A 230,686-nucleotide genomic window follows, 5' to 3' on the forward strand; every position below is an offset into this window, starting at 1 on the left:
CGCGGATGCCGACATTGACCACCCGGTCGGGATGCGCCCGGGCCGCGTCCGTGAAGCCATCCTTGCCGATCTCGGCCAGCACGACCGCCAGCCGGGGATCGTCGTCCAGAAGACGGGAGACGACGGAGGCGAAACGCTCACGCATGGTGTCCATGAGAACAGTCCCTTTCACACTCGAATCGCGTCAGACCTTGGCCTCGACCCGGGCCACCACGACATGCGGCCGCCCCGGGTGCGGCGCGGTGTACGCCTCGTACAGCGCCTCGTGATCACGCCCGTCGACGGTCGCCGTGGACCACCCGGCGGCCTCGAAGCGCGCGGCGATACCCCCGGGCCGCCCATGGCTGGCGGAGCCGTTGTCCACAACGACCGCGTGCAACCGCTCCAGCCCCACGGCCCCGGCGTACGCGATCGCCTCGTGATTACTGCCCTCGTCCAGCTCGGCATCGCCGACGAGCACCCACACCGCCGCCCCGGAGAGCCCCCGCGCCCGCAACCCGAGCGCACTCCCCACAGCCAACGGCAACCCATGCCCGAGCGACCCACTGCTGATCTCGACCCCCGGCACCAGCACCCGATCCGGATGGTGCCCCAGCGGCGAGTCATACGCCCCGAACCCTGCCAGCAGCGACTCGGGAAAGAACCCCTTGGCGGCAAGCACGGCGTAGTACGCCATCGGCCCATGCCCCTTGGACAGCAAAAACCGATCCCGCCCCGGCGCATCCACCCCCTCCGCCGAAACTCGCAGCACACGGTCGTAAAGCACCCAGACCACGTCCAGCGTCGAGGTGGCGGCCGGCCCGTGCTTCTCGTCCCCGGTCATCAGACTCATCAGCCGAGGAAGATCGTCGTACCCATACCCGGTGTGAACGTCGGTGAAGGTCATGCTCCGAGCGTGCAACTTAAACCAAACTTCAAGTCAACCCCCCATCGACACCACCCACCTGTCACCCCCGGTAACACTACGCAATGCCCCGACCCCACCAGGTGAACACCCCAGCTGGTCCCGCCGGACTCCCGATCTCCCCCGGGGTGGCAGCGACCACCCCCTGAAGTGCGGTATTGTTCTTCATGCGCGGTCGGCGAGGGAAAGCCCAAGCCGAACGAGCACCGGGACGTGGCGCAGCTTGGTAGCGCACTTGACTGGGGGTCAAGGGGTCGCAGGTTCAAATCCTGTCGTCCCGACCAGCGTTTTCGCAGGTCGGAGGCCGTTTTTCCAGAGATGGAGAGGCGGCCTTCTTTGTGTTTTGCGGCGTGGTGGTCGCGTGGTGGTCGCACGCACGCCTTGTGGTGTGGAGGCGCTGGGTGAACTGGCGGCCGGGGCGGCGAAGTAGGGCAGCGTGAGGCGTGTCCGGTGTCCGTTCGGGTGGTCGCGGTGTGGTCGCAGCCAGGCGGGCCAGTGGGGGGGGCGGTCTGCGGTGGGGTCGGCTTGGGCGAGTGCGGTGTCGATGGCGTCTACGGCGTCGTGGGCGGCTTGCTGGGTGAGGTGGCTGTAGAGGTTGGCGGTGGTGGAGAGGGTGGAGTGCCGCAGGGTTTTGGAGACGACGGTGAGCGGGGTGCCTGCGGTGATGGAGAGGGTGGCGGCGAGGTGTCGCAGGTCGTGCAGGGTGATGCGGGGGACCCCTGCTTCTTTGGCGTGTCGGCGGAAGCGGTCCAGGACGGTCTGAGGCCGTAGCGGGCGGCCGTCGGGTCGGCAGAAGACCAGTCCGGTGAACGGGTCGTCGGAGCGGTCAGACAGTACTGAATCCGGGGCTTCGGCTGCGCGGCGTGTGAGTGCGGCTGCCACGCGCGGGGAGATGGCGACCCAGTTCTTGCTGCTGCGGGTCTTTGGTGAGGTGATGACGAGGCGGGCGTTGTTGATGGCTGAGAGGGTGTAACGGACGTAGAGTACCCCTTCGTTAAGGTGGACATCGTGCCAGTGGAGGGCGAGCGCTTCCCCTTTGCGCATGCCGGTGCCGATGAGGAGTTCGCACAGATCCGCGATGAGTGGGTCGGTGTGGTGGCAGTAGTGCAGGAAGCGGGTTGCTTCCTCGGCTGTCCAGATCCGTCGCTCGGCCGCCGCCGGGCGGGGCAGGACGGCGGGGCGTGCGGGGTTGTGGGTGAGGCGGAGCTGGCGGACGGCGTCGCCCAGGGCGCTGGAGAGGGTGGCCAGGCACCGGTAGACGGTCACTTGGCCACGGCCTGCGGCCAGCTGGGTGTGAACGAATCCGGCGATGTGGCGGTGGCCGAGCTCGTCCAGCTTGAGCGCGCCCAGGGCGGGGATGAGGTCGCCGGTGACGTAGTCGCGATCGCGGGCGAGAGTGGTCGGCTTGAGCACGTACGCCTTCGTCTCCAGCCAGGCAGAGAGGTAGTCGGCGACGGTCTGGTTGGGGTCGCCGTTGAACCCGCCGGCCTCGCCCTCGAGGATTCGTTGCAGCGCGGCCTGGGCGGCGTTCTGGGTGGGGAAGCCGCCGCGGCGGATGGTGGTGCGGCGGTGGTCGGGGGAGGGGAGGTCGACGGCGAAGGTCCAGCTGCCGTGGTCACAATCGGTTGCCAGTCGCGGGCAGCGGGTTCCGATCTGGTGGCGGCGTGCGTCGCGGCAGCCACAGCGCCGGTAGACACGTCCACGGTGGGTGACGGAGCGCATGGTGATCGCCTCCTGGGTTGGCGCGATGTGCCGACGATCCCAGTCTCCGCCGACGGGCACACCACGCGATCACCTCAGGCTCCACAGGCCTCTGAGCTGGGTGTTCCCCTTGTCGTGGCCACAAGAGCGGGGCGGTAGCAGTCGGTGCTTCGATGATCGATTACCCTGCTCACAAATAGTGTGCCAAGCAGTGCGCGCAGTCTGGCGACGTCGAGCAGGCCCTTCTAGGGTCACGTTGTGGAGTGGGCGACTTTGGCCAGTGCTGCTGCGGGTGCTGTCATAGCGACGGCATCGGGCGCGTTCTTCGATCGCCATCGGTGGCGGCGGGAGCGGAGGGCCCATCTCTTGGAGGTTCGCCGAACGCTGTACGGCGAGTATCTGACCTGCTTATCGAAGGCGCGCAACGCGTTTCGCCTCCTCGCTCGAGACCATGAGCTTGGGTCGCTGGAGCGAGAGAGGGCGGCGCGGGAAAGGTTCGCATCGTGCTACGAACTGCGCTACCAGATGACGATCACCGCGTCAGCGCCCGTGGTTGAGGCATCCGAGGAGACCTTCCGGCGGCTTCGGGACGTGCGGGACCTCGCCGCGGCTGGTGTGCTCGCGGGCGATGAGGCTTACTCGGGAGGCCGGGGCGCATACGAGGGGGCGCTCACTCGGCTACGCCTGGCCATGCGAGCCGAACTTGGGTCAGATCAGTAGTCGACTGGCAGTGGTCTGGCCGCCGAGCGCATGATGCAAGAGTATTGAGGCGGGGGTGATGTTGTGTCTCGTCGTCCGTGGGTGCGCCGGAACGTCGGTGAACAGCGGTTGTGGGTGTGGATGCCGTATCAGGAAGGTTCCAACCGGCGCTGGATTCTGGAAGAGCTGGGAGAACGGATACGCCCGGAGTGGAACAACGCGATGACGCAGGGGCGGTGGGAGATCGCTCGTCCTCACCTGCGCACAATCGTCTCCGCGCTCGCAGAACGCTTCGGTGAGGTGGACGTATACCTGCAGTTCTCCGCCACGGAACGGTGCGACACACGCTGCCGGGATGCCGCCGGGGACGACTGCACATGCTCCTGTATGGGGGAGAACCACGGCGGAGCCGCGTACTGGCGAAACTGGATGCTCGTAGGAGAAACGACACTGGTCGACGTTGCCCGGAAAGAACGGCACTTGCTCGTGCGGAGTCGTTCATGACTTCGAACATCTCGCACATTCCGGGCCGGACTTCGACTATGGCGGGAAGCCGACATTGTGGACCGCATACTCGGACTCATCAGCCACGCTGCCAACCCACGTCACCTGGACCCGTCTGACCGCCCTGAACCGCCCCGGTTCGAGCGACCGCGGTCGACGAGTGGGTTCGGTGCAGACCTCCGACCAGGGCGGATGACATTCTCGGCAAGCGCACCCTTGATCAGGCGCGAGGCTCTTCCGCCGCACCCGTAGGGAATAGGACGTGCCTTCCGGGCCGCTGCTACTGCCCCAGCCGACGCTGGTCGCTACGCTCCAACCTTGCTGCTCCCGCATCTGCTTGGCGAAGGTGTCCAAGTTTCGGATCTCGCACCCGCACTTCATGGTGAGGCGGATGCTGATGTACGGGCTGCGAGGGTTGGTGTTGTAGGCCACCTCCTCGGTCCACTCCACGTCGTGGACATGCTCGCTGAGCCCGGTGCGATTCTGGTCGTGCTTGATCCCATGTGCCTTGGCGTACTCGTCGAGGTCGTCGATCAGGAAGAGGTCGCTCGACCACTGGGCTGGCCATACGGCGAACAGTCGGGACTTGCCCGCAACGGCCCGTTCGCATCCGGCCCGTGAGTCCTGTGGGGCTCGAATAATCGTCGCTCCTGGTCAAGCGGCATATCTGTACTCGTTGATCACGCAGCCGAGGATGCGGGTGCGCAGGAGTCTGTGGGGGGCCGGCTCCAGGACCGGAGGTGGTTGTCCGTGAGCTTGGGGAGGTAGTTGGCATCGGGCCCGGTGGGGGCGCGTTGTACAGCCTCTGGTACGTGGCCAGGACATGGCGCACGTGAGATTCGTCGAGAATGAGTATGTGGTCCAGGACCTCTCGGCGGAGGGTGCCGACCACGCGTTCGCAGTAGGCGTTGGCCTTAGGCGCGGATCGGTGTCTTGGTGATCTCGATGTCCTCGGCCTGGCGTCAAAGGCGTCGGTGTACTTGCTGTCGCGGTCTCGGATGAGGAAGCGCACCGAGTCCATGCGTATGCCCAGGTCGGTGGCGAGGTTGCGGTCTTGCTGGGTGGCCCAGGCCGCGGTCGGGTGTGTGGTGACGCTGGCGACGTGCAGGCGCCGGGTGCGGTGCTCGAGAAAGACCAGGGCGTTCAGGCGGTGCAAGCTGATGGTGTCGATGCGGAGGAAGTCGCAGGCGATGAGACCGATGGCCTGCGTTGAGAGGAACTCGCGCCAGGTTGGGCCAGTGTGGCGGGGTGCGGGATCGATTCCTGCGGTGTGGAGGATCTGGCAGATGGTGGAGGCGGCGATCGGGTGTTCGAGCCGGGCCAGTTCACGTTGAATCCAACGGTGGCCCCATCGGCTGTTCTCGTGGCGAGGCGCATTACGAGGTGCTTGATGGCGGCCTGTGTGGGCGGCCGTCCGGGACTGCGGCGTCGTCGGGAACAGCCCCATCGGCGGGCGACGAGCTTGCGGTGCCAGGCAAGCAGGGTGCTGGGGGGACAGGGAAGACCTTGAGCCAGTGGCACCGGGATATCGGCCCGGACAGGGCGGCGAACCAGAACCAGTCGGCAGGTTCGTAGCGAACTGGTCCGGCCAACTGGCGGCGCAGGACAGCTTTCTCGTGCCGCAGCACCAGCAGTTCCGCGTCCTTCGCCGTCCCGCGACGCAGGAGCACCGATGGAACCGTCAGCAGCTTCCGGGTCACCTTGTACGACAAGGACACGATCACGGAGGACATGATCCCAGCGGGCTGACCGCACCCCGCTCACCGGCGGTGATGACTTGAGCGGCACAAGGTCCTGGAGGGCTGCTGACGGGCTTCGGAGAGTCGGCGTCGAAGACGCTGAGGGCAGTCTTCCAGCGTGTGGTCCAGCGGGCCTCGCCTTACCGGTGCGGTCCGACAACATGACGGCCATGTAGACGCACTTCAGCGCGGCGGCCGTGTTCGGGAAGCGCCCGTGGGGCTGACCGCCCGCCGGATCCTGGGGGTTGCTCGCGGGGCAGTGATGTGGCGACCCCCTACGAGGCGTCCAGTACGATCAGCTCCGCGTTCCTACTCAGGCATGCTTTCCATGAGGGAGGAGAGGTCCTGTGCGATGTCTCCCTCATTCTCCTGCACCGATTGTGCGGCCCAGATCGTCTTTCCCCGCCTGGCATACCGAGTGCCCCAACTCCGGGTGAACTGCGCGACGAGCAGCAGACCGCGCCCTCCTTCGTCGGTGGTGCGCGCCCGGCGCAGATGAGGAGAGGTGCTGTTGCCGTCGGAGACCTCGCAGATCAGGGACTGGTCTCTGATGAGACGTAGTTGGACGGGGGCGGATCCGTAGCGGATGGCGTTGGTGACCAGTTCGCTGGCCACCAGTTCTGTGGTGAACGTGAGGTGTTCCAGGCCCCATTCAACGAGCTGCCGCCTGACCAGGGCGCGGACCCCGGCGACCTCTCTTGATTCACCGTGAAGGTCCCAAACGGCGAGGCGGTCCGGGCCCAATGTGCGCAGGCGCGCGACCAGCAGGGTTGCATCGTCATCGGGGGCGGTGGTGGTCATGGTCTCCACCACGGCGTCACATATGGCTTCAGGCGTGAGGTCGGGGCGAGCCAGCACGCTGCGCAGCCGCTCGGGGTTTGCGGCACCGCCGTCCCGGTGGTCGAGGAGCCCGTCGGTGTACAGGGCGAGCGTTCCGCCCTCCGGGAGGGCGATCTCGCGGGCCTCGAACGGCAGGCTGCTTGCTCCCAGGGGCGGGCCCACTGGCAGGTCGACGGCCTCCGGCTTGCCGCCAGGCGCCGCGAGGAGCGGGGGAGGATGCCCGGCGGAGGCCAGGACGCAGCGTAGCGAGATCGGGTCGTAGACGGCGTAGAGACAGGTGGAACCAGCCGCCGACGTATCGAACGCCACGCCGCCGCCGTCGACGCCACGGTCGGGGGCATCGGTTCGGCTGGGCACTCCCGTCACGCCATGGTCGCTGACGAAGCGGCACGCCTGGTCATTGAGGCGGTTGAGCAGTTCGTCCGGTTCCAGATCCAGATCCGCCAGCGTTCGCACGGCGGTGCGCAGTCGCCCCATGGTGACGGCGGCTTGCAGGCCGTCGCCCACGGCGTCGCCCATCACCAGGGCGACGCGGGCCCCGGAGAGCGGGATCACGTCGAACCAGTCCCCACCCAGCCCGTGCGGGCCGGAAGCGGGCATGTAGCGGGTGGCGACCTCCACTGCCTGCCGAGACTCGCTTCGCGGAAGCAGACTGCGCTGCAGCGCCAGGGCGGCGGCACGTTCGCACAGGTAACGGCGCGCGTTGTCGAGGCACGCTCCGGCACGGGCCGCCACCTGCTCCGCAAGGAGAAGGTCATCCTCCCCGAACGGCTCCGGACGCGACCAACGCGCGAAGACAACCGTGCCCAGAGTGATGCCCCGGGCGGATAGCGGCATGATCATCTGCGAACCGCCCCCCGGCTCCGGTTCACGGAGGAGGACCGGCGAACCTTGGGCGAGGATACGAGGGGGAATCGCGCAGGGGCCGTTCCCGGAGTGGTTCGCTCCGGCCTCTGGCCCCACGCTCTGGCAGGCGACCCGGCGCAGCACCGCGTCCGCGGCGACGGGCCCAGGGGCCAGCTCCGAGCCGTCGAGCACGCTTCCCAGCAGATCGACCTGGGCCGAGTCCGCGAATTCCGGCACGGCGGCGTCGGCCAGTTCGTCCGCCGTCTGGACGAGGTCCAGCTCATTGCCGATACGGCTGCTCATGTCATTGATCAGCGCCAACCGCTCACGCGCCCGGACCCGCTCGGTGACGTCGAGAATGACATGGCCTACCGCGAATGGCTCCCCCGCTGTGCTCACCAAGGGGAACAGTGACTCGGCCCAGACATGGTCGTCCTCATGTACCTGATCCGTACGCGGCCGTCCCGACTCCAGCACGTCACGCTGACGTCTCCGGATAGCCCCGCCCTCGGGACCGGGCATCGTGTCGCTGACGGTAAGTCCACGGCGACGGTCCGCGTCCGATAGGCCCGAGATACGTCGCAACTGAGCATTCTGCAACACGAAGTTCAGGTCGGAGTCGTACACACTGATGGCCACTGGCCCCTCGTCGAGCAAGGCGTCCATCAGAGCGCGCCGGTACCGCTGCTGCCTGTCGTTTCGACGATGCTTCCGCGAACGAGGCATTCGAAGCTCACCCCATTAGGAACAACCAGATGCGGACGCGAATCTGGCCCACCGGCCGGTGGGCGAAAGCGACCACCTGGAGCGTTTCCGCCCCTACTCCAGCGACAGCCGAACCGGTAGACCCCACCGTGCTGACCCCACCTTTTCCACAGCATACCCGCGGCGCTGCATCCGCTCCGCCGCCGGCTCGCCTGCTCAAGGGGGCGACGTGATCTCCGCCCGAGGAGCCGAGCGGCCGTGCAGATCATGACAAATCGCGGGGATGTCGTGAACGCGCGTCCGAGGGTGCGTGCGCACGATGAAGCGAACTCTTTGCTTTTAGGCTGGGGTCGCGCCTTTGGCGGGGCCGCCTCGGGGGTGGCTGTACCGGCCGTCGGCCGATCTGCCGCCGGTTGCGGCGCCGCACCTCAGGGCACGTGCGCGGCCGGGGGCTTCTTCCGTAGCACCTTCCCCGGCCTGTTCGCCGAGAACACGCCGTCACGGAGCACTGGACTGCCATTGACGAGGACATGGCGCACACCGCGGGCGTAGGAGAGCGGTGCCTCGTAGGTGGCGGTGTCCGTGATCGTCGCGGGGTCGAAGACCGTGATGTCGGCGACCATGCCCTCGGCCAGTGTGCCGCGGTCGGTGAGGCCGAGGCGTGCGGCAGGGAGTGCGCTCATCTTGCGCACGGCCTGTGACAGAGTGAGGACACCGCGATCCCGGGTGTACTGCGCCAGGGCGCGGGCGAAAGCTCCGAAGTGGCGCGGGTGCGGGTGTCCGCCGCCAGTCAGGTCCAGTTCCCATCCGTCGCTGACGACAGCGCTGTTCCGGTGACGCAGAACGGTCTCGACGTCGGCCTCGGACATCGCGTGGTTGACGATCCACACCTCCCCTCCGTGGCCGCGCAGCACGTCGAGGGAGACCTCAGCGGGGTGACGACCCTCGGCGGTGGCGATCTCCCGGATGGAGGAGCCCACCCACTCCGAGTAGCGGCCCGGAACCATGGCGGCGAGGACGGTGCCCTCGGGAAGGAAGGTGCGTCCGATCTTGGCGCGCAGTTCCGCGGCGATCGCCTCGCGTGTTTCCCGGTCCTCCAGTCGTGCGAGCAGCGCTTCCAGGCCGCCATCCAGCGCCCAGTCGGGCAGCCGGGAGGTGAGCCGGGTCGAGGACGCCGCGTACGGGTAGACGTCGCACGCCACGTCCAGACCTTCCGCGGCTGCGGAGTCGATGAGGGTGAGCGCTTCGTGCACCTTGCCGTGATTGGCCGGTCCCATGGCCTTGAGGTGTGAGATCTGCAGGCGAACGCCGCTGCGGCGGGCGGTCTCGAGGGCCTCGACAACGGCCTCGATGAGGTGATCCCCCTCGTCCCGCATGTGGGTGCTGTAGAGCAGTCCAGCCCGTCGCGCCTCGGTGGCGAGCAGCACGATCTCGTCGGTGTCGGCGAACGATCCGGGGGCGTATATCAGTCCGGTGGAGAGGCCGAACACGCCCTGCTCGGCGGCTTCGGCGAGCAGCTTGTGCATGGTGGCCGTCTCTTCGGATGTCGGGGGGCGCAGCTCCGTACCGAGGGCGGCGATGCGGAGGGTCGCGTGGCCGACCAACGCCGCGAGGTTGACGCGCGGGGCGGCCGCCTCCACTTCGCGGGCGAAGCCGTCGAAGTCCTCCCACGGCATCTCGGCGCTGCTGCTGCCTCCGCGGGCGAGCGTCGTGTCGTGTTCGTGGCGCCGCGCGGGGTTGATCGGAAAGGGAGATGTGCCGCAGTTGCCGGTGACGATGGTGGTCACGCCCTGCCGGATGCAGGATTCGGCAGCGGGCGCGTCACGTATCGTGAAGTCGGCATGCGAGTGCAGGTCAATGAAGCCCGGTGCGACCACCTGGCCGGCACAGTCGATCACCTCGCGGGCGGTGGCGCCGGACGGGGCGTCGCCGACGAACACAATCCTGTCGCCCCGGATACCGACATCCGCGCGCCGTCCGGGCTCTCCGGTGCCGTCCACGACGGTTCCCCCGACGGCGAGCACATCAAGCTCGAGCAACTCTTCTCCTCCATATGCGACGTGTGATGCAGGACTCGGGCGGGTGCGTCTCAGACCAGCAACGTCAGGATCAGGCCGTACATGACCGCGGCGGGGATGAGCACCTGCCAGCCGACCGAGAGCAGCGTCCTGAGGCGGGTGGCTTCGGCGAAGCCGAGGGCGGACATCATGTTGGGGTTGGGGAAAGGGCCGTAGGTGTCGGCTTTGGAACCCCACAGATAGGTCACAGCCCACGTGGCGGGGGTGAGCCCGAGGCTGGTGCCGAGTGGACCGAACACGTTGTTCAGCAGCACCACGTGTGCGGCGGTAGCGCCCGGGACGCCCAGCCAACCGAGCAGCGCCACCGCTATGGCGAACGACAGCGCCGGCAGGTCGTGCAGCTGCGGGCCGAACGAGTCCAGGAGGACGTCGTACGGCTTGAGTTCGTTGACCATCTGGAAGAACGCGGCGAGTATCCAGAACAGCAGGAAGGTCTCCACCATCCGTCCCGCGCCGCGGCACAGCGCGTCGATGGTGTCCCTCACGGACAACCCGCCGGCCATGGCGGTGACCACGGCCATCACTGGGAGGGCCAACAAGGGGAAGGCGGTGCCTCCCTTGCTCATCGTGGCGTAGGCCACCGAGACCACGAGGACTACCGCGAATGCCCAGGTGGCGCGCACGGTACGGGGCCCAGGGGCTTGCTCGTCCGCTCCGGGCAGGTCGTCTTCGTAGAGGTCGTCGCCGCCAAGTGCCGAGCGGCGCTGCACACGCGGCACGACGATCATTGAGAGCAGCAGGGACAGCAGGGCGAGGGGGCCCGCGGCGACGAGGACATAGGTCCCGTACTCCACTCCGGAGGCGTCCAGGATCGCGATGTTCGACCCGGCGAAGGGGGCCAGCGCCAGCCCCGCACAGCCGCCCAGGAACATCATGCTGGCCGTCGCTGAGCGTGTGAAACCGGCACGTGCTGCAATGGGGATGAGGATCGGTGCGGCGATCGCCAGCGCACCGGCGAGCGTGCCGAGCGCGAAGACCAGTACCAGGCAGGACATCATCACGCCGAGTTGGATCGCCAGTTGGCTGTCCCGCCGGACGACGCGCATGACGCCGCGGACCAGGAGGTCCGCGGCTCCTGTCTGCCGCAGTACCTCACCCAGGCCGGAGCCCAGCAGGCAGATGACGCCGATGACGGTCACCGTGTCACCGAGCGCGCTGCCAAGGAGGATGCCGACGTCCGTGGGCGGACGTTGCGCGAGGACGACCCCGGCCAGCAGGGAGATCACGGTGGCCAGCAGGAGATTCATGCCGCACAGCGAGAGCACCGCGTAAAGGACGATCGGGAGCAGACCCCAGATCGTCGGGGTGTGCACCAGGAAACCGAGCACCAGCGCGGCGATCAGGCCGGCTCCCGCGATGGCGTACTGCGTGACCGTCCGCAGCGAGCGTCCGCGCCGGGGCGCGGCCGCGGCAGCGGGGGGGGTCTTGGTCATCGACATGGTGCGCTCCGGACCTCGTGGTCATCGCGGTCGTTGATCGTGGTCCCTGGCGGGCTGGGGGGAGCGGTCAAGGAGACGGGTGGGCCGGCGGCCGGTGTCGTGCGGTCCGGCCTACCAAGGGAGAGGAGGGCGTCCGCCTGGTCGGCGCCGCTCTCGGCGAGGATCTCCTCGAGGGACTGCTCCGGGCGGACCGTGGCGAACCGTATGGCCGGTCCCTGAGTGGTGAAGCCGTGCACGCCGGGCCGGGCGAGGCTGTTGTACGACCATGGCGTGGAGAAGTAGTAGCCGCCGGTGTCGTGGAGCACTAGGACGTCTCCCGATTCCAGCTCGGGCAGTTCGACTCCGCGGGCCACGAGGTCACCGGCGAAGCAACATGGTCCCGCGACGTCCTGCACACGCGGCGCCCCACGTTTGGGCCGCCCCTCGGCGTCGTACACCCCGACCCGCAGTGGCCACGCCTGTGGCATGAAGACGGTGCGGGTCGCGACGTGGGCTCCGGCGTGCGTCAACGCGATCCGGCGGCCGCCGGTGTCCTTGGTGTACTCCACGACCGCGGCGATGAAGCCGTTCTTGGCCACGAGCGAGCGCCCGAACTCCGTCACCAGCGAATAGCGTCCGTCGAAGAGCCCCGGCACACTGGTCCTCAGCTGCTCGACATAGTCCGCGTAAGAAGGGCGGATCTCGTCGTCGTCGAAGTTGACCGGCAGGCCGCCGCCGATGTCCAGGCTGGTGACCTGCTGCCGACCTGCCGCGGTGTTGATCTCCTCCGCGAGTTCGTACGCAGCGCGCACCCCTTCGCCGATCAGTTCCAGGGAACATCCCTGTGATCCCACGTGCACATGCACTCGGGTGAGCCAGGAGCGCCCGGCGAACGCGCCGAGGATGCGCCGCCGGGCTCCGGTGTCCTGCAGCGGAACACCGAACTTGGAGCTCCGCGACGCGGTGCTCATGGCGTCAATCGACCCGGCGCCGACCTGCGGGTTGATCCGCAAACCGCACACCGAGGAGCTGTCACCTGCCGAGAGCAGTGTCCCGATCCGGTCCAGCTCGGCGAAGTTGTCGGCGTTGACCGCTACGCCCAGGGAGAGCGCGTGCGCCAGCTCGGCTTGTGTCTTGGCCGGTGAGTCCAGAACGATCCGCTCCGGCGAGAAACCCGCGGCAAGGGCTTGCGCCAGCTCACCCGGGCTGGCGACCTCGCATCCCATGCCGGACCGAGCGAGCAGACGCAGCACGGGGACCAAGGACGCGGCCTTGGCGGCGAATGTGTGCAGGACCGGGGCATCACCGAACGCCTCCCGCAGATATCGCACGGACTCCCGGACGCCGTCAGCGTCGAAGAAGCCCGCGACCAGGTGGTCGGCGCCGATCAGACCTGCACGGACCGCTTCGCGGACAACCCCGTCGCGCCGGCCGGGATCGACCCGGCGGTATGTCCCGGAGCCGCCCGTGCCGCTGACTCGTCCTTCCCCGCTGTTCTTGTCGTCGTGCGCATACATGTCGACCGCGACCTCCTGTGAAGCACCCGTGGCGTGCACCAGAGTCGAGGAACTCCACGAGAAGTCGTCACATACGCGGGAAAACGTCACGTCCACACGTTGAACGTGGGTAGGCGCCCAGGAATCCATGTGGTAGAGACGTGGTGTGGTGCAGGATATCGTCGACGAAAGAGACCTGGCGCTGGTCAACGCGTTGCAGGTCACCCCTCGCGCCTCCTGGGCTCAACTGGGGCAGGCCCTGGACTTGGACCCCATGACGGTCGCGCGCCGCTGGGGGCGCCTGTGCGGCACCGGACTGGCCTGGGTCACCTGTGTCGCCGGGCCGGCGCTGCACGGTGATTTCTGCATGGCCTACATCGAGATCGAGTGCGGACCGGGGCAGCTGGAGGCAGTGGCGGCGACGCTCAGTGCCGAGCGCCCTGTCCGTTATGTCCACCACATCACGGGCCCGTACGGTCTACTGGTCGTGATCGCGCTGAGGACGCCCGCGGCGGTGTCCGCCTACTTGCGCCACACGATCGACCGTCTGCCCGGTGTGCGGTCGTCCCGAGTGGAGATGCGGACCGTGGGATACAGCGAGGCGAGCCGGTGGCGGCTGCGCAGTCTGGAGCGGTCGCAGCAGCACGTGCTCGAGTCGCTCGGGACGCTGCCCGCGGCAGTGGGCGGGGCACGGGTGGATGCCACGGATCAGGAGCTGTACCGGCTGCTGCACGAGGACGGCCGCATGCCGTTCACCGTGCTGGCCGACCGTGCCGGGATCAGCGAGCCCACCGCGCGCCGCCGCGTCAAACGGCTGCTCGCGAGTCGGCTGCTGCGGCTACGCTGCGAGGTGGCGCAGTCCATATCGGGCTCGCCGGTGACCGCGGTGTGCTGGGCGAGCGTCCCGTCGCAGCACCTGGAGCCCGCGGCGCGCTCATTGACGGCGCTCCAGGACGTCCGGCTATGTTGCGGCTTGACAGGGCGCCGCAACCTGCTGTTGATGGTCTGGTTGCGGACGCTCGGCGATCTGCCGCGGCTGGAGGCGCTGATCGCCGAACGTTCCCCCCATGTGACCATCGTCGATCGGGCCACCTGCCTTCACACCGTCAAGCAGATGGGCCGACTGCTGAATGCTGAGGGACGAAGCATCGGCAATGTGGCGCCCAATGTCGAGGTGCTGGCGGAGTCCTGACAGGGATGGGATGCGGTAGGCGTCGGGGGTCCGGTCTGTGCGGCGGTCGCCCGGTCCATTCGGCAGCGGGGCCATGGCGCATTGGCGGAGTCCTCGGTTGCTCCTCTGCGCGGCGCCGTCTCGCGGCCGATGTCATCCGTCCTGTGACCGCTTGGGCCTGGCTCGCACATGCATGCGCTCTCCCTTGTCAACGGACACTGCTGGGCTCTGTCGCGGTTTTCGTGAAACTTGAGATGTCGATCTTGGCGGCTCGTGATCATTCCGGGTGTCCGTTGATGATCTGCTTGCCGTCCTCTTCCCTCACTTCGCCCTCCTGCACGTCGGGTTGGTCCGGGTGACGGGCCGTACCGTCCGGATCCAGGCGAGAGGGCGGGAGCCGTCGGCGGTCTGTCCCGGCTGTGGCGCGGTGTCGGAGCGGGTGCACAGCGGCTACGAGCGGAAGATGTCCGACGCCGCGATATCAAGCCAGCAGACCGTACTTCACCTGCGGGTTCGCCGATTCTTCTGCGTCAGCTCGGACTGCCCGAAGAAGACGTTCGCCGAGCAGATCCCGGGGCTGACCTTCCGGCACGGCCGCTGCACCACGCTGTTACGCACCATCCGGGAGGCCATCGCACTGGCCCTCGGAGGCCGAGCCGGCGCCCGCCTCACCGAGCTCCAGGCGATCGGCGTCGGCAAGGACGCGATGCTGCGGCTCATCCGTGCCCTGCCTGACCCCGAGGTCGGCCCGGTGCGGGTCCTGGGCGTCGACGACTTCGCACTCAAGCGCGGCCACCACTACGGCACTGTTCTGATCGACATGGAAAACCGCAGGCCAGTGGGCCTGCTGCCCGAACGCTCCGCCGACGCGCTGGCCAGCTGGCTCACCCACCACCCAGGCGTCGAAGTCATCTGTCGTGACCGGGCCCGCTACTACGCCGAAGGCGCCGATCAGGGCGCCGCCGACGCGGTCCAGGTCGCCGATCGCTTCCACTTGTGGCAGAACCTCGGCGACGCCGCCGAGCGGCTCGTCGCCCAGCTCCGGCCGCAGTGGGTCCCGCCCCCGCCGGAGAAACCGGAGGTCACCGTACCGGAGAAGCCTGAGGGACTACGGGCCCAGCGCATCCGCGAACGTCACGCCGCAGTCCACGCGCTGATGGACAAGGGGATGGGCATCGGCCAGATCGTCGCCGAACTCCGTCTCGACCCGAAGACCATCCGCAAGAATATGCGCGCAGCCACGGCGGACGAGCTGATCGGTGCCAGCCCCACTGGTCGACAGAGCAGCCTCGATGGCCATGCCGCCTACCTCGCCGCCCGCTGGGCCGAGGGCTGCACCAGCACCAGCCGCCTCCACCGCGAACTCGCCGACCGCGGACTGTCTGTCAGCGAACGGACGGTCCGCCGCTTCCTCTTGCGGCTCCAGGAAAACACCAAACCCGCTACCCGGCCGCCCGTCCCGAAGGCCCGCGAGGTGACCTGTGGGGTTCCAGAACTAGCCCGCTGTCTTGACCTGCGCGTTTACGCTGTTCTGTCATACTCGTTGATGAGGCCTCTGAGGATGGGGCGGCGTTTGATCCGTTCGTGAGTGAGGCTTGTGATGGGGCGGTTGGGTTGTGGCGGCTGTAGTTGGAGTGCTCGGTGGGGTCTTCGGCCGTTGTAGTGCCGGACGTATTCACTCAGGACGTCCTGTAGGTGGCGTTGGCCGAAGATGAGCATGCGGTCGGTGACTTCGGAGCGGACGGTGAGTACGAATCTCTCCGCGTACGCGTTCGCCCGTGGACTGCGTGGAGGGATCTTGGCTACGGTGATGCCGGCGCTGGCCAGGACAGCATCGAAAGCAGTGGTGAACTGTCCGGCCCGGTCCCGTACCAGGAAGGTGAACGCGGACGCTCGGTCGCCAAGTTCCATCAGCAGGTTGCGTGCCTGCTGAGTGGTCCAGGGGCCGTTGGGATGAGGCGTTGTGCCCAGGATGTGCACGTAGCGGGTGTCGACCTCTATCGCGAAGAACACATACAGCCGTCGCAGGGTCACTGCGCAGTCGACATGGAAGAAGTCGACGGCGAGCATGGTGGATGCCTGGGCGTGCAGGAATTGTCGCCACGTCGTGTCGGTCTGCCGTTTGGGTGCTGGGGGTATGTGCAGGCGTCTGAGGATTCTGCGGATGGTGGACGTACCTATGCGATAGCCCAGTGCCTGTAACTCGCCTTGGATTCGCTTGTACCCCCATGAGGGGTTGTCCCGCGCGAGCCGTTCGACGAGCGTGGCTATGGCTTCGTCGATGGGAGGGCGGCCTACCTGGTGCGGGTAGGTCCACTTCCGTGTCACCAGACGGCGGTGCCAGCGCAGCAGTGTTCCGGGGGTGACCAGCCGGTGTGCTCGAAGCTTCCTCGGCAGGAGTCGGGCCAGTGCCGCAAGGAGGGCACGGTCGGCCCAGTCGAGACGGGGCTTCGGGTTGCCACGGCGCAGCACAGCGACCTCATGACGCAGAATGAGCAGCTCGATGTTCTTGGACGCTGAGGAACGCCCGAGTAACGCAAAGCAGCTGAGTAGCCGAGTGATGACCAGGTAGAGGAGGCGTAAGGACACGAGACATGATTCTGCCTGCCCTGTGGTGCTTGACCGATTGTCGCTGGTCACGGGGCCTGGCCGAGTTCTGGAACCCCACAGCCGATTTGGTGACCGACAGTAACGGCTCCTGTCCTGTTGAGATCCGCCGCAACAAGTCACCTCAGCAGATGAGGTCTAAACTACTACCAACAGTCACCTTGTGTCCTTCATCACAAAGGCTGCTATCCATGCTCAGATATCAAAGTTCAGCATGATGTGACGCCAACTGAGATGCTGTAGTGACATGTCCATATTTCAACGAGGTATCTCAGCTGCTCATGTCTGACGCGTGCCCCTGAGTCGCCGATCACGTCCGGCAAGGGCAGTGAGGCGGGAAGTAGCCGCAAGCGCGTACGCCGAACCCCGTCAAGTGCCCTCGCGTCCCTGGCGCTGGCGTTGCGGGTGCCGAAAATTGCGTCCAGCTTGGCGAGGAGCGTGTTTCTGTCTGGTGAGCTGCCAGCGCGTGCGGTGGATGGTTTGGGCCTGTGCTGGGCGTGACTCCGAGCGTATCCTGTACATATGCGACGCCCGGTCACGAAGCCAGATCCTAGGCACCTCGGGGCGCAGAAGCCGAAAAGGGTCGACCCCTTTACTCGGCTGATTGTGCGTCAGCGTGACCTGGGAGGACGAACCGGAGCACGCCGCTCAGGCTCGACCCGACTGGGGGTCAAGGGGTGGCAGGTTCAAATCCTGTCGTCCCGACCAGCGTTTTCGCAGGTCGAAGGCCGTTTCCGCGGGTAGCGGGGGCGGCCTTAACCGTTTCCGGGTTGGGAGCAAGTGGGAGCCCTCTGGGAGCCCTCGTGCTCCCAACTCGCAGACGTGTCAACGGTGCCCGATTCGTCCGTCACCCGATCCGGTACACCTTGTACCGCTCGAAAAGTCATCGCCACAGGTGAGCGGGGGCTGCTGGGATCACGTCCTCCGTGATCGTGTCCTTGTTGTACAAGGTGACCCGGAAGCTGCTGACGGTTCCATCGGTGCTCCTGCGTCGCGGGACGGCGAAGGACGCGGAACTGCTGGTGCTGCGGCACGAGAACGCTGTCCTGCGCCGCCAGTTGGCCGGATCGGTCCGCTATGAGCCCGCAGACCGGTTCTGGTTCGCCGCCTTGTCCGGGCTGATACCCCGGCGCCACTGGCGCGAGATCTTCCCTGTCACCCCCGCCACCCTGCTTGCCTGGCACCGCAGGTTCATCGCCACGCAATGGGACGACACCGCGCGCCGGAGCACTGGTCGCCCACCCACCCCGGCAGCGATCAAGAAGCTCGTCGTGCGGCTGGCGAGGGAGAATCCGAGGTGGGGGCACCGGCGGATCCAAGGGGAGCTGGCCCGACTCGGGCATCGGATCGCCGCCTCGACGGTGTGGGAGATCCTCCACGCGGCCGGCATCGACCCCGCGCCACGTCGTTCAGGTCCCACCTGGCGCGAGTTCCTGACCGCGCAAGCCGAGGGCATCAGCGCGACAGACTTCTTCCACATCGACACCGCCCTCGGCAGGCGGTTGTACGCATTGGCGTTCCTCGAGCACGGCACCCGGCGACTGCACATCACTGGGGTCACCGTCCACCCGACACGGGACTGGGCAGTGCAGCAAGCGAGGAATATCACCGTCGACCTGGGCGTACACATCGAGTCCCTGCGCTTCTTGCTGCGCGACCGCGATGGCAAGTACATCGAGGCGTTCGACGCCGTCTTTCGGGCCGAGGAGATGGAGATTCTCAACAGTGCGCCACGGGCTCCCGGTATGAACGCGCACTGCGACGCATTATCGGCAGCATCCGACGCGAAGCCCTCGACCACGTCCTCATCATGAACGTCCCACGCCCGCAACTTCGTCGCGGCCTACGAGCGGCACTACAACGAACACCGGCCCCACCAAGCGCGCCATCAGTTCCCACCCGACGCCTCTGCACAACCTGCCGTGGCGCAGGACCTCAACACTCACAAAGTCCTGCGTACCCGGATCCTCGGCGGTCTCATCAACGAGTACCGCTATGCCGCCTGATCAGCAGCGATGACTTTTCGAGCGGCACAGGGCCGGGTTCCATGGCCGAGCTCGACGTACGCGCGGTCGGCCCAGGCAGGGTCCGATACCTCCGCCCCGCTCCGCATGCGTGGAACGCGCACCGGGGACACCTCCGGTGTCGTCGGGCGCGGCGTGCGGACCTTTATATGCACAGGCATGGTGGCCGCAGGGCCGCACCTGTGCCGTCGCAGCCGTGCCTTCGCGGCGTCACGGGTGCGTCATCGGTGGAGCCGGCGCGCCCGCTCCACCGCACAACTCCTGGGTGGCAGGTGGCCGTTCTTCGCCACCGGCACGGCTAAGGGCTGTGGCGCCTTTGCTGAACGCCTCGTTCGTGCACGTCACGCTGCAGCCGTGCATCCAGAGGCTTCGGCGTGGGCGAAGCGGGGGGAAGTAGCGGGCTGACGGCCGACTGAGGCCGGGACTGCCGGGACGCGATCTCGGGACGCGGGGCTGTCACTTCGTGTTAGCCTCATGCTTTTGCGTGCTCGTGACGGTTGATCCTGCCTGTCCGGTTCCTCTTGTTCATCGACTGCTCATTCCTACCGGGCCTTCCTCGGTACGTTCGCATGCGGAAGGCTCTTCATGAATCACCCTGACCTCCCCGGCACCTCGCACAGCGATCCCGCCCCGCTCATGGCCACTGCGCCCACGGTGCCCCCGGTCGCTTCCTTCGCCAGCCTGGAACTACCAGCCGAGGTGCTGCGAACGCTCAGCGAACTCGGTGTGCGCGAGCCCTTCCCGATCCAAGCAGCCACGCTGCCCAACGCCCTTTCGGGACGCGATGTCCTGGGGCGCGGGCGCACCGGATCGGGCAAGACGCTCGCTTTCGGCCTACCGCTGCTCGCACGGATGGCTGGGCGGCGCGCGGAACCGAAGCAGCCCCTGGCTCTGATCCTGGTGCCTACCCGAGAGCTGGCCCAACAGGTCACCGAGGCGCTTGCGCCGTACGCAAAGGCACTGCGGCTGCGGATGGCCACGGTCGTCGGCGGCATGTCGATCGGCCGGCAGGCCGCTGCGCTGCGCGATGGAGCCGAGGTGGTCGTCGCCACCCCCGGCCGTCTGCACGACCTCATCGAGCGCAGGGCCTGCCGCCTGGGACGGGTAGGGATCACTGTCCTCGACGAGGCCGACCAGATGTGCGACATGGGCTTCCTGCCGCACGTGACCGAGGTGCTCGACCAGGTATACCCCGACGGTCAGCGGTTGCTGTTCTCGGCCACTCTGGACCGCGACGTCGACCACCTGGTCCGCCGCTACCTCCACGATCCCGTCGTCCACTCGGTCGACACGTCCGCGGGCGCAGTCACGACGATGAACCACCATGTTCTGGTCGTCCACGGCCCCGACCGGTACGCCGTCACCACGGAGATCGCCGCCCGCGACGGCCGCGTACTGCTGTTCCTGGACACCAAGCACGCGGTTGACCAGCTCACCCGGCATCTGCGAGCCAGCGGAGTGCACGCCGCGGCCCTGCACAGCGGCAAGTCCCAGCCGCAGCGCACACGGGCCCTGGCGCAGTTCAAGAACGGCCAGATCACCGTCTTGGTGGCGACCAATGTCGCGGCCCGTGGCCTGCACGTCGACGACCTCGATCTCGTGGTCAACGTCGACCCGCCCACCGACCCCAAGGACTATGTGCACCGCGCGGGCCGTACCGCCCGGGCCGGTGAGTCTGGCAGCGTCGTCACGTTGGTGCTGGCGGGCCAGCGCCGCGAGATGAGCCGACTGATGGCAGAGGCCGGCATCGAGTCGACCATCACCAAGGTACGCTCGGGCGAGGCGGAGCTGAGCCGGATCACCGGGGCCAAGGCCCCCTCCGGGACCCCGCTCGATGGCGGGCCGGCCGCGCCCCGGCCCAAGAACACCAACGCTCCCTTCCGCGGCCTGGGCACCAGCAAGGACACCTCCCGCGGCGCCGGCGGCAAGTCCCGAAAGGCCCGCGAGGCCCGCAAGCTCGCCGAAGCCCGCAAGGCGGCCCTGGTGCGTCGCGGCGGCTGAGAGCCGTCGCCCTGATAGTCGAAAGCTTCCGACCCCGGAACGGAAAACCTCCAGCCCGGCCCGAAACCCTCCGGTGCATATACCTGCGAGATGAACGCCCTCGTGGTGTGCTCGGCATGACAAGCTGTGCTTCCCACTGCCCGAACCCAGGAGGTCGCCATGACCGCAGAGTCTGTATCCAAAGAAGGTTCGGAGCCGGCCGACCCCGAGACGTCCGCCCTGGTGCCCGACAGCGACGGCCACTACGACCTGAAACGCAAGTTCCGGGAGGCCCTAGCGCGCAAGCGCAGTGTGCAGGCGGACGCCGCTGACCTCGCTGCGAACGTCGAGGCGTCGAAGGTCCGTAGGGCGAACGGCCCGGCTGCGAGCCAGCGGTCGTTCCGGCGCAAGAGCGGCGGCTGAGTCAATGAGCTCTTTCAGTATTGCCGCTCCAGAGTCGCGTGGCCGGGCATAGTCGGCAAGATCCATAGCAGCCGCCCGACCGGGTCGGTCACCATCTACACGTTTACTCCGTGTCGGCGGTGCTTGTGGGAGAGGTCGGCCCGGCCGTCGCCGACCCGGTCGCACTCTGCCAGGGTGCGTCGAGCAAGACGTAGTCCGGGTCCGCCTCGCGCAGGGCACGCAGCAGGCCAGGAGAGCGGTCGGCAAGCAGGCCAACGACGGCTGTCGTGTAGGCGTGGGCGGTGCCGACGGAGATGCCGAACCCGGTCGCGATCTGGGCGAGGGTGTCGTGCCGGCGCAGGTACACCAGGCCGAGCAGGGCACGCTGGTGCGGTGGGAGCTTGCAGCGGCGGTCACACTCGCGGGTGACGATGAGCATGGTGACCCACTCGACCAGGGCCTGGGGAAGGTCGAGCGCGGCAGAATACGGAACCAACGCTGCCCTTGCTGAGGGGGTCATCCGTGCAGGTCATGCGGCATGTTGGTACTCGTGGAGGATCCCGCCGAGTCGATCGCGTCGTCGTATGTCGAGACGGCTGATCTGCTCAGGATCGTCGATCGGCGTCGGTAAGGCGTGCAGCGGTCTGGCGTTCCCGATGCCCTGGTGCGGCCGGTGTGCGTTGTAGAACTGCTCGAACTCGCGCAGGACGCGGAGCAAGTGTCGGCGGTTCCAGATCAGGGTGCGGTCATTCGTGCCCCGGACAGGGTGACCGTTTCAAAGAAGTCGCAGGCCAGTAGGACGTCGGCCTGGGAGCGTAGGAAGTCCGCCCAGGTGCTGGAGGCCCGCTCGGGTGCTGGATCGATGTCGGCCTCTTGCAGGATCTCCCAGACGGTGGAAGCGGCCACCTGCACGCCCAGGACTAGCAGTTCGCCGTGCAGGCGCCGATACCCCCAACCGGGGTTCTCCCGCGCCAGGCGCAGCACCAGGGTCCCACGGTCCGGGGCCGTCCCGAGCGCTTGGGCTGGGAGGCGGCAGCGTGGCGGCGTGCGAGAAGGCCGCGGTGCCAGCGCAGCACTGTGTCCGGACGCACCAGCAGCCGCACTCCGCGGAGCACGTCCATGGGGAGCCGGTGCAGCAGCGCCGCCAGAAATGCCCGGTCGCTCGGAACGAACCGCACCCGATCCTTGCCGAGTTGGCGTTCCAGAACCATGATCTGGTGGCGCAAGGCGAGTATTTCGACAGTCTTCTCTCGATCCTCCATTGGTAGCAGGCGCAGCATGGCGAACGCATTCGTCACGCCCAGGTAGGCCAGCCGCAGCAGCACAGTCGATCATCTTGCCGCGGTGAACGCCAACCTCGCGAGACGTCCGTTCGGGCGACTTCGCCGGTCGACCTCAGGTACACCGCGCACCGCCTCCCACCAGGGCGGATGATATTTTCGGCAAGGGCAGAGCCGCAGAATCAGCTCCCTGAGCGCCGCCCTGGTCGGTGGTCGCCCGGTCCGAGCGTGTCGCACGCTGTAGTCCCATTTCGCCGCGATGAACCTGCGATGCCAGGCCAGCAGGGTGCCGGGCGTGACCGGGAAGACTCAACGCCACCGGTGGCGGGGTATCAGCCCCGACAGCGCAGCCAGCCAGAACCGATCAAAGGGCTCATGCCGGACCCGGCCGCTGATCTGGCGACGTAGCACCGCGTTCTCGTGCCGCAGCACGAGCAACTCCGCGTCCTTCGTCGCTTCCCGGCGAAGCAGTACCCGGGGTATGGACAGCAGTTTGCGAACGACCTTGTACACCAGCGAGACAGTCACGTGGAGATGCTGCCAGCCGAGACCGAATACCTGACGCCACCTGCAGCGACGACTTTCCGAGCCCCACACGATGTCAACTACCTCCCCAAGCCCAGGAACAACCACCTCCAGTCCTGGAGCCGGCCAGCTGCAAAGTCCTGCGCACCCACGTCCTCGGCGGCGTGGTCAACGAGTACAGGTATGCCTCTTGACCAGGAGCAATGATTATTCGAGCCCCACAGCGTTTGACCAGCAGCGATGAATAACCGAGCCCCACACCCAGCGGACTGATCACATCCAGCTCACCTGCGGCGATGACTTTTCGAGCGGCTCACCACGAGGGAAGCCCAGCTCAGCAGCTTGATCGGAATATTCACACTCTTCAGGGTCAACTTTGGTTCCGGAACACTTTTCAGCCGTCGCCGACAGGCCGGAAACAGAATCGTACTTCCGAGCGGGACAGGCCGATTGATCTTCCTGCCTCGAGCGCAACGCGGGCGACGTCAGCCGTACCAGGTGATATTGCAGACGTAGACGCAGTGGTGGCGCGCTACTGCGAGGAAGCTGATAAAGCCGCGTCCGCCGAGAATGTCGAATTCCCGGAGTCCGCCTTCTCTGTCCAAGGGGCGGCCCACCTTTGCCGCGTCAACTCCGAGGGCTGCGAGCTCGGTTGCCAGCCGCATAACCTCTGCCATGACGCCTGGCGCAAGTCCGCCAGCGACGTGCTCCTCGCTGGGGTTGTACTCCCAGGTCCAGTCGGTCACAGCCCGGCCTCGGCCTCCGCTGTCTTGCGGATCTGCTGAATTTCATCGATGGCCGTTGTGGGGTCTTCTTCGGCCGTATCTACGATTCGTTCGAGTTCACGGAGGCGGGCTGCACGTTCCGGGTGTCGCTCGATGGCGATGAACACAGCCCACGAGTGGATGAAAGCCCGAAGGGGAGCGAGGCTCTGTGCCTGTTGTGCGTTTGTAGTTGCTTCGAACAGATGCTGGGTGAGTGCAGGGATCCTGCTGGGAGTGATCCGGGCCACAGCCGCGCGCAGTGCATCGGGGGTGAGGTCGGGCATGGGGATCAGCGGTCCATGTGGGCTGTCTGGCTGCGCGCTCACGATGACCTCCAATGCGGGGATTGCTGTTCGTACCATACCGTGCGGGTGTCGATCAGCGTGGGCGTGTGGGCAAGCGGGTGCGTGGTGGGCGCCACGGCATTGGGGAATCATGACCGCAGGCTGCTGGGCAGGAATGGGACGTCCTGCGGGAGGATATCCTTCGAGTCTTGTATGGGCTGTTCCTGGCTAGAACATGACAGGCGGCTTTCTTTTTTGGGGGGCGTCAGAGCGCGGTGCGAACTGTGGAAGACGCCCAGGAGCGCACTACGGTGCGATATGGAAAGTAACAGAAAGTTGCCACACCGCTGGGGGTCAAGGGGTCGCAGGTTCAAATCCTGTCGTCCCGACCAGCGTTTTCGCAGGTCGGAGGCCGTTTCCGCGGGTAGCGGAGGCGGCCTTAACCGTTTCCGGGCTGGGAGCAATGGGGAGCCCTCTGGGAGCGCTCGTGCTCCCAACTCGGAGACGTGTCAACGGTGCCCGATTCGTCCGTCACCCGATCCGGTAGACCTACGGCGCCGTACCGCGCCTCTGTGTGCCGTCGTCAACCGTAGGCCCCTGGCGTCACCCCATTGATTTCGGATGCTCTGTGCATCGAGAGGCATAAGGCCCCTTGTCGGCTCCCGACCCCCTTTCGGGGTGGGAGCACGGAGCCGCGCTCCCCATGCGACCGGGGAACGGGCGGCCGCCGGTGATCTCTCCGGGTCGGTTTCCGCAGGCGGTGGGCACGCGGGCATCCTGGTCGCCGTAGGCGGCCTGCATCAAGGAGCGGTAAAGCCCCTTGGCGTTTGCCGGCAGATGGGGCACTCCCAGGGCGTGAGCGCCGTATCCGGCTCTGGAGCGCCGTAACGAAACGGCCGTGCGGGGCCTTGTCGGCGTAAATAGTGTGCCAAGCGAGTGAAAGGGATGGCGCCGACGAGTGCAAACGCTGGGGCAGTGGTCGAGGGAGACCGGCGCTTGCCGAATACCTCGTCCGTGCAGGTCACGCGACAGGTTTGTACTCGTGGAGGATGCCGCGAAGGCGGTCGTGGCGTCGTATGTCGAGGTGGCTGAGCTTCTCCGGATCGTCGATTGGTGTGGGGAGTGGGTGTAGCGGTCGGGCGTTCGCGATGCCCTGGTGCGGTCGATGGGAGTTGTAGAACTCCTCGAACTCCCGTAGGGCGTGGAGGAGGTGGCGCTGGTTCCAGATCAAGGTCCGGTCCAGGAGTTCGTGTCTGCAGGTCTGCACCCACCTTTCCATGATCGAGTTCATTCTCGGCATCTGGATGCCGGTGAGGACGACCTCGATGCCCGTGTCTTTGAGGAGAGCGTCGAACAGGGCGGGGAACTTCCCGTCCCTGTCTCTGATCATGAATCGTGCCCGGCATCCGACGTCCTCGAGGTCCATGACCAGGTTCTTCGCCGCCTGTGTGACCCAGGAGGTGGTCGGGTGTGCGGTGGCGCCCAGGATCCGGATGCGGCGGTTGCTGTGTTCGATCACCGCGAGTACGTACATCCGCGTGCTGGACAGGGTGACCGTCTCAAGGAAGTCACAGGCCAGGAGGGCGTCGGCTTGGGAATGCGGAAAGTCGGTCCACGTGCTGGAGCTCCGGTCGGGCGCCGGATCGACGCCGGCATCCTTGAGGATCTTCCAGACGGTCGAGGCGGCCACCTTCACTTACAGCACGAGCAGCTCGCCGTGAAGGCGCCTGTAGCCCCAGCTTGGATTCTCCCTCGCCAGGCGTAGCACCAGAATCCGGATGGAGCGCACGGTACGGGGCCGACCGGGTCGCTTGGGCCGAGATGAAGCGGCATGACGGCCCCTGGTGAGGTTGCGATGCCAGCGCAGCACCGTGTCAGGACACACGAGCAATCGCACACGGCGCAGGGCGGGCAACGGCAGCCGGTGCAGCAGCGCCGCCAGGAACGCCCGATCGCTCGGCGTGAACCGTGCTCGATCACTACCGAGTTGGCGTTCGAGCACTGTGATCTGATGGCGGAGGGCCAGGATCTCCGCATCTTTGTCCCGGTCGCTCTTCGGCAGCAGGCGCAGCAGCGCGAACGTGTTGGTCATTCCCAGGTAGGCCAGTCGCAGTAGCACGGTCGATCATCATGACGCGTGGACTGTCGGCTGCGCGAGAGCGCCGACTAGAGCGACGAGGCCGACCACCTGTCTGTAAGCACTTGTTTTGGCTCCACTGCACGGAGCTGTTTTGGCTCCACTGCCGGGGTGGAGGGGGCGTGTATTGGTGTGATTCACGCCCCTGTAGCAAGGTGATTTGGCCCCACTTCGATCGGGTGGTTCCGCTGGCCCGGGTGGGGGGTGTTGACGGTAGTTTTGAAGCCTTGGTGGACCTCCGTCAGCGCGCCCCCGACAGGTGCGTGGAGGGTTGCCGACCCGACTCGACTCAGGTCGCGGACCGCCCAGTGGCCGCGACGGACGGACGAGAACGGGCGATGGTGCGCGGTCGGCACTGGGACTTGACGGCCGGGCCCGAAATGGCTGCGGCCGGCCTCCCGTCAGGGAGGCCGGCCGCGGTTGTCGGTGCAGGTCAGCGGCGACGCTTCCGCTGGCTCTGGGCGAACCGGTAGGACTGGGTTCCGGTCTCGACGATGTGCGCGTTGAAGGTGACCCGGTCCACGATCGCCGTGCAGAGACGGGGATCGGTGAAGGTCTGCTTCCACTCCGAGAACGGGGCGTTTGACGCGATCGCGATGGCCCGCCTCTCCTCGCGCTCGGTGAAGATCTGGAACAGCAGCTTGGGCCGGCCTTGTCCAGGTCGAGATAGCCGAACTCGTCCAGGCAGAGCAGGTCAACGCGGCCGTAACGGGCGATGAGGCGGGTTAGCTTCTTCTCGTCCGCGGCCTCCGCGAGCTCGTTGACCAGGTTGACCGTGGTCGTGTAGCGGACCCTGAGCCCAGCCTCGGCCATCGCCGTGCCGATCCCGATCAGCAGGTGGGACTTCCCGGTGCCGGAGTCGCCGATCAAACAGAGCGGCTGTCCCGCTTTGACCCAGGCCGGGTCGGACAGGGTGCCGACAAGTTCCGGCGTGACATTCGGATTCTCCTCGAAGTCGAAATCCTCCAGGCGCTTGGGCCGGGGGAAGCTGGCGTCCCGGACCAGCCGCTGCTTGCGCCGTTCCTCGCGTTCGGCGCACTCGGCCTCCAGCAGGTCGGCAAGGAAGTCCTTGTAGCTGGACCGCTGGCGCATCGCCGCGCCGGCCATCTCCTGGACCCGACGGCGGATCGTCGGCAGGTGCAGGGCCCGGCATGCCTCGTCGATGGCCGTGTCCACGGCCTCCTCCGGACCCATGTCGCGGCGGGGTGAGGGGATTTGCGTGGCCTTGGTCTCGGTTGTGCTCATGCGGTGCCTTTCGGTTGACGTGTCAATAGCTGGTCGTAGTGGGCGACGTCCGGCAGCGGCCGTCTGTCCTCGGGCAGCTGAGCCCGGCGGGCCGTCAGCGATACCACGCCGCTTGGCTCGGCCCAGGGCGGCGGGTCACCCTCGTCGTCCACGTCGTCGGCTGGGGGCGGAGCCAGCGCGGCGGCCCTGCGCGCCTCGACAGCGACGACGTCCGCGCTGGTGGTGCCCGCCCGGATCGCGGCGGCCATGCCCTGCTCGACAACGTCAGCGGGCATGCGGCGGTGCAGCAGCAGGACCTCGATCAGGGCCCGTGTCCCGGCTGCGTCTCCGTGGGCGGTCCGGGCCGCGGCCCAGAACGCTTCGTGGACCTCGGTGAACGAGCCGTTCTGCCGGGCGGTGACCAGCGCGGTCGAGCCGGCCATTGCTCCGGGCTTGGTCAGCAGGATCTCCAGGTAGTGGTCGAGTTCGTCGCGGAAGTCGCCCCTGCGGGTCAGCCGCGGGTGGCGGGCGACGATCTCCCGCCGTTCGAAGACGAGGAGTTCGTTGCCTCGCAGCAGCACGCGCACGTTCTGGCCGATGAAGCGGGCCGGCACCGAGTAGTAGCACTGCCGGACAGTGATCCGACTGCTGCGGTCGACCTTCGGCGTCAGGGTGATGCCGCACTCGAACTCCTCCAACGGCAGCGGCGTCAGCTGGTCGGCCTCGGTGAAGAAGTTGAAACCGACGGTGGTCAGCTTGCCCGCGAGGATCCGTTCGTCCTCGGCCGCGTCGATCTCGGCGATCTTCGCGTTCAGCTCTTCCAGCGTGGCAACCTCGGGAACCGGGACCAGGTGGGTGCGGCGGAAACGGCCGCCCTCGTGCTCGACCCCGCCCTTCTCGTGGGCGCCGTCCTCGCCGGGAACGCAGTAGAAAGCGTCGAAGCCGTAGTGGGCCCGGAAAGACACCCACCGCTCGGACTCGATGCGGCTGCGGCCGGTGCAGATGCGGTTCACCGCCGGCTTGAGGTTGTCGTAGCGGATGTGCCGGGTCGGCACTCCGCCCAGGACGTTGAACGCTTCAACATGCCCTTCCATGAAGGATTCCTGGGCCTGCGAGGCGTAGACGCGGTGGACGGCCTTGCCGGAGTACGACAGCCGCAGTGTGAACAGGTGGCACTTGACGGCCTGGCCCGCCAGGCGGACCCAGACATCGGCGAAGTCGACCTCGGCCTCCTCGCCGGGCAGATGAACCTGCGGAACCATCCCGGTCAGGTGCCGGCGGCCCTCCAGCACCTCAGCCTCAATCTGCGGGCGCCTGGCCAGCACGTAATCGCAGACCGTGGAATAGGACACCAGGTCAAAGTCGTACTCCTGGGCGAGACGCTGGTAGATCCGGCGGGCAGTGTGCTTCTGCTTGCGCGGCGCGTTCGCGTCTTCCCGCAGCATCGCGTCGATCCACGGCTTGGCCGGGTCCAGGACCGCGACCCGCGGCGCCGGCTTCTTCCGCGGTGGCGGAACCGCAGACAGCAGAGCCTGCCGCACCGTCCTGCGATGCACCCCGTACTTCTCCGCCAGAGCCCGCTGCGACAGTTCCGGATCAAGACGCTTATCCCTCCGGATCGCAGCGAACAACTCCGCCCGTGACAAACCCATCCCGGCCTCCCGACACGACCGTGAACAAGCAACACGGCCTCCGACATGACCGTGATCGACGCACAAACCCTGCCGTCGCCGGGCGGACGGACCAGTGCATTCACTCCAATGAGGGCACGTCGCGGACTTTCCTGTCGGCGTACTCGCGAACATCCCCAGCCATTGGTGCGGCGCAGGCCGACGTACTAATCACCAATGTCGAGGGCGTGCAGGTCACGGCTGCGCGGCAAGCCCGAAACCAGGTGCAAGAAGGCGTCGTGGAGTCGGCCGTTGGTGGCCAGCACCGTCATGTCGCCCTCCAGCACGGACGTCCCGCTCAGGTCGGTCACCCGGCCGCCTGCCTCCGTGACGATGACGGGCATCGGCGCCACGTCCTCGTAGCCCATCGGCGGACCGGCGACCACCACCGCATCGGCACGGCCCGTGACCAGATCCACGATGCCGCCCGTCGAGGGCAGCAGGAAGACCTGACGGTGGAGAGCGATAAGGAGTTCCTCCGGCCAGCCGGCCGGGTTGTGCATCTGGGTCCTGGCTGCGCGGATGCTGGCCCGTTCTGTGACCCGGGCACGGTATCCCGACTGCAGGTCCGGCTCCGGGCCAGGCAGCACCCAGCACCCCAGACCACGCCCGGCCACGACCATCTGCTGGCTCAGAGGCAGGTTAATCACGCCAATGGCCGGGCCGTGCTCGTCTTCGTAGGCGAGATCATTCGAGAACAGAGGAACCCTGCGGGTGAAGCAGCTCGTGCCGTTGATGGGGTCAATGATCCATCGGCGTCCGGATGTTCCGCTGGTCACGCCTCCCTCCTCGCCGAAGACCCCGTCCTCCGGAGCACGGCGGCCTAACCCGGCTCTGATCAGTTCCTCAACCGCTTCGTCGACCTCGGTGACCTCGCTCCCGTCCTCCTTGCGACGGCTGTGCCAGTCACCGAAGAAGCCCTTCACGGACATCTGCCCAGCACGGCTGACCAGGCGGACAGCGAAGTCAAGAAGTTCCCGGTCAACGGGCAGAGCATCGAACACATAGTCCATCCCGTGAGCCTTGCACGGCTTTACCTCAAGTGGAGCCAGATCAACTTCTCACGTCGTGGAGCCACTTTCAGTCCGTGCAGTGGAGCCCAAAGAAGTGCTTACAAACAGACCACCGCCAGCCCGGGTGCAGGCGTCCGACCAGGGCGGACGACATTCTCGGCAAGCGCAGGGCTGGTGGGGTTCGCAGCCTTCCGCATGAGCAGTCATCTCGCCCTTGGCCTGAAGGACATAGGCCAGCCCGCGGTCTTCCAGACCCTGCCGGAAGTCAGCGTTTGCGCCGTAGCCGGTGTCTGCGACCAGCGCGGCGGGCCGCCTCTTCCCGAAACTGGGCCTAACGGCGCGCGGGCGCCGTGGACAGTGGGCGCAGCGCCTCGACGAGCCGGTCCCGGGACAGTGCGCGCAGCAACACCGTGTGCCCCGTGTCGGTGGCTATCGTTGGGCAGTTGTCCTGGCCCTTCACCGTGCCTGGCACGGGGAGCGTGCGGACGACCCGGCCGGTACGGGCCTCGCGGACGGTCACTTCGTAGTCGGCCCGATACAGCGGGAACGTCTGGAAGTTGCGTGCTCCGCCGCTGGCGTCCCCGAAATAGCACTCGACCTTGCCGATCGGCCCGTCACCCTTGATTGGCTTGATGCACGCGAGCAGTTGGATCTGGGCGTCTTTGTCGGTCATCGGGTTGGTGAGGACGGATTCGTCGCTGCCGAAGTACCGCCCGTCGGCCGGGTCGTCGAGATCGGTGGGGATGATCCCGACGGCGACGGACTGGGGCAGCTGCGAGCGGATCCCGATTGGTGCGATGAGGTGCGGGCCCGGCCCTTCGTAGGCCGGGTTCCGGGTGCTCCACGGCTCGTCGCCGCAGTTCTCCTCGCGCGGGGCCGGGATGACCTCCGTGGCGCTCACCGTCGGCTCCACCCGGGTCTTGGAAGCCGACGTGCCGGAGCGGCCGCCGGCGTCGCAGGCCGTCAGGGTCAGCAGGACGGCGAACGTAGCCGTGGAGACCGCCGTTCCCCCGACGCGCGTTGTCGACCGGCTTCCCGGTATTCCCTGGAACCGCGGCGGGTCACTATGGACCATCACCGTCTCCCTCCGTCGTTCCGCCCCGTGCGCCGTCCTGGACCTTCTTACCCGGCCGCCGGCGGGAGCCCTCCCACGCTATCCGGGCACCGTCCGCGGAACCCGTCCGACTCCCGCGGGCGGCTTGAACTTCTTGCCTCAAGTGTCAAGAACTCAGCGGCCGAGGGTCGCTAGCCAGTCGCGGATCACGAGCGGATGTGTCCGGCCGGCGCCATGCGGTGCGGCGGCGGTACTCCGCGGCGGCCGGGCCGCTGACGCGTGTGGGTGCCGGAAACTGTGTCACCCCTATGCGACCTGTGTGTATTCGTGGATGAGGCCGCCGAGTCGATCACGTCGATGGATGCGAGTGTTGTCGGTGGCGGTGAGTGGTTCGGGCTTGGTGAGTCGGTTCGGTGCCCGTTGTCCGAGGGATCGGTGTGGCCGGTGTCTGTTGTAGTGCTCCGCGTACTCGCGGATGACGAGGCGTAGGTGGCGCTCTCCGGTGATCAGGATGCGGTCGGTTGCCTCGCGTCGGCATGAGCCGATCCAGCGTTCGGCGATGGCGTTCATCCGTGGCACGGCGGGCAGGGTGGGGACCACGCGTATGCCGGTCGCCTGGAAGACGGAGTCGAAGCTGTCGGTGAAGTAGGCGCCGCGGTCCCGGATGAGGAACTTGATCGACTTGGCATGGTCGCCGAGGTCCATGAGGCAGTTGCGTGCCTGCTGGGTGATCCAGGGGCCGGTCGGGTGTCGGGTGATGCCTGCGATGTGCGCGCTGCGGGTGCCGTGGTCGATGAAGGACAGCACGAACCAGCGCCGTAGGAACACGGTGTCGATGTGGAAGAGATCGGTGGCCACGATTGCGGAGGCCTGGGCTTTGAGGAAGACGGCCCAGGAGCGGTCTGCCCGTTGCGGTGATGGTTCGATCTAAGCCGGCTTTCTTCAGAATCTCCCAGACGGTCGAGGCGCCGACTTTGTGCCCCAGGCCCAGCAACTCCCCATGGATCCGTCGGTATCCCCATCCGGGGTTCTCCCGCGCGAGACGCAGGACCAGTTGTCGCAAGACTTCGGGCGTTGGCGGTCTTCCTGGACTTCGGGATGGGTAGGTCCACTTCCAGGCGATGAGCCGTGTGTGCCAGCGCAGGACCGTTCGCGGAGTGACCAACAGGGGCAGCTGTGAACGCCGCTGGTTGCTGACGATCCGGAGCAGTGCTGCCATGACAGCCTTCTCGCTCCAGGAGAACTGGGGCCGAGGCCGGTTGCGTTGCGCGATAGCGAGCTGATGCCGAAGCATCAAGATCTCGGCATCTTTCGCCGCACTCGAGCGGGCCAGGAGGGCAAGCCATCGGAAGGTCTGACAGGCGAGCAGGTAGATCAGCCGTATCACCACGACTCGCATGCTGCCCCAGAACAGTCGGCAGCTACCTCAGAAGCCGTCTCTCAACCGAACATGATTGTTTGATTCTTGCTGGTCAGGCATGGTTTCGCTCGGAGTGAGGGAGGGATGTGGCGTCTTGTGTCCGCTTGATGGCTGAGGGGTGCGCGGTGGCGTCGGTGCTGGGAATGCTGGAAGAGCGGGAGGCGGCTGCCCGGGTGCGGGTGGAGGGTCTGCGGGAGGAAGTCGCGCGGCTGGCTGAGGTGCTGGAGGCTGCGGAGATCGAGCTGGACCGGCGGTTGATCGCGCGGGAGGAACTGGTCGAGGCCCTGGCCGCCTCAGCGGCCGAGTCCACTGCCGTGACAGAGGCCGAGGCGGAGCAGGAAACGGCGCCGCCGGCGGTGCCGATGCCGCGCTCGACGGTGCCGCCCTGGCGGGAGGGGCTGCCGGTGACGGTGCTGGGGCCGGACTACCAGCGGATTCTGGGTGTGCTGGATGAACAACGATCGGCTGGCAAGGGACCGGTGAAGGCCAAGGAGATCGCGGTGGAGCTGGGCCTTGGGGCGACGCCGGAAGGTCGAGGGGTGCGGTCGAAGGCCAGACGTCTGGCAGAGCGCGGGTGGCTCCTCCTGGCGGTGTCGGGGGCCTTCAGTGCCGGGCGGCGGCCCGTGGCCGTGCCAGACGCCTGCTCATCCGTGTGACCATCGACCACTGGATCATCGCCTCGCTGTTCTCCGGCCGCCTCTCGTAGTCCCGGGCCAGGCGGCGGGAGTTCATCAGCCACGCGAACGTGCGCTCTGCCACCCACCGCCTCGGCAGCACCACGAATCCCCGCGTGTCGTCGCTGCGTTTGACGATCTGCAGGGTCAGCGCGAGTTTCTCTCGTGCCCAGTCGACGAGGGAGCCGGTGTAGCCGCCGTCGGCCCAGACGAGGGTGATGTCGCGGTGCAGGCGACGCAGCCGGGCCAGCAGGCCCACGGCGGCGTCCCGGTCGCCGATGCTCGCGGCGGTGACCACGACGCCCAGGAGCAGACCGAGCGTGTCGGTCACGATGTGCCTTTTTCGGCCCGGCACCTTCTTCCCGCCGTCGTAGCCACGTGAGGCGGCCGGCACCGAAGCCGCGGCCCGCACCGACTGCGCGTCGATGACGCCCGCGGTGGGCTCGGCCTCACGGCCGCCGCGCTCACGGACCTTTCCGAGCAGCCGGTCGTGGAACTCGGCGATCAGCCCGTGCTCGCGCCAGCGGCGGAAGAAGGCATAGACCCGGCCCCAGGCGGGGAAGTCCGCGGGCATCGCCCGCCAGGAGATCCCGCCCGCGACCAGGTAACGGATCGCGTCCAGCAGCTGGCGGTGGCAGTAGCCCTCGGGCTGCCCGCCCCGCCCCTGAAGCCAGGCCGGCACTGGCAGCAACGGCCGCACGGCCGCCCACTCCGCATCCGTCATGTCCGACGGATACCGGCGCACCCGGGCGGGATGATCGGCCGCATTGCCGTACACGTGTGCGAGGCAATCGCACGATCGAGCGCCCGAGTTGAGATCAGCGGGCGTGAGCGCGTACAACTGCGACAACAGGGCCTCCTGGTACTGCTCGGTTCGGTTCGCACCTCCGAGCTACCAAGGGGCCCTGCCTTCATGCGCCTACCGCCAGAAGATCACCCCGGCGGGAAACCTGTTCGACCCGCACGTTCCATGATCGGTTGAGAGACGGCTTCTCAGATCTGGGAAACTCGAACCAGCAGGTCAGCCCAGGTGACACACTTTCCGGCACCCACAGGCCTCATCGCCAACTATTTCAACGGCAACGAGAAACTCTTCCTCGCTCACACGCACCCGGCCGTCGACAACCTCAAGCGTCGAGTCAGTGCGCAGAAGTCCACCTTCCGCACGATCAGCAGCCACATCGGCCGCAGCGACGTGACCGACTACGACGTCTTGGTCATCGATGAGTGCAGGAAAGCGTCGACATCGAGTGTCACGGGGACCCGGATGGGCTGGTGTTGTTCCCAGAACTCGCCGGTCCAGTCACCACTGAGAAGCACGGTGCCGTCCTCGTTCGGTTCCGGACCCGGCTGCGTCCGCACTGCGGGGGCATTGGACCATCGTTTCCTTCGTCGGAAGAACACGTCGCACCTCCTGCGGGTGACCGCCACACTCATCGCGTAGATGATCCCAGTCCGGCCGCTCGACAGCAGGCCCCTTTGCTCGGATCCGCAGGTGTGAGGAGGACTGCTCAGCGCGGCAGTTTGCTGGTGCGTTCGGGGTGGGCGGCGGTGATGTAGCGCATTGCGGTGCTCGCGCTGATCCCGAACAGGCGGATCAGGTGGAGGTCTGCGGTCTCGAAGGCTTCGTCCAGGACCCGGTCCTGGCGGGCGGTCTGCATCGGGATCCCGGCGAGCCGGAAGGTGGGCGTTCTGGGCCGCGGCGAAGACCAAGTGCGGCGACCGCGAGGGCACCCAGATGCTGATCGAGGTCCTGCTGCTGCACCGGACTCTGCCTGCAGGGGCGGTCATCGCCGGGATGACCACGGTGTTGAAGGTTGGCGCGGTCAGCACCGACCTGGTGGCCATCGAAGCCCGCAAGGCCCTGGAGAACGTCGACACCGAGCCGGAGGACGATCCGCTCGACCAGGACGGTGACGACGGTGATGAGGGCACCGCCGACGACGGCGCGAAGGTGATCTCTCCGCACACCAAGCGGCTGCCGCCCGACTGGCACCAGCGCATGACCCCCACCAGCACTGCCGAGCCGTGCGCAGCCGAGGTCCCGGCCAGCAGGATGCCGCTGCCCGGTGACCCGGAGGACGCCACGATCGACGAACTCTGCCGGGACCTGCCCAGGATACGTGGCTCAGGGATAGGTTCGCGATCATGGACGAAATGGACTTACTCAAGCGCTCCGGCGGTCCCGTACTCCGAAGCTGGATCAGCCGTGACCTGATCGCGCTCGGCCTCGCAGACGGCGACATCGTCATGTTCCACACCCGCATGTCCGCCATCGGCTACGTGGCCGGAGGACCGCAGACCATCATCGGCGCTCTGCGTGACGTGGTCGGAACGCAGGGAACCCTCATGGTGACCTGCGGCTGGAATGACGCGCCCCCTACGACTTCGTCACATGGACACAGGGCTGGCAGTCCACCCTGCGTGCGGAACATCCCGCTTACGACCCCGATCTCAGCGAGGCAGACCACAACAACGGCCGCCTCCCCGAAGCACTGCGCCGCTGGCCCGGAGCCGTGCGCAGCCGTCATCCGGACGTCAGTTTCGCGGCTCTGGGAGCGGCGGCAGCCGAGCTGATGGCCGACCACCCCTGGGACGATCCCCATGGCCCGGACAGCCCCCTTGCACGGTTGGTCGCCCGCAGCGGCCGGGTCCTTCTGATCGGCGCTCCTTTGGACACCATGACACTGCTGCACCACGCCGAGGCGCTCGCCAATGCCCCCGGCAAGCGGTTCGTGGACTACGAACAGCCCATCCTCGTGCAAGGTCAACGGGTCTGGCGCCGCTTTCACTACATCGACTCGGAGGACGGGGCCTTCGACTACTCGGCAGTGGTGCCCGAAGGGCAAGAGCCGTTCGAAGCGATCGTCCGGGACATGTTCGCCGCGGGAATCGGCCGGCAGGGCAGGGTCGGCGCTGCCGAAAGCTATCTGTTCGAGACCGCGGAAGTCATCGACTTCGCTACACCCTGGATCGAGCACAAACTGAACAGGTAGAGACGCAGCAGAGGCATTCGCACGTCTCCGGGCCCGCTGTGTTCAAGAGGCATAGCCAGGGCAGCCAGAGCCGGTCAGGTCGCCCGAAGACTTGTCGAACATCCCTCCGATCCTGCCGGACCGGTCCGCGAACTGGCCACTTCGCAGGTCTCTGACCTGGTGTGATGGCACCCACGTGTGTGCTGTTCCCTGATCCGCGGGTGAGTCACGCCTGCAGGTCGGCGGGCCTCGTGTAGGTCTCAGAGTGGCGCAATTGCCTTGTACGGATGGTCTATTGGCGATGCCAGTGGTGGTGAACCTGTTGTACGTCGGCTTCGAGAATGTCGCGCAGGTCATTGTCGTCCGCGGGGACGTCCAGCCCCAGCGCGCCGGCGACCTTGCGGTAGGACGTCGTCATGTCCGGGTCTCCTGCGGCGACGAGGGACGACAGGAGCGCCTGGTCGGCGGGCGTGGCCCGGTCGACGAGGGTGAGGACCTCGACCCGGTCGGCGAGCGTCATGTGGGGGCGCGCGGAGCCGAGCTGCTGCCCGCCCGTCGTGGCCGTCGCCGTCATGCTGCTCGCATGTGGCCCCCCTTCTCGCCAGCCAGACCGGTCGGAGAGAAGGGGGAGAGGCCCGCACCTGGGCTGTTCTCTACGCCGGGCCCCTCGGGGACTCCGGGCCCCTCGGGGACTCCGGGCCCGGCGCGGTCGCTCGCGTGTCAGCCGTCCGCACTGACCATAAGTGGCGCCGGGCAGCTGATGACGGTGGTCGCCGGGTCGAGGTCTTCGCCTCGCATCCCTGAGCCCGAGTCACCGCCCCCCGGCCGCGTTTGCGGATCAGGTGAAGTCGACGCCCGTTTCGCTGATCCTGACCGACACGTTGTGCCAGGCCGCGGGGGACACGTGGGGGTTGAGGAACTGGCAGTCGTACCCGGTGTCCTCGCCCACCTTCACGACCTTGAACGCCGGCATCCGGTCGCAGCGCAGCTCCCAGCCGGGCTCGTGGTAGCCGTCCCAGAACCGGCTGTACACGGCCTCGGACTTCAGCACCGTCGTCCCGCGGGCGCTGACGCCGTACTCGACAAGAAAGTCGCTCTCCCGGTACGTGGAGGGGACGGAGACGGTCCAGTGGACGTTCACCCCGTCGTATTTGACGGTGCACTCCGTCTTCTTCCCTGCCGCCAATTGCACACCGCCGCCGGCGCACCACGCGCTCGTCCGGCCCTTGAACTGGGTCATGAGCAGCGTCTTCTGGCGGAGTGAGTACAGCACCTTCTCGGTCGCCGAGGCGCCCAGACCGGGGTCGGGCGGCAGGAGCTTCTCCGCCTGGTCGAGGCCGGAGACGAAGCCCTGGTACGTCTTCGTGACCCTGACCGGCAGTGCCTGGCCGGACGGTGAGGGGCTCCCCGTGGGGGTGAGGGTGGGGAAGGGGAAGGACGAGGCGCTCGGGCTCGGGACCGGTGCGGAGGCGGAGTCCTTGCCGCCGTCCTCGCCGGAGGAGGAACCGGAACAGCCGCTCATCACCGCCGCGGCGATCACGCACAGGGAAAGTCGTGTCCAGACAAGGTCCATGGGATTACTGATACCAGCTTCGCCCGGGCAGGGGGCCGCGAGTCGAAACCGCAACGGGCTTGTGGTCAGGCGTGTTGAACGCCTCCGTGCGGTTGCGGCAGGGAAGACGGCCGACGGGTGCGCGGACGTGCTACTGCTTGGCGACTGCGACCGGGGAAGATGACCGTGTGCCGCAGTTCAGCACGCCCCAGGTGCGATTCCACCGCTCGGCCATAGCCACCCGGAGAGACCACCACCAGCGCACAGCCCCCGACGCCAGCCAACAAGGAGAGGCGTCCCAAGGGGCGGCAGCCGCTGCACAAGCAGGTAGCGCGACGCCACTGGATCAAAAGGAACTGCCCACGCTGCCACGCCGGCAAGGGCGCGGACTGTGCCATCGGCGACGGGACCGGCACCGGCGAAGTGCGCGCCGTCCCTCACGATGAGCGACTGCTGCCGATCGTGGAAGAACGCAAGAACAAAGCCCAGCAGACCCCCCGCCCCTGGCGGGTCTACGAGGTCACCTGCCCTGACCGCGGCAAAGCACCCGGCGCGCGCTGCGCGTCGCCGAGCGGAGGCGTGCATCGGTCACGCGTCGACCTGGCACGGGAGAACACTCGCAAAGGGCTGCCGCGGTCCTGACCACCCGCGGCGGCAACGGCAACGGCGCTCGCTCTGCACATGCTGGTGATCGTGGCCTACCTGGAGGCGTAGCGGCGGCGGAAATAGCCAGTGCTCCCGATAGGGAGCAGCGAGCGACATGCGGAACACCAGCCCTTACCGGTAGTTCGTTAAATCCGGTGGTGATGTGGGTTGACGGCCGGTCCGGTTGGTCGTAGGCCGGTGGTAGGAGTCAACTGCCTTGCCGGAGGCCGGAGATGACCGCTCGCCGTCCGTGTCCGCCCGTGCCGGGGCCGTTGGAGGACTACGCGGCCCGGTTCGACGGCCTCTTCTTCAGCCTGGCCCAGCGGCGAGGGTTTCGCGAGTACCTGACCGGTCTGCCGGCACCACGGGAGCGGAACAAAACGATCACCTGCCTGGCAGGGGCAGAGCCGGTAGCGGGTGCGGGGATACCGGGGGTGCAGCGGCTGCAGTTCTTCCTGTCGGAGTCCCCTTGGGAGGCCGAGCAGGTCAACGACCGGCGGCTCGAGCTGCTGCGCGAGGAGCCGGCGACGGCTCCGCACGACGGCGGGGTCATCGTGATCGACGACTCCGGAGACCGCAAGGACGGCATGGCGACGGCGCATGTCGGCCGGCAGTGGCTGGGCCGGTACGGCAAGACCGACAACGGCATCGTCACCGTGACCACGGTATGGACCGACGGCCGCGTGTACTACCCGCTGCACACGACTCCCTACACCCCCGCCCACCACTTCACCCCGGGGCCGCACCGATCCGGCCTTCCGCACGAAACCGCAGCTGCCGCCGCCCTCGCGGCCCGCGGGAAGGAGGCGGGCTTCGGCTGCCGCGCGGTGGTCGCCGACTGCGCCTGTTCCGTCGGTGACGACTGGTACCTCGCACTGCGCGCGGCCGGCCTGGCCTACGTGGTCGCGCTCAAGCCGCACCGCGGCACCTGGGCCCGGACCGACCAGCCGCACACCCCCATCGAAGCCGCCCACGCCCTGACCTGGAAGGATGCCAAGCGTCCCGGCGACTGGACACCCGTGGAGCGTCACTTCCGCGACGGGCACACCGAGACCTGGTGGGCCGCCGATGCCCGCCTGGGCGGCTACGGTCCCGACTCACCCTGCCGACTGGTCGTGGCCACCACCGACCCGGCCGGCCTGCCGGAGAAGGCCACCTGGTACCTGGCCACCAACCTGCCCCACCCCGACGCACCCCACGCCGCCACCAGCCCGCATCCGCCGGCCGACCTGGTCGAGATCGTCCGTCTCTACGGACTGCGGCCCTGGATCGAGCAGAGCTACAAACAGATCAAGGACGAACTCGGCTGGGCCGACTTCCAGGTCCGCTCCGACCGCGCCATCCGCCGCCACCAGATTCTGGTCAACTGCGCCTTCTCCTTCTGCTGGGACCAATGGTTCACACCACCAGGACCCCTGGATACCACCGCGCCGGACCCGCGCCCCGACGAGGGGCCAGAGAGGGGGACTCATACCGTCCCACCAGCCCCAACCTCCCCGCTGGCCCAGGGCCTTACGAGCCATCCGTTCCCGGCTCACCCCCGCCGTCACCCTCAATCGATGGTGGCAAGCATGGACGGACAAAGACCCACCCGCCGAACTCCAGGCTCTGATCGACGCGGTCACCACCGGACACGGCATTGACCTCTACTACCGGATTTAACGAACTACCGTTACCGCCTACGCCCTCGCCTTCGGCGGTCTGCTGCTCTTCGGCGGCCGCATCGCCGACCTGTGGGGCCGTAAGCGCACCTTCGTCACCGGCCTGATTGGCTTCGCCGCCGCGTCCGCCATCAGCGGCGCCGCGACGGGCGAGGCGATGCTGCTCGGTGCCCGAGCGCTCCAGGGCGCCTTCGGCGCGCTGCTCGCGCCCACTGTGCTCGGGTTGCTCACCGCCACCTTCACCGACCTCGGGGAGCGGGCGAAGGCGTTCGGCATCTTCGGTGCGATCGCCAGCAGCGGTGGAGCCGTGGGGCTGATCCTCGGCGGCTTCCTCACCGAATACCTGAACTGGCGCTGGATGTTCTTCGTCAACATCCCGTTCGCGGTCGTCGCCGCGCTCGGCGCGCACTTCGTGATCCGCGAGCCCGCAGCCGACGGCAACCGTGCCGCGCTTGACATTCCCGGGGTCGTGCTGACGTCGCTGGGTCTGGTCTCGCTGGTGTACGGCTTCACGCGCGCCGAGTCGGACGGCTGGTCCGATCCCGTCACCCTCGTTCTTCTCGCCGCCGCCGTGCTCCTGCTGCTGATGTTCGTGATCTTCGAAGCGAGGACCGAGGCTGTGCCGCTCGAAAATTCGTCGCTGCACGTCATGCCGCGTCTCTGCACTCGTTGATGAGGCCGCCGAGGACTTGGGTGCGCGGAACTTTGCTGGTGGCCGGGCCATGCGCTGTGGCGGGTTGTGCGTGAGTGTTGGGTGGTAGCTGGTTGCGGGCCTGGTGGGGTCGGTGTTCGTTGTTGTGCCGTTCGTAGGCTGCAAGGACGTGGCGGGCGTGGGCCTCGTTCATGATGAGGATGTGGTCGGGGGCTTCGTGTCGGATGCTGCCGATGATGCGTTCGCAGTGCGCGTTCATGCGGAGAGCCTGTGGCGTACTCCTGAGGGTCTCTGTCTGCTCCGCCTGGAAGTCGGCGTTGAAGGCCTCGCCGTACTCGCCGTCGCGGTCACGCAGCGAGAAGTGCGGAGTCTCGATGCGTATGCCCTGGTCAGCGGTGAGATTCCTCGCCTGCTGTGCTGCCCGGTCCCGTGTGGGGCGGGCGGTGGCCCGGTGATGTGCGGCCGCCGGGTGCGTGCTCGAGGAACGCCAGCGTGTACAGCCGTCTGTCGAGCGCGGTGTCGATGTGGAAGAAGTCTGCGGCGATGATGCCCCCTTGGCTTGCGCGGTCAAGAACTCGCGCCAGGTGGGACCTGAACGACGTGGCGCCGGATCGAAGCCCGCTGCATGCAGGATCTCCCAGACCGTCGAGGCGGGGATCCGATGCCCGAGTCGGGTCAGCTCCCCTTGGATCCGTCGGTGCCTCCACCGCGGAGTCTCTCGGGCCAGCCGCATGACGAGCGCCTTGATCGCGGCCGGGGTGGGCGGTCGTCCCGCGAGTCGGCGCGCGGTGTAGTCCCACTTTGCGGCGATGAACGTGCGGTGCCAGGTGAGCAGGGTGCCTGGGGTGACAGGGAAGGCTTCGCGCCAGTGGCGTCGGGGGATCAGTGTGGACAGGGCTGCGAACCAGAGCCGGTCGGCGGGTTCATGCGGACCGGTCCGGCCAGTGGCGCGCAGGACCGCGTTCTCGTGCCGCAGCACTGCCAATTCTGCGTCCTTCGCTGTCCCGCGATGGAGGAGCACCGTTGGAACGGTCAGCAGCTTCCGAGTGACCTTGTACAGCAAGGAAACGATCACGCGGACATGGTCCCAGCGGCCTGGCCACACCTCGCCCGTCTGCGGCGATGACTTTTCGAGCGGCACAGGATAGCCCCGGGACAGGCGTCAGGTACCGTCCCGAGGCCGGTTCGGGAGATGTGTTCAGCGGACGGCCTTCAAGACCATGCAGCGTTCGGGGTCAGTACGCTTCATGGTCAGCTCCCCGTTGCCCTTCCTGCCCTCTCCCGCTTTCGTGCGCGGAGCCACCTGCTTACATCCATGCGGTCGAACCGTCGGGGCGCACGGGCACACTCCGTTTCCAGGAAACCCAGTCGTCCGTCCTCAGCGCTGCCTCGTCGATCTCAATACCCCAACCGGGACGTTCCGGGCGAAGGTCTAGGTATCCGTCGGCGGGGGCGTAGGGGTCCGGGCACCATGAGACGGTGTCGGGTTTGTACTCCAGGATGCCGAAGTTGGTCGTGGCCGCCGCGAAGTGCACATTCGCCGCGGTCGCCAGCGGCCCCAGCGGGTTGTGTGGCGCCACGGGGACGTAGTGCGCGTCGGCGATGGCCGCGATCTTCAGCATCTGCGTCAGCCCGCCGACGACGCAGATGTCGGGCTGCACGATGTCGGTGCCCCCCGAGCTCAGCAGCGAAAGGAACTCGTGCGGGGAGTACAGCGACTCTCCCGTGGCCAGCGGTACGGCTAGCTCGCTGCGGATGCGTGACCAGGCTGGGATGTGCTCCGGCCGCAGCGGCTCCTCCAGAAACAGTGGCTCGTTCGGTGCCAGGGCCGCGCCCAGCTCGACGGCTTGCCGGGGCTGCCAGAGGCAGGCATGTGCGTCGAACGCGAACTCCCAGTCCGCGGGGTGTGCGTCGCGGACCTCGCCAAAGTAGCTGCCGAGCTCCCGCGCCACCCGCCCGAACCGGGTGCGGTGCAGGTCGCTTCGATAGGGGCTGAGCTTGAAGGCGGTGAAGCCGAAGCGTTGGTGCAGCTCCGAGGTGGTGTTCCGGAGTTCGGCGAGGTCGGGGGCTGTGTACAGCCCTGCGTACACGCGTACCCGGTCACGGACGGCGCCGCCGAGCAATTGGTAGACCGGTACCCCAAGCGCCTTCGCCGCGATGTCCCACAGCGCGAGGTCGATCGCGGCGATCGCGGCGAGCCCGAGTGCCCCCTGCGGGAAGCGGGAAGACTGGAGCAGAAACTGGTTGATGTGGCTGGGACGCCGAGCATCCATGCCTCTGATCTGCTCGAAGAGGTAGTCGAGCAGGGGCGGATACGCGAGGTCGGGGCCGTGGTTGTACACCTCCGACCAGCCCTCGACACCGGAGTCAGTGGTGATCTTCACCAGTACGCGGGGGCGGTCCCCCACCCGCTGCAGGTAGGTGTGGAGCGCGTTGATCCTCATGCCACGCGCTCCCTGCCGAGTTGGGGCACAAGGGAGCGCCACGGCTGGATCGCCTTGGCCACCTCCCGCGCGAGCGTGGCGGGCAGCGGATGGCTTGGCGGACGGACCTCGCGTCGGCACAGGCCGAGTTGGTGCATCGCCTCCTTGACCACGGAGACGTTGTTCGCCGAGCCGTCCCTGGCCCGCAGCTCCTCGAAGTGCCTGATCCGCTGCCACACCCGGGACGCGGCGGCGTAGTCGCTCTTTCGGAGTGCCGAGAGCATCTCCAGGCACAGGGCGGGGGCGAGGTTGACCAGGCCCGAGGTGAAGCCGCGGGCACCGGCCTGCCAATAGGCGGGCGCGTAGGACTCCGCGAGGCCCGCGAGCCACAGTAGTTCGTCGCCTGCCTGCGTCTTGGCTGTGGTGAACGTGACGGGGTCGGCTACCGAGTACTTCAGCCCGACCACGTTGGGCGCGCGTTCGGTCAGGCGTGCGATGTGGGCGCCGGAGACGACGGGGTTGGTGAGGTAGGGCAGGACTCCGAGGTCGGGGACGGCAGCGGCGATGGCCGCGTTGTACTCGACCCAGCCGTCGGCGGCCAGATACGGCACCACCGGCTGGTGGATCATGATGGCGTCCGCACCGAGGTCGCGTGCGAAGCAGGCGTCGGAGACAGCGGTGTGCACGTCGAGCCCCACGCCGGCGATGATCGTCGTAGTGGCGTCACGGGCCGAGATGACGCTCGCCAGCACGGCACGGCGCTCCTCAGGGGAGAGGGCGTAGAACTCCCCGGTGTTCCCGTTGACGGTGAGCGCGGACACGCCGTTGCCGATCAGGCGGGCGGCGAGCGCCACAGTCAGATCATGGTCGATCTTCCCGTCGGCGTCGTAGGGAACTACGGGAATTCCGACGACGGTGCTGAGGCGTTCGGCCAGGCCCGTGTGGTTGACGGAGCCGTTCACGAGGTGGTCCTTTCATCGGGTGCGGCGGGCGTCGCCAGTCCGTCGTCAGGTGCGGCGATCGGCTTGACGCGCACCCAGAACAGGTAGATCGAGGCGCTCACCAGACAGCTCGTGGCCGCCCCCAGCAGCGGTCCGACGTAAGAGCCGTTGCTGGAGGTGAGGAACAGGCCGATGGCGATGGGACTGATCAGGCTTCCGATCTGGGAGCCGAAATTCTGGAAGCCGGCGACGGTACCCACGCTCTGTGGAGAGGGCGCGACCTCCGCCGGGAGGCTGAGGATCGCCGCGCCGGCGAAGGAGTGGGCCGCGCTGCTGACGGTGAGCACGATCATCAGCACCAGGTTGCTCTCGATGAACGGCGCGCATCCGATGCAGGCGCTCAGGCCGAGTCCGGCGACGATCGGGACCTTCCGGGCGGCGCCTGGCGACCGCCCGGCCGCCAGCATCCGGTCCGATACGATTCCGCCGAGCACGGTGGATCCGATCGCGATGATCGGCGGAATCGCCCCCACCATGCCGAACTCCGCCTCGGTGAATCCGCGGTCATCGAGCAGGTAGCTGGGATACCAGGTGAGGAAGAACGTTCCAGCAAGCGAGCGGAAGACGTACCCGGTGGTCAGCGCCCAGACCTGGTTATCGCGGAGCAGCGGCCGCCATGACACCGTGGCGTCAGTGGCCTCTGTGGCCACCATGTCGCCTTTGTCGGAGCGAATGTGCGCCAGTTCCGTGGCGGAAACCCTCGGATGCTTCTCCGGGGGGCGATAGACCGTGACCCATCCCACGATCCACAGCAGTCCCGCGAGACCGATGACTACGAAGGACATGCGCCATCCGGCGGCGAGAGTCAGTGCCGTCACGATGGGAACAGAAAGCGCCGTACCGATCTGCTGGCCCATGTCGAACAGGCTCGACGCGAACGCGCGCTCTTTGCGTGGAAACCACTGCGAGACAACCTTGACGTTCGCTGGCTGTACCGGCGCTTCACCGATACCGAGGCCTAGACGGAACGCGATGACCGAGCCGACGCCGGTGGCGAGTGTTGTCGCTGTCGTCCAGATCGACCACCATCCGACCGCGATCGGATAGATCACACGGGGGCCGAACCGGTCGAGCAGCCAACCGGACGGAATCTGGAACAGCGCGTAGGTCCAGAAGAAGGCGGAGAGGAGGACGCCCTCAACCGCAGGGCTGATCTTGAAATCGTCCGCCATGAACGGCATCGCCACGCTTAGCGCGGCGCGGTCCAGGTAGGCGATCGAAAGCCCCAGGGCCGAAAGGCCGACTATCGTCCAGCGCATGCGGCTGCGCCGATCAGCAGGCGTACTCCCGGCTGTCGTGGATGGGGTCACGCTAGAATGAAGCATCGTTGCTCCTGAGGGGTGACGTGACGCTCAAAAGAGCGTTTTTCCGGGGTGCGGCCTGGGATCTTGGCGGAAAGCGGGCCGCACCTCGTTGTTATCGCGCAGGTGAATCCCTTCTGATCTGACGGTCGATGAAGCCTTGGATGTGGCGGTGGACAAGTCCCGCCGCGCCATCTGGATCGCCGTCCACCGCCCGCTCCAGGATGTCGGCGTGCTCCTGGGCTTCCTGCTCCCAGGACGCGATACGGGACCACGACGACGCCGAAACGAGAGCGGTCTGGTCCCGCAGGCCGTCGAGTGTGTGGACCAGCAACGGGTTCCCGCAGTCGGCATACAGGCCGCGGTGGAAGTCCCGGTTCGCCGTGCTGCGCTCGGAGGCATCCGCCGCGAGTGCCGCACAGTCCAGCGACTGCTTGGCGGCGGAGAAATCCGCACCCGCCTGGATACTGCGTCGCACCGCCTCCGGCTCCAGTAGCAGGCGCATGTCGTAGATCGCGATCGCATCCTTACCGCTCAGCCGGCGCACGGTCGCTCCCGCGTACGGGCGGATGACGACGAGCCCTGTGCTCTCCAGTGTCTTCAGCGCCTCACGCACCGGCGTCTTGGAGACCTTGAACTCGCCGGCGAGCTCGTTCTCCACCAGCGGGCTCCCCGGCTTGAACCGACCGTTGAGAATCGCCGCCTTGATGATCTCCAGCACGTGGGCGGTCCGCGAGGGCAACTCGCCGGGACTGGTGGGCGGCATCGGCGGCTCCTGTGGTACACCATATGTCATATACGATGTGAGACTGTAGAACTGATTACCGCTCATGACAAGCCATCTGGCCGAAGTGCACCACCTCCGCACCGGAGGGGCGGAGGTGATGGGTGCCGGTAACCGCATCCTTAGTTGGGGTCTTTCAAAGAACGGGTCTGTCACGTAGTCGGTGGTGACGGTGGGTGCCTGTCAGCTGAGCAGGATGCGGTGGCGGAGGAGGTCGAATCCGGCGCGTCCGTGCATCTGCCTCATGATCCGTTTGGTCCGGGTGTTGACACCTTCGGTGCGGCCGTTGTGGAAAGGCAGGGTGAGGCCGGCGTTCACGGCTGGCCGGTCGAGTTCGAGGCCATTGGCGAAACCGTGCAGGTGGGGCAGGGCGGCAGCGCGTGCGGTAGCGATCCACTCGGTGAGCTGGTGATCGTGGCCCGCGGCGGGTGTGAGCAGGGAGGCGAAGCTGCCCACGAGAGCTGCAAGGTCGGTCATTTCCGGGCAAGCCGCGGTGATCTTCTCCAGCAGGGCGGTCTCCTTCGGCCGCAGATGTTGGGGATCGGTGAGCAGCAGGCGGCTGGCATGGCGCGGGGCGGTCACGGGGCGGTCGCCTTCGGCGCGGCCTTGGTTGAGATAGCGGACCAGCAGATTGGCACTGCCGAGGTAGCCCAACTCCCTTATCTCCCGCAGCAGGTGAGTGACGGGGATGGCGGGATCGGCCATGCGGCGGGCACGCAGGTGTTCGCGGTAGGGGTCGACGAGGGTGGGCCGGTAGGTGGGGGCGATGCGCAGGGCCGTGGGTTCGGGCATCCGGGCGTAGCGTTTGACGGTGTTCGAGGCCAGGCCCAGCCGGCGGGAGCAGTCGAGCAGGCCGCTCCCTGAAGGGTGTCTTTATTACCGTACGGTGGTTGACCTGGGGCTTTGCGATTGCCTGCGTGTGGGCTTGATCAATGATTGTGGGTCTGCGACTGCTCTACTTGATCTTCCGTCGACTGCTGGGCTGCTTGCTCTTGCTGGGCCGGTCGGCCGCCGCGAACAATGCTGAGATCCTCGTGCTTCGTCATGAGGTCGCTGTGCTTCGCCGGCAGGTCGAGCGGCCGCGGTTTTCGTGGGCTGATCGTGCCGCGCTCTCCGCTCTTTCGCGGCACCTCCCCTCCGTCTTACGTCGCCATCGGCTGGTCACCCCGGGCACGCTGCTGACCTGGCACCGGCGTTTGGTGCGCTGGAAGTGGCGCCAGACGGCGGTCGGACCCGGTCGGCCACCGTTGCCGGAAGAGACGGTCGTGCTCATCCAGCGCTTGGCGCGAGAGAACCCGACCTGGGGGTACGTCAGGATCCAAGGTGAGCTGCGACGGCTCGGGCATCGGGCCGCAGCCGCCACAATCCGGCGCGTCCTGCGCCGCCTCGGTCTACCACCCGCACCGCAGCGCGCCTCCCAGGAGACCTGGCGTTCCTTTCTGCGCTCCCAGGCCCACACGCTGCTCGCCTGTGACTTCATGCATGTGGAGACCGTCTTCCTCAGGCGTCTCTATGTCTTCTTCGTCATAGAGATCGCCACCCTGCGCGTCCATGTTCTGGGCGTCACCGGCCACCCGACCGGCGCATGGGTCACCCAACTCGCCCGCAACCTGCTCATGCACCTCGACGACAGAGCGGGGCGCTTCCGGTTCCTCATCCGGGACCGGGACAGCAAGTTCACCGCCGCATTCGACGCCGTCTTCGCCGGCAACGGCACAGCCGTCATCCCGACTCCGCCACAAAGCCCGCGGTCCAACGCCTACGCGGAACGATGGATACGCACCGCCCGGGCCGAGTGCACCGACCGACTCCTCATCACCGGTGAACGACACCTGAGGACGGTCCTCGACCAGTACGCCGAGCACTACAACGCCGGACGAGACACCCGACGCCACCCCGGCCGCCTTACCTTCCGCAGGAGACACCCAGCTCAGCAGCCTGATCGGAATATTGACACCCTTCAGGCGCGCGACGAGGGTGCGGTGCCAACGCAGCACCGTGCCAGGGCGTACAAGCAGCCGTAATCTTCGCAGGACGTGCAGTGGCAACCGGTGCAGCAGCACCGCCAGGAAAGCCCGATCGCTCGGCGCGAACCGGACCCTTTCCTTGCCGAGTTGACGTTCCAACACGGTGACCTGGTGGCGCAGCGCGAGGATCTCCGCGTCCTTGTCCCGGTCGGACATCGGCAGCAGGCGAAGCATCGCGAACGCGTTCGCCACGCCGAGGTAAGCCAGTCGCAGCAGCACGGCCGATCATCATGCGGCGGTGAGCGCCACCTCGCGAGAGCGCCTGCTCTGGCGACTTCGCCAGCCGACCTCCAGTACACCACGCGCACCGCCTCCCACCAGGGCGGATGCCATTTTCGGCAAGCGCAGGTTCGCCGAGCTGACGCAAAAGAAGCTCAGGCGCGGTGCCCCCCGCTCCGTCCAGGCCTTCGAACGCGACATCCGAGACTGGCTAGCCGACTGGAACAAGGACCCCAGGCCCTTCGCCTGGACCAAGACCGCCGACGAGATCATCGACAAAGTGGCCGCCTACTGCCGACGAATCGCCGACTCAGGACACTAGGGAAAATCGGGTGCATTATTGATGCGATGCGCTACGAGCGCTATCGATGTGGCAGGTGCTGGGTATCGACTCAGAGCCAGGTGGCGAGTCCCGCCGGGGAGAGGGCGTGTTCGACGGCGTGGTGGCCGCCGCCGAGCAGGCCGAGGTCGGCGTTGAGGCTGGTGGTCTCGATGCGGATGCGGTGGGTGGCCTGGGCCAGGGCGCGTTCGTAGACGACGCTGCGGATGCCGGCCAGCAGATCGTCCTGGAGGGCGGCGAAGGCTCCGCCGATCACGATGAGTTCGGGGTTGTGGAAGCAGACCATGATGGCCAGTACCTCGCCGAGGCGTTTGCCTGCCTCGCGCACCGCGCGCAGGGCACGGGGTTCGCCCTGCTGGGCGAGGCGTATGACGTCGTTCTTCGTCCGTACGGGAAGACCTTCGGCGGCGAGCTGGGCGGCGATGGCGGTGCCGTTGACGACGGCGCGCAGGCAGCCGGAGTTGCCGCAGCCGGTGCAGAGCTGGTCTCCGTAGTCGGTGCCGCGCAGTCGTACGTGGGCGATCTCGCCCGCGATGCCGTTGGCGCCGCGGTGGACCGTGCCGTTGCTGATGATGCCGCAGCCGAGGGCGGAGCCGAACTTGACGAAGAGCATGTGATCCACCGCCTCGGCCCGGGATCGGTACTCGCCGAGTGCCATGAGGTTGGCGTCGTTGTCGACCAGCACGGGGGCGTCGCACATGCGGGAGAAGGCGTCCTGAGGGCGGAAGCCTTCCCAGCCAGGCAGCATCACGGGCCGGATCGGGACGGCCTTCTCGGCATCGACCTGGCCGGGTACTCCGAGGCAGGCCGCCCGGACGTCGGACCATCGCCGGTCGAGGCGGGTGAGCAGTTCCTCGAGAGCGGCCAGGATGCCGTCCATGGCGGCTTCGGGGCCGGCGTCGGGTGTGATGTCGACGTAGGCGGCGTCGAGGAGGTGCACACCCAGGTCGAGGACTCCGACGCGGCAGTGCGCGAGGCCGATGTCGATGGCTGCGACGACTCCCGCGGCCGGGTTGACGCCGAGTTCCATGGCGGGACGGCCACCGGTGGAGTCGCCGAGGTGGGTGCTCAGCAGCCCGCGCCGGGTGAGTGTGTCCAGTCGTTTACTGATCGTGGTTCTGGACAGTCCGGTCAGCCGTGCCAGCTCCGTCTTGGATGAGGCGCGTCCGGTGGCAATGTGGGTGATCAGTTCGCTGTGCTCGCGCAGTCCGGCATGCGTGGACGCGGCGCCATTCACTCCACCTGTTTTGCCAGATCCGGCATAAGCTGCTGACATCTGGCCACTGTCTCCCTCATTGAGTGATGCCTTTTGAGGCGCCTGGAGGCAGGCTAGGCAGCTGTCACTCCGCAGTCAACGCATGCTGAACCTGTTGCTCGGGACAAGGGCGGAATGTGTCGGGGGAGTTTCGCCGCAACTTGCAAAAGTTCTGTCTTGTCAGCCTGCTGGGAGCGAGGCGATAGTTGCGGTGCGGCGCCACCCGGCCGGAAGTGACCGTTACCCGGTCTCCCGAGACCGCCGGAGAGTCGTCCCTCACCTGCGGGTTTCCCTGTCTTCGGCACTTGGCGCCCTACCCGGGACCTGGGAATACCGATCCACGGATCCTAAGGGCCCGCACTTCCGAGACATCCACAACGGCCGAGACATCGAGTCGTCTGAGGCAGGAGCCACGATGCACGTCCCCGTCCGTGTCGGTGTGATCGGCTGCGGCAACATCTTCAGCCGGTACGCCACCGGAATGTCCCGCTTCCCAGGGCTGGAACTGGTCGCTGTCGCCGACGTCGACGCCGCCCGCGCCCACGTGGCGGCAGCTGAGACAGGCGCCGCCGCTTGCACCGTCGACGGACTGCTCGGCCGCACGGACGTGGAGGTGGTCGTGAACATCACCCCGCCGACCGCGCACGCCGCCGTCAGCGAGCAGGCCCTGGCGGCGGGCAAGCACCTTTACGTGGAGAAGCCCCTGGCCGACACCACGGCCGCCGCCCGCGCCACACTGGCCGAGGCCGACCGGCGGGGGCTGATGCTCGGGGCCGCGCCGGACACCTTCCTCGGCTCCGCCGGGCAGACCGCACGGGCCGCGATCGACGCCGGGGCGATCGGTGAGCCGGTCGGCGCGACGGCCTTCGTGACGCATTCGCAGGCGGAGACCTGGCATCCGGACCCCACGTTCCTCTTCCAGCCCGGCGGCGGACCCGCCCTGGACATGGGCCCGTACTATCTCACCGCGCTCGTCAACTGCCTGGGCCCGGTGTCGGCGGTGTACGGCGCCAGCCGGATCGGCGCCCCGCAACGCACTGTCACCGCCCCCGGCCGTCTGGTCGACCGGATCGACGTGGCCGTGCCGACCCACACCGCCGCCACGCTCACCTTCGCGAGCGGCGCGCTGGCCACAGTGATGATGAGCTTCGACGTGTGGGACCACCACCTGCCCTTCATCGAGATCTACGGCACCGAAGGCACCCTCTCCCTGCCCGACCCCAACGGCTACGACGGCCCCGTCCTGCTACGCCGCCACGGCGACCCGCAATGGGCCGAACTCCCGCCCGCCGTACCGCCGCTCGCCCGCCCGGGCACCGACGAACAACTGCTGCGCGGCATCGGCGTCGCCGACCTGGCCGCCGCCCTGCGCGACGGCCGCCCGCACCACGCCACCGCTGGCCTGGCCTTCCACGTACTGGACGCCCTTGAGTCCATCGGCGTATCGGCCGGCACCGGCGCCCCCGTAGAGCTGGCCAGCACCTGCGAACGCCCCGAGCCGGTCGACGGCACCTACGGGGCCGAAGCCCTGAAGACCTTGGAGACGCACCCGTGAGTGACCAGCAGTCCGCTCCCCGCTTCGGCGCCGACCTCATCACCTTTTACGACCCGGCGTTCTGGCAGGTCGCCGACGACCGTCAACTCGCCGCTACCGCCACCGAGCGGCCGGAATGGTTCTGGACCCGGCTGCTGGACTCGGCCGTTGAGGCCGGACTGTCCGCCCTGGAACTGACCTTCCCGCCCGGCGACTGGCGCACCGCGCTGGCCGCGTTCGGCTCGACGGAGGGGTTCCGTAAAGAACTGGAGGTACGCGGACTGAGCGTGCTCTCCGGATTCTTCGTCGACATCTCCTCCCAGCCGAGCCTGGCGGCCACCGACTGGCCCGCCCTCACCCAACAGGCCTTGGAGTACGCGGAGTTCCTCGCCTCGATGGGCTGCTCCACCATGGTCGCGGGACTTCCCATGCGCACTACTCGCGACGCGGTGCCGCCCCTGTTCGTCGACCTCGACTACGCCACGGCACTCGGCGGTCATCTCAACGAGATCGCCGCCGCCACCTTGCGCGCCAGTGGTGTGCGGCTGGCTCTGCACACCGAGGCGCACTCGGTGTTCTGGACCCCTCGGGACATCGACCTGTTCATGCTCGCGACCGACCCCCTCTACGTCTCCTTCTGCCCGGACACCGGCCACATCCGGATGGCCGGAAGCGAACCCGCTTCCGTCGCGGAACGGCATACCGACCGGATCACGATCGCCCACTGGAAGGACGCCTCCGGCACCGCCCCCTTCGACATTCCCATCGACGAGCACCTCCACCACGACCACCAGAACTACTTCCGCCGCGTCGGCGCGGGCAGTGTCGACTGGCCCGCCTGGGCCGCGCTGATGTCCCGGACCGGCCTGCGCGACGACGTCCTGCTCGAGGTCGACGCCGTCCCCGACCCCGTCGCCGAACTCACCGCCGCCCGCACCCACATCCAGGACAGCCTTCTTCCCTTTCTGTACGGGAGCACCTCATGAGAAGCAGCGCTGCCCGCGCCCTGCCCGCCGTCCTCCTCACCTCCTGTCTGCTCGCCACCACGGCCTGCGCGAGCAACACCTCGACCGGGTCCGCCGCCAGCGGCAAGGGGCCGTCCGCGAGTCAGATCGCCGCAGCCCGCAAGGAAGCCCTCGCCGCCGCCGGTGGCAAGAAGATCGGCGGCAAGGTCACCATGCTCGGCATCAACGGCGGCGCCGAGGGACAGCTCATCAAGAACGCTCTCAAGCCCTTCACCGACGCCACCGGCATCCAGGTCGACTACACCGGCAACGAGGACCTGGCCACGGTCGTGCAGACCCGCGTCCAAGCGGGCAACCCACCGGATGTCGTGGACGCCGCCGACCTCGGCTCCATGCTCAAGTACGCCAAGCAGGGCAAACTCGTCGACCTCGACAGCTTGATCGGCACCTCCACCCTGAAGTCGAACTTCCCGAAGAGCCTGCTGGACGCCACTACCGTGAACGGCAAGACCTACGGCGTCTTCAACGAGATCGACAATTTCATGGTCTGGTACAACCCCAAGACCTACAAGGGCCCCAAGGCACCCGCCACCTGGGACCAGCTGGAGAAGTTCACCAAGCAGCAGGCGGCGGCGGGCAAGACCCCCTGGTGCATGGCACAGAACGCCGGCGCGGGCAGCGGCTGGCCCGGCGCCCAGTGGATCGAGAACTGGTTCCTCAAGCACTACGGCGGCGCCAAGCTCAGCGACTGGGTTAACGGCAAACTGTCGTGGACCTCTCCTGAGGTCACCGCGGCCTGGAAGGCGTTCGGCGCGGTCGCCACCGACGACAAGATGGTCGCCGGAGGCCCCACCACAGTGCTGTCCTCGTCGGTCGTCAACAACGGCACCGGCATGGTCTCCTCGCCCCCGACGTGCTCGGTGATGCTGTGGGGCGTGTACGCGGGCGGCGTCACCCTCGGCCAGAAACCTTCCCTGAAGGCCGGTACCGATCTGAACTTCTTCCCGGTCCCCGCCAGCTCCCAGGCCCACGCCGACGACGAACTGTTCAGCGGACACGTCGCCTACGCCTTCAAGAACAATCCCCGGACCCGCGCGCTGATGAAGTACTGGGCCTCCGCCCCGGCCCAGACGATGCTGGTCGCCAGCGGCCAGTGGACCGAGGCCAACACCAAGATCCCCGCCTCCGCCTACAACAACCCGCTGCTGAAGAAGGCGTCCCAGCACATGCTGACCGGCAAGAACCTGGTCGCGGGACCCAGCATGTACAGCAACCCGGCCGTCGTCACCGCCTTTGACAAGGGGGTGGTCAGCTACATCCAGAAGCCTGGCTCCCTGCGCGGCATCCTCGCCGGAATCCAACGCACCGCCTCGACCGGCTGAGCCCGTTCTCTCCACCCGGTTGAGTACCCGGCCCCTCCACTCGCCCCCGCGCGGCACATAAGAACCGCTCCGCACGAAGAAGGTGAACGCCATGGGTCTGCTTCCCCGGTTGCTGCAGATCGCCCTCGCGGTGATCGCCGTACCCGCGATCATCGCAGTCCTGATCATCAGCGCCGAGCGCGCACTCGGCCGCCGCCCGCGCCGGGCGGCCCGCGTCCGCCCATGGGTCTGGCTGGTGCCTGCCTGCCTGCTCAGCGGCGCCATCCTGGTCTACCCCATGGCGGACACCATCCTGCTGAGCCTGCGCCGTGCCGACGGGAGTGGCTGGGCCGGGCTGACCAACTACGCCTGGTCGGTCGGCGATGCCCTGCTGCCCACCTTGCGCAACAACGCCCTGTGGCTCGTCCTGATCCCTGCCGTGACCCTCGTCCTCGGCCTGGCCGTCGCCCTCCTCGGCGACAAGGTGCGCTACGAGCGGATTATCCGGACCCTGGTGCTCGTGCCCGCCGGGATCTCCTTCGCCGCGGCCGGGGTGATCTGGCGACTGATGTACGAGTACCAGCCGCCCGGCGCTCAGCAGACCGGTACCGTCGACGGCCTGCTCTCCACCACCGGCATCGATCCGGTCGCGTGGGTCGCCGACCCGTCGGTGGCCACCTACGCGCTGATTTTCGTCGGCTGCTGGATGACTCTGGGCACCACCGCGCTCATCCTCTCCGCGGGGGTGAAGAACATCCCCGGCGAGCTGATCGAGGCCGCCCGGCTGGACGGCGCCGGGGAATGGCGGATTTTCCGCTCCGTCACCCTGCCGACGCTGTGGCCCAGCATCCTGGTCGCCCTGACCACACAGGTCATCTTCGCGCTCAAGGTCTTCGACATCGTCTACGTCATGACCAACGGCCAGTTCGACACCGATGTCGCGGCCAACCGCATCTACGCCGAGCTATTCGTCGCCCAGAACTTCGGCCACGCCAGCGCCCTCGCGGTGATCCTGCTGATCATCTCCTCACCCATCATGTTCCTCAACATCCGCCAGTTCCGGCAGGAGGCGACCGCCCGATGAGCGTCACCACCCCGCCCGCACCCCGCGCCACCGAACATCACCGGTCGACGAACACCCCGCGCCCAGCGCCTCATCCTCCACTCCGGCTCCGACTCTGGCGCACCCTGTCGCGCTCCCCGATACATCTGGTCCTGACCGTGATCGGCGTCATCTGGGCCATACCCGTCGTCGGACTGCTGGTCACCTCCTTCCGCACCACCGGCGCTGTCGCCACCAGCGGCTGGTGGACCGAGCTCGCCCATCCCGCCTTCACTCCCGAGAACTACGCCGGCGCCGCCACCCTCATCGACCTCGCCGCCGCCGCGGGCAACAGCCTCGCCATCGCCGTCCCCGCCACCGTCGGCACCGTGACCGTCTCCGCCGTCGCCGCCTACGCTCTGGCCCGCATGCCCTTCCGCGGACGGCTGCCCCTTCTGCTGCTCGTCATCGCCCTCCAGGTCACCCCGCCGCAGCTCACCCTCGTCCCCGTGCTGCGTCTGTTCAACGCGATCGGCCTGACCGGCAGCACCCCGGCCGTCTGGCTCTACCAGGTCGGCTTCACCATCCCCTTCGGGGTGTTCCTGCTCTACGGCTTCTTCGCCTCCGTACCCGCCGAGCTACTGGAGGCCGCCGCGCTCGACGGCGCCGGTGAGTTCACCATCTTCCGCCGTATCGTGCTGCCCACCGCCACACCGGTCCTGTCCGCCCTGGCCATGCTCCAGTTCATCTGGTCCTGGAACGACCTGCTCACCCCGCTGCTCTTCCTCGGCGGCGGCAGCGCGAACGCCCCCTTCACCGTGCAGATCGCCGGACTACTGCAAGCCACCGGCCAGGGCCAGGAAACCATGGCCGCCGCCGCGCTGCTGTCCGTACTCCTCCCCCTGGCCGTCCTGCTGCTGCTCCAGCGGTACTTCGTCAGGGGCATCCTCGGCGGGGCGGTGAAGGGATGAGCCGTGAAGGGAAGGTACGCCCCCACCCGGGCGTCGCCATCGTCGGCACCGGCATGATCGGCGCCGTACACGCCCGAGCCGCCCGAGCCGCTGGAGCGCGGCTGATCGGGGTGCTCGCCTCGACCCTCGAGCGGACGGAAGCCGCTGCCCAGCGGTTCGAGGCCCCGGTTCCCTATACCGGCTTCGACGCCGTACTGGCCGACGACCGGGTGGACGTCGTCCACCTGTGCACCCCCAACGCTCTGCACGCGGACCAGGCCGAGGCCGCGCTGCGCGCCGGAAAGCAGGTGATCTGCGAAAAGCCCCTGGCGACCTCCGTCGCCGACGCGGAGCGCATCGCACGGACCGCCCATGCGGCAGACCGCATCGTCGCCATCCCCTTCGTCTACCGTTACCACCCTCTGGTGCGCGAGATCCGGGCCCGGCGCGAAGCCGGGGAATTCGGCAACTGGCACCTGCTGCACGGAAGTTACCTCCAGGACTGGCTGCTGTCGGAGCAGAGCGACAACTGGCGTACCGATCCCATCGCCGGCGGTGCCTCCCGGGCCTTCGCCGACATCGGCTCCCACTGGTGCGACCTGGTCGAATGGGTGGCGGGAGTACGCTTCACCGACCTCACCGCCCACCTGGACACCGTCGTCAACCGGGATACCGAAGACATCGCCACCGTGCTGCTGCGAACCGGCGACGGCATCCCGGCCTCTCTCACCGTCTCCCAGGTGTCCGCCGGACGGAAGAACCGCCTCTGGTTCGAACTCGACGGCTCCCGCGCGAGTGCCGCCTTCGACCAGGAGCAGCCGGAAACCGCCTGGCTCGGCGACCCGGTCGGTGCTCGGACCCTGGTCCGCGATCCAGGCAAGGGAAGCCCCGAACAGCGCCGTCTGTCCCTGCTGCCCGCAGGCCACCCCCAGGGGTACGGCGACTGCTTCACCGCCTTCGTCAGCGACGCCTACGCCGCCATGCACGGCGAACAGCCCTGCGGCCTGCCCGTCGCCGAGGACGGCATACGTTCCGCACACCTGGTCGAGGCGGTACTGCGCTCCGCGCGCAGCCTGTCCTGGACAGGTGTGCACCCGAACACGAAGAACCCGAAGAAGGAGAACCACCGCGCATGAAGCTCGGGATGCTCACCGCCTGTCTGCCCGGACTGACCCTGGACGAGATCGCCGCATGGGCCGCCGCGACCGGCTATGAAGCCCTCGAAGTCGCCGTGTGGCCCACCACCGGCAGCCGCGACTTCGAGGCCGCGCACCTGCCAGTCGCCGACTTCGGACCGGCCGAAACCGACCGCACCCGTACCCTCCTCGACCGGCACGGCCTCACCATCTCGGCCCTGGCCTACTACGAGAACAATCTGCACCCCAGCCCGGCCCGCCGCGCCGAGATCCACACCCACCTCAAGCACGCCATCAACACGGCCGCCGCCCTCAACGTCCCCTACGTCGGCACCTTCATCGGGCGTGACCCCGGTCTGACCGTGCGAGAAAACCTGCGGGAAGCCGAGAAGCTCTTCCCCGCTCTCGTTTCCTACGCGGGAGAACGTGGCGTGGGCATCGTCATCGAAAACTGCGTCATGGATGGCTGGCACCCCGACGGATATCCCGGCAACCTCGCCTACTCCCCCGAACTGTGGGAGTGGATGTTCTCTCTCGGTCTCCTCCTCAACTGGGACCCCTCCCACCTCACCTGGATCGGCATCGATCCGGTCAAGACCATCGCCCCCTATGTGAGGCACATCGCCCACGCCCAGGCCAAGGACATCGAAATCCTCGACGGATCCATCCAGCGCTACGGCTTCTTCGGCAAGGCCATCGACAGAACCGACCCCTGGGACGTCGGCTGGTGGCGCTACCGAGTACCCGGCCGAGGCCAGGTCAACTGGACAGCGGTCATCGACACCCTGTACGAACACGGCTTCACCGGAAACCTCTCCGTCGAACACGAAGACCCGATCTGGGGCGGCGACGAAACCCGCGTCAAGCAAGGCCTGGCCATCGCGCACCAGACCCTGCGACCTCTCATCATCGGCTGAGGACACGAGAAACGCGTCACAGCGGCAGTCGGTCGCCCGCTACCCCTCCTTGCCACGTACTTGCCTGGTTGGCAGGTAAACGGCCCCCATGGGGTTGGTCTTCAGTCGCGGGCGGCCGGTACGGGAACGTGCCCATGCCGGAAACCTCATCCGTGAGGTCATGCGGCATGTCGGTATTCGTGGAGGATGCCGCCGATGAAGTTTCCCCGTGATCCTGGACACTTTTCTTCTACGCTGCGAGTGTGTGGCTGTTGCGGAACCGTTGGCGTGTCTCGTGTGGTGTGAGATACCCGAAGACAGGGTGCTTGCGCAGGCGGCGCCGGTTGTAGAAGGTCTCGATAAAGGCGAAGACCTCGGCGCGGGCGGTGGCTCGGTCGGGCCAGAGCCGGGTGCCGATCTCCTCCTTGAGCACGGCCCAGAAGCTTTCGGCCGCGGCGTTGTCAAAGCAGGAGCCGGTCCGGCCGGTACTTTGCCGAAGGCCCAACGCGCGTATTTCCGCGCGGAATTCGGATGAGGTGTATTCGCTTCCGCAGTCGCTGTGCGTGATGCAACCGGGTTCCAGGCCACCGAGGCCGTGGGCCATCCGCAGCGCGTCTACCACCAGCTCGGCGCGGTGGTGGTCGGCCATTGCGTAGCCGACGACCTCGCGGGTGGCCAGGTCCAGCCAGCAGGCGAGATACAGCCAGCCCTGCTCTGTGGGCAGGTAGGTGATGTCGCCGACGAGCCGGGTGCCGGGTCGGTCGGCGGTGAAGTCGCGGCCGATCAGGTCCGGGGCCGGCCTCGCCTGCTTGTCGGGGCGGGTCAGCGAGCGGCGTCTTCGGCGGGTGACGCCGGCGATGCCGTGTTCACGCATGATCCGCTCCACCCGCTTGCGGTTGACCGCCCGGCCCAGCCTCCGCAGTTCAGCGTGCACGCGCGGGACACCGTAGGCACCCTTGGAAGCCAGGTGGATCACGGTGATCTCGTGGGCCAGGGCCTCGTCCGCGCGTGTCCGTGCCTGCCGGGCCTGTTCGGCCTCCAGCCAGGCGTAGAAGGAGGAACGGACCACGCCCAGGACACGGCACAGCAGAGCCACCGGGTGGACAGCCTTCTCCGCGGCGATGAACCGGTAGACCTCGCTCACCGGTCGCTGTCCTTGGCGAAGAAGGCCGCCTTAGATTCAACCGGTCAGAGCAACAGTGCTGGTTGAGGACGGTTTACGTGGCGAGACTGGGTCGGCCGGGGATGTCGGACGAGATGAAGGCCGACTTGTGGCGGCGGTGGAGGGCCGGGGAATCGATCAGCGTCATCTCAAGGCAGATCGGTAAGCCGCCCGGTTCGGTGTTCACCGTCCTCAATCACCACGGAGGGATCGCTCCCGAACCCCGCAAAGCGCACGCCGGAAACTTGACCATGGGCGAGCGGGAGGAGATCTCACGTGGTCTTTGTGCCGGAGAGTCCTACCGGGCCATCGCCGGCCTCCTGGGGCGTGCAGTGTCGACGATCAGTCGTGAAGTCAGCAACAACGGCGGACGCGACGTTTACCGGGCGATCGCCGCGCACGAACGGGCACTTGAGCGCGCCCGGCGCCCGAAGCAGTGCCTGCTCGCCCGCAGGCCCGCGCTGAGGCAGACGGTGCTGACCCTGCTGAGGGAGGAGTGGTCGCCGGAACAGATCGTCGGCCACCTGCGTCGGCATCACGGTGACGACCCGGGGATGGAGATCAGCCACGAGACGATCTACCGGTCGGTCTACACCACCCGCTGGAAGGTGATCCCTCGCGAGCTGTGCAAGCGCCTGCGAACTGGCCGCCCGATCCGGAAGAACAAGCGCCACACGGTGAAAGGGCAGTGGCGCTCACAGATCACCGATGCCCGACCAATCGAGGAGCGGCCCCAGGCGGCGGAGGACCGCAGCGAGTTCGGGCATCTGGAAGGCGATCTGGTGATCGGCTCGAACAACAGCCAGGTCGCCACACTGGTCGACCGGAAGTCACGGTTCCTCACGGTCGTGAAACTCGCCAGCCGCCACACCACCGTGGTCGTTCCCGCTCTGGCCGACACCTACGAACGCATGGACCCCCGACTACGCAGCACGCTGACCTGGGATCGCGGCATGGAACTGGCAGCCCACAAGCGGTTCACCGCCGACACCGGTGTCGACGTGTTCTTCGCAGCCCCGCGTAGCCCCTGGCAACGTGGCACCAACGAGAACGCCAACAAGCTGCTCCGGCAGTACCTGCCCAAAGGCACAAACCTGTCGACGTTCAGCCAGGACGACCTTGACGCCATCGCGACGAAGCTCAACAACCGTCCGCGCAAGTGCCTGGGATTTCGCACACCAGCCGAGAGTGTTGCCTTGACCGGTTGAATCTAAGGCGGCTTTTTTAAGGATCTCGATCGTCTTCTGCTGTTCGATGTTCTGCCGGCGCAGTTGCCTGAGCTCCTCGCGCTCGACGCTGGTCAGCTCACCCGCCCCGCCCTCCCCGCGGTCGATCCGGTCACGCTTGACCCAGCCGCGCAGACTCTCCGGGCTCACTCCCAGATCCCGCGCGACCTCCGTGATCGTCTTGCTGGAGGAGCGGGCCAACGCGATCGCGTCCCGCTTGAACTCCGCCGAATACCGCTTCGAGTACTGACTACCCACCTGGCACTACTTCCTCTGGAACCTCAGGTTCCAGTCTCCAGGTGTCCAGTCACAAGGGGAAGCTTCAAGGTTGAGGCCGGCCCATAACAGCTTGGCCCAGACGTCGTCGGCGATCACACGAGGGTCAGGGCCGATGAGGGCTCGGATGCTGCGAGGAGTGGCCAGCGCGCGGGCCGGGTCGAAGCGTCGCGGGATCCAGCCCCATTCCTGGCAATCCCGGAACACCTGACGTGCCCCGGCGAGCAAGCCGCTCTTGGTCCGCGGCATGAGCGGCTCGCCGATGCGGTGCTGTAGTGAGTCGTCGTTTTGGGTGTAGTCGCCAATGCGCAGGCGGTCGACGGCGGCGACCCAAGCGGCGCACAGCTCTCGCGTCCACTGGCCCGGTTCCCGCACCCCGGGATGCTCGGCGGCCAGCCACCGCCCCATCCGGAGCATCTGGTTGCGCCTGCTCTTCCTGCCCGAGGCGGGAAGCGTGGATGTGTCGTGCCACCGCTGCACCCAGTCGGCCCAGACCGGGTCGCCGCCCTCCGCCGGCGCCGGGGCCAGCCGGGTCGGCGGTCGCGGAGCGCTGACATGCCCGAGCGCTGCCAGTGCCCGGTGGAGGCTGTGGACGTTCTGGCGCAGCGAATACGGTATCGACATGTTCGCACGCAGTCCCTGGAGTGCATCCTCTGAGAGGTCCGCCAGGGACGGGCTGCGGTTAATCAGCAATGCGTGACAGACCAGGCTCTTGGTTCGCAGGGTGACCTGCGGCGACCTCTGGCCCCAGGAATGCAGCACCGAAGTGACCTGGTCCACCGCCTGGTCGACAACGACCCTGCCGAACACCTTCCTCGCGACAGCGCCGCGGCCCACGTTGCCCAGCAGGTGCAACTCGGTGAACCCGAATAGGTAGGCGAGAGATATCGCGTAGGACCGCGCTGACGTGTCGGCCCAACGTGGATACGTTGCCCGGTAAGCCTTTCCGCTTGTTCCGAGGACGTTGGCCCAGATCGCGGCGTCCCAGGCCCAGAAGCTCGTCCGGTGGGTGGCGCAAGCCCTCAACAGCAGCGCGACCGCGTCGCTGGCCGAGTGGCGCTGAAACCAGTCGTCGGCCACGTTCAGGCGTTCGCTCGCCTCGGCCAGGGGCAGCGCCAAGCGGTAAATTGCCTGCCACTGAGGCAGATCAGGGTCGCGCCATTGCTCGCGCCATCGGCGCACATCCCAGCCGAGGCGGTTGAGCGCGGTCTGCTCGGCGACGGTCAGGGTGGGCGAGCAGTCATATCGCGCGGGCCAGATCGGTCCCGGCCAGGTGGGAGCTGCGGCCGTCGTGGTGAGGGCCGCTGGGGACAGGATGGTCACGGATTGATCGCCCCCGGCACCTGCTCGCCGAGGCGGGCCAGCGTCTCCACCCGCCAGCCGTGGATCTGCTCCATGCCACGGTTGAGCTTCTCGGCCAAATCCCGACCGGACAAGTGGATGTAGGTCAGGGTGGAGTCAGTGCTTCGGTGACCGGCGAAGGAGGCGATCGCGTGCAGTTCCCAGCCCATGCGGGCCAGGTCGGTCAAGCAAAGATGCCGGGTGGTGTGTGTGGAGAACCGCGGCGCATCGGCGGTCAACGCGATCCGACGCACCACCTTCGACCAGGTCCACAGCGTTAGAGGCTCGGCCCTGTTGCGGCGGGACTCCGACAGGAACAGCGGGCCGCGAGCTCGGCTGAGTGTTGCCCGGTGCGCCAGATACCCTGACAACAGCACCCCGGTCGATGCCGAGTACGGCACCACCCGCTCCAGCCGGTTCTTCGTCGTCTCCGCCCGCACCCGCAAGGTGCGGTGCGCAGGGTCGAGATCGTTGGTGCGCAGGGAGCACAACTCCTCCCGGCGCAGAGCGGCGTCATAGGCCAGCGCCAGCATCACGCGGTTACGGACCGGCTCATTCGCCGTGACAGAGAGGATTTCCATCCACTGCGCCTCGGTGGGGATCCACGGCAGCTTCGTCAGCCTCGGGACAAGGCCGCGCTGGTAGCCGCCGCCAAGGCTGCGGGAGGTGTAACGGCCCCGCCCGACTGGGTTGGAGTCACGCAGACCTTCCTCGACCAGGAAGTCGTAAAACAGCCGCACAGGTACCAATCGCTGCTGCAGGGTGGCGTTCGACAGGCCCGCGCCCGAATCGATCGACACCACGTTCGCACCGCGACGGCTGGGCCGCTCGGTCATCTCCCGGACGAAACGCGCGATGTGGGCGCGGTCAACAGTGAGCGGGTCGGCCCCCTCTCGCTCGCACATCTCCAGATACTCGGCCAGCCCACGCGCATAGGCGTCGATCGTCCGAGGCGCCCGGCCGAGATCGGTCCACACCCGAAGCCAGACGGCCGCTCGCTCATGCCTGCCTAACACCGGCCACTTGTCCAGCGTCACCGTGCCGCCCAACGCGTCTCCTCAGTCCGTGGTCGTGCCGAGCGAACATGATCTCCGCTGCGGCCAGATTCCACGTAACTAACCTCGCCGTTTCGCTAGGGTACGGCGGGTGATGGGGCAGAAATGCGAAAGTGCCTTCCTGACCTGGGACGATGAACCTTGCTGAGGGGTTCTGTCGGTCCAAGCGGAGGGCACTTTCTACGTGCAGGCTATCTTGCGTCCCCGGGTTCATGTCAGCACCGATGGTTCGGGGGTGGTCGGTCATGCCGGAGCACGGTTGCTGGCGGATCTTGCCGATGCCACCGGGCTGACCGCCGCGTACTCCACCGCGTTGCGGTCGCTTCGCCCGCGCGGGACCGGACATGATCCGGGCAGGATCATCACCGATCTCGCGGTGATGCTCGCCGATGGCGGCGAGACCATCACAGATCTGGCCGTACTGCGGGACCAGGCCGAGGTGTTCGGCCCCGTCGCCTCGACACCGACGGCCTGGCGGCTGCTCGCCGACGTTGCCGAGCGGGCACTGTCTTCTCTGCGCTCGGCCCGTGCCCAGGCCCGGGAAGCCGCCTGGCTGCAGGCCGCCGAACACAGTGAAAGCATTCCCGCAGTCCGTGCCGCGGGTCGCGTGCTGCCCGGTCTGGTCCTGGACCTCGACGCCACGCTGGTCACCTGCCACTCCGAGAAAGAGCAGGCCGCACCCACCTACAAGGGCGGCTTCGGCTACCACCCGCTGCTGTGCTTCCTGGCCAACACCGGCGAGGCCATGTCCGGCCGGCTGCGGCCCGGGAACGCCGGTGCCAACACCGCGAGCGACCACATCACGGTGCTCGACCAGGCGCTCGCGCAGATCCCCGACGCCCACCGGCACGGCACCGACATCCTCGTCCGCACCGACAGCGCCGGATCCTCGAAAGCCTTCCTCACCCACGTCCGCGACGTGCGGAAACGAGGAATCCGTACCTCCTTCTCGGTCGGATACGCCATCACCGAACCGGTCCGCCGCGCTGTCCGGGCCATTCCCGACCGCCTCTGGCATCCCGCCCTGGACCAGGACGGGACCATGCGTGATGGCGCCGAGATCGCCGAGCTGACCGGCATAGTCGACCTGAACGGCTACCCGGCCGGCACCCGCATCATCGTGCGCCGCGAGCGGCCGCACCCCGGAGCCCAACTGTCCCTGTTCGACCAGGACGAGGGCCTGCGCCACCAGGTGTTCCTCACCGACACCCCCTACTCCGGCGGCGGCTCCGCCCAGTTCCTCGAGGTCCGTCACCGCGGGCATGCCACCGTCGAGGACCACATCCGGTGCGGCAAGACCACCGGATTCGGCCGCTTCCCCTCCCGAGACTTCGGCATCAATGCCGTCTGGCTCGAACTCAGCCTCACAGCGATCGACCTGCTGGCCTGGACCCGCATCCTGCTCCTGGACGGCGAACTCGCGGCTGCCGAACCGAAGAAGCTCCGCTACCGGCTGCTGCATGTCGCCGCCCGCCTTACCCGCGGGGGCCGACGCCTGCGCTTGCGGATATCGGTGACCTGGCCCTGGAGACACGAACTGGCCACGGCCTTCCGCCGCCTCGCCGCACTGCCCCGCCCAGTCGGCTGACCGGCCAACCGCCCCTGCCCGCCCACGACCCGAAGGACCCCGGAGAACCCGACCACCGCGCCGGGACCCCGTCATGCCCAAAGCAACGAAACCACCCCGCCCACTCAACCGCTGACGATCAGCGAAGCCTCATCGCCCCAAGCGAAACGGCGAGGCTAATAGACGCTGCTGGATGGTGGCATTGGCCAGTCCTGCCCCCGAGTCGATCGAGACCACATTGGCCCCTCGACGGTGAGGCCTGGAGGTCAACTCCCGTACGTAGACGGCAATATGCGCGCGGTTGGCGATTACCGGGTCGACGTCCTCCCGTTCGCACATCAGCAGGTACTCGGCGAGCCCGCGGGCGTAGGCATCGATCGTGCGGGGCGCACGTCCGAGATCCGTCCAGATCGTCAGCCAGGTCGCCGCCTGCTCGTGCCGGCCGAGCACCGGCCACTTCTCCGTCAGCACCGTCGTGCCGCTCAACACATCTCCCAAGTCCGTGGTTGCACCGGAGAGACATGATCACCCGGCAGATTCCACGTAACTTTTAATATGCTCAAACGGCAGATGTTCGGCCGTGCCAAGTTGCCCCTACTCCGCAAACGCATCCTCCTGAGCTAACACTCAGTCACTGCACCACAATCCTTGCGATAGAACCAAAGTTCGACCGACGCCGAGACGCTGGTGACGGAGGCCGCTGCCTCTTTACGGCGGCGAGGGTTGGCCCGGTCGGGGCGCCCGCTGCCGGCCCGGAAACACGGTCGGTGTGTTCTTCTACGTGCGGGGAGTGCCTCCGCGGTCATGCGAGGCGCCGGTCAGCTCAGACTCCTCGGGGACGGCGTCGGTCTGCTCGTTGCCAAACCTCGCCAGATGCTTGCCGAGCATGTCCGCCAGTTCCTGGGATCGGATGCCTAGATCCTCTCGGTAGGTGATAATTCCGTTCCAGTAGAGACAGAGCGTTCCCCGCAAAGTATCGCCATTGCGAACCGGCATGCCGAACCAACTGTGGTAGCCCTCTGAGGCGACGAGATGACTGATGGACTCGAAAAGTGGGTCAGTCTGTGCATCCGCCACAAACAGGTGCTGATGGTGTCTGACGACGTTCGGTACGGTGAGCGCACTGTCGCGACCCATCATACGAATCTCCTCGACGTAGCGAGAGGAGAGGCCGCGCCAGCGCATGCTCTTCGTCCAGGAAGCGTCCGGTCCGGTCAGCCAGGAATCGTCAGCCGAAACGTGCACTCGATCGGCGCCAAGCAGTTCGGTGGCCGCGTCGCAAACGAGGTCGAGCAGTTCTGGTAGCGACTCGGCGGAGGACGCCCGTACTCCGAATTGTTCGAACGCGGCAGCACTTTCGCCGGTCTTTGATGAGATAGTCTCGACGATGTGCGTGGATCTTGAGTCATCGATTCCGGCCGCCCGCTCGACGTGGTTCACGTAGAACGTCAGTGCATCGCTGTCCGAGTTGAACGATGCCATGACGATCAGCTCCCAGTTGCCGGTCGTCATGTGGACCTCGTCCACTTCCGGCAGCGCGGAGAGCCGGTGAGCGACTGCGAATCGTTGACCGCTCTCAGCGCGTACCAAGACGATCAGCCTCGAACGCGCCGCGCTGCGAGCCAGCGTGGCTCCGATTCGCATCCCGTCGCGCTCGGTCAATCGACGGATCCGCTGACGAACCGTCTTCTCCGACACTCCGACGTGCCCAGCCAGCTCCAGATTGGACATCCGGCCGTTCTCCGCCAGCAATCCGAAGATCCTCTGATCCAGGGGATCAAGTTCCGACATTACATCTCCTTGACTCGGACATGAGGTGCTGATAGCTACCGGCATCCGGCCCGACACCGCCGATAGTCGGACAATGGTATGCCTTGTAACGACCTAGTCTGCACCGTTGCGCGCTGGCGAGACGGTTCGGCCCACCGCGGCTCTAGTCATGGCCCGCCTGCTCCTGCTGTCCGCGTGATCGCAAGTCCCGCCAAAGGGTCGTGCGGTCGTTGAGGTCGTGGTCGGGCTGGACCCTGACCTGGATCCTCTTCGAGAGCGCGACTGAAGGCGTTTCTGGGACGCGGCCACTACGACCATGCCGTCGCTCGTCACTGTTGCCGATGCGGACGCCGCGCCGCGCTTGGACTGCACACACGTGGTCCGAATTTCGGACCTACGTGTTCCTTGACTCGGCAAGAGTCGGGCGGGTAGCGTCCGTCTGAGGCGATAGAGGACTGATATTCGGATTCGCAACACGAGGAACGGTGTGACGTATCTATCGACGGTAGGCAACGACGTGAAGTCGCGCGGCCGGGTGATCGTGGCCGGTGCGGGCATGGTCGGTTTGTGTTCAGCGCTGTCGCTGCGTCGGGCGGGGTTTGAGGTCGGGGTTCGAGAACTAGCGCCGGGGATTAGGGAGACCGGTGCTGCGCTCGGAGTTTGGCAGCACACAATCACCGAACTTGAACGTCTTGGGCTTGGTTCGCGGCTGTCCGAGATCAGGGCCGAACCTAGCTTCCAAGGCTTTCGCGACCCCTCCGGTGCGCTGATCGACGTGAGCGATATGCCGCCGGGGCGTACGGTGCTTCGCCAGCGGCTCAGCGCGTTGCTCGTCTCCGCTGTCGGCGAAGAGAATATTCGCACTGGTATGGGAGTGGTCAATTACGCCGAGGACGAGTCCGGCATTGCCGTACATTATGCCAATGGCGATTACGAGCGTGCGGATTTGCTCGTCGGCGCCGATGGCCTGAACTCCCGGGTCCGCACCAAGCTCATTCCGGGCTCGGAAAGCCATTATTACGAAGACGGTCACCATGTGTGGCGGGCGGTACTGCCGTTCGACGGGGATCTCGGCGATGGTTACCTGACTATCGGGCGTGAGCGTACCCGCGGCGCGGTGACGCGGCTCGCCGACGGTTCCTGCTTTTGGGTGCTAGCCCAGTTGGGTTTGACCGGCGAGGTCGCCGGAGACCCCAAGCAGGAGGCTCTTGCCAGGGTTGCGAATCTGTACGACGGGGATTCCGAGTTCCTGCTGCGCAAGGTCATCATGGCTACTCCCCAAGACTCAGTGATCTACAGTCAGGTCGCCGTGGTTCCGGAAATCCCACGCTGGAAGGACGGGCGGGTGGTGCTCGCCGGGGACGCCGCACACGCTATGTCCCCCCATATTGGATCTGGTGCCTCGCTTGGCATCGAGGACGCTCATGTCCTTGGCGACCGGCTCATGCACAACGACATCTCCTCGGCATTGGACAGTTATGAAGCCGACCGCATCGCCCGATACAAGCTGGTGCGCGAGCACGCCAAGGCCATGGCGTTGGCGGAGACGCCAGCGGACTACATGGAACGCTTCTCCCGTTTCGTGAACTGGCTGAACGACACCGCAGCATAAGAGAACAACCTAGACGTCCTCGTGGCGGTGGTGGGCGGGACAGAAAGGCTGTTCCCTGGACACAAGAAACGGAGACACCGTCACGAGAGCTTCTTCGCTGTTGGGCCGACAGAGAAAAGAACCGGGAGACCAACTCCCGGGGGGACCTCACGGCAACTGTGTGGTACTAGCTGCGGGTCGCGCAGCGCGAGGCCCATTGACGATGCTGATAAACACACTGGCGCGACCACAATAGTTCGAATATTCGACCTAGCAAAGATGTCCCCAGGCCGTGCCGCTCAAGGTGGGCTGATGATGGGCCTTCGGCCCAAGAAGTGGAGGCTGTGATGGAAATGCGGCGACTGGGCACGCAAGGCCCGACCGTGTCAGCAATCGGGCTGGGGTGTATGCGGATGTCGAACTACCAGGGCTCGCAAGAGACCGAGACCCGTGAGAGCGAGGCAATCAGCATCGCCACGATCCATGCGGCGCTCGATGCAGGGATCAACATGCTTAACACGGGCGACTTCTATGGAATGGGCCACAATGAGATGTTGATCGGTCGGGCGATCAGGGGGCGGCGTCGCGATGATGCCGTTATCAGCGTCAAATTCGGGGCGCAGCGGTCTCCTACCGGAGCATTTTTGGGCTTCGATATGCGGCCCGCCGCCGTCAAGAATTTTGCTTCCTACTCGCTTCAACGGCTGGGTGTCGATGTCATCGACATTTATCAGCCGGGGCGCATCGACCCGAATGTTCCGGTTGAGGATACGGTCGGCGCTATCGCTGATCTCATCCAGGAGGGAAAGGTCCGTTACCTTGGCCTTTCCGAAGCCAATGCAGAACACCTCCGGCGGGCCCATGCTGTCCATCCTGTCGCCGCGCTCGAGATCGAGTATTCGCTGGCAACGCGGCTAATCGAGCCGGAGATCCTGCCCACAGCACGAGAGCTTGGAGTTGGCATCGTCGCCTACAGTGTGGTGGCGCAGGGCCTGCTGTTGGGTAACATCGAATTTCCTCTGCCGGCCGACGATCCCCGCAGCCAAAATTTCCCTCGCTTTCAGGGGGACAATCTTCTCCACAATCTCGAACGCGTGGCCGTCCTTAAAGATTTGGCGGCGGCAAGGGGTGTCTCGCCGGCACAGGTCGCGATCGCGTGGGTGCTCTCGCGCGGTGACGACATCGTGCCGCTGATTGGGATGAGCCGGCCGGGGCGGTTGCCCGAGAATCTCGGCACCTTGGACATTCAACTGAGTCCTGACGAGCTGGCGACGCTCGACGAGGCATTCGCACCAGGCGCGATCGTCGGCGATCGGCAGCCCACCCGTTTCAAGCATCTGGCACCGGAGTGAAGCCAAATGTGTGACAACGAGCGATCGCGCTAACGCCACACAGGAGAACGCATCTTGGCTGATATGTAGGCGGTGCAGTACGACAATTATGGTGATCGAACGCAGCACTCTGTGATAGGTACGGTTGAGCCGAAGGAGTTTTGTAATGCCAGCTACTCCATGGAGAAGGGTCTTGCTTGGCGAGGTCGAGACCGGGATTTCGAAGTTTGAGATTGCGGAAATCGAGTCGACAGACCCGAATGGTTATGGTACTGGGTTCATTTGGGGTTTCGACGAGCCTCCAACCCTCCCCTACTATCCGGATGAGCCATACAAGGTTCGCAGCGTGTTGGCACCTCCTGGAGGAGTGCGAGTGTTCGGCGCGCATTTCCCCCCGCTGTCGCGTTTGGCGGAGATGGAATGGTCCCCGGGTTCCGAGGAGCAGAGGAAGCTCATTAACGCGCAGCCCAGCGGGATTCACTGGTATGACGGCGTTGGGTTTGGATGCTTTCATTCTCACGACAGCATTGCCATCGACACCGTCGTAAGCGGAACGATCGCAGTTGAGGTATCTGACGGGACCCGTGAAGTCCTTAATTCGGGTGACGTGGTCGTCTTTTGCGGTTCGAATCACCGATGGCAGGTGATCTCCGATGAGCCGTGCACCGTACTCGTCACGGAATTCCATGCGACGCGACGCCAGGGTGAGGAGCCTTCCGGAACGATGGAAGACGTGAGGATGCGGATCGCCGCGCTAGCAAACGAATCAGAAGTCGGGCAGGAACTCTGACGCAGGCCTCGTCTGTAGAATTTCCTTCCCGAGAACCAGAGGGAAAACCGTGTACCTAACTCAAGGCCTTCACCGCTCTCTTCGAGAGAGCCCGAATGCGCCCGCCACGATCTTCGGCTACCGGGTGCGAACCTTCTCGGATCAGGCCGATCGCGTTGCCAGGTTTGCCGGAGCGCTCCGAGAGTTCGGGGTGGTCGACGGCGAGAGAGTGGGCATCCTGTCCCACAACTCCGATAAGTATCTCGAGGCGCTCCTTTCTGTTCCGTGGGCCAACGGCGTGGTTAACCCGGTCAACTACCGCTGGAGCCCAGCTGAGATTATCTACTCGCTGAAGGAGTCTGAAACCGAGATTCTTCTGGTCGATGACACGTTCGCCCCGGTCGTTTCCGAATTGCGCCAGGGATATGAGGGACTGCGTGTCGTCGTCTACATGGGCGATGGGCCGCCGCCGCTCGAAGATGCCGTCGGTTACGAAGACTTGATCGCTAAGACCGCTCCGCTAGCCGACTCGGTGCGCGGCGGGGATGCGCTCGCCGGGCTGTTCTACACCGGTGGCACGACGGGATTCCCGAAAGGGGTTATGCTCAGCCATGCCAACATCCTGATCTCCGCGTTCGGCAGCCAGGCCTCGTGTCCCTTCGTCGTCCCGAGCGGGCGCACGTTGCATGTCGCACCGATGTTCCACCTCGCCGATCTCGCGATGTGGGTCGCCCAGTTGATGCTCGGGGGCGCGCACGTTGTTCTCCCCAACTTCGACCCTCCAGCGGTCATGGCTGCCATCGACGAGCACCGCGTGACGAACGTCGTGCTGGTGCCCAGCATGGTTCAGATGCTGGTGGACCACCCGGAGTTGGCTCGATTCGACTTGTCGAGCGTGCGTTACATCGTCTATGGCGCCGAGCCGATCACCGAGGTTCTCCTCAGGCGCGCGATGAGCGCCTTCCCTCAGGCAGATTTTGTGCAGTGCTATGGCATGACTGAGCTCGCTCCGATGGCCACGATGCTGTCAGGGGAAGATCACCGCCAGGGCACGCGGTTGCGCTCCGCTGGCCGGGTAGTAGCGCACGCCGAGGTCCGCGTGGTCGACCAGGAGGGCAACGAGGTGCCCCCAGGCACGATCGGCGAGATTGTCGTGCGCGGTGGCCACGTAATGCTCGGTTACTGGCATAAGCCTGAAGCGACCGCCAGCGCGCTGTGGGACGGATGGATGCACACCGGCGACGGCGGCTATATGGACGACGACGGCTACCTCTTTGTCGCGGACAGAATCAAGGACGTGATCATCTCGGGAGGCGAGAACGTCTACGCGGCCGAGGTGGAGAACGCCGTCGCCAAGCACCCGGCCGTCGCGGCATGCGCTGTGGTCGGGGTCCCGGATGACCGCTGGGGCGAACGCGTACATGCGATCGTGGTGGTCAAGCCCGGTGCCCAGAAGCCGACCGAAGAGCAGATCCGCGAGCACTGCAAGGGGCTGATCGCGGGATACAAGTCGCCCCGAAGCGTGGAGTTCGTCGACGTTCTTCCGATCTCTGGGACAGGAAAGATCGATAAGCGCCAGCTGAGCGAACCCTACTGGGCTGACTCCCCCAGGAATCGTTAACCGCTCGAGACAAGGCCTCGAGGAGTCGACCCATGGTGAACACCTCGCGGCGTGCGACCGTCCACACCCTAATCCGACGGCGCAATTCATCAACCCGATGCCACCACCAAACTCGGTAGCGCCCTCAGCTACGAAAGGCATCTAATGACTGCAACGGAAGACATGTTTATCCTGGGCATCGCGAGCACGCCCGTAGGTCGATTTCCTGATCGCACGTTTGTCGACCTGTGTCGCGAGGTGATAACTGAAACTGGCCAGGACGCTGGCTTCGCCAAGCTTCCGGTCGAGCGTGCATGGTTCTCAAGCGTGTTGATGGACTTCTGGGGCCAGCGTGCGTGCCGTGGACAAGAGATCCTCACCCCGTTGTGTGATGAAGACCTGCTCCCGCACGGTCTTTGCATCCAGAACGTGGAGGCCGGCTGCGCGAGCGGGATGATGGCCTTCCTTGGGGCGGTGAGCGACGTCCTGTCCGGCGAGGCGGAGATCGCGCTCGCGGTCGGGATCGAGAAAATGAGCCACCCTGAGCGACCGCGCGGAGACATCCTTAAATGGATCGAAGGGACCGCGGGCCAGCTCGAGGGAGATTACTTCTACGATCCACACCGAAAGCTCGCCGCCGAACTCAGCATGGGTTTCAGTCCGGGCGAAGAGGGCCGCTCGATCGCCATGGATGTCTACGCCCTGTGGGCCCAGGCCCACAGGCAGAAGTTTGGGACGACGGACAAGCAAATCGCGGCCGTCGCTGCGAAGAATCACACCAACGCGGTCGACAACCCCCGAGCCCAGTACCGATTCCCGATGACCATCGAGGAGGTACTCGCCGACAGAATGGTCACTGAACCGCTCACGCGCGCCATGTGCGCCCCGACGGGTGACGGAGCTGCGGCGGTGCTTGTGTGCTCGCGCGCATATCTGGAAACGCAGCCGCGCGCTGTGCGCGAGCGTGCCCTGCCGATTCTCGGACACGCCTCTTCCGGCGGCAGCCGATGGTCCTTGTTCGAGAATGACCGTGCAGCCGCTCGGGCGGCCCGACGCGCCTACGAGCGGGCGGGCATCGGGCCGTCGGATGTGGACCTGGTGGAACTGCACGACGCCACCGCGATCGCAGAAATCCTTCTCATCGAGGATCTGGGCCTCTGCGCCCGAGGGCAGGGCGGGGCATTCACGGCATCAGGCGCAACAGCGCGCGGCGGTGAGATCCCGGTCAACGTGTCGGGCGGCCTCGTGTCTCGTGGTCACCCGATCGGTGCTACAGGAATCATGATGCTTAACGAGGTCACCCTGCAGCTGCGTGGCGAAGCCGGGGCGCTGCAACTACCCCGAGCGCAGGTTGGGCTCGCCGAAAATGGCGGCGGGATCGTCGGTCACGACAACGCCGTCTCCGCGGTGACGATCCTCGGTGCGCCCGCTCGCTCAGAAGGAGCACGGTGAATCCGAAAGCACGGCACTTAGACGTGGTCTAAGAGCGGGTCCGCTGCATGAACTGGTGACAGGTTCGGTTAGTCCGCTTGGATGGACGGCTGGGGGCCGTACTCGGCCGCCCCGCTGAGAGTCGAAGGTACCCAGGAAGAGCACGCTGCAAGGCATGCGATTCGACGGCGCTGCGACGGGAGAGGAAGGGCAGGGGCTTGCCATCACTCCGCTGAAGCCGCCGTTCGGCGACAGTACTCGCACCCTCACCCCGGCCTGCCCGAGATCGCCCAGCCGGCCCTAAACAGGCAAGTTTCCCGCCCCGACGAATTGACAGAGGTAGAGCATGGATGTGTTTGAGGCGATGGAGTCGGCCATGACCATGCGGTGGCTGACCGAGGAGCCAGTACCCGATGAGCTGATCGAAAAGTTGATCTGGGCTGGCACTAGAGCGGCGAATCCAGCGAACGCTCAACTCTGGGACTTCATCGTGGTTAAGTCACCGGAACAGCGCGCGCTCCTCCACGAAACCATGATCTCACCAGAAGTGCGAGCGCGTCTCGAGTCACTTGGCGGCGCCAGCGCGAATCCGTTGGCCACCCTCCTGCGAGATGCTCCGGTCCTGATCTTCATCTGTGTATCATCGCTGGTTCCTGGCGACCCAAGAGAGGATCGCTATAAGTTCTCCGCTCTTTACGGAGCGGCCCAAAATATGATCGTGGCCGCACGGGCGCTGGGCTTGGGAGTCACCCCGACCGGACTACACCATTTCGCCACTAAGGGCGTCCGAGATCTACTTAATGTGCCCGATCACAAGATCATTGGTGTGACCATGCCGGTGGGTTGGGCAGCCCGTCCGTTCCGCTCAGTCAAACGAAAGCCGATCGCGGATGTAATCCACTTCGATACTTGGTGAATCTTTTACGTAACAAACACCATCCGGAGCTGGAATCGCGGACAGCTGGGCGAACTGGTGAGGCAGGTGGCCGACGGCAATGTGGTACTCACAATGAGTACCGGAGCGATGTCGCTGCCGAGAGTCAACGCCGAGATGATGAGGTGATTCAGGGCGTGAGCGCAAGTTGCTCCCACGCGACATCAACTCGAGATTCCGGTTAGGATCGCGGTAAGCAGGGGCCCTCCTCTATGGAGTTGGTGCCGTGTCCTTCGTTTGCTCTTTCGCTCAAGGGTGACGACCAGGACTGTCGGATGTGGCACGTTGCGGCCTTGTGCGCGCAACTGTGCAATACGTGCTTGGCGGGACCAGTTGATGGCTGGACGAGGTGCTGCTGACTCCGCATTTACGTCAAGCCAGGTGGGCTGGTGACGTCACGTACGTCCGCGCCTTGAAGAATGCCCAGAACTCGGTGCTCATCGGTCCAGACGGAGTCCTCGTTGACCAGTCGACGCCCGACCATCAGTCGCGACGCTCAGCGAGCCCTCGACCGCAGCAGCTGCGGCGTCGGTTGCTAAATTCCCATTGACAAAGGTGGTCAGAAATCGCCAAAATTGTTTCGATGGCGCGCTGTGCGCGACACCCCGAGCCAATCCCAGTGATTGGCTGGCCTCTGTGACATGGCCAAACTTCAGGCAGGGCGCGCGCGGTCCCTTTGTTGCGTAATTGAGGAAGGACGGATTAATTGATGTCGACCGTGCAACTTCGGCGTTACCAGGTTAAGTCGGGCGAAATGGAGGGGTTTGTCGAACGTTGGCATCTGGTGCTGCCCGCGCGGCAACAGTATGGGTTCGAGGTGCTCTTCGCCTTCGTGGATAGATCCACGAACCAGTTTGTGTGGGCGGTCAGCTACGAAGGAGATAGCGACGACTTTGATGCGGCCGAGAAGCGCCTGATGGAATCACCCGAAGGTGCGGCCATTCGGGCGGAGTATCAAGCCGCGGATCACCGTGGCAGGCTTCCTGTGGAGCTTCTGGATGATATGTTCATCACCAAGGTCGACGTCCTCCATCAGATCTGGCCGACTACTTGACCGATACGGTCTCACTCGTAGCCGCCGCTGAGAATCATCAATTGACTCCGACATTTCATGTTCGCCGCTAAGCGCGCTCAGATCCGATAGTTCACGCGGTTTCCAGGGGCGCTCGCAGTGCTGGCATGATCGGAGGTGCGTGCACCCTAACCTCGCCGTTTCGCTAGGGTACGGCGGGTGATGGGGCAGAAATGCGAAAGTGCCTTCCTGACCTGGGACGATGAACCTTGCTGAGGGGTTCTGTCGGTCCAAGCGGAGGGCACTTTCTACGTGCAGGCTATCTTGCGTCCCCGGGTTCATGTCAGCACCGATGGTTCGGGGGTGGTCGGTCATGCCGGAGCACGGTTGCTGGCGGATCTTGCCGATGCCACCGGGCTGACCGCCGCGTACTCCACCGCGTTGCGGTCGCTTCGCCCGCGCGGGACCGGACATGATCCGGGCAGGATCATCACCGATCTCGCGGTGATGCTCGCCGATGGCGGCGAGACCATCACAGATCTGGCCGTACTGCGGGACCAGGCCGAGGTGTTCGGCCCCGTCGCCTCGACACCGACGGCCTGGCGGCTGCTCGCCGACGTTGCCGAGCGGGCACTGTCTTCTCTGCGCTCGGCCCGTGCCCAGGCCCGGGAAGCCGCCTGGCTGCAGGCCGCCGAACACAGTGAAAGCATTCCCGCAGTCCGTGCCGCGGGTCGCGTGCTGCCCGGTCTGGTCCTGGACCTCGACGCCACGCTGGTCACCTGCCACTCCGAGAAAGAGCAGGCCGCACCCACCTACAAGGGCGGCTTCGGCTACCACCCGCTGCTGTGCTTCCTGGCCAACACCGGCGAGGCCATGTCCGGCCGGCTGCGGCCCGGGAACGCCGGTGCCAACACCGCGAGCGACCACATCACGGTGCTCGACCAGGCGCTCGCGCAGATCCCCGACGCCCACCGGCACGGCACCGACATCCTCGTCCGCACCGACAGCGCCGGATCCTCGAAAGCCTTCCTCACCCACGTCCGCGACGTGCGGAAACGAGGAATCCGTACCTCCTTCTCGGTCGGATACGCCATCACCGAACCGGTCCGCCGCGCTGTCCGGGCCATTCCCGACCGCCTCTGGCATCCCGCCCTGGACCAGGACGGGACCATGCGTGATGGCGCCGAGATCGCCGAGCTGACCGGCATAGTCGACCTGAACGGCTACCCGGCCGGCACCCGCATCATCGTGCGCCGCGAGCGGCCGCACCCCGGAGCCCAACTGTCCCTGTTCGACCAGGACGAGGGCCTGCGCCACCAGGTGTTCCTCACCGACACCCCCTACTCCGGCGGCGGCTCCGCCCAGTTCCTCGAGGTCCGTCACCGCGGGCATGCCACCGTCGAGGACCACATCCGGTGCGGCAAGACCACCGGATTCGGCCGCTTCCCCTCCCGAGACTTCGGCATCAATGCCGTCTGGCTCGAACTCAGCCTCACAGCGATCGACCTGCTGGCCTGGACCCGCATCCTGCTCCTGGACGGCGAACTCGCGGCTGCCGAACCGAAGAAGCTCCGCTACCGGCTGCTGCATGTCGCCGCCCGCCTTACCCGCGGGGGCCGACGCCTGCGCTTGCGGATATCGGTGACCTGGCCCTGGAGACACGAACTGGCCACGGCCTTCCGCCGCCTCGCCGCACTGCCCCGCCCAGTCGGCTGACCGGCCAACCGCCCCTGCCCGCCCACGACCCGAAGGACCCCGGAGAACCCGACCACCGCGCCGGGACCCCGTCATGCCCAAAGCAACGAAACCACCCCGCCCACTCAACCGCTGACGATCAGCGAAGCCTCATCGCCCCAAGCGAAACGGCGAGGCTAAGCCTCGATCCACCCGTGGCGGTTTGAAGTGATCTTTTGAGGATTCGACGGGTGGTTCCCGGAGTCGTTGGCTGTGTGCGGGCAGGGGGTATTCGCTGGTCTTCCCAGCTTTTCCACGGTGGCTCCGGTCGTGCCCGGTTGGCGGGTGGACGGTGGGGTCAGGCTGGTTTGGGTGGGCGGTGGAGGGTGTCGAACAGATGCATCCACGCGTCGTGCCAGGGCCATCGTCGGGGCGGGTGGAACGTGAGGCGTCTGGCGGACCGGGCCAGGCGTGCGTGGGCGTCGACGAGGTGGCTGCGGAGGGTTGTGGTGATGGCCTTCGCATGGAAGACCGAGGCCAGGGCCCCGGCGGCCCGCAGCAGGTTGTGGGAGATGGCCCAAAGGATCAGCTAGGCGGGGTTCGCGTTGAACTTCCCCGACGGCAGGTGGGCCAGGGGTCCGGCCTTGCCGTCGGCGATGGCCTGCTCGATGACCGCGTGGTGGCGGTGCTGGCGTTCGGCCTGCAGTGTGGTGAAGGGGCTGTCGGTGAAGATGGGGTGGTAGCGCCAGTGCCCTTGCCGGAAATCTCATCCGTGCAGGTCACGCTGCATGTCGGTATTCGTGGAGGATGCCTCCGAGGCGATCGTGCCGACGTATGTTGAGGCGGGCTAATGTGTCCGGCTCGTCGATCGGCGGGGGCAAGGGGTGGAGCGGTCTGGCGTTGGCGATGCCTTGGTGTGGTCGATGTCCGTTGTAGAACTGCTCGAACTCGTGCAGGGCGTGGAGGAGGTTGTGGGATCCTGTTGCCCATTTGCTGTTTGTGCTGGTCGGGGTGTTGATCGTTGCGGCAGGCTGGTCTAGTGGCCGGTCCTTTTCGTTCCCGGTCACGGGGTGGGAGGGGTTCGGTGTCGATGGAGCCGCGGTCGTGGCCGGAGCCGGCGCCGGAGGTGGCTCGGGCGGTGCGGGCAAAGTACCGGGGAGGTCAGGTGCCGCTGCCGGTCGTGGTGCGTGATCGGCTCGGTGAGTTGTTCGCGGATGCCGAGTTCGCGGAAGCGTTCGCGGTGACGGGGCCGCGTGGCTGGTCACCGGGCCGTTTGGCACTGGTCACGGTGTTGCAGATGGCCGAGAACCTGACCGACCGGCAGGCTGCCGAGGCGGTGCGGGACAAACTCTCGTGGTCCTACGCGCTCGGACTGGGCCTGGAGGATCCCGGCTTCGATTTCAGTGTCCTGTCCCAGTTCCGTACCCGGGTCGCTACGAGCCTGCCGACCGGTTCTGGTTCGCAGCGCTGGCCGGGCTGATATTCCGGCGCCACTGGCTCAGGGTCTTCCCTGTCACCCCCGGCACCCTGCTTGCCTGGCACCGCAGGTCATCGCCGCGAAGTGGGACTACACCGCGCGCCGACGCACCGGACGCCCGCCCACCCCGGCAGCGGTCAAGAAGCTCGTCCTGCGGTTGGCCAGGGAGAATCCGAGTTGGGGGCACCGGCGGATCCAGGGAGAGTTGGCCCGACTCGGACATCGGATCGCCGCTTCGACGGTCTGGGCGATCCTTAACGCGGCCGGCATCGAACCCGCTCCACGTCGCTCAGGCCCCACGTGGCGCGAGTTCCTGACCGCACAAGCCGAGTGGATCGTCGCGGCAGACTTCTTCCACATCGACACCGTCCTCAACAGGCGGTTGTACGCGCTGGTGTTCCTCGAGCACGGCACCCGGCGACTGCACATCACCGGGGTCACCGCCCACCCGACACGGGACTGGACGGTGCAGCAGGCGCGGGATCTCACTGCCGACCTGGGCATACGCATCCAGACCCTGCACTTCCTGCTGCGCGACCGCGATGACAAATACGGCGAGGCCTCCGATGCCGTCTTTCGGGCCGAGGAGATGAAGATCATCAAAAGTGCGCCGCAGGCTCCCCGTATGAACGCGCACTGCGAACGCATCATCGGCAGCATCCGACGCGAAGCCCTCGACCACGTCCTCATCATGAACGAGGCCCACGCGCGCCACGTCCTCGCGTACTACGAGCAGCACTACAACGAGCATCGACCCCACCAAGCGCGCAACCAGTTACCACCCGACGCCCCCGAACAACCCCCCGCGGCACATGACCTCAACACTCACAAAGTCCTGCGTACCCGGATCCTCGGCGGTCTCATCAACGAGTACAGATATGCAGCATGACGTGCAGCGATGACTTTTCGAGCGGCACAGGCTACCCGGGTGGATCGGAACGGATCAACAGACAGCCACGTCACCCCCGCAGCCCTGCGCCCCGGCGACGTGGTCCTCGCCGTTACCCCCCACAGGCTCCGCATCACCGTACGGCGCACGATCTGCGGTGAAACCACCTGATTCAGCTATGGGCTTCACAAGGTGATGACCGCCCGCCCGCCCCAACCCCGCCACAGCGTCCATGCTCGCCTCCAGCGCGGGACGCGTACAGCCCGACAGACATCGAGAAACCTCAACGACCAAAGGACTGCACACTCATGATCACTGACCCTGACATCGGGTGGGAGATCCATCCCGGCGACCTTCTGTCCGGCTCCGAGCAGCTGACCTACGTCGGAGTCGTCGTTGCCGAGGACGGTCCAGGACCCGTGGACGCCGTCCGCAGGGTGACGTCATCGAAGAGGGCTGGTACGACCTTCCGACGGCAGCCAGGGGGCGCGAGCTGTACGACGTCGATACCGTCGCCCTGGTCATCGAGGCGGCAGCTGCGCATCTGGCCACCTACGGCTGGCTGCCCCCAGCCCGGCGGTACGGCTGGACCGGCGGGAAGCGCCCCGCATACCGGGCCGGGTCCGTGAAGATGATGCGATGCCTGACGATCAGCAGCCCGACTACTTCGACGCCCTAGGCTAGGTCACTCCTAGGAGGACCGGCGCCGCGGTAGCGACGACCTCGCCACCCTACGGGCCTACCTGGCGGCGGGGTGCAACGCCGGACGATCCGCCGGTACGGCTGGCCTGCGGTCCTGCTTCGCGCCGACATCATCTGAAGCGGATGAAACGATAAGAGCTGTTTGCTGTAAAATCAGCGGATATAATGCTTATGCGAACCGGAGGGCAGGGCCGGGAGCCAGTGGTGGACGAAGAGCACCCGGGGTCCCAGGAGGTGGAGCCGGACGCACCGAGGCTGCGCATGGCGGCAGCGGCCGTCGGTGCCCTGAGCGAGGCCGAGCTGCTGCCTTTCGTCCTCCATCAGGTGGTGGCTGGACTCGGTGGCCTCGGCGGCGTCGCCCACGTGCGCGAAGGCGACCGGCTCCGGTTGGTCGCTGCATGCGGCTTGTCACCGGACGCGGCCCGAGCCTGGGACGATCTGCCGCTTGACGTGGCAGGCGGGCGGGAGGATTCGCCGCCGCGAGCGGCTGCCGCACGGGACGGCCTGCCGCTGGAAGAGGCCGGAGCCCGGGAGGAACTGCCGTCTGCCGCACGTGCCGGCCCGGTGGTGGCCCTCCGCGAGGAGCGATTGGTCAGGTTGCCTCTCGATCCGTCGCGTCCGCCTCGTTGGAGGGCATTCCCCCTGGCCGCCGGAGTGATCGGCGTTCCGCTGACCGGGCCCGGGCACCCGCAGGGTGTGCTGAGCGTGCTCATGGCGCTGCCGGACCCGCTGTCCGGTTCTGACCAGCGGTTTCTCGGTGAGCTGGCAGCCGCGACCGACGACCGCTGGCTCCACGTCGCCACCGGAACCCTCCCTGCGGTACCGCGACCGAACCCCTTCTCACGCGTCTCGGAGATCATCCGGGAGATGAACGTCGGGCTCTGGGACTGGGACCCAGGTGCCGACCGGGTTGTCGCCGACGAGACCGCACTGTGGGTCATGGGGCTGAGCCGGGACACTTATGACGAACGGGCCGAGACCTGGTTCTCCGCCGTGCACCCCGACGACGCCCCCGTCACGCGCGCTACTGCCGAGCACGCCGCGGCGGGCGGTGGCGACTACGTCGCTGAGTACCGGGTGCACCGCCCGGACGGCGGAACGGCGTGGGTCGAAGGCCGCGGCCACGCCGCACCCGGCACCGGAGGCGGCGTGGCCCGGCTGACCGGAACCGTCTGGGAGGTCACTTGGACCAGGGCCACGCGCGACGCCACGGAAAAACTCTTGCGGCCCACGCCTGACGGCGTCCTGGCTGGGAACACCGGGAAACCGGACCCGGCGGAGCAGATCAGCGCGGCACAGAGGTTGGAGCAACGCGCCGCCCGGATCGCCGAACTCACCGAAGGACTTGCCCAGGCACTCACCGTCTCGGACGTCGTGAAGGCGATGGCCGTCCCCGTCCTCCCACTTTTCGGCGCGACCGCCCTGGTGACCGCGGGCATCGACGGGCGGCGGCTGCGCGTGGTCGGGTCCTTCGGCTATCCGAAGGAGTTCATCGACTTGTTCGACACCATCGGTCTCGACGCCATGTCGCCCGCCACGGACGCGCTGCGCAGCCGCACCCCGATGTTCATCTCATCGGCCCGCGAATACGAAAAACGATATCCGCACCTGTCCGACCTACGCGCCCGGGGCGGCAAACAGGCGTGGGCGTTCCTGCCCCTGATCGCCTCGGGCCGGTCCGTCGGCTACTGCGTCATCGCCTTCGACACTCCCCGGACCCTGAATGACGAGGAACGCACGCTGCTGGTCGCGCTGGCCGGACTGGTCGCCCATGCCTTCGAACGCGCCCGGCTCTACGACGCCGAGCACTCCCGGGCCCAGGAACTCCAGCGGGGCCTGCTACCCCAGACGCTACCGGTGCTCCCGGCGGTCTCCGCGGCGGCCCGATATATCCCGGCCGGTCCGGACGCCGAAGTCGGCGGCGACTGGTACGACGTCATCCCCCTGCCGTCCGAACGCGTGGCCCTCGTCATCGGCGATGTCATGGGTCACGGGGTCTCCGAGGCTGTCACCATGGGACGCCTGCGAGCCGCCGTGCGTACCCTGGCTGATCTCGACGTGCCGCCCGACGAACTACTCACCCGCCTCGACAGCCTGGTCAACACCCTCGGCGGCGCCTCCAGCGCCACATGCCTGTACGCGGTCTACGACCCGACGAACTGCACGCTCGCCTTCGCCAGCGCCGGTCATCCGCCGCCGGCGATCCTCCACCCCGACGGGAGCGCCTACTTCCCGCCCCTTGATCCGAGCCCCCCGCTCGGCCTGGTCCAGCCTCCGCTGCACACCGTGGAACTCGTGCTGCCCCCCGAGAGCCTAGTGGTGATGTACACCGACGGGCTGGTCGAGTCGCCCGCTAAGGACATCGACGCGGGCATGGCAGAGCTCGGCCGTTCCGTCACCGCGGCCGCATCCCGCCCGCCGACGGGTCACACCCCGTACCCGTCGGGCCCGGGCGGCGACTCCGTGCGTCTCGAAGACCTCTGCCACCGAGTCACCGCGAATCTGCTGCCGCTCGGGGAACCGTACCTCGACGACGCGGCCCTGCTGGTGGCGTGCACCCATGCACTGGACCCGGGCGACATGGCCTCCTGGTCATTGCCGGAGAACCCCCTAGCCGCAGGCCAGGCCCGCAAACTGGTGCGCGCTCAGTTGGGCGACTGGGACCTGGAGGAGCTGTCGATGACCACCGAGCTGCTCGTCAGCGAGCTGGTCGGCAACGTGATCCGGCACGCCGACGGGCCGGTCCATCTGCGTATGCTGCGCGGCCGGACCCTCATCTGCGAAGTGTCCGACGGCAGCCCGGCCACCCCTCGCATCCGGCACGCCGGCGACAACGACGAGGGCGGCCGGGGATTGCAGCTCGTCGCCGCCCTCTCCTACCGCTGGGGCGCCCGGTTCACCGCAACAGGCAAGTACATCTGGACGGAACAACGACGCCCCGGCGTCCTCGCCCCCGACTGACAAGGAGCAAAACTCCGGGCAGTTCTCCTCGTCGGAGAGAAATCGCTGGTCGTCGCTCCGGCCTGGAGCGGCGCTCGCCGCGCTCATGCGGCAATGGCACCGACCCCAGACTCCCGCGCTCCGCGGCGGCGCCGCACCTTGCCGGCCCGACGGCGGATGCGATCGTCTCCGCACCGTGGCGCACACGACCCGAGAAGGACGGACGCAGGGGAGAACGACGCGCGGGAGACCGCACCCGCAACACGCTTGAGACGTGTCATGCGGGCGAAACCGTCGTTGTCCAGGTCCAAGGGGAGCCGACGCCCGAGGCGGGCGGTCGCGGGGGAGACGACGCCGATCCTGCGGGCGAGCCGGATGGGCGAGAGGTGAAGCCGGTGGGCGAGTCTCGCGGGAGAGAGGTCGTCCCGTCGGCGTGGTGCTGTCAGCCATCGGCGGCCTTTTGACTGCCGCGGTCGTCGAAGACGTTGTTGCGGGGCCTTTTCCCTTTGGATTTGGGCTGCTGTGGGGGCTGGGACGTTGTCCGGATCTCGGGGATTTCACCGGCGTCCGGGTCGAGGTCGGCGAGGTTGCCCAGACGGATTGATGTCCGGGCCGACGGCTCCGTCGATGCTGTAGAAGTCGCCGTGGGCAGCCGTGTTCCCGGCGGCAGTTGCTGCTTGAGGATCAGTGCCTTGATCTGCTCCGCCAGCTGCGTCGTCGCCGGTGTCCGGCCCCGTTCGATCCGGAATCCGGCGGCCGACAGGTCGAAGCGGGGCTCGTTGCCCATGTCAGATGTCATAAGTCGTATTGAACCCGGCAGCAGGCCCGGACGCGTAACAACCCCTTCGGGTGTCACGGCCGGCGGAGTCACCGAACCCTTGACGAGCTTCATAAGACGTTTTATAACGTCTTACATCTGGTGGGCGCAAGTAGCCCCGCCGGGAATCAAAGGAGCCCCCCGTGTCAGACCAGAACCCTGTGACCGTGATCGCCCGCTTCACCCCGGCCGCAGACCGCGCTCCGCAGCTGCGGGCCCTGCTCGAAGGAATGATCGCCCCGACCCGCGCCGAGCCGGGATGCCGCTCCTACGACCTCTACACCACCGAGACGGAAGCATCGGACTTCGTCCTCCTGGAGCGCTACCAGGACTCCGCGGCCCTGGAGGCGCACCGCACGACGGCCCACTACAAGGCATACCGCGCCCAGCTGTCCGACCTCCTCGCCGAACCGGTCGAGGTCTCCGTCCTCAGGCCGGTCAACGTCATCGACTGACGACGGACACGTCGCGACGTCGCGCGACCGCTCACGCGACGTCGCGCGACCGCTCACGCGACGTCGCGCGACCGCTCAAAGGAGAGCACCATGTCGGACCCGCGCCACATCGACAAGAGCAGCCGCCGTGCGCTGTTCGCGTCCTGGCTGGGATGGACCTTCGACGGGTTCGAGACCTACGCCCTCGTCCTCGTCGGCCCCACGGCCGTCATGGCGGTGGGCACCGAAGCACAGCTGGCAGACCTTCCCACCTACGTCAGCGGCCTGCTTGCGGCCACCCTCGCCGGCTGGGCGCTCGGCGGGATCCTCGCCGGCTTCGCGGCCGACCGACTCGGCCGACGCCGCACCCTCATCCTCTCCATCCTCTGGTACGCCCTCTTCACCGGTCTGACCGCACTCGCACCCGACTACTGGTGGCTGCTCACCCTGCGCTTCATCACCGGCATGGGACTGGGAGCGGAGTGGGGCAGTGCCACCGCCCTGATCGGCGAACTCTGGCCGGACCGTTCACGAGGACGAGCCGCCGCAGTACTTCAGTCGGGCTTCGGCGTCGGCGCGGTCATCGCCGCACTGGCCTGGTACCTGCTGGAGCCCGTGGGCGACAACGCCTGGCGCTACCTCTTCCTGATCGGCACGCTCCCGGCACTCATCGTCCTCTACGTACGGCGGGCCGTCCGCGACCCGGAGATGTGGACCTCGGTCCGCGACCGGCGGCGCAAGGCCAAAGCCGCCCAAGAAGCCGGCAACACCGTCGCAGCCGCAGACAGGGAACTCCTGCGCTCCCCCTTCACCGCCGTCTTCAGCCAACCCCACCTGCGCCGTCGCGGGCTGCGGCTGCTCGTGCTGACCGTCGTGTCGGTCATCGGCCTGTACGCCGTGTCGGCCTGGATCCCCGCATACACCGCCCAACTCGCCAAGGACACCGGCGAGACGGGCACCCGATGGGGTGCCAACGCCGGCCTGGTCTTCAACGGCGCCTCCGTACCCGGCTACCTCCTGCTCGGTTACCTGGCCGACCGCTGGGGCCGAAAACCCACCATGCTCCTCTACTACTCCGTATCCGCGGCCGTCGTCCCGGTCTTCTTCTGCGCCGTCCACACCCCGCAGGCGGCACTGGCCGTGGCAGCCGTGGCCGGGTTCTTCATCCTGGGCCAGTTCGCCTGGATGCCCATCTACATGCCCGAACTGTTCCCCACCTCCGGTCGCGCCACAGCGATCTCCACGGTGTTCAACTCCGCACGCATCGCCGGCGCACTGGTCACCCTCGGCACCGGAATGCTCATCAGCCTGCTCGGCGGGATCACCGCCGCTGCCACGATCGTCGGAGTGGTGATGTACGCCATCGCCATCGCCACCGTCTGGTTCGTCGGGCCGGAGACCAAGGGACAACCCCTCCCCCGGTGAGCCGCTTCCAGGTCCCCACCGGCCACGACCGCACAACGGCAGCCGGTGGGACCAACTGCGAACACCACCTGGCCGGCCAAGCACCACCCGGCCCTGCGCCAGGAGCACTGAGCCGCATCACGGCCCCTGGACCCGCCGAGCGCAAGGCCGAGAAGGACGACTCGTCCGCGTCGTCCGCCGGCCACAAGCCGGTCCGGGCACTGGTCTGATCCGCCCCACCACCAGGAAAACCCCCGCGAGGCGGAACCGCTCGCCCCGCGGACACGTACGAGATCTGGAGAACCGACCATGGCCCTTACTGCGAACTCCCTGCGCCGGGCGCTGAAAAGAGCCAGGGACGGAGTGACCCTCGACGTCGCCGAGGCGGCCGTGCTGCTCCAAGCGCGCGACGAGAACCTGGTCGACCTCGCCGCCTCCGCCGCCCGGGTGCGCGACGCGGGTCTCGAAGCGGCCGGCCGCCCCGGCGTGATCACGTACTCCAAGAGCGTCTTCATCCCTCTCACCCGCCTCTGCCGCGACACCTGCCACTACTGCACCTTCGTCACCATTCCCGGCAAGCTGCGCCGGGCCGACCACGGCATGTTCCTCTCCCCGGACGAGGTCCTGGACATCGCCCGCAAGGGCGCCACGCTGGGCTGCAAGGAAGCCCTCATCACCCTCGGCGACAAGCCGGAGGACCGCTGGCCCGAGGCCCGTGAATGGCTCGACGCGCACGGCTACGACGACACCCTCGCCTACGTACGGGCGATCTCCGTCCGCGTCCTGGAGGAGACCGGCCTGCTGCCGCACCTCAACCCCGGCGTGCTGACCTGGACCGAGTTCCAGCGCCTGAAGCCGGTCGCGCCATCAATGGGCATGATGCTGGAGACGACGGCGACCCGGCTGTGGTCGGAGCCCGGCGGCCCGCACCACGGCTCCCCGGACAAGGAACCGGCGGTACGGCTGCGGGTCCTGGAGGACGCCGGCCGCTCCTCGGTGCCGTTCACCTCGGGCATCCTCATCGGCATCGGCGAGACGTACGAGGAGCGCGCCGAGTCGCTGTTCGCACTGCGCCGGGTCGCCCGCGCCTACCACGGCGTCCAGGAACTGATCATCCAGAACTTCCGCGCCAAGCCGGACACCGCGATGCGCGGCATGCCCGACGCGGAACTGGACGAGCTGGTCGCCACGGTGGCCGTCGCCCGGCACATCATGGGCCCCGCCGCCTGCCTCCAGGCGCCGCCCAACCTGGTGGACGACGAGTACGAGCGGCTGATCGGTGCCGGCATCGACGACTGGGGCGGCGTCTCCCCGCTCACCATCGACCACGTCAACCCGGAACGCCCCTGGCCGAAGATCGAGGAACTAGCCCGGCGTTCCCTCGCGGCCGGTTTCGAGTTGCGGGAACGTCTCTGCGTCTACCCGGAGTTCGTCCGGCGCGGCGAGCCCTGGCTGGACCCGCGCCTGCTCCCGCACGTCACCGCCCTCGCCGACCCGGAGACCGGACTCGTCCGCGAGGCCGCGGTGGTGGAGGGGCGGCCCTGGCAAGAGCCCGATGAGGCGTTCACCGCCTCCGGCCGCACCGACCTGCACCGCACCATCGACACTGAGGGCCGCACCGGCGACCGCCGCGACGACTTCGACGAGGTGTACGGCGACTGGGGCGCCCTGCGCGAGGCCGCCGCCCCCGGGATGGTCCCCCAGCGCGTCGACACTGACGTCCGCCAGGCGCTGGCCACCGCCGCCGACGACCCGACCCGGCTCACCGACGCCGAGGCGCTGGCACTGCTGCACGCCGACGGGCTGGCTCTGGACGCGCTGTGCCGGGTCGCCGACGACGTACGCAGCTCAGCGGTCGGCGACGACGTCACGTACATCGTCACCCGCAACATCAACTTCACCAACGTCTGCTACACCGGCTGCCGCTTCTGCGCCTTCGCCCAGCGCCGCACCGACGCCGACGCCTACACCCTCTCCCTGGACCAGGTCGCAGACCGCGCTCAGCAGGCATGGGACGTCGGCGCGGTCGAGGTGTGCATGCAGGGCGGCATCCACCCGGACCTACCGGGCACCGCGTACTTCGACATCGCCCGAGCGGTGAAGAGCCGGGTGCCCGGGATGCACGTGCACGCCTTCTCACCGATGGAGGTCGTCAACGGCGCCACCCGCACCGGCCTGTCGATCCGGGAGTGGCTGACCGCGGCGAAGGAGGCCGGCCTGGACTCCGTCCCCGGCACGGCCGCCGAGATCCTCGACGACGAGGTCCGCTGGGTCCTCACCAAGGGCAAACTGCCCGCCGCCACCTGGATCGAGGTCATCACCACCGCCCACGAAGTGGGCATCCGCTCCTCGTCCACGATGATGTACGGCCACGTCGACCAGCCCCGCCACTGGCTCGGCCACCTGCGCACCCTGGCCCGCATCCAGGAACGGACCGGCGGCTTCACCGAGTTCGTCACCCTCCCCTTCGTCCACACCAACGCGCCCGTCTACCTGGCCGGCATCTCCCGCCCCGGCCCCACCGTCCGCGACAACCGTGCGGTGACCGCCATGGCCCGGCTGCTGCTCCACCCTCACATCCCCAACATCCAGACGAGCTGGGTCAAACTGGGCGCGGAGGGCGCAGCGGATATGCTCCGGTCCGGCGCCAACGACCTGGGCGGCACCCTGATGGAGGAGACCATCTCCCGGATGGCGGGGTCCTCCTACGGCTCCTACAAGTCGGTCCGGGACCTGGTCTCGGTGGCGGAGGCGGCGGGGCGCCCGGCCAGGCCGCGGACCACGCTGTACGGGGAGGTCCCGGAGGAGCGCAGGCGGGCCGCCGATGCCTCCGACGGGCATCTCCCGGAGCTACTCCCGGTCCTGGACGCGTGATGATGTCCGGCTCACCAGGCAGCCGCTGGACCGTGCTGTTGCCGGTCAAGCCGTTCGCCCTGGGCAAGAGCCGTCTCGGGTCGTGGGCGGGTGCCGCCAGGCGGGACATCGCCCGGGCCGTCTTCCTGGACACGATGGACGCCATTCTCCACACCCCGGAGGTGTGCAGGCTGATCGTCGTGACCGCTGATCCGGAGGCCCACGCCCTCGCCGCCGAGGCCGGTGCCGAAGGGATCCACGAAGCCTCGGTCGGCGGTCTCAACGCCGCCGCTCGCCTGGGTGCCGCAGCCGCATCCGCAGCCGGCCATGGTGCCGGTGTCCGTACCAACCCGGTGGCTGTAGTGGCGGCAGACCTCCCGGCGTTGAAGCCGCGCGAACTGGCGAGTGTTCTGGCCGAGGCCGGCCCTCATCCTCGTGCCGTCCTCGCCGACCATAGGGGCCATGGGTCCACGGTCTTGACCGCGCAGGACCCGTCATTCCTTCTGCCCGGCTTCGAAGGCGCCTCACGCGCACGGCATGCGGCAAACGGCGCCTACGAGATCGCGCACTCCGGGGTCCCTGGCGCCCGACTGGACGTCGACGTACCCGGAGACCTCGCCCTGGCCGCTGCCTTGGGACTGGGGACGCACACCGCAGCGGTGCAGGCGAATCTCCGCCAGTGAGTCGCGCCGCGGGTGACCGTCACCGGCCTCGCGCTCTTCGGCGGGGTCGGCGTCGAGCGCAAGCTCCGTAAGGAGGAGCACAAGCGCCTCAAGGAGGAGCGCCGCCGGGTGAAGGCCGGGCGCAGGAACGAGCTGCGCGCCGGCTGTCCTTGGAGAAGGAACGCCGCCGCGACGACTACTAGCTAGACGAGAAGTTCCTGATGGTCGTAGGCGGTCAGTGATCCGCAGACTGCTTCGTTGCCCGACTCGACCCGACGAACCGCAGCCGGCGCGGCTCGTTGTGGGCCTGCAATAGCACTTGGGCCACGGCCAGGCAGACCAGCTGCGAGTCCGACGGCCGCGGCGGACGTGTGCACCGGCGGAACCCCGGCCACGGCTACGACGTCTGCGTCAGGGACTTGTCGGCTGATCGCCGCCGCTGTCCGTAAGCGCCGGGGCCATCTGTCGGAGGTGGGTACGAGAGCGGGTGGCATCGGTGGCGGGCGGCGCGCCGTACACGGCGCGGTAGTCGCGTGAGAAGTGCGACGCGCTGCGATAGCCGACGGTACGGGCGGCCTGAGCTGCTGACTCCCCGAGAATCACCATGCGGTGCCGGGCCTCGCCAAGCCGCAGCCGCTTGAGGTACTGCATCGGAGTCATCGAGGTTGCCTGCTTGAATCGTCCGAAGAGCGTCGATTCGCTGGTGTGGAGGGCTGCCGCGAGCATGGGCATCGTCCATGGTTCGCTCATCTTGTCGGTCAGGTACGCGACTTGTGCCGTTCGGAAACTCGTCGTTCCCGGTCAGGCGGCGTATCTGTACTCGTTGATCACGCCGCCGAGTATTCGGGTGCGCAGAACCCGGTGAGCGGACAGGCCGACCATGGACGTCGGGTGCTCCTGGAGGAGGGGAGGGAGCTACGACGTCGTGTCCGCGCTTGTCATGCCCTCGACGTGTCGTGCGACGGACGGCGTGTCGACGGAGAGCGCGGGCCGGTGTGCCGGGCTCCCGCACTCCGGGCGCGGCCCTCACGGGGAGGAGGGGCCGCAGTCCCGCTTGCTCTCCTCCTCGCGCCGCCCGTAGTCGTTGAGCAGCAGGTGCGTGGTGATGTTGATGTGCTGGCTGAGCGCCTCGACGACGCCTGGTACGTCCCGTTCGATGGCGCGCTCGCAGATGGTCTTGTGCTCTGCCGCGATATCGCGGTTGCTGTGCTCGGTCGGTGTGCGGGCCCAGCAGCGGTAGACCTCCGCTGCCTCGCGCAGCTGTGTTGCGATGTCCCGCAGCTGCCGGTTGGAGCATCCCTCCAGCAGGACGCGGTGGAAGCGGGCGTGGGCGTTCAGCCAGCCTTCGTTGATCTCGCCGGCGTCACCGAAGAGGGGAACACGGGTGAGATGATGGTGCGCGGCGAGCAGATCGGACTCCCACTCGACGGTACCGGCGGTGACGGACTCCCGGACAAGGTGGGTCTCGATGAACACGCGGGCCTCGGTCAGTTCCTCCAGGCGCTCGGGTGAGACGGTGACGACCCGGAACCCCTGCTGCGGCGCGAAGGTCGCCAGCCCCTGGCCGACCAGCCGGGGAAGTGCCTCCCGCAGTACCCCGCTGCTGGCGCCGTACTTCTCCTTCAGCGCCTCCACCCGCAGACGTGAACCGGGTTCGTGTCGTCCGTTGAGGATGTCCGCGCGCAGCCGCTGGTAGATCTCCTCGGCACGGGTCATCGAGCTGGTAGTCGCCATGTCGCAGATTCTAGCGCACCTAGATATTCTAAAAAAATATCGAGATTTTCTTGACGTGTCGACTGTGACGGGCGTTGACTCCAGTCATCCAGAAGCAGGAAGACCGGAGGCGGCACGCGATGCGGACGACGACCAGAGCAGGACGGATGTGCCTGGTGACCGGAGAGGCGGTGATCGATGTCGAGCAGGCCAGTGCTGGCCGGTTCCCGGCTGATCCGCTGACGGTGTTCGAGGAGTGGGACGCCTTCCGGTCCTGGGCCGTTGAGCTGGAGGCTGCGGGTGTCCAGGCGCCGGCGGGGCCGGACGGCAGCGTCTCGCCGACACCGCGGCAGGTGTTCGCGATCGGGCTGAACTACCGCGACCACGCCGAGGAGGCCGGCCTGGCGGCGCCTGAGTCCCCGTCGGTCTTCACCAAGTTCGCCACGTCCCTCACCGGCCCCGACACGCAGCTGCGGCTGCCCGGCGGCCGCGTTGACTGGGAGGCCGAGCTGGTGGTGGTGATGGGGCGCCGGGCGGAGCACGTTGCCGCAGGGGGTGCCTGGTCCTACGTGGCCGGGCTGACCGTGGGGCAGGATTACTCCGAGCGCGATGTGCAGTCCGTGGGCCCCGTGCCGCAGTTCTCTCTCGGCAAGTCCTTCCCCGGATTCGCGCCGACCGGCCCGGTGCTGGTCACGGTCGACGAGTTCGCCGATCCGGACGACCTGGCGATCGAGTGCCTCGTCAACGGGGAGAGCGTCCAGAAGTCACGAACCTCTTCGATGATCTTCCCGGTCCCGGAACTGATCGCACGGCTGTCCGCCGTGTGCCCGCTGCTGCCGGGCGACCTGATCTTCACCGGCACCCCCTCAGGAGTGGGACACGCCCGTACCCCCCAGCGCTACCTGCGGCCGGGAGACGAGGTCGTCACCCGTATCGAGGGCATCGGACAGCTCCGGCAGACCTGCGTCGCCGCCTGAGAGAGGGGTACCCCATGGCTTTGCACAGGCTTCAGTCACTCACCGTCGGAGTGCCGGATGTGGCCGAGGCGGCCGACTACTACGCCGACTTCGGACTCGAGGAGGTGGCGCCCGGACGGTTCGCCACCGTCGAGGGCGGTGAGCAGTTCTTCCTCGAGTACTCTCCCGTCCGGCGGCTGCTGGGGATGGCGGTCGCCGCCGACGACGGCGACGACCTGGACCGGATCGCCGCGAACCTGGACCGGCTCCAGCTGCCGTGCGAACGCGACACCGGCTCCCTGCGCACCAGGGAACCCATCGCCGGTGTATCGGTCGAGGTCCGTGTCGCCCCCCGGCTGACCCGGGCCACCGTCGCGGCCACCCCGTACAACGGCCCCGGACGCCCGGACCGCGCCGGCACCCGGGCACCCGTGCTCTCCCGCACCGGCCCGGTCCGGCCCCTGGCCCTGGGCCACGTCGTCATCGGTTCGGTGGAGCAGGAGTCGACCCAGCGGTTCTTCACCGAAGGGCTCGGTTTCAAGGTCAGCGATGTCGTCCCCGGCACGGCCGCGTTCATGCGCTGCTCCACCGACCACCACAACGTCCTGGTGCAGCAGGCGCCACTGAACTTCCTGCACCACACCTCGTGGCAGGTGACGGACGTCGACGAGGTGGGCCGGGGCGCCACGAGCATGCTCACCGAGCACCCGGAACGTCATGTGTGGGGGCTCGGCCGCCACCACATCGGGTCGAACTTCTTCTGGTACCTCAAGGACCCGGCCGGCAACTTCAGCGAGTACTACGCCGACATGGACTGCATCCTCGACGACCAGCTGTGGACGCCACGCTCCTTCGAGGGCATGCAGGCGCTCTATGCCTGGGGACCTCCGCCTCCGCCGTCGTTCCTCGCCCCCGAGGACCTGGCCGCGCTGATGACCGGCGCCCACACGGCCAACGGCTGAGCGTCCCCGGCACCGTGAAGCGTGGCGGGACACGCGGCCCCGCCCCACGCCCCGCCCGCTTCACACCGATGAGGCCCGGACTGCCCCTCCTCGAGCCGACCCGCTGTCGGCGCGCCGCACAGAAGTACCTCCGCCCTTTCCCGCAGCGCCGCGGTCAGCGGTCGGACGGGTGAGAGCGCCGAGATCGGAGTCGGAAAATTGAGCACATCAGCGTTCGCCCGTCGGGGCGGCCGGTCGTCCCCGGGGCCTTCATCGCCGGTGGGCACCGCGCTCACCGTCGGCCTGGCAGTGATGGCACTGGAGGGTTTCGACCTTGTCGCCTTCGGCGCGACGACACCGCTGCTTCTGGACTACCGTCCCTGGCACCTCTCCATTGCCCTCGTCGGCCTGCTCGGCAGCCTCACCCCCATCGGCATGCTTGTCGGCTCCTTGCTGGTAGGCCAGTTCACCGACCGGTTCGGCCGGCGCCGGACGACACTGATCAGTATCGGGGCCGTCAGCGCAGGGATGTTCGCCTGCGCCGTGGCTCCCGTTCCGTCGCTGTTCGGCGCGAGCCGATTCGTCGTCGGGCTCGGTGTCGGCGCGATCTATCCGGCGATGGGCCCACTGATCTTCGAACTCGCCCCGGCCGGGCGGAAGAATCTGTTCTCAGGGATCGTGCAGTGCGGGACCGCCGTCGGCGGTTCCTTCGCGGCGCTTGTCGCCAACACCCTGCTGACCGGGCACAGCTTTCATCTGGAGTACCTGGTCGGCGGGATCGCCGGTCTGCTTCTGCTGCCCATGGCCTTCGCCTGGCTGCCCGAGTCCGCGGAGTATCACCGGGCGGTCAGCGCGTCGGCCCCGGTCCCCGACCGCCGCGGTGTGTGGCTCGTGCTGAAGCCGCCCTACCTCGGCACCACGGTGATGTTCTGCGCCATGGCGGCCCTGTCGTTCCTGCTCATCTTCGGGGTGAACACCTGGTTGCCGCAGCTGATGCAGACGGCGGACTATCCGTTGCAGGACTCCCAGACCTTCCTGATCCTGCTGAATCTCGGCGCCACCGTCGGCGGGCTCGCCATGTCGCTCCTGGCCGACCGTGCCGGATCACGGGGGCCGATCACCGCCTGTTTCGTCCTCGGAGCCGCGGCGATCGTCGCTATGAGCACCCGGCTTCCGCTGCCGGTGCTCTACGCCATCGTCATCGTCGGCGGCTGCGGCGCGGTCGGGGTCCAGGGGCTGATCAACGTGTACATCTCGCGTTCCTACCCGGTGACCGCGAGGGCCAGTGCGGTGGGCGTTGCGCTCGGAGTGGGCCGCATCGGCGCCATCGTCGGTCCCACGCTCGGCGGCTGGATTCTCGCGGCCGGCCTCCAACCCCGTTGGAACTTCATCCTCTTCGCCGTCCCCGCCGTCCTCGGTGCGGCCCTCACCCTGGCTGCCGGCGGACGAGCACCGCGGAATCAGGGCCGTCCCGCTCCCTCGCCGCGCGCCAAGGAGCCGACGGCTGGACACACACAATGAGAGAGCACACCATGGACACCTACGATGTCGCCGTCGTCGGCTGCGGCCCGGTGGGGCTGACCCTCGCACGGCTGCTGGCGATGAAGGGGCTGCGGGTCGCCGCCATCGACCCCAACCGGCTCGTCTGCCATCATCCGCGCGCCACCCATCTCGACGACGAGACCATGCGCCTTCTGCAGACCCTGGGCGCGCAGGACATGGAACACCGGTTCCTGCGCCAGACCGCCTGGACACTGCACCGGGAGGACGGGCGGGCCTTCCTTCAGCAGATGCTGCCCGAGGAGGAGTCGGACCAGGGCTGGCGCACCGACTACCAGTTCCACCAGCCGGACTTCGAGTCGCGGCTGCGGGGGCTGCTCGCGGCCGACGCGAACGTGGACCTCTGGTTCGGCTGGACGGCCACCGCGATCGAGCAGGACGACCAGGGAGTGCGCCTCACGCTGCTGGACCGGGCGTCCGGAACCGAGACCTCCCTCACGGCCGGCTGGGCCGTCGGCTCGGATGGCGCCCGCTCCTTCGTCCGGCGCGCGATGAACGCCGGGACCGAGGATCTCCACGGCACCCAGCGCTCCCTCATCATCGACGTCCACCCCTTCGACCACCCGGCCCAGCTCCCGGCGGACAGCGGTTTCATCTGGTGCGAGGGGAAGCGGCCCGTGACCTATCTGCCGATCTTCCCGCCCATGCTCCGCTTCGAGTTCATGCTGCTCGGCGAGGACGACGCGGCGCGGCTCGAACGACCGCAGTCGGTGTACGACCTGCTGAGCCGCTGGCTGGAACCGGGCAGTTACCGCATCATGCGCACCGACACCTACGAATGGCACGCCCGGCTCACGCACGGCTGGCGCTCCGGCCGGCTGCTGCTCGCCGGTGACGCCGCGCACGAGATGCCCCCCATGCTCGGCCAGGGCATGTGCTCCGGGCTGCGCGACGCTGCCAACCTGGCGTGGAAGCTCGCCGCGGTGGTGAAGGGCGACAGCCCCGAGGCCCTGCTCGACACCTACGAGAGCGAGCGTGCCGCGCACGTACGCCCCTACATCGAGGAATCCGCCCGGCAGTCCAACCTGATCGAAGCGCTCGGCACGGGCGCGTTCCCGGAGCTGAACGGAACGCGGACGATCGAGAGGTTCCGGCCGCCGCTGGGACCGGGTGTGGTCCCCCGGCCGGGCGGCGCCGTCGGGCGCCTGAGCCCACAGCCCCGCGGCGCGAACGGGGAGAAACTGGACGACGTGAGCGGCTACGGCTACACCGTCGTCGGCACGCCGGAGGTCACCTCCGCGGTCTCCGCCGACGTGCGGCAACTGTGGCGCCGTCTCGGCGTGGTGATCGTTCCGGAGACGGGGCCGGCCGTCGACAGCTGGCTGGCCGGGCACGCGGCAGCCGCGGCGATCGTCCGCCCGGACCGCTACGTTTTCGCGCTCGCCGCGGACCCGGCGGAACTGGAGCGAGCCACCCGTGACCTGGCACGGACCGTATCGACACAGGAAGTGGGCGCGTGAAGGAGTACGCGACCGGAATGACGTGGGGTGAGGGCCCCCGCTGGCAGCACGGCGCGCTGTGGCTGTCCGACACCCAGGGCGGAAAGCTGTGGACCGACCACGACGGTCCCTGGCGCGGCATCCCGCTGGACGCCGTCCCCAACGGCCTGTGGTTCCTGCCGGACGGGGGGTTGGCCGGTGCCATGATGTATGAACGGCGCATCGGGGTGTGGACTGGTGAGCGGTTCGACGCCTACGCCGATTTGAGCGCGGTGGCTACCGGTCCGCTCGGCGACATGGCCGGCGACCCGTACGGCAACCTCTACGTGGACGACGTCGGCTTCGCCGCGCACGCAGGTGAGCCCGTGCGGCCGGGCCGGGTGCTGCGCGTCGCCGCCGACGGAACGGTAGGGGTGGCCGCCGAGGACATCGAGTTCCCCAACGGCCTGGCCTTCGTCGACGACGGCCGCACCCTGGTCGTCGCCGAGACCATCCGGCAACGGTTGACCGCCTTCACCGTCGCCGCCGACGGTGCCCTCACCGGTCGGCGCACCTACGCCGACCTCGCCCGGCTGGTCGGCGAGGACGCGCGGCCGGACGGCATCTGGGCGGCACCGGACGGCGTGTGGGTGGCCACCACGACCGGCCACGCCGTCGTCCTGGTGCGGGAGAACGAGCTGGTGACCTCGGTGGGCACCGGGACGTTGCTGCCGATCGCGTGCTGCGGCGACGGCGGGGGCCGGCTGTTCGTCACCCTCGCCGACACCGGAGGCCGCCCGCTGGGCGAGGCCATGGCCCACAAGGCGGTGCGTACGACTGTCGCGCTGCTCGACGTGACGAAGGCGGGGGACGCCTTGTGAGTACGGAGCCACCGGACTGGATCCCGACGGCGCGGGCCATCGAGGGCGCCCGGATCACCGACTTCGCGCGGTTCGCGGAACAGCGCGCCGGACGTGACGGACGCGAACTGAGCGGCGACTACCACCGGCTGTGGGAGTGGTCGGTCAACGACGTGAACGGCTTCTGGGCCGCGGTGTGGGATTACTTCGGTCTGCCCGAGCGCCCGGCGGGCCCCGCGCTGGCGACCGAGGCCATGCCGGGCAGCGTCTGGTTTCCCGGCAGCACCCTGAACTACACGGCCGAGGTGTTCCGCGGCCGGCCCGGCACCGGCACCGCCGTCATCACGGTGACCGAGGACACCGGCCCGACCGCCGTGACCTGGGACGGCCTGCGCCGCCAGGTCGCTTCGCTCGCGCGGGAGCTCACCGCACTGGGCGTGCGCCCGGGGGACCGGATCGTGGGGTACCTCCCCAACGGTCCGGAGGCCGTCGTGGCCTTCCTCGCCACCGCCGCCCTGGGCGCGACCTGGGCGGTGTGCGGACAGGACTACACCGGGGCGGCGGCCGCGGCACGGTTCGCGCAACTCCGGCCGGCCGTACTGATCGCCGCGACCGGCTGCGTACACGCCGGCAAGCGTGTCGACCGCCGCGCCGATGTACAGGCTCTGCGCGCCGCCCTGCCGGACCTGGCGGCGACCGTCGCCATAGGGGACGCGGCGCAGGTGCCCGGCGCCCTCGCGTGGTCCGCGCTCACCGCGCACGACGACGCCGAACTCGCGCCGCTCCCGGTACCGTTCGACCATCCGCTGTGGGTCGTGTTCTCCTCAGACACGACCGGGCGGCCGAAGGGCATGGTGCACGGGCACGGCGGGGTGGTGCTCGAGCAGCTCAAGAACCTGGGCCTCCAGCTCGGCCTACGCGCAGGGGACCGCCTGTTGTGGCACACCACACCGAGCTGGATGATGTGGAACGTCCTGGTGTCCGGCCTGCTGCTGGGCGCCACCGCCGTGTGTTACGACGGCAGCCCGGCCCATCCCGGCACCGACGCGCTCTGGCGGCTCGCGGCCGGCCTGGAGGTGAGCGTCCTGGGCACCAGCCCCGGTTACCTCGCGGCCTGCCGCAAGGCCGGCGTGCGGCTCACCGGCCACGGTCCGGCCGCGCCGGAGCGGCTGGGGGTCACCGGCTCGGCGTTCCCCACCGACCTCCAGCACTGGGTCGCCGGTGAACTCGGGCCCGGGACCCAGGTGGTGTGCAGCAGCGGCGGCACCGACGTGGTCACCGCGTTCCTGGGCGCCGCCCCCACCACACCGGTCCGGGCCGGCGAACTGTCTGCTCCCTGCCTCGGGGTGTCCGTGGACGCCTACGGCCCCGACGGGAAATCGGTGCGCGGCGAGGTGGGAGAACTGGTGGTCCTGCGGCCGATGCCGTCGATGCCGTTGTTCTTCTGGGACGACCCCGACGGTTCGCGCTACCGCGCCGCCTACTTCGACATCTACCCGGGAGTGTGGCGGCACGGTGACTGGATCACCCTCACCGGCCACGGCTCGGTGCTCCTGCACGGCCGGTCCGACGCGACCCTGAACCGCCACGGCGTACGCATGGGAAGCAGCGACATATACGGCCCGGTGGAGGAACTGGCGGAGATCGCGGAGGCTCTCGTCGTCGGGGTCGAGCAGGACGGCGGCGACTACTGGATGCCGCTGTTCGTCACCACCACCGACGGCATCGGCCTCGACGACGCGCTGCGCGAGAAGATCCGCGCCGCCATCCGCCGCGGAGCCTCCCCCCGCCACGTCCCCGACGAGATCATCCAGGCCCCCGGCATCCCGCACACCCGCACCGGCAAGAAACTCGAGGTCCCCGTAAAACGTCTGCTGCGCGGAGACGCCCTGGACACTGTGGCCGACCCCGGCAGCGTCGACCGGCCCGACCACCTCGACTGGTACGCGAGGATCGGCGCCGCACACCGCGCGCGACGCGGCACGGCTCCGGGCACCCCCGGGTGACCGTGGCGCGGGACCGCGTCAGAGGCCGGACGAAGGAGACGAGGTGCCGGCGGAACCCGGATCGTCCCCGCACGGCGGCAAAAGGGGCGCGATCTCGGCCGCCGGTCGGGCGGTGTGCAGGCTGATCAGGTCGGTGATCAAGTCGTCCAGGGGCGGCCAGGGCATGTTCCCGTGGTCGTTGTAGAGGCTGACCAGGCCGTGCAGTGCGGTCCAGAGCAGGAGCCCGGCCTGCCACTGCCGCTCCGCCGTGGCCTGGTCGTCGGTGACGGCCGCCAGGGAGACCACCACGGCCTCCAACGGTTCGGCCCCGGCACCGTGTGCCGAGCCGGGGACGAGGTCGTCCGGCATCCGTCCGCCGAAGAGGGTGCGGTAGTGGCCGGGCTGGCCGACTCCCCAGCGCACATAGGCGGCGCACCGGGCGACGAGGTCGGCCAGCGGGTCCGGGGCGGAGCGCGCGGCCTCGTCCATCAGCCGGGACAGCTCCTCGTAGCGCAGTCGCAGTACGTGCTGGATCAGCGCGCTCAGGTCGGGGAAGTGGCTGTAGATGCTGGCCGGTGCCACGCCGACCTCCCGCGCGACCTGCCGCAGGGTCAGCGTCTCCGGCTGGTCGAGGGTGGCCAGCAGCTTCGCCGCGGCGTCCACGAGCTGGGCCTTGAGCAACTGCCCCTGTCCGCGCGGATTGCGGCGACGGGGAGCGGACCGCTCCTGAGGCGCCATCTTCGTCCCCTTCTGACCAGTGTGAACGGCTGAGCAACAGATGTTCACCGTACAGGCACCCCGCGCCTTGACATCTCTAACCAACGGTTGTTTAGTTAAGTCACCAACGGTTGTTCAGTCAAAGGGTGTTTGATCATGCGTATCGCCATACTCGGAGCGTCGGGACGGACCGGCGGCACACTCCTCGACCAGGCGCTGGAGCGGGGGCACGAAGTCGTGGCCCTGGTACGCACACCGGCCAAGGTCACCGTGCCCGTGCCGCGGCAGGTGGAGGTCCGGACGGCGGACGTCACCGTCCCGCGGGGCTTTCCCGACCTGAGCGACGTCGACGTGGCCGTCTCGGCCATCGGCATCGGCAAGGGCGACGGGCCGGGCGCGCTGGTCGCCGGGGCCAGGGCGCTCGCGGCGGCGGACGTGCGCACGGTGTGGCTCGGCGCACTGGGCTCGGGAGTGTCCAGCCGGTCGGGCGGATTGATCTACGCCGGGGTGATGCGGATGTTCGTCGGCTCGGAACTGGCCGAGAAGGTCGAGGCCGACGAGGTCGCCCTGGCCGCCGGCGCCACGGTGTTCCACGCCCCGGACGTCACCGACGGCCCCCTCAGCCCCACCCGCCGCACCATCCCCCTGGCGGAGCTGCGGCCCCCTCTGCTGCCGCCCCGCATCTCCCGCGTCACGCTGGCGGCCCTGCTGCTGGACGAGGCGGAGGCGGGCACGTACGGCACCGAGATCGTTGTGCCCCTGAGCTAGCCACCGCGGCAATCCCAGTAACCGCAGTAACCGCATCGAAAGGTCATCATGAGCGCGTTCGCAGGAAAAGCAGGACTCGTCACGGGCGCCGGAAGCGGCATCGGCCGGGCGACGGTGATCGAACTGGCCCGGCAGGGCGCCGCCGTCACGGTCACGGACATCGACGAGGCCGCCGCCGCCGAGACCACCGAATTGATCAGGAAGGACGGCGGACAGGCCCAGGCCCTCCCCGTCGACATCGCCGACGAGGACGCGGTACGCACGGCCGTCGAGCGCACGGTAGAGACGTACGGCGGCCTCGACTTCGCCGTGAACAACGCCGGCCTGGACTCGCACCACCGCAGGCTCGACCAGATGACCGCGGAGGAGTTCGAGCACGTGGTCCGCATCAACCTGACCGGGACCTTTCTGTGCATGAAGTACGAACTGCCCGAGCTGCACGGCCGAGGCGGTGGCGCGATCGTCAACGTCGCCTCCAACGGCGGTCTGTACGCGATCCCGACCGCCCCCGCTTACGTGGCAGCCAAGCACGGCGTTGTCGGCCTCAGTAAGGTGGCCGCCGTGGACTACGCGCCGCAGGGCATCCGCGTTAACGCTATCTGCCCCGGCCCGACCCGCACCCCCGGCTTCGAGCGGGTGGCGGAGGGCACCGACATGATCGCGATGCAGTCGGCGATGACCCCGCTGGGCCGGATGGCCACCTCGGAAGAGGCGGCGGCCGCGGCGGTCTGGCTCTGCTCGGATGCCGCGTCCTACATCACCGGCGTCGCGCTGTCGGTCGACGGTGGACGGCGGGCATGAGGGTCGTAGCGGTCGAGGAGCACATGGCCACCGAGGCGTTCCTGCGTGTCGCGCACGGGCTGGACGTCGCGCCGAGTGACCAGGCCGAGATGAACGGCATGCGCACCATGGAGAGCGACCCGGCGTTCCGCGCCCGGCTCACCGATCTCGCGTCCCGGCTGCGGGAGATGGACGCGCTCGGCCAGGACATGGCGGTGCTGAGCCTGAACCCGCCCGGGGTGCAAGCCTACCCGGCGGCCGACGCGGTGCCGCTGGCCCGGGAGTTCAACGACGCGCTGGCCGCGATCGTACGGCGGCATCCGGGCCGGTTCGGCGGACTGGCCACGGTGACTCCGCAGGCCCCGGAGGCAGCGGCCACCGAGATCGAACGGGCCATGGGCGCGCTCGGCCTCAACGGCATCATGATCAACTCCCACACCGGCGGGCACTACCTGGACGGGCCGCGATTCGCCCCGCTGCTGGCAGCGGCCGAGGCGAGCGGGGCGCCGGTCTATCTGCACCCCCGGGTGCCGAGCATGCTCGACGCCTACCGGCCTTATGGGCTGCTCGGGGCGATCTGGGGCTACCAGGCCGAGGCCGGCCTGCACGCCATGCGGCTCATCCTCAGCGGCACGCTGGACCGTCACCCAGGGCTGACCGTCGTACTCGGCCATCTCGGCGAGGGCATTCCGTACTGGCTGCGGCGCATCGACAACCGGCACGCGTTCGCCGCCGCGACGGCCGGCGCGGCGACGCCGATGCCACGGCTGTCACTGACACCGAGCGAGTACTTCCGCCGCAACTTCGTGCTCACCACGAGCGGCATCGACGACCCGGACGTCCTGGGCCTGGCCCTGCGCGCGGTGGGCGAGGACCGCGTGATGTTCGCGGTCGACTACCCGTACGAGGCCCCGAAGGCGGCTGTGGACTTCCTGCGGAACACCCCGCTGACCGACGACCAGCGCACGGCGATCGCCCACCGGACGGCGGAGCGAGTGTTCAGTCTGACCGGGTGAGCCGGGCCTGCCCCGTGCCCTTGGCACCGGCGAGGGACTCGCGGACGATGTCGGCGTGGCCGGGGTGCTGCGCGGTCTCGGCGGCAGCGTGGTCACCAGCTCGTCCGTCCGGCGGGCCGCCGCCGCACAGTCGGCCAGCACTGCGGGTGCCGATACATCATCTGCGCAGCTCAGGCGGCGTGCTGGTACTGGTGGAGCGTTCCGTCGAGCCGGTCTCGTCTGTGGACTTCCAGGTGGGTGAGCTGGGCTTGTTGGGTGAGGGGTGTAGGTAGTGGGCGGCATGGTGCGGCGTTTTTCAGGGCTCTGTGCGGGCGGTGTTCGTTGTAGAAGGATTCGTACTCGCGCAGGGGGTGGGGGGCTGGTTCCAGATCAGGGTCCGGTCCAGGAGTTCGGTGCGGCAGGTCTGTATCCAGGGCTTGATGAGGGAGTTCATCCGAGGTATCCGAACGCTGGTGGTGACGACCTTGAGACCGGCATCGGTCATCAGGGCGTCGAAGGCGGTTGTGAACTTCGAGTCGCGGGCGCGGATCAGGAACCGTGCCCTGCTGGAAGGTCCAGCTTCCGTGGTTACTGTCTGCGGTCAGTCGTGGGCAGTGGGTTCCGAGCTGGTGGCGGTGTGTGTCGCGGCATCCGCAGCGGCGGTAGATGCGTCCATGGTCGGCGGAGAAGCGCATGATGATCGCCTCCTGGGAGTGATACGAGGTGCCGGCACTTCCAGTCTCCGCCCAGGGACACACCACGCGACCACCTCACGCCTCACAGGTCCCTGACCTGGGGATTCCCCTTGTCGTGGCGACAAGTGCGGGTAACGCTACAACCTCGAAGATGTGGAAACGTCTGCCGAAGTTGGCTCGGCTTCGGGCGCATCCAGCCGCACATCTGCGCAAGGGAGGCTTGGTGGTTTGCTGCACCGGCTACCTCGGCTGGCTTGTACGATGTCGACGCGTTCGCTTCGGTCAGGTCTGTCGTGAACAGCCACGACAGTGCGATGGCCGAGGCCGTAAACAGCACCTGCCAAGCTGAGTCGGCTCACCAGATGGGTCGAAGTGGTGGGATCGAGTCACCTGCCAAGGCGCGAATGGCAGCAGCGATCTCGGCTCGCGGCACCCGAAGACCGGCTTCGTGAAGCCGCCTGGCCAACTGCGCCTCGAGTTCGTGCAGGATTCGTCCGGCGACGGAGAGATGCTCCAGGGCCTTGCCGGTCAGCACGACGAGCCTTCGCCGGCCGCCAGCAGGGTGCGGCCTGCGCTCGACATAGCCGCGTTTCTCCAGGTCGTCGACGATCTGACCAGCGGCCTGTTTCGTGACGCCTAGCTGTTCGGCCAGCTCGCTGGTGAGAGCGAGCAGCGGACGACCAAGGGTCTTTCTGCCCGCGGGTGTGGTGCGGCAGATGAAGGCCGTCGGCAGTGCGGCGGAAGCCTTCGTTGCCATGGCCGTGGGCGGCAAGGCGATGATGCCGGGTCGACCTGGCCTTGAAGGACGGCCAGTTGATGGCGCAGGGTGAGAATCTCGACGTTCTTGTCGGTGTCGCTGATCGGCAGCAGCCGTAGGAGAGCGAACGCGTTGGTAAGCGTGAGGTAGAGGAGTCGCAGTAGCACGATGGATCATCCTGGCGTACCAGCCCGGTGACTCTCAGCCGCATCCTTAATCCTGCAGGTCACAGCCTACGGATGAGGTTTTCGGCACCCACAGCGTTGCCGTGCCCGGAGCGCCGAGACCGTGGGCACGATCGCGGGTGTTCATCGCGGCCGGAGGTTCAGGAACCAGCCGCGTTCGTGGGCGCGGTCCAGCCGGTGGCTCGGATCCACTCGACCAGGTCCAGGGTGGCCGGCTCGATCGAGCGCACCACCGCGGGGTCCGCAGGGTGTTCCGCCGCCTTCGCGAACTCGCGGAACATCACCCTGTCGAGGTCGTTGGGAAGCACGCTCACCGGGAGGGCCTCGTACCGTGCCGGGAGCCCGGCGCGCGCGCCGAACGCCGCGGCGATCTGGGGGCCCGTCAGCTCGTCACCCACGAGTTCGACGGCTCCGCCGGGCGCCTGGGCGATGTCGAGCAGGAGCGCGGCGGCGACCCGGCCGATGTCCCTGACCGAGATCATCTTCAGAGGGACGTCCTCCGGCAGCGGCATCCTCAGCACGATCTCCCCGTGCTCCAGGCTCGGTGCCAGCACGCTCGTGAAGTTCTCCATGAAGGCGGTCGCGCGAACCATCGAGGCCCTGAGGCCGGACTTCCTCAGGTGTTCCTCGATCGCGTGCTTCGAGTCGTGGTGCGGCACATCCCGCTCCCGGTCCGCTCCGAAGACCGAGTTGAACACGACGTGCGGGACGCCCGCCTCGGCCGCCGCGTCGACGAGCGCGGTACCGATGCGGATCTCCGCCTCGACCTCTTCGAGGCTGTTCGCCTCCGGGGTCATGAAGTAGAACCCCTCGACCGCCGCCAGCGCGGCGGCCAGCGACGCCGGGTCGTCGGCCCGGACGGCCGCCAGCTCGACGCCGCGGGCGGCCAGCGCCTGAGCCCGGTCGGACTGCGGGTCGCGGACCAAAGCCCGCACCCGCGCCTTGTGGTCCAGCAGCGCGTCGACCACCGCCCCGCCCTGCTGCCCCGTCGCGCCGAAGACTGCGATCGCGCCGGTCTTCTGAGTGCTCATCGCTGCCACCCTTCACTAGTTCATGGCGTGAACGAAACTAGTTCACGGCATGAACTTCGTCAAGGCGTGGGTGTGGCGAGACCTCACGATGTGATGGGTCAGTTCGAGGCGGGCGAAGAGAGGTCTGAGGTGTCCACGATGGCGGTGGCCACGCGCTCGAAGTCGCGCTGGTCGTCAGCGCCAAGGTTCCTCGTGATATCGGGCAGGCGCTTGGCGACCTCGGCGTAAACGGCCTCGGCGAGCACCTTCCCCGTGGGTGTCACGCTGAGCATGACGACCCGTCGGTCCTGCGTCGAGCTTGCCCGGTCGACCAACTCGCGCCGCGCGGTGCGATCGACCAGCTGGCTCAATGCGTTCTTGGTCATGCCCAACGACGCGGCGAGGTCGGCCATCTGCCGCGGCTCGTCCCTGACTGCGCAGAGCAGCGTGGCCTGCGAGGGGGTCAGGTCGAACTCGGCGCAGATCTGCGCGTACTTGCGTTGAATCACAACCGAGAGCCAGAAGAGCTTGTCGCCATAGTCCACGCTGACCTCCCCGGCCCGATGACGAACAGCATACTGGCCGCGCCGGCCGGTGCCGTGTGCTCGGCTCCTCCCGGTTCACCGAACCGCCAGGCCCCCCGGTGGACGATCCACAGGCGTACGTGATCGTCGGCCCCGACCCTCCGACCCCCCGTCCGCAGGGCGGCCGCGGTCTCGAAGCGGTTGAACATCATGTCCCGCACGCGGAACCCGCGGGAGCGCACCGAGAACCCGGACATGGTCGTCCGGCGGAAGGGCGCCAGGGCGAAGGGCTCGCCCATCCTGCTCCGCCACTCGTGTGCGAAGACGCTGAAGGCGTTCGCGCCGCTCACGTCCGCCGAGAAAGTACCGCTCATCGTTGTCGCGAATCTCCCGTTCGAGCTGACGCACGGGTCCGAGGCGCCGGGACCACACGCTTCCTACCCTTGTTCCGGCATACATCGAAGATCCGACATCCGCGGTCCGGAATGTCGATACAAGGGTAACGAGGTGGCGAAATTGAGCACGTTCGCGATCGTGGGCGCAGGCACTCAACTCGGGCGCGCGATCGGCCGGCGGTCCGCCGCCGAAGGGGTCGACGTGGCGCTGATCGCGCGCAGCCGCACGACGCTGCAGGCAGTGGCCGACGAGTTGTCCGACACGGGCGTGCGGGCCGAGGCGTTCCCCGCCGACGTGACCGACCGTCCCGCTCTGCACGCCGCGCTCACCGCAGCCGAGGAGCGGCTGGGACCGATCGACATACTCGAGTACTCGCCCGCGCCGTCACCGGCCGACTTGCGCCGGGCGCCGCTGGTCGAGGCCACGACGGTCACCGTCGACTCGGTTCTGGCCCAGCTGGACCTCTATCTGCTCGGGGGCGTGGCGGCGGTGCAGCACGTCCTGCCCGGCATGCTGGAGCGCGGCACGGGGACGATCCTGGTCAGCAGCGGGGCGGGATCGGGGCCGGTGATCGCCCCGCACGTGGCGAACGTCCAGATCGCCACCGGGGGGATGCGCAACTGGATCCTCAACCTGCACGCGGCGCTCTCCGGTACCGGCGTCTACGCCGCGCACGTGGCGATCGCCGCCTACATCGGCCAAGAGGGCCACGACTCCCAGCCGCAGACGATCGCCGACGCCTACTGGCGGCTGCACACCGGGCGGACCGAAGCCGAGCTGTCCACGGTGGTGGTGCCGTGGACGGCCGGAACGGTGACAGGGGACCGGGCCGTGGGCGTTCCCGCCGACGGGCGCCGGTCTGCTGTCCGGCGCAGACGTGGTTCACGGCCTCGCGGCCCGGGAGATCGCCAGACTCGCCCTGCGCAGCGCCGTCACGGCCGCGGTACGGGGCCCGCCCTCATCGGGTGCGACCAACGACAACGCGCCCAGTGCGTCGCCGCGGCGGTTCAGGATCGGGGCGGCGACGGTCGACATTGCGGTGGGCCCGGAGCGCAGTGGGTTGGGCACCGTCACGGCGCAGACGCCGTCCGTGCGTACGGTGGCCAGGAGCCGGCGGACGCAGGCCGCGTCGTCCGCGCCGGCCAGCGCTTCCTTCCGTATGCGCCCGGGGGCGTGCGCCAGCAGGGCGATGCCGATGCCGGTCCCGATGAGGGGGAGGCGTCCGCCGACCCGGTACTTGACCGCCGCCGCGCCCCGTGCGGACAGCCGCTCGACCAGAACGGCCTCGTCGCCGTCGCGCACGGCGAGGAGGATGTGCTGGCCGGTGACCCGGTGCAGGTCCTGCATGAACGGCAGAGCGGCGGCGCGCAGTCCGTGACCGCGGGGTGCCAGCGAGGCGATCTCGAGCAGTTGCAGGCCGACGACGAAGTCGCCGTTGTCGAGGCGTTCGAGGGCTCCCACGTCCGTCAGCTGGGCCGCGATCCGGGACGTGGTGCTCTTCGGAAGGCCCGCCCGGGCCGCGAGTGTGTGGAGTGCCAGGCCCTCGCCGGCCTCGGTGAAGGCACCCAGAACCCGGAAGGCTCGCTCCAGGACCGGCTCGCCGCGCAACGGCCTGCCCGAGCGCGGGACTTGTACCGGTGTTCCACTCATCGGAATCGTCGGTGCGCGTCGTCTGCCACGGTTCGAATAATAGCTCTGTGACGTGCCCACCCGGTGAGGGCGGGCGCCGGCTCTGATCACCGGCGCCGGGCCGCGGGAAGCGCCGTCCGCCCGTAACGACGGGCAGCACAGACCGAGGAGACCACAATGGTAACCAGCCCCGCGCTGCGCGACGTCCACGTCCCGCACGCCTACCCCGAACAGCAGGTCGATCTCGGCGAGATCACCATGAACTACGCCGAGGCCGGTGACCCGGACCGGCCCGCCGTGCTGCTGATCCCCGAGCAGACGGGATCCTGGTGGTCGTACGAGGAGGCGATGGGCCTCCTCGCGGAGCACTTCCACGTCTACGCCGTCGACCTGCGGGGCCAGGGGCGCAGCAGTTGGACCCCGAAGCGGTACAGCCTCGACAACTTCGGTAACGACCTGGTCCGGTTCATCGCCCTGGTGGTGAAGCGGCCCGTCGTCGTCGCGGGCAATTCCTCCGGCGGCGTCCTCGCGGCGTGGCTGTCGGCGTACTCCATGCCCGGTCAGCTCCGCGGCGTCCTGTGCGAGGACCCGCCGTTCTTCGCGTCCGAACTCGTCCCCGCACATGGTCACTCGGTCCGGCAGGGGGCGGGTCCGGTGTTCGAACTGTTCCGCACGTATCTCGGCGACCAGTGGAGCGTGAGTGACTGGGAGGGGTTCTGCCGCGCGGCCGGCGCCTCGGCGTCGCCGATGGCGCGGTCCTTCGTGGCCGACGGGATTCCGCAGCACCTGAAGGAGTACGACCCGGAATGGGCCCGGGCCTTCCACGAGGGCACCGTCGGGCTGAACTGCCCGCACGAGCGCATGCTGGGCCGGGTCAACACGCCGGTGCTCCTCACGCACCACATGCGCGGCACCGACCCGGAGACCGGGAACCTGCTCGGGGCACTCTCCGACGAGCAGGCCGCGCAGGCCCGGCTGTTGATGGAGTCGGCGGGGGTGAGGGTTGACTACGAGTCGGTGCCGGACGCGTCGCACATGATGCACCAGTCCGACCCGGCGCGGTACGCCGAGATCTTCACGCGGTGGGCGGCCGCACTGGCCCCATGACCGGGCGCCGCGCGGGCAGGCGCCGTCGGGCCTCGAGCGCCGGAGCTCCACGGCCGGCCGGTGGCGGATACGCGTGACCGAGCGGGCCGCCGCTCTGCCGGGGCCTCAGGCCCGCAGCCAGGAGATGGCGGGTCTCTTACTGGCTCTAACAAAAGCGGTTGATCATGTGACTGTTGGCTTGTCTGCTTGTTGGTCCGGTTATGGGGAAGCGCCAGTCGCGGCCGTGGATCGTGTCGGATGAACTGTGGTCGCTCATCGAGCCGTTGCTGCCCGAGCCGGGTCCGAAGCTGGTGGAGGGCAGACCTCGGGTGCCGGACCGGCAGGCGCTGTGCGGGATCCTGTTCGTGCTGCATACCGGTATCCAGTGGGAGTACCTGCCGCAGGAGTTGGGCTTCGGCTCGGGCATGACCTGCTGGCGGCGGCTGGCCGCGTGGAACGAGGCAAGCGCCTGGGTCAAGCTGCACGTGGTGCTGCTGGAGAAGCTGCGATCGAAGAACCAGCTGGACTGGTCCCGGGCGGTGATCGATTCCTCGCACGTGCGGGCTGCCCGAAGGGGCCCAAAAGCGGACCCAGCCCGGTCGACCGCGCACGGCCGGGCAGCAAGCACCACCTCATCGTCGACGCCCAGGGCTTCCCGCTCGCGGTGTCGTTGACCGGCGGCAACCGCAACGACGTCGCCCAACTCCTGCCCCTGCTCGACAAGATCCCTGCGGTTGTGGGCCGGGTCGGCAGGCCGCGCCGGCGGCCGGACGCGCTGCTGGCCGACCGAGGCTACGACCATGACAAGTACCGGCGCCTGCTCTGGCAGCGCGGGATCCGCCCCGTGATCGCCGAGCGCGGCCAGCCACACGGCTCCGGCCTGGGCATCTTCCGCTACGTCGTCGAGCGCACGATCTCCTGGCTCCACGGCTTCCGTCGGCTTCGGATCCGATGGGAGCGGCGCGATGACATCCACGAGGCCTTCCTCGGCCTCGCCACCTGCCTGATCACCCACCGACACGTCAGACGCCTTTGTTAGCGCCTTTAAGGCTGATCCGGCCACGTTCTGCATGACACCGAAGGTTACCAAACGGTAACCAGCGGTTCCGTAACGTCGTCCGCGAGCAACAAACCAGCATGGAAAGAGGAGGAGTCACATGCCAAGAGTCGTCGTCTTCGATGAGTCGGTGGGCCGGAAGCCATGCACATCGTCGAAGAGCCAGTCCTCAAGCCCAATGCCGGCGAGGTAAGGGTCAGGATCGAAGCCTTCGCCGTCAACCCGCTCGATCAGATGGTGCGTTCCGGTACCTCGCCCGTACCTATCCCTCTGCCACATGCTCGCCTCGGTATCGAAGGAACCGGCGTCGTCGACGCACTCGGTCCGCAGGTCACCGGGCTGAAAATAGGCGACCCGGTCATCCTCACGGCCATCCCGGACGCCAGCGTCAGGGACAGCTACGCCGATTACACCACGGTCCCCGCCAGCAGGGTCATCGTCCGGCCTGCCTCACTCGGGGTCACGGAGGCGGCGGCGATCTGGGTAGCCTTCTCCACCGCCTTCGGCGCGCTCGTCGAGAAAGCGCGGATGCGGCCCGGCGACCACGTCCTCATCACAGCCGCGTCCGGCAGCGTCGGACGGGCCGCGGTATAGATCGCCAATCAGATCGGCGCTGTTCCCATCGCCATCACCCGGCGCGCCGCGAAGAAGGACGACCTGCTCGCAACGGGCGCGGACGCGGCCATCGCCACCGATCAGACGGACATCGCCGAAGCCGTCCACCACTGCACCGGCGGAACCGGCGCCGACATCGTCCTCGATCTCGTCATGAGCCCCGGCCAGCAAAATCTCCTGACTGCGGCCGGCCCCGGTGGAACACTGGTCGCCGCGGGCTTCCTGGACCCTCAGCCCGTACCCTTCCCGACAGGCGCACCTCTGACGATCTTCAGCTACGAGAGCTTCGAGCACACACTCGACGATGTCGTGGTCAAGCGCATGTCGGCTTTCCTGAACGCCGGTGTGCGCCTTGGGGCCCTACAGCCCGCCATCGACAAGGTGTTCACGCTCGACGATGTCGTCGAGGCACATCGCCACCTCGAAAAGGGGCTTCACACCGGCAAGATCGTCGTCACGACATGGGAACGGGACCAGAAGGAGCGCCCGGGGGGCTCAAAGCTGCTGACCTCGCTCCCCTGCGGCGGGCCCACGCAGCGTGTCCAGCGCGGCGGTGGAGGATGCGCCTCGCTGTGCTGGGCACATTTCGTCCGTGTGTATGCAGCCAATAACCGCCGCACCTGCCGGGACGGCGTGACACGAGGCGGGTACGGCCGCCAGGCAGCAGCGCCTTCTGCAGCTCTTGAGCGGGTAGAGAGCTCGATCTCGAGGCTGTCACGACGTCAGCAGAGGCAGCAGCACCTCGTCCACGATGGACACCACGTCGTCATAGGCCACGCTCCCCGTCTCGAGACACTCGGCGATGATCAGGCGCGGGCCTGCGGCTGCGATGCGTTCCGTCGCCCTGGCCGGGCTGACTTCGCCCTGGTCAGCGAACCCGCGGATGCACTCGAAGAGGGCGATCCGGTGGGGACGGCTGACCTGGTCCATGATCTGGTGGAAGAGTTCGGGATGGCGGGCACGCTGGATGAGCAGCGGCCACAGGGCACGTCCACGCGGCTCGTCCAGAACCTGGGCGAGGGTTGAGAGGATCACGATCAGATCTCCGCGAAGCGTGCCGGTGTCCGGCACCACGGGCTTGGCCAGACCCACCTCACAGTCCTTGAGCGCCGCCAGGACGAGTTCGGCGGTGGTGTTCCAGCGACGGTAGAGCACGGATTTACCGGTGCCTGCGGCCGACGCCACCGACTCGAAGCTCAACTCCTCGAAACTCGTGTCCGCAAGTTCCCGCAGTGTCGCCTCATAGATCGCCTGCGTCAGTTCCGTGCCACGCCGACGCGTGGGCCGTTCCGTGGTAACAGGGGCGCGGACCTTCGAACGGGTGGCTGAGGAGCGGCTCATCGTGTCCTTTATAGCCGCTCACTCGGCATGGCGTCAGCTCAAGCGTTCCTGTACCGTCGATTTAAGAAACAATATTGTTCTCTATCCGGTGGCTGCTATGAAGATCATCACGCTTGAAGAGCACTTCGCAGACCCTGCGCTCACCGCGGCGAGCAGTGCGACCATCAACCGACTCGCCCCGAACTTCGCTGCGGCCTACGCAGCCGGAACCGGGTTCGCGGGCTCGCTGCAGAGTGAGTCCATGCTGCTGGACCTCGGCGAGAAGCGGATCGCGAACATGGACCGGAACGGCATCACCACCCAGGTCCTGTCCTGCCTCTGGGCGCAGCAGGCCCCCGCCGGCGTGGCGCCGGAACTCGTCCGTGCCGCGAACGACACCGCCGCACAAGCGGTCAACGCGTTTCCCGGGCGCTTCGCCGCGTTCGCCGCTCTGCCGACTGCCGCTCCTGAGGCCGCCGCGAGTGAGCTGGAGCGTTGCGTCGGCGAACTGGGCTTCGTCGGCACGCTGATCAACGGGCGCACAGAGGACGAGTTCCTGGACACTCCGCGATTCGACCCCGTCCTGGCTACGGCCAACCGCCTTGGTGTGCCCATCTACCTGCACCCCGCGATGCCGCCGCGCGCGGTCACCGAGGTCAGCTACGAGGGCCTCCCCCCGCTTGTGACCAGCAGACTCCAGACCGCAGCGTGGGGGTGGCACGTGGAGACTGCAGAGCACTTCATCCACATGGTGCTCTCCGGTGTCTTCGACAAGTACCAGGACCTCCAGGTCATTCTCGGTCACTGGGGAGAGATGATCCCGTTCTATCTCGACAGGATCGAGGAGTTGCTGCCTCAGGGGATCACGAAACTCGACCGACCGTTCGCGGACTACTTCAAGCACAATGTCCACATCACGCCCAGTGGCATGTGGAACCAGGCGCAGCTCCGGTTTTGTGCGGAGACGCTTGGCGTCGAGCGCATCGTCCTCGCGGTCGACTATCCGTTCGTGGGAAACGAAGGCGCCGCAGCGTTCCTCGAGGAGGCGGACCTGAGTATCGAGGACAAGAACCGCATAGCCCACGGTACCGCCGAACGGCTCCTGGGCCTGTGATCCGTCGCCTGCGCAATGACGCGGGCACCCGCGGCGGGGACATGAATCACGAATGGACACCAGGGCTTGGCCTCGAGTGAGGACACTGGTGAGGCGGCTGCCACCAGCGAGAATAGTGTTGCTTCGAACTCTGCTTCACAAGCGATTGGGGTGCGGTGTCCGAGACGGGAACAATGGCGTCGACGATGCAGCGGTGCAGCCAGCGGAACACGTCGAGGCAGGCCTCGTACTCGCTGGTGTCCTGCGTCAGTAGTTGATCGCTGGTGGTGAGCGAGTCCGGGCGTCCGCCGTGGACCGCGGAGGATTCTGCCGCCAGGGCAGAGGGCTGATCGCGGATGTGTTCGCGGTCTGCACCGAAGCTCTGGTCCTCGACGGCCGTCTACGACGCTCAGATGCCCGCCAGGCGGCTCGCAAGTTCATGGGGCTCGTCCCAAGGTTCCTCGTCTGGCCGAGGGCATGGCCTCCGAAGGGCCCTGTCTCACATTCGGTGGTGACGGGGCGTGCTGTTATCCGAGGAGGATGCGGTGCCGGAGCAGGGTGAAGCCTGCTCGTCCGTGCATCTGGCGCGCGATCCGTGTGGTTTTGGTGTTGACGCCCTCGGTTGGGCCGTTGCTGTACGGAAGCGTGAGCCCGGCGATCACGGCGTCGATGTCCCGGTCCAGGCCCCGGGTGAAGGCGTGTAGATGGGGGAGATCGGCTGTTCGGACTTGGATGATCCAGCGCGTAAGCGCATCGGGGTTGTCGGTGTGTGGCGTAAGGAGCGGCGCGAAGTCCCTGATGTGTGCGGCCAGTTGGGTCATCTCGGGGCAGGCGGCGGTGATCCGGGCCAGGAGCTCGTGCTGCTCGGCCTTCAGGTTGTCGGGCCTGGTCAGCAGTATCCGGGCGAGTCGACGTGGCGAGATATGGCTGCGCTCGGCGTCCGGCGGCCTTGGTTGATGTACTTGTGCGGAAGGTTCAGGCAGCCTGTGAAGCCGAGGGCCTTGATCTCTTCGAAGAGGTGCAGGACGGGGGCGCCGGGGTCTTCAGTTCGGCGTTTGCGCAGGTGCTCGCGGTAGGGATCGACCAGGCTGGCGCGGTACTTGGGGACGCGGAGCATGCGCTCGGGCCGGTCTGCTCGGGCGTAGCGTTTGACGGTGTTCAGGGCCAGTTGCAGGCGGCGGGCGCATTCGAGCAGGCCCACGCCCTGGTTGAGCAGGCCGTGGACCTGGTGCCAGCGTCGAGGGTGGTCTTGGGCGCGGGGCCCGTCGTAGATCGGCGCGTCCAGTACGGTGGCCCAGCAGGTGCTGTGTGCCTTCACCTCGCTCAGGGCGGCTTCGCACAGGTTCTTCCATAAATGCCAGCGATCACCGACTTGCACCGCGTCAGGCAGGGCACGACGGATGGCCTCGGCATAGGTCGCCGAGCCGTCACGGCACACGACCTCGATGCCCGGATGTTCGTGCAGCCACGCTTCCAGGGGGTCGGCCGTGCGGTCGGGCAGCACGTCGATCCGTTCATGGGTCTCGGCATCGATGATCACGGTGGCGTAGCGGTGGCGCCGGCGCAGCGCGAAGTCGTCGACGCCGACCACACGGGGCACCCGCCCGGTGGGCAACGGCATCCTCAGCAGGGCGCGTAGGGCCGTGTGCCGCGACAGGCTCACCGCCAGTATCGCCAGCAACCGCGCCCCGGCCCGGCCCGCTAACTCCTCGCCCACGGCCTTGACTTGCCTGGTCAGGCGGGTCGTATGCCGCTGGTATCGGTCCAGCACTGCCCGATCCTGTTGCCCATTGTGGTGTTATGCGGTGAGGGTGTGCTCGAGTCGGGTGAGGTGGCTGGTGCGGGTGCGGTCCAGGGGGCGGTCGTTCCACCAGGCGTTCAGGCGGATCAGGTTGAGTGCGACGGCGGAGTAGATGTGTTCGAGATGGGTCTTCGCGAGGCCTCGGTAGCGGGTGCGGCGTGTGCCGGTGACAGCGGTGGCTTGCCTGATGGTTCCCTCGATGCCGGAGCGTAGGGCGTAGTCGGTGTTCCAGTGCCTGGTCTTCTGCTGGGTTCGGGCATGCCGGAGTGCCTCGGTCATCTGCCGGGGGTGGAGGGAGAGCTGGCGGCGGTTCTTCTTGGCGGTGGTGCACTGGGGTTTGAAGGGGCAGGGGATGCAGTCGAGGGCGGCAAAGCTGACCACGGTCTTGGGGATGCCTTCACTGACGACGGGATTCCAGGTGGCGCTGGTATGCCCGGCGGGACAGGTGGCCTTCTCAGCATCCCAGTCGATGGTGAAGTCGGTGGCGGCGAAGCCCGCTTGGGCTTTGGCCTGCCGGGAGGTGTCCAGCAGGACTGGTGTGATCAGTGCGATGCCGTAGGTCTTCACCGAGCCTTGGATGAGTTCGGCGGTGGCGTAGCCGGAGTCGAGATAGTGCTCATCGGGCAGCAGCCCGCGTTGCTGGAGCGTGTGGTGGATGTTGTCGAGGGCTTTGCTGTCCGGCATCGTGGAGTGGGTGGTGGCGACATTCGTGATCAGATTCGGGTGTGTGCGTGCAGCTTCGGGGGCGGGGGTGCAGGTTTCGCTGATGTGGAGTTCGTAGCCGTTCCAGAGCATGTCGCGTTTGGCAGACCAGCGGGTGTCGGTGTCATACGGCGAGGACAGCCGTAGGTGACCGGGCGGGCGGCCGTCACCGCCCTCATCGGTCTTCTCCCGCCGCTTGACCACCTCCCGGGCGCCGCGTGTGGTGCGGGTGTAGTTCTGCAGCAGCACACACCGCAGGACCTGCACCGCGGGCAGCTCGCGCAGCCAGACCGGGGAGCTGGGGTGGTAGACCGCACCCGACAGGGCGAAGCCTGTGGATGCCGGAAACGGTGTCACCCTATGCGACCTGGGTGTATTCGTGGATGAGGCCGCCGAGTCGATCGCGTCGAAGGACGCGAGTGTTGTCGGTGGCGGTGGGTGGTTCGGGTTCGGTGAGTCGGTCCGGCGCCCGTTGTCCGAGGGTTCGGTGTGGCCGGTGTTGGTTGTAGTGGTCTGTGTACTCGCTGACGACGAGGCGTAGGTGGCGCTCTCCCGTGATCAGGATGCGGTCGGTCGCCTCGCGTCGGCGTGATCCGATCCAGCGTTCCGCGATGGCGTTCATCCGCGGTACCCGGGGCAGTGTGGGAAGGACGTGCACGCCGATTGCGTGGAAGACGGCGTCGAAGTTGTCGGTGAAGTAGGCGCCGCGGTCCCGGATGAGGAACTTGATCGACTTGGCATGGTCGCCGAGGTCCATGAGGTAGTTGCGCGCTTGCTGGGTGATCCAGGGGCCGGTCGGGTGTCGGGTGATGCCGGCGATGTGCACCTGCCGGGTGCCGTGGTCGATGAAGAACGGCACGATCCAGCGCCGCAGGAACACCGTATCGATGTGGCACAGATCGGTGGCTACGATCGCGGAGGCCTGGGCTTTGAGGAAAGCGGCCCAGGAGCAGTCCACACGCCGCGGCGACGGGTCGATCCCTGCTTGCTTCAGAATGGACCAGATGGTGGAGGCCGCGACGTCACGTCCAAGGCCGAGGAGCTCACCGTGGATGCGGCGGTATCCCCATCCCGGGTTCTCCCGCGCCAGACGCACGACCAGTTGTCGCAGGGCTTCTGGTTTCGGTGGTCGGCCCGGCCGACGGGAGGGGTAGGCCCATTTCCAGGCGATGAGCCGTGCGTGCCAGCGCAGGACCGATCGCGGAGAGACCAGCAAGGCCACCTGGGTACGCCGCTGTTTGCTGACGATCCGGAGCAGTGCCGCCATGACGGCCCTGTCGCTCCAGGAGAAGCGCGGCCGTGGCTGGGCGCGTCGTGCGATGGCGAGTTGATGCCGGAGCATCAAAATCTCTGTGTCCTTCGAGGCATCCGAGCGGGCGAGCGGGGCAAGCCATCGGAAAGTCTGGCAGGCGAGCAGGTAGATCAGCTGTATCACCACGACCGGCATGCTGCTTCAGATGGGAGGAGCCGCCGCGGCCCGTAACGCACCGGTGCCCCGGGCTGCGGTGGCCCGGGGCTGTCCGGCACGGTCATGAAACCACGGACGCCTCCGTACCTTCCCGCGCCGGCTCGGCGGTACCTTCCGCGCGCTGGGGGAGCGTTTCCGGACTGCGGTACACGCACCACGTGGTGGCGAGTCCGCACAGGACCAGGAATCCCGCGACGAGCCACGGTCGGTCACCCGCGGTCGTCAGCAGCGCCGCCGCGATGAGCGGGGTGAGCCCGCCCAGCACGGCGGAGCCCTGGTATGCGACGGAGAGCCCGGTGTACCGGACGTTCGGGCCGAACATCTCGGTGAAGAAGGTCGCCTGCCCGGCGAACATCAGGGTCGGCCCGAAGATGTACATCGCGATCATCGCGGTCCAGATGAGGGCTGTGGACCGGGTGTCGAGGAGCAGGAAGAACGGGTACGCCGACAAGACCACGAAGGCCGCGCCCGCGAGATAGACGGGCCGGCGCCCCACGATGTCGGTCAGGGCCCCGAACAGCGGTGTCGCCACGATGCCGAGGGCCGAGGCCACGAGCATGGCGTTGAGGGGCACCGTCCGGTCGACGGCGAGGTGCCCGGCGACGTACGAGATGGCGAAGGCGTTGCCGATGTTGGAGGAGACCGCCTCGGCGATCCGGGCGCCGAAGGTGAGAATCACCGGCCGGGGATTGCGCATCAGGTCGGCCAGGGGGCGCCGGGCCACGGTGTTGGTCTTCTTCAGGCGTTCGAAGTCGGGGGTTTCCGTGATCTTGGCGCGGATGAACAAGCCCACGATCGTCATCACCGCGCTCAGCAGGAACGGCATTCGCCAGCCCCAGGCGTAGAGCTGCTCGTCGGGCAGCCGGGTGACGAGCGCGAAGACACCGGTGGCCAGCAGGATGCCGGTGGAGGCGGCGGCCTGCGGGACGGAACCCCACAGGCCGCGCCGGTGCGGCGGCGCGTGTTCGACCGTCATCAGGGACGCGCCGCCGTACTCACCGCCGAGCCCGAAGCCCTGGATGAGCCGCAGCAGCACCAGCAGCCCCGGCGCGAGGTACCCGACCGTTTCGTAGGTGGGCAGCAGGCCGATCGCGAAGGTGCTGGCGCCGACTATGACCAAGGTGGTGATCAGTGCCTTCTTGCGTCCCACACGGTCGCCGAAGTGGCCGAACACGATGCCGCCCAGGGGACGCGCGAGGAAGCCGACGCCGTAGGTCGCGAAGGCGCTGAGGGTGGCCAGCGTGGAGTTGTCGCCGGGGAAGAAGAGCTTGCCGAGGACGAGGGCCGCCGCGGTGCCGAAGACGAAGAAGTCGTACCATTCGATGAGTGCGCCGGCGAAACTGCCGAACGCCACCTTGGACATACGGGGCGGCTGGCTGACCGGGGGAGTCGCGGAGACTGCGGGGGAGTGAGGCTGGGGACGGGACATCGGATCTCCTCGTTGAGACGTGATGGCGCTGGGCCACGGGTGCGTCAGTCCGCGGTCGGCTCGGGCCAGCTGATGAGGACTTTGACCTGTTCCGGGTCGTCGGTCGCCGCGAAGGCCGCAGCGGCCTGCTCGACGGGGTATTCGGCTGTCACCAGGCCGTCGCAGACGGCCGGGTCCGCGGCGATGCGGGCGATCACCGCGTCGATGTCGGCACCCAGGTAGAGCCCGGTGCCGAAGACGTCGATCTCCCAGCGCTGGAGCCGGGCCAGGGGCAGCGGCCGGTCGCCGGACGGCACGCCCACGACCACCACGCTGCCGCCCGGCACGGCGGCGGCACCGGCCGTGGCCAGGGTGGCGGGGGCGGCGACACAGTCGAATACGGTGTCGGCCTGGGCCACACCGGCTGCTTCGCCGGTGTCGAGCACCCGGTCGGCGCCGCCGCGCTCGGCCAGCGCCCGTTTGGCGGCGACCGGCTCAGCGAGGGTGATGTGTTCCGCGCCGCGGGCACGGGCGGCGTGCAGGACGGCGAGGCCGACGGGGCCGCCGCCGATGATCAGGACGCGGCCGAGCCCGCCCGCCGCCCGGCCGACCGCGTGCCAGCCCACGGCGAGCGGTTCGGCCAGGACGGCCCGCGCGGCGGGGACGCCGTCCGGTACGCGGTGGCAGTACCGCTGGTCCAGGGCGAAACGGTCCCGGGCGGCACCCGGCACCGCGAAGCCGAGGACCTTGGCCGACGAGCACAGGTTGGCGCGTTCGGCGCGGCAGCGGTCGCAGGCGCCGCAGGTGAGCAGCGGGTTGACGACCACCATGTCACCGCTGGCGCAGGCGGTGACCTCCGAGCCGGTCGCCACCACCCGGGCGGCGCACTCGTGGCCGGTCACCACTGGCGGCGAGATGAAGGGGTGGGCGCGCCGGAGCACGTGCATGTCGCTGCCGCAGATGCCCAGCCGCAGCGGGGCGAGCAGGACCTCGGTCGGGCCGCACGGCCCGGGCGCCGCGCCCTCGCGCAGCTGGACCCGGCCGTCCTCGCCCAGCACGACCTGCCGGACGGAGCCGGAGGTGGCATCCGCAGTATCTGCGGCGGGCCGGGCGGCACCGGTGCTAGGGGTGGGGTTCACAGGTTGATCACTCCCTTGACGATGGCTCCCACGGCGCCGAGGGCCGCGATGGTGAGCACGGCCTGACGGGCCCGCGCGGCGGTGATCCGGTGGGCGGTCAGGGTGCCGAGGACGGCTCCGGTCAGAGCCGCGGCGGCGGCACCGCCGAGCGCGGCGGCCGGCAAGGTCGGAAGGCCCTTGGCGGCCAGTGAGCCGGCGTTGAGCAGGCCGGTGTACAACTGCATGCAGGCCATGAAGGAGCGCTGCTCCCAGGCGGTGGCCGCAGCGTACAGGGCGACGGCTGGTCCGCCGATGCCTGCCGTGACATTCATGAGTCCCGACACCGCGCCCGTGCCGGCCGCGCCGCCCCGGCCCCGCAGCCACGCGGGGCTGGGGAAGCGGTGCAGCACGGCCAGCGCCGCCAGGACGAGAACGCCCTCCGCGATCAGGAGCGGCGGGCCGGGCAGTGCGGCCGCGAGGAGGGCGCCGAGCGGCAGGACGGCGAGCGCGGGGACGGCCAGCGGCAGCACCCGGCGCGGTTCGACGCGGCCCCACACGGCCGGCAGGACGACCAGGCTGGACAGCAGCGAGAGCAGATTGGCCAGCCGTACGCCCTCGACAGCGCCCAGTAGCAGGGTTAGCAGCGGGCCCGCGACCAGCGTGAAACCGAGGCCGGTGACGCGCTGGGTGCAGGCGCCGGCCAGCACGCTCAGCACGAGCAGCGCGGTCGCGGTGACCGTCATGTGCTCTCCTCCTTCCTGCGGTCCGCAGGATGTTCTGCGGCACGGTGGCCGGGATCAGCGTCCGGCGACGGCGGCGTCGACGATCTCGCCCAGCTCACGGAGCCGGGGAACGGCGTGCTCCTGGAGGGCGGCCGGGATGTCGGCGGCACCGACGACCTGCCGCCACACCGCGCGTCCTGCGAGAAAGCCCGAGGCGCCCTGCTCGCAGGCGAGCCGGACGGCGCGCGGGAAGAGCTCGTGCGGCACACCGCTGGAGAGCACCACCCACGGGCTGTCGATGATGTCGTTCAGCTGCGCGCAGCCCCGGCGCACGGCTGCCTCATCGCCTTCGCCGTGCAGCGGCACCTCGGCCTTGTACAGGTCGGCGCCGAGCCCGCCGAGCTCGCGGGCGGCGGCGTACACGCCGTCGTTCCACTCCGCGGCGGTCCACGGGGAGCCGTCGCGGGAGGTCCGCGAGACGGGTTCGAGGATGCTGATCAGGCCGGCCTCACGGGCCATGGCGACGAACTGCCGGGTCATCTCCACGCGCGGGGCGGGGTCCTCGTCCGGGCGCCACAGCACCAGGAGCTTGAGGGCGACACCGCCGACGGAGGAGACCCAGGCCGGTGAGACCGCCGGGTCGATCTCGACGCGCGAGACGAACTCCTTCTCGTCACCGATGAGTTCGTCGACGGCCGCGATCAGGCCGCAGCCCGGTGCGATGGCGTCGGCGGCGAGCACCGGCTCCAGGGCGAACTGCCGCTCCAGCAGGACGGCGGACGCGTGGGGCGTCAGCGCCCGTACGGTCTCGATCTTGAAGTCGGTGACCTGCTGGTCGGTGACCGGCTCGGTCTGGTGCTCGGCGAACATGGCGCGCAGCGCTTCGCGCTGGTCCACGGCGAGCATCGCGAAGCCGCCAGAGGGGCGGGCGATGGCGGACAGGTCGCGGTCGGTGGCGGTGGCGGTCATGGTGCTCCTGGTTTCCTCGGTTCGGGCGCGCGGCATGCGGGCGTCGGGTCTGGAGTGGGGATCGGTGACAGGTCCCGCCGTCGCGCGGCGGGCCGGGGGAGGGGCGGTGGGGGCGCGGGCCGGAGACGGTCGGGGGCCGTCTCAGCGGACCGCCGGGGCAAGTGCCGCGGCCGGTACCCGGGCGGCGAGTTCCTGGGTCTCGGCGTCGCCGGGGATGCCGCTGCGCCCGTCGAGACCACGGCAGGACAGGGCCGCCGCGGCGTTGGCGTAGGCCAGCGCGTCCGGGAGCGCCCGGTCACGGGCGAGTGCGGCGACGAGGGCGCCGTGGAAGACGTCTCCCGCGCCGAGGGTGCTGCGTACGGTCACGTAGCGGTGGCCGGGGACGTGGTAGTTGCCGCCGGGTCCGGCGGCGTATGCACCGTTCGGACCGTCGGTGGCGACCACCAGCCGGGCGCCGTCGGCGCGGGCCGCGGCCAGCAGGGCGAGCGGGTCCTCACCGTCCGCCCGGTCCGCGTAGACCTCGCGCAGCGCGGCCAGCGTCGGGACGTACACGTCCACGATCTCGGGGCATCGGCGTGGGCCGAGGTTCCCGGCGTCGTAGCTGATCAGCGGTCGCGGGGCGGTTTTCGGCTGGGTTTCCAGCAAGTCCTCGACGGCCGGCAGGCCGACGTGGTCCACGTGCACCAGGCGGGCCGTGAGGATCGCCTCGGCGGCCGCCGTCCCGGGTTCCAGACGCAGTCCGGGGCCCGGCCGTACGCAGATGGCCCGCGAGGCGCGGGGCCGGTCGACGAGGACCACGCATGCTCCCGAGGTGTGGTCGGGCAGCGCCGCGACGCCCTCCGTGCCGACGCCTTCAGCGGCGAGGTCCGCCCGGATCAGCTCCGCCTCCGGGTCCGTGCCCACGGCGGCGACGAGGGAGGCCCGGAGGCCGAGGCGGGCGGTGGCGACCGCGCCGGTGGCGGCGGGTCCGCCACCGGCGGTGCACAAGGCTTCGGCGACGACGCGGCCGTCGGCGTCCGGCAGGTGGGGCAGCTGCACGACCGTGTCCCAGGTCGCGAGCCCCACGAACGTGACGTCCACGGTTACTCCAATTGTTCGTTTCCTAACAACCGTTGCGAGGACGTTAACGATGGGGCACGGCAGCGTCAATGCCTTGTCCGATAAATGGCATATAGGCGGGGAAGCGTCAAGGGGTTCCAAGGAAGGGGCTCGGCGTCGCGCCGACGGATGGTAGTTTTCCAACATGCAGCACACAGCAGAAGGGAGCGACGCGGTGACCTCAGGCGCCATGCGGTTCGAGGCCGCCCCGGCCCGCCGCCGGGCCATCCTGCAACGGGTCCGCAGCACGGGGTTCTGCTCCATCGCGGACCTGGCCGGAGAACTGGCCGTATCGGAGATGACGGTCCGCCGTGACGTACGGCGGCTCGACGAGGCCGGGGACGTACGGGTCGTCCACGGCGGCGTGAGCCTGCCGCCCGGTGAGGACTACGGCACCCGGGAGCACGAGAACCTCGGCCCCAAGACGCTCATCGGACAGGCCGCCGCCGCCCTGATAGGTCCCGGTGACACCATCGCCGTGGACGCCGGCACCACCACCCACGCCCTGGTCGACGCCCTGCCCCTGGCCTTCGCCGGCAGCGTCGTCACGCACTCCGTGCCGGTGATGCAGGCCCTGCTGGACCGGCCGGAGAGCCGGTGCGTGGGCCTTGGCGGCGATCTCTACCCGCCGAGCCGGGCCTTCGTCGGACCCGCCACCGTCGAGGCCGCGGCCCGGCTCCGGGTCCGCTGGTGTTTCCTCGGCGCGGCGGCCGTCGACGAGCGCGGCTGCTACGGCGCCTACGATCTGGAACGGCCCACCAAACAGGCTCTGATGGACATAGCCGACCATGTCGTGCTCCTCGTCGACGCCGGCAAGTTCCACAGCTCGGCCCCGGTACTGCTGGAACGCCTCGACAGGTTCCACACGGTGGTGACCGACACCGAGCCGCCCGCCGCGATCCGGCGGGCTCTGGAGTCCAACGGCACCGCCCTCAGTGTCGCCGCACCGGCCGGAGCCCGCGTATGACCGGGCCCGGGGCCGCGCCGCTGACCCTGCCCGTCGACGAGATCACCGTCCGGGTGCTGGCTGCCCCGCTGCGCGAGCGCGTCCCCATGTCGTTCTCCGCGCTCACCGCGCGCCGCACGGTGCTGGTGACCCTCCGCTCCGGCGACCTGTACGGCACCGGAGAGAGCTGGGTCAACTACCCCGAGTGGGGCTGGCGCGAACGTCTGGCCACCCTCGACGGGATCCGGCCCCATGTACTGGGCGCCGACGCCGCGGACCCGCCCGCGCTGATGGCGGCCCTCGCCGCGCGCCTGCACGGCGTGGCCCGGCAGTGGGGCGCCCCCGGCCCGCTCTGGCAGGCGCTCAGCGGCATCGACATGGCCGCCTGGGACCTGCTCGGGAAGGCCCGCCGGGCGCCCCTCGCCACCCTGCTCGCCGAACGTGCCGGGCACCGCGGCCCGTTGCCTGCCGTGGTGCCGGCCTACGGCAGCGGCGTCGGCCCGACCGACGTGGAGCTGCTGACCGAGCGGGCCCTGGAGCGGGGTCTCGGCGCGGTGAAGATCAAGGTCGGCTTCACAGAGGAGACCGACCTGGCCACCGTACGAGCGGTGCGGGCCGTGGCCGGGCCGGACCTCCCTGTGTTCGCAGACGCCAACCAGGCCTGGGACGTGCCGACCGCGGAACGCATGTGCGCACTCCTCGGCGCGTACGGCATCGAGTGGTTCGAGGAGCCGCTCGCCGAAGACCGCCCTGAGGAACTCGCCGAACTCGCCCGGCGCACCGGCATCCGGCTGGCGGGCGGCGAGAACGTCTACGGAGCGGAGGCCTGCGCCGCGTACGCCGCGCTGCCCGGCTTCGCGCACCTCCAGCCCGACCCCGCCAAGACCATGGGCGTCAGCATGAGCGACGCCGCAGGCCGGCTCCCCGGCAGCGCCCGGCTCAGCCCGCACTGCTACGGTGCCGCCCCCTGCCTGGCCTCGAGCGTCCACCTGGTCGCCGCCGCGCCCCGGCCCGGCCTGGTCGAACTCGACCTGCGGCCCAACCCGTTGCGCACCGACATCGCCGCCGGTCCCGCTCTCACCGCTGACGGCACCCTTACCGTCCCCACCGCCCCCGGCCTCGGACTCCGCTACGACCCCGAGGCCGTCGACCGCTTCACCGATTACCGCACGCCCAGCACAGAGACGGAGCCCCTGCCATGTTGACCACGGACGTTCTCCCCGGGGCGCTGCTGCCCACCCACGAACACGGTGATGTCCCGCTCATCGTCACCGACCCCGCCACCGGCGCCACCGTCGCCGAGGTCGCCGGCGTCCGCGCCACTGCGGCCACCCGTGCCGTGACCGCCGCCCACGCCGCCGGGCCCGGCTGGGCCGCGACCCCCACCGCCCGGCGCGCGGAGGCGCTGCGTGCGATAGCCGACGAGCTGCGCGTCGCCGCCGAGGAGACCGGTGAGGGCTCCCTCGCGCTGCTCGTCACCAGGGAGACCGGCAAGCGACTGGCGGAGTCCCGCGCCGAGATCGGCTTCTCGGCCGCCTTCTTCGACTGGTTCGCGGAGGCCGCCCCGCACGCGGACGGCAGCGCCGAGGACCCGGTGGGCCTGCCGGGCCGCCGCTTCACGGTGCGCCGGGTGCCGCTGGGCGTGGTTGCCGCGGTCACCCCCTGGAACTTCCCGCTCTCCATCCCCGCCCGGAAGGTCGCGGCCGCCCTGGCCGCCGGCTGCACCGTGGTGCTCAAATCCAGCGAGCTCGCCCCGGCCTCCGCCCTGCGGCTCACCGAGATCTGCCTGCGCCATCTGCCGGAGGGCGCGCTGACCCTGGTGGCCGGTGACGGAATCGGACTGACCGGTGCGCTGGTCTCCGACCCCCGCGTCGCGGCGCTCACCTTCACCGGATCGACCAGGGTCGGCGGGATCGTGGCACGCCAGGCCGCCGACCGCTTCCTCCCCACGGTCCTGGAACTCGGCGGCCGCGGCCCGTTCCTCATCACCGAGGACGCCGACCCCGAGGCAGCCGTCGAGGCACTGATGGTGGCGAAGTTCCGCAACAACGGTGCCTCCTGCATCGCCGCCAACAACGTCTACGTCCACCGCAGCCAGTACGACACCGTGCTCCGCCTGCTCACAGAAGGCATCGAGAAGCTGCGCGTGGGCGACCCCGCCGACGAGTCGGTGGACCTCGGACCGGTCATCAGCAGGACCGAACAGGAACGCCTCAACGGCCTGGTCGAGGACGCCGAACGGTCCGGCGCCGCGGTCAGGTACGGCGCGCCGGTCCCGGACGAGGGCACCTTCGTACGGCCCGCGGTCGTCGAATGCCACGAGGACCTCGGTCTGTGGACTGGCGAGATCTTCGGCCCGGTCGTGGCGGTGCGCCCGTTCGAGGACGAGGACCGGGTGGTCGACGAGATCAACGGCTGGGGCTACGGCCTGGGCGGCTACGTGTGCGCCCCGGCCGACCGCGCTCGCGACCTCGCGTCCCGGCTGCGCATCGGCATCGTCGGTATCAACAACGGAGCGCCGAACAACCCCCGGGTGCCCTTCGGCGGCTTCGGCGCGAGCGGCCTCGGCCGGGAGGGCGGCGTCACCGGCTTGCTGGAGTTCACCACGGAGCAGACCCTGAGCGAGTAGCCGGGGAACGGGCCGGCCGGGCAGCGGCTGCGAGGTCCGGGGTTCGCGCGCCGATCGCGGGTCATGCGCGGGCCGAGGCCCTTGGCCGGCCCTGCGGGTGCCGAATATTACATCCGCGCTGGTCAGGTGTCGGGTGTTCCTGAGGGCTGGTAGCGGTCTCATAGGTTTCGAAACCTGGGTAGTTGCATTGTTCGGTGGACCGCGATGCGCCGCGTCGAAGCTGCTCCATGTGCCACTTGACCGCTTCCGTGTACGGCGTCGTGTGGAGCTTGACGGGGTGGCAGATCTGCGAGAGTCTGAAAGTGGAATATAAGAGGAGAATTGCCGCGCGGCTGGGGGTCAAGGGGTCGCAGGTTCAAATCCTGTCGTCCCGACCAGCGTTTTCGCAGGTCGAAGGCCGTTTCCGCGGGTAGCGGAGGCGGCCTTAACCGTTTCCGGGCTGGGAGCAATGGGGAGCCCTCTGGGAGCGCTCGTGCTCCCAACTCGCAGACGTGTCAACGGTGCCCGATTCGTCCGTCACCCGATCCGGTAGACCTACGGCGCCGTACCGCGCCTCTGTGTGCCGTCGTCAACCGTAGGCCCCTGGCGTCACCCCATTGATTTCGGATGCTCTGTGCATCGAGAGGCATAAGGCCCCTTGTCGGCTCCCGACCCCCTTTCGGGGTGGGAGCACGGAGCCGCGCTCCCCATGCGACAGGGGAACGGGCGGCCGCCGGTGATCTCTCCGGGTCGGTTTCCGCAGGCGGTGGGCACGCGGGCATCCTGGTCGCCGTAGGCGGCCTGCATCAAGGAGCGGTAAAGCCCCTTGGCGTTTGCCGGCAGATGGGGCACTCCCAGGGCGTGAGCGCCGTATCCGGCTCTGGAGCGCCGTAACGAAACGGCCGTGCGGGGCCTTGTCGGCGTAAATAGTGTGCCAAGCGAGTGAAAGGGATGGCGCCGACGAGTGCAAACGCTGGGGCAGTGGTCGAGGGAGACCGGCGCTTGCCGAATACCTCGTCCGTGCAGGTCACGCGACAGGTTTGTACTCGTGGAGGATGCCGCGAAGGCGGTCGTGGCGTCGTATGTCGAGGTGGCTGAGCTTCTCCGGATCGTCGATTGGTGTGGGGAGTGGGTGTAGCGGTCGGGCGTTCGCGATGCCCTGGTGCGGTCGATGGGAGTTGTAGAACTCCTCGAACTCTGCGGGTGCCGATAAAACATCCACGCAGGTCGGGAGCCTGATCACGGATCTTCGGCTCTCCTTGTCATTCGCCCCAAGCGCTTCACCCGCGCGGGGCCCCGGCGGCATCATGATCTGTCGTGCTCCTGCGCCTGGCCTACCTCGCCGCGACCAAACGCCCTGGCGTGCCTACGCCTCCTGCCGATGAGTGACAAAGAGAAGGACATCGAGATCCTGGTACTCCGGCATCAGCTGCTGGTCCTGCAGCGTCAGGTCGGCAAGCCGAGCTTCACCGACAGCGACCGTGCCGTCCTGGCCGGCCTGCTCCACCACCTCTCCAAAGACAGACTGCGGCACCTTCTGCTGCTGGTCCGCCCCGAGACGGTGTTGCGCTGGCATCGCGAGCTGCTACGGCGGCGCCATGCCGTGACCTGCGTACCCAGGCGAAGTGGACGGCCACGCACCTTCCGGTCGATCCGCGCCCTGGTCCTGCGCCTGGCCAGGGAGAATGCCTCGTGGGGGTATCGCCGGATCCACGGCGAACTCGCGGCGCTGGGGATCAAGGTCGCCGCTTCCACGGTCTGGGAGATCCTCCGCGAGAACGGCATCCCACCCGCACCCGAACGGCAGAGCACCACCTGGGCGGACTTCCTCCGCGGCCAGGCCGAGGCTCTTCTCGCCTGCGATCTGTTCGAAGTCTGCACGCTGACGGGGGCGCGCCTGTACGTCTTTGCTGTCATCGAGCACGCCACCCGTCGCATCCGGATCCTCGGCGCCACCCCACGCCCCACCGCGGACTGGATCGTGCAGCTCGGACGCAATCTCCTCATGGACCTCGAGGACGCGGGCAGCAAGGCGAAGTTCCTGATCCGCGACCGTGATTCCAAGTTCACAGCCGCCTTCGACGCCCTGATGACCGATGCCGGCATGAAGGTCGTCACCACCGGCATTCGGATACCACGGATGAACTCGCTCATGGAGCGCTGGATACAGACCTGCCGCACCGAACTCCTTGACCGGACCCTGATCTGGAGCCAGAGCCACCTTCTCCACGCCCTGCGCGAGTACGAATCCTTCTACAACGAGCACCGCCCGCACAGGGCTCTGAAGCAAGCCGCCCCCTGCCGCCCGCTACCCACACCCATCACCCAACAAGCCCAGCTCACCCACCTGGAAGTCCACAGACGAGACCGGCTCGGCGGAGTGCTCCACCAGTACCAGCACGCCGCCTGAGCTGCGCGGATGATTTATCGGCACCCGCAGTGTCGGCCCGGTGGTCCACCGGCTGCGGATGGTTGCTGCGCGGCCCGGGGCCCCCACCGCCCAGATCATGGTCAACGGTGGAGGTTCCGGAGCGCTGCCGTCGGCCGCGCGTGAGGCCGTCAGCTGCGGATGGCGATCGTGGCGTCGAGTTCCACCAGCGCACCCTGGGGCAGCACGTGGGCCGGCAAGGCGGTTCGGGCGTGACGGCCCGCGTCGCCCAGGACGTCGAGCAACAGCTGTGAAGCCCCGTCGATCACCGACGGCTGGTCCACGAAGGCCGGTGAACTCGCGGCCCAGGCGTTGAGCTTCAGTATCTGCTGCACATGGTCGAGGCCGACTGCGTCGTTTATGCGCGCAAGGAGGTTGAGCGCGGCGGTTCTGGCGGCGGTCACTCCGTCGGCCAGGGTGGCGTTGTCTCCCAGGCAGCCCCGCAGAGTCTTGCCCGAGGCGGTCCGTGAGATCTGGCCGGACACGTAGAGCAGATCGCCCCATCGGGTGGTCGCCTCGTACGCGTAGCGGGGTGCGCCGAGCACCGGAAGTTCGATGGACAGCGCGTTGAGGCGTTCCTGCACGTCAGTCATGTTGGGTTCGGCCGTCATCGCTTGCTCAGGATGTAGGTGCGGTCGTGTCCGATGTACCAGAGGTCCTCGGTGCCGATCGCCGCGTTCTCGTAGCGCCAGGGGATCTCGGCGGCGCCGTACGAACCTACCTGGAGGGTGTGCTTGTAGCCGGGGCGGAGTTCGTTGGCGAAGGATTCCTGCTTGCCCATGAGGTGGCCGACGTTGCGCTTGCGGTATTCGGTGTTGAAGTCGACGTCCGTCCCGAGCATTCCGATCTGGACCATCCGGTCCAGGTGCGGCGCCAGGTAGCGCAAGGTCCCCTCATGCACGTCCTCGCACACGACACCGGGCTTGAGCTGCCCGATGATGCCCTCACGCACCACGTCGAAGAAGAAGCTGTACGCCTCCTTCGCGGCCGCGGTGCGGGGCAGCGAGCGGGCCATGTCGGAGGTGGCGACGTTGACCCCGTCGAACACGATGCGCACTCCGGCGTCGAGCTGGATGCACGTCGTCTCGTCGTTGATCGGGTAGTCGACCGGTGGGCCGGGGAAGAGCATCCGGTTCGACGAGTGGAGGTTGGTGAAGTAGGGCTCGATGCCGAAGGGGATTTCGTTCACCGTGCGGAACTCGGCGATCTTCTTGAGGTACACCGCGTTGATGTCGAGTTCGGTGAACGAGCGGCCGGCGGCGAGGCCCTCCTCCGCCCAGGCCAGCGCCTCCTCGATGGCGAACACGCTCGCCCGGGCGGCGACGACCTGGAAGGCGAGGTCCTCGTGGTCGCGGATGTCCCGCCAGTGGCCGAGGTCCGCCGAGACCGGAACCAGTTCCGCTCCCTCGCGCTCGAGCTCGCGGGCCAGGCCGACGCTGATCCACTCGTCCTCGACCCCGGTCCGTACGCCGCCGGCCAGAGTCCGGACGGCGGCGCCGATGGACGGGAACTGGCCGACTGCCGCCCCGGAGACCCCGGAGGTTCCCTCGGGCGCCAGCACGATCAGCTTGTCCGAACCGGCCAGCCACAGGCCGACCGCGCCATCCGGCTGCGCGAACCCGGTCGCCTCGGTGAAGTTGGGGGGCGCGGCGAGGAGCAGCGCGTCGAGAGAGCGGTCCCCGGCGAGCGTTTTCAGCGCCGAGAACCGGCTGTCCTCGTCGGCGGTGAACTCCTCCGCCAGGCCGGAGAGGTGTTCGACGTTCTCGATGAGCCGCCGCGCGGTGCGGACGCCCGTCTCGCGCCACGCCGCGAACCTCGTCAAGACCTCCTTGAGGCCGAGCTCGTAGGCGGTGACGGGGGTGGGGTCCTGGTCGGCGACGACGAGTTCGACGGAGCCGGATAGCGCGCGGTAGTGGCTGTAGACGACGTCGGCGGCGAGGCTCACGGCGGCGCCGTCGGCGAGTTCCTGCACCAGGCTCGTCAGGGAGGCCGAGGCGGGAGTGTCGGCGACGATCCGGGGGTCGATGGTGACCCAGGGGGCGTAGAACCGGATCTGCTCCTTCGGGACGCCGGCGGAGAGGGCGTTGCCCTGCTCCTGCTGGCGCACGAGCAGGTACTGGTGGTTGCCGGTCCGTGCGATCAGTGGCGCGACGAGCGGGTAGGAGTCGAGGCGGATCGCGGAGAACAGCAGGCTCTTGCGTGCGTTGAGTCCGTAGGTCGCTTCGACCTGCGAGGGGTCTGCGGTGAGGCTCAGCATGGGTACTCCATGATGTTGGTGTCGGGCCCGGGCGGGCGACGGTCAGCTGATTCCGGTCACGACTCCGATGTGGGATTCGATTTCCGTTGTGTAGTCGGAGAAGGCCGCGGAGAACCGGTGTTCTTTGCCCCGGGGCCGGGGGAAGTCGATCGCGATGTCGGCGACGATCCGGCCGGGGCGGTCACCGACGACGACCACCCGGTCGCCGAGCCAGACCGCCTCGGAGATGCTGTGGGTCACGAACAGGACGCTGCACCCCGTGGTCTGCCAGATGCGCTGGATCTCGAAGTTCATCGAGTCGCGGGTCATGGCGTCGAGCGCGCCGAAGGGCTCGTCCATGAGCAGCAGTTCGGGGCGGGAGACCAGCGCGCGGCAGATGGCCACCCGTTGCTGCATCCCGCCGCTGAGCTCGTAGGAGTAGTGCTTGGCCTTGTTGCCCAGCCCCACCATCTCGAGCAGTTCCTGGGCGTAGCGGCGTGAGGCGTCGGTGCGGGTGCCGCGGAATTCCAGGGGCAGGAGCACGTTGTCGATGTTGTTGCGCCAGGGCAGGAGGACGGGGCTCTGGAACACCATCGCGATGTCCTCGATCCCGTCGCGGATCGGCCGCCCCTTGACCAGGATTTCGCCCTCGGTGGGCTCCTGGAGGCCGGAGATCGTCTTGAGCAGGGTGGTCTTCCCGCTGCCCGACTGTCCGACGATCGAGACGAACTGGCCCGGCTTTACGTGGAAGTCCAGCCCCTTGAGCACCGTGTTGCTTTGGCCGCGCCGGGTTCGGTAGGTCTTTCCCACGTTGTGGACCGAGATGGCGTACTCGTTGTTCATGTGACTCTCCGTCCGGCCGTCACGGCGCCTGGATGGTCTGGTTGGGGTGCAGCGGCGTGAGGTAGGAGTTGCTGTACACGTCCTGGGGGGTGAGGTTGCTTTTCGGGTTCAGGCCGAGGAATTTGCGGGCGACGTCGATGGTTTTCCGGGCTCCGGCGTCGTCCATGGCGCCGTACTGGTTCGCCGACTTGCCGGTGCTCCAGTTGAGACCGCACTGCGCGCGGATGGCGAGGGTGATGGTGTCGGTCTGGTAGCCCGAGACTTCCTTCTGGAAGTCCTTCGCGGCGTCGGTCGGGTGCTGGCAGGCCCACAGGAAGCCCTTCTGCATGGCCCGGTTGAAGCGGCGCACCTGGTCGGGATCGTTTTTGAGTTTCTCGTCGGAGACGACGATGCCGTTGCCGTAGAGGTCGATGCCCAGGTCGGACCACTTCAGCACAACGGCCTTCCGGCCGAGTGCGTCGATGGCCGGCTGGTCGGAGACGTACAGGGCGAGGTTGGCGTCCCACTGGCCGGCCAGCAGTCCGGGGATCTTCGATGCGCTCGCGGCGGAGACGACGTTGACATCGCCCTGCTTGAGCCCCAGCTTGTGCATCGCGAACGGCCACATGGCGGCCATCGCGCCGCCGCCCTCGGTGGCGACGGTCTTGCCACGGAGATCGGACCACTTGTTGATGCCGGTGCCCGCGAGGCCGACGACCGCGTAGGCGGATCTGGCCTGGAGGAGGTTGACCTGCTTGACTTTGGCGCCCCTGCCCTGGGCGGTGACCGTGGCGCCGAAGTCCGCCCAGCCGGCGTCGACCTTGCCAGTGACGACGGAGGTGACCGTGTTGGTCGATCCGGACCCCGGCATGACCGTGAGGTCGATGCCTTCCGCTTTGAAGAAGCCCCGCTTGACAGCGGAGATGAACGGGGCGTGCTTGGGCAGGTACGCCACGTCGAGCATGAGGGTCATCGAGTTCTTCCCGCTGTTGCCCGCGCAGCCCGACAGGGTCGTGAGGAGCACCGCTCCGGTGATCGCGGCGGTCCGGCGGATCGAGTTACGCATTGGCTCTCCGAATCCCCGCGGTCACTTTGCGTGGTTCTTCCACGGGGCCAGCTTCCGTCCCGCGAAGTCGACGATGAAGAACAGTGCCAGGGCGATGGCGGCGAGCACGATGAAGGCCGCGAACATCGACGGGAGGTCGACCTGGCTGTTGGCGAGGAGGATGACGTATCCAAGCCCCTTGGAGCCGGCGATGAACTCACCGACGACCGCCCCGCCCACAGCGAGTGAGATGGAGATCTTCGCTCCGGAGAAGATCGACGGGACCGCGTAGATGAAGTCGATCTTCGTCATCTTCTTCCACTGCGACGCCTTGTTGATGCGGGCGAGTTCCTGCAGCTCGTGGGGGACCGAGCTCAGGCCGTCGTAGGTGTTGATCACCAGGGGGAAGAAGGCGATGGCCATCGCGACGAACGCCTTCGACTCGAAGCCGAACCCGAACCACACGATGAACAGCGGTGCGAGTGCCACCTTGGGGATGGTGTCGATCGCGATGAGCGCGGGGTAGAGGAAACTGCGCACGGTCGGCGAATAATGCAGCGCCGCGCCGCACAGGACCCCGAGTGCGGTGCCGAGCGCGAACCCGGCGAGCGCCTCCTGCAGCGTGACGAAGGTGTTGTTCGCGAAGTATCCGGGCCGGTCGATCAGCTCGGTGATGGCCGAGACGGGGCCGACGGCCAGGTATTCCGGCGGGGTGAAGATGCTGACCAGCAGCTGCCACACGGCGAAGAGCCCGACGATCCCCGCGGCGGCCTTCGCGCCGGCCGCGATCGAGTCACGGCTGAATCGTTTCTGCATGGGTGCCGCCGGTCCGCCGGGCGCTGCCCCGGGCGGCGTGGGGCGTGGGCCGTCCGAGCCGGCCTCACCGATTTCGCTGACTTCAGGAGAGGCCATGGTGGAACCTCCCGTCACAGGGCGCGCGGTGCGCGGACGGGGCCGCGGCGGTCGGCTGGGGGCATGGACGCCGACAGGAGTCTGTGGCGGGGAGGGGCGACGCGGCCGGGGTCCGGCGCGGCGAGGGGGACGGCGAGAGCCATCGCAGTGTCATGTGCGTCCTCACAACATGGGAAGGGGTGCCACTGGGCAGTCGCGGGCATGGCCGGCGAGGCCGGCCCCGGCCGGGTGGATGGCCGGCCCGGGGGCGGGGAGGAGCCGGAGAAGGATCCTGCCGCGCCCCGCGGAGCCGACTGGTCAGTCGGCGCTGTCGACGGCGAGCGCGTCTCGACTGGGTTCACCGTCGAGCCGGCGCCACACACCAAGCGGGTTTTCGTCACGAACCTCAGCAGGCAGCAGCGCGGTCGGCACGTCCTGATAGGCTACGGGCCGCAGAAATCGCTCGATCGCGAGCGTTCCGACGGAAGTACTGCGGGGATCTGTGGTGGCCGGGAACGGGCCACCGTGCACCATCGCGTGTCCGACCTCGACGCCGGTGGGCCATCCGTCGAACAGGATACGGCCCGCCCGCTCCTCCAGGAGCGGCAGCAGCTCCGCGGCGAGTGAATGATCGGCCTCGTCGGCGTGCACGGTCGCGGTGAGCTGGCCTTCCAGCGTTTCCACCGCTGCGGTCAGCTCGGAGGTGTCCGCGCAGCGGACGAGCAGCGACGTGGCGCCGAAGACCTCGGCCTGCAGCCGTGGGTCGGCGGCGAACCGGGCGCCGTCGACGGTCAGCAGCCTTGCGCGGCCGCACGCCGAACTGCCGGGCCGGCCGCCGCGTGCCAGCTCATCGACGCCGTCCCGGGCCGCAAGGGCGTCACCGGCGGCAGCGTAGTGGCCGGCGATGTCCATGGTGAGCATGGTGGCTCCGGCGTCGGCGGCGACGGCGTCGGCCGCGGCCGATATGAACGCCGCAAGGCCCGGTCCCTCGACGGCGAGCACCAGACCGGGGTTGGTGCAGAACTGCCCGGCGCCGAGCGTCAGCGATCCGGCGAACGCGGCACCGAGCTCGGCGCCGCGGGATGCGAGCGCCGCGGGGAGCAGCAGCACGGGATTGATGCTGCTCATCTCTGCGTACACCGGGATCGGTACCGGCCGGGCCGCCGCCGTGGCCGCGATCGCCAGCCCGCCTTTGCGGGACCCGGTGAATCCCACGGCACGGATCCTCCGGTCCCCGACGAGCCGGGCGCCTACTTCGGTCCCGTTGCCGACGAGCTGGGAGAACACTCCCTGGGGCATGCCCGTGTCAGCCGCTGCCGCGGCGATCGTCCGCGCCACCAGTTCCGCGGTGCCCAGATGCGCCTGATGCGCCTTGACGACCACCGGGCACCCGGCGGCCAGCGCCGATGCAGTGTCGCCCCCGGCGGTGGAGAAGGCCAGGGGGAAGTTGCTCGCGCCGAACACCGCGACCGGGCCGAGCGGGATGCGGCGCTGCCGGATATCGGCGCGCGGAAGCGGTCCGCGGCTCGGCTGCGCCGGATCGATGCGGGCCCCCTGCCAGGTCCCGGCCCGCAGCTCCGCGGCGAACAGGCGCAGCTGGCCGCTGGTGCGGCCGACTTCGCCGGTGAGCCGCGCGGCAGGCAGCGCGGTCTCGGTGTGCGCGCGCTCGACCAGCAGGTCCCGGCGCTCCTCGAGCAGGTCGGCGATGCGCTCGAGGAAGCCGGCACGCTGCTCGGCGGTGGTCGCCCGGAACACCGGGAACGCCTGCTCCGCCAGCGCACAGGCCCGCTCGAGGTGCCCGGCCGACGCCGCGGGGTAGCCGGGGTCGAGGGCCGCGCCGGTACGGGGATCGGCGGAGCGGATTTCCTCACCGGTGCCGACGACGGATTCGCCTCCGATGACCATGGCGCCGACAGGGCCGGACGGGAAGAGAACGGACACGGGTGTCTCCTTGCACTTCATCAGATCGGTGGCGTCAGGCGACGGCGGTGCGCGACGCCTCGATGACACCGGCCAGCAGTTCGCGCTCGAGGTCATCCAGACCGGTCAGCGGCGGCCGCACCGGACCGGCCGGATGTCCGGCCAGATCCATGCCGGCCTTGACGATGCTCACCGCGTAGCCCGCCTTGCGGTCACGGATCGCGGTGTAGGGCAGCACGATGTCGTCGAGCAGCCGGCGCACCTTCGTCCGGTCCCCGGCCCGTACCGCGCGGTAGAACGTCAGGGCGAACTCGGGCAGGAAGTTGAAGATCGCCGAACTGTAGGTCGTGACACCCAACTCCAAGTACGGCAGCGCGAACGTCTCCGCCGTCGGCAGCCCGCCGATGCAGACCAGGCGGTCGCCGAGACGCGAGTGGATCCGCGTGATCTCCTCCAGGTCACCGACACCGTCCTTGAACCCGATCAGATTCGGGCAGGCGTCGGCAAGCGCGGCCACGGTGGCCGGTGTGTACACGGCGTTCGCACGGCTGTAGATCACCACGCCCAGCGACGTGGATTCGCAGACCGCGCGCACATGAGCGGCGAGGCCGTCCGCGGAGGCCTCGGTGAGGTAGGGCGGGAACAGCAGCACACCGTCGGCGCCGGCCGCCTCGGCATCACGGGCCATCTCGACCGCCTGCGCGGTGCCGTGTCCGGCCGGGGCGAGGATCGGAGTGCCCTCGGGCGCGCTGCCGACAGCGGCCCGGACCACGGTGCCGACTTCCTGCGGGGTCAGGGAGAAGAACTCCCCCGTCCCGCCGGCGGCGAACAGACCGGCGATCTCGTACCGGCCCATACGGACGATGTTCTCCCGGTAGGCGGTCTCGTCGAACGCCAGGTCGCGGGTGAAGTGGGTGACGGGAAACGACAGCAGCCCGGAGCCGAGGCGCTCGGCAAGCTCGGTCGGGGTAAAGGCGGGCATCAGCGTTTCCTCCCGGAGTACATACAGGACAGCGATTGCGAGGAACCATAAGAACTAAAAACGATGCAGGTCCAACACTTCTTTTAGATCGACTGATACCTATACTGGATCGATGTTTACGCTGAGCCAGCTGGAGAGCTTCGTCGCCGTCGCCGAGACACTGCACTACGGCCGCGCGGCGGAACGGCTGTCGATGACCCAGCCCCCGCTGTCCCGGCGGATCCAGCTGCTGGAGCGCGAACTGGACGTCGAGCTGTTCGACCGGATCGGACGGTCCGTCCGGCTCACCGCGGCCGGACGGGCGTTCCTCGGCGACGCCCGGCGCATTCTCGGGCTGTCCGAGCAGGCGGCGCTGTCACTGCGCCGGGTGCCCGCAGGCGAGATCGGGACCGTGGCCCTGGGTTTCACCGCGTCCTCGGCGCATTCGGTACTCGAAGCCATCGTCGGCGGCATCCACACCCGGCTGCCCGGCGTCGACTTGGTCCTACGCGAACGAGTGTCCGGAACACAGATGGAGGAGCTGCGCTCCGGGGAACTGGACCTGGGGCTGGTCCGCCCCCCGGTCCCCGGCACCGGACTCGAACATCGCCCCCTGCACCGGGAGACCCTGCTGGCCGCGATCCCGGCCGCCCACCCGCTGGCCGCACCGGACCGGGTCCCGCACGTACGCGACCTCGACGGGGAACCGTTCGTCATGTACTCACCAGCCGAGGCCCGCTACTTCTACGAGGTACTGGCCGGCGTCTTCCGCAGCGCCGGAATCACACCCTGGTACGTACACCACGTCAGCCAGGTACACACGATCCTGGCTCTGGTACGAGCCGGACTCGGACTCGCACTGGTACCCCGCACAGCCGAAGCACTCAGACTCGACGGCGTCATACTGCGCCCGGTCACCGGAATCGAGAACGAACCGGTCGAACTCGTCGCCGCCTGGCACACAAACAACGACAACCCAGCCCTGCACGCCGTCCGGAACCTGGTGACCGACCTCGCCGGTCACTGGCAGTCTGGACGCGGAGATGACCGAACACCTCGGCTATGAGAGGCACGATCCTGGAGGTCTACATCGACGCACATCACCATGAACTGGCGCGGGCGCCCCGTGACCAGCCACGAGGTCGTACTCAACAGGATCACCGCGAGCACAACCCGCAACGGGCTGCGCATCGAGGCTGCACTCGACCACGGCTCCTACCCGACCGGCGTCGCCATCAGCCGCGACCAGCTACGGGCCCTGCGGGTCGCCGTGCATCCTGCATTCTCCTCCTCAAGCCGGGACAGGCCGTCCAGCGCCACACCTCCGCGAAGGCCACTGGGCGGTCGGCGTGCAGCCCGGTGGCCGCGGGGGCCATCGCCCACAGGCGCTCGCTCACCAGGGGGCGGGCGTTGAGAGACGGGGTGCCGTCCAGGCTGTACAGCAGGTTCAGGTCCAGGTCGCCGTCGTCGAGCCACTGCTGGAGATGGCCGGAGTAGCAGGTCATCAGGCGAGGCTTCACGCCCTGTCGCGTGCGCTGGAAGAGGGGGACGCCGAGCTCTTCCTCCAAGGTGCGGATCTGCCGCGTGAGGCGGTCTCATAAACGACCGTTTATGCGAGACGCATAGCGTCGCCACGGTTACTGATAAGGCCTGTCCGGTGAGCAACTGGCCCAAACTGTCATCGACGGAGGAGGCGTACGACCGCTCGTACGTGCGCCGGGGGCATTGCGGCCCCGGGGTGACCCCGGGCGGTCAGCCGCGCCGGCCGGCCCGCTCGATCAGCTCGACGACCGGCCCATGCGCCAGGCCGTCCAGGTACACGAAGCGGGCCCGGCCCGCGATGGCCCCGTCGAAGACGGCACTCGGGTCCTCGCCCTGCGCTTGCCGAATACCTCGTCCGTGCAGGTCACGCGGCATGTCTGTATTCGTGGAGGATGCCGCGAAGGCGGTCGTGGCGTGGTATGTCGAGGTGGCTGAGCTTCTCCGGATCGTCGATTGGTGTGGGGAGTGGGTGTAGCGGTCGGGCGTTCGCGATGCCCTGGTGCGGTCGATGGGAGTTGTAGAACTCCTCGAACTCCCGTAGGGCGTGGAGGAGGTGGCGCTGGTTCCAGATCAAGGTCCGGTCCAGGAGTTCGTGTCTGCAGGTCTGCACCCTGTGGGTGCCGGAAACGGTGTCACCCTATGCGACCTGGGTGTATTCGTGGATGAGGCCGCCGAGTCGATCGCGTCGAAGGACGCGAGTGTTGTCGGTGGCGGTGGGTGGTTCGGGTTCGGTGAGTCGGTCCGGCGCCCGTTGTCCGAGGGTTCGGTGTGGCCGGTGTTGGTTGTAGTGGTCTGTGTACTCGCTGACGACGAGGCGTAGGTGGCGCTCTCCCGTGATCAGGATGCGGTCGGTCGCCTCGCGTCGGCGTGATCCGATCCAGCGTTCCGCGATGGCGTTCATCCGCGGTACCCGGGGCAGTGTGGGAAGGACGTGCACGCCGATTGCGTGGAAGACGGCGTCGAAGTTGTCGGTGAAGTAGGCGCCGCGGTCCCGGATGAGGAACTTGATCGACTTGGCATGGTCGCCGAGGTCCATGAGGTAGTTGCGCGCTTGCTGGGTGATCCAGGGGCCGGTCGGGTGTCGGGTGATGCCGGCGATGTGCACCTGCCGGGTGCCGTGGTCGATGAAGAACGGCACGATCCAGCGCTGCAGGAACACCGTATCGATGTGGCACAGATCGGTGGCTACGATCGCGGAGGCCTGGGCTTTGAGGAAAGCGGCCCAGGAGCAGTCCACACGCCGCGGCGACGGGTCGATCCTTGCTTGCTTCAGAATGGACCAGATGGTGGAGGCCGCGACGTCACGTCCAAGGCCGAGGAGCTCACCGTGGATGCGGCGGTATCCCCATCCCGGGTTCTCCCGCGCCAGACGCGCGACCAGTTGTCGCAGGGCTTCTGGTTTCGGTGGTCGGCCCGGCCGACGGGAGGGGTAGGCCCATTTCCAGGCGATGAGCCGTGCGTGCCAGCGCAGGACCGATCGCGGAGAGACCAGCAAGGCCACCTGGGTACGCCGCTGTTTGCTGACGATCCGGAGCAGTGCCGCCATGACGGCCCTGTCGCTCCAGGAGAAGCGCGGCCGTGGCTGGGCGCGTCGTGCGATGGCGAGTTGATGCCGGAGCATCAAAATCTCTGTGTCCTTCGAGGCATCCGAGCGGGCGAGCGGGGCAAGCCATCGGAAAGTCTGGCAGGCGAGCAGGTAGATCAGCTGTATCACCACGACCGGCATGCTGTTTCAGAACGGCTCGCGGCCTGCTGAGGTCTGGCAGATCCGAACCAGCAGGTCAGCCCGGGTGACATAATTCCCGGCACCCACAAGCGCGACGCCGCCCAGCGCACGCTGATCGACATCTATCTCTCCGTCGAGCACCGCGACAACGCGGCAGGCGGTTGCCCGATCGCCGCGCTCGCCACCGACATCGCCCGCACTCCCGACGATCAGGAGGCCCGCCGCGTCTATGCCGAGGGGGTGGCCGACTTCGCCGAGTTCCTCGGCGATGACGACCAGGACGGCCTCGCCCGCCTGAGCACCCTGTTCGGCGCGCTCGTCCTGGCCCGCGCCACCAAGGGCTCCGAACTCTCCGAACGGATCCTGGCCGCCGCGCATGAGGCCCTGACAGAGACCGACTGACCAGCGGTGCCGCCGCCGAGGGTTGCCGGGGCCGCCTCAGTGGTGAAGTGCGGCAGCGGGACCGCGACCTGCCGTCGGATGTCGCGCGCGATCTCGTCGGCGGCGGCCGGTCGGGCGGCCTCGGCGAGGTGTGGCCCACGAAGGGCTGCTCGCCCTTCGCCGTGAACGTCTTGCCGTCGATGGCGATCGCGCTGGGGGCCAGGATGCGGCGGCCGCCGTGCATGATCTGCAGGAAGATGTATCCGCCCTCGGCGTGCACCGCCTCGGTCGCCTCTTGCCAGCCGGCCGCCTGCTCGTCGGTGGCGACGCCCGGCGCACCGGCCCATCGCTGTGACCCGTGGTCGGGGTCGGTGCACTCGCTGATGATCAGTCCGGCGCTCGCCCGCTGCTGGTAGTACTCGGTCATCAGGTCGCCGGGAACGCCGGTGGAACCGATGTCGCCGCCTCCGTGCTCACCCGCCACTTCCGCGTCCTGCGCGAGGCCGGCCTCATCCGGCAGCACGACGTCGGCACCCGCCGCATCAACACGCTGTGCAAGGAAGAGCTGGACCGGCGGTTCCCCGGACTGCTCGCCCTCGTCCTCAGGGAGCGTGTCGGCCGCGTGGAGCCTTACGAAAACGTCGAGAGCTGCTGACTGCGCGCGAGCGCCACGACATCATCGAGGTCCGGTTCCCCGTCGTTGTCCACGACGATGTGCCGAGCGCCGGACCAGGCACAGTTCTGCGTCCCCAGTTGTCGCCAGAACGTGGGCCAGTCGGCCAGTTTGGCCCGGTCCCGTGGCAGGCCTCGTTGGGCCAGTCGGGTACGAACGGTCTCCTCGGAGGTCCGTACCTCTACCACGACGACGGGTGTCCCCGTGGGCCAGGAGGCCCGGTCGGCGGAGGTGGTCAAGAAGTCGGGGTCGGCGAGGTATGCCGCGAAGGGCGCGTCCAGGACGACGGGCAGGCCGAGCCGCAGGTTGTCCGCCGCTGTGGCGAACAGTGCTTTGTACTCGGCCGGCATCAACCGCTCGACGTAGGTCGGGTCGTCCTCACGGCCTCCCGCGCGCCGGCCAACCAGTTCGAGCGAGGCGTCCACGAGGTCGCCGGCCAGGGAGTCCTTGTCGAGGTAGGCCGCCCGCAGTCGGCGTGCGAGCTCCCGAGCGACATGGGACTTTCCCGAGCCCGCGGGGCCGATCGCGACGAAGGCCGGTGGTGTCCCGGGCGCGGGGGACGCCGGGTCAGGCGCGGGCATCGGCTACCGCCTCCAGGAAGGTCCCGGCCGCCGCGCGGACAGGGTGCGGTCCTCCGTCGTCGCGCCGCGCCGCCTTGGTGATGAAGCTTCCGACACCGACTGCCGCGACTCCGGCGTCGAACCACTCCGACACGTTGTCCGGGGACACACCACCGGCCGGGACCAGGGGGATGTGTCCGAGCGGTTCGAGCACCGCACGGGCGTAGTCGCGGTTGAGGACCGACGAGGGGAACAGCTTGACGAGGTCGGCGCCCGCCGTGGCGGCCTGGACGATCTCCGTGGGCGTCGCGGCACCGCAGATGCTGACGGCCTGGTAGCGGCCGGCGGTCTCCAGCATGCCGAGGTCGACCTGGGGGCTGACCAGGAAGCGTGCCCCGGCCTGAATGCTCGCGTACGCCGATGTCGCGTCGAGGACGCTGCCGGCGCCGATCTCGGCCTCGGGATACTCCTCGCTCAGCCGGCGGATCACGTCCAGCGCGCCCGGCGTGGTGAGCGTGACCTCGACCGCGCGTATCCCTCCTGCGATGGCCTCGCAGGCCACTTCGTAGGACGCCTCGGCGGTGGGCAGGCGCACGATCAGCACCGTCCCCGTGTCACAGATGGCATTCAAGGTGCGCAGCTTGCGCATGGGGGTCACCTCAAGGAAATCGGATGGTCGGGGGGTGTTGACAGAGCTAAGCAGCTCTGTTTCCGTATTGCAATCGATCGCAGCAATCGATTGCAATGGCTGGTCTCGAAGAGCACAACCAGTAGAAGTTGCGCTGTATCGACAGTTGGGAGTCGCATCGTGAGATGTCCGCGAACGGCCGTGCTGGGTGCCCGGCACTGGCACGTACCCCTGCATGTCAGTGCCTGGGGGGACACTCACGACGTCGTGGTGGTCCAGGACGAGGAGCCCGACCAGGTCACCGACATCGCCGGACGCCTCGACGCGGCCGTTTACGGGGAAGTCGGCGAAGCGCTGGATGCCGGCCCTCTGGACCTGGCCTACGTCTTCGTCCCGCACGACCGCATGGTGGAGACCTGTCTGGCCCTGGTCGAGCGCGGCATCCCGTTCGTGGTCGAGAAGCCGGGTGGTACGGGGCCCGAGGACGTGGAGCGGATTCGCGATGCGGCCGCAGCAGCCGGGGTGGCGGCGACCGTCCCCTTCGTTCAGCGCGGCGGCCCCGTGGACCACGCGCTGTCCCTGGCCGGTGCGCCTACGTATCAACGTACGAGCTTCGTGGCCGGCCCGCCGGAGCGCTATCACGCGGCAGGCTGCTCCTGGATGCTCGATCCCGCCCGCTCCGGCGGGGGGTGTCTGGTGAACCTCGCGCCGCACTTCGTCGACCTCTTCCTGCAGCGAAGCCGCGCCCGCCGCGTGGAACTCGTGGCCGCCCACCTGTCAGCGAGCCTGCACGGCGAGGGCGTCGAGGACCACGCCACCCTCGTACTGGCGGGCGACGACGGCAGCGAGGCGATCATCGAGGTCGGCTACGCCTTCCCGTCGAGCCCCGCTCAGCGGTACTGCTCTTACACCAGCGTCGGCGGCAGGGGGTACGTCGACGTGGGCACCTCCGGCGACGTCTCCTTCACGCACACCGCGAGCGGTGTCACCGAGTCGAAAACCATCGACGTCGACAGCGACCCGCTGTACGACGTGTTCGTCCGGCAGGTGGCCGACTCATGGGCGGACGGCTTCGCCGGGCTGCCGACGTTGGACGACCTCGCCGACACAATGAGCCTCATCTGGGCCGCGTACGGGCGGTCTTCCATTGCGTCCCTGGAGGTCAGCCATGGCTGAGGTGAGCATCGACGACGTCGCCGCCCGAGCGGGCGTGCACCGCTCCACGGTTTCCCGAGCCTTCTCCCGGCCGGAAGCCGTGAACGCCAAGACCCGCAAGCACGTCCTGGAGGTGGCGGAGAGCCTCGGCTACCGGGTGAACCCGCTGGCGCAAGCCCTGCGCCGTCGTGCGAGCAAGCTCGTTCCGCTGATAGTCCCGGACATCACCAACCCCTTCTACGGTGAGCTGGCGAGGACCATGGCGGCAGCGGCGGCCGACCGGGGCTACCAATTGGTGCTGTGCGTGACCGGCGGTGAAGTCGCCCAGACCAACGCCTATTTGACGTCCCTTCAGGAGATGTACGCGCCCTTCGGGATCGTCGCGCCGTCGACCACCGTGGACCTCGACGAGCTGCAGAACGTCGCCCTCGGCAGCAAGGTCGTCGTCATCGACCGCGTCGAGGAGGCACAGGTGCCGACCGTGACGGTGGACAGCGCCGAGGGCATCGCACTCGCCGTGGACCACCTGCGCGGCCTGGGGCATCGGCGCATCGCCTACGTGTCCGGCATCTCCGGGGCGTACACGTCCAAGGACCGCCTGGCCGCCTACGAGGGGCTGGCCGCGGAGCTGGGCATGCCGGCGATGGTCCTGGACGGAGGCACCGGGCCGGATGTGGGGGAGCGGGCCGCCCAGCGTCTGGTGGACATGGCACGCGAGGAGCGCCCGACCGCGGTCATCGCGGCCAATGACATGGTCGCCTTCGCCCTCATCTCCGCTCTTGGTGTGCGTGGTGTGTCCGTCCCGGACGAGGTGTCGGTGATGGGTTTCGACGGCCTGGAATTCGGCGCCCGGTACAACCCGCGACTGACCACCGTCCGCCAGCCCATCGCCGACATGGGAGTGATCGCCATCGACCTCGCCGAGAAACTCCTCAAGGACGGGGAGACGGCACATGTCGTCCTCGCCCCCGATCTACTGGTTCGTGAGTCGACCGCGGAGGTGCCCCGATGAGCCTGCCCGCAGGATTCCAGCACGTGGACCATGTCGCGTTCACGGTGCCCGACCTCGGCGAAGCGGTCACCTTCTTCGCAGAGGCCTTCGGCGCCGAGGAGCTCTACCGCTCGACGCGAGGGCCCGACGCCGACTTCATGCCCGCGCACTTCGAGGTCCCGGCCGACGCCCATCTGGAACTCGCCATGCTGCGCATGCCGCCGAACCTCAACGTCGAGCTGTTCCAGTGGTGGAGCACCGACCAGCGGAGCGACTACCCGCGCCACTCGGACGCGGGTGGCCACCACTTGTGCTTCACCGTGGCGGACGTCGACACCGCCGTCGAACACCTCCGGTCGCACGGCGCCCGTGTGCTGGGCCACACCAAGGAGGTCGGCCCCGACAGCCCGCGCGTCGCGGGCAACCGATGGACCTATCTCCGGGCGCCCTGGGGCCTGTTGATCGAGCTCGTCGACCGCTCCCGCGTCCACAGCCCGCCACCCCTGGTCGGCCCCGACGATTGGACTGGCCCCTCCCGAACCGGAAAGAACCTGTAATGCGCATCATTGGCCACACCCTCGGCACACCGGAACAGACCCTCCCGGAGGCGCTGCAACTCTTCGCCTCCGCCGGTCTGGAGGGAGCCGAGGTCATCTACCAGAACGACTACCGCAGCGGACTGCCCATCCGGGACGATGCCGCCGCGGCGGAGGCGGCCCGCGTGGCGGACGATCTCGGCGTACCGGTGATGGGACTCTCTCCGTACACCACCGGCATCAACCACGAGGACCCGGCACAGCGCCGCGCCGCGCTCGACGAACTGCGGTCGGCCATCGACTGCGCCCATCGCGTGGGCGCCACCCGGATCCGGGTGTACGCGGGTTCCTGGGGCGCGGACCGAACCGACCACGCCGCACACTGGGAGCGCCTGCGCTCGGCACTGACGGAGCTTGCACCGCTCGCCGCCGACGCCGGAGTGCGCCTGTGCGTGGAGAACCACTTCGGCACCATGACGCAGTCCGCCAAGGACACAGCCCGGCTGATACGTGAGGTGGACTCGCCCGCGGTGCGCGTCCTGTACGACCAGGCGAACCTCACCTTCACCCACGACGAGGCATGGCCGGAGGCGCTGCGGGAGCAGGGCGACCTGATCGGGCACGTCCACGTGAAGGACCTTGTCTTCACGGACCCGAACGCCCCCTTCGTCGCCTCCGAGACGGCCCGGGTGAAGGCGGACGAGCGGGCTGTACGCTCCCGCGTCGTCGGCGAGGGCGTCGTGCCCTGGGCGGAGATCCTGCGGGCGGTCAAGCAGAACGGTTACGACGACGTCCTCAGCCTCGAGTACGAGTACCGGTGGCACCCGCAGGACCTCCCGGCTCCGGAGGAGGGCTTCGCCCGGTCCGCCCGCGCGCTCCGCGCTCTCCTCGACCAGGCCGCCGGTCTCACGCCCGCGGAGGTGTCCCGATGAGCACGACCCCGCTGCGTGTCGGCGTGGTCGGCGCCGGGAACATCGCGCACATCGCGCAGCTGCCCACCCTGGTGGCACGGGACGACGTCGAGCTCGACGTGCTGGTGTCCCGGCGCGAGGACCCCTCCGAACTGGTCCGCCGGTGGGGGTTTTCCACCGCGGTCCGGACCGTCGAGCAGGCCCTGGGACGTGACCTGGACGCCCTGTTCGTGCTGACCCCGAGGTCGGAGCATGTCGCCGGCGTGCGCAGCGCGCTGGAGGCGGACGTGGATGTCTTCTGCGAAAAGCCCCTCGCGACCGCGACCAGCGACGCGGAGCGGCTCGCCGACCTCGCCGACGAGCACGAGCGCGTCCTGATGGTCGGCTTCAACCGTCGCTTCGCGCCGACCTACGTCGCCGCCCGCGAGGAGTTCGGGGACGCCGGCGCCGCGTTCTGCGTCGCGCAGAAGAACCGCCGCGGCAGCGAGTACCGCGCGACCTTCGAGAACGCCATCCACATGGTGGACCTGTTGCGCTGGTTCTGCCCGGGTGAGCCGGTCGATGTCTCCGCCCACGCCGCCGGTGACGACCCGTGGCAGGAGGACGGCGTCTCCGCCCTGATCCGCTTCGCCGGTGGCGGCACTGGCATCCTGACGGCGGCACGGACCGCCGGTGCGTGGGCGGAAAAGCTGGATGCCTACGGCGCGGAGCGCTCGGCCGAGGTGGTGGCTCCGGACACGGTGACCCTCACCCGGGAGGGTGTGAGCACCGTGCGCTCGATGAGCCCCGAGGCATTCGGCTGGGCCACGGCCACGAACACCTTCGGCTTCGCCGCCGCCGTTCACCACTTCCTCGACCGCGTACGTGACCGTGGCACGCCGCTCACGTCGGGGCGGGAAGCCGCCCGCACGCAGGCGCTCCTCGACGACATCCTGCAGGCCGCCGGTCTCCCCGTGAAGGAGCAGGAGGGCCGCACCTGGTCCAGCCACGCGACGCGCTGATTCCCCCGCGAGCCTCGAACGGCCCCGCCCCGAGGCAGGTGTCGACGGCATCCACGCTCGAAGAAGGCTTCCGGAACCGCCGACACTTTCGGCCCAACAACTGGACCGCGGCGCTCTCACCCGCCGCTTGTTCGCACAGATCCCATCCCTCACTGCACTGAGGAGCGCTCAATGGCGAACGCACCAAGAATAACCTCACCGAACTCCCCCTCCAACCCGGCCGAAGGAGAAGCCCCGCCCCGCAGAAGGCGGTTGAACATCCTGGCCGGCACCGTCGGCCACTTCATCGAGTGGTACGACTGGTACATCTACGGCCTCCTGGCCGCCGTCTTCTCAAGCCAGATCTTTCCCGGCAGCAGCCCGGCGATGTCGCTGATCAGCGCCCTGCTTACCTACGCGGTCGGGTTCGTGGTGCGGCCACTGAGCGGCGTCATCATCTCCCCGCTGGCCGACCGCTACGGCCGTCGCGTCGTGATGGCCGTAGCAGTCGGCGGCATGACCGCGGGCAGCCTGATCCTCGCGCTCACCCCGCCGTTCTCCGCCATCGGCTACGCGGCGCCGCTGCTGTTCCTGCTCGCCCGCGTACTGCAGGGCATCTCGGCCGGCAGCGAGTCGCAGAGCGCCATCGCCTACATGGTGGAGAACGGCTCGACCGACCGGCGCGGCCTGTTCGGCTCACTGTCGAACGCGGCCAGCGGCCTGGCCACACTGGCCGCCACCGGCATGGGGGCGATCGTCACCTCGACCCTGAGCATCCACGACCTGGAGACATGGGGCTGGCGCATCCCGTTCGCCATCGGAGGGCTCTTGGGCGTCGTCGGTCTGTTGCTGCGCTCGCGCGCCGACGAATCCCCGGCGTTCGAGGCCGCCGTCGAGGACTCCGCCACCGACAAGAAGCCCGAGATACTGCGTCTGCGGGAACTGCTGCGCAGGCACCCCAAGGCACTGCTGCAGACCGCGGCTCTGTCGGCCCCGGCCGTCGCCTACTACACGTGGGCCACGTTCCTGCCCACCTACGCACACCTGACCACCGGACGTGACCTGGACTCCGCCCTGGCGGGGAACGCCATCGGGCTGGGCCTGCTGGTGATCATCGTGCCGCTGTGCGGAGCCCTGTCCGACCGCATTGGCCGCCGCAAGCCCTTCCCCATCATCGGGGCCGCGGGCATGGTGGTGCTCTTCTACCCGCTGCTGTTGCTCTTGCAGCACCCCGGATTCGGCGTATACGTGACGGTGACCGTCAGCGGCTGGGTGGTACTGGCCATCTGGCAGGGCGTCTACCCGACGATCCAGGCCGAACTGTTCCCCGCCGCCGTCCGCGTGTCCGGCATCGGTCTGGCCCACCAGATCGTCATCGCGACCCTCGGTGGGACGGCCCCGCTCATCGCCAGCTCATTCGTCGAGGCGGGCCACCCCATGGGCGTGGCGGTGTACATGACGGCCATCGTCCTGATCTGCCTCATCGTCTACCTGACGCTGCCGGAGACGGGCTGCCAGGTCACGCACACCACTGACACCACGCCCCCTGCGGCATCTGGAAGCCAAGTAATGCTCAGCATCACGAAACCCACGGCATCTACGAAGGACACCCCATGACCGCCCAACCGCAGATCGCACTGGTCACCGGGTCCAGCGGCGGCATCGGAGCCGCCACCGCCGAGCGACTGCACGCAGTCGGCGCGACGGTCATCGGCTGCGACCGCACGGCACCGGACAGCCTCCCGAAGTGGCTCGCGGACTTCCGTGAGCTCAATGTCACAGACGAGCGGGCGGTGCGCGACACCGTGAACGGGATCCGGGCGGAGTACGGGGCGATCGACGTCCTGGTGCACGCCGCCGGGGTTCTCGGCAACGAGCCGGACCTCCTCACCACCCCGAGCTCCGAGTTCGCCCGGGTGATGGCGATCAACGCCACGGGTGCCTTCTCCGTACTGCGCGAAGTCGGCCTCGTGATGAAGGCCCAGGGCTCCGGCTCCATGGTCGCGGTGGCATCGGTCGCCGCCAAGGAGGCCCGTCGCGCGTACGTGCCGTACAACGCCAGCAAGGCGGCCGTGTTGAACATCTGCTGGTCGCTGGCTCTGGAACTCGGCCCGGACAACGTGTCGGTCAACTGCGTGTGCCCCGGCCCGGTCAACACCGCCATGTGGGCCCAACTTGCCGACCGCGCCGGCGGCGGCGACCCCGAGGGGGACCGGCGCGCCCGCCAGGCCCGGGCCGCGCAAATCCCGATGGGCCGGTTCGCCGAGCCCGAGGAGGTGGCGGCAACCATCGCCTTCCTCACCGACCCGGCCAACCGTTACCTGACCGGCCTGAGCCTGGATGTCGCCGGCGGCGCCCGGCTCGGGATGGGCAGTTGATGGAGCGACTCCACTCTGAGCGGAATCGATTGAAGGGAAAACCCAATGATCATCAACACGTTTTCATATCTTTGGTCGACAACGGCGACCGCTGCGGTATCCGAGTTGGTCCAGAATGGGTACAACACCTTCGAGGTTCCCATCAGCTCTCCACACTGCTGGCCGGAAGAGATCTCCAGCTCCGAGCGTTCGGCAATGCTGGCGACGCTCAACGAGAACGGCGCCAAGATCCGCTCCCTGAATGCCGGCGGATACGACATCAATCTGGCCAGCCCTGGTGCCAGCATGCGCCGGAAGAGCATCGAGCACATCACGTCGGTGATCGACCTTGCGGTGGCTTGGAATGTCCCGGAAATTGTGATATCACCCGGCACGCGGCGCCCTATGATCTCCCCCTCGCTCGAGAGTGTCTACGGGTGGATGCATGAAAGCCTGGAAGAGCTGATCCCGCTGGCCAAGCGGGCGGGAAAGCGGCTCCTCTTCGAGAACACCCCCTACTGCTTCGCACCGACGATTGGGGAACTGGCAGATATCGTCGGCACAGTCAATGATGATGCACTGAAAATCGTGTACGACGTCGCGAACGCTGCTTACATCGAGGAGGATCCCGTATCGGGTCTGCGTGCACACCACGAATCGGTTGCGCTCATGCATATCTCCGACACGGGGACAGAAACGTGGGGACACGACCCCATCGGCACTGGGGTGATCGATTGGAACGGGCTGGGTAAAGCGGTCCAAGAAACAATCGGGGTGGGTAACGTCGTGCTCGAAGTCATCCGCGAAGAGAACACCCTGGAAGAATTCGCGAAGGCGATACGTGACCTCGATGAAGAGGGTTGGAATCTCGGAGAGTAAACGCAACAGAGGCAGCTGTCACGACGTGTGTGGCCTGCTGAATATGCCCGCTGGGAATATGCGAGGAGAGTGTGCAATGAGAGTTCTGGTCAGTGGCGGAAGCAGCGGCATCGGCGCGTCTGCAAGCCTGAGGATCGCAGAGGCGGCGCTCGCCCGTGGCGAACAGCCAATGATCGCGGTATCTGGCCTTACTGCGAACGCGCGACAAGACGAGGTCGTCCGATCGATCCAGTCGATGGGCGGCAAAGCCATTGCATTGACAGGAGACCTGGGTGATCCCGACGTGCCCGGTCAGCTGGTAACCGTTGTGGTCGACGAGTTCGGCGGCTTGGATGCGCTGGTGGCAAATGCCGGAATCGCCAACCCTGGCGCACTCAAGGATCTCTCCCTCGAGGACTGGGACGGCATGTTCTCCGTCAACCTCCGCGGGGCGTGGCTACTTGCCAAAGCAAGTTACCCGCACCTGAAGGATAGTCGCGGGTCCGCCTGTTTCACCTCTTCGATGTCCGGCCAGCTCCCACATGCCGGATCGGGTGCTTACAGTCCGACCAAGGCTGCACTCACGATGTTGGCTCAGACACTCGCACTGGAATGGGCACCTGACGGAATCCGCGTGAACGTGGTATCCCCGGGCATGACTCGCACGCAGATGACTGAACAAATGTACCTCGATCCCGAAGTGAAGAAGGCAAGGGAGGAAATCATCCCGTTGTCGAAAATTGGCGACCCGATGGATATCGCGAACGTGATCGAGTTTCTTGTCAGCCCGCTGGCAGGATATGTCACCGGCCAAGATGTCTGCGTCGATGGGGGCTTCTCCAAGTCCATTCTCAGTCACATTCCCGGTCGGCCCAGCTCCAAGTTCTGACGGGAACTGTTCAACCGGCTTGACAGTCACACAGCGGTGCCCCTAGGTTCTGTTGTCAAATTTCGCGCCCACATCAGGTGTGAGGCGAGGGCGACGGCTGCTTCGAGGGACTGGGCGGTCTTGTCGTGGCGGGTGGCGATGCCGCGCCACTGCTTGAGTCGGTTGAAGCAGCGTTCACGAAGCAAGCCGTAATTCGTACATATACGACTCCGGGGCGGGGGATGTCCCGGTCGTAGGGGTGGACGGCATGCTCCAGGCCGCGGCTGTCGTGCGGCAGTTGCGGGAGGCAGGGGCTGCTGAAGTGGAGGGTGGTGAGTCGCGGTGTCGGAGGACATCGTCGCGGAACTCCCCAGATTCCCTGGTGGGAGACGGTTCCGGAGCTGAGCCGTCACTTGGTGGTGCGGCTGCTGACCGAGTTGATGACCCGGACGATCACAGCCAGACAGGACGGGGTGATCCGCGTGACGGTGATGGCTGTGGGACTCTGTTGGCGGATGTGATCTGGGTTTTGTCGGTCAGGCCGCGTGGCTGAGGACAAGCTGTTCGTAGTGGGAGACTCGTGCGGTGCCCAGGGGGTTCCGGTCCACCAAGTGTCGAGGCGGTAGAGGTTGAGTGCGGCCGCGGTCAGGACTTGGGCCAATGAGGTTTTGGCGAGGCCGCGGTAGCGAGTGCGCCGGGTGCCGGTGCGCCGCACCGCCTGCGAGATGCTGCCCTCCACCCCGGCCCTGGTGTGGTACTGCTTCTTCCACTGATCGGTCTGCTGTTCTGCCCGACGTTGTCGGAGGAGTTCGTGCTCTTCGCGTGGCAGCAGCGTCAGGACACGGTAGGCGGCCGTGGTGCAGGCGTCCTTGGCCGGGCAGCTGGTGCATCCGGCCCCGGAGAAGTCGATGTGGACGCGGGTTTCGCCGCCGATGGTGGTGTCGGTCCAGCGGGTGCTGATCCGGCCCTGCGGGCAGGTCACCTGCCGGGCCCGCCAGTCGATGCGGAAGTCGGTGGCGGCGTAGCCGCTGCCGAGCAGGGCCGGTCGGCCGCCGGCCTGCCTGACCGGCCCGATGACCTCGACGCCCCGTGCACGAGCTTCAAGGATGATCTTCGCGCTGGTGTAGCCGCTGTCCACGTAGTGCTCGGCCGGCTTCAGGCCTCGCTCGGTCAAGGACTGGTGGACGGCGGCGGTGAGCCGGTGATCGTCCGTCGTGGCCGGTGTGGTGGCCGTGCACGTGATCAGGTGGGGAAGGCCGTCGTCGCAGCTTTCGGTGAGATGGGTCTTGTAGCCGTCCCAGGCGGATCCCCGCTTCACCCCGCAGCGCGCGTCCACGTCGTGTGGGGAGACGATGCGTGCCGCTCCCGGCGGGCGTTGTTTGTGCCCGCGCCAGCGTACTCCGCGGGCGTCGCGCTGGTACTCCTGGGCCCACACGGTGCGCAGGAGCACGACCGCCTCGAGGTCGCGGAGGTGGGCGGGGGCGGTGGGATCGTCGAGAGTGTGGAGTAATTCGTAGCCGTCGCCCCCGACGTTCTCGGCGAACGCGGTGCGCTCGGGCTCGCCCTTGGGCAGCCGGTAGGAGTCGGCGCGCTGCTGGTAGCGCGCGAGCCAGTCCGCGTTGACCGCGTCGGTGCCGGCCAGCCAGGCGGGGGCGGCCACCGCCAGAGCCTCCAGGGCGCAGCGCATGGTCTCGGTGACGAACTCCAGCCGGTTCAGGTCACGGATGCAGGCGATGACGTGGGTGGAGTCGGTGCGGGCCCGGCCGCCGGCCCGCAGGAGTCCCCGTTTGTTGCACTGCGCGAGGATGGCGTCCAGGATCTGCTGTTCCAGGCCGTGGGCGATCAACCGGTCGCGGAACTCGCTGAGCACTGAGAAATCGAAGCCAGGGTCAGCGAGTTGGAGGCCGAGGGCGTATTGCCAGTCGATCCGGCCGCGCACCGCATCAGCGGCCTGCCGGTCGGTCAGCCGCTCTGCGTACTGCATCACGCTGACCAGCGCCAGCATCCCCGGAGACACGGACGGACCGCCCCGATGCGCGAACGCCGCCACGAACTGCTCGCTTTCAAATACCGGCCCGAACTCGTCCCTGATCCGCATGGCCAGACACCCGCGCGGGAACGCGGCACGGGCAACCCTGGCCGTGGACTCAGGCACCGCGGGCGCAGGCAACGAACGCATCGACATGATCTCCCCTCGGCCCCACGAAACAGACCCGACAACGAGCAGTGTCCAACCCACCCGAAGGTCATTTCAGGTGAACCATCACATCGACCAACAGAGTCCTTCAGGTGCCGTCACGCGGTGCACACGTGTTTCGACGCCGTGATGCACGAACGTGTGAGTCTCGATCTCCGCGCCGTCACGCTCTCGCGCGGCGGCCTTGGTCCTCTCTTGCCTGACCCTGGCGGAAATCTCCTTGGACACGGGCCAGTAGGCGTAGGCCGCTTGGCTGATGCCCTCGTGGAATTGCTCCTGCCTCTCCACCCAAGCCCACTTCGCGCGGCGCCACTCCAGGACCATCCAGGGGCGGGCTTGGGCGGCCTGTTCATGGGCGGTTCGCAACGTGGCGTGGAGGGTATCGACGGTGGTGGCAAAGACTATGGCGGCATCGTGCCATCGGCGGCACTCCTGTGAGTGGAGGGATGAGCCATGCCGAGGCCACTCGGTGCGGGGTGTAGAGCCTGAAGTAACGCGGCATGCACATGGGCAGGGCCCACTCCGGCTCACGCTGTACGACCGCGATCCGGCCATCGGCCGGCTCGGGGATTTCCCGGTCTTCCTCCCTCAGCGGCAGCGGCCAGCCATGCGTCGGCGGTGCCAGGCGTCTCATCACCACCTCTTAGCTCACCGCCCAGCGTGCCGCAGGATGGAGTGTGGGGGCAATCGCATGCTGCGGCGACGCTGACCGCCGCAGGAGAGACGTACGCACGGTGTGTACCTTTCGTCGGCCCCCGCCCCGGCTAAGGCGGCAGGCCAAGGGAGGGAAAGTGGAGTGTTTCGGGAAGCAGCTACGTGAGGCGCTGCTGGCTGCGGATGCGGACGTTGCCCACCCCCGTGCGGCTTACGTCCGCAGTCCGCGTCGGCACCGCTGTAAGCCGCTGTGTCTTCGAGTTCACCGGGCTGGGTATTGATCGACAACTCGCTTCCGTCACCCTGGTCAATGGCTACACCGCAGGTCGTAGGCGGCAGCGCACGACGCTGACCAATGAAGAAGTCTCAGGTTTGCTGCTCGACTGCGAGCGCGCGTACCTTCTGGGGCCACAGCGCCGCGTCCACGGGGGAGGCGGGGATGAGGAGTGACCGATGCCGGGGCGTCCTGAGAGTCCACTGGATCCGAACGCGGGTCCGGTGCAGCGGTTCGCTGTGGAGTTACGCACGCTGCGGAGGCAAGCCGGCAGCCCCACCTACAAGACGATGGCCACTCGCTCCGAGCACGGTGCGAGCACGCTGTCCCAGGCGGCCGCCGGGGAACGGCTGCCAACCCTTCCTGTGACGCTGGCCTATGTGCAGGCCTGCGATGGGGATCGGGCCGAGTGGGAGCAGCGCTGGCGACAAGCTGCTGAAGATGCGGCCGCCGTGCCGCGGCCAGCGGAGGGCGGGGAGCCGCCGTACCGCGGCTTGGCCCGCTACGAGCCCGGCGACGCCGATCTGTTCTTCGGCCGCGACCAGGTCACTCATCGCCTGACAGACCTGACCCGGCAGCGACGATTAAGTGCGGTGTTCGGTCCGTCGGGCAGCGGGAAGTCCTCTCTGCTGCGTGCCGGGCTGATCCCGCGCCTGCAGCACACGACTGACCCGGCCCTGCGGCCCGCAGCGCTGCGGGTGTTCACCCCCGGTCCGCACCCGCTGCGCATCCATGGCGACCGGCTTTCGGCGCAGGAGACCGGCGAAGGGGACACCTGGCTGATCGTTGACCAGTTCGAAGAGCTCTACACCCTGTGCACCGACCCGGCCGAGCGCTCCGCCTTCCTCGAACGTCTGCTAGAGGCCACCGACCCGGCCAGCCGGCTGCGCGTGGTCCTGGCCATACGCGCCGACTTCCTGGGCCGCTGCGCAGAACACGCGGGTCTGACCGCGGCCTTGCAAGAGTCCACGGTGCTGGTCGGGCCGATGGGCCCAGCCGAGCTGCGCGAGGCGATCACCAAGCCCGCCCAGGCCACCGGGCTGCTCGTGGAACGATCCCTTACCGCCCGGCTGATCGAGGAGGTCGAAGACGCGCCCGGTGCCCTGCCGCTGATGTCCCATGCTCTGCTGGAGACCTGGCGCCGCCGCCAGAGCCGGGCCCTGACCGAGGTCGCCTACACTGCGGCCGGCGGCCTGAACGGGGCGATCGCCCGCACCGCCGAAGACCTCTACACCGGCCTGACCCCCGCCCAGGCCGGGCTGGCCCGCCGTCTGCTGCTGCGCCTGGTCACCCCGGGCGACGACGCCCCCGATACCCGCCGCCCCACTCCGCGCAGCGAACTCGCCGCGCTCGAGGCTGGCGGGGAGGTGGGCACGGTCTTGGACCGGCTGATTCGTGCCCGGCTGCTCACCGCGGATGAGGGCACGGTCGACCTGGCACACGAGGCTTTGCTGACCGCGTGGCCGCGGCTGCACACCTGGGTCGAGGAGGACCGCGAGCGGCTGCGGGCCCACCGGCAGCTCACCGAGGCCGCCACTACCTGGGATGAACTGGGCCGAGATCCGGGGACGCTGTACCGCGGCACCCGCCTGGCGGGTGCCGCGGAACTATGGCCCCCTTCCCGGTACAGCGAGCTGACCGACGGGGAGCGCGCGTTCCTGACCGCGGGCCTGGCGGCCGAACGTCGCGCCCGGTTGCGTCGGCGTCTTACAGCCGGGCTCGCGGCGTGTGTGGCCCTGCTGCTGGTCGTGGCGGGCACCGTGGCCTACATCGAGCGGGACAGGTCTCGGCAGCGCGCGGACGAACTGGCGTCGAAGCAGATCGCCGCCCAGGCCGACGCGTTGCGCGAGGAGGATCCGGTGACCTGTGCCGCTCGAAAAGTCGTCGCTGCACGTCACGCGGCGTATCGGTACTCGCTGATGAGGCCGCGGAGGATGCGGGTTCGCAGCAGTCGGTGAGCGCCGGTGTCCGTTGCAGCAGGCTGATTCTGGGCATCGGGTGGTAGTTGGGTGCGGGCCTGGTGGGGCCGGTGCTTGTTGTAGTGACTCTGGTAGACAGCAAGGACCTGTCGGGCATGCGCTTCGCCCAGAATGAGGACGTGGTCGAGGGCCTCGCGGTGGATGCTGCCGATGACGCGTTCGCAGTGGGCGTTCATCCGAGGTGCTCGTGGCGCGCTCTTGATCACGTCCAGTTCCTCGGCTTTGAAGACGGCGTCGAATGCCTCGCCGTACTTGCCGTCCCGATCGCGCAGCAGGAACCGCAGGGACTCCATGCGCATGCCGAGGTCAGCGGTGAGATTTCTTGCCTGCTGCACGGTCCATCCCCGCGTCGGGTTGGCGGTGACGCCGGTGATGTGCAGGCGTCGGGTACCGTGCTCGAGGAAGGCCAGCGCGTACAGCCGCCTGCCGAGCGCGGTGTCGATGTGGAAGAAGTCCGCCGCGATGATGCCCTCGGCTTGCGAGCTGAGGAACCCACGCCAGGTCGGACCGGAGCGACGCGGCGCCGGGTCGATGCCCGCTGCGTGCAGGATCTGCCACACCGTCGAGGGTGCGATCCGGTGTCCGAGCCGGGCCAACTCGCCCTGGATTCGCCTGTGGCCCCAGCGCGGATTCTCGTCGGCGAGTCGCAGGACGAGGTTCTTGGTCGCCATGGCGGTGGGTGGTCGACCGGTGCGTCTGCGCACGCTGTAGTCCCACTTCGCGGCGATGAACCTGCGGTGCCAGCCCAGCAGGGTACCGGGGGTGACCGGGAAGACCTCGCGCCAGCGCAGGCGGGGTATGAGTCCGGACAGGGCTGCGAACCAGAACCGGTCCGATGGCTCGTAGCTGACTGGTCGGGTCAGCTGCCGGCGCAGGACCGCATTCTCGTGGCGGAGTACGAGTAGCTCCGCGTCCTTCACGGCATCGTTGCGGAGTAACGTCGATGGGAGGGAGATCAACTTGCGGGTCATCTTGTATAGCAGGCGTACGAACATCCGGTCATGCTCCCAGCCGACGACCCATCACCTCCGCCACCTGCAGCGACGGACTTTTCGAGCGGCACAGGTGGTCGAAGCTGATGTCTCGGGTGGCGATCTGGCGGTTCGGTTCGGCGTTCCGCACACTCCGGGACTGCTGGATGTGGCTACCTCGGCCCGTAAGGAACGGCCCGGGTCACTCCTCGGGGCGACAACGGAACTGTCGTTTGGTGTCCGTGTGGTGGCTTCGCCAGCAGGCGGCAGAACCTGCTCGGAGGCCGTTCGGCTAGTAGCCGAGTACGTGCAGCGGCTACTGCTGGGCGATGAAGGAGACCGGGGCACGGTCGTGTTGGACGTGGGCCGTATCAGTGAGGACGTCGAGGGCCTGCTCGGGGCGCGGAGGCTGTGGTGCTGGTGGCCCGGGGCGGGGCAGATGCGTTGGCGCACGCATATGCGTACCTGGCGGAGGCCGGGGCGCGAGCGGAGCGATACGTGCTGGCTGTGGTAGGGCCATGCCCGTATGCGGTTGGGGAGATCACCGCGACGCTCGGCATCAGCCGCGTCGTCTTCCTGCCCTGGGACACCAAGGCAGCTGACGCTTTGGCCGGGAAGGCTCGTTCGGCGCTGCGGACCTCTGGTTGGAGGGCGCTGCAGTTGATGACGGCAGCTCGTGATTGGGCGCGCCAGTTGAACGGTGCTGGTGAGGTGGCGGCGAAGGGGCTCAGCGGCGCTCTCGCGGGGCTGGGAGCCGTGCCGGCCCCGGGCGGCCACCTTCGGCGTGGGCTGGCAGCGCTTGCGAGGAAGGAAAGCCAGTCATGAGCACGATGACGGACTACGGTCTGCGCGAGGAGAGAGAGCGGCAGCTGGCCGCGGAGGTGCGCCAGCGTGTGGTCAGCCTGAAGGGTGCATTTACTGCAGTACGGTGGCTGACCAGGGGATTTACGATCGCCGAGTCGGTCGCCCGGGTTCTTACGAAGTCATGACGTGCTGACCGAATCACCGCTGCCTTCCCGCCTCGCTTCTCAGGATGGTTGCCGGCACACCGTTCACACAGGAGGCATACGCGTAATGAGCAGGCGTCGCAGGTCCTATACGAAGAGCCGCGTGATCGGCCTCTCGGTCGCAGTGACCACGGTGGCGGCCGCCGTGACGACGTTCAGCCTGGCCAACGCCAGTGAGGAACATCGTCCGGACGCCGCGTCCAGTACGAAGGCCGCTGCCACCGGTGCGGACCACGCGGTGTTCGTCCAGGGCAACGAAGTGTCCGGCAACACCATCCACGCGTTCAAGCGTTCCGGCACAGGCAAGCTGACCGCCGCCGGCAACTACAAGACCGGAGGCAAGGGCGCGGTTGCCACCGGTGCGCCCACCGACGCGCTCGCTTCGCAGGGTTCCCTGGTCTATGACGCGCGGCATCACCTGCTGATCGGTGTCAACGCGGGCAGTGGTTCGGTCACCTCGTTCGGCGTCTCCGGCCAGAAGCTCTCCAACCGCCAGTCGGTCTCCTCGGGAGGTGACTTCCCCCTGTCGGTCGCGGTGTACGGCGACACCGCCTATGTATTGAACGGTGGCGGCGAAGCGTCGGTGCAGGGCTTCAACATCACCGCGCAGGGCCTGAAGGCCATACCCGGATCGAAGCGCCTGCTCGGGGTCAAGGGCCCTGCTGTCCCGGTCTTCAGCGACAACCCCGCCCAGGTTTCGTTCACGCCCGACGGCGAAAACCTGGCCGTGACCCTCAAGTCGACCAACACGATCGAGGTCTTCCCGGTCGCGGCCGACGGTACCCTCGCCAAGAAGGCCGTCTCCAACAAGTCGGCAGGCAACGTCCCCTTCGGCTTCACCTTCGACCAGGGTGGCCGGCTGCTCGTCACCGAGGCCGAGGAATCGACGGTCAGCACCTACGAGGTCGGCGTCGGCGGAAAGCTGACCACTGTGACGGCCGCGGTGCCGAACGGGCAGAACACGCTGTGCTGGATCCAGGCCGCGGGCGGCTTCTTCTACGGTGCCAGCACCGGCAATTCAGCGGTGACCGCGTACTCCGTGGACTCGGCAGGGAAGGTCAGCGTGGTGGCCAAGCAGGCGGTGCCGCTGTCGGCCGACTCCCGTGGCACGATCGACATGGCAGCCTCCGCCGATGGGGCGTTCCTCTACGTACAGAACGGAACGACCGGCAACATCGACGGATTCCGGGTCGCGGCCAACGGCAAGCTGACCCTGGTCACCAGGGCCACTGAAGGCCTGCCGAAGTTCTCCGCGGAGAAGGGTGGCATGGAGGGCATCGTCGCCGCGTGACCAGCACGTGGAGGCGCTGAGCGTGCGTCGCAAGGGCGTGCAGGACCTGCGCTGCTGCGCTCGACGTCCGGGAGCGGCTGAGCGGTGCTCCTGCCGAGTACCTCATCCGCGCAGGTCAGTGATGAATCGTGCCCGGCATCCGACGTCTTCGAGGTCCATGCCCAGATTCGTTTCGTCGCCGCTTGCGCCACCCACGACACCGGCATCCTTCAAGATCATCCAGATGGCCGACGCGGCCGCCTCCCACCCAGCACGAGCAGCTCGCCGTGCAGACGCCTGTAGCCCCAGGTGTGGATTCTCCCTCGTCAGACGCAGCACCAGAATCCGGATGGAGTGCACCGTACGAGGTCGACCAGGTCGCTTGCGGAGACTCGGGCACCGGCAATGCACACCTGTTGATCGGGCTGGGCACCGCAGCCGCGTTGGCCGGCCAACGAGTCCGCTACATCACGGCCGCATCCTTGGTGAACGAGCTGGTGGAAGCGGCAGACGACAGGCAGCTCGGCAAGACCATCGCCCGCTGCGGAGGCGTCGACCTTCTCGAAATCGATGAGCTGGGCTATCTCGAACTGGCCACCGTGGCGCGGAAATGCTCTTCCAGGTCTCACTACGCGTGACGAGAAGAGCAGCATCACGATCGCTTCCAACGAGGCTTTCACGGGCTGGAGCAGGACCTTCGCCGATCCACGGCTTTGCGCGGCCTGGTGGTGGCCGGGCCACGGCCGTACGCCCTGAGGCTGGACGAACTGCGTGCTCTGCCCCAGCACGAGGTGGAGCTGCCGATCTCCTGCGTGGAGAGCTGGAGCAAGTCGACGCGCTGGACACTGGCTCTTCGCGCTGGTGGCCGTGGTCGCGGTGATGTTGCTGTGGGCGGCGTGCGGGGGATCGCCCGCAGAGGGCGGTCACCTCGTGAGGAGCGTGACCCGTTCCGGGCCTCCCCTTACAGGAGTCTTACGCGTTCCCGGCAGGGCCGCGGGCCGCCCGGCGGCCTCCTACGGTGACCGGATGAGATCCCTCCGTGCCCTTCGTACGATCGCACCGGTGACGGCCGCTCCGCTGCTGCTTGCCACCGCCGGTCTGGTGCATCCCCGGCATCTGACAGCGGCGACAGCCGGCCACTGGGCCGGACTGCACATTGCCCTGCTGCCCGTCTTCCCCTTCCTGGCGGTGGGCTTGTTGGTCCCGCTGTGGGGGCGGCCGCACCGGAACGGGGAAGGGGCTCTGACGGTGCTCGCCTGGGCAGGATGTCTCTGTTATGCCACGTACTACTCCGGGCTCGACGCGGTGGCGGGGATCTCCGCAGGGACGGTGGTGGACCATGGTGTCCACGGGGCGGCCGGGGGGCTGTTCCGAACTGGGGGCGAGTTGGGCCGGGTGGGCGTGCACGCGTTGGCCGTGGCCGCTGTCGCCACGTGCGCGGCGCTCTGGCGCCGGCATGGGGCACGGGTGCTGCCGGGCACCGTGGTCCTGCTGGCCGCCTGCTGGTCGTTCTTGGACAGTCACATCTTCTGGCCCCGGGGGGTGTTCACGATGCTCGGCTTCGCCGTGGGCTTCGTCCTGCTGACGCTGGCTGCTCCCCGCAGAGGGAAGACCGTGTCCACAGCCGGATCGAAGACGATCTGTCCCGGACTTCCGCGTAGAGGACTTGGGCAAGGAACGCGACCAGGCTGGTCTCGCCACTCGTGACAGCACGCGATTGAAATGGACTTGTCGGGCGGGAGGGAGAGCTGGCTGCGCGCGCGTCACGGTATACCGCCTGCGTACACGCGTTCCCGTTCCGTACGAAGCTCGACCAGTCGCGCGTAGCCGTCGGCCAGCGTACGGTCGTCGGCGAGGTCGGGGCGACCCACGGCAGCCATGAGCCGACCGAGACGTTGCTGGAGTTGCCGGCGATCATCACAGACTGTGCCCTTGCCTGTGCGTGCCGGAATCTATGTCACCCCTATGCGACCTGCGAGTATTCGTGGATGAGGCCGCTGAGTCGATCGCGTCGGGAGATGCGGGTTTTGCCAGTGGCGATAATTGGTTCGGACTCGGTGAGTCGGCCTGGCGCCCGTTGTCCGAGGGGTCGATGCGGCCGGTGACTGTTGTAGTGCTCCGTGTACTCGTCGAGGACGAGGCGGAGGTGCCGTTCTCCGGTGATCAGGATGCGGTCGGTTGCCTCGTGTCGGCATGATCCGATCCAGCGTTCGGCGATGGCGTTCATCCGTGGCACAGCGGGCAGTGTGGGGATGACGCGTACGCCGGCTGCTTGGAAGACGGCTTCGAAGCTGTCGGTGAAGTAGGCGCCGCGGTCCCGGATGAGGAACTTGATCGACTCTGCGCGGTCGCCCAGGTCCATGAGGTAGTTCCGGGCTTGCTGGGTGATCCAGGGGCTGGTCGGGTGTCGAGTGATGCCGGCGATGTGCATGCGGCGGGCGCCATGGTGGATGAAGAACAACGCGAACCAGCGCCGCAAGAGGACGGTGTCGATGTGGAAGAGGTCGGTGGCCACGATGGCGGAGAGCTGCGCTGTGAGGAAAGCAGCCCATGAGCGGTCCGCGCGTTGCGGTGATGGGTCGGTCCCAGCCTTCTTCAGTATCTCCCAGACGGTGGAGGCGCCGACCTTGCGTCCCAGACCAAGCGGTTCGCCGTGGATCCGTCGATATCCCCACCCCGGGTTCTCCCGCGCGAGGCGCAGGACCAGGCGCCGCAGTGCTTCCGGCTTCGGAGGTCGGCTCGGGCGGCGGTGTGGATAGGTCCACTTCCGGGCGATGAGGCGTGCGTGCCGTCGTAGGACCGACCGTGGAGTGACCAGCAATGCAGTGTCGGTGAAGGTCGGCTTGCCCACCTGACGCTGCGGGACCAGCAGTTGGTGCCGGAGCACCAGGATCTCGACGACCTTATTCTCTGTCGCTCATCGGTAGGAGACGTAGGAACGACAGGGCGTTGGTCGCGGTGAGGTAGGCCAGGCGCAGCAGCACAACAGATCATGATGCCGCCGGGGTCCCGCGCAGGTGCAGACCCTGGGGGTGAACGTCGAGGAGAACCAAAGATCCGTGATCAGGCTGTCGACCTGCGTGGATGATGTATCGGCACCCGCACTGGGCCAGGGACCCGTCGTAACCGGCGCAACCGCCGAAGGGAGCTGATGCGGTCCTCGTCGATTGCTGGGCTTCTTCTGACGTGATCCGTTGCCGACCTTCCGCCCGGCGGGAAACGATGTCAGTGTTTCGTAAGAGCTCGACCGATGAGAGATCTGCCAATCCCCCCTAGGGTGTTGATCGGAACCGCTGGTTCAACGTTGCGGGCCGTCACAAGTCCTTTTGTGTCGTCTGTGAGCTGCGGAACCGGAACCCAAGACCACTCAACACTCGAATGGGGTAGCCTTGCGTAAACCGTTGGCTGAATTCATCGGCGCGTTATTCCTGGTTTTCACCATCACCGCGACAGTACTGTCCAATGCGGCCCTCGCGCCCTTGGCGATTGGCGCGTCCCTCATGGTGATGGTGTACGCCGGAGGCCATGTCTCGGGTGCTCACTTCAACCCGGCTGTCACGCTCGGCGTCTTCGTGAGAGGCCGCATCAAGGGCCGTGAGGCCATGGCTTACGTGGTGGCACAGGTGGCGGGCGGACTGGTGGGAGGACTGATCGGTCGCTGGGTCGTCGATCCGGATGAGGTGACAGCCGTCTCCTTGTCGGGGCATCAGATCGGAGCAGCGCTCGTAGCGGAAGCACTTTTGACCTTCATGCTGGCCTACGTGGTTCTCAATGTCGCCACCAGCAGCGACCACCCGCAGAATTCCTTCTACGGCTTGGCCATTGGTTTTACGGTCCTCGCAGGTGCGGTGGCAGTGGGGGGCGTATCAGGAGGGGTCTTCAACCCGGCTGTTGCCGTGGGCGGTTCTGTGGCCGGATTGTTCTCCTGGTCGTCGCTGTGGGTATATCTCATAGCTCAAGGTGTCGGCGGTACACTCGCGGGCTTCGTTTTTCTCGCGCTGAACCCTGATGAGCGCGAGACGCCACGGGCAGAGCCGGACACGGCGGAGCGTGACGTCGATGCGCCGGGCACAGGAGCCCCCGCTCGGACCTGATTTCTCACCACCTCCGAGCGGAGGTCGCTCCGCTGGTGCCCTGAGGCCCCACGCGCCCCGGGTGCGTGGGGGAACGGCGAAGACCGACAGGGACAGTACTGGTTCCCGCCAGCCGCTTCTACCAGCGAGCACCGGTCTCCACGGCACGCTCGTGAAGAACAGTCCTCCGCCTGCGTCACCGGACGGTGTTCGCCGGCCACTGAGCAACGAAGCGCGGGGCGAGGTCACCTGCCGGGCTCTGTTCTGCCCGTTTCTCGTCATGTGTGTGCACGTACCTGACTCATCTCTTTGGTCCACTCTCCAAAAGGATTGCCATGTCCGAGAAGCACGATGCCATCGTGACCGACGCGAAGACCGAGGAGTCGGGCGGCTGCCCGGTCGCCCGCGGTCGCGCCGCACACCCCACCCAGGGGGGCGGCAACCGTCAGTGGTGGCCGGAACGGCTCAACCTGCAGATCCTCGCCAAGGACCCCGTGGTCGCCAACCCGCTCGGTGCGGAGTTCGACTACGCGCAGGCGTTCGCCGGCCTCGACCTGGCGGGCGTGAAACGGGAGATCGCCGAGGTGCTGACCACCTCGCAGGACTGGTGGCCCGCGGACTTCGGCAACTACGGCCCGCTGATGATCCGTATGGCCTGGCACAGCGCCGGCACCTACCGCATCAGCGACGGCCGCGGCGGTGGCGGTCGTGGTCAGCAGCGCTTCGCCCCTCTGAACAGCTGGCCGGACAACGGTAACCTCGACAAGGCCCGCCGTCTGCTGTGGCCGGTCAAGAAGAAGTACGGCCAGTCCATCTCCTGGGCCGATCTCCTCATCCTCACCGGTAACGTCGCCCTGGAGACGATGGGCTTCGAGACGTTCGGCTTCGGCGGCGGCCGCGCCGACGTCTGGGAGGCCGACGAGGACGTGTACTGGGGTCCCGAGACCACCTGGCTCGACGATCAGCGCTACACCGGCGACCGTGAGCTGGAGAACCCGCTCGGCGCCGTCCAGATGGGTCTGATCTACGTCAACCCCGAGGGCCCGAACGGCAACCCGGACCCGATCGCCGCGGCCCGCGACATCCGTGAGACGTTCCGCCGCATGGCGATGAACGACGAGGAGACCGTCGCCCTGATCGCCGGTGGCCACACCTTCGGCAAGACCCACGGCGCCGGCCCCGCCGACGCCGTCGGCAACGACCCCGAGGCCGCCTCGATGGAGCAGCAGGGCCTGGGCTGGAAGTCGACTTACGGCACCGGCAAGGGCGGTGACGCGATCACCAGTGGTCTGGAGGTCACCTGGACCACCAAGCCCACCCAGTGGAGCAACGACTTCTTCGACATCCTCTTCGGCTACGAGTGGGAGCTGACCCAGTCCCCGGCCGGCGCCAACCAGTGGGTGGCCAAGGACGCGCAGGAGATCATCCCCGACGCGCATGACCCGTCGAAGAAGCGTCTGCCCACGATGCTCACGACGGACCTCTCGCTGCGCTTCGACCCGATCTACGGCCCGATCTCGAAACGCTTCCACGAGAACCCGGCCGAGTTCGCGGACGCCTTCGCCCGCGCCTGGTACAAGCTCACCCACCGTGATCTGGGCCCGAAGTCCCTGTACCTCGGCCCGGAGGTCCCGGCGGAGACCTTTCTGTGGCAGGACCCGCTGCCCGAGGCCCAGGGCGAGGCCATCGACGCCGAGGATGTCGCGGTCCTCAAGACCAAGCTCCTCGAGTCCGGCTTGTCCGTCGCGCAACTGGTGTCCACCGCGTGGGCTTCGGCGTCCACCTTCCGCGGCAGCGACAAGCGCGGCGGAGCGAACGGCGCCCGTATCCGCCTTCAGCCGCAGCGCGGCTGGGAAGTCAACGACCCGGACGAGCTCGCCCAGGTCCTGCGCACCCTGGAGAACATCCAGGGCGAGTTCAACTCGGGCGTCAAGAAGGTCTCCCTGGCCGACCTGATCGTCCTCGGCGGCTCCGCCGCCGTGGAGAAAGCCGCCAAGGAGGCCGGCTTCCAGGTCGAGGTGCCCTTCACCGCGGGTCGGGTGGACGCGACGGAGGAGCAGACCGACGCGGAGTCGTTCGAGGCGCTCGAGCCGACCGCCGACGGATTCCGCAACTACCACGGCAAGGGCAACCGGCTGCCGGCCGAGTACCTGCTCCTCGACCGGGCCAACCTGCTCACCTTGAGCGCGCCCGAGATGACCGTCCTGGTCGGTGGTCTGCGCGTCCTCGGAGCAGGCCATCAGCAGTCCCGGCTCGGTGCCTTCACGCGCACGCCCGGCTCGCTGACCAACGACTTCTTCGTCAATCTGCTCGACCTGGGCACTATATGGACATCGACGTCCGAGGACCAGACCACGTTCGAGGGCCGCGACGCCGCCACGGGCGAGGTCAAGTGGGCCGGCAGCCGTGCAGACCTGGTCTTCGGCTCGAACTCCGAGCTGCGGGCGCTCGCCGAGGTCTACGCGAGCGACGACGCCAAGGAGAAGTTCGTCCATGACTTCGCGGCCGCCTGGGTCAAGGTCATGAACCTCGACCGGTTCGACCTGCCCTGACCGGACGCCGTCCGGGTCGGCCGGTGCGTCACCGGCCGACCTGGACAGGCCGCCGAGGCGATCGGGTCGACGTATGTTGGCCAGCAGAAGGAGAAGGCGCAGTTGACCAGGATCTGGTGGCGGCGGATGGCGCGGTCGGAGCGGACCTGGAAGTCGGCCCAGTCGAGTTCGTCCTTGATCTGTTTGTAGCTCTGCTCGATCCAGGGCCGCAGTCCGTAGAGACGGACGATCTCGACCAGGTCGGCCGGCGGATGCGGGCTGGTGGCGGCGTGGGGTGCGTCGGGGTGGGGCAGGTTGGTGGCCAGGTACCAGGTGGCCTTCTCCGGCAGGCCGGCCGGGTCGGTGGTGGCCACGACCAGCCGGCAGGGTGAGTCGGGACCGTAGCCGCCCAGGCGGGCATCGGCGGCCCACCAGGTCTCGGTGTGCCCGTCGCGGAAGTGACGCTCCACGGGTGTCCAGTCGCCGGGACGCTTGGCATCCTTCCAGGTCAGGGCGTGGGCGGCTTCGATGGGGGTGTGCGGCTGGTCGGTCCGGGCCCAGGTGCCGCGGTGCGGCTTGAGCGCGACCACGTAGGCCAGGCCGGCCGCGCGCAGTGCGAGGTACCAGTCGTCACCGACGGAACAGGCGCAGTCGGCGACCACCGCGCGGCAGCCGAAGCCCGCCTCCTTCCCGCGGGCCGCGAGGGCGGCGGCAGCTGCGGTTTCGTGCGGAAGGCCGGATCGGTGCGGCCCCGGGGTGAAGTGGTGGGCGGGGGTGTAGGGAGTCGTGTGCAGCGGGTAGTACACGCGGCCGTCGGTCCATACCGTGGTCACGGTGACGATGCCGTTGTCGGTCTTGCCGTACCGGCCCAGCCACTGCCGGCCGACATGCGCCGTCGCCATGCCGTCCTTGCGGTCTCCGGAGTCGTCGATCACGATGACCCCGCCGTCGTGCGGAGCCGTCGCCGGCTCCTCGCGCAGCAGCTCGAGCCGCCGGTCGTTGACCTGCTCGGCCTCCCAAGGGGACTCCGACAGGAAGAACTGCAGCCGCTGCACCCCCGGTATCCCCGCACCCGCTACCGGCTCTGCCCCTGCCAGGCAGGTGATCGTTTTGTTCCGCTCCCGTGGTGCCGGCAGACCGGTCAGGTACTCGCGAAACCCTCGCCGCTGGGCCAGGCTGAAGAAGAGGCCGTCGAACCGGGCCGCGTAGTCCTCCAACGGCCCCGGCACGGGCGGACACGGACGGCGAGCGGTCATCTCCGGCCTCCGGCACGGCAGTTGACTCCTACCACCGGCCTACGACCAACCGGACCGGCCGTCAACCCACATCACCACCGGATTTAACGAACTACCGGTAGAGGACTTCGAAGTGCCCGAATCGTGCGGAGGTGACGGCATGGAAGTGGCGGGCGTCGAGGGTCGCGATCTTGGGGGTGTCCAGGCGCTCCGCCACGGCCATGACGGAGGCGTCGGTGATACCGAGTGGGAAGTCGTGGTAGCGGCCGACGAGCTCGGCGATCCGGGGCCAGTCCGGCTCTTCGACAGGTTCGACCCGAAAGGCACCTGCGGTGATGTCTTCGATGAGGGCGAGCTCGGCCTCGGCAGCCTTCTTGGCGCCGACCGCGCGCTTGACCCTGGTGTTGATGAAATAGGAGACCTCTGCCAGGACGAGCTGGGGGATCACGAGTTCGCCGTCGAAACTCTCCAGTAGGTCGACGCAGCGGGTGTGGTCAGGGTCGTTTGCGGAGAGATAGGCGAAGACGGGCCCGCGTCGACGATCAGTTTCACGCGTCGTCCGCTTCGCCACGCATGTAGGCCTTGAGGTCGCGGGCGTGGGGTGCGCTGCTGCCGGCGTGCAGCACGCCCTTGCCGCGGAGGGCGCGGATGGGACGTGAGACGACGAGTTTGGTGAGTTCTTTGGTGACCAGCTCGTCCACGGTGATGCCCTGGGCCGCCGCCAGCTGGCGCAGGCGGGCCTCAAGGTCTTCGGGCACCTGAATCGACATGCGGCCAGCATATCGCGGGGCACGCTTCGGGGGCCGTCTACAGGGCGCGCATCCGTGCGAGGCTGCCTCGAGCGGTCAGAAGAGCTTGGTACGGCTGTGTACGATCCCGAACGGATCACTACCGTGCGCAACGAACTATCGCGGAGAGTTGCCATGCCGCTGGGGGTCAAGGGGTCGCAGGTTCAAATCCTGTCGTCCCGACGGTGTGATGTCGCAGGACATCGGAATGACCCCGAACCCACGATTGGGTTCGGGGTCATCGTCGTTGTGGGCCGGGTGGGCGGCCGGTTGGCTGGTAGTCGCGGCTGGGGTCAATGGTCAGGTCGCGGAGGAGTTCGCCGGTGAGGGCGTTGACGATCCGGATGTCCAGGTCGTTGATCAGCATGATCACGTGGGTTCCGGTGTGGGTTCGTCCGACGCCGATGTGGTGCAGGCGTCCGGCCAGGCGGAGGGTGACGATGCCGGATTTGTCGATGCGGTCGTGGCGGATGCGGATGCGGATGCGGATGCGGATGCGGGTGTGGGTGTGGGCGTCGCGGCTTTGGGCCGGTAGGGCTTTGGGTCGGGTGGTGTAGATGGTGGCGGGGGGTGGCTCGGTGAGGCAGGGACCGGTGGGGGCGCTGGTGGTTGTAGGCGTGGGTGAACCGGTCGATGAGGGTCTGCAGGTGGGGGAGGGCGGTGGGCTGGTCGGGCTGCGCGCGGAGCCAGTTCTTCATCGTCTGCTGGAAGCGTTCGACTTTTCCGCAGGTGGTGGGGTGGTTGGGGGCGGCGTTCTTCTGGGTGATGTGCGGGCGGCGCAGTTCGTGTTCCAGGGCGTTGCGGCCGCCGCGGCCGCCTGAGAGGCGGGTGGTGAACACCATGCCGTTGTCGGTGAGGGTGGAGGCCGGGATGCCGTGCGCGGCGACGGCCTGGCGGAAGGTGTCGAGGACGATCGGGCCGGTCACCCGGGGCCGGCAGGTTACGTGCAGGGCGTAGCGGGAGCAGTCGTCCGGCCAGGTGAGGATCTCGGTGTCGGTGCCGGCTTTGTCGGCGAGGCGGTAGTGGGTGAAGTCGGCCTGCCAGGTCTCGTTGGGTAGCGCGGCCTGGAAGCGGATGTAGGACGAGCGGGGCCGTTTCCTGGGCGCGGGGACCACCAGGCCGTGGGCGGTCAGATGGCGACTGATCGTGGCCCGCGACACGCGCAGTTGGTGATGCTGTTGAAGATGCCAGGCGATCGTCTCCGGCCCGGCGTCCGGGCCCTGCTCGGTCAGCTCCTTGCGGACGCGGACGATCAGGTCGACCGTGCCTTGGTCGAGCGCGGTCGGCGAGGTCTTCGGGCGTCTGGAGCGCGGCTCGAACGCCACCTCGCCCTCGGCTCGGTAGCGGGCCACCAGACGGCTGACCCAGCCCTGCGACACCCCGTAGGCGCGAGCGACCTCGCCCTGGGTATGGCCCTCAACGACGACAGCAGTGATCACCAGACGCCTCTTCGACATCGTCAGACCTTGTCCCCAAAGTCATGCCGATGTCTTGAGACACCCCATTCCTATGTCCTGAGCGAGCACACTGTCGTCCCGACGGTGTTATTGCAGGTCGGAGGCCGTTTCCACCGGAAGGCGGGAGCGGCCTTTTCGGTTGGTGGTCGTTGGGTGGTCGTAGCGCTATTCCTCGCGGTCGAGCTGCTTGGCGATGGCATCGACGGCTCGGCGGGCCGCGGGCTTGGTGAGGTGGCCGTAGATGTTGGCCGTGGTGGAGATCGTGGAGTGGCGCAGGGTCTTCGAGACGATGGTCAGCTCGACGCCGTGGGTCAGCGCCAGCGTGGCGGCGAGGTGGCGCAGGTCATGGACGCTGGTGCGCGGGACGCCTGCCTGGCGGGCTAGGTAGTGGAAGTGGTTCAGGACGTACTCCGGGTGCAGCGGGCGTCCGTCTTCGCGGTGGAAGACGAATCCGCCGCCTGGGTCGCTGGGCGCGTAGCGCTCAGTATTGCGCCGGGTGAGGATGGCGTGGATGCGAGGTGAGAGGGCGACCCAGTCGCTGCTCTTGCGGGTCTTCGGGCGAGCCAGGACGAGCTTGTTGTTGTCGATCGCCGAGAGCGTCCAGCGGACGTAGACGGTGTGGGCCTTGAGGTGGACGTCGTCCCAGTGCAGGCCGAGGGCTTCGCCTTTGCGGAGGCCGGTGCCGATGAGGAACTCGATCAGGTCGGCGAAGTCCGGATCGTTCGCATGGCAGTGGTGCAGGAAGCGGATGGCCTGGGCCGGGGTCCAGATGGTGCGTTCGACGGAGGCCGGGCGGGGGATCACGGTGGGCCGGACGACGTTCGTGGGGAGTCGGTGCTGGCGGACGGCGTTGCCGAGCGCGCTGGAGAGGGTAGCGAGGATGTGCCACACGGTGGGGCGTCCGCGGTCGGCGAAGTGGTCCTGGCTGGCGGTTGCGCATATGGAGGCGAGTCGCCTGCGTCGCGGCCGAAGACGCGCCAGGCCAGCGCGAGACGGCCGAAGCTGCCCAGCTTGTAGAAGTCGGCGAAGCCGCCGAGTAGGAAGGCGTGCGAGGCCAGTTGGGGACGCGCCGCCTCCTCCGCCCAGACGGGAACGCTCGCCCAGAAGCTCTGTAGATCCTTGCCGAGCAGATGGGCCCACTCCTCACTGGTCCAGGCCCAGTAGGAGCGGCCGGTCTCCGCGCACCGCAGCAGAACCACTGCGGCGGCATCCAGCCGTCCCCGCCGGCGGTGCGACGTGGCCAGCTCGTGCAGCGCGGCAGCAGCGTCGTCCAGAGGTCGCAGCAGCCGCCGGATCGCGCGCCAACCCGGGGCATCAGGATCGTGACGGGCCATCCGGCGCAGGTTGACCAGGCCCAACTCCGCGATGGCCCGCTTCTCCGCAGGCCGTACGGCGGCGGCGGTGTCATAGCGACGCGGGTCGATCGGCCACCTCCAGCGGTCGGACGGTTCCGGGTTCGTCGAGGGCGAGACGAGCGCGGTCACCGGCCAGCCTCCCCAGCGGAAACGTCCCTGGTGAGGGCCTGGATGCGCCAGGCGTGGATGTGCTCCATGCCGCGGGCGAGCTTGTCGGCCAACTCGCGGCCGGACAAGTAGATGTCGCGGGCGAAGAAACGGCCGACTCTTTCCCGCGCATGGTTCCAGGAGCCCGAGACCATGAGTCCGACCAGGGATGTGGTTCCGGATGCCGCTAGGGCGGCCAGCTCTTCCATCGATATCCTCCAGGTATGGCCTGCGTCGTCGTGCCCATGGGAGGGGGGATGTGGGCAAAGCAACGCTCTCAGGGTCCGGAACTGTCGCCCGCTGCGCTGTCCATGCCGAAGTCATCGTTGAATGGGGTCGTGGGCGCGTCGAAGCGACGTAACAGTTCTTCCGCCGTTTCGTTGCGACCTTGGGTGACGAGGATTTCGGCGATCTGTCGTGTGAGGATTCCGCGTCGGACATCGTCGGCATCCAGGCCCATTCCCCGAAGGAATGCGTCGAAGTGGTCTGCCGTGGAGCCTGTCTGTCCCAGCGGCCAGTCGGCTGTTCCAGGATTGTCTGCTTCTCCAGGTTCCGTGTCTTCGGCATTCGGCGGTGACAGTAGGTGCAGGAGGCGCTCAGGAACGTCGGTGTCATTGGCCGCTGAGGTCAGCTGGGCGAGGAGGCCAAGGTCCTCCACGGTCTTGTGTACCTGATCGTCGTTCTTGGCCAGCCACCACACGACGGCGCTGCCGGTGTCCTTGAGGACGTCGTCGCCCAGGTATTCTCGTTTGCTCTGCTCGTACTTCCTCTGGTGCTCCCAGACGGCCTTGTCCTTGCGTACTGAGGCGAGACTCTCCAGACGTTCCTGATCGTGTTCGGAGAGAGTGAGGGTGATGGCCTCGGCCATGGCTTGGAGGTGTCCCGTGGGCTCGGGTTGCATTCTGCTCAGTGCACCGCTGAGTCCGTGCTGGACGAACGAGGCCCAACCGGGTTCACGATCCTTGGTTATCGCGCGGGCGCGCTTGAGGACTGCTTCGACCGCCAGCCCGGCAGGATTGACGATCGGTTCTTCCGCTGGTTTGCCCGTCGGGCACCAGCGGACGGTTGCGGAGAACAGGAAGTCGTAGTCCTCCCAAGCGCTCGGCAGCGAGACATGCGAGATCTGCTCCTCCCTCCGCTCTACGGGCACCGGAGGGAGGTAGGGCGTCAGCTCGGGAGGTAAGGACCGAGAGCGGATGCCTGCGATCTTTGCGATCAGCAGAGGAACACCGAGGAGCAGGGCAACCAGTGCGGACCAGGCCCACCATGGCCAGTTGCCGCATATGGCGACGATGGTGAGCAGCAGGCCGCAGAGGACGGTGAGGAAGACGGTCACTGTCTTGGCGCCGGATGTCATGATGTTGTTTCCTCGGAAGTGTGTCGTGGTGGCTGCTGCCGTACGCCCTGAGCTGTGGAGATCTTCCGGAGGAGGAGATCGGTGAGGGCAGAGCCGTGTTTTCTGCCACCGGGAGCCGTGAGTTCTGCCCTTCGTGCGGTGGAGTACAGGGCTCCGAACACCTCTCCTCGACCGGCTGCGCCGCTGACCAGGATGTCGAGGAGTGGGTCTGTGTGATGTTCGTCGGAGCATGCGGTGTGCAGCCAGTGCCGCACATGCTTGTCCCATGCGGATAGCGGGAGTCGGTCGAACACCATGTCCCATCCTGCGATCAGCTGATCACGGACGACGGTTTCACCGAGGAGGGAGCGGGCGCGTCCGCCCAGGTGCGTCAGGGCTGCGGGATCAGAAGTCTGAAGGAAGAGGTCAATGTCTGCCGGCCAGGAGGTGGGCCTGTTGACGAGCCGGTGCAGTATGCGTCGGCGCAGACGGTGGTCCTCCTGCATCAGCCGGCAGAGAGCATCACGTGCGCGAGTGGTGCGGCGCTCCCGCCTGGCCAGGTGATGGAGGCGGACCAGCGCCTGGTCTGGGTGTTGTACCGCGATCACTTCGGCGCATACCTCGACGAGGACCTGCGCGAATGGTTCGCCCAGCCGGTCGCTTCTGGACCAGTCATAGATCTTGTCCCGGAAGGAGGGGCCGTGCCGTTCGTCGAGAAGACCGCCCTCCAGTGCCTGTGCGGCTGCCCGCAACCGCCGCGCGGTGGTGGGCACCGCGGTCCACTGCTCCGCGAGTGACGCCAACTCCTCACACCGGCCGGTGCGCATGTATTGGTCCGACAGTCGCCGTACCACGTGGTGGCGGTCGTCCGGGGACAGCACCGGGTCGGTGAGCTCCACGGCCCGCCCCACCCAGGTGCCCAGGTGCTCGCGGAGGTCGGGCCTGTGGTCCCAGAAATGGGTTCGGACCGCGCTGTCGTACTCGAGTTCCTTGAAGCGCACCGCCCCGTGCTGGGTGAGTCCGGCGGACACTTCTTCCAGTCGCATGGCCAGGTCCGCGTGTTCCAGCAGCGGGCGGTCGTCCTTGGGATGGTCGACGGCATGTAGCAGGAGGGTGGTGGCGCTGTGTACGGCATCGGCGTGGGCTCCGTGCAGCATGGCCGTGGTCAGCAGCAGTGCCCGCTGCGGTCCTCCGGTCATGGTGGCGACCTGCTTCGCGACCTGCGGACCTCGGTCGGCCAGGGCTGCGCGGGCGATCTCACACCAGTCGATGAAGCTGTCCTGGGCTCGAGCGGCTGCCTGTGCCCGCACGATCAAGCTGGCGAATTCGGCGATTTCCCTCATCGGTCGTGGTGTGTCAAGGAAGTCGGACACGGCCGGAACCGAACGGATCCGGTCGGCCTGCGGAAGGCCGTCTTGGCGTAGGTGGCGCAGCAGCACCTCCATGCCTCGCGGGCGAAAAATCTCCACGCGGTGCCGATCGAGCTCCACCGGTAAGCGGTCCGTCCGACGCAAGGGCAGGACGACCACGAGGTGAGCGCGGTGGTCGAGCACCGTCTTGCGGAAGGACGGAAGCTCCTCCAGCACTTCCGTCCATCGCGATTCGTCCGCGGCTGCCAGGTCCAGCAGCAGTCGCTCCTCGTCCCCGACCAGGTCGAGATCGAGGAGGGATTCGCCTTCCTCACCGGGCAGCAGCTCGTGGAATGGGCCGACATCGCGGCGTAGCTCGTGAAGAAGGACGCGGGCCGCTGACGTTCTCCCGCTACCGGGGGCGCCATCCAGCAGCACGGTACTGGTCTCGGCCAACATGTGGCGTGCCTCGCCGAATCCGCTCGGATGGACGAACCGCTGCCAGAGCCACAGAAGTTGGTCTTCGGCGAGGCGCCGTGGGCCGCGGCCTTGACGGTCCTTCCCGAACGCTTCGAAGATGAGGTTGATCTGGTCCCCGAGACCACTGTGGACCGGGCCGCGTGGGTCGTGGATCCGTGATTCGGCGGAATCGCTCACCGGTCGTCGTCCTCGCGGCGGGGGCCATCACCGAAGCGCTGGTGAATGCCTCCCTGATTGTCCCCTTCGAAATACGTCATACCGTCGCCGGAGAAGTGCCGCCCGCCGGAGATGTGGCGTGAGTTGTTGTAGATGTCGCCTTTCCCCGCGTGAACCGGGCCCGAGCTGTCTTTGATCACGGTACCCACATCCCCGGTGATGTCCCGGCTCTGTACCACCGGGCCGTTGACCTCCCCCGTCGCGTTGCTCACCGCGCCGGCGCCGGGGGAGGGCCGGTCGTGGCGCTCGTGTGCCTTGAGCGATGGCACCATGTCGGCGACCACGTCGCCGAGGCGCCTGAGATCCGCCACCGCGTTCTGCATGTCCAGCCGGACGGATTGCAGCGGTTCTGGCCCTGGATCTTGTAGACCTGCGGGGCTTCGAACAGGTTGTTCGTCGTATCGCTCATGATCACTGTCGAGTTCGTGCCGAAGCTGCCCGGGAAGTTCCGGATCGGCATACTGGCCCGGTAGATCTTGCCGTTGTCACCGGCGAAGAACAGGTACATGTTCGTCCCGTCAGCGATGAGCGTCTGGTCGATGGGTCCCGTTCCGGGGCCGGGGATGCTTCCGGAGAAGAGCACCTGCGGGGATGACCAGCCATTCGGGTTGGTGGGGTCGCTCGACGTCCGGTAGGAGAAGGCGGTCCCACCCCATTGGTAGGCGAGCACTCAGATGTTCTTCGGTGCGAAGTAGAAGAGCGTGGGCGCGACGGTGGAAGCTGACATCGTGTTCTGGCTGGCCGAGGCCATCTCCGACCAGTTGGTGAACAGGCCGAAGTTCATCGAACCCCATTTCGTCCCCGTGTCGTGCGTCGTCGCGTAGACGAGTTGCCTGCCGTTGTAGGGGACGACAGTGAAGTCCTTGAGTGAGACCCACCCCGGCTTGGGCTGTGCCAGTACGCTCGTTGATGTCCAGCGGTATGTCGACGGAAGATCGCACGGGCCGGGGTTGTCGCCGCCGACCTTGACGAGCTGCCACTGCTGGTTGGTGCCGCCCCAGTCGTCGTACTGGACGACGTTGGCGTTGTCGGCGGTGGAGGCACCTTGTACTTCGAGGGCCTTGTTGCTGTGGCGCGCGATGAGTCTCACGTAGCCATCCGAGCTGTCGGCCAGCCGCCACTGCTGGTTGGTGCCGTTCAGGTCGGCCCACTGGACGATCGAGTCCCCGTTCGTGGTGGACCGGTTGTAGACGTCCAGCACCTTGCCCGAGTGGCGGGACTTGACGCGGTAGTAGCCGCGTCCGGAATCGACGAACTGCCACTGCTGCTGGTTCTGATCGTTCCTGGTCCACTGGGTGATGCGGGCGCCGTCGTCGGTCGCCATGTTGTAGACATCCAGGGCCTTGCCGCTGTTGCGGTTGACCAGCACATACGAGGCGTTGGGGGCTACGGTCGCCGCGCCTGCGGGCTGGGCACCGAGGAAGGTGGCCACGAGCAGCAAGGGCGCAAGGGCGGCGAGTAAGCGTCTTGGGCGGACTGGGGGCGGGCGGTGAAACTACATCAGCGGGCCTCCTTGGGGGCGGAGGTGAGGTGTCCCCGATGAACCGCGGAGCGGACGTGTCCGGGGGCAGGGGCAATCTCGAAACATTTCGAAGAAATTCCGGATGCTCTGACGCCACAAGTTAGGAATGTGGGGTCCTCTGGTCAAGGCCTGGCGCCGATCTGTCCACAAACAGCGCCTCCCCTTTGGGCTTGGCGAGCGGTGTCCGCACACACGCACTCGTCCCGGACCCGGCCCGGCCCTACGGAATCTGTCGACGACGGCGCCGGGGGTTCGCTGTCCGGCTCACCAGGATTCCGGAAAGTTTCGGGCGAGGAACGGAAACTTCTTCTGCGGGGAGTATTGACGATCCATCGTCAATGCCTCAATCATCCCTGTCTGAGGAACCGGTCATGGTTCGAGATGTCGAACCATGTCGGTGCTGCACGGCAGATCCCCGCATGGCTGCAGGCCAGACCCGCGCACCAGATCCTGCGCCACCCCGTCACGTTCCGGTGAGGTTCGTACCAGCGCATCCAGGCTCTTCGCGCAGTTGGAGAGGTACCCATGACCGCGGTGTCCGGTGATTCCGTGCTGCCCGGGTTCCGGTCCCCCGTCCGTCTGCCGAGGGGGAGCGGACGACGCATCCCCCTGCGCCTTCAGTCCTTCCGTGATTCCTACCTTGGAGGCACAGTCATGGGCTCCTATGCCCTTCCCAGACCCGCTATCCGCCGGAAGATCCGCGGCCTGCTGTTGGCGCTGGTCGTCGGCGTCGTCGCCGCACTGGTCGCGCCGCCGACCGCACACGCCGCCGAGAACACGCTCGGCGCCGCGGCGGCGCAGAGCGGCCGCTACTTCGGCGCCGCCATCGCCTCGGGCAGGCTGGGCGACTCGGCGTACACGACGATCGCGGGCCGTGAGTTCAACTCGGTGACGGCCGAGAACGAGATGAAGATCGACGCCACCGAACCGCAGCGCGGCCAGTTCAACTTCACCGCCGGTGACCGCGTCTACAACTGGGCGGTGCAGAACGGCAAGCAGGTGCGCGGCCACACCCTGGCCTGGCACTCCCAGCAGCCCGGCTGGATGCAGAGCCTCAGCGGCAGCACGCTGCGCCAGGCGATGATCAATCACATCAACGGCGTGATGGCCCACTACAAGGGCAAGATCGCACAGTGGGACGTGGTGAACGAGGCCTTTGCCGACGGCAGTTCGGGAGCCCGGCGCGACTCCAACCTGCAGCGCACCGGCAACGACTGGATCGAGGTCGCCTTCCGCACCGCGCGCGCCGCCGACCCGGCGGCCAAGCTCTGCTACAACGACTACAACATCGAGAACTGGACCTGGGCCAAGACCCAGGCCGTGTACTCCATGGTCCGGGACTTCAAGCAGCGCGGCGTGCCGATCGACTGCGTCGGCTTCCAGTCGCACTTCAACAACGGAAGCCCCTACAACAGCAACTTCCGCACCACCCTGCAGAACTTCGCCGCCCTCGGCGTCGACGTGGCCATCACCGAACTCGACATCCAGGGCGCCCCGGCCGCGACCTACGCCAACGTCACCAACGACTGCCTGGCAGTCCCGCGCTGCCTCGGCATCACCGTCTGGGGTGTGCGCGACACCGATTCCTGGCGATCGGAGCAGACGCCGCTGCTGTTCAACGGTGACGGCAGCAAGAAGCCCGCCTACTCCGCCGTCCTCAACGCACTCAACGGCGGCTCCACCACGCCCCCTGCGGATTCCGGACAGATCAAGGGCGTCGATTCGGGCCGCTGCCTGGACGTGCCCGGCACCAGCACCACCGACGGCACCCAGCTCCACCTGTGGGACTGCCACAACGGCACCAACCAGCAGTGGACGTACACCGACGCCGGCGAGCTCAGGGTCTACGGCAACAAGTGCCTGGACGCCGCCGGTACCGGCAACGGCTCCAAAGTCCAGATCTACAGCTGCTGGGGCGGTGACAACCAGAAATGGCGCCTCAACTCCGACGGATCCATCGTCGGTGTCCAGTCCGGCCTCTGCCTCGACGCCGTCGCAGGAGGCACCGCCAACGGCACCCTGATCCAGCTCTACACCTGCTCGAACGACAGCAACCAACGCTGGACCCGCACCTGATGGGACATGCCACAAACCAAAGGGTGAATCGCTGAAGACCTACGGTGCCCGCACCTGGAGTGGAGCCAGGATGATCCTGGCTCCACTCCGTCGACGTGGCCGCCGTGGGGCCGGATTTCGAAGATTCCACCGTTACCACTGACTGATGCCCAGCGACTACGTCAACGTCACCGTCGGGGTGCGGACCACGTACGTCCGTGGCATGGCCACCGAAAGCCCATCGGTGCTGGATGATCTGGCGCGGCTGCGGCCGCTCGTCACCCGGCCGCTCGTGGCGTCCCACGCCTTTCGTACCGCTTCCGCGATCGGCGAGGCCTTGGCGGCCGGAGCCGACCTGGTGGGGATGGCGCGCGCACTCATCGCCGATCCGGACCTGCCGCGCAAGGTGCTCACCGGACGTGCGGCGGAGGTCCGGCCCTGCGTGGCCTGCAACGAGGACTGCCGGACGTTCGACCCGGTGCTGCTGTGTGTGGTCAACCCGGACCTCGCGCCGCCCGGCGAACCGCGTCGGCCCGCCGCACCGCTGGTGCGCGCGTGGGACCAGGAACGCGTCACCGGACAGCGCGTGGCCGTCGTGGGGGCGGGACCGGCGGGCCTGGAGTGCGCGCTGAGTCTCGCCCGCGCCGGGGTGGCGGATGTCGTCCTCTTCGAGGCCGCCGACCGGCTGGGCGGACAGCTCGCCACGGCGGCTCTGGCACCCCACCGCACCGGTTGGGCCGCGCTGCTCGGCTTCTACGAACGGGGGCTGTCCGCCGCGGGTGTCGACGTACGTCTGGGGCGGACCGCGGGGCCGGGCGCCGAACTCGAAGGATTCGACGCCGTGGTGCTGGCCACGGGCGCGGTGGAGACATCGCCGCTACTGGAGACTGGGGCCATGGCCTCGTCGGTCGCGCTGGCGCGGGGAGTTCCGTCGCTGGCCGGTGCCGCGCAGGTGCTCGTGGCCGATGACGGGTTCGGCTGGTGGCCGGGGTGCGACGTCGTGGAACTGGCCGTAGCCGCGGGGGTTCCCCGCATCACCTTCGTCACGCCGGGAACGGCCTTCGCCGGGGCGATCCCGCCCGAGAGCCGCGTCCAATTGCTGGAACGTCTTTCGGGCACCTGCGAACTTGAGATCCTGCCGTTGTGCACGGCGACCGGCATCGGGCCCGAGGGCGTCACCGTCGCCCACCGCATCTCCGGAGGGACCACCACTGTGCCTGCGGACGGTGTCGTCGTGGTGGGGGAGAGGCGCCCGCGCTCCGCCCTGGACTGCGCCGCCCCCCTGGTGCTGACGGTTGGCGACGCCGTGGTGCCGCGACTTGTGGCGCACGCGATCGCCGTGGGACGGGAGGCCGCCGTCAGAATCGCCACTGGGAACTGCCGAGCCGCACGCGCGGCCTGATCCTCGCCGGCCACGCCTCATGACGCCCGTCGCGGTGGTACCGGCATGATGCGGACTGGACGGGAGGTCCGGGTCAGGACATACCCGGCCGGCAGCGTCAGCCCGGACGACTTCGAGGTGGTCCGGGTCCCTGTGCCCCGGCCCCTTCGCGCCGGGTGATGCCGTGTGGCACGCCCAGGGCTGGCGCGAGTACGCCGTCGTGGACGCGGGGGCCGAGCAGCTCAGCGGACTCGGCACCCTGACACGCCTGGACGTCGGCGCATGCGAGCCGCAGTGGTATCTCGGCCCGCTGGGCGGTATGGGATTGACGGCCTATGCCGGTCTGCACGTCGTTGACGCGCTACGAGGTGGAAACGGTCTGGATCTCGGCCGCTGCGGTGGCGGTGGGCAGCTTGGCCGTGCAGATCGCGCGGCTCATGGGCAACCGGGTAGTGGCCAGTGCGGGCACTGACGACAAGGTCGACTGGCTGCGCGACCGCTTGGGCGTCGATGCCTTCAACTACCGGACGGGGGACTTCGAGGCGAGGCTGGGCGACATCGCGCCTGACGGAATCGACGTCTATTTCGATTCCGCCCGGGGGACCCATCTCAAGGCTGCCCTGTCGTATCTGAGGGGGGCGGGCGCGTAGCGATGTGTGGCTCGATCTCGGAGTACGAGTCCGGCTCGGCCGGGCCACGGAACCTGTTCCTCGCGGTGTCCAAGGACCTGACCCTTCGTGGGTTCCGCGGGGGCAGCAACCTGCATCTCCTGGGGCAGATGCAGCGCCGGATGACGGCACGGCTTCGCAGCGGCGAGCTGGCTCATCGCGAGACCGTGTTCGCGGGCTTGGAGTCGGCTCCGCACGCGCTGACAGAGATGATCGCCGGCCGAACGACCGTGTTGGGATCGTCGATCGGCGGGGGCAAGAAGGGGTGGAGCGGTCTGGCGTTCGCGATGCCCTGGTGTGGTCGGTGTCCGTTGTAGAACTGCTCGAACTCGCGCAGGGCGTGGAGGAGGTGTCGCTGGTTCCAGATCAGTGTCCGGTCCAGGAGCTCGCGGCGACAGGTCTGTGTCCAGCGCTCCGTGATCGAGTTCATCCTGGGCGTCTGGATGCCGCTGAGGACGACTTCGATCCCCGCGTCCCTGAGGACGGCATCGAAAAGGTCGGGGAACTTCCCGTCCCGGTCCCGGATCATGAACCGTGCCCGGCAGCCGGTGTCTTCGAGGTCCATGACGAGGTTCTTCGCCGCTTGCGCTACCCAGGATGCGCTCGGATGCGCGGTGGCGCCCAGGACGCGGATCCGGCGACTGCCGTGTTCGATCACCGCGAGCACGTACATCCGTACCCCCGACAGCGCGACTGTTTCCATGAAGTCGCAGGCCAGCAGGGCATCAGCCTGGGAGCGCAGAAAGTCGGCCCAGGTACTGGAGTTCCGCTCGGGCGCCGGGTCGATGCCGGCCTCCTTCAGGATTTCCCAGACGGTGGACGCACCTACCCTCACTCCCAGCACGAGCAGCTCGCCGTGCAGGCGCCGGTGCCCCCAGCTCGGGTTCTCCTTCGCCAGGCGCAGCACCAGGATGCGGATGGAGCGCACGGTGCGCGGTCGTCCCGCGTGAAGCAGCGCCGCCAGGAACGCCCGATCGCTCGGCGAGAACCGGACCTTGCCCTTGCCGAGTTGGCGTTCCAGCACGGTGATCTGGTGGCGCAGCGCGAGGATCTCCGCGTCTTTGGCCCGGTCGGTCATCGGCAGCAGGCGCAACATCGCGAACGCGTTTGTCACGCCCAAGTAAGCCAGTCGCAGCAGCACGATCGATCATCATTGGCGCGCGGACCACCGACTACGCGAGAGTGCCGACTCGAGCTACCGCGGCCAAGATTTCGGGAAACCTGAAGAACCGCCCTCACCAGGGCGGATGTGATTTCCGGCAAGCGCACCGCTGGGCGTGCGTCACGTCTGGCCATCTCCACGATCAGCCGCATCCCGACCTGGTCGGCCCGGTCTGACCAGCAACGCCACATGATCAGCAGGACCTTGAACCGACCCCGGGCAGTGGGCGGACTGTGCCCGCGCAGTGGAACAACAGAACTGCCCGAAGGCTTCGGCATGGCTAACCTGGCGATCGGTGCCCGTGGCGCGGACACAGCGCGAGTTGTTCTGCCGGAACTACCAGTGGAGCGGAATGTCCGATCTGCCTGTGGACGATGAGCTATGGTGCCGACGCTACCGCCCATCCCGCACGGCCACGGCCCGCCTGGTGTGCCTCCCGCACGCGGGTGGCTCGGCAACGTTCTATCTGCCCTTCGTATCGGCTCTCAGCCCCGACGTCGACGTCGTCGCCATCCAGTACCCCGGGCGGCAGGACCGCCGTGCGGAGCAGCCATTGACGGACGTGGATGCGCTGGCGGACCGGATCCACGAAGCCCTCCTTCGGCAACCACCGCTTCCGGTCACGTTCTTCGGACACAGCCTCGGCGCCCTCATCGGCTTCGAGACCATTCGTCGGCTCGAGGCCGGCGGCAGTCCGGTGGCGCATCTGTTCGCATCCAGCCGGGGCGCCCCGTCCATGCACCGTGGTGAGAGTGTCCATCTGCGAGACGACGAGGGCATCCTGTCCGTCGTGCACTATCTGAACGGCACCGCTGCGAATGTCCTCGGCAACCAGGAAATGATGCGTGCGGCTCTGCCGTCCCTGCGTGCCGACTATCAGGCAGCCGATACCTACAGATGTGCTCCGGAAGTCACCATCGGCTGCCCTGTCACAGTCCTGACCGGCGACGCCGACCCGCAGACAACGGTTTCCGAGGCCCGCGCGTGGGAGCGGCAGACCACCAGTGCCTGTACTTTCCATACATTTTCCGGCGGGCACTTCTACATCTCGGAACAGACGGACAGCGTGATCGCATTGCTCAAGGATCACTTCGCGGAAACGGCAGACGACAACCGTCTGCCCACAGCCCGCCCTTGAAGTCTCCGAAACCGACAATCCGGTTCGGCCCCGGTCATGTCGAGGACCCCTGTCCGGCATATGCGGAGTGGCGTGCCCAGCGGCCTACCTGAAGCGACGACTACCATCCGACGTTCAACAGGTTCGACAGGGGGAGCACGTGGACCGCGCGTTCGTGGAAGCCGTTGAATCGCCGGAAGCTGCGCCCGAAGACGTAGAGTCGCTGTCGGTGCCTGAATTCTACCGGGCGGCGGTGCTGCTCAAGGACGAGCAACACATGTTCGACGGAGTTCGGGTGGCAAACCGGAACCCCGCCAAGTCGCTTCATCTGGCGGAAGTGCCCACGCCGATGCCGGGTCCTGGCGAAGTCCTGGTGGCGGCCATGGCCAGCTCCGTGAATTACAACACGGTCTGGAGCGCGATCTTCGAGCCCGTCCCCACCTTCGCGTTCCTGGAGCAGTACGCGCGCACCGGGGGGCTCGCGACCCGGCACGATCAGCCCTACCACGTCGTGGGGTCCGACCTCTCCGGGATCGTGCTGAGGACCGGGCCCGGGGTCCGACGCTGGCGCCCGGGGCAGCGGGTGGTGGCCCACTGCCTCAGCGTCGAACTGGAGGACCCCGCAGGGCACGACGACTCGATGCTCGACCCCCAGCAGCGGATCTGGGGATTCGAGACCAATTTCGGCGGGCTTGCCGAACTCGCCCTGGTCAAGGCGAATCAGCTGATGCCCAAGCCCCCGCACCTGACGTGGGAGGAGGCTGCCGTGTCCGGTCTGGTCAACTCGACCGCGTACCGGCAGTTGGTCTCCCGCAACGGGGCGAACATGCGGCAGGGGGACAACGTGCTGATCTGGGGCGCGGCAAGCGGTCTCGGTTCGTACGCCACCCAATACGCGCTCGCAGGAGGGGCGTTCCCGATCTGCGTGGTGTCGAGCCCGCGGAAGGCCGAGATCTGCCGGGAGATGGGCGCGGAGGCGATCATCGACCGCAGTGCGGAGGACTACCGCTTCTGGTCCGGGGAAGAAGGCGGCCAGAATCCCCGCGAATGGCGACGGTTCGGCCAGCGGGTCAGGGAACTGACGGGCGGCGAGGACGTGGACATCGTCTTCGAGCACCCGGGGCGCGACACCTTCGGCGCCTCCGTCTACGTCGCCAGGCGCGGGGGCACGATCGTCACCTGCGCGTCGACGACCGGCTATCTCCACGAGTTCGACAACAGGTATCTGTGGATGCACGTCAAGCGCATCATCGGATCGCACTTCGCCAACTACTACGAGGCATGGCGGGCGAACCGGCTGATCATGCGGGGCCGGATCCATCCGTCGCTCTCTCAGACGTACCCGCTGGAGCAGGTGGGCCTGGCCGCCGAGGTCGTACACGGGAACCGACACCTGGGCAAGGTGGGCGTGCTCTGCCTCGCGGACAAGGAGGGCATGGGGGTGGACGCGCCGGAGTTCCGGACCCGCCACGAGGCCCAGCTCAACCGCTTCCGCAAGCGACCGGGGTCCACGGACGCAGCCGGCTGACCGGTACAGAAGTCGCAGGCACAGGCACAGGCACAGCACAGGCCCTGGACCGCGGCCGGCCGACGCTGCCCATGGCGCCGGCCACGACAACGGCCGTCCCGCCCCGATGTGAACCCGCTGAACTCCCCGGTCCCGAGCCGCGGACCGGCACTGAGGCTCGGGCGGCGCGCATCGCGACGCCGCGGAGTTCCGAAGGACAGACCCTTAGTAGAAGGCTCGTGAAGATCTTGGGGTGGGGTTGTCCGGCCGTGGGCCGGGCAGCCCAACCTCTCACCACACGACTTCAACTGACCCGTTCTCGGCACACCACAACAACGACCAGATTGCCCCTGAGTTACCGGTATTGACCCTATGGCAGATCCGCCGTTCGCCCGGGTTCACGTGCCTTCCGACGGAGCCGCCAGCCGTGCACGTCGTCCCCGGGAAGCAACACGCTGACGGTGACCTCGACCACCGCGTTCTCCGGAATGTCGCCTCCTCGGTGGCTGATCCTCTCGACGAGCGACGCGTACTGCCCGCCCATGACCGCGAGCAGGCCGCGTAACTTCTGGATCTTCCCCGGGCCTCCGATGACCATTTTCACCTGGTTGGGCCGGTGCGGCTCCGGGAGCAGTTCCACGGCGTCCCACGCGTCGTCACCGACCCGTTCGTAGCGCACCCGGTGCTCGGTGGCGCGCTTGGTCTCCTCGCTGACCCACACGTGTCTCGCGGGGGCGACGCTGGCCAGTTGGAGGCACCGGCCGACAACTGCCGTGTCGAGACCCCGCAGTGTGCCGTCATCGAGGTGGTAGCCGAGGATCGCGTCGGTGGACACGACGGCGAACTTGACCACGGGCTCCGGCGCTCCACTGCCTGCGGCGGCGCGAACGGAGCGGGCCTCCTGCAACGCGTCGCGGATCGCCAGCGCGGCGTTGACGGCGTGATCGGGGGCGTGGCCCACGGCATCGAAGACGATCCAACTCATCGACGCCACCCTGCTGATCACCACTCCGCCGTGCCGCCCGACCTCGCGGTCCACCAGCGCGGCCACGCTGCCGAGTGCGGACGTCGACTCGGCAGCATCCTCGCCGGGCTCGCCGGCCACCTCGCTGACGACTGCCATCATGGTGGTCAACTTGCCCTCCGCGAGGGGGGCGACGGGGTCGTCCGCGCCGACCGGCCGGTGTGGCCGGGGCCCCCGGGGCCCGTCCTGGGGGGCCGCGGTCGGCCAGGGCACTCCCTTGGTGCCACTGTCGCCGAGCGCGGGTATGACACCGCCGTGCCAGTCGAGGCACACGTCCTGATTGAGGATCAGGCGTTGGAGTTCCTGGAGTTCATGGCTCGGCTCCAACCCGTGGGTCTCGATCAGCGTCACGCGGGCGCGGTGATAGACGGCAAGCGCGTCCAACTGCCGCCCGCAGCGGTACATCGCCAGCATCAGCTGTCCCACCAGGCGTTCGTGGGACAGTTCTCGTCCTGCGACGAGTTCGAGTTCCGCCAGCACCTCGCGGTGCCGCCCGCAGGCCAGTTCGGCCTCGAAAAGCTCCTCGAAGGCCACGAGATGCGTGTTCTGGACAGCGGTGGCCTCGGACCAGGCGCTACAGGTTTCGGTCAGGTCGGCGAGGACCGGGCCCCGCCAGATGTCGAGTGCGCCCCGCAGCGCCCGGCGCGCGGATTCCCAGTCGGCTTGGGCGGCGTACGCACGGCCGCGTTCTATGGTGAACATGAACAGGTTCAGGTCGATGGCGTTGGGTTCGACATGCAGCAGATACCCGGGCGTGTGGGTGAGGAGTACGGCCGGGTCGGCACTGCCGTCATCGCAGGCAAGAATTCCTCGCAGAGCGGACGCCGCATTCTGGAGCATCTTCCGCGCGGTGGGCGGAACACCGCCGGTCCACAGGGAATCCAGCAGTTTACTCGACGGAACTATCCGGTTGGCTTTTAGCAGCAGCATGCCCAGCATCGCGCGCTGTTTGATTCCGCCGAGGGGCACGACTCTGTCGTGGGAAACCACTTCCAGAGGACCCAGGATATTGAACTGCATGGTGGTCTCCCTCATCCGCGACACAGTTCGTCCAATGCTGGACAGGCCTGTAGACCGGAAGTATTCGATGGGCTGCCGGAATGGACGAACTCCCTGCCTGGTCGAGGAGTATGCGGCGCTCAAGCCGCCATCTCTGCGCAGGCGCACACCGTCGGCGGGCACGCGTGAGCATGTACGTGCCGCGCTGTATGAGGCTATGAATTTGGGATCGGATGACGGTGAATTTCGTGTTCTATAGGCCGTTCATGCCGCTGGATTCCTGACGCGGTCTTTCTGGATTCAGCGGCCGCCCGACTGTCTGGATCCCGCGCGTAGACGGCGGGTCTGTAACATCGAACGGCGCTGGGGGGCCATGGTCCTGGTGAAGGACGTCGCCTTGGGTGGTCGGGCGTAAACGCACGTTCATCCTTGCCTCCCCTGACCGGTCGTTGAGGTTCCTCGAAGGTGACGCGCAGGTGAGGGTGTCCATGCCCCGTCACCCCCTCGAACCCTTACCTGCATCCCCATCCGCATCCTCGGATAACCTCGACCAATGTAAAATCCGCGGATAACATCGACCAATGCAAATTAAATGAGGCAATATTCACGCCAGGGCGTGCCCGTAATATGGCAATAGCTATCACGGTGGGTCGAGATTCCTGTATGTGCATGATCGGGTGGAGGAGCCCGCCCGGTCCCTCGGCGCCACCCGACCGTCGACGCCGCGGGTCAGCCCGGGACGTCGGCGTCGGTGACCCGCGGAGACCTCGTCAGTGCCGCTGGCAACCTGATTGCCTCCGGATGGGCGCGTGGTGGAGCGGTGTCATTCCGGGCGGTGACCCTCGATGGCTACCTTCCCCTCATGGCAGACCGGACGACGTAGGCATCCAGCAGGGGTGCGGCTGATCGGAGACAGTGTGGTGCCTCGACCCGTGATCTGGCCTTCTGTGAGCGGTTCCTGGCCGTGACCGGTGGTGAGGGGATGGACGCGGTCGTGAATGCCCTGGCAGGGGAGTTCACGGACGCGTCGTTGGCGTTGTCGCCGCGCGGTGGTCGGTTCGTCGCGATGGGCAGGACGGACATCCGCGATGTCGCGCAGGTCGCCGAGTCCCACCCCGGGGTGGTGTATCGGGGGTGGTGTTCCTCGGCCGCGGCTGCCATGAGCGGTGCGGACCAGGGGAGTTGCCCCGCCGCGAACACGTTCCTGGACGCGCCGGCCGGTTGCCGCCGCGATCGGTGCCTGGTCGGCCGGTCGCAGGCGTGGGGGCTGCGGGACCAGGCCTCAGGGATGACCGGGCACCTGGAGGGTGCGGGTCTGTCGCGCCTGCGTCGCGGTGGCGTTCACCCGTTGACGACGGAGCAGGGCCCGGTGCTGTCCGAGGCGCTGCCGTGGTGGGTGCGCCGGTGGTGGTTCCGGCTCGTTCGGACCTGGCGGCACTGACCCGCGCCGGGGGAGTGGTGTCTCCGTTGCCGAGTGGTCCGACGGCCGGCGTTCCCGGCCGTCCCACTGCTGCCGCGGCGGCATCGGCCGCCGACGAGGATCTGTACAGGCTGGTCGAGCAAGCGTTCGAAACATACTGAACCAACCGCCGGGAACAAGGAGTGACCATGTCCGAGGTAGACAAGCTCCGCGACTACCTGAAGCGGGCCATTAACGACGGCCGGCAGCTCCAGAGCCGACTGCGCAGGCTTGAGGAGAGCATGCGCGAGCCGGTGGCCATCGTGGGGATGGGTTGCCGGTTCCCGGGCGGGGCGGAGAGCCCGGAGGACTTCTGGAGACTGCTCGCCGAGGGAGCCGACACGATGTCGGGGTTCCCCGCCGACCGGGGGTGGGACGTGGCGGGCACGCCCGACCCTGGTCCCGGTGCCGCGGCCCCAGGCTTTGCCCGGGTGGGCGGATTCCTTGCCGGGGCGGGTGATTTCGATGCGGAGTTCTTCGGGATCAGTCCGCGTGAGGCGTTGGGGACGGATCCGCAGCAGCGGCTGTTGCTGGAGACGTGCTGGGAGGCCCTGGAGGACGCGGGGATCGATCCGGCTTCGTTGCGGGGCACCGACACCGGGGTCTACGCCGGGGTCATCACGTCCGGGTACCGGGTCGGGGCGCAGGACGCCGGGGGCGGCTACGGGCTGACGGGGACCATGGCGAGTGTGGCGTCGGGCCGGGTGGCGTACTGCTTGGGGTTGCAGGGTCCGGCGGTGTCGGTGGACACGGCGTGTTCGTCGTCGCTGACGGCGATTCACCTGGCCGCGCAGGCGTTGCGGTCCGGGGAGTGCGGGGTCGCGCTTGCCGGCGGGGTCACGGTGATGGCCACCCCGTCGGCGTTCGCGGAGTTCGCGCGGCAGCGGGTACTGGGCACCGACGGCCGGTGCAAGCCGTTCGCGGAGGCGGCTGACGGCACGGGGTGGGGTGAGGGCGTCGGCGTCCTGGTCCTGGAGCGGCTGTCCGACGCTCGCCGGCTTGGGCACCGGGTGTTGGCGGTCGTGGCGGGCAGTGCGATCAACCAGGACGGGGCGTCCAACGGTCTGTCGGCGCCCAACGGTCCTTCGCAGCAGCGGGTGATCCGCCAGGCGCTGGCGAGCGCCAGGTTGCAGCCCGGCGATATCGATGTGGTGGAGGCACATGGCACCGGCACCGCGCTGGGTGACCCGATCGAGGCGCAGGCGCTGTTGGCGACGTACGGCCAGGACCGGCCGGAGGGTCGGCCTTTGTGGTTGGGGTCGGTGAAGTCGAACATCGGCCATACGCAGGCAGCCGCGGGTGTGGCGGGCGTGATCAAGATGGTGCAGGCGATGCGGCACGGCATGCTGCCGCAGACGCTGCATGTGGATGCCCCGTCCTCGCACGTGGACTGGTCGGCCGGGGCGGTGGAGCTGCTCACCCGGGCACGCCCGTGGGAAGCCGGCCCCCGTCCGCGCAGGGCCGGTGTGTCCTCGTTCGGGATCAGCGGCACCAACGTCCACCTCATCCTCGAACAGCCCCCCCAGGACGCCCTCGCCGAGTACGAGCCCGAGACCGGGACGGAGCCACCCGCGGGGCCGGCGGTGTGGGTGTTGTCGGCGCGGTCCGGGCCGGCCCTGGCCGCTCGGGCCGGCCAGTTGAGGGCCTTCGCCGCCGCCCGCCCGCAGATGACCGTCCACGACGTGGCGTTCTCGCTGGCGACGACCCGCGCCACGGGGCTGCCTCGGCGGCTGGCGGTGACCGGCAGCGACCGGGAGGAACTGCTGGCGGGCCTGGCGGCGGCAGCCGAGGGACAGGACGCGCCCGGGACGGTGACCGGGAAGGCCGGAGAACATGCGCGGCCGGTGTTCGTGTTCGCGGGGCAGGGCGGCCAGTGGGTCGGGATGGGCTTGCAACTGTGGGACGAGGAGCCGGTGTTCGCGGCGGCGATGGAGCGCTGCGCGGCGGCCCTGGAGCCGTTCGTCGCCTGGCGGCTGCGTGAGGCGCTGGGCGATGCGGAGTTGTTGGCGCGGGTGGATGTCGTTCAGCCGGCCTTGTGGTCGGTGATGGTGAGCCTGGCCGCGTTGTGGCGGGCGGCCGGGGTGGAGCCCGCCGCCGTGGTGGGCTCCAGCCAGGGCGAGATCGCCGCAGCGTGCGCGGCGGGCGGCCTGTCTCTGGAGGACGGCGCACGGGTGGTCGCCCTGCGCAGCCGGGCGCTGGCCGAGCATCTGGCCGGCGCGGGTGGGATGGTGTCGGTGCCCGCCGGGTTGGAGGAGGTGCGGGAGTGGATCGCCCGGTGGGGCCAGGACCTGTCGGTCGCGGCGGTCAACGGCCCGAGGCAGGTGGTGGTGGCCGGGACCGCGGCCGCGTGCGCGCAGTTCGCGGACGCTCATGCCGAGCGGGGCGCCCGAGCGGTCGCGACGGATGTCGCGGGTCATACCGCGCAGGCCGAGGTGGTGAAGGAGCGTCTGGCCGGAGAGCTGGCGGGGCTGGCTCCGGTCAGCGGTTCGGTGCCGTTCTACTCCACGGTCGAGGCCGCGGTGGTGGACACGGCCGGGCTGGACAGCGGGTACTGGTATCGGAACCTGCGTGAGCCGGTGCGGCTCGGCGAGGTCATCGCCGCGCTGGCGGCGGAAGGCCACCGGGTGTTCGTGGAGGTCAGTCCGCATCCGGTGCTGGGTATGGCGGTGGCGCAAGGCGGCGAGGACCTGGAGGCGGCGGCCAGTTTGCAGCGTGGCGATGGGGGCCGGGGACGGTGGCTGACCGCACTGGCCGGTGCCTGGGCGGCGGGCGCGGAGGTGGACTGGGCCGCGGTGACCGCCGACGAGGGCAAGGCCCGGAGGGTGGCGCTGCCGACGTATCCGTTCCAGCGGGAGCGCTACTGGCCGAAGGCCGTCGCTGGGCGCGGCGATGCCGTCTCAGCTGGTCAGCAGCGTTCCGGGCATGCGTTGTTGGCGGCGGCGGTGTGGCTGGCCGAGGGTGACGGGCTGGTGTTGACCGGTCGGTTGTCGCTGGCCGCGGCTCCCTGGCTGGCCGATCACGCCGTCCACGGCGTGGTGTTGCTGCCCGGCACCGCGTTCGTGGATCTCGCGATGCATGCCGGTGATCTGGCCGGGTGCGCGGTCCTGGAGGAGTTGACGCTCCAGGAGCCGCTGGTGCTGTCGGGTCAGGGCGGCGTGCAGTTGCAGGTCCGCGTCAGCGGCCGCGACGGTGGACAGCGGACCGTCACGATCTCCTCCCGTGAGGGGGAGGGCGAATGGGCTCTGCACGCGGTCGGCGTGCTGGCCCCGGTCGACAGTGAGCCGGCTCCGGCTCCGTTGGGTGCGTGGCCCCCGGCGGGTGCGGAGTCGGTTCCGGTCGGTGACGCCTACGAGCGGCTGGCCGGGCGGGGCTATCAGTACGGGCCTGTGTTCCGGGGGTTGCGTCAGGTGTGGCGGGCCGCGGACACGGTGTATGCCGAGGTCGAGCTGCCTGAAAGTACGGAGGCCGATCCGGCTGGGTTCGGGCTGCACCCCGCGCTGCTCGACGCGGGTTTGCACGGTGCCGTCGTCGCCAGCAGCAACGGCGCCGCCGACGGCAGCGGTGGTGGGGGGACGGGTTTGCCGTTCGCGTGGTCGGGTGTGCGGCTGCTGGCCGGCGGTGCCCGCCACCTGCGCGTGGTCTTGGCACCCGGGCCGGGTGGGGTGGCGGTCACGGCGTTCGACGCTGTGGGCGAACCCGTTCTGCAGGCACGGTCGTTGGTGCTGCGGGAGGTTGCGTCCGGGCAGTTGGGCGGGCTCGGCCGGATGGCCAGGCAGTCGCTGTTCACGGTGGACTGGGCCGCGCTGCCGGCCTCGCAGGCCCCGGCCGCCCGGGTCCGGTGGGCGCGGCACGGGGAGATGGCCGGGTCCGACGTCGCTCCGGTGATGGTGGCGGTGGTGCCGGCTGCCCCGTCCGGGGCGTCGGCGCCGCGGGCGGCTCAGCTGGCTGCCGCGACGGTGCTGGGTTGGGTGCGGGAGTGGCTGGCCGATCCCGGGACGGACGATTCGCGGTTGGTGGTCTGGACCCAGGGCGCGGCAGCCGGCCAGGACCTCCCCGGTGCGGCGGTGGCGGGTCTGGTCCGCTCGGCGCAGACCGAGCACCCCGGCCGGCTGCTGCTGGTCGACGTCGACCCGTCAGCCGACGTGGACCCCGGTCGCGACGCCGATGTGGACACGGTGCTGGCCGCGGTACTGGATGCCGGCGAACCCGACATCCGCATCAGCTCCGGTGACAGGGGTGTGGAGGTGTTCGGGCGGCGGTTGGCCCGGGCCGGCGCTGGAGCCGGTGAGTTGGCGTTGCCCGGTGGTTCGGACTGGCGGGTCGAGGTGACCCGGCCGGGTGACCTGGGCAGTGCCGCGGTCATTGATGCCCCCAAGGCCGACGTCGAGTTGTCGGCGGGTCAGGTCCGGGTGGGTCTGCGTGCGGCCGGGGTGAACTTCCGTGACGTGATGTACGGGCTGGGTGTGGTCGATGACGGGCGGGTACTGGGCGGGGAGGGCGCGGGGGTGGTCCTGGAGACCGGTCCCGAAGTACGCGGTCTGACGGTGGGCCAGTCGGTGATGGGTCTGGTGCAGGGGTGGGGACCGGTCGGGGTGGCGGATGCCCGGCTGCTTGCCCCGATCCCGCGGGGTTGGTCGTTCCAGCAGGCTGCGGGGGTGCCGGTCGGGTTCCTGACGGCGTTCTACGGGTTGCGGGATCTGGCCCAGGCCGGCCCGGGCCAGCGGGTGCTCATCCACGCCGGTACGGGTGGTGTGGGTACGGCTGCGGTGCAGTTGGCCAAGGCGTGGGGTTTGGAGGTCTTCGCGACCGCGAGCCCGGCCAAGCAGCACGCGCTGCGGGCGATGGGTGTGGAGGAGAGCCACATCGCCTCCACCCGTGACCTGGCCTTCTGTGAGCGGTTCCTGGCCGTGACCGGTGGCGAGGGCATGGACGTGGTGGTCAACGCGCTGGCCGGGGAGTTCACGGACGCGTCGCTGCGGCTGCTGCCGCGCGGTGGCCGGTTCGTCGAGATGGGCAAGACCGACATCCGCGACCCCGAGCAGGTGGCCCAGACCTACCCTGGAGTGGCGTACCAGGCGTTCGACACGATGGACGCCGGTGCGCCGCGGGTCGCGGAGATGCTGGCCGAACTCGGGGCGATGTTCGAGGCGGGGACGCTGACTCCGCCGCCGGTGACGTGCTTCGAGCTGTCGCAGGCGGTGGCGGCGCTGCGCCATCTCCAGGCAGCCCGGCACATCGGCAAGGTCGTGGTGAACGTCCCGGCCGAGTGGGACCCGCACGGCACGGTGCTGGTCACGGGCGGGACAGGGGCCCTGGGTGGGGAGTTGGCCCGCCACCTGGCCGGCTCCCGGGGCATGCGGCACCTGCTGCTGATGTCCCGCCGGGGCCCGGCGGCGCCGGGAGCTGCGCGCCTGGCCGCAGACCTCGCAGGCTCAGGTGCGGAAGTGCGCGTGCAGGCCGGTGATGCCGCCGATCGCACCGCTCTGGCGTCGGTGCTGGACCGGGTGGCGGCGCTCCGTCCGCTGACCGCGGTGGTGCACGCCGCCGGGGTGATCGACGACGCCACCGTGGAGTCGTTGACGCCCGCGCGGATGGTGCCGGTGCTGGCGGCGAAGGCGGATGCGGCGTGGAACCTGCACGAGCTGACCGAGGGCGCGAGCCTGGCCGGGTTCGTGTTGTACTCCTCGGCCGCGGCCGTCATGGGCAGCCCGGGGCAGGGCAGCTACGCCGCCGCGAACGCGTTCCTGGACGCGCTCGCCGTCCACCGCCGCGACCGGCACCTGACCGGCCAGTCGTTGGCGTGGGGACTGTGGGACCAGACCTCGGAGATGAGCGGACATCTGGACGGCTTGGCCCTGACCCGCCTGCGCCGCGGGGGCATCGAGCCCATGACGACCGCTCAGGGTCTGGCCCTGTTCGACGCCGCTACCGCGCTGGGTACGCCGCAGCCCATGCCGGCCCGCCTGGATCTGACCGCGCCGACCCGCGCCGGCAACCCCCTGCTGAGTGGTCTGACGGCCGGTGTTCCGGCCCGCCCCAACGCCGCCGCAGCCGTCGCGGCCGGGGGTGGGATGGCCACGCGGCTTGCCGGGCTCAGCCCAGCCGACCGCGAGCACGAGGTCCTGCAGGCCGTCCAGGCAGCCATCGCCGTCGTGCTGGGCCATGCCACGCCCGGGGACATCGACCCCGAGCGCCGCATTCGCGACATGGGCATCGACTCCCTCACCGCGCTGGAGCTCCGCAACCGACTCGCCACCGAGACCGGCCTCACCCTCCCCGCCACCCTCGTCTTCGACCACCCGACACCGGCCGAACTCGCCCGGCACCTCGCGGGAAAGTTCGACGACGAATCGGCTCCCGATGCCGGGGAATCCGCCGGGGACCCGGCCGAGGGCATCGTCAGCCAGTTCGCCCGGCTGGAGACGGCCCTCGCGAAGGGCGCGGACGTCGATGACGAGCTGCGCACCTACGCCCGCTCCCGCCTGCTGGCCCTGCTGGACATGGTGGGCTAGAAGATCACTGGAGATCGTGGCGTGAGGGCGGTTCCGCCGGTGGCGGGACCGCCCTCCGCGCTTCATGCCGAGGTCGGCGGCCTGGGCACGTCCCGGCCGGCGACCAGGGCCGACGGGCCGACCGCGTTCGCTGCCGGAAGCCGGAAGCCGGAAGCCGGCCAGTGGAGAGGGGCCGCACGCGGTGTCGTACAGGCCCGGCCCGCACGCGGCCTCCACCGCGGATCGCACCGCGGCCCGACCGTCTCCCGGGCCCGTTCCCCCGCACACACGACAGTCCGGCCCCGCGTCACCACCGCGGGCCGGAACCAGGGATTCTCAGTGATCTTCTAGCGGATGCGCAGGCGAAGGGTCTTCGGTCCGCGGGCCTGGGTCCCGCCCCAGGCCACCGCGGACGGGTTCTGGAGGCTGAAGTCCGGGATGCGCTCGAGCCAGACCTCCAGTGCGACGCGGAGTTCCATGCGGGCCAGGTGGGAGCCCAGGCAGCGGTGGATGCCCAGGCCGAACGCGGCGTGCCGGTTGGCCTCGCGGTCGATGACGACCTCGTCGGCCCGGTCGAACTGGGCGGGGTCGCGGTTGGCGGCCGGGAAGGAGAGCAGGATCCAGTCGTCGGCCTTCATGTCCACGCCACGCCAGTGCATGTCGTCCTTCACGAGCCGGGCCATGGTGACCGGCGTGAAAGCGCGGAGGAACTCCTCCAACGCGGTCGGCAGCAGCTCGGGCTCGGCCACCAGGCGCTCGCGGTCCCGCGGATTCCCCGCCAGGTGCCACAGGGATGAGCCGATGGCGCTGTAGGTGGTGCTGATGCCGGCGATGAGCAGCAGCATGACGGTGCCGATGACGTGGTTCGGTTCGAGCTTGCGGCCGTGGAGCTCCGCGTTGAGCAGGTAGCTGATGAGGTCGTCACGCGGCTGCTCGACGTGCTTGTTGACCTCCGCGAGGAGGTAGATGAACACCCTGCCCATGTGTTCGATGCGCTCGTCGCGCGATTGCTTGCCCTCGCCCTCCAACTTGGTGGCGAGCTCGTGGAACCGCTGCCTGTCCTCCGGCGGCAGGCCGAGCATGTCGCCGATGACCCGGCTCGGGATCTGTTGTGTGTAGTCGCGGGCGGCGTCGACGACGTCCCGTCCCTCGAAGCCGTCGATGAGGGAGTGGCAGTAGGCCCTCGTGCCGGGCTCGAGCCTGGCGACCGCGGTCTTGGTGAACGCCGGCAGCAGCAGCTTGCGCGCGGCGTGGTGGAACGGCGGGTCGGAGGTGATGGGCGGCGCTTCGCCGATCGGGGCCAGGTCCCGCGGCGGCCGGAACTCGCTCAGGTTGGTGCCGAGCGAGGAGAAGTGGTCGGTGTCGTAGGCGATCGCCGCGATGTCCTCGTACCGGGTCGGCACCCAGGCGCCGCCGAACCGCTCGGTGTGCGCGATGGGGCACCGCTGCCGCAGGTCGTCCATGATCGGGAAGGGATCGGCGGTCCAGCGCGGATCCAGGTGCGAGAAGTCCGTCGCCCAGTCGGTGACCGGGCCGGTGACGATCTCGCCGCGCGAGACGTGGAACCGGTCCCGGTCAGTGTGGCGGAAGTCCTTGTTGAAGCGGTCGTCGGCGGTCATCTCACGCCCCCTCCATCACGGTGATCGCCCGCTCCGGACAGCTCGCGACCGCGCGGCGGGCCGCACGCTCGTTGCCCTGCGGCACGGTGCCGTCACCGGGAACGTTGCCGTAGCCCTCGGCGTCCTCGCCGAACACGGCGGGCGCGATGTCGTAGCAGCGGCCGTGTCCCTGGCAGCGCCCGGAGTCGATCTGTACTTCCACAGTGAACCGCCCCCTTGTAGTGAAACCGATCCGCACGCCCGTGCGGCTCGGCGTGCGACGTGCCGGGTGCCGCGCCCGACCCGGCGGGATCGGCCGGGAATCGGAGGGTTGCCGTGCAGAAACACGCCGTCGATGGGTCGGCCCGCGCTCAGTCCGTACCGGCGCCGACGGCCACCGGCTCCTCGGCCCCGGCGGCCTCGGCACCCGCTGGCTGGGGCGGGACGGTGAGCTCGGAGACGCTGAGGTCCGGCACCTCCGCCACCGCCGCGAGAGCCGATTCGATGGCATCGGCCAGCGTCGGGGACGCGGTGTCGTCGATGTCCATATTCGTGACGGTGACCGCGGCGTTGGTCGGAAGCACGTCGGTGCCGAAGTCGGCAGCGCCGCCGCAAGCCAGGGCGGTCATCTCGTCCTCGGTAATCTCCCGGCTGAGAAGCAGCGAGAACACATACCCCATTGACTGTCACCTTTTCGTCTTCGTATATCGCGGATACACACTTCAGCAGGCGGACGTGTCGTCAGAGGGCGGTGTACTCGCGTCCGGCCGACCCTCGGGGATCACCGTCTCTTCGTCGTCGCCAGGCATGTCGCGCCCTCATGCTTGCTGGCGCCGCGTGGTCGCGTAAAGGGTGGTCGGCCATCACTCGGCCACTGCGGGGTAACTGTCACACGCCGCCGAGCGCCGGGCGGACCGCGGCCCCGTCACCTCCGGGAGCGGCCTGCCGGCGCCGTCGTCAAGTGCGCCGGCCCGCCCCGCGATGGGCACTCGGTTACCCCGCGATGGCCGGACAATGGCCGACCGCCCTTTCTGCGACCGCTCGGCGCCAGGAAGCATGGACCGCGTCGGCACCCGGCACGTCGCACGCCGAGCCGCACGGGCGTGCGGATCGGTTTCACTACAAGGGGGCGGTTCACTGTGGAAGTACAGATCGACTCCGGGCGCTGCCAGGGACACGGCCGCTGCTACGACATCGCGCCCGCCGTGTTCGGCGAGGACGCCGAGGGCTACGGCAACGTTCCCGGTGACGGCACCGTGCCGCAGGGCAACGAGCGTGCGGCCCGCCGCGCGGTCGCGAGCTGTCCGGAGCGGGCGATCACCGTGATGGAGGGGGCGTGAGATGACCGCCGACGACCGCTTCAACAAGGACTTCCGGGACCCGAACCGGGACCAGCACCACAGCATCCGCAGTGAGGCCATCTCCGGCCCGGTCACCGACTGGGCGACGGACTTCTCGCACCTGGATCCGCGCTGGACCGCCGATCCCTTCCCGATCATGGACGACCTGCGGCAGCGGTGCCCCATCGCGCACACCGAGCGGTTCGGCGGCGCCTGGGTGCCGACCCGGTACGAGGACATCGCGGCGATCGCCTACGACACCGACCACTTCTCCTCCCGGTCGGTGAACGTCGGCAACTTCCGGCCGCCGCAGGACCTGGCGCCGATCGGCGAACTCCCGCCCATCACCTCCGACCCGCCGTTCCACCACGCCGCGCGCAAGCTGCTGCTGCCGGCGTTCACCAAGACCGCGGTCGCCAGGCTCGAGCCCGGCACGAGGGCCTACTGCCACTCCCTCATCGACGGCTTCGAGGGACGGGACGTCGTCGAGGCGGCCGAGGAGTACGCGCAGCGGGTCCCCGAGCAGGTCATCGGTGACCTGCTCGGCATCCCGCAGGGGGACCGGAAACTGTTCCGCGAGCTCATCGCGAACATCAACCGCGAGGAGGCCCTCGACTCGCGGGACGAGCACGTCGAACAGCTGAGCAAGATGTTCGTCTTCCTGCTCGCGGAGATCAAGGAGCACGTCAAGAACCCGCGTGAGGACCTCATCAGCTACCTCCTCGACGTGGAGCTCCGCGGCCGCAAGCTCGACCCGAACCACATCATCAGCATGATGCTGCTGCTCTTCGCGGCGGGCATCGGTACGACGACCAAGGCGATCGGCTCGTCCCTGTGGCACCTGGCGGGGAATCCGCGGGACCGCGAGCGCCTGGTGGCCGAGCCCGAGCTGCTGCCGACCGCGTTGGAGGAGTTCCTCCGCGCTTTCACGCCGGTCACCATGGCCCGGCTCGTGAAGGACGACATGCACTGGCGTGGCGTGGACATGAAGGCCGACGACTGGATCCTGCTCTCCTTCCCGGCCGCCAACCGCGACCCCGCCCAGTTCGACCGGGCCGACGAGGTTGTCATCGACCGCGAGGCCAACCGGCACGCCGCGTTCGGCCTGGGCATCCACCGCTGCCTGGGCTCCCACCTGGCCCGCATGGAACTCCGCGTCGCACTGGAGGTCTGGCTCGAGCGCATCCCGGACTTCAGCCTCGAGGACGCGTCCGCGGTGGTCTGGGGCGGGCGCCTGGCGCGCGGGCCGGTGTGCCTTCCGCTCCGCTTCGGTCGACGGTCCCAGCCGACGCCTGGCGGACCGCAGTAGGTCCTACGCCGTCGGCGTGCTCCAGGCGCGCACCTGGTCGACGACGGCGCTGATGTGCTCGATGGGCGTGGTCTTGACGATGCCGTGTCCCAGGTTGAACACGAACGGCCCCCCGCTCAGGCCGCGCAGGATGCGCTCCGTCCCGGCGTGGAGCGCGGGTCCGCCGGCGATCAGCAGCTGGGGATCGAGGTTGCCCTGCACGCAGCGGCCCAGCCCGCCCTGGAGGGTGCGCGCGGCCCAGTCGAGGGGAACCGTGGAGTCCAGGCCGATGCAGTCCGCGCCGGTCGCCTCGGCGAAGCCGTTGTAGGAGAGCCCGGCGCCCCGGGGGAACGCGATGACGGGAACGTCCGGGTACTGCGCCTTCAGCGCGCTGATGATGGCGGCGGCCGGCTTGACACACCAGCGGTCGAAGAGGACGTCCGGAAGTACCCCGGCCCAGGTGTCGAACAACTGGACCGCTTCCGCGCCCGCCTCGATCTGACGTCCGAGGAACTGGGTGACGGCGGTCGTCAGCAGGTCCATCAGGGGCTGGAATCCGTCGGGGTCGCCCAGCGCCCACTGCTTGACGACGGAGTGCTCCGACGCGGCGCCGCCGCGGCCTTCGACCATGTAGGTCGCAATGGTCCACGGTGCGCCGGCATAGCCGATCAGGGCCGTCTCGGCGGGCAGGGCGCGGGTGAGCTGACCGACCGTCTCGTAGATCGGGGCCAGTTCCTCGTGCAGGCGGGAGATGCTCAGGAACTCGGCGATGTCCTCCGTCGAGCGGACGGGCGGCGTCAACACCGGCCCCTCGCCGACCCGGTAGTCCAGGGTCTGGCCCAGTGCGGCGGCGACCTGCGGAAGGTCCGCGAACACGATGGCGGCGTCGAGCGGGAAGCGGCGCAGCGGCTGCAGGGTGACCTCGACGGCGTGCTCGGGCGTGGTGCAGAGCCCCACCATGCCCCCGGCCGCGTCCCGGACCTTGTGGTACTCGGGCAGGTAGCGCCCGGCCTGCCGCATCAGCCAGACCGGCGGCCGCTCGGTCCGCTCTCCCGCGAGTGCGCGCAGGAGCAGCTTCTTGGGCTGGACGTTGCCGGACCCCGGCTTCGGACCGACTGCTTCCCGAGCGCCGATGTCCACGCTGTTCCATCCTGTTGAATCGCCCCGGGCGTTCACGGGGCCCAAGTAGAGAAATCGACCTCCTCGGAAGGGGGCCGGTGGCAGCGTAGCAGAGCTCAGTCGGCCGTCCCGGCAGGCGTTTGCCGGGAGGTCGAGTGGCCGGTCGAGGCCCCGGACGGGCCGTGTCCCGGAAAGGAAGTCCCAGTTACCCCGCAGTGGCGGATCGCAGGCGGAGCGCCATTTCCGCGCCGCCCGGCGCACGCGAACATGAGCGCCGTCGAGACGGCGATCGGGAGGAAGAACCGGATGAGCCTGGCGGTACGCGCGGAGGCGCCGATCGGTCGGACGGACCGCTTCTTCATCGGCGGGCAGTGGGTGGTGCCGTCGTCCGGCGCCGTGATCGACGTGATCGACTCCGCGACCGAGGAGCTCTACTTCAGGGTCGCGCAGGCGCAGGCAGCCGACATGTCCAGAGCCGTCGCGGCGGCGCGGGAGGCCTTCGACGAAGGACCCTGGCCGCGCCTGACAGCGGCCGAGCGGGCCGGGTACCTGCGGGCGATCGGCGCGGAACTCAGGCTCCGCGGCGAGGACATCGCCGAGATCTGGCCGCGCGAGTCCGGTGTCCTGCACACCTTCGCCGCCAACGCCGGCACCGGCGCGGAGGCCGCCTTCAAGCGGTACGCCGCGCTGGCCCGCACCTTCCCGTTCGAGGAGCCGGTCAAGCCGACGGCCGGCGGACAGTTCGGCATGATCGTCCGTGAGCCGGCCGGCGTGGTCGGTGCGATCATCCCGTGGAACGCCCCGATGGGCATGATCAGCAACAAGGTCGGCCCCGCGCTGCTCGCCGGGTGCACCGTGATCCTGAAGTCGGCGCCCGAGGCGCCGGGGGAGGGCTACCTGCTCGCCGAGGCCGCCGCGGCGGCCGGGCTGCCGCCCGGCGTGATCAACGTCGTCACCGCGGACCGCGAGGTGTCCGAACTGCTGGTGCGCGACCGGCGGGTGGACAAGATCACGTTCACCGGGTCGACGGCCACCGGACGGCGCATCGCCTCGATCTGCGGCGAGCGCGTGGCCCGCTGCACGCTGGAGCTCGGTGGCAAGTCCGCCGCCGTCGTCCTGGACGACATGGACCTCGCCACGGCCGCGCGCAGCCTCGCCCAGGCCGAGTGCTTCCTCACCGGGCAGGTCTGCTCGTCGCTGACCCGGATCGTGGTCAGCGGCTCGCGGCACGACGAACTGGTCGAGGCCCTCGTCGGCGTGTTCTCCCGGGTGCGCGTCGGGGACCCGTTCGACCCGCGCTCGCAGATGGGGCCGCTGGCGGCCGGCCGGCAGCGGGACCGGGTCGAGGGGTACATCGCCAAGGGCGTCGCGGAAGGGGCCACGCTGGCCACCGGCGGCGGTCGCCCGAAGGGCCTGACCCGCGGCTGGTACGTCGAGCCCACCGTGTTCGGCAACGTCGACAACCGCTCGGTCATCGCCCAGGAGGAGATCTTCGGCCCCGTGCTGTCCGTCATCCCCGCGGCCGACGAGCAGGACGCGATCCGGATCGCCAACGACACCATCTACGGCCTCAACGCGGCGGTGTTCACCAACGACGTCAACCGGGCCCGCGAGGTTTCCAGGCAGCTGCGCTCTGGCACCGTCGGACACAACGCGCTGCGCAGCGACCTCGGCATCGCGTTCGGCGGGTTCAAGCAGTCCGGCATCGGCCGCGAAGGCGGACGCGAGGGACTGCTGCCCTACCTCGAAACCAAGACCGTGATCCTCGAAGGCCGGCCGGCCGGGTACGAGGACACCGTCCTCTGACGGCGCCTGCTCTGACGCCGCGTCCACTCGCCGGCCCGGACGCGGCCACCGCGTGCCCGCGGGCCGGGCCGCACGTCGCCGGGCCCCGGCCCGCCACGTTGATCGACACCTCACTGAACTGACCACCCGGCTCACCCGTGAGCCCGCACAACCGACGGGAACACACTGATGACCGACCTTGAGGTCCGCCCGGAGGAGCTCCAGGCCCTCGCCGCTCTCTTCGGCCTCGGTGACCCGTACCCGGAATACGCGAAGTGGCGTGCGCGGCAACCGGTCGTCCGCCCGCACGAGAAGCTGTTCGTCTTCAGCCGCTACGAGGACTGCGCGGCGGTCCTCAGCAGCTCGGCCTTCGGCCACGCGCCGCGCGAGGCCAGCCCGCTGCGCAGCCTGTGGCGGGGCACCGGCCAGCCGGCACCCGCCGCCCCGGACACGGCCAGAGCCGTCCCGGAGACGGCCAGCGCCGCCGACGCCGACGCGGCCGTGGCCACCGCCCAGGACAACGCCAGCAACATGCTCCGGCTGAACCCGCCCGACCACACCCGGCTGCGCCGCCTGGCGTCCCGCGCCCTCACCCCGGCGAGCGTCCGGGCGCTGATGCCGCGCATCGAGGCGATCGCCGGCGAGTTGGTGGGCGACCTCGGCCCGAGCTTCGACGTCATCCGCGACGTCGCGCTCCCGCTGCCGGTCCGGGTGATCAGCGAGCTGCTCGGCATCCCGGAGGCCGACCGGCCCATGGTGGTTACCTGGTCCGAGCAGCTGTCCCGGAGCATCGACCCCGGCTTCCTCATCACGCCCGAGAACCGCGTCACGATGCGCGCGGCCCGTGACAGCTTCCACGATTACCTCGGGGCGCTGATTCCCAAGCGGCGCCGCGAACCGGGCGACGACCTCGTCTCCGCCCTCGTCCACGTCCACGACGAGGACGGCACGCTGACCGAGCACGAGATCATTATCACCTGCCGGCTGCTGCTCATCGCCGGCCACGAGACCACCCGCAGCCTCATCGGCGGGTCCGTGCTCGCCCTGCTCAACCACCCCGCCCAGCTCGCCGCCCTGCGGGCCGGCCCGGACCTGGTCGAGAGGTGCGTCGAAGAGGCCCTGCGCTACGACCCGCCCATCCAGCTCCTGGTCCGGTCCGCGCTGGAGGACACCACGGTCGGCGACACCACGGTCCCGGCCGGCGCGCGTGCCCTCATGCTCCTCGGCGCTGCCAACCGCGACGAGGCACTCGGCGATGACCCGGAGGACTTCGACTTCGTCCGCCCAGCCCGCCGGCACCTGTCGTTCGGCCACGGGATCCACTTCTGCCTGGGCGCTCCGCTGGGACGCGCCGAGGCCGCCATCGCCCTGCGCCACCTGCTGCCCATCCTCGCCGAGTCCCGGATGACCGAGCCGCCCGTGTGGAAGCCCCACACCGTCCTGCGCGGTCTTGAGCACCTCCGGCTGACCACGTCGGGCTGACGGCGGTTCAGTCGGGCGGCGGGTCGGTCAGGCGGCGGAAACGGGCGGCTGGAGGACGTCGTCGCTGCTGGCCGGCTCGGGCGGCCGGCGCTTGGCGAGGGCCGGGATCGCGGCCGCGAACCGCCGGAGTGCGGCATCGAGGTCGGCCAGCGGCGCCGCCGCAGCGGGTTCCGGCAGCTCGGGCAGGGGATCCGCCGGGGCCGACACCGCGCGGCGCAGCAGCCTGACGGTCTCGGCGGTGGCAGCTTCGCGCGGGCCGGGCTCGCTCGCGGCCAGGGCGTGCACCGGGCCGCGGGTCGCGAGCAGCGCCTCGCCGGCGTCGGCCGGCGTGATCCCGTGCCCCGTGCCCAACTTCCGGGTGGCTGCCCGGTACAGCCGGTGCGAACGCGCGCTGGCGTTCAGGTTGGTGGCTGCGGCGTCGAACGCGGCGAGTGCCTTGGCGGCGGAGGCCCCGTCGCTGCGAGCATCGAGCACCGAGCCGAGGGTGCCTAGGGTCGCACCCAGCCGGAGGCGTAGCGCGTCGCTCGTCCGCACCGGCACGAGGAACCAGCCCACGACCACCGCCAGCACAGCCCCCAGGACCAGAGCCTGCAGGCGGATGAGCAGCAGGTGCTGGGGGGACTGGCCGAAGTACCCGTAGAACAGCGACAACGCCGTCGTGATGCCTGCGGCGTAGAAGGCGTAGTTGTAGGCGCGCAGGGTCGAGGCCAGGGCCAGCACCACGAAGATCAGCACGATGCTGGTCGTGCCCTGGGGTTCGGCCACCGCGGCGATCAGGGCCGCGACGAGTGTGCCCGCCATCGCGCCCAGTCCACGCTCGACGCCCTTGAGAGCCAGGTCCCCGCGGCCGACCGGGCCGAGGCTGACGACCATCGCGCTGATCACGCACCACTGCCAGTGTTCGCCGAATACGAGGTGCCCGAGTGAGAACGCGGCGGTCAGCGCCACCGCCATCTGCAGTGCCATCCGGGTGCGGGACGACAGTCCGGCGCGCTGCGCAGACCGCTTGGCAGGGGCCTGCCCCGGCTGCGAACCCGGAAGGCCGGTCAGCTTCTCGGCGACCCGGCGCACGACGCGGACCCATACGAAGGCACTGAACCCCACCAGCGCCATCCATCCGCAGAGCGGCCACCACGCCATGCGCCCCGTACCGGATCCGGCGGGCAGCAGAGCGGCGATCAGGGCCAGCGGAACCAGCGCCCCCAGCCGGGTGACCGCCGCTCCGAACCGCCTGGTCCAGATCGAACCCGCCATCAGCACCACGAACACCGCCCCGCAGATCACGGGGTGTCCGGCCATCTGCGAACCGAGCCAGACGCTTCCCCCCGCGAGGACCGAGAGCGTGGCAGCCGCCATGACTTTCTCCGGGACCGGCTCACCGCCAGGGCGGCGCGACACCGTGAATGCGAAAATCACGGCCGGCACCGCGAGCACCGCCGCCGGGTACCCCGCGACGAGGCGCGCGACCTCCACCGCCGTGAAGAAGGAGCCCAGCACGGCGACCATTGCCACCGCCGAGTAATAGCTTTTGATTAGCATTCCCACCCTCTGCATGGCCGACTTTGTGCAGATTTCCGGGGCATCTCACCTGCTAATGCTACATGAAGGTTTAGTATCAACCGGTGGATACCGACGACTGTGCCCAGGCCCTGCTCCAAGGCTTGCTCCGACTGGGCTCCCGCCTGCGCCACGAGCGCCCGCCCGGTGCCCTGACCGCGAAAAAGATCATGGTGCTGGGCCACCTGCGTCGGAACGGGCCCTGCACCCCCAGCGCCGTGGCCCTTGCCGAGCACCAGCAACTCCAGGCCCTGACCCGGACCTTCGGCGAGCTGGAGGCGGACGGCCTGATCAGCAGGCGGCGTTCGGAGACCGACCGGCGCGCCTCGATCCTCTCGATCGCCGACGCCGGCGCCCAAGCGCTGTCCGACGATCTCGCGCAGCGGGCCGAATGGCTGGCCGGCGCCCTTGGTGCGCTCACCCCGGTCGAGCAGCAGCTGCTCGACCTGGCCGGCCAGCTGCTCAACCAGCTGGCCGACACCCTCGCCACGGACGGGCGGGCGGGGACGCGCTCCCCCTGACGGGCTCGGCCCCGGGGAACTCGAAAAGTGGCGATCGGGGATGGCAGGGATGATGGCGGGATGGGTGCCGGAGCAGCCGCGGATGATGCTCTCGGCACAGGTCCGACCCATGCGAGTGTCCGGTACGGCCGCGACGTCCTCGGACGGGAGCCGGTCGGGCAGGTGCGCGCCGCGCTTCCACGAAAAGGAGCTGCAGCTTCGAGAAAAGGCCGTGGAACCGAGATGGCTGAGAACTGCATCAAGCTTCCCGACGGTATGAGCGGCCGGTGAAATGCGCGACTCCTCCGCAATCTGTTCCCGGGCCGCCATCGTTTTCTGACGCAGTGCCAGACACGTTCATTTGTGCCGCCAGCGACGTCGGCAAGAGCCCCGACGGTCCATGAATCCCTGTAGCCCATTGGTTCCTGGAATGCGGCCTCCTCGCTGTGCGGAATGCTGGCCTGTGACGGCGGAAGCGCCGACCCGCCGGTACTTCTCACCCACGCACCCGGGTATCTGCTGCGCGTCGAACCCAGCAGCATCGACTTGGACGTGTTCACGCAGCGCACCGAACGAGGCCGTGCGCACGCCGCCGACGCCGACTGGGAATCCGCGCGCAAAGTGCTCCGCGAGGCGCTCGACGTCTGGCGCGGCCCGGTCCTCGCCGACCTGGCCGAGACGTGCACCGCGTGGCCCGAGGCCGCCGCGGTCCAGAACGCGTACGTCGTCGCCGTCGAGGAACTGTTCGATGCCGAACTCGCCTGCGGGCGGCACCGCGAGGTGATTGCGGAACTCGAACTGTTCGCCGCACGGGAACTGTCCCACGAACGCCTGGTGGCACAGCTGATGCTCGCGATGTACCGGTGCGGCCGGCAGTCGGACGCGCTCGACGTCTACCGCCGCGCCCGCCTGTCGCTGATCGAGGCCCACGGACTGGAGCCGAGCCGGGAACTCCAGGAGCTCCAACACCTGATTTTCAATCAGAACCTGCGACTGGACTGGCACGGCGGTGAGAGGCCCGCGCTCGGCGACAACGGCATCGTGGGACCCCCTGGCCGTCCGAGCGGCGCCGGCCGCCGCGCCGCCCGAGAATATGCCCGCCGAGCCCGCCGCCCGGAGCTCGTCCCGACGGACGGGTGCGACGTGCCGCTGCCCCAGGGGCGGTTGGCCACCGTGCTGGCCGTCGTCGGCGAGGTCAGGCCCGGGGCGGACGTCGCCGAGACGGCGTCCGCGTTCGACACGGTGGCAGCGACGGTGGACCGCGAGGTCAGCCTGTACGGCGGGGTGGTCATCAGCAGGATCGCGTCCGTGAGCTGGATCCTGTTCGACGACGCCGACCACGCCCCCGATCGCGCCGTCGAGGCCGCGTTGGCGATCCGTCCCGCGCTCGGGCGGGCCCGGTCCGTCCGCGACGCCGCTGACGGCGGGGTCCCGCCGGCGGTGGTCAAGGTCGCGGTCGTGTCCACCGACGCGATCCACAGCCACCGCCCCGGCGACGGCACGGCGCCGAGCCGCCCGCGTGCGGAAAGCACACCAGGCGGGCCGTGGCCGTGGGGGACGGGCGGTAGCGGCGGCACCACAGATCATCATCGACGGACAGTACGGACATGCCACTCCAAGTGCTAGTAATAGCAGGATGTTGGGTGAGGGCATATGCCACGTGCCCCCATCGCTCGCACCTCATGCGCAACCGCCAACGCTGGATGCCGTAGCCCTCGATGTCGTGGTGCCGGGGACCGGGAACGAATCCGCGACCGGGCCCGGCCGTCGATCTCGGTGACACACCCGCGCTTGGTGACACACCCGCGTCGGATCCGGGCGAGTAGGCGGCTCGATCCCACGGACCGTCAGGGAACGACGGTCAGCCGTGCGCCGGAAGCGGCTGCGGCTTGCGCCTCGGCGGACACCGGCACGGCGCCCAGCACCCCTGCCGGGCCCCGCTGTTGACGGGCGATCCGCCGCGATAACACGTGGAGAGCCGCACCGGTCCCGTCCTCCGGCGACCGCGCGTGCGCAGAGCTCGCGGACGAAGCCCGACGCGGCGCGGCGGCCTGGGCGCCGCCGAACCGGGAGATCGTCTCGGGGCGGCGCGTGAACCGCCGAATGGCGGGATTCCATCCACCGGGAACTCAGCACTTCCCGGGCGCTGACCGCCCCGATCCGCATGTCCGCCCACCTGGGCGTGCGCCGGCTGTCCGATTCGGCATCCTGCCGGGATGACCTGGTTGCCTCCCGATGGGGCGCCTGGTGGAACGGCGTCATTTTCGGGCCGTTCGCCCACGTGGTGAGCTTTCACCTATGAGGGACTGGAAGATCGGTCGGTGAGCCTGCCGCGTGTCTCGGGGGGCGAATTGCCGCGGCCGGGTCGGGGGCGACCGGTGCGCGGTGCGATCCCCGATGCGCCGATCTGCCGCGCCGTCAGCGAGCACCCGGGGGGGCGGCACCAGGCACGCGGTCGACCCGGACGCCAAGGCTCGTGCTGACCGGTGCGAGTGGACCGCGGTACCGGGACCGGGCGCGGTGTGGTCAGCGTGCATGACACCACTGACCCGGGAAAAGAGGCGCCGCCACGGCGGACGGTACCGGCCGTAACAGGCTCACGGCCTTCTGAGAAGGCTCATTTCCTTCTTCGCGGGGGACGGATGGACATGCCAGTTGCTGAACGACTTCCTGCGAGGGATGACGTGATCGCGGTCATCGGCATGTCATGCCGTCTGCCCAAGGCACCGGACCTCGGTGCCTTCTGGCAGCTCCTCCGCAGCGGCGGCGACGCGATCACGCGAGTGCCGGCGGACCGGGAGCAGATCGGCCGGCCGCGGGCGGGCGAAGCCCTGCCCGGCACCTCCTTCGGCGGCTACCTGGAGAGCGTCGACCGCTTCGACGCCGAGTTCTTCGGCATCTCCCCCCGAGAAGCCACCGCGATGGATCCTCAGCAGCGGCTGGTGCTCGAACTGAGCTGGGAGGCGTTCGAGGACGTCGGCATCGTGCCGGGCACCGTCCGCGGCGACCGGATCGGCGTCTTCGTTGGAGCGAACCGCGACGACTACGCCGCACTGCTGCGCGGGCGCGGCACGGACGCGACAACGGCGCACAGCAACACCGGCCTCCAGCGCGGCATGATCGCCAACCGGGTGTCCTACGCACTCGGACTGAGCGGTCCGAGCATGACGGTGGACACCGCCCAGTCGTCCTCGCTGGTCGCCGTCCACCTGGCGTGCGAGAGCCTGCGCCACGGGGAGTGCACCAGCGCGCTGGTCGGCGGGGTCAAGCTCAGCATCAGCCAGGAGACGGCGGCCGAGGAAGCGAAGTTCGGCGGCCTCTCGCCGGACGGACGCTGCTTCACGTTCGACTCGCGCGCCAACGGCTACGCGCGCGGCGAGGGCGGCGGCGTGCTCGTCCTCAAGCCCCTGTCGAGCGCGTTGGCCGCCGGTGATCCCGTGTACTGCGTGATCCGCGGCAGCGCCGTCAACAGCGACGGCGCCAGCGACGGTCTCACCGTCCCGAGCAGCGCGGCGCAGGAAGCGGTCATCAGGCGCGCCCACCAGCTTGCGGGCCTTCAGCCGGCGGACGTGCAGTACGTCGAGCTGCACGGCACCGGGACCCGGGTCGGCGACCCGGTCGAGGCGGCGGCGCTCGGGGCCGCGCTGGGACGGGACCGCCGCGAGCACGGCCCGCTGGCCGTCGGCTCGGTCAAGACGAACATCGGCCACCTGGAGTCCGCGGCGGGAATCGCCGGTTTCCTCAAGGTCGCGTTGGCCATCCGCGGGCGCGAGATCCCGGCCAGCCTGAACTTCCGTGAGCCGAACCCGCAGATCCCGCTCGACGAGCTGAACCTGCGGGTCCAGACCCGGACCACGCCCTGGCCGCAGGCCGACCGGCCGCTCGTCGCCGGGGTCAGTTCCTTCGGGATGGGCGGCACCAACTGCCACGTGGTGGTCGGCGAGGCGCCCGTCCTCGAACGGTCGGCGACACCTGAGCCCGGGGCGGAGCCGGAGTCTGCCTCGGAGTCGGGGGTGGAGTCTGCGGGTCCGGTGGCGTGGGTGTTGTCGGCGCGTTCTGATGTGGCGTTGGCTGCGCAGGCGGGTCGGTTGGCGGAGTTCGTTGTGGCTCGTCCGGAGGTGTCGGTTCGGGATGTGGCGTTCTCGTTGGCCGCGACCCGGACGACGGGGTTTGCGCATCGCTTGGTGGTGGTGGGTGGGGGTCGTGATCGGCTTTTGGAGGGTTTGAGGGCGGTGGCTGCTGCTGGTGTGGGTGGGGTGGTGCCGGGTGTGGTGTCCGGTGTTGCTGGTGGTGGTGGGGTTGCGGTGGTGTTTTCGGGTCAGGGTTCGCAGCGTGTGGGGATGGGTCTTGGGTTGTATGAGGTGTTTCCGGTGTTTGCTGAGGCGTTTGATGAGGTGTGTGGGGAGTTCGAGGGGTTGTTGCCGGGGTCTTTGCGTGAGGTGATCGCGGCTGGTGGTGCGGGGTTGGATCGGACGGTGTTTGCGCAGGCGGGGTTGTTCGCGGTGCAGGTGGGCTTGTTCCGGTTGTGGTCGTCGTGGGGTGTGGTGCCGCAGTGTGTGGCGGGTCATTCGATCGGTGAGGTGACGGCTGCGTATGTGGCGGGGGTGTGGGATCTGGCGGATGCGTGTGCGGTGGTGGCGGCGCGGGGTCGTCTGATGCAGGCGTTGCCGGCGGGTGGGGCGATGGCGGTGTTGGATGCGTCGTGGGCGCAGGCGGATGGGTTGGTTGCCGGGCGGTCGGGTGTGGCGGTTGCGGCGGTCAACGGTGTGCGTCAGACGGTGATTTCGGGTGTTGAGTCCGTGGTGGAGGAGTTGGCCGGGGTGTGGTGTGAGGGTGGTGGGAGGGCGCGTCGGCTGCGGGTGAGTCATGCGTTCCATTCGCCGTTGATGGATCCGATGTTGGAGGAGTTCGGGGCGGTTTTGGAGGGGGTGGTCTGTCGTGAGCCGCAGATTGCCATGGTGTTGGGGACGCCGGGTGCGGATGTGACGGATCCGGCGTATTGGGTGTCGCATGTGCGGGAGACGGTCCGCCACCACGATGTGGTGCAGGCGATACGGGCTCAGGGTGTCGAGGTCTTCGCCGAACTGGGCCCGGACGGTGCGCTGTCGGCGATGGACGACGATGGCAGCGCGATATGGATTCCGGCGCTGCGCGAGGGCCAGGACGAACCCGAGACCGCACTACGCGCGCTCGCCGGTCTCTACACATCTGGTGTCGAGGTCGACTGGGCCGCGGTAACGGCTGCCGGCGCCAGCAAGGTCGCGCTGCCGACGTATCCGTTCCAGCACCAGCACTACTGGCCCGAGGCGGTGGCCGCCGTCGATCACGACGGCGACTTGACCGATGGTGCGTTCTGGCGGGCGATCGAGAGCAACGACGCCGAGGCGCTCGCCGGGGTACTCGGCCCGACCGCCGAGCGATCGGTGGTCGAATCGCTGCTGCAGGCGCTCTCCGGTCTGCGACAACGTCAGCGCGTTCGTGCGAAGTTCGACTCGCAGCTGTACCGCGTGGCGTGGGAACCGGTGACCGCGGACATGCGGCCGGCGGTCAGTGGCAGCTGGCTGGTCCTCGTCCCTCCGGGGTTCCCTGATGAGGGGGTTGCCGCCGAGGTGCTGGAGGCGTTGTCCGCCGGTGGCGGCGTGGTCCACCGTCTTCAGGCCGACCCGTCGCAGGTCGGTGCCTTGATGGCTGAGCGTTACCCCGAGGCCGTCGGCGTGGTCTCCTTCCTGCCCCCGGGAGAGCCGGTCGCCGACGGCGTCCCGGTGTGGAACGCCACGGTCGAGGCAGTACCCGCCGAGCCGGCCGACCGGCCCGGCGACCCGCGGCAGTCCGTGATCTGGGACCGGCCGTCGATGGCGGGCGGCCGCGGCGGATGTCTTGACCTGCCCCGAACCTGGGACGCCACCACCCGAGGCCTGCTGCGTGCCGTGCTCGGCGGCCAGTACAGCGAGGATCGGCTGGCACTGCGCACGGCGGGAGTGTTCGCCAGGAAGGTGCGCGTCGCACCCGTCGACGCCGACACGTCGCGGCCGCCGTGGCAGCCGAAGGGCAAGGTTCTGCTGGCCGGTGACGACAGCGGCCCGCTCGGCGCGGTACTCACCCGATGGCTGACCGCCGCGGGCGCCGAGGTCGTCCGGGGAACGGACCTGCCGCCGGACGCCGGCGCGGTCGTCTGCCTGCCGGACGACCAGGCCGGGGCACGGTCCATCGAGGCGCTGCTCCACCTGCACGACCAGACGGTCGACCGCGAGCTGTCGGCGTTCGTCGTGATCTCCCATGCCGGCGCCCATCTCGGGATCGAGCAGGACGCGGACAAGCGTGCCTACGGTGCCTTCGCCGATGCCCTGGTGAGCGTGCGCCGGGCAGCCGGCCGCGTGGCCACCTTCATCGCCTGGCACGGTGCCGGCACCCGAGCCGTCGACGGCCTGCGTCACACCGATCCGGACGATCTGGCCGACGTACTTGCCTGGACCGTGGGACACGACCACGCATCCGTCGTCATCGCGGACCTCACGGATGAGCTGCGCTCCACCATCCTGAGCGGATCACGTCATGAGGTGACGCCCGATCAGCACGAAGGCGCCCTGGCCATCGGCTCGTCGGGGGCGGACGGCGAACGTCAGCTCGCCCGTCTGGTCCTGACTCTTGCCGCCGAGGTACTCGGTCACGACGGGCCGCAGGACGTCGACGCCGACCGGAGCTTCCGCGAGCAGGGCTTCGACTCCTACAGCGCGGTCGACCTCCGCAACCGGTTGAAGTCCGCCACTGCACTGCAGTTGCCCCCCACCGTCCTGTTCGACCATCCGACACCGACAGCGCTGGTGGCCTACCTGCGGTCGCAGCTGACCGGCGAGCGAGAGGTTCTGCGGGAAACGCCTGCCGCTGTTGCGCGGATGCAGGAACCGGTGGTGATCGTCGGAATGGGCTGCCGGTACCCCGGCGGGGTCGAGGACCCCGAGGGTTTCTGGCAGTTGATCGTCGCAGGGACCGACGCGATCTCGGAGTTCCCGACGAACCGGGGCTGGGACGTGGAGCGCTTGGACGGCGCCGATCCCGGTGCCGCGGGCGCGGCCTTCGCCCGGGTGGGTGGGTTCCTGGAGGGTGCCGGTGATTTCGATGCGGAGTTCTTCGGGATCAGTCCGCGTGAGGCGTTGGGGATGGACCCGCAGCAGCGACTGCTTTTGGAGACGTGTTGGGAGGCGCTGGAGGACGCGGGCATCACCCCGGGTTCACTGCGGGGCACCGACACGGGCGTCTACGCGGGCATCACCGCGCTGGGATACCGGGTCGGCGAGCCGGACGGCGCTGGCGGCTTCGGGATAACGGGGACCACGGCGAGTGTGGCGTCCGGCCGGGTGGCGTACGCGCTGGGCTTGCAGGGCCCTGCGGTGTCGATCGACACGGCGTGTTCCTCGTCGCTGACGGCGATTCACCTGGCGGCGCAGGCGCTGCGGTCCGGGGAATGCGGGATCGCGCTGGCCGGTGGCGTCACCGTGATGCCCAATCCGGAGATGTTCACGGAGTTCGCGCGGCAGCGGGGGTTGGCTGCCGATGGGCGGTGTAAGCCGTTCGCTGAGGCCGCTGATGGCACCGGGTGGGGCGAGGGCGTCGGTGTCCTGGTGTTGGAGCGGTTGTCGGATGCGCGTGAGCGTGGGCACCGGGTGTTGGCGGTGGTTGCGGGTAGTGCGGTGAACCAGGATGGTGCGAGTAATGGTTTGTCGGCGCCGAATGGTCCGTCGCAGCAGCGGGTGATTCGGGCGGCGTTGGCGAGTGCGGGGTTGCAGTCGGCTGACGTTGATGTGGTGGAGGCGCACGGTACCGGTACGGCGTTGGGTGACCCGATTGAGGCGCAGGCGCTGTTGGCGACTTATGGGCAGGGTCGGCCGGAGGGTCGGCCGTTGCTGTTGGGTTCGGTGAAGTCGAATATCGGTCACACGCAGGCGGCTGCTGGGGTGGCGGGTGTGATCAAGATGGTGCAGGCGATGCGGCACGGGATGCTGCCGCAGACGTTGCACGTGGATGCCCCGTCCTCGCATGTGGACTGGTCGACCGGGGCGGTGGAGCTGCTCAGCACGGCGCGGGAGTGGCCGGCGGGTTCCGGTCCGCGACGTGCGGGTGTCTCGGGCTTCGGGATCAGCGGCACCAACGTCCACGTCATCCTTGAGCAGCCTGCCCACGAGGAGTTGGAGCCGGTCTCGGAGTTGGGGCCGGTGTCTGCGGGTTCGGTGGCGTGGGTGGTGTCGGCGCGGTCGGGTGCGGCGTTGGCCGGGCAGGCGGGTCGGCTGGCGGAGTTCGTGGCGGCTCGTCCGGAGGTAGCGGCCAAGGATGTGGCGTTCTCGTTGGCCGCGACCCGGACGACGGGGTTTGCGCATCGCCTGGCGGTGATCGGTCAGGACCGTGAGCAGCTGCTGGAGAGCCTGGGCGCGGTCGCGGCGGGCCAGGAGGCTCCGGGTGTGGTGACTGGGAGTGTTGGTTCGGCGTCGGTGTCGCGGCCGGTGTTTGTGTTTGCGGGTCAGGGTGCGCAGTGGGTCGGGATGGGTCTGCAACTGTGGGATGAGGAGCCGGTGTTCGCGGCGGTGATGGAGCGCTGCGCGGCGGCCTTGGAGCCGTTCGTCGACTGGCAACTGCGTGATGTGTTGGGCGATGCGGAGTTGTTGGCGCGGGTGGATGTGGTTCAGCCGGCGTCGTGGGCGGTAGCGGTCAGCCTTGCCGGGCTCTGGCGGGCGTATGGAGTCGAACCCGCCGCGGTGGCGGGTCACAGTCAGGGTGAGATCGCTGCGGCGTGTGTCTCCGGAGGCCTGTCCTTGGAGGACGGTGCGCGGGTCGTCGCTTTGCGCAGCCGGGCGTTGGCGGGTCTGGCGGGTACGGGCGGGATGGTGTCGGTGCCCGCTGGTCTGGATGAGGTGGGGGAGTGGATCTCCCGCTGGGGTGAGGACCTGTCGGTCGCGGCGGTGAACGGCCCCCGGCAGGTCGTGGTGGCCGGTGCCGCCAGCGCGTGCGCGGAGTTCGTGGACGCCTACGGCGATCGCGGGGCGCGCCGCATCGCCGTGGACTACGCCTCGCACACGGCGCACGTCGAAGCCGTCCAGGACCGTTTGGCCGAGGACCTGGCGGGGGTGTCCCCGGTTTCTGGTTCGGTGCCGTTCTACTCCACGCTTGAGGCGCGTGTGCTGGACACCGCCGAGTTGGACGGCGGGTACTGGTTCCGGAACCTGCGTGAGCCGGTGCGGTTCGGTGAGGTCATTGCCGGGCTGGCGGCGGAGGGTCACCGGGTGTTCGTGGAGGTCAGTCCGCATCCGGTGCTGGGCTTGGCGATCGTGCAGGCGGGTGAGGACCTGGTCGCGGCGGGCACGTTGCAGCGCGGCGATGGTGGCCATGCTCGATGGCTGACGGCGCTGGCCGGTGCGTACACGGCCGGTGTTGAAGTGGACTGGGCCGTGGTGACCGCCGATGAGGGTCGGGCGGTGAAGGTCGCGCTGCCGACGTATCCGTTCCAGCGCCAGCACTACTGGCCGAAGGCTGTGGCCGGTCGCGGGGATGCTCCGTCGATCGGCTTGGAGCGGGCTGGACATCCGTTGTTGGCGGCTGCGGTGTGGCTGGCCGAGGGCGACGGGCTGGTGCTGACGGGTCGCCTGTCGCTGGCCGCTATGCCGTGGCTGGCCGACCACACCGTCCACGGCACCGTCCTGCTCGCCGGTACGGCCTTCGTGGACCTGGCGATCCACGCCGGAGATTTGGCCGGGTGCGGTGTCCTAGAGGAGTTGACGCTCCAGGAGCCGTTGCTTCTGCCTAGCTCCGGTGGCGTGCAGCTTCAGGTCCACGTCGGCGACAGCGACGACGACAGCACTCGCCGAACCGTCACCGTCTCCTCCCGTGAAGGGGAGGGCGAATGGGTCCGGCACGCGGTCGGCTTGCTGGCCCCGGCCGGCAGTGAGCCTGCCCCGGCCCCGCTGGATGTTTGGCCTCCGGTCGGCGCGGAGCTGGTTCCGGTCGATGACGCTTACGAGATGCTCGCCGAGCGTGGTTACGGCTACGGGCCGGCGTTCCAGGGCCTGCGTCAGGTCTGGCGCGCCGGGGACACCGTCTACGCCGAGGTCGAGCTGCCCGAGGTCATCGACTCCGATGTGGCCGGGTTCGGTCTGCATCCCGCTCTGCTCGACGCTGCTCTGCATGGTCTGCTGGCCGTCGGCGCCAGCAGTGGCAGTGGCGGGACGGAGCTGCCGTTCGCATGGTCGGGGGTGCAACTGCTTGCGAGCGGTGCCCGCCAACTGCGAGTGGCGTTCGCTCCCGAGCCGGGTGGAGTCTCGGTCACCGCGTTCGACGGTGTGGGCGAACCCGTCTTGCGGGCACGGTCGTTGGCGATGCGTGAGGCTTCAGCTGGTCAGTTCGCTGGTTCCGGTCGGCAGGTTCGGCAGTCGCTGTTCACGGTGGACTGGGTTCCGCTGACGGCGCCTCAGCTCTCTGACGCCGTGGTGCGGTGGGTGCGGCATGGCGAGCCCGTGGTGGCGCCGGTTGTTGTTGCCGCGGTTCCGGCCGCTCTCTCCGGAGCTTCGGCGCCGCAGGCGGCTCAGCTGGCTGCCGCGACGGTGTTGGGTTGGGTGCAGCAGTGGCTGGCCGATCCCGAGACCGACGGTTCGCGGTTGGTGATCTGGACCCGGGGTGTGGCTGCCGGGCAGGATCTGGCGGGGGCTGCGGTGGTGGGCCTGGTTCGTTCTGCGCAGTCCGAGCACCCGGGCCGGCTGCTGCTGGTCGACGTCGACCCGGCGGCTGACTTGGACCCCGGTCGCGACGCTGACGTGGACACCGTCCTAGTCGTGGCGCTGGGTGCCGATGAGCCCGAGGTCCGCGTGCGTCCCGCTACTGACGGCGGGGGAGTCGCGGCGTTCGGTCGACGGCTGGTCCGGGCCGGAGCGTCCGGGGAACTGGTGTTGCCCGGTGGTACGGGCTGGCGAGTCGAGGTCACCCGGCCTGGCGACTTGAGCAGTACCGCTGTGATCGATGCTCCCGAGGCGGACGCGGCGCTTCTGGCGGGTCAGGTGCGGGTGGGGCTGCGTGCGGCGGGCGTGAACTTCCGCGACGTGGTCGCCGGTCTGGGAATGGTCTCCGACGGCCGGGTCCTTGGCCTGGAGGCCGCTGGGGTCGTGCTGGAGACCGGTCCCGGGGTGGACGGTCTGACCGTCGGTCAGTCGGTGATGGGTTTGGTGACGGGTTGGGGTCCGGTCGGGGTTGTCGACAGTCGGCTGCTTGCCCCGATCCCGCAGGGTTGGTCGTTCCAGCAGGCCGCAGCGGTGCCGGTGACATTTCTGACGGCGTTCTACGGGCTGCGGGATCTGGCCCAGGCCCAGCCCGGCCAGCGGGTCCTCATCCATGCCGGGACCGGTGGTGTGGGCACGGCGGCGGTGCAGCTGGCCAAGGAATGGGGGCTTGAGGTTTTCGCGACCGCGAGTCCGGCCAAGCAGCACGCGCTGCGCGCGATGGGTGTGGAGGAGAGCCACATCGCCTCGACCCGTGATCTCGCTTTCTGTGAGCGGTTCCTGGCCGTGACCGGTGGCGAGGGCATGGACGTGGTGGTCAACGCGCTGGCCGGGGAGTTCACGGATGCGTCGCTGCGGCTGTTGCCGCGGGGCGGCCGGTTCGTGGAGATGGGTAAGACGGACATCCGCAACCCCGAGCAGGTCGCCGAGTCCCACCCGGGAGTCGTCTACCGGGCGTTCGATCTGATGGACGCCGGTGTGCCGCGGGTCGCGGAGATGTTGGCCGAGCTGGGGGCGATGTTCGAGGCGGGGACGCTGACTCCGCCGCCGGTGACGTGCTTCGAGCTGTCGCAGGCGGTGGCGGCGCTGCGGTACCTCCAGGCAGCCCGGCACACCGGCAAGGTCGTGCTGAACGTCCCGGCCGATTGGGACCCGCACGGCACGGTGCTGGTCACGGGTGGCACCGGCGCGCTGGGTGGGGAGTTGGCCCGGCACCTGGTGGATGTCCGTGGCATGCGGCACCTGGTTCTGATGTCGCGGCGGGGTCCGGCGGCGCCGGGAGTCGCGCACCTGGTCGTCGAGTTGGCGGCCTCCGGGGCGAGTGTTCGCGTGCAGGCGGGCGATGCCGCCGACCGGGACGCCCTCGCCTCGGTCCTGGCCAGGATCGCGGGTGAGCGTCCGCTGACGGCGGTGGTGCATGCCGCCGGTGTGATCGACGACGCGACGGTGGAGTCGTTGACGCCCGAGCGGATGGCGAAGGTGCTGGCGGCGAAGGCGGATGCGGCGTGGAACGTGCACGAGCTGACCGAAGACGCGGGCCTGGCCGGCTTCGTCCTCTACTCCTCGGCCATGGCCGCCCTGGGTAGTCCGGGCCAAGGCAGTTACGCCGCCGCCAACGCGTTCCTGGACGCACTGGCCGCATACCGTCGCGACCGGCACCTGGCCGGCCAGTCGTTGGCGTGGGGGTTGTGGGCCCAGGCCTCGGAGATGACCGGGCATCTGGATGGTGCTGACCTGTCCCGGCTGCGCCGCGGTGGCGTTCAACCGCTGTCGACGGAGCAGGGTCTGGCGCTGTTCGAGGCCGCTACCGCGTTGGGCGCGCCCTTGGCGGTCCCTGCCCGACTGGACTTGGCCGCGTGGTCGCGTGCCGGGGGGCCGGTGCCTCCGTTGCTGCGCGGTCTGGTTACGGGTGGTGTCTCCGTGCGCCGGTCCGCGGCTGTGGCTGCGGTCGGTGGTGGTCTGGCGGCCCGGTTGGCCGCGCTTCCGCCCGCCGATCGCGAGCAGGAGGTCCTGCAGACCGTCCGGGCCGCTGCCGCCGTCATCCTGGGCCACGCCAGCCCTGGGGAGATCGACTCCCAGCGGGCCTTCCGCGAGATGGGCATCGATTCGCTGACCGGGCTGGAGCTGCGCAACCGGCTGGCGGCCGAGACGGGCCTGAGCCTGCCCGCCACCCTCGTCTTCGACCACCCCGTCCCGCAGGAACTCGCTCGGTATCTGGTCGCAGAGGCATGCGGAACCGACGGAGTGGCCGCCGTATCTGCCGTATCGGCGGTCCGCGTCGGTAGCGACGAGCCGGTGGCGATCGTCGGTATAGGGTGTCGGTTCCCGGGCGGGGCGGAGGATCCGGAGGGCTTCTGGCAGATGGTCGTCGGAGGCTCCGACGCGATGTCGGGCTTCCCGATGGATCGCGGTTGGGAGACGCCAGGCCTGTCCGAGTCCGGTGATGCGGGACCGACGTATGCCCGGGTGGGCGGCTTCCTGGACAGCGCCGGCGATTTCGATGCGGAGTTCTTCGGGATCAGTCCGCGTGAGGCGTTGGGGATGGACCCGCAGCAGCGACTGCTTTTGGAGACGTGTTGGGAGGCGCTGGAGGACGCGGGCATCACCCCGGGTTCACTGCGGGGCACCGACACCGGCGTCTACGCAGGAATCATCACATCGGAGTACCGGGTCGGTGAGCAGGACGGCGCGAGCGGCTACGGGATCACGGGAACCCATGCGAGTGTGGCCACGGGCCGGGTGGCGTACTCGCTGGGGTTGCAGGGGCCTGCCGTCTCGATCGACACGGCGTGTTCCTCGTCGCTGACGGCGATTCACCTTGCGGCGCAGGCGTTGCGGTCCGGTGAGTGCGGAATCGCGCTGGCCGGTGGCGTCATGGTGATGGCCTCGCCTGGGACATACACGGAGTTCGCGTTGCAGCGGGGGCTTGCTGCTGACGGCCGGTGCAAGCCGTTCGCGGAGGCTGCTGATGGCACCGGGTGGGGCGAAGGCGTCGGGATGGTGGTGCTGGAGCGGTTGTCCGTTGCCCGTGAGCGTGGGCACCGGGTGTTGGCGGTGGTTGCGGGTAGTGCGGTGAACCAGGATGGTGCGAGTAATGGTTTGTCGGCGCCGAATGGTCCGTCGCAGCAGCGTGTGATTCGGGCGGCGTTGGCGAGTGCGGGGTTGCAGCCGGGCGATGTCGATGTGGTGGAGGCGCACGGTACGGGTACGGCGTTGGGTGACCCGATTGAGGCGCAGGCGTTGCTGGCGACTTATGGGCAGGGTCGGCCGGAGGGTCGGCCGTTGCTGTTGGGTTCGGTGAAGTCGAACATCGGTCACACGCAGGCGGCTGCTGGTGTGGCGGGTGTGATCAAGATGGTGCAGGCGATGCGGCACGGGATGCTGCCGCAGACGTTGCATGTGGATGCTCCGTCCTCGCATGTGGACTGGTCGGCCGGGGCAGTGGAGCTGCTGACCGAGTCGCGGGAGTGGCCGGCGGGTTCCGGTCCGCGTCGGGCTGGTGTGTCGGCGTTCGGGATCAGCGGCACCAACGTTCACCTGATCCTGGAACAGCCCGCGCAGGATGCGTCTGTTCAGGACGCGTCTGCGCTGGACGCCCCCGTTCTGGATGGGTTGGTGTCTGCGGGTTCGGTGGCGTGGGTGGTGTCGGCGCGGTCGGCTGCGGCGTTGGCCGGGCAGGCGGGTCGGCTGGCGGAGTTCGTGGCGGCCCGCCCGGACGTTTCGGTTCGGGATGTTGCGTTCTCGTTGGCCGCAACCCGGACCACAGGATTTGCGCACCGCCTAGCGGTGGTTGGTCGGGACCGTGAGCAGCTGCTGGAGAGCCTGGGTGCGGTCACAACGGGCCAGGAAGCACCGGGTGTGGTGACTGGGGTTGCTGGTTCGGCGGTGCGGCCGGTGTTTGTGTTTGCGGGTCAGGGTGCGCAGTGGGTCGGGATGGGTCTGCAACTGTGGGATGAGGAGCCGGTGTTCGCGGCGGCGATGGAGCGCTGCGCGGCGGCCTTGGAGCCCTTTGTGGACTGGCAGTTGCGTGATGTGCTCGCGGATGCGGGATTGTTGGCGCGGGTGGATGTGGTTCAGTCGGCGTCGTGGGCGGTAGCGGTCAGCCTGGCCGGGTTGTGGCGCGCGTATGGCGTGGAGCCTGCGGCGGTGGCGGGTCACAGTCAGGGTGAGATCGCGGCGGCGTGTGTCGCCGGCGGGTTGTCTTTGGAGGACGGTGCGCGGGTTGTGGCGTTGCGCAGCCGGGCGTTGGCGGGGCTTGCGGGTACGGGCGGGATGGTGTCGGTCCCGGCTGGGTTGGATGAGGTGTTGGAGTGGATCTCCCGCTGGGGCGTGGACTTGTCGGTCGCGGCCGTCAACGGCCCCCGGCAGGTCGTAGTGGCCGGTGCCGCCAGCGCGTGTGCGGAGTTCGTGGACGCCTACGGCGATCGCGGTGCGCGGCGGATCGCGGTGGACTACGCCTCCCACACCGCGCACGTCGAAGCCGTCCAGGACCGTTTGGCCGGGGATCTGGCGGGGGTGTCCCCGGTTTCTGGTTCGGTGCCGTTCTACTCCACGCTCGAGGCCCGTGTGCTGGACACCGCCGAGTTGGACGGCGGGTACTGGTTCCGCAATCTGCGTCGGACGGTGCGGTTCGGTGAGGTCATCGCCGCGCTGGCGGCAGAGGGCCACCGGGTGTTCGTGGAGGTCAGTCCGCATCCTGTGTTGGGCCTGGCGACTGCGCAGGCGGGCGAGGACCTGGTCGCGACCGGCACGTTGCAGCGTGGCGATGGCGGCCGTGCTCGGTGGTTGACGGCACTGGCCGGTGCTTACGCCGCCGGTGTCGAGGTCGACTGGGCCGCGGCGACGGCCGATGGTGGTCGGGCGGTGAAGGTTGGGCTGCCGACGTATCCCTTCCAGCGGGAGCGTTACTGGCCGAAGGCCGTCGTTGGTCGTGGAGATGCTTCGTCGGCTGGGCAGGAGCGGGTCGGGCATCCGTTGTTGGCGGCTGCGGTGTGGCTGGCCGAGGGCGACGGGCTCGTGATGACGGGCCGTCTATCGCTGGCGGCGATGCAGTGGCTGGCCGACCACACCGTCCACGGCACGGTGCTGCTGCCCGGTACCGCCTTCGTGGACCTGGCGGTCCACGCCGGAGACCTTGCTGGTTGTGGTGTCCTGGAGGAGCTGACGCTCCAGGAGCCGCTGGTCCTGCCGGGTCAGGGCGGCGTGCAGTTGCAGGTCCGCGTCAGCGACGGCAGTAGTGGTCGGCACACGGTCACGGTTTCTTCCCGTGAAGGGGAGGGCGAGTGGGTGCGGCACGCGGTCGGCGTGCTGGCGGCCCCGGTCGACAGTGAGCCGGCTCCGGCTCCGTTGGGTGCGTGGCCCCCGGCGGGTGCGGAGTCGGTTCCGGTCGATGACGCCTACGAGAGGTTCGCCCAGCGTGGTTACGGCTACGGGCCGGCGTTCCAGGGTCTGCGTCAGGTCTGGCGCGCCGGGGACACCGTTTATGCCGAGGTCGAGCTGCCCGAGGTCATCGACTCCGATGTGGCCGGGTTCGGCCTGCATCCCGCTCTCCTTGATGCTGCTCTGCACGGTCTGCTGGCTGCCGGTGATGGTGGCGGTGGGACGGAGCTGCCGTTCGCGTGGTCGGGGGTGCAACTGCTGGCGAGCGGTGCCCGCCAGTTGCGAGTGGCGTTCGCTTTCGAGCCGGGTGGAGTCTCGATAGCGGCGTTCGACGGTGTGGGTGCACCCGTCTTGCGGGCGCGGTCGTTGGTGCTGCGTGAGGCCTCGGCCGGTCAGCTCACCAGCTCCGGTCGGCAGGCGCGGCAGTCGCTGTTCACCGTGGACTGGGTCCCGCTGCCGCAGGTCCCGGCCGCCCCGGTGCAGTGGGTGCGGCACGGCGAGTCGGTCGGGTCCGTGGTGGCGCCGGTTGTTGTTGCTGCGGTTCCGGCTGCCCCGGCGGGGATGTCGGCGCCGCGGGCGGCTCAGCTGGCTGCCGCGAGGGTGCTGGGTTGGGTGCAGCAGTGGCTGGCCGATCCCGGGACGGACGATTCGCGGTTGGTGGTCTGGACCCGGGGCGCGGCCGCCGGCCGGGACCTGGCGGGCGCGGCGGTGGCGGGTCTGGTTCGTTCGGCGCAGTCCGAGCACCCAGGTCGGCTGGTCCTGGTCGATGTTGACCCGTCAGCCGGCCTCGATCCGACCCACGACGCCGATGTGGACGCTGTCCTGGCTGTGGCATTGGATGCCGATGAGCCCGAGGTCCGCATCCGACCCGAGGCCGGAGGAATCGCGGCGTTCGGTCGGCGGTTGGTCCGGGCCAGTGAGTTGGCCTTGCCGGGTGGTTCGGGTTGGCGGGTGGAGGTGACCCGGCCTGGTGACCTGGGCAGTGTCGCTGTGATCGATGCTCCCGAGGCGGGTGCGGCGTTGTCGGCGGGTCAGGTGCGGGTGGGTCTGCGTGCGGCGGGCGTGAACTTCCATGACGTCGTCGGCGGGCTGGGGATGGTCGTGGATGGCCGGGTCCTGGGTATGGAAGGTGCCGGGGTTGTCCTGGAGATCGGTCCCGGGGTGGACGGCCTGACCGTTGGCCAGTCGGTGATGGGTCTGGTGTCGGGTTGGGGTCCGGTCGGGGTTGTCGACGGCAGGCTGCTTGCCCCGATCCCGCGGGGTTGGTCGTTCCAGCAGGCCGCATCGGTCTCGGCAGGGTTCCTGACAGCGTTCTACGCATTGCGGGATCTGGCCCAGGCCCAGCCCGGTCAGCGTGTGCTCATCCATGCCGGGACCGGTGGCGTGGGCACGGCCGCGGTGCAGCTGGCAAAGATGTGGGGTTTGGAGGTTTTCGCGACTGCCAGCCCGGCCAAGCAGCCCGCGCTGCGAGCCATGGGCGTGGCGGAGAGCCACATCGCCTCGACCCGCGATCTCACCTTCTGCGAGCGGTTCCTGGCCGTCACGGGTGGCGAGGGCATGGACGTGGTCGTCAATGCCCTGGCCGGGGAGTTCACGGACGCCTCCCTTCGTTTGTTGCCGCGCGGCGGCCGGTTCGTGGAGATGGGCAAGACCGACATCCGCAACCCCGAGCAAATCGCCGAGTCCCACCCCGAGGTCGTCTACCAGGCGTTCGACCTGATGGACGCGGGAGAGCCGCGGGTGGCGGAGATGCTGTCCGAGCTGGGGGCGATGTTCGAGGCTGGGACGCTGGTCCCGCCGCCGGTGACGTGCTTCGAGCTGTCGCAGGCCGTGGCGGCGCTGCGCCACCTCCAGACCGCCCGCCACATTGGCAAGGTCGTGGTGAACGTCCCGGCTCAGTGGGACCCGCAGGGCACGGTGCTGGTCACGGGCGGTACCGGGACGCTGGGTGGGGAACTGGCCCGGCACCTGGTGGACGTACGCGGGATGAAACACCTGGCGCTGTTGTCGCGGCGGGGTCCGGCGGCGCCGGGAGTGGCCCGCCTGGTGGCCGAGTTGGCGGCCTCGGGTGCGAGTGTGCGGGTGCAGGCGGGCGACGCCGCCGACCGCAGCGCCCTGATGTCGGTGTTGGCGCGGCTTCAGGTTGAGCGTCCGTTGACGGCGGTGGTGCATGCCGCTGGTGTGATCGACGACGTGACGGTGGAGTCGTTGACGCCTGAGCGGATGGCGCCGGTGCTGGCCGCCAAGGCCGACGCGGCCTGGAACCTGCACGAGTTGACCGAGCGCGCGGGCCTGGCCGGCTTCGTCCTCTACTCCTCGGCCGCAGCCATCGTGGGTAATCCGGGACAGGCCGGCTATGCCGCCGCGAACGCGTTCCTGGACGCGCTGGCCGCCTATCGTCGCGACCGGCACCTGACCGGTCAGTCGCTGGCGTGGGGGCTGTGGGCCCAGACCTCGGAGATGACCGGGCACCTCAACGGCACTGGGTTGTCCCGCCTGCGCCGTGGCGGTATCCAGCCGATGGCGACAGGGCAGGGCTTGGCGCTGTTCGAGGCCGCTACCGCGTTGGGTGCGCCGTTGGTGGTCCCGGCCCGACTCGACTTGGCCGCGCTGTCGCGTGCTGGCGGGCCGGTGCCCGCGCTGCTGCGGGGTCTGGCCGTCGGCGCTCGTGCCCGTCCGTCCGCGTCCGCGGCTGCGGTCGTGGGCGGTCTGGCGGCGCGGTTGGCCGCGTTCAGTCCCGCTGAGCGTGAGCATGACGTCGTGGAGGTCGTTCGGGCCGCTGCGGCGGTTGTTCTGGGTCACAGTCGCTCTGGGGACGTCGATCCTCAGCGGGCGTTCCGGGACATGGGCATCGACTCGCTGACCGGTCTGGAGCTGCGCAACCGGCTGGCGGCCGAGACGGGCCTGAGCCTGCCCGCCACCTTGGTCTTCGACCAGCCGACACCGTTGGAGGTTGCCCGGTTCCTGGTGGCCGAGGCCTGCGGGCCGGAGGAGCCTGTCGGCGAGAGCGCCGTGCCGGTGGTCCGTGTTGGCACGGATGAGCCGGTGGCGATCGTCGGTATGGGGTGCCGGTTCCCGGGCGGAGTGGAGGATCCGGAGGGCTTCTGGCAGTTGATCGCCGCAGGGACCGATGCGATGTCGGGCTTCCCGGTGAACCGAGGCTGGGAGACGCCCGACCTGGCCGAGTCCGGTGGCGAGGGCACCGCTTTCGCCCGGGTGGGTGGGTTCCTGGACGGCGCTGGTGAGTTCGATGCGGAGTTCTTCGGGATCAGTCCACGTGAGGCGTTGGGGATGGACCCGCAGCAGCGACTGCTTTTGGAGACGTGTTGGGAGGCGCTGGAAGACGCGGGCATCACCCCGGGTTCGCTGCGTGGCTCCGACACGGGTGTCTACGCCGGGGTCATCGCGTCGGGTTACCAGCTCGGTGAGCGGGACGGTGCCGGCGGTTTCGGCCTGACCGGGACGACGGCGAGTGTGGCGTCGGGCCGGGTGGCGTACTCGCTGGGGTTGCAGGGTCCGGCGGTGTCGGTGGACACGGCGTGTTCGTCCTCGCTGACGGCCATTCACCTCGCGGCGCAGGCGTTGCGGTCCGGTGAGTGTGGGATAGCCCTGGCCGGCGGGGTCATGGTGATGGTCTCGCCCGGGACATACACGGAGTTCGCGCGGCAGCGAGGTCTGGCCGCCGACGGGCGGTGCAAGCCGTTCGCGGAGGCTGCTGATGGCACCGGGTGGGGTGAGGGCGTCGGCGTCCTGGTCCTGGAGCGGCTGTCCGACGCTCGCCGGCTTGGGCACCGGGTGTTGGCGGTGGTTGCGGGTAGTGCGGTGAACCAGGATGGTGCGAGTAATGGTTTGTCGGCGCCGAATGGTCCGTCGCAGCAGCGGGTGATTCGGGCGGCGTTGGCGAGTGCGGGGTTGCAGCCGGGCGATGTCGATGTGGTGGAGGCGCACGGTACGGGTACGGCGTTGGGTGATCCGATCGAGGCGCAGGCGCTGTTGGCGACTTATGGGCAGGGTCGGCCGGAGGGTCGGCCGTTGCTGTTGGGGTCGGTGAAGTCGAACGTCGGTCACACGCAGGCGGCTGCGGGTGTCGCGGGTGTGATCAAGATGGTGCAGGCGATGCGGCACGGGATGCTGCCGCAGACGCTGCACGTGGATGCCCCGTCCTCGCATGTGGACTGGTCGGCTGGAGCGGTGGAGCTGCTCAGCACGGCGCGGGAGTGGCCAGCGGGTTCCGGTCCGCGGCGTGCGGGTGTGTCGGCCTTTGGGATCAGCGGCACCAATGTGCACCTGATTCTTGAGGAGCCTGCTCAGGATGCCTCTGTCCAAGTTGAAATGGAGCCTGGGTCGGGGCTGGAGTCTGCGGGTTCGGTGGCGTGGGTGGTGTCGGCGCGGTCGGCTGCGGCGTTGGCCGGGCAGGCGGGTCGGCTGGCGGAGTTCGTGGCGGCGCGTCCGGAGGTAGCGGCCAAGGATGTGGCGTTCTCGTTGGCCGCAACCCGGACGACGGGCTTCTCGCACCGTCTGGCGGTGATCGGGGATGAGCGCGACCAACTGGTGGCGGGTCTGGCTGCCGTTGCAACGGGTCAGGAGGCTCCGGGTGTGGTGACCGGGGTTGCTGGTTCGGCGTCGGTGTTGCGGCCGGTGTTTGTGTTTGCGGGTCAGGGTGCGCAGTGGGTCGGGATGGGTCTGCAACTGTGGGATGAGGAGCCGGTGTTCGCGGCGGCGATGGAGCGCTGCGCGGCGGCCTTGGCGCCGTTTGTGGACTGGCAGTTGCGTGATGTGTTGGGCGATGCGGGATTGTTGGCGCGGGTGGATGTGGTTCAGCCGGCGTCGTGGGCGGTAGCGGTCAGCTTGGCTGAGCTCTGGCGGGCGTATGGCGTGGAGCCTGCGGCGGTGGCGGGTCACAGTCAGGGGGAGATCGCGGCGGCGTGCGTCGCCGGCGGGTTGTCTTTGGAGGATGGCGCGCGGGTTGTGGCGTTGCGCAGCCGGGCGTTGGCGGGGCTTGCGGGCACGGGCGGGATGGTGTCGGTGCCCGCCGGTCTGGATGAGGTGGGGGAGTGGGTCTCCCGCTGGGGTGAGGACTTGTCGGTCGCGGCGGTGAACGGTCCCCGGCAGGTGGTGGTGGCCGGTGCCGCGAGCGCGTGCGCGGAGTTCGTGGACGCCTACGCGGATCGGGGGGCGCGGCGGATCGCGGTGGACTACGCCTCCCACACCGCGCACGTCGAAGCGGTCAAGGAGCGTCTTGCCGAGGACCTGGCCGCAGTGGTTGCCGGCAGCAGTGCGGTGCCGTTCTACTCCACGCTTGAGGCGCGTGTGCTGGACACCGCCGAGTTGGACGGCGGGTACTGGTTCCGGAACCTGCGTGAGCCGGTGCGGTTCGGTGAGGTCGTTGCCGCGCTCGCGGCGGAGGGTCACCGGGTGTTTGTGGAGGTCAGTCCGCATCCGGTGCTGGGTTTGGCGATCGCGCAGGCGGGTGAGGACCTGGTCGCGGCGGGCACGTTGCAGCGCGGCGATGGTGGCCATGCTCGATGGCTGACGGCGCTGGCCGGTGCGTACACGGCCGGTGTCGAGGTCGACTGGGCCGTGGTGACCGCCGATGAGGGTCGGGCGGTGAAGGTCGCGCTGCCGACGTATCCGTTCCAGCGCCAGCACTACTGGCCGAACGCTGTGGCCGGTCGCGGGGATGCTCCGTCGATCGGCTTGGAGCGGGCTGGACATCCGTTGTTGGCGGCTGCGGTGTGGCTGGCCGAGGGCGACGGGCTCGTGCTGACGGGGCGTCTGTCGCTGGCCGCGATGCCGTGGCTGGCCGACCACGCGGTCCACGGCACGGTTCTGCTGCCCGGTACGGCGTTTGTGGACCTGGCGATCCACGCCGGGGACCTGGCCGGTTGCGGAATGTTGGAGGAGTTGACGCTCCAGGAACCGCTGATCCTCTCCGGCCAGGGCGGCGTTCAGCTCCAGGTCCACGTCGGCGACAGCGACGACGACAGCGGTCGCCGAACCGTCACGATCTCCTCCCGCGACGGAGCCGGCGAGTGGGTGCGACACGCGGTCGGCGTGCTCGCCCCGGTCGGCAGTGAGCCGCCCCCCGCTCCGCTGCCGGCCTGGCCTCCGGCGGGTGCGGAGCCGGTTCCGGTCGACGACGCCTACGCGACGCTCGCCGAGCGTGGTTACGGCTACGGTCCGGCGTTCCAGGGCTTGCGCCGGGTCTGGCTGGCTGGAGACACCGTCTACGCCGAGGCCGAGCTACCCGAGGTCATCGACTCCGATGTGGCCGGGTTCGGTCTGCATCCGGCTCTGCTCGATGCCGCCCTGCACGGTCTGCTGGTCGCCAGTGATGGTGGTACTGGGACGGGACTGCCGTTCGCCTGGTCGGGGGTGCGGCTGCTGGCCGGCGGCGCCCGACACCTGCGAGTGGTCTTGGCCCGTGACTCTGGCGGCGTCTCGGTGACGGCGTTCGACGCTGTCGGTCAGCCGGTCCTACACGCGCGATCGTTGGCGCTGCGTGAGATCCCGGCTGGTCAGTTCGCCGGGTCGGGCCGACACGTACGGCAGTCGCTGTTCACCGTCGACTGGGTCCCGCTTCTCCAGGTCCCGGCCGCCGTGGTGCCGTGGGTGCGACACGGCGAGTCGGTCGGCTCCGAGAGTCCTCCGGTGGTGGTGGCGGTGGTTCCGGCTGCCGGGCCCGGGGCGTCGGCGCCGCAGGCGGCTCAGCTGGCTGCCGCGACGGTGTTGGGTTGGGTGCAGCAGTGGCTGGCCGATCCCGGGACGGACGATTCGCGGTTGGTGGTCTGGACCCAGGGCGCGGCCGCCGGACAGGACCTGGCGGGCGCTGCGGTGGCGGGCCTGGTCCGCTCGGCCCAGTCCGAGCACCCCGGCCGCCTCCTGCTGGTCGACGTCGACCCGTCAACCGGCCTGGACCCGGACCGTGACGCCGACGTGGACACCGTCCTGGCTGTGGCACTGGAAGCCGGCGAGCCTGAGGTCTGCGTCCGTCCCGCTGCTGACGGCGGGGGTGTCGTGGCGTTCGGGCGGCGGCTGGTCCGAGCCGGCACGGAGGAGCCCGGGACCGCGCCCGCCGAGTGGGATGCGCAGGGCACGGTGCTCGTCACGGGTGGAACGGGCACGCTGGGTGGGGAGTTGGCCCGCCACTTGGTGGATGCCCGTGGCATGCGGCACCTGGTGCTGATGTCGCGGCGCGGCCCGGCCGCGCCGGGGGCGGCCCGCCTGGTCGTGGAGTTGGCACGGTCGGGCGCGGAGGTTCGGGTGCAGGCCGGCGATGCCGCCGACCGTGACGTCCTCGCCTCGGTGTTGGCCAGGATCGCGACGGATCGGCCGTTGACCGCCGTGGTGCATGCCGCCGGTGTGATCGACGACGTGACGGTGGAGTCGCTGACGCCCGAGCGGATGGCGACGGTGCTGGCCGCCAAGGCCGACGCGGCCTGGAACCTGCACGAGCTGACCGAGGGCGCGGGCCTGGCGGGCTTCGTGCTCTACTCCTCGGCAGCTTCCATCCTGGGGAGCCCCGGCCAAGGAAGTTACTCCGCCGCCAACGCGTTCCTGGACGCGCTGGCCACCCAGCGTCGCGACCGGCAGTTGGCCGGCCAGTCGCTTGCCTGGGGGCTGTGGGCTCAGGCGTCGGAGATGACCGGGCACCTCGACGGAACCGGTCTGTCCCGCCTGCGTCGTGGCGGCATCCAGCCGATGACGACCGGTCAGGGCCTGGCGCTGTTCGAGGCCGCCGCCGCGCTGGGCGCCCCCTTGGCGGTCCCGGCCCGACTGGACCTGGCCGCGCTGTCGCGTGCCGGGGGGCCGTTGCCTCCGCTGCTGCGCGGCCTGGTCGCCGGTGTCTCCGCACGTCCGACCGCAGCTGTGGCCGAGGCTGCGGCCGGCTTGGCGGCCAGGTGGGCGGCCCGGTTGGCGGCGCTCAGTCCCGCAGAGCGTGAGCAGGAGGTCCTGCAGATCGTCCGGGCCGCTGTCGCTGTCGTCATGGGCCATGCCGACCCCGGGGACGTCGATCCGCAGCGTGCCTTCCGTGAGATGGGCATCGACTCCCTGACCGCGCTGGAGCTCCGCAACCGGCTGTCGGCCGAGACGGGCCTGAGCCTGCCCGCCACCCTGGTCTTCGACTACCCGACACCGGCCGCGGTCGCCGAGTACCTGCGGCCGGGAATGGTCGCCGACGGCGAGTCGGGGACGGCCCCGATGATCGCCGAGCTCAGCCAGCTCGAATCCCGTCTCCTGAACCTGGCGGCAACATGCGAGGCGCCCGACGGAATCACGAGGATCCTGCGCGGAATGCTGTCCAAATGGATGGATGCGCAGGGCGAGGTCCAATCGGCGGCCGAGTCCGATGACGCTTCCATAGAGTTTGATTCAGCTACTCCTGATGAAGTATTTGATTTCCTTGACAAAGAATTCCGATTGCATGAGTCGGAACCGGATGACTTTGATCGACGAGTCGATGAGGAAGCCCTTTAATGGAGAATCAGGAAAAGCTCTTCGACTACCTGAAGAAGACGTCGGCTGAACTCGTCCAGATGCGCAAGCGCCTCAGGCACATGGAAGCACGCGAGCATGAGCCGGTGGCGATCGTGGGTATGGGGTGCCGGTTCCCGGGCGGGGTCGAGGACCCGGAGGGCTTCTGGCAGCTGATCGCCGGAGGCACCGACGCGATGTCGGGATTCCCGGTTGATCGCGACTGGAACCTGGAACGCCTGGACGGCTCCGACCCCGGCGACGAGAGCACCTCCTTCGCCCGGGTGGGTGGGTTCCTTGACGGCGCTGGTGGGTTCGATGCGGAGTTCTTCGGGATCAGTCCGCGTGAGGCGTTGGGGATGGATCCGCAGCAGCGGTTGCTTTTGGAGACGTGTTGGGAGGCGCTGGAGGACGCGGGGATCGAGCCGGGTTCGCTGAAGGGCACCGACACGGGTGTCTACGCCGGCATCATCGCCTCGGGCTACCAGGCCGGGGAACAAACTGGCGCCGACGGTTATGTGATGACCGGGACTGCCGCGAGTGTGGCGTCGGGCCGGGTGGCGTACTCGCTGGGTCTGCAGGGGCCTGCGGTGTCGGTGGACACCGCGTGCTCGTCGTCGCTGATGGCGATTCACCTTGCGGCGCAGGCACTGCGGTCCGGGGAATGCGGGATCGCGCTCGCGGGTGGCGTCACGGTGATGGCCACCCCGGAGACTTTCGTGGAGTTCGCGCGGCAGCGGGGGTTGGCTGCCGATGGGCGGTGCAAGCCGTTCGCGGAGGCTGCTGATGGCACCGGGTGGGGTGAGGGTGTCGGTGTCCTGGTGTTGGAGCGGTTGTCGGATGCGCGTGAGCGTGGGCACCGGGTGTTGGCGGTGGTTGCGGGTAGTGCGGTGAACCAGGATGGTGCGAGTAATGGTTTGTCGGCGCCGAATGGTCCGTCGCAGCAGCGTGTGATTCGGGCGGCGTTGGCGAGTGCGGGGTTGCAGCCGGGCGATGTCGATGTGGTGGAGGCGCACGGTACTGGTACGGCGTTGGGTGACCCGATTGAGGCGCAGGCGCTGTTGGCGACTTATGGGCAGGGTCGGCCGGAGGGTCGGCCGTTGCTGTTGGGTTCGGTGAAGTCGAACATCGGTCACACGCAGGCGGCTGCTGGTGTCGCGGGCGTGATCAAGATGGTGCAGGCGATGCGGCACGGGATGCTGCCGCAGACGCTGCACGTGGATGCCCCGTCCTCGCATGTGGACTGGTCGGCCGGGGCGGTGGAGCTGCTCAGCACGGCGCGGGAGTGGCCAGCGGGTTCCGGTCCGCGGCGGGCTGGTGTGTCGGCGTTCGGGATCAGCGGCACCAACGTGCACCTGATCCTTGAAGAGCTCACCCTGAACGTCCCTGCGCTGGACGGTTCTGGCGACGGCGGAGAGGCCCTGGAGGCCACTGCCCAGGACGTGTCTGCGGTGGACGCCCCTGTTCTGGATGGGTTGGTGTCTGCGGGTTCGGTGGCGTGGGTGTTGTCGGCGCGTTCTGATGTGGCGTTGGCCGGGCAGGCGGGTCGGTTGGCGGAGTTCGTTGTGGCTCGTCCGGAGGTGTCGGTTCGGGATGTGGCGTTCTCGTTGGCCGCGACCCGGACGACGGGGTTTGCGCATCGCTTGGTGGTGGTGGGTGGGGGTCGTGAGCAGTTGTTGGAGAGCTTGGGTGGGGTTGCGGGGGGTGGGGTGGTGCCGGGTGTGGTGTCCGGTGTTGCTGGTGGTGGTGGGGTTGCGGTGGTGTTTTCGGGTCAGGGTTCGCAGCGTGTGGGGATGGGTCTTGGGTTGTATGAGGTGTTTCCGGTGTTTGCTGAGGCGTTTGATGAGGTGTGTGGGGAGTTCGAGGGGTTGTTGCCGGGGTCTTTGCGTGAGGTGATCGCGGCTGGTGGTGCGGGGTTGGATCGGACGGTGTTTGCGCAGGCGGGGTTGTTCGCGGTGCAGGTGGGCTTGTTCCGGTTGTGGTCGTCGTGGGGTGTGGTGCCGCAGTGTGTGGCGGGTCATTCGATCGGTGAGGTGACGGCTGCGTATGTGGCGGGGGTGTGGGATCTGGCGGATGCGTGTGCGGTGGTGGCGGCGCGGGGTCGTCTGATGCAGGCGTTGCCGGCGGGTGGGGCGATGGCGGTGTTGGATGCGTCGTGGGCGCAGGCGGATGGGTTGGTTGCCGGGCGGTCGGGTGTGGCGGTTGCGGCGGTCAACGGTGTGCGTCAGACGGTGATTTCGGGTGTTGAGTCCGTGGTGGAGGAGTTGGCCGGGGTGTGGTGTGAGGGTGGTGGGAGGGCGCGTCGGCTGCGGGTGAGTCATGCGTTCCATTCGCCGTTGATGGATCCGATGTTGGAGGAGTTCGGGGCGGTTTTGGAGGGGGTGGTCTGTCGTGAGCCGCAGATTGCCATGGTGTTGGGGACGCCGGGTGCGGATGTGACGGATCCGGCGTATTGGGTGTCGCATGTGCGGGAGACGGTCCGCCACCACGATGTGGTGCAGGCGATACGGGCTCAGGGTGTCGGGGTCTTCGCCGAACTGGGCCCGGACGGTGCGCTGTCGGCGATGGACGACGATGGCAGCGCGATATGGATTCCGGCGCTGCGCGAGGGCCAGGACGAACCCGAGACCGCACTACGCGCGCTCGCCGGCCTCTACACATCTGGTGTCGAGGTCGACTGGGCCGCGGTAACGGCTGCCGGCGCCAGCAAGGTCGCGCTGCCGACGTATCCGTTCCAGCACCAGCACTACTGGCCCAAGGCCTTCACCACTCGTGGGGATGTTTCGTCGGCTGGGCAGCAGCAGAGCGGGCATCCGTTGTTGGCCGCTGCGGTGTGGCTGGCCGAGGGCGACGGGCTCGTGCTGACGGGCCGTCTGTCGCTGGCCGCGATGCCGTGGCTCGGCGACCACACCGTCCACGGCACCGTTTTGCTGCCCGGCACGGCGTTCGTGGACCTGGCGATCCACGCCGGAGATCTGGCCGGTTGCGGGACGCTGGAGGAACTGACGCTCCAGGAACCGCTGATCCTTCCCGGCTCCGGTGGTGTCCAGCTCCAGGTCCACGTCGGCGACAGCGACAGTGGTCGGCGAACGGTCACCGTCTCCTCCCGTGAAGGCGAGGGCGAGTGGGTCCGGAACGCGGTCGGTGTGCTGGCCACAGCCGATCGGGAGACGGCCCCCACTCCGCTGGATGTTTGGCCGCCGACGGGTGCGGAGCCTGTTCAGACGGACGGCGCCTATGAGAGGTTCGCTCAGCGGGGCTATGGGTATGGTCCGGCGTTCCAGGGTCTGCGTCAGGTCTGGCAGGTCGGGGACACCGTCTACGCCGAGGTCGAGCTGCCCGAGGTTGTCGAAGCCGATGTGGCCGGGTTCGGTCTGCATCCGGCTCTGCTCGACGCTGGTCTGCACGGTCTGCTGGCCGTGAGTGAGGGCAGCGGTGGGACGGGGTTGCCGTTCGCCTGGTCGGGGGTGCGGCTGCTGGCGGGCGGTGCCCGACACCTGCGGGTCGTCCTGGCGCGCAGCGCGGGCGGCGTCTCGGTGAC

At 68.4% G+C, this 230,686-nt stretch carries 166 protein-coding genes, 1 tRNA gene and 30 pseudogenes (2 of these 197 only partly in view); 98 read left to right on the top strand and 99 right to left on the bottom strand.

The window, feature by feature from the left end; all coding sequences use genetic code 11:
- Nucleotides 1–154 carry the 5' end (the start) of a transketolase family protein gene (locus tag LIV37_RS39205; RefSeq protein ID WP_020872608.1) on the bottom strand. 749 nt of this gene lie to the left of the window's left edge, so only the first 154 of its 903 coding nucleotides appear in the window; the start codon lies at nt 152–154; its stop codon lies off the left edge, out of view.
- Nucleotides 155–184: 30 nt separating this feature from the next.
- The gene (locus LIV37_RS39210; protein WP_020872609.1) at nt 185–886 is read right to left on the bottom strand and encodes a thiamine pyrophosphate-dependent enzyme; all 702 of its coding nucleotides are present in this window, start codon (nt 884–886) and stop codon (nt 185–187) included.
- Between the two features lie 225 nt (nt 887–1,111).
- On the opposite strand from LIV37_RS39210, the gene LIV37_RS39215 reads away from it, so the two are divergent.
- Nucleotides 1,112–1,188: transfer RNA gene (locus tag LIV37_RS39215), tRNA-Pro, on the top strand.
- Here the strand turns inward: LIV37_RS39215 and LIV37_RS39220 are convergent.
- The gene (locus LIV37_RS39220) at nt 1,151–2,626 is read right to left on the bottom strand and encodes a tyrosine-type recombinase/integrase (RefSeq protein ID WP_121823989.1); all 1,476 of its coding nucleotides are present in this window, start codon (nt 2,624–2,626) and stop codon (nt 1,151–1,153) included. The genes LIV37_RS39215 and LIV37_RS39220 overlap by 38 nt on opposite strands.
- Nucleotides 2,627–4,261: 1,635 nt before the next feature.
- Between LIV37_RS39220 and LIV37_RS39225 the strand changes: the two genes are divergently transcribed.
- Nucleotides 4,262–4,429 (top strand): hypothetical protein, encoded by a 168-nt coding sequence (locus tag LIV37_RS39225; protein ID WP_158634858.1) that lies wholly within the window; start codon nt 4,262–4,264, stop codon nt 4,427–4,429.
- Between the two features lie 229 nt (nt 4,430–4,658).
- On the opposite strand, the pseudogene LIV37_RS52180 reads toward LIV37_RS39225, so the two are convergent.
- The 5 genes and pseudogenes from LIV37_RS52180 to LIV37_RS39250 form a co-directional block, all read right to left on the bottom strand.
- Nucleotides 4,659–4,829 (bottom strand): annotated as a pseudogene (locus LIV37_RS52180) (integrase); the annotation flags it as partial.
- A gap of 1,027 nt (nt 4,830–5,856) precedes the next feature.
- Nucleotides 5,857–7,890 (bottom strand): SpoIIE family protein phosphatase, encoded by a 2,034-nt coding sequence (locus LIV37_RS39235; protein WP_254807138.1) that lies wholly within the window; start codon nt 7,888–7,890, stop codon nt 5,857–5,859.
- Between the two features lie 476 nt (nt 7,891–8,366).
- Complete coding sequence (locus tag LIV37_RS39240; protein ID WP_020872614.1) at nt 8,367–9,977, bottom strand: N-acyl-D-amino-acid deacylase family protein; 1,611 nt, start codon at nt 9,975–9,977, stop codon at nt 8,367–8,369.
- A 50-nt stretch (nt 9,978–10,027) separates the two neighbouring features.
- The gene (locus LIV37_RS39245) at nt 10,028–11,449 is read right to left on the bottom strand and encodes a Na+/H+ antiporter NhaC family protein (protein ID WP_243146088.1); all 1,422 of its coding nucleotides are present in this window, start codon (nt 11,447–11,449) and stop codon (nt 10,028–10,030) included.
- Complete coding sequence (locus LIV37_RS39250; protein WP_020872616.1) at nt 11,446–12,951, bottom strand: type III PLP-dependent enzyme domain-containing protein; 1,506 nt, start codon at nt 12,949–12,951, stop codon at nt 11,446–11,448. Before LIV37_RS39250 ends, LIV37_RS39245 begins: the two co-directional genes overlap by 4 nt.
- Before the next feature lie 145 nt (nt 12,952–13,096).
- Here LIV37_RS39250 and LIV37_RS39255 point away from each other — a divergent pair, with 145 nt between their 5' ends.
- Together LIV37_RS39255 and LIV37_RS39260 are read left to right on the top strand one after the other, a co-directional pair.
- Nucleotides 13,097–14,122: an Lrp/AsnC family transcriptional regulator gene (locus LIV37_RS39255; protein WP_020872617.1), complete on the top strand. Its 1,026-nt coding sequence runs from the start codon at nt 13,097–13,099 to the stop codon at nt 14,120–14,122.
- A 334-nt stretch (nt 14,123–14,456) separates the two neighbouring features.
- Nucleotides 14,457–15,689 carry an ISL3 family transposase gene (locus tag LIV37_RS39260; RefSeq protein ID WP_274596676.1) on the top strand — a complete coding sequence of 411 codons (1,233 nt, stop codon included), beginning with the start codon at nt 14,457–14,459 and terminating at the stop codon, nt 15,687–15,689.
- Here the strand turns inward: LIV37_RS39260 and LIV37_RS39265 are convergent.
- A complete protein-coding gene (locus LIV37_RS39265; RefSeq protein ID WP_121823986.1) occupies nt 15,623–16,690 on the bottom strand; it encodes an integrase core domain-containing protein in 1,068 nt (355 codons plus the stop codon). The genes LIV37_RS39260 and LIV37_RS39265 overlap by 67 nt on opposite strands.
- A gap of 1,040 nt (nt 16,691–17,730) precedes the next feature.
- Between LIV37_RS39265 and LIV37_RS39270 the strand changes: the two genes are divergently transcribed.
- The 3 genes from LIV37_RS39270 to LIV37_RS39280 all read left to right on the top strand — a co-directional run bounded on the left by LIV37_RS39270 (nt 17,731) and on the right by LIV37_RS39280 (nt 21,135).
- Nucleotides 17,731–18,522, top strand: a complete 792-nt coding sequence (locus LIV37_RS39270) for a helix-turn-helix domain-containing protein (RefSeq protein ID WP_309471184.1) — start codon at nt 17,731–17,733, stop codon at nt 18,520–18,522.
- Nucleotides 18,523–19,317: 795 nt separating this feature from the next.
- The gene (locus LIV37_RS39275) at nt 19,318–20,733 is read left to right on the top strand and encodes a DEAD/DEAH box helicase (protein ID WP_020872619.1); all 1,416 of its coding nucleotides are present in this window, start codon (nt 19,318–19,320) and stop codon (nt 20,731–20,733) included.
- Nucleotides 20,734–20,892: 159 nt separating this feature from the next.
- Nucleotides 20,893–21,135 carry a DUF5302 domain-containing protein gene (locus LIV37_RS39280; RefSeq protein WP_020872620.1) on the top strand — a complete coding sequence of 81 codons (243 nt, stop codon included), beginning with the start codon at nt 20,893–20,895 and terminating at the stop codon, nt 21,133–21,135.
- A gap of 98 nt (nt 21,136–21,233) precedes the next feature.
- On the opposite strand, the pseudogene LIV37_RS39285 reads toward LIV37_RS39280, so the two are convergent.
- The 12 genes and pseudogenes from LIV37_RS39285 to LIV37_RS39340 form a co-directional block, all read right to left on the bottom strand.
- Nucleotides 21,234–21,610 (bottom strand): annotated as a pseudogene (locus tag LIV37_RS39285) (helix-turn-helix domain-containing protein); the annotation flags it as partial.
- A 33-nt stretch (nt 21,611–21,643) separates the two neighbouring features.
- Nucleotides 21,644–22,439: pseudogene (locus LIV37_RS39290) on the bottom strand (helix-turn-helix domain-containing protein).
- 264 nt (nt 22,440–22,703) lie between these two features.
- Nucleotides 22,704–22,922 (bottom strand): hypothetical protein, encoded by a 219-nt coding sequence (locus LIV37_RS52700; protein WP_020872624.1) that lies wholly within the window; start codon nt 22,920–22,922, stop codon nt 22,704–22,706.
- A gap of 482 nt (nt 22,923–23,404) precedes the next feature.
- Nucleotides 23,405–23,665: a hypothetical protein gene (locus LIV37_RS39300; protein WP_020872625.1), complete on the bottom strand. Its 261-nt coding sequence runs from the start codon at nt 23,663–23,665 to the stop codon at nt 23,405–23,407.
- Nucleotides 23,662–23,967, bottom strand: coding sequence for a hypothetical protein (locus tag LIV37_RS39305; RefSeq protein WP_214663128.1), 306 nt, complete (start codon nt 23,965–23,967; stop codon nt 23,662–23,664). Before LIV37_RS39305 ends, LIV37_RS39300 begins: the two co-directional genes overlap by 4 nt.
- Before the next feature lie 1,021 nt (nt 23,968–24,988).
- Nucleotides 24,989–26,086 (bottom strand): annotated as a pseudogene (locus LIV37_RS39310) (integrase core domain-containing protein).
- A 451-nt stretch (nt 26,087–26,537) separates the two neighbouring features.
- Nucleotides 26,538–27,349 (bottom strand): annotated as a pseudogene (istB, locus tag LIV37_RS52190) (IS21-like element helper ATPase IstB).
- On the bottom strand, nt 27,346–28,980 hold the full coding sequence (istA, locus tag LIV37_RS39320) for an IS21 family transposase (RefSeq protein ID WP_121823985.1): 1,635 nt from the start codon (nt 28,978–28,980) through the stop codon (nt 27,346–27,348). Before istA ends, istB begins: the two are co-directional and overlap by 4 nt.
- Nucleotides 28,981–29,165: 185 nt before the next feature.
- A complete protein-coding gene (locus tag LIV37_RS39325) occupies nt 29,166–30,011 on the bottom strand; it encodes an inositol monophosphatase family protein (protein ID WP_020872631.1) in 846 nt (281 codons plus the stop codon).
- A gap of 48 nt (nt 30,012–30,059) precedes the next feature.
- Nucleotides 30,060–30,311, bottom strand: coding sequence for a transposase (locus tag LIV37_RS39330; RefSeq protein WP_243146247.1), 252 nt, complete (start codon nt 30,309–30,311; stop codon nt 30,060–30,062).
- A 31-nt stretch (nt 30,312–30,342) separates the two neighbouring features.
- Nucleotides 30,343–30,912 carry a hypothetical protein gene (locus LIV37_RS39335; protein ID WP_148717760.1) on the bottom strand — a complete coding sequence of 190 codons (570 nt, stop codon included), beginning with the start codon at nt 30,910–30,912 and terminating at the stop codon, nt 30,343–30,345.
- Nucleotides 30,913–31,371: 459 nt separating this feature from the next.
- On the bottom strand, nt 31,372–31,923 hold the full coding sequence (locus LIV37_RS39340; protein ID WP_020872633.1) for an integrase core domain-containing protein: 552 nt from the start codon (nt 31,921–31,923) through the stop codon (nt 31,372–31,374).
- Between the two features lie 687 nt (nt 31,924–32,610).
- Between LIV37_RS39340 and LIV37_RS39345 the strand changes: the two genes are divergently transcribed.
- Entirely contained in the window at nt 32,611–33,141 is a 531-nt protein-coding gene (locus tag LIV37_RS39345) for a hypothetical protein (protein WP_243146086.1), read from the top strand.
- On the opposite strand, the gene LIV37_RS39350 is transcribed toward LIV37_RS39345, so the two are convergent.
- Nucleotides 33,089–33,883, bottom strand: coding sequence for an IS5 family transposase (locus LIV37_RS39350; RefSeq protein ID WP_214663129.1), 795 nt, complete (start codon nt 33,881–33,883; stop codon nt 33,089–33,091). The genes LIV37_RS39345 and LIV37_RS39350 overlap by 53 nt on opposite strands.
- Before the next feature lie 306 nt (nt 33,884–34,189).
- Here LIV37_RS39350 and LIV37_RS39355 point away from each other — a divergent pair, with 306 nt between their 5' ends.
- Complete coding sequence (locus LIV37_RS39355; RefSeq protein WP_121823984.1) at nt 34,190–34,603, top strand: hypothetical protein; 414 nt, start codon at nt 34,190–34,192, stop codon at nt 34,601–34,603.
- Nucleotides 34,604–34,670: 67 nt separating this feature from the next.
- Here LIV37_RS39355 and LIV37_RS39360 read toward each other — a convergent pair whose 3' ends face one another.
- The gene (locus LIV37_RS39360) at nt 34,671–34,820 is read right to left on the bottom strand and encodes a hypothetical protein (protein WP_020872637.1); all 150 of its coding nucleotides are present in this window, start codon (nt 34,818–34,820) and stop codon (nt 34,671–34,673) included.
- 77 nt (nt 34,821–34,897) lie between these two features.
- Between LIV37_RS39360 and LIV37_RS39365 the strand changes: the two genes are divergently transcribed.
- Both LIV37_RS39365 and aac(3) read left to right on the top strand, forming a co-directional pair.
- On the top strand, nt 34,898–35,377 hold the full coding sequence (locus LIV37_RS39365; protein WP_020872638.1) for a hypothetical protein: 480 nt from the start codon (nt 34,898–34,900) through the stop codon (nt 35,375–35,377).
- A pseudogene (aac(3), locus tag LIV37_RS39370) lies at nt 35,308–36,155 on the top strand (aminoglycoside 3-N-acetyltransferase). Before LIV37_RS39365 ends, aac(3) begins: the two are co-directional and overlap by 70 nt.
- A gap of 271 nt (nt 36,156–36,426) precedes the next feature.
- Here aac(3) and LIV37_RS39375 read toward each other — a convergent pair.
- Both LIV37_RS39375 and LIV37_RS39380 read right to left on the bottom strand, forming a co-directional pair.
- Nucleotides 36,427–36,708, bottom strand: a complete 282-nt coding sequence (locus LIV37_RS39375) for a hypothetical protein (protein WP_020872640.1) — start codon at nt 36,706–36,708, stop codon at nt 36,427–36,429.
- Between the two features lie 264 nt (nt 36,709–36,972).
- The gene (locus tag LIV37_RS39380) at nt 36,973–37,707 is read right to left on the bottom strand and encodes a hypothetical protein (RefSeq protein ID WP_148717759.1); all 735 of its coding nucleotides are present in this window, start codon (nt 37,705–37,707) and stop codon (nt 36,973–36,975) included.
- Between the two features lie 324 nt (nt 37,708–38,031).
- Between LIV37_RS39380 and LIV37_RS52705 the strand changes: the two genes are divergently transcribed.
- From LIV37_RS52705 to LIV37_RS39390, 3 genes and pseudogenes are all read left to right on the top strand, one after another.
- Complete coding sequence (locus LIV37_RS52705) at nt 38,032–38,328, top strand: zinc finger domain-containing protein (protein ID WP_420834390.1); 297 nt, start codon at nt 38,032–38,034, stop codon at nt 38,326–38,328.
- A gap of 236 nt (nt 38,329–38,564) precedes the next feature.
- On the top strand, nt 38,565–39,974 hold the full coding sequence (locus LIV37_RS39385; protein WP_254807139.1) for an IS701 family transposase: 1,410 nt from the start codon (nt 38,565–38,567) through the stop codon (nt 39,972–39,974).
- Between the two features lie 28 nt (nt 39,975–40,002).
- Nucleotides 40,003–40,611: pseudogene (locus LIV37_RS39390) on the top strand (MFS transporter); the annotation flags it as partial.
- Nucleotides 40,612–40,639: 28 nt separating this feature from the next.
- On the opposite strand, the gene LIV37_RS39395 reads toward LIV37_RS39390, so the two are convergent.
- The 7 genes and pseudogenes from LIV37_RS39395 to LIV37_RS39425 form a co-directional block, all read right to left on the bottom strand.
- Nucleotides 40,640–41,719, bottom strand: a complete 1,080-nt coding sequence (locus tag LIV37_RS39395; protein WP_202979588.1) for an integrase core domain-containing protein — start codon at nt 41,717–41,719, stop codon at nt 40,640–40,642.
- A 232-nt stretch (nt 41,720–41,951) separates the two neighbouring features.
- A complete protein-coding gene (locus tag LIV37_RS39400; RefSeq protein WP_020872643.1) occupies nt 41,952–43,088 on the bottom strand; it encodes a mandelate racemase/muconate lactonizing enzyme family protein in 1,137 nt (378 codons plus the stop codon).
- Entirely contained in the window at nt 43,085–44,029 is a 945-nt protein-coding gene (locus tag LIV37_RS39405; RefSeq protein ID WP_020872644.1) for a dihydrodipicolinate synthase family protein, read from the bottom strand. The genes LIV37_RS39400 and LIV37_RS39405 overlap by 4 nt, the downstream gene beginning before the upstream one ends.
- Nucleotides 44,026–45,327: an MFS transporter gene (locus LIV37_RS39410; RefSeq protein ID WP_020872645.1), complete on the bottom strand. Its 1,302-nt coding sequence runs from the start codon at nt 45,325–45,327 to the stop codon at nt 44,026–44,028. The genes LIV37_RS39405 and LIV37_RS39410 overlap by 4 nt, the downstream gene beginning before the upstream one ends.
- Before the next feature lie 157 nt (nt 45,328–45,484).
- Complete coding sequence (locus LIV37_RS39415) at nt 45,485–46,135, bottom strand: GntR family transcriptional regulator (protein ID WP_020872646.1); 651 nt, start codon at nt 46,133–46,135, stop codon at nt 45,485–45,487.
- A 201-nt stretch (nt 46,136–46,336) separates the two neighbouring features.
- Nucleotides 46,337–47,014, bottom strand: a pseudogene (locus tag LIV37_RS39420) (transposase); the annotation flags it as partial.
- A gap of 68 nt (nt 47,015–47,082) precedes the next feature.
- Complete coding sequence (locus LIV37_RS39425) at nt 47,083–47,283, bottom strand: hypothetical protein (protein ID WP_167525764.1); 201 nt, start codon at nt 47,281–47,283, stop codon at nt 47,083–47,085.
- A 135-nt stretch (nt 47,284–47,418) separates the two neighbouring features.
- On the opposite strand from LIV37_RS39425, the gene LIV37_RS52195 reads away from it, so the two are divergent.
- On the top strand, nt 47,419–48,177 hold the full coding sequence (locus LIV37_RS52195; RefSeq protein ID WP_338060239.1) for an integrase core domain-containing protein: 759 nt from the start codon (nt 47,419–47,421) through the stop codon (nt 48,175–48,177).
- Here LIV37_RS52195 and LIV37_RS52710 read toward each other — a convergent pair.
- Nucleotides 48,118–48,399 (bottom strand): annotated as a pseudogene (locus tag LIV37_RS52710) (hypothetical protein); the annotation flags it as partial. The gene LIV37_RS52195 and the pseudogene LIV37_RS52710 sit on opposite strands and share 60 nt — an antisense overlap.
- A gap of 19 nt (nt 48,400–48,418) precedes the next feature.
- On the opposite strand from LIV37_RS52710, the gene LIV37_RS39435 reads away from it, so the two are divergent.
- On the top strand, nt 48,419–48,721 hold the full coding sequence (locus LIV37_RS39435) for a hypothetical protein (RefSeq protein WP_243146085.1): 303 nt from the start codon (nt 48,419–48,421) through the stop codon (nt 48,719–48,721).
- 70 nt (nt 48,722–48,791) lie between these two features.
- On the opposite strand, the gene LIV37_RS39440 is transcribed toward LIV37_RS39435, so the two are convergent.
- Nucleotides 48,792–49,976: an ROK family transcriptional regulator gene (locus LIV37_RS39440; protein WP_020872648.1), complete on the bottom strand. Its 1,185-nt coding sequence runs from the start codon at nt 49,974–49,976 to the stop codon at nt 48,792–48,794.
- Between the two features lie 433 nt (nt 49,977–50,409).
- On the opposite strand from LIV37_RS39440, the gene LIV37_RS39445 reads away from it, so the two are divergent.
- The 7 genes from LIV37_RS39445 to LIV37_RS39475 all read left to right on the top strand — a co-directional run bounded on the left by LIV37_RS39445 (nt 50,410) and on the right by LIV37_RS39475 (nt 57,899).
- Entirely contained in the window at nt 50,410–51,549 is a 1,140-nt protein-coding gene (locus LIV37_RS39445; RefSeq protein ID WP_020872649.1) for a Gfo/Idh/MocA family protein, read from the top strand.
- Complete coding sequence (locus tag LIV37_RS39450) at nt 51,546–52,514, top strand: sugar phosphate isomerase/epimerase family protein (protein WP_020872650.1); 969 nt, start codon at nt 51,546–51,548, stop codon at nt 52,512–52,514. The genes LIV37_RS39445 and LIV37_RS39450 overlap by 4 nt, the downstream gene beginning before the upstream one ends.
- Complete coding sequence (locus tag LIV37_RS39455) at nt 52,511–53,875, top strand: ABC transporter substrate-binding protein (protein ID WP_020872651.1); 1,365 nt, start codon at nt 52,511–52,513, stop codon at nt 53,873–53,875. The genes LIV37_RS39450 and LIV37_RS39455 overlap by 4 nt, the downstream gene beginning before the upstream one ends.
- 91 nt (nt 53,876–53,966) lie before the next feature.
- Nucleotides 53,967–54,938, top strand: coding sequence for a carbohydrate ABC transporter permease (locus LIV37_RS39460; RefSeq protein WP_020872652.1), 972 nt, complete (start codon nt 53,967–53,969; stop codon nt 54,936–54,938).
- A gap of 137 nt (nt 54,939–55,075) precedes the next feature.
- Complete coding sequence (locus LIV37_RS39465) at nt 55,076–55,867, top strand: carbohydrate ABC transporter permease (protein WP_148717758.1); 792 nt, start codon at nt 55,076–55,078, stop codon at nt 55,865–55,867.
- On the top strand, nt 55,864–56,982 hold the full coding sequence (locus LIV37_RS39470) for a Gfo/Idh/MocA family protein (protein ID WP_020872654.1): 1,119 nt from the start codon (nt 55,864–55,866) through the stop codon (nt 56,980–56,982). Before LIV37_RS39465 ends, LIV37_RS39470 begins: the two co-directional genes overlap by 4 nt.
- Nucleotides 56,979–57,899: a sugar phosphate isomerase/epimerase family protein gene (locus LIV37_RS39475; RefSeq protein ID WP_020872655.1), complete on the top strand. Its 921-nt coding sequence runs from the start codon at nt 56,979–56,981 to the stop codon at nt 57,897–57,899. The genes LIV37_RS39470 and LIV37_RS39475 overlap by 4 nt, the downstream gene beginning before the upstream one ends.
- Before the next feature lie 229 nt (nt 57,900–58,128).
- On the opposite strand, the gene LIV37_RS39480 is transcribed toward LIV37_RS39475, so the two are convergent.
- The gene (locus LIV37_RS39480) at nt 58,129–59,022 is read right to left on the bottom strand and encodes an IS3 family transposase (protein WP_121823978.1); all 894 of its coding nucleotides are present in this window, start codon (nt 59,020–59,022) and stop codon (nt 58,129–58,131) included.
- A 101-nt stretch (nt 59,023–59,123) separates the two neighbouring features.
- Here LIV37_RS39480 and LIV37_RS39485 point away from each other — a divergent pair, with 101 nt between their 5' ends.
- Entirely contained in the window at nt 59,124–60,248 is a 1,125-nt protein-coding gene (locus tag LIV37_RS39485; protein ID WP_202979670.1) for an IS30 family transposase, read from the top strand.
- Nucleotides 60,249–60,308: 60 nt separating this feature from the next.
- Here the strand turns inward: LIV37_RS39485 and LIV37_RS52715 are convergent.
- The 3 genes and pseudogenes from LIV37_RS52715 to LIV37_RS39495 all read right to left on the bottom strand — a co-directional run.
- Nucleotides 60,309–60,524: pseudogene (locus tag LIV37_RS52715) on the bottom strand (transposase); the annotation flags it as partial.
- A gap of 6 nt (nt 60,525–60,530) precedes the next feature.
- Nucleotides 60,531–61,865 carry a hypothetical protein gene (locus tag LIV37_RS39490; protein ID WP_020872656.1) on the bottom strand — a complete coding sequence of 445 codons (1,335 nt, stop codon included), beginning with the start codon at nt 61,863–61,865 and terminating at the stop codon, nt 60,531–60,533.
- Nucleotides 61,862–62,932 (bottom strand): tyrosine-type recombinase/integrase, encoded by a 1,071-nt coding sequence (locus LIV37_RS39495; RefSeq protein WP_254807140.1) that lies wholly within the window; start codon nt 62,930–62,932, stop codon nt 61,862–61,864. Before LIV37_RS39495 ends, LIV37_RS39490 begins: the two co-directional genes overlap by 4 nt.
- 160 nt (nt 62,933–63,092) lie before the next feature.
- Here LIV37_RS39495 and LIV37_RS39500 point away from each other — a divergent pair, with 160 nt between their 5' ends.
- Nucleotides 63,093–64,526, top strand: a complete 1,434-nt coding sequence (locus LIV37_RS39500; protein ID WP_214663622.1) for an IS1380 family transposase — start codon at nt 63,093–63,095, stop codon at nt 64,524–64,526.
- Nucleotides 64,527–64,655: 129 nt separating this feature from the next.
- Here LIV37_RS39500 and LIV37_RS39505 read toward each other — a convergent pair whose 3' ends face one another.
- On the bottom strand, nt 64,656–64,991 hold the full coding sequence (locus tag LIV37_RS39505; RefSeq protein ID WP_254807141.1) for a hypothetical protein: 336 nt from the start codon (nt 64,989–64,991) through the stop codon (nt 64,656–64,658).
- 291 nt (nt 64,992–65,282) lie between these two features.
- Nucleotides 65,283–66,296 carry an AsnC family transcriptional regulator gene (locus tag LIV37_RS39510; protein WP_020872658.1) on the bottom strand — a complete coding sequence of 338 codons (1,014 nt, stop codon included), beginning with the start codon at nt 66,294–66,296 and terminating at the stop codon, nt 65,283–65,285.
- A gap of 466 nt (nt 66,297–66,762) precedes the next feature.
- Here LIV37_RS39510 and LIV37_RS39515 point away from each other — a divergent pair, with 466 nt between their 5' ends.
- The 8 genes from LIV37_RS39515 (at nt 66,763) to LIV37_RS39550 (ending at nt 76,659) form a co-directional block, all read left to right on the top strand.
- Nucleotides 66,763–67,887 (top strand): FAD-dependent monooxygenase, encoded by a 1,125-nt coding sequence (locus tag LIV37_RS39515; RefSeq protein WP_020872659.1) that lies wholly within the window; start codon nt 66,763–66,765, stop codon nt 67,885–67,887.
- Between the two features lie 326 nt (nt 67,888–68,213).
- Complete coding sequence (locus tag LIV37_RS39520; protein ID WP_020872660.1) at nt 68,214–69,218, top strand: aldo/keto reductase; 1,005 nt, start codon at nt 68,214–68,216, stop codon at nt 69,216–69,218.
- A 172-nt stretch (nt 69,219–69,390) separates the two neighbouring features.
- A complete protein-coding gene (locus LIV37_RS39525; protein WP_148717756.1) occupies nt 69,391–69,987 on the top strand; it encodes a cupin domain-containing protein in 597 nt (198 codons plus the stop codon).
- Between the two features lie 49 nt (nt 69,988–70,036).
- A complete protein-coding gene (locus tag LIV37_RS39530) occupies nt 70,037–71,587 on the top strand; it encodes a long-chain-fatty-acid--CoA ligase (RefSeq protein WP_121823975.1) in 1,551 nt (516 codons plus the stop codon).
- Between the two features lie 144 nt (nt 71,588–71,731).
- Nucleotides 71,732–73,018, top strand: a complete 1,287-nt coding sequence (locus LIV37_RS39535; protein ID WP_121823974.1) for a thiolase family protein — start codon at nt 71,732–71,734, stop codon at nt 73,016–73,018.
- 325 nt (nt 73,019–73,343) lie between these two features.
- Complete coding sequence (locus LIV37_RS39540; protein WP_121823973.1) at nt 73,344–73,913, top strand: nitroreductase family protein; 570 nt, start codon at nt 73,344–73,346, stop codon at nt 73,911–73,913.
- A 727-nt stretch (nt 73,914–74,640) separates the two neighbouring features.
- Nucleotides 74,641–74,985, top strand: coding sequence for an NIPSNAP family protein (locus tag LIV37_RS39545; RefSeq protein WP_020872664.1), 345 nt, complete (start codon nt 74,641–74,643; stop codon nt 74,983–74,985).
- 240 nt (nt 74,986–75,225) lie between these two features.
- Complete coding sequence (locus LIV37_RS39550) at nt 75,226–76,659, top strand: IS1380 family transposase (protein WP_214663622.1); 1,434 nt, start codon at nt 75,226–75,228, stop codon at nt 76,657–76,659.
- A gap of 737 nt (nt 76,660–77,396) precedes the next feature.
- On the opposite strand, the pseudogene LIV37_RS52200 reads toward LIV37_RS39550, so the two are convergent.
- Nucleotides 77,397–77,588: pseudogene (locus LIV37_RS52200) on the bottom strand (integrase); the annotation flags it as partial.
- 119 nt (nt 77,589–77,707) lie between these two features.
- On the opposite strand from LIV37_RS52200, the pseudogene LIV37_RS39555 reads away from it, so the two are divergent.
- From LIV37_RS39555 to LIV37_RS39565, 3 genes and pseudogenes are all read left to right on the top strand, one after another.
- A pseudogene (locus LIV37_RS39555) lies at nt 77,708–78,052 on the top strand (transposase); the annotation flags it as partial.
- Nucleotides 78,053–78,084: 32 nt separating this feature from the next.
- Nucleotides 78,085–78,983 (top strand): annotated as a pseudogene (locus LIV37_RS39560) (integrase core domain-containing protein).
- A 906-nt stretch (nt 78,984–79,889) separates the two neighbouring features.
- Nucleotides 79,890–82,646 carry a SpoIIE family protein phosphatase gene (locus tag LIV37_RS39565; RefSeq protein WP_158634856.1) on the top strand — a complete coding sequence of 919 codons (2,757 nt, stop codon included), beginning with the start codon at nt 79,890–79,892 and terminating at the stop codon, nt 82,644–82,646.
- A 421-nt stretch (nt 82,647–83,067) separates the two neighbouring features.
- On the opposite strand, the gene LIV37_RS39570 is transcribed toward LIV37_RS39565, so the two are convergent.
- A complete protein-coding gene (locus LIV37_RS39570; RefSeq protein WP_202979586.1) occupies nt 83,068–83,412 on the bottom strand; it encodes a GntR family transcriptional regulator in 345 nt (114 codons plus the stop codon).
- Between the two features lie 173 nt (nt 83,413–83,585).
- Between LIV37_RS39570 and LIV37_RS39575 the strand changes: the two genes are divergently transcribed.
- The 5 genes from LIV37_RS39575 (at nt 83,586) to LIV37_RS39595 (ending at nt 89,002) form a co-directional block, all read left to right on the top strand.
- Nucleotides 83,586–83,897 carry a putative quinol monooxygenase gene (locus tag LIV37_RS39575; RefSeq protein ID WP_121823970.1) on the top strand — a complete coding sequence of 104 codons (312 nt, stop codon included), beginning with the start codon at nt 83,586–83,588 and terminating at the stop codon, nt 83,895–83,897.
- A gap of 90 nt (nt 83,898–83,987) precedes the next feature.
- Nucleotides 83,988–85,301, top strand: a complete 1,314-nt coding sequence (locus LIV37_RS39580; RefSeq protein WP_243146083.1) for an MFS transporter — start codon at nt 83,988–83,990, stop codon at nt 85,299–85,301.
- A gap of 288 nt (nt 85,302–85,589) precedes the next feature.
- On the top strand, nt 85,590–88,154 hold the full coding sequence (locus LIV37_RS39585) for a bifunctional FO biosynthesis protein CofGH (protein WP_121823969.1): 2,565 nt from the start codon (nt 85,590–85,592) through the stop codon (nt 88,152–88,154).
- A gap of 32 nt (nt 88,155–88,186) precedes the next feature.
- Nucleotides 88,187–88,816: a 2-phospho-L-lactate guanylyltransferase gene (gene cofC, locus LIV37_RS39590; RefSeq protein WP_243146082.1), complete on the top strand. Its 630-nt coding sequence runs from the start codon at nt 88,187–88,189 to the stop codon at nt 88,814–88,816.
- Between the two features lie 12 nt (nt 88,817–88,828).
- A complete protein-coding gene (locus tag LIV37_RS39595; protein WP_020872671.1) occupies nt 88,829–89,002 on the top strand; it encodes a hypothetical protein in 174 nt (57 codons plus the stop codon).
- 70 nt (nt 89,003–89,072) lie between these two features.
- Here LIV37_RS39595 and LIV37_RS52720 read toward each other — a convergent pair.
- The 3 genes and pseudogenes from LIV37_RS52720 to LIV37_RS39605 all read right to left on the bottom strand — a co-directional run.
- A pseudogene (locus LIV37_RS52720) lies at nt 89,073–89,171 on the bottom strand (IS982 family transposase); the annotation flags it as partial.
- Nucleotides 89,172–89,206: 35 nt separating this feature from the next.
- On the bottom strand, nt 89,207–89,545 hold the full coding sequence (locus tag LIV37_RS39600; RefSeq protein WP_086710554.1) for a helix-turn-helix transcriptional regulator: 339 nt from the start codon (nt 89,543–89,545) through the stop codon (nt 89,207–89,209).
- A 276-nt stretch (nt 89,546–89,821) separates the two neighbouring features.
- Nucleotides 89,822–90,529: a GntR family transcriptional regulator gene (locus LIV37_RS39605; RefSeq protein ID WP_121823967.1), complete on the bottom strand. Its 708-nt coding sequence runs from the start codon at nt 90,527–90,529 to the stop codon at nt 89,822–89,824.
- Between the two features lie 119 nt (nt 90,530–90,648).
- Between LIV37_RS39605 and LIV37_RS39610 the strand changes: the two genes are divergently transcribed.
- The 6 genes from LIV37_RS39610 to LIV37_RS39635 all read left to right on the top strand — a co-directional run bounded on the left by LIV37_RS39610 (nt 90,649) and on the right by LIV37_RS39635 (nt 98,249).
- The gene (locus LIV37_RS39610) at nt 90,649–91,485 is read left to right on the top strand and encodes a fumarylacetoacetate hydrolase family protein (RefSeq protein ID WP_121823966.1); all 837 of its coding nucleotides are present in this window, start codon (nt 90,649–90,651) and stop codon (nt 91,483–91,485) included.
- 14 nt (nt 91,486–91,499) lie between these two features.
- A complete protein-coding gene (locus LIV37_RS39615; RefSeq protein ID WP_121823965.1) occupies nt 91,500–92,426 on the top strand; it encodes a VOC family protein in 927 nt (308 codons plus the stop codon).
- 198 nt (nt 92,427–92,624) lie between these two features.
- Nucleotides 92,625–93,926: an MFS transporter gene (locus LIV37_RS39620; protein WP_121823964.1), complete on the top strand. Its 1,302-nt coding sequence runs from the start codon at nt 92,625–92,627 to the stop codon at nt 93,924–93,926.
- Nucleotides 93,927–93,937: 11 nt separating this feature from the next.
- Nucleotides 93,938–95,425, top strand: a complete 1,488-nt coding sequence (locus tag LIV37_RS39625; RefSeq protein WP_020872677.1) for a bifunctional 3-(3-hydroxy-phenyl)propionate/3-hydroxycinnamic acid hydroxylase — start codon at nt 93,938–93,940, stop codon at nt 95,423–95,425.
- Complete coding sequence (locus LIV37_RS39630; RefSeq protein ID WP_020872678.1) at nt 95,422–96,264, top strand: SMP-30/gluconolactonase/LRE family protein; 843 nt, start codon at nt 95,422–95,424, stop codon at nt 96,262–96,264. Before LIV37_RS39625 ends, LIV37_RS39630 begins: the two co-directional genes overlap by 4 nt.
- Entirely contained in the window at nt 96,261–98,249 is a 1,989-nt protein-coding gene (locus tag LIV37_RS39635; protein WP_020872679.1) for an acetoacetate--CoA ligase, read from the top strand. The genes LIV37_RS39630 and LIV37_RS39635 overlap by 4 nt, the downstream gene beginning before the upstream one ends.
- A gap of 18 nt (nt 98,250–98,267) precedes the next feature.
- Here the strand turns inward: LIV37_RS39635 and LIV37_RS39640 are convergent, their stop codons facing one another.
- Complete coding sequence (locus LIV37_RS39640; protein WP_214663130.1) at nt 98,268–98,966, bottom strand: TetR/AcrR family transcriptional regulator; 699 nt, start codon at nt 98,964–98,966, stop codon at nt 98,268–98,270.
- Nucleotides 98,967–99,101: 135 nt separating this feature from the next.
- Here LIV37_RS39640 and LIV37_RS39645 point away from each other — a divergent pair, with 135 nt between their 5' ends.
- The 3 genes from LIV37_RS39645 to LIV37_RS39655 are packed head-to-tail and all read left to right on the top strand — an operon-like array spanning nt 99,102 to nt 101,509.
- Nucleotides 99,102–99,713, top strand: coding sequence for an NAD(P)-dependent oxidoreductase (locus tag LIV37_RS39645; protein WP_020872681.1), 612 nt, complete (start codon nt 99,102–99,104; stop codon nt 99,711–99,713).
- A gap of 48 nt (nt 99,714–99,761) precedes the next feature.
- A complete protein-coding gene (locus LIV37_RS39650) occupies nt 99,762–100,514 on the top strand; it encodes an SDR family NAD(P)-dependent oxidoreductase (RefSeq protein ID WP_020872682.1) in 753 nt (250 codons plus the stop codon).
- Nucleotides 100,511–101,509, top strand: coding sequence for an amidohydrolase family protein (locus LIV37_RS39655; RefSeq protein WP_121823962.1), 999 nt, complete (start codon nt 100,511–100,513; stop codon nt 101,507–101,509). Before LIV37_RS39650 ends, LIV37_RS39655 begins: the two co-directional genes overlap by 4 nt.
- A gap of 295 nt (nt 101,510–101,804) precedes the next feature.
- Here LIV37_RS39655 and LIV37_RS39665 read toward each other — a convergent pair whose 3' ends face one another.
- The 4 genes from LIV37_RS39665 to LIV37_RS39680 form a co-directional block, all read right to left on the bottom strand.
- Entirely contained in the window at nt 101,805–101,993 is a 189-nt protein-coding gene (locus LIV37_RS39665) for a hypothetical protein (protein WP_254807142.1), read from the bottom strand.
- 545 nt (nt 101,994–102,538) lie between these two features.
- Nucleotides 102,539–102,940 (bottom strand): MarR family winged helix-turn-helix transcriptional regulator, encoded by a 402-nt coding sequence (locus tag LIV37_RS39670; RefSeq protein ID WP_121823961.1) that lies wholly within the window; start codon nt 102,938–102,940, stop codon nt 102,539–102,541.
- A 325-nt stretch (nt 102,941–103,265) separates the two neighbouring features.
- The gene (locus LIV37_RS39675; RefSeq protein WP_020872685.1) at nt 103,266–104,156 is read right to left on the bottom strand and encodes an NmrA/HSCARG family protein; all 891 of its coding nucleotides are present in this window, start codon (nt 104,154–104,156) and stop codon (nt 103,266–103,268) included.
- A 98-nt stretch (nt 104,157–104,254) separates the two neighbouring features.
- Nucleotides 104,255–104,680 carry a MarR family winged helix-turn-helix transcriptional regulator gene (locus LIV37_RS39680; protein WP_121823960.1) on the bottom strand — a complete coding sequence of 142 codons (426 nt, stop codon included), beginning with the start codon at nt 104,678–104,680 and terminating at the stop codon, nt 104,255–104,257.
- A 234-nt stretch (nt 104,681–104,914) separates the two neighbouring features.
- Between LIV37_RS39680 and LIV37_RS39685 the strand changes: the two are divergent.
- Nucleotides 104,915–105,652: pseudogene (locus LIV37_RS39685) on the top strand (SDR family NAD(P)-dependent oxidoreductase); the annotation flags it as partial.
- A gap of 285 nt (nt 105,653–105,937) precedes the next feature.
- Here the strand turns inward: LIV37_RS39685 and LIV37_RS39690 are convergent.
- Nucleotides 105,938–106,705, bottom strand: coding sequence for an IclR family transcriptional regulator (locus LIV37_RS39690; protein WP_121823959.1), 768 nt, complete (start codon nt 106,703–106,705; stop codon nt 105,938–105,940).
- Between the two features lie 156 nt (nt 106,706–106,861).
- Between LIV37_RS39690 and LIV37_RS39695 the strand changes: the two genes are divergently transcribed.
- The 4 genes and pseudogenes from LIV37_RS39695 to LIV37_RS39710 form a co-directional block, all read left to right on the top strand.
- Nucleotides 106,862–107,791, top strand: coding sequence for an alpha/beta fold hydrolase (locus LIV37_RS39695; protein WP_020872691.1), 930 nt, complete (start codon nt 106,862–106,864; stop codon nt 107,789–107,791).
- Nucleotides 107,792–107,991: 200 nt separating this feature from the next.
- A protein-coding gene (locus tag LIV37_RS39700; RefSeq protein WP_243146081.1) for an IS5 family transposase occupies nt 107,992–108,809 on the top strand; the annotation gives its coding sequence in 2 pieces (ribosomal slippage) (nt 107,992–108,349 and nt 108,349–108,809; 819 coding nt in all).
- Between the two features lie 162 nt (nt 108,810–108,971).
- Nucleotides 108,972–109,421, top strand: coding sequence for an alcohol dehydrogenase catalytic domain-containing protein (locus LIV37_RS39705; protein WP_020872694.1), 450 nt, complete (start codon nt 108,972–108,974; stop codon nt 109,419–109,421).
- 33 nt (nt 109,422–109,454) lie between these two features.
- A pseudogene (locus LIV37_RS39710) lies at nt 109,455–109,838 on the top strand (zinc-binding dehydrogenase); the annotation flags it as partial.
- A 318-nt stretch (nt 109,839–110,156) separates the two neighbouring features.
- On the opposite strand, the gene LIV37_RS39715 reads toward LIV37_RS39710, so the two are convergent.
- A complete protein-coding gene (locus LIV37_RS39715; protein WP_020872695.1) occupies nt 110,157–110,783 on the bottom strand; it encodes a TetR/AcrR family transcriptional regulator in 627 nt (208 codons plus the stop codon).
- A 97-nt stretch (nt 110,784–110,880) separates the two neighbouring features.
- Between LIV37_RS39715 and LIV37_RS39720 the strand changes: the two genes are divergently transcribed.
- Together LIV37_RS39720 and LIV37_RS52725 are read left to right on the top strand one after the other, a co-directional pair.
- Nucleotides 110,881–111,876 carry an amidohydrolase family protein gene (locus LIV37_RS39720; protein WP_020872696.1) on the top strand — a complete coding sequence of 332 codons (996 nt, stop codon included), beginning with the start codon at nt 110,881–110,883 and terminating at the stop codon, nt 111,874–111,876.
- Nucleotides 111,877–112,165: 289 nt separating this feature from the next.
- A complete protein-coding gene (locus LIV37_RS52725; RefSeq protein WP_158634855.1) occupies nt 112,166–112,417 on the top strand; it encodes a TetR/AcrR family transcriptional regulator C-terminal domain-containing protein in 252 nt (83 codons plus the stop codon).
- Here LIV37_RS52725 and LIV37_RS39725 read toward each other — a convergent pair.
- From LIV37_RS39725 to LIV37_RS39760, 8 genes and pseudogenes are all read right to left on the bottom strand, one after another.
- Nucleotides 112,383–113,632, bottom strand: a pseudogene (locus LIV37_RS39725) (ISL3 family transposase); the annotation flags it as partial. The gene LIV37_RS52725 and the pseudogene LIV37_RS39725 sit on opposite strands and share 35 nt — an antisense overlap.
- A 21-nt stretch (nt 113,633–113,653) precedes the next feature.
- A pseudogene (locus LIV37_RS39730) lies at nt 113,654–114,700 on the bottom strand (transposase); the annotation flags it as partial.
- A gap of 16 nt (nt 114,701–114,716) precedes the next feature.
- The gene (locus LIV37_RS39735) at nt 114,717–115,796 is read right to left on the bottom strand and encodes an integrase core domain-containing protein (protein ID WP_121825005.1); all 1,080 of its coding nucleotides are present in this window, start codon (nt 115,794–115,796) and stop codon (nt 114,717–114,719) included.
- A 91-nt stretch (nt 115,797–115,887) separates the two neighbouring features.
- A complete protein-coding gene (locus tag LIV37_RS39740; protein ID WP_020872698.1) occupies nt 115,888–117,189 on the bottom strand; it encodes an MFS transporter in 1,302 nt (433 codons plus the stop codon).
- A gap of 110 nt (nt 117,190–117,299) precedes the next feature.
- Complete coding sequence (locus LIV37_RS39745) at nt 117,300–118,373, bottom strand: zinc-dependent alcohol dehydrogenase (RefSeq protein ID WP_121823957.1); 1,074 nt, start codon at nt 118,371–118,373, stop codon at nt 117,300–117,302.
- Nucleotides 118,370–119,095 carry a TSUP family transporter gene (locus LIV37_RS39750; protein WP_020872700.1) on the bottom strand — a complete coding sequence of 242 codons (726 nt, stop codon included), beginning with the start codon at nt 119,093–119,095 and terminating at the stop codon, nt 118,370–118,372. The genes LIV37_RS39745 and LIV37_RS39750 overlap by 4 nt, the downstream gene beginning before the upstream one ends.
- A gap of 54 nt (nt 119,096–119,149) precedes the next feature.
- Nucleotides 119,150–120,043 carry a hypothetical protein gene (locus tag LIV37_RS39755; protein ID WP_020872701.1) on the bottom strand — a complete coding sequence of 298 codons (894 nt, stop codon included), beginning with the start codon at nt 120,041–120,043 and terminating at the stop codon, nt 119,150–119,152.
- Between the two features lie 141 nt (nt 120,044–120,184).
- On the bottom strand, nt 120,185–121,123 hold the full coding sequence (locus LIV37_RS39760) for a carbohydrate kinase family protein (protein ID WP_020872702.1): 939 nt from the start codon (nt 121,121–121,123) through the stop codon (nt 120,185–120,187).
- 163 nt (nt 121,124–121,286) lie between these two features.
- Between LIV37_RS39760 and LIV37_RS39765 the strand changes: the two genes are divergently transcribed.
- The 3 genes from LIV37_RS39765 to LIV37_RS39775 are packed head-to-tail and all read left to right on the top strand — an operon-like array spanning nt 121,287 to nt 124,716.
- Entirely contained in the window at nt 121,287–122,108 is an 822-nt protein-coding gene (locus LIV37_RS39765) for a DeoR/GlpR family DNA-binding transcription regulator (RefSeq protein WP_121823956.1), read from the top strand.
- Entirely contained in the window at nt 122,105–123,292 is a 1,188-nt protein-coding gene (locus LIV37_RS39770; protein WP_020872704.1) for a mandelate racemase/muconate lactonizing enzyme family protein, read from the top strand. Before LIV37_RS39765 ends, LIV37_RS39770 begins: the two co-directional genes overlap by 4 nt.
- The gene (locus LIV37_RS39775; protein WP_020872705.1) at nt 123,286–124,716 is read left to right on the top strand and encodes an aldehyde dehydrogenase family protein; all 1,431 of its coding nucleotides are present in this window, start codon (nt 123,286–123,288) and stop codon (nt 124,714–124,716) included. The genes LIV37_RS39770 and LIV37_RS39775 overlap by 7 nt, the downstream gene beginning before the upstream one ends.
- A gap of 1,006 nt (nt 124,717–125,722) precedes the next feature.
- Here the strand turns inward: LIV37_RS39775 and LIV37_RS52205 are convergent.
- Nucleotides 125,723–125,893, bottom strand: a pseudogene (locus LIV37_RS52205) (integrase); the annotation flags it as partial.
- A gap of 119 nt (nt 125,894–126,012) precedes the next feature.
- Between LIV37_RS52205 and LIV37_RS39780 the strand changes: the two are divergent.
- Nucleotides 126,013–127,105: pseudogene (locus tag LIV37_RS39780) on the top strand (integrase core domain-containing protein).
- 149 nt (nt 127,106–127,254) lie between these two features.
- Here the strand turns inward: LIV37_RS39780 and LIV37_RS39785 are convergent.
- The 7 genes from LIV37_RS39785 to kdgD form a co-directional block, all read right to left on the bottom strand.
- Complete coding sequence (locus LIV37_RS39785; RefSeq protein WP_020872707.1) at nt 127,255–127,734, bottom strand: RidA family protein; 480 nt, start codon at nt 127,732–127,734, stop codon at nt 127,255–127,257.
- A complete protein-coding gene (locus tag LIV37_RS39790; RefSeq protein ID WP_020872708.1) occupies nt 127,731–129,380 on the bottom strand; it encodes a M24 family metallopeptidase in 1,650 nt (549 codons plus the stop codon). The genes LIV37_RS39785 and LIV37_RS39790 overlap by 4 nt, the downstream gene beginning before the upstream one ends.
- 42 nt (nt 129,381–129,422) lie before the next feature.
- Complete coding sequence (locus LIV37_RS39795) at nt 129,423–130,202, bottom strand: ABC transporter ATP-binding protein (RefSeq protein WP_020872709.1); 780 nt, start codon at nt 130,200–130,202, stop codon at nt 129,423–129,425.
- 19 nt (nt 130,203–130,221) lie between these two features.
- On the bottom strand, nt 130,222–131,247 hold the full coding sequence (locus tag LIV37_RS39800) for an ABC transporter substrate-binding protein (RefSeq protein ID WP_020872710.1): 1,026 nt from the start codon (nt 131,245–131,247) through the stop codon (nt 130,222–130,224).
- Between the two features lie 21 nt (nt 131,248–131,268).
- Nucleotides 131,269–132,042, bottom strand: coding sequence for an ABC transporter permease (locus LIV37_RS39805; protein ID WP_020872711.1), 774 nt, complete (start codon nt 132,040–132,042; stop codon nt 131,269–131,271).
- Between the two features lie 393 nt (nt 132,043–132,435).
- Complete coding sequence (locus tag LIV37_RS39810; protein WP_020872712.1) at nt 132,436–134,058, bottom strand: aldehyde dehydrogenase (NADP(+)); 1,623 nt, start codon at nt 134,056–134,058, stop codon at nt 132,436–132,438.
- A gap of 34 nt (nt 134,059–134,092) precedes the next feature.
- The gene (gene kdgD, locus LIV37_RS39815) at nt 134,093–135,019 is read right to left on the bottom strand and encodes a 5-dehydro-4-deoxyglucarate dehydratase (RefSeq protein WP_020872713.1); all 927 of its coding nucleotides are present in this window, start codon (nt 135,017–135,019) and stop codon (nt 134,093–134,095) included.
- 112 nt (nt 135,020–135,131) lie between these two features.
- On the opposite strand from kdgD, the gene LIV37_RS39820 reads away from it, so the two are divergent.
- Together LIV37_RS39820 and LIV37_RS39825 are read left to right on the top strand one after the other, a co-directional pair.
- A complete protein-coding gene (locus LIV37_RS39820; protein WP_020872714.1) occupies nt 135,132–136,064 on the top strand; it encodes a LysR family transcriptional regulator in 933 nt (310 codons plus the stop codon).
- A gap of 27 nt (nt 136,065–136,091) precedes the next feature.
- Nucleotides 136,092–136,227 (top strand): annotated as a pseudogene (locus LIV37_RS39825) (ISAzo13-like element transposase-related protein); the annotation flags it as partial.
- Nucleotides 136,228–136,233: 6 nt separating this feature from the next.
- Here the strand turns inward: LIV37_RS39825 and LIV37_RS39830 are convergent.
- From LIV37_RS39830 to LIV37_RS39840, 5 genes and pseudogenes are all read right to left on the bottom strand, one after another.
- Nucleotides 136,234–136,503 carry a LysR substrate-binding domain-containing protein gene (locus LIV37_RS39830; RefSeq protein ID WP_243146079.1) on the bottom strand — a complete coding sequence of 90 codons (270 nt, stop codon included), beginning with the start codon at nt 136,501–136,503 and terminating at the stop codon, nt 136,234–136,236.
- Between the two features lie 18 nt (nt 136,504–136,521).
- A pseudogene (locus tag LIV37_RS52730) lies at nt 136,522–136,575 on the bottom strand (hypothetical protein); the annotation flags it as partial.
- Nucleotides 136,576–136,750: 175 nt separating this feature from the next.
- The gene (locus tag LIV37_RS39835; RefSeq protein WP_020872716.1) at nt 136,751–136,915 is read right to left on the bottom strand and encodes a hypothetical protein; all 165 of its coding nucleotides are present in this window, start codon (nt 136,913–136,915) and stop codon (nt 136,751–136,753) included.
- Nucleotides 136,905–137,150 (bottom strand): annotated as a pseudogene (locus tag LIV37_RS52210) (integrase core domain-containing protein); the annotation flags it as partial. The gene LIV37_RS39835 and the pseudogene LIV37_RS52210, both read right to left, overlap by 11 nt.
- 27 nt (nt 137,151–137,177) lie before the next feature.
- A complete protein-coding gene (locus LIV37_RS39840; protein ID WP_121825001.1) occupies nt 137,178–138,257 on the bottom strand; it encodes an integrase core domain-containing protein in 1,080 nt (359 codons plus the stop codon).
- Between the two features lie 96 nt (nt 138,258–138,353).
- Here LIV37_RS39840 and LIV37_RS39845 point away from each other — a divergent pair.
- Nucleotides 138,354–138,668, top strand: a pseudogene (locus LIV37_RS39845) (TetR/AcrR family transcriptional regulator); the annotation flags it as partial.
- Nucleotides 138,669–138,930: 262 nt separating this feature from the next.
- On the opposite strand, the pseudogene LIV37_RS39850 reads toward LIV37_RS39845, so the two are convergent.
- Nucleotides 138,931–139,074 (bottom strand): annotated as a pseudogene (locus LIV37_RS39850) (oxidoreductase); the annotation flags it as partial.
- Nucleotides 139,075–139,116: 42 nt separating this feature from the next.
- On the opposite strand from LIV37_RS39850, the gene LIV37_RS39855 reads away from it, so the two are divergent.
- Nucleotides 139,117–139,302, top strand: a complete 186-nt coding sequence (locus LIV37_RS39855) for a helix-turn-helix domain-containing protein (RefSeq protein WP_020872720.1) — start codon at nt 139,117–139,119, stop codon at nt 139,300–139,302.
- Here LIV37_RS39855 and LIV37_RS39860 read toward each other — a convergent pair.
- Entirely contained in the window at nt 139,278–139,901 is a 624-nt protein-coding gene (locus LIV37_RS39860; RefSeq protein WP_020872721.1) for a P-loop nucleotide/nucleoside kinase family protein, read from the bottom strand. The two genes, LIV37_RS39855 and LIV37_RS39860, sit on opposite strands and share 25 nt — an antisense overlap.
- Entirely contained in the window at nt 139,888–140,529 is a 642-nt protein-coding gene (locus tag LIV37_RS39865) for a bifunctional 4-hydroxy-2-oxoglutarate aldolase/2-dehydro-3-deoxy-phosphogluconate aldolase (protein WP_020872722.1), read from the bottom strand. Before LIV37_RS39865 ends, LIV37_RS39860 begins: the two co-directional genes overlap by 14 nt.
- 159 nt (nt 140,530–140,688) lie before the next feature.
- Between LIV37_RS39865 and LIV37_RS39870 the strand changes: the two genes are divergently transcribed.
- The 9 genes from LIV37_RS39870 to LIV37_RS39910 all read left to right on the top strand — a co-directional run bounded on the left by LIV37_RS39870 (nt 140,689) and on the right by LIV37_RS39910 (nt 149,185).
- The gene (locus LIV37_RS39870; protein ID WP_121823954.1) at nt 140,689–141,684 is read left to right on the top strand and encodes a Gfo/Idh/MocA family protein; all 996 of its coding nucleotides are present in this window, start codon (nt 140,689–140,691) and stop codon (nt 141,682–141,684) included.
- Complete coding sequence (locus LIV37_RS39875; RefSeq protein WP_020872724.1) at nt 141,677–142,675, top strand: LacI family DNA-binding transcriptional regulator; 999 nt, start codon at nt 141,677–141,679, stop codon at nt 142,673–142,675. Before LIV37_RS39870 ends, LIV37_RS39875 begins: the two co-directional genes overlap by 8 nt.
- A complete protein-coding gene (locus LIV37_RS39880) occupies nt 142,672–143,211 on the top strand; it encodes a VOC family protein (RefSeq protein WP_121823953.1) in 540 nt (179 codons plus the stop codon). Before LIV37_RS39875 ends, LIV37_RS39880 begins: the two co-directional genes overlap by 4 nt.
- A complete protein-coding gene (locus LIV37_RS39885; RefSeq protein ID WP_020872726.1) occupies nt 143,211–144,122 on the top strand; it encodes a sugar phosphate isomerase/epimerase family protein in 912 nt (303 codons plus the stop codon). The genes LIV37_RS39880 and LIV37_RS39885 overlap by 1 nt, the downstream gene beginning before the upstream one ends.
- Nucleotides 144,119–145,102: a Gfo/Idh/MocA family protein gene (locus tag LIV37_RS39890; protein ID WP_020872727.1), complete on the top strand. Its 984-nt coding sequence runs from the start codon at nt 144,119–144,121 to the stop codon at nt 145,100–145,102. Before LIV37_RS39885 ends, LIV37_RS39890 begins: the two co-directional genes overlap by 4 nt.
- Before the next feature lie 252 nt (nt 145,103–145,354).
- Entirely contained in the window at nt 145,355–146,698 is a 1,344-nt protein-coding gene (locus LIV37_RS39895) for an MFS transporter (RefSeq protein ID WP_020872728.1), read from the top strand.
- Nucleotides 146,695–147,459: an SDR family NAD(P)-dependent oxidoreductase gene (locus LIV37_RS39900; protein ID WP_020872729.1), complete on the top strand. Its 765-nt coding sequence runs from the start codon at nt 146,695–146,697 to the stop codon at nt 147,457–147,459. Before LIV37_RS39895 ends, LIV37_RS39900 begins: the two co-directional genes overlap by 4 nt.
- 45 nt (nt 147,460–147,504) lie before the next feature.
- On the top strand, nt 147,505–148,317 hold the full coding sequence (locus LIV37_RS39905) for a sugar phosphate isomerase/epimerase family protein (protein ID WP_020872730.1): 813 nt from the start codon (nt 147,505–147,507) through the stop codon (nt 148,315–148,317).
- A gap of 76 nt (nt 148,318–148,393) precedes the next feature.
- Nucleotides 148,394–149,185 (top strand): SDR family NAD(P)-dependent oxidoreductase, encoded by a 792-nt coding sequence (locus tag LIV37_RS39910; protein WP_020872731.1) that lies wholly within the window; start codon nt 148,394–148,396, stop codon nt 149,183–149,185.
- A gap of 388 nt (nt 149,186–149,573) precedes the next feature.
- On the opposite strand, the gene LIV37_RS39915 is transcribed toward LIV37_RS39910, so the two are convergent.
- Nucleotides 149,574–151,262, bottom strand: a complete 1,689-nt coding sequence (locus LIV37_RS39915; protein WP_020872732.1) for an IS1182 family transposase — start codon at nt 151,260–151,262, stop codon at nt 149,574–149,576.
- 1,317 nt (nt 151,263–152,579) lie between these two features.
- Here LIV37_RS39915 and LIV37_RS39920 point away from each other — a divergent pair.
- Nucleotides 152,580–154,247: an nSTAND1 domain-containing NTPase gene (locus tag LIV37_RS39920; RefSeq protein WP_148717755.1), complete on the top strand. Its 1,668-nt coding sequence runs from the start codon at nt 152,580–152,582 to the stop codon at nt 154,245–154,247.
- On the opposite strand, the gene LIV37_RS39925 is transcribed toward LIV37_RS39920, so the two are convergent.
- The gene (locus LIV37_RS39925) at nt 154,184–155,263 is read right to left on the bottom strand and encodes an integrase core domain-containing protein (protein ID WP_020872735.1); all 1,080 of its coding nucleotides are present in this window, start codon (nt 155,261–155,263) and stop codon (nt 154,184–154,186) included. The two genes, LIV37_RS39920 and LIV37_RS39925, sit on opposite strands and share 64 nt — an antisense overlap.
- Nucleotides 155,264–156,060: 797 nt before the next feature.
- Between LIV37_RS39925 and LIV37_RS39930 the strand changes: the two genes are divergently transcribed.
- Complete coding sequence (locus LIV37_RS39930) at nt 156,061–156,228, top strand: hypothetical protein (protein WP_020872737.1); 168 nt, start codon at nt 156,061–156,063, stop codon at nt 156,226–156,228.
- Between the two features lie 121 nt (nt 156,229–156,349).
- Nucleotides 156,350–157,537 (top strand): lactonase family protein, encoded by a 1,188-nt coding sequence (locus LIV37_RS39935; protein ID WP_020872738.1) that lies wholly within the window; start codon nt 156,350–156,352, stop codon nt 157,535–157,537.
- A gap of 195 nt (nt 157,538–157,732) precedes the next feature.
- Here LIV37_RS39935 and LIV37_RS39940 read toward each other — a convergent pair.
- Nucleotides 157,733–157,900, bottom strand: a pseudogene (locus LIV37_RS39940) (integrase); the annotation flags it as partial.
- 2 nt (nt 157,901–157,902) lie between these two features.
- Here LIV37_RS39940 and LIV37_RS39945 point away from each other — a divergent pair.
- Together LIV37_RS39945 and LIV37_RS39955 are read left to right on the top strand one after the other, a co-directional pair.
- Nucleotides 157,903–158,239: pseudogene (locus tag LIV37_RS39945) on the top strand (ATP-binding protein); the annotation flags it as partial.
- Nucleotides 158,240–158,578: 339 nt separating this feature from the next.
- The gene (locus LIV37_RS39955; protein WP_020872739.1) at nt 158,579–159,223 is read left to right on the top strand and encodes a hypothetical protein; all 645 of its coding nucleotides are present in this window, start codon (nt 158,579–158,581) and stop codon (nt 159,221–159,223) included.
- A gap of 256 nt (nt 159,224–159,479) precedes the next feature.
- On the opposite strand, the gene LIV37_RS39960 is transcribed toward LIV37_RS39955, so the two are convergent.
- On the bottom strand, nt 159,480–160,367 hold the full coding sequence (locus tag LIV37_RS39960; protein WP_243146077.1) for an integrase core domain-containing protein: 888 nt from the start codon (nt 160,365–160,367) through the stop codon (nt 159,480–159,482).
- A 538-nt stretch (nt 160,368–160,905) separates the two neighbouring features.
- On the opposite strand from LIV37_RS39960, the gene LIV37_RS39965 reads away from it, so the two are divergent.
- Together LIV37_RS39965 and katG are read left to right on the top strand one after the other, a co-directional pair.
- Complete coding sequence (locus LIV37_RS39965; protein WP_121823950.1) at nt 160,906–161,610, top strand: MIP/aquaporin family protein; 705 nt, start codon at nt 160,906–160,908, stop codon at nt 161,608–161,610.
- Nucleotides 161,611–161,924: 314 nt separating this feature from the next.
- Nucleotides 161,925–164,141, top strand: a complete 2,217-nt coding sequence (gene katG / locus LIV37_RS39970; protein ID WP_020872742.1) for a catalase/peroxidase HPI — start codon at nt 161,925–161,927, stop codon at nt 164,139–164,141.
- Here katG and LIV37_RS39975 read toward each other — a convergent pair.
- The 9 genes from LIV37_RS39975 to LIV37_RS40015 form a co-directional block, all read right to left on the bottom strand.
- Nucleotides 164,048–165,376, bottom strand: coding sequence for an IS701 family transposase (locus LIV37_RS39975; protein WP_243146076.1), 1,329 nt, complete (start codon nt 165,374–165,376; stop codon nt 164,048–164,050). The two genes, katG and LIV37_RS39975, sit on opposite strands and share 94 nt — an antisense overlap.
- 91 nt (nt 165,377–165,467) lie before the next feature.
- Entirely contained in the window at nt 165,468–165,926 is a 459-nt protein-coding gene (locus tag LIV37_RS39980; protein WP_243146075.1) for a type II toxin-antitoxin system VapC family toxin, read from the bottom strand.
- Nucleotides 165,904–166,125: a hypothetical protein gene (locus LIV37_RS39985; protein ID WP_020872744.1), complete on the bottom strand. Its 222-nt coding sequence runs from the start codon at nt 166,123–166,125 to the stop codon at nt 165,904–165,906. The genes LIV37_RS39980 and LIV37_RS39985 overlap by 23 nt, the downstream gene beginning before the upstream one ends.
- 311 nt (nt 166,126–166,436) lie before the next feature.
- The gene (locus LIV37_RS39990; RefSeq protein WP_202979584.1) at nt 166,437–167,600 is read right to left on the bottom strand and encodes an integrase core domain-containing protein; all 1,164 of its coding nucleotides are present in this window, start codon (nt 167,598–167,600) and stop codon (nt 166,437–166,439) included.
- A 165-nt stretch (nt 167,601–167,765) separates the two neighbouring features.
- Entirely contained in the window at nt 167,766–168,404 is a 639-nt protein-coding gene (locus LIV37_RS39995) for a tyrosine-type recombinase/integrase (RefSeq protein ID WP_020872745.1), read from the bottom strand.
- The gene (locus LIV37_RS40000) at nt 168,401–169,084 is read right to left on the bottom strand and encodes a hypothetical protein (RefSeq protein WP_158634854.1); all 684 of its coding nucleotides are present in this window, start codon (nt 169,082–169,084) and stop codon (nt 168,401–168,403) included. The genes LIV37_RS39995 and LIV37_RS40000 overlap by 4 nt, the downstream gene beginning before the upstream one ends.
- A complete protein-coding gene (locus tag LIV37_RS40005) occupies nt 169,081–169,311 on the bottom strand; it encodes a hypothetical protein (protein ID WP_020872746.1) in 231 nt (76 codons plus the stop codon). Before LIV37_RS40005 ends, LIV37_RS40000 begins: the two co-directional genes overlap by 4 nt.
- A gap of 68 nt (nt 169,312–169,379) precedes the next feature.
- Nucleotides 169,380–170,459 (bottom strand): hypothetical protein, encoded by a 1,080-nt coding sequence (locus tag LIV37_RS40010; RefSeq protein ID WP_020872747.1) that lies wholly within the window; start codon nt 170,457–170,459, stop codon nt 169,380–169,382.
- Nucleotides 170,456–171,967, bottom strand: coding sequence for a hypothetical protein (locus tag LIV37_RS40015; RefSeq protein WP_254807143.1), 1,512 nt, complete (start codon nt 171,965–171,967; stop codon nt 170,456–170,458). The genes LIV37_RS40010 and LIV37_RS40015 overlap by 4 nt, the downstream gene beginning before the upstream one ends.
- A gap of 3 nt (nt 171,968–171,970) precedes the next feature.
- On the opposite strand from LIV37_RS40015, the gene LIV37_RS40020 reads away from it, so the two are divergent.
- Together LIV37_RS40020 and LIV37_RS40025 are read left to right on the top strand one after the other, a co-directional pair.
- Nucleotides 171,971–172,162 (top strand): hypothetical protein, encoded by a 192-nt coding sequence (locus tag LIV37_RS40020; protein ID WP_254807144.1) that lies wholly within the window; start codon nt 171,971–171,973, stop codon nt 172,160–172,162.
- A 111-nt stretch (nt 172,163–172,273) separates the two neighbouring features.
- Nucleotides 172,274–172,426, top strand: a complete 153-nt coding sequence (locus tag LIV37_RS40025) for a hypothetical protein (protein ID WP_208928898.1) — start codon at nt 172,274–172,276, stop codon at nt 172,424–172,426.
- 14 nt (nt 172,427–172,440) lie between these two features.
- Here LIV37_RS40025 and LIV37_RS40030 read toward each other — a convergent pair whose 3' ends face one another.
- On the bottom strand, nt 172,441–172,806 hold the full coding sequence (locus LIV37_RS40030) for a hypothetical protein (protein ID WP_020872749.1): 366 nt from the start codon (nt 172,804–172,806) through the stop codon (nt 172,441–172,443).
- 20 nt (nt 172,807–172,826) lie between these two features.
- Nucleotides 172,827–173,924 (bottom strand): annotated as a pseudogene (locus LIV37_RS40035) (non-reducing end alpha-L-arabinofuranosidase family hydrolase); the annotation flags it as partial.
- Between the two features lie 735 nt (nt 173,925–174,659).
- On the opposite strand from LIV37_RS40035, the gene LIV37_RS40040 reads away from it, so the two are divergent.
- The 3 genes from LIV37_RS40040 to LIV37_RS40055 all read left to right on the top strand — a co-directional run bounded on the left by LIV37_RS40040 (nt 174,660) and on the right by LIV37_RS40055 (nt 178,091).
- Nucleotides 174,660–176,081 (top strand): endo-1,4-beta-xylanase, encoded by a 1,422-nt coding sequence (locus tag LIV37_RS40040; protein WP_020872752.1) that lies wholly within the window; start codon nt 174,660–174,662, stop codon nt 176,079–176,081.
- A 145-nt stretch (nt 176,082–176,226) separates the two neighbouring features.
- Entirely contained in the window at nt 176,227–177,462 is a 1,236-nt protein-coding gene (locus LIV37_RS51865; protein ID WP_274596665.1) for an NAD(P)-binding protein, read from the top strand.
- Between the two features lie 332 nt (nt 177,463–177,794).
- Nucleotides 177,795–178,091 (top strand): zinc-binding dehydrogenase, encoded by a 297-nt coding sequence (locus LIV37_RS40055; protein ID WP_158634853.1) that lies wholly within the window; start codon nt 177,795–177,797, stop codon nt 178,089–178,091.
- 172 nt (nt 178,092–178,263) lie between these two features.
- Here LIV37_RS40055 and LIV37_RS40060 read toward each other — a convergent pair whose 3' ends face one another.
- Nucleotides 178,264–179,250, bottom strand: a complete 987-nt coding sequence (locus LIV37_RS40060; RefSeq protein WP_020872755.1) for an integrase core domain-containing protein — start codon at nt 179,248–179,250, stop codon at nt 178,264–178,266.
- A gap of 373 nt (nt 179,251–179,623) precedes the next feature.
- Here LIV37_RS40060 and LIV37_RS40065 point away from each other — a divergent pair, with 373 nt between their 5' ends.
- Entirely contained in the window at nt 179,624–180,409 is a 786-nt protein-coding gene (locus LIV37_RS40065; RefSeq protein ID WP_020872756.1) for a thioesterase II family protein, read from the top strand.
- A gap of 154 nt (nt 180,410–180,563) precedes the next feature.
- Nucleotides 180,564–181,916 (top strand): crotonyl-CoA carboxylase/reductase, encoded by a 1,353-nt coding sequence (gene ccrA, locus LIV37_RS40070; RefSeq protein WP_243146244.1) that lies wholly within the window; start codon nt 180,564–180,566, stop codon nt 181,914–181,916.
- 349 nt (nt 181,917–182,265) lie between these two features.
- Here ccrA and LIV37_RS40075 read toward each other — a convergent pair whose 3' ends face one another.
- The gene (locus tag LIV37_RS40075; protein ID WP_158634852.1) at nt 182,266–183,939 is read right to left on the bottom strand and encodes a BTAD domain-containing putative transcriptional regulator; all 1,674 of its coding nucleotides are present in this window, start codon (nt 183,937–183,939) and stop codon (nt 182,266–182,268) included.
- A 973-nt stretch (nt 183,940–184,912) separates the two neighbouring features.
- Between LIV37_RS40075 and LIV37_RS40080 the strand changes: the two genes are divergently transcribed.
- Nucleotides 184,913–185,359: a hypothetical protein gene (locus LIV37_RS40080; protein WP_148717753.1), complete on the top strand. Its 447-nt coding sequence runs from the start codon at nt 184,913–184,915 to the stop codon at nt 185,357–185,359.
- 167 nt (nt 185,360–185,526) lie between these two features.
- Nucleotides 185,527–191,889 (top strand): type I polyketide synthase, encoded by a 6,363-nt coding sequence (locus tag LIV37_RS40085; RefSeq protein ID WP_020872759.1) that lies wholly within the window; start codon nt 185,527–185,529, stop codon nt 191,887–191,889.
- A gap of 326 nt (nt 191,890–192,215) precedes the next feature.
- Here the strand turns inward: LIV37_RS40085 and LIV37_RS40090 are convergent, their stop codons facing one another.
- The 3 genes from LIV37_RS40090 to LIV37_RS40100 form a co-directional block, all read right to left on the bottom strand.
- The gene (locus LIV37_RS40090; protein ID WP_020872760.1) at nt 192,216–193,487 is read right to left on the bottom strand and encodes a cytochrome P450; all 1,272 of its coding nucleotides are present in this window, start codon (nt 193,485–193,487) and stop codon (nt 192,216–192,218) included.
- A 1-nt stretch (nt 193,488) separates the two neighbouring features.
- On the bottom strand, nt 193,489–193,689 hold the full coding sequence (locus tag LIV37_RS40095; protein ID WP_020872761.1) for a ferredoxin: 201 nt from the start codon (nt 193,687–193,689) through the stop codon (nt 193,489–193,491).
- Between the two features lie 148 nt (nt 193,690–193,837).
- Nucleotides 193,838–194,146 (bottom strand): hypothetical protein, encoded by a 309-nt coding sequence (locus LIV37_RS40100; RefSeq protein ID WP_020872762.1) that lies wholly within the window; start codon nt 194,144–194,146, stop codon nt 193,838–193,840.
- Nucleotides 194,147–194,605: 459 nt separating this feature from the next.
- On the opposite strand from LIV37_RS40100, the gene LIV37_RS40105 reads away from it, so the two are divergent.
- Nucleotides 194,606–194,806: a ferredoxin gene (locus LIV37_RS40105; protein ID WP_020872761.1), complete on the top strand. Its 201-nt coding sequence runs from the start codon at nt 194,606–194,608 to the stop codon at nt 194,804–194,806.
- 1 nt (nt 194,807) lies between these two features.
- Nucleotides 194,808–196,115: a cytochrome P450 gene (locus LIV37_RS40110; protein ID WP_020872763.1), complete on the top strand. Its 1,308-nt coding sequence runs from the start codon at nt 194,808–194,810 to the stop codon at nt 196,113–196,115.
- Nucleotides 196,116–196,118: 3 nt separating this feature from the next.
- Here LIV37_RS40110 and hemE read toward each other — a convergent pair whose 3' ends face one another.
- Nucleotides 196,119–197,234 (bottom strand): uroporphyrinogen decarboxylase, encoded by a 1,116-nt coding sequence (hemE, locus tag LIV37_RS40115; RefSeq protein ID WP_020872764.1) that lies wholly within the window; start codon nt 197,232–197,234, stop codon nt 196,119–196,121.
- A 285-nt stretch (nt 197,235–197,519) separates the two neighbouring features.
- Between hemE and LIV37_RS40120 the strand changes: the two genes are divergently transcribed.
- Both LIV37_RS40120 and LIV37_RS40125 read left to right on the top strand, forming a co-directional pair.
- Nucleotides 197,520–199,019: an aldehyde dehydrogenase gene (locus LIV37_RS40120; protein ID WP_121824999.1), complete on the top strand. Its 1,500-nt coding sequence runs from the start codon at nt 197,520–197,522 to the stop codon at nt 199,017–199,019.
- 168 nt (nt 199,020–199,187) lie between these two features.
- The gene (locus LIV37_RS40125) at nt 199,188–200,480 is read left to right on the top strand and encodes a cytochrome P450 (protein ID WP_020872766.1); all 1,293 of its coding nucleotides are present in this window, start codon (nt 199,188–199,190) and stop codon (nt 200,478–200,480) included.
- 27 nt (nt 200,481–200,507) lie between these two features.
- On the opposite strand, the gene LIV37_RS40130 is transcribed toward LIV37_RS40125, so the two are convergent.
- Entirely contained in the window at nt 200,508–201,986 is a 1,479-nt protein-coding gene (locus LIV37_RS40130; protein ID WP_020872767.1) for an FUSC family protein, read from the bottom strand.
- Between the two features lie 116 nt (nt 201,987–202,102).
- On the opposite strand from LIV37_RS40130, the gene LIV37_RS40135 reads away from it, so the two are divergent.
- Together LIV37_RS40135 and LIV37_RS40140 are read left to right on the top strand one after the other, a co-directional pair.
- Entirely contained in the window at nt 202,103–202,558 is a 456-nt protein-coding gene (locus tag LIV37_RS40135) for a MarR family winged helix-turn-helix transcriptional regulator (RefSeq protein WP_020872768.1), read from the top strand.
- A gap of 432 nt (nt 202,559–202,990) precedes the next feature.
- A pseudogene (locus LIV37_RS40140) lies at nt 202,991–203,500 on the top strand (AfsR/SARP family transcriptional regulator); the annotation flags it as partial.
- Nucleotides 203,501–204,041: 541 nt separating this feature from the next.
- On the opposite strand, the pseudogene LIV37_RS40145 reads toward LIV37_RS40140, so the two are convergent.
- Nucleotides 204,042–204,146, bottom strand: a pseudogene (locus LIV37_RS40145) (thioesterase); the annotation flags it as partial.
- A gap of 1,039 nt (nt 204,147–205,185) precedes the next feature.
- Between LIV37_RS40145 and LIV37_RS40150 the strand changes: the two are divergent.
- Together LIV37_RS40150 and LIV37_RS40155 are read left to right on the top strand one after the other, a co-directional pair.
- Entirely contained in the window at nt 205,186–227,148 is a 21,963-nt protein-coding gene (locus LIV37_RS40150; RefSeq protein WP_476718416.1) for an SDR family NAD(P)-dependent oxidoreductase, read from the top strand.
- Nucleotides 227,148–230,686: the start of a type I polyketide synthase gene (locus LIV37_RS40155; protein WP_254807145.1), read on the top strand. 21,337 nt of this gene lie beyond the right edge of the window; the window shows 3,539 of its 24,876 coding nt (coding positions 1–3,539); it begins with the start codon at nt 227,148–227,150; its stop codon lies beyond the right edge, outside the window. The genes LIV37_RS40150 and LIV37_RS40155 overlap by 1 nt, the downstream gene beginning before the upstream one ends.

The sequence above is a fragment of the Streptomyces rapamycinicus NRRL 5491 genome (assembly GCF_024298965.1).
Lineage (GTDB): Bacteria > Actinomycetota > Actinomycetes > Streptomycetales > Streptomycetaceae > Streptomyces > Streptomyces rapamycinicus.

Coding starts and splice junctions, on each gene's coding strand:
- LIV37_RS39910 (WP_020872731.1), top strand. CDS start 148,394: ATGAGAGTTCTGGTCAGTGGCGGAAGCAGCGGCATCGGCGCGTCTGCA.
- LIV37_RS39705 (WP_020872694.1), top strand. CDS start 108,972: ATGCACATCGTCGAAGAGCCAGTCCTCAAGCCCAATGCCGGCGAGGTA.
- LIV37_RS39475 (WP_020872655.1), top strand. CDS start 56,979: ATGAAGCTCGGGATGCTCACCGCCTGTCTGCCCGGACTGACCCTGGAC.
- istA (WP_121823985.1), bottom strand. CDS start 28,980: ATGGGTTTGTCACGGGCGGAGTTGTTCGCTGCGATCCGGAGGGATAAG.
- LIV37_RS39365 (WP_020872638.1), top strand. CDS start 34,898: ATGCTGATCGAGGTCCTGCTGCTGCACCGGACTCTGCCTGCAGGGGCG.
- LIV37_RS39830 (WP_243146079.1), bottom strand. CDS start 136,503: ATGACCTGCTACTCCGGCCATCTCCAGCAGTGGCTCGACGACGGCGAC.
- LIV37_RS39245 (WP_243146088.1), bottom strand. CDS start 11,449: ATGACCAAGACCCCCCCCGCTGCCGCGGCCGCGCCCCGGCGCGGACGC.
- LIV37_RS39625 (WP_020872677.1), top strand. CDS start 93,938: ATGGACACCTACGATGTCGCCGTCGTCGGCTGCGGCCCGGTGGGGCTG.
- LIV37_RS40120 (WP_121824999.1), top strand. CDS start 197,520: ATGAGCCTGGCGGTACGCGCGGAGGCGCCGATCGGTCGGACGGACCGC.
- LIV37_RS39640 (WP_214663130.1), bottom strand. CDS start 98,966: ATGGCGCCTCAGGAGCGGTCCGCTCCCCGTCGCCGCAATCCGCGCGGA.
- LIV37_RS39750 (WP_020872700.1), bottom strand. CDS start 119,095: ATGACGGTCACCGCGACCGCGCTGCTCGTGCTGAGCGTGCTGGCCGGC.
- LIV37_RS39890 (WP_020872727.1), top strand. CDS start 144,119: ATGAGCACGACCCCGCTGCGTGTCGGCGTGGTCGGCGCCGGGAACATC.
- LIV37_RS39655 (WP_121823962.1), top strand. CDS start 100,511: ATGAGGGTCGTAGCGGTCGAGGAGCACATGGCCACCGAGGCGTTCCTG.
- LIV37_RS39795 (WP_020872709.1), bottom strand. CDS start 130,202: ATGAACAACGAGTACGCCATCTCGGTCCACAACGTGGGAAAGACCTAC.
- LIV37_RS39570 (WP_202979586.1), bottom strand. CDS start 83,412: ATGGGCAACGAGCCCCGCTTCGACCTGTCGGCCGCCGGATTCCGGATC.
- LIV37_RS39305 (WP_214663128.1), bottom strand. CDS start 23,967: ATGCCCGACCTCACCCCCGATGCACTGCGCGCGGCTGTGGCCCGGATC.
- LIV37_RS39790 (WP_020872708.1), bottom strand. CDS start 129,380: ATGCTGAGCCTCACCGCAGACCCCTCGCAGGTCGAAGCGACCTACGGA.
- LIV37_RS39520 (WP_020872660.1), top strand. CDS start 68,214: ATGGAAATGCGGCGACTGGGCACGCAAGGCCCGACCGTGTCAGCAATC.
- LIV37_RS39675 (WP_020872685.1), bottom strand. CDS start 104,156: ATGAGCACTCAGAAGACCGGCGCGATCGCAGTCTTCGGCGCGACGGGG.
- LIV37_RS39990 (WP_202979584.1), bottom strand. CDS start 167,600: ATGTCGAAGAGGCGTCTGGTGATCACTGCTGTCGTCGTTGAGGGCCAT.
- LIV37_RS40100 (WP_020872762.1), bottom strand. CDS start 194,146: ATGGGGTATGTGTTCTCGCTGCTTCTCAGCCGGGAGATTACCGAGGAC.
- LIV37_RS39770 (WP_020872704.1), top strand. CDS start 122,105: ATGACCGGGCCCGGGGCCGCGCCGCTGACCCTGCCCGTCGACGAGATC.
- LIV37_RS39580 (WP_243146083.1), top strand. CDS start 83,988: ATGTCGGACCCGCGCCACATCGACAAGAGCAGCCGCCGTGCGCTGTTC.
- LIV37_RS39925 (WP_020872735.1), bottom strand. CDS start 155,263: ATGTTCGTACGCCTGCTATACAAGATGACCCGCAAGTTGATCTCCCTC.
- LIV37_RS39865 (WP_020872722.1), bottom strand. CDS start 140,529: ATGCGCAAGCTGCGCACCTTGAATGCCATCTGTGACACGGGGACGGTG.
- LIV37_RS39375 (WP_020872640.1), bottom strand. CDS start 36,708: ATGACGGCGACGGCCACGACGGGCGGGCAGCAGCTCGGCTCCGCGCGC.
- LIV37_RS39400 (WP_020872643.1), bottom strand. CDS start 43,088: ATGAGGATCAACGCGCTCCACACCTACCTGCAGCGGGTGGGGGACCGC.
- LIV37_RS39325 (WP_020872631.1), bottom strand. CDS start 30,011: ATGGACTATGTGTTCGATGCTCTGCCCGTTGACCGGGAACTTCTTGAC.
- LIV37_RS40130 (WP_020872767.1), bottom strand. CDS start 201,986: ATGGTCGCCGTGCTGGGCTCCTTCTTCACGGCGGTGGAGGTCGCGCGC.
- LIV37_RS39610 (WP_121823966.1), top strand. CDS start 90,649: ATGCGGACGACGACCAGAGCAGGACGGATGTGCCTGGTGACCGGAGAG.
- LIV37_RS40075 (WP_158634852.1), bottom strand. CDS start 183,939: ATGCAGTTCAATATCCTGGGTCCTCTGGAAGTGGTTTCCCACGACAGA.
- LIV37_RS39470 (WP_020872654.1), top strand. CDS start 55,864: ATGAGCCGTGAAGGGAAGGTACGCCCCCACCCGGGCGTCGCCATCGTC.
- LIV37_RS39775 (WP_020872705.1), top strand. CDS start 123,286: ATGTTGACCACGGACGTTCTCCCCGGGGCGCTGCTGCCCACCCACGAA.
- LIV37_RS39415 (WP_020872646.1), bottom strand. CDS start 46,135: ATGCCGCCCACCAGTCCCGGCGAGTTGCCCTCGCGGACCGCCCACGTG.
- LIV37_RS51865 (WP_274596665.1), top strand. CDS start 176,227: ATGCCCAGCGACTACGTCAACGTCACCGTCGGGGTGCGGACCACGTAC.
- LIV37_RS39985 (WP_020872744.1), bottom strand. CDS start 166,125: ATGTCGATTCAGGTGCCCGAAGACCTTGAGGCCCGCCTGCGCCAGCTG.
- LIV37_RS39820 (WP_020872714.1), top strand. CDS start 135,132: ATGTTTACGCTGAGCCAGCTGGAGAGCTTCGTCGCCGTCGCCGAGACA.
- LIV37_RS40030 (WP_020872749.1), bottom strand. CDS start 172,806: ATGCAGAACGCGGTGGCGGATCTCAGGCGCCTCGGCGACGTGGTCGCC.
- LIV37_RS39885 (WP_020872726.1), top strand. CDS start 143,211: ATGCGCATCATTGGCCACACCCTCGGCACACCGGAACAGACCCTCCCG.
- LIV37_RS39835 (WP_020872716.1), bottom strand. CDS start 136,915: ATGCCGCGTGACCTGCACGGACGAGGTATTCGGCAAGCGCAGGGCGAG.
- LIV37_RS39720 (WP_020872696.1), top strand. CDS start 110,881: ATGAAGATCATCACGCTTGAAGAGCACTTCGCAGACCCTGCGCTCACC.
- LIV37_RS39930 (WP_020872737.1), top strand. CDS start 156,061: ATGAGCACGATGACGGACTACGGTCTGCGCGAGGAGAGAGAGCGGCAG.
- LIV37_RS39740 (WP_020872698.1), bottom strand. CDS start 117,189: ATGTCCAAGGTGGCGTTCGGCAGTTTCGCCGGCGCACTCATCGAATGG.
- LIV37_RS39695 (WP_020872691.1), top strand. CDS start 106,862: ATGGTAACCAGCCCCGCGCTGCGCGACGTCCACGTCCCGCACGCCTAC.
- LIV37_RS39220 (WP_121823989.1), bottom strand. CDS start 2,626: ATGCGCTCCGTCACCCACCGTGGACGTGTCTACCGGCGCTGTGGCTGC.
- LIV37_RS40110 (WP_020872763.1), top strand. CDS start 194,808: ATGACCGCCGACGACCGCTTCAACAAGGACTTCCGGGACCCGAACCGG.
- LIV37_RS39360 (WP_020872637.1), bottom strand. CDS start 34,820: ATGCAGACCGCCCGCCAGGACCGGGTCCTGGACGAAGCCTTCGAGACC.
- LIV37_RS39905 (WP_020872730.1), top strand. CDS start 147,505: ATGATCATCAACACGTTTTCATATCTTTGGTCGACAACGGCGACCGCT.
- LIV37_RS40010 (WP_020872747.1), bottom strand. CDS start 170,459: ATGACATCCGGCGCCAAGACAGTGACCGTCTTCCTCACCGTCCTCTGC.
- LIV37_RS39800 (WP_020872710.1), bottom strand. CDS start 131,247: ATGCGTAACTCGATCCGCCGGACCGCCGCGATCACCGGAGCGGTGCTC.
- LIV37_RS39900 (WP_020872729.1), top strand. CDS start 146,695: ATGACCGCCCAACCGCAGATCGCACTGGTCACCGGGTCCAGCGGCGGC.
- LIV37_RS39385 (WP_254807139.1), top strand. CDS start 38,565: ATGACCGCTCGCCGTCCGTGTCCGCCCGTGCCGGGGCCGTTGGAGGAC.
- LIV37_RS39690 (WP_121823959.1), bottom strand. CDS start 106,705: ATGAGTGGAACACCGGTACAAGTCCCGCGCTCGGGCAGGCCGTTGCGC.
- kdgD (WP_020872713.1), bottom strand. CDS start 135,019: ATGCCCGCCTTTACCCCGACCGAGCTTGCCGAGCGCCTCGGCTCCGGG.
- LIV37_RS39445 (WP_020872649.1), top strand. CDS start 50,410: ATGCACGTCCCCGTCCGTGTCGGTGTGATCGGCTGCGGCAACATCTTC.
- LIV37_RS39485 (WP_202979670.1), top strand. CDS start 59,124: ATGTCGGACGAGATGAAGGCCGACTTGTGGCGGCGGTGGAGGGCCGGG.
- LIV37_RS40150 (WP_476718416.1), top strand. CDS start 205,186: ATGCCAGTTGCTGAACGACTTCCTGCGAGGGATGACGTGATCGCGGTC.
- LIV37_RS39665 (WP_254807142.1), bottom strand. CDS start 101,993: ATGACCGATGCCGGTCTCAAGGTCGTCACCACCAGCGTTCGGATACCT.
- LIV37_RS40090 (WP_020872760.1), bottom strand. CDS start 193,487: ATGACCGCCGACGACCGCTTCAACAAGGACTTCCGCCACACTGACCGG.
- LIV37_RS39920 (WP_148717755.1), top strand. CDS start 152,580: ATGGCCACTCGCTCCGAGCACGGTGCGAGCACGCTGTCCCAGGCGGCC.
- LIV37_RS39280 (WP_020872620.1), top strand. CDS start 20,893: ATGACCGCAGAGTCTGTATCCAAAGAAGGTTCGGAGCCGGCCGACCCC.
- LIV37_RS39250 (WP_020872616.1), bottom strand. CDS start 12,951: ATGTATGCGCACGACGACAAGAACAGCGGGGAAGGACGAGTCAGCGGC.
- LIV37_RS39785 (WP_020872707.1), bottom strand. CDS start 127,734: ATGACGGCCGAACCCAACATGACTGACGTGCAGGAACGCCTCAACGCG.
- LIV37_RS39875 (WP_020872724.1), top strand. CDS start 141,677: ATGGCTGAGGTGAGCATCGACGACGTCGCCGCCCGAGCGGGCGTGCAC.
- LIV37_RS39605 (WP_121823967.1), bottom strand. CDS start 90,529: ATGGCGACTACCAGCTCGATGACCCGTGCCGAGGAGATCTACCAGCGG.
- LIV37_RS39585 (WP_121823969.1), top strand. CDS start 85,590: ATGGCCCTTACTGCGAACTCCCTGCGCCGGGCGCTGAAAAGAGCCAGG.
- LIV37_RS39715 (WP_020872695.1), bottom strand. CDS start 110,783: ATGAGCCGCTCCTCAGCCACCCGTTCGAAGGTCCGCGCCCCTGTTACC.
- LIV37_RS39650 (WP_020872682.1), top strand. CDS start 99,762: ATGAGCGCGTTCGCAGGAAAAGCAGGACTCGTCACGGGCGCCGGAAGC.
- LIV37_RS39645 (WP_020872681.1), top strand. CDS start 99,102: ATGCGTATCGCCATACTCGGAGCGTCGGGACGGACCGGCGGCACACTC.
- LIV37_RS39350 (WP_214663129.1), bottom strand. CDS start 33,883: ATGACGGATGCGGAGTGGGCGGCCGTGCGGCCGTTGCTGCCAGTGCCG.
- LIV37_RS39755 (WP_020872701.1), bottom strand. CDS start 120,043: ATGACCGCCACCGCCACCGACCGCGACCTGTCCGCCATCGCCCGCCCC.
- LIV37_RS40040 (WP_020872752.1), top strand. CDS start 174,660: ATGGGCTCCTATGCCCTTCCCAGACCCGCTATCCGCCGGAAGATCCGC.
- LIV37_RS39880 (WP_121823953.1), top strand. CDS start 142,672: ATGAGCCTGCCCGCAGGATTCCAGCACGTGGACCATGTCGCGTTCACG.
- LIV37_RS39670 (WP_121823961.1), bottom strand. CDS start 102,940: ATGGCAACGAAGGCTTCCGCCGCACTGCCGACGGCCTTCATCTGCCGC.
- LIV37_RS39540 (WP_121823973.1), top strand. CDS start 73,344: ATGGATGTGTTTGAGGCGATGGAGTCGGCCATGACCATGCGGTGGCTG.
- LIV37_RS40125 (WP_020872766.1), top strand. CDS start 199,188: ATGACCGACCTTGAGGTCCGCCCGGAGGAGCTCCAGGCCCTCGCCGCT.
- LIV37_RS39765 (WP_121823956.1), top strand. CDS start 121,287: ATGCAGCACACAGCAGAAGGGAGCGACGCGGTGACCTCAGGCGCCATG.
- LIV37_RS39615 (WP_121823965.1), top strand. CDS start 91,500: ATGGCTTTGCACAGGCTTCAGTCACTCACCGTCGGAGTGCCGGATGTG.
- LIV37_RS39915 (WP_020872732.1), bottom strand. CDS start 151,262: ATGCGGATCAGGGACGAGTTCGGGCCGGTATTTGAAAGCGAGCAGTTC.
- LIV37_RS39535 (WP_121823974.1), top strand. CDS start 71,732: ATGACTGCAACGGAAGACATGTTTATCCTGGGCATCGCGAGCACGCCC.
- LIV37_RS40085 (WP_020872759.1), top strand. CDS start 185,527: ATGTCCGAGGTAGACAAGCTCCGCGACTACCTGAAGCGGGCCATTAAC.
- LIV37_RS39545 (WP_020872664.1), top strand. CDS start 74,641: ATGTCGACCGTGCAACTTCGGCGTTACCAGGTTAAGTCGGGCGAAATG.
- LIV37_RS39210 (WP_020872609.1), bottom strand. CDS start 886: ATGACCTTCACCGACGTTCACACCGGGTATGGGTACGACGATCTTCCT.
- LIV37_RS39460 (WP_020872652.1), top strand. CDS start 53,967: ATGGGTCTGCTTCCCCGGTTGCTGCAGATCGCCCTCGCGGTGATCGCC.
- LIV37_RS40005 (WP_020872746.1), bottom strand. CDS start 169,311: ATGGAAGAGCTGGCCGCCCTAGCGGCATCCGGAACCACATCCCTGGTC.
- katG (WP_020872742.1), top strand. CDS start 161,925: ATGTCCGAGAAGCACGATGCCATCGTGACCGACGCGAAGACCGAGGAG.
- LIV37_RS39455 (WP_020872651.1), top strand. CDS start 52,511: ATGAGAAGCAGCGCTGCCCGCGCCCTGCCCGCCGTCCTCCTCACCTCC.
- LIV37_RS39600 (WP_086710554.1), bottom strand. CDS start 89,545: ATGAGCGAACCATGGACGATGCCCATGCTCGCGGCAGCCCTCCACACC.
- LIV37_RS39510 (WP_020872658.1), bottom strand. CDS start 66,296: ATGTCGGAACTTGATCCCCTGGATCAGAGGATCTTCGGATTGCTGGCG.
- LIV37_RS40025 (WP_208928898.1), top strand. CDS start 172,274: ATGGACGAACCGCTGCCAGAGCCACAGAAGTTGGTCTTCGGCGAGGCG.
- LIV37_RS39275 (WP_020872619.1), top strand. CDS start 19,318: ATGAATCACCCTGACCTCCCCGGCACCTCGCACAGCGATCCCGCCCCG.
- LIV37_RS39380 (WP_148717759.1), bottom strand. CDS start 37,707: ATGGACCTTGTCTGGACACGACTTTCCCTGTGCGTGATCGCCGCGGCG.
- LIV37_RS39860 (WP_020872721.1), bottom strand. CDS start 139,901: ATGCCCGCGCCTGACCCGGCGTCCCCCGCGCCCGGGACACCACCGGCC.
- LIV37_RS39975 (WP_243146076.1), bottom strand. CDS start 165,376: ATGACCGCTCGCCGTCCGTGTCCGCCCGTGCCGGGGCCGTTGGAGGAC.
- LIV37_RS40065 (WP_020872756.1), top strand. CDS start 179,624: ATGTCCGATCTGCCTGTGGACGATGAGCTATGGTGCCGACGCTACCGC.
- LIV37_RS39410 (WP_020872645.1), bottom strand. CDS start 45,327: ATGCGCTGGACGATAGTCGGCCTTTCGGCCCTGGGGCTTTCGATCGCC.
- LIV37_RS39805 (WP_020872711.1), bottom strand. CDS start 132,042: ATGCAGAAACGATTCAGCCGTGACTCGATCGCGGCCGGCGCGAAGGCC.